This window comes from Catellatospora sp. TT07R-123 (assembly GCF_018327705.1).
Classification (GTDB): domain Bacteria; phylum Actinomycetota; class Actinomycetes; order Mycobacteriales; family Micromonosporaceae; genus Catellatospora.
In genome coordinates this window covers 1-230,686 of record NZ_BNEM01000001.1, presented here as the reverse complement: position 1 = coordinate 230,686, position 230,686 = coordinate 1, and the positions used below count along the sequence as shown (strand labels likewise).

At 73.9% G+C, this 230,686-nt stretch carries 191 protein-coding genes (1 of these 191 cut by a window edge); 83 read left to right on the top strand and 108 right to left on the bottom strand.

Translation table 11 applies throughout. The features are described from left to right. Position 1, top strand: a 1-nt sliver of a protein-coding gene (locus Cs7R123_RS00950; protein ID WP_212822677.1) for a DUF4832 domain-containing protein. Its footprint begins 2,516 nt before the window's first position; only 1 of the gene's 2,517 nt is visible here; the start codon falls outside the window, past its left edge; the stop codon is cut by the window's left edge — 1 of its three bases falls inside, at position 1. Positions 2-103: 102 nt separating this feature from the next. After that, complete coding sequence (locus Cs7R123_RS00945; RefSeq protein ID WP_212822675.1) at positions 104-1,351, top strand: MFS transporter; 1,248 nt, start codon at positions 104-106, stop codon at positions 1,349-1,351. Between the two features lie 63 nt (positions 1,352-1,414). Here Cs7R123_RS00945 and Cs7R123_RS00940 read toward each other — a convergent pair whose 3' ends face one another. Then, on the bottom strand, positions 1,415-2,572 hold the full coding sequence (locus tag Cs7R123_RS00940) for a cellulose binding domain-containing protein (protein WP_212822673.1): 1,158 nt from the start codon (positions 2,570-2,572) through the stop codon (positions 1,415-1,417). Between the two features lie 259 nt (positions 2,573-2,831). Here Cs7R123_RS00940 and Cs7R123_RS00935 point away from each other — a divergent pair, with 259 nt between their 5' ends. The 4 genes from Cs7R123_RS00935 (at position 2,832) to Cs7R123_RS00920 (ending at position 8,093) form a co-directional block, all read left to right on the top strand. Next, positions 2,832-4,079, top strand: coding sequence for a serine/threonine-protein kinase (locus Cs7R123_RS00935; RefSeq protein ID WP_212822672.1), 1,248 nt, complete (start codon positions 2,832-2,834; stop codon positions 4,077-4,079). Positions 4,080-4,106: 27 nt separating this feature from the next. Then, complete coding sequence (locus Cs7R123_RS00930; RefSeq protein ID WP_212822670.1) at positions 4,107-5,870, top strand: substrate-binding domain-containing protein; 1,764 nt, start codon at positions 4,107-4,109, stop codon at positions 5,868-5,870. A gap of 44 nt (positions 5,871-5,914) precedes the next feature. Continuing rightward, entirely contained in the window at positions 5,915-6,898 is a 984-nt protein-coding gene (locus Cs7R123_RS00925; protein ID WP_212822669.1) for a hypothetical protein, read from the top strand. 127 nt (positions 6,899-7,025) lie between these two features. Beyond that, positions 7,026-8,093 (top strand): NAD-dependent epimerase/dehydratase family protein, encoded by a 1,068-nt coding sequence (locus tag Cs7R123_RS00920; RefSeq protein ID WP_244871532.1) that lies wholly within the window; start codon positions 7,026-7,028, stop codon positions 8,091-8,093. Between the two features lie 649 nt (positions 8,094-8,742). On the opposite strand, the gene Cs7R123_RS00915 is transcribed toward Cs7R123_RS00920, so the two are convergent. From Cs7R123_RS00915 to Cs7R123_RS00880, 8 genes are all read right to left on the bottom strand, one after another. Next, the gene (locus Cs7R123_RS00915; RefSeq protein WP_212822667.1) at positions 8,743-10,548 is read right to left on the bottom strand and encodes a protein kinase; all 1,806 of its coding nucleotides are present in this window, start codon (positions 10,546-10,548) and stop codon (positions 8,743-8,745) included. A 10-nt stretch (positions 10,549-10,558) separates the two neighbouring features. Continuing rightward, a complete protein-coding gene (locus Cs7R123_RS00910; RefSeq protein ID WP_212822661.1) occupies positions 10,559-12,487 on the bottom strand; it encodes a vWA domain-containing protein in 1,929 nt (642 codons plus the stop codon). Continuing rightward, positions 12,484-13,833 carry a hypothetical protein gene (locus Cs7R123_RS00905; protein ID WP_212822659.1) on the bottom strand — a complete coding sequence of 450 codons (1,350 nt, stop codon included), beginning with the start codon at positions 13,831-13,833 and terminating at the stop codon, positions 12,484-12,486. Before Cs7R123_RS00905 ends, Cs7R123_RS00910 begins: the two co-directional genes overlap by 4 nt. Continuing rightward, a complete protein-coding gene (locus Cs7R123_RS00900) occupies positions 13,830-15,077 on the bottom strand; it encodes a hypothetical protein (protein WP_212822658.1) in 1,248 nt (415 codons plus the stop codon). The genes Cs7R123_RS00905 and Cs7R123_RS00900 overlap by 4 nt, the downstream gene beginning before the upstream one ends. Then, complete coding sequence (locus Cs7R123_RS00895; RefSeq protein WP_212822656.1) at positions 15,077-16,192, bottom strand: FHA domain-containing protein; 1,116 nt, start codon at positions 16,190-16,192, stop codon at positions 15,077-15,079. Before Cs7R123_RS00895 ends, Cs7R123_RS00900 begins: the two co-directional genes overlap by 1 nt. Before the next feature lie 130 nt (positions 16,193-16,322). After that, the gene (locus Cs7R123_RS00890; RefSeq protein ID WP_244871531.1) at positions 16,323-17,516 is read right to left on the bottom strand and encodes a sugar MFS transporter; all 1,194 of its coding nucleotides are present in this window, start codon (positions 17,514-17,516) and stop codon (positions 16,323-16,325) included. 86 nt (positions 17,517-17,602) lie between these two features. Further along, the gene (locus tag Cs7R123_RS00885; RefSeq protein ID WP_212822654.1) at positions 17,603-18,727 is read right to left on the bottom strand and encodes a helix-turn-helix transcriptional regulator; all 1,125 of its coding nucleotides are present in this window, start codon (positions 18,725-18,727) and stop codon (positions 17,603-17,605) included. A gap of 110 nt (positions 18,728-18,837) precedes the next feature. Then, the gene (locus Cs7R123_RS00880) at positions 18,838-20,034 is read right to left on the bottom strand and encodes a hypothetical protein (RefSeq protein WP_212822652.1); all 1,197 of its coding nucleotides are present in this window, start codon (positions 20,032-20,034) and stop codon (positions 18,838-18,840) included. Between the two features lie 321 nt (positions 20,035-20,355). On the opposite strand from Cs7R123_RS00880, the gene Cs7R123_RS00875 reads away from it, so the two are divergent. Together Cs7R123_RS00875 and Cs7R123_RS00870 are read left to right on the top strand one after the other, a co-directional pair. Then, positions 20,356-22,047 carry a PQQ-dependent sugar dehydrogenase gene (locus Cs7R123_RS00875; RefSeq protein WP_212822650.1) on the top strand — a complete coding sequence of 564 codons (1,692 nt, stop codon included), beginning with the start codon at positions 20,356-20,358 and terminating at the stop codon, positions 22,045-22,047. Between the two features lie 99 nt (positions 22,048-22,146). Then, entirely contained in the window at positions 22,147-23,016 is an 870-nt protein-coding gene (locus Cs7R123_RS00870; RefSeq protein WP_212822648.1) for an exodeoxyribonuclease III, read from the top strand. A 6-nt stretch (positions 23,017-23,022) separates the two neighbouring features. Here Cs7R123_RS00870 and Cs7R123_RS00865 read toward each other — a convergent pair whose 3' ends face one another. Continuing rightward, positions 23,023-23,931: a hypothetical protein gene (locus Cs7R123_RS00865; protein ID WP_212822646.1), complete on the bottom strand. Its 909-nt coding sequence runs from the start codon at positions 23,929-23,931 to the stop codon at positions 23,023-23,025. Between the two features lie 221 nt (positions 23,932-24,152). On the opposite strand from Cs7R123_RS00865, the gene Cs7R123_RS00860 reads away from it, so the two are divergent. Continuing rightward, complete coding sequence (locus Cs7R123_RS00860) at positions 24,153-25,529, top strand: FAD-dependent monooxygenase (RefSeq protein ID WP_212822644.1); 1,377 nt, start codon at positions 24,153-24,155, stop codon at positions 25,527-25,529. Here the strand turns inward: Cs7R123_RS00860 and Cs7R123_RS00855 are convergent. Beyond that, positions 25,472-28,417: a LuxR family transcriptional regulator gene (locus Cs7R123_RS00855; protein WP_212822642.1), complete on the bottom strand. Its 2,946-nt coding sequence runs from the start codon at positions 28,415-28,417 to the stop codon at positions 25,472-25,474. The two genes, Cs7R123_RS00860 and Cs7R123_RS00855, sit on opposite strands and share 58 nt — an antisense overlap. A 190-nt stretch (positions 28,418-28,607) precedes the next feature. Here Cs7R123_RS00855 and Cs7R123_RS00850 point away from each other — a divergent pair, with 190 nt between their 5' ends. From Cs7R123_RS00850 to Cs7R123_RS00815, 8 genes are read left to right on the top strand one after another with little or no spacing between them, the layout of a single operon-like run. Continuing rightward, positions 28,608-29,444, top strand: a complete 837-nt coding sequence (locus Cs7R123_RS00850; RefSeq protein WP_212822640.1) for an AfsA-related hotdog domain-containing protein — start codon at positions 28,608-28,610, stop codon at positions 29,442-29,444. Beyond that, a complete protein-coding gene (locus tag Cs7R123_RS00845) occupies positions 29,441-30,511 on the top strand; it encodes a ketoacyl-ACP synthase III family protein (protein ID WP_212822638.1) in 1,071 nt (356 codons plus the stop codon). Before Cs7R123_RS00850 ends, Cs7R123_RS00845 begins: the two co-directional genes overlap by 4 nt. Beyond that, the gene (locus Cs7R123_RS00840) at positions 30,505-30,903 is read left to right on the top strand and encodes a nuclear transport factor 2 family protein (protein WP_212822636.1); all 399 of its coding nucleotides are present in this window, start codon (positions 30,505-30,507) and stop codon (positions 30,901-30,903) included. Before Cs7R123_RS00845 ends, Cs7R123_RS00840 begins: the two co-directional genes overlap by 7 nt. Then, on the top strand, positions 30,900-31,529 hold the full coding sequence (locus Cs7R123_RS00835; protein WP_212822630.1) for an isoprenylcysteine carboxylmethyltransferase family protein: 630 nt from the start codon (positions 30,900-30,902) through the stop codon (positions 31,527-31,529). Before Cs7R123_RS00840 ends, Cs7R123_RS00835 begins: the two co-directional genes overlap by 4 nt. After that, a complete protein-coding gene (locus Cs7R123_RS00830; RefSeq protein WP_212822628.1) occupies positions 31,530-32,132 on the top strand; it encodes a nitroreductase family protein in 603 nt (200 codons plus the stop codon). It begins immediately after the preceding gene. Then, positions 32,129-34,726 carry a PEP/pyruvate-binding domain-containing protein gene (locus tag Cs7R123_RS00825; RefSeq protein WP_212822626.1) on the top strand — a complete coding sequence of 866 codons (2,598 nt, stop codon included), beginning with the start codon at positions 32,129-32,131 and terminating at the stop codon, positions 34,724-34,726. Before Cs7R123_RS00830 ends, Cs7R123_RS00825 begins: the two co-directional genes overlap by 4 nt. Further along, positions 34,723-35,913 (top strand): cytochrome P450, encoded by a 1,191-nt coding sequence (locus tag Cs7R123_RS00820; protein ID WP_212822625.1) that lies wholly within the window; start codon positions 34,723-34,725, stop codon positions 35,911-35,913. The genes Cs7R123_RS00825 and Cs7R123_RS00820 overlap by 4 nt, the downstream gene beginning before the upstream one ends. Then, a complete protein-coding gene (locus tag Cs7R123_RS00815; RefSeq protein ID WP_212822624.1) occupies positions 35,910-36,800 on the top strand; it encodes a hypothetical protein in 891 nt (296 codons plus the stop codon). Before Cs7R123_RS00820 ends, Cs7R123_RS00815 begins: the two co-directional genes overlap by 4 nt. 54 nt (positions 36,801-36,854) lie before the next feature. Here Cs7R123_RS00815 and Cs7R123_RS00810 read toward each other — a convergent pair whose 3' ends face one another. The 3 genes from Cs7R123_RS00810 to Cs7R123_RS00800 are packed head-to-tail and all read right to left on the bottom strand — an operon-like array spanning position 36,855 to position 40,706. Next, entirely contained in the window at positions 36,855-37,061 is a 207-nt protein-coding gene (locus Cs7R123_RS00810; protein ID WP_212822623.1) for a hypothetical protein, read from the bottom strand. Then, positions 37,054-39,936: a type 2 lanthipeptide synthetase LanM family protein gene (locus Cs7R123_RS00805; RefSeq protein ID WP_212822622.1), complete on the bottom strand. Its 2,883-nt coding sequence runs from the start codon at positions 39,934-39,936 to the stop codon at positions 37,054-37,056. Before Cs7R123_RS00805 ends, Cs7R123_RS00810 begins: the two co-directional genes overlap by 8 nt. After that, entirely contained in the window at positions 39,933-40,706 is a 774-nt protein-coding gene (locus Cs7R123_RS00800; protein WP_212822621.1) for an AfsR/SARP family transcriptional regulator, read from the bottom strand. Before Cs7R123_RS00800 ends, Cs7R123_RS00805 begins: the two co-directional genes overlap by 4 nt. Positions 40,707-40,867: 161 nt before the next feature. Between Cs7R123_RS00800 and Cs7R123_RS00795 the strand changes: the two genes are divergently transcribed. Further along, positions 40,868-42,742, top strand: coding sequence for a BTAD domain-containing putative transcriptional regulator (locus Cs7R123_RS00795; RefSeq protein WP_212822620.1), 1,875 nt, complete (start codon positions 40,868-40,870; stop codon positions 42,740-42,742). A gap of 1 nt (position 42,743) precedes the next feature. Here Cs7R123_RS00795 and Cs7R123_RS00790 read toward each other — a convergent pair whose 3' ends face one another. Genes Cs7R123_RS00790 through Cs7R123_RS00750 form a run of 9 tightly spaced genes read right to left on the bottom strand, consistent with a single transcriptional unit; the run spans position 42,744 to position 51,207 of the window. Further along, entirely contained in the window at positions 42,744-45,584 is a 2,841-nt protein-coding gene (locus tag Cs7R123_RS00790; protein ID WP_212822618.1) for an adenylate/guanylate cyclase domain-containing protein, read from the bottom strand. Then, positions 45,578-45,763 carry an aroma-sacti cluster domain-containing protein gene (locus Cs7R123_RS00785; RefSeq protein WP_212822616.1) on the bottom strand — a complete coding sequence of 62 codons (186 nt, stop codon included), beginning with the start codon at positions 45,761-45,763 and terminating at the stop codon, positions 45,578-45,580. Before Cs7R123_RS00785 ends, Cs7R123_RS00790 begins: the two co-directional genes overlap by 7 nt. Further along, positions 45,708-46,430, bottom strand: coding sequence for an iron-containing redox enzyme family protein (locus tag Cs7R123_RS00780; RefSeq protein ID WP_212822614.1), 723 nt, complete (start codon positions 46,428-46,430; stop codon positions 45,708-45,710). Before Cs7R123_RS00780 ends, Cs7R123_RS00785 begins: the two co-directional genes overlap by 56 nt. Continuing rightward, positions 46,427-47,359, bottom strand: a complete 933-nt coding sequence (locus Cs7R123_RS00775; RefSeq protein ID WP_212822612.1) for a radical SAM protein — start codon at positions 47,357-47,359, stop codon at positions 46,427-46,429. Before Cs7R123_RS00775 ends, Cs7R123_RS00780 begins: the two co-directional genes overlap by 4 nt. Next, positions 47,352-48,362, bottom strand: coding sequence for a radical SAM protein (locus Cs7R123_RS40625; RefSeq protein WP_212822611.1), 1,011 nt, complete (start codon positions 48,360-48,362; stop codon positions 47,352-47,354). Before Cs7R123_RS40625 ends, Cs7R123_RS00775 begins: the two co-directional genes overlap by 8 nt. Positions 48,363-48,364: 2 nt before the next feature. Then, positions 48,365-48,946 carry a GAF domain-containing protein gene (locus Cs7R123_RS00765; RefSeq protein ID WP_212822609.1) on the bottom strand — a complete coding sequence of 194 codons (582 nt, stop codon included), beginning with the start codon at positions 48,944-48,946 and terminating at the stop codon, positions 48,365-48,367. Next, a complete protein-coding gene (locus Cs7R123_RS00760; RefSeq protein ID WP_212822608.1) occupies positions 48,943-49,755 on the bottom strand; it encodes a S8 family serine peptidase in 813 nt (270 codons plus the stop codon). The genes Cs7R123_RS00765 and Cs7R123_RS00760 overlap by 4 nt, the downstream gene beginning before the upstream one ends. A gap of 31 nt (positions 49,756-49,786) precedes the next feature. Then, positions 49,787-50,362, bottom strand: a complete 576-nt coding sequence (locus Cs7R123_RS00755; RefSeq protein WP_212822606.1) for a GAF domain-containing protein — start codon at positions 50,360-50,362, stop codon at positions 49,787-49,789. Further along, positions 50,359-51,207 carry a S8 family serine peptidase gene (locus Cs7R123_RS00750; RefSeq protein ID WP_212822604.1) on the bottom strand — a complete coding sequence of 283 codons (849 nt, stop codon included), beginning with the start codon at positions 51,205-51,207 and terminating at the stop codon, positions 50,359-50,361. The genes Cs7R123_RS00755 and Cs7R123_RS00750 overlap by 4 nt, the downstream gene beginning before the upstream one ends. A gap of 262 nt (positions 51,208-51,469) precedes the next feature. On the opposite strand from Cs7R123_RS00750, the gene Cs7R123_RS00745 reads away from it, so the two are divergent. From Cs7R123_RS00745 to Cs7R123_RS00735, 3 genes are all read left to right on the top strand, one after another. Continuing rightward, complete coding sequence (locus tag Cs7R123_RS00745; RefSeq protein WP_212822602.1) at positions 51,470-51,610, top strand: hypothetical protein; 141 nt, start codon at positions 51,470-51,472, stop codon at positions 51,608-51,610. Positions 51,611-51,711: 101 nt separating this feature from the next. Continuing rightward, positions 51,712-54,333, top strand: coding sequence for a class III lanthionine synthetase LanKC (lanKC, locus tag Cs7R123_RS00740; RefSeq protein ID WP_212822600.1), 2,622 nt, complete (start codon positions 51,712-51,714; stop codon positions 54,331-54,333). Further along, positions 54,330-55,649 carry an MFS transporter gene (locus tag Cs7R123_RS00735; protein ID WP_212822598.1) on the top strand — a complete coding sequence of 440 codons (1,320 nt, stop codon included), beginning with the start codon at positions 54,330-54,332 and terminating at the stop codon, positions 55,647-55,649. Before lanKC ends, Cs7R123_RS00735 begins: the two co-directional genes overlap by 4 nt. Positions 55,650-55,706: 57 nt before the next feature. Here the strand turns inward: Cs7R123_RS00735 and Cs7R123_RS00730 are convergent, their stop codons facing one another. Genes Cs7R123_RS00730 through Cs7R123_RS00710 form a run of 5 tightly spaced genes read right to left on the bottom strand, consistent with a single transcriptional unit; the run spans position 55,707 to position 61,063 of the window. Continuing rightward, positions 55,707-57,218: a sulfatase-like hydrolase/transferase gene (locus Cs7R123_RS00730; RefSeq protein WP_280517265.1), complete on the bottom strand. Its 1,512-nt coding sequence runs from the start codon at positions 57,216-57,218 to the stop codon at positions 55,707-55,709. Beyond that, a complete protein-coding gene (locus Cs7R123_RS00725) occupies positions 57,215-58,210 on the bottom strand; it encodes an aliphatic sulfonate ABC transporter substrate-binding protein (RefSeq protein WP_212822596.1) in 996 nt (331 codons plus the stop codon). Before Cs7R123_RS00725 ends, Cs7R123_RS00730 begins: the two co-directional genes overlap by 4 nt. Positions 58,211-58,270: 60 nt before the next feature. Next, positions 58,271-59,041, bottom strand: coding sequence for an ABC transporter ATP-binding protein (locus Cs7R123_RS00720; protein WP_212822593.1), 771 nt, complete (start codon positions 59,039-59,041; stop codon positions 58,271-58,273). After that, positions 59,038-59,844, bottom strand: a complete 807-nt coding sequence (locus Cs7R123_RS00715; protein ID WP_212822592.1) for an ABC transporter permease — start codon at positions 59,842-59,844, stop codon at positions 59,038-59,040. The genes Cs7R123_RS00720 and Cs7R123_RS00715 overlap by 4 nt, the downstream gene beginning before the upstream one ends. A 31-nt stretch (positions 59,845-59,875) precedes the next feature. Further along, positions 59,876-61,063: an ROK family transcriptional regulator gene (locus Cs7R123_RS00710; protein ID WP_212822591.1), complete on the bottom strand. Its 1,188-nt coding sequence runs from the start codon at positions 61,061-61,063 to the stop codon at positions 59,876-59,878. A gap of 287 nt (positions 61,064-61,350) precedes the next feature. Here Cs7R123_RS00710 and Cs7R123_RS00705 point away from each other — a divergent pair, with 287 nt between their 5' ends. Next, positions 61,351-63,702: a family 43 glycosylhydrolase gene (locus Cs7R123_RS00705; protein ID WP_212822590.1), complete on the top strand. Its 2,352-nt coding sequence runs from the start codon at positions 61,351-61,353 to the stop codon at positions 63,700-63,702. Between the two features lie 62 nt (positions 63,703-63,764). Here the strand turns inward: Cs7R123_RS00705 and Cs7R123_RS00700 are convergent, their stop codons facing one another. From Cs7R123_RS00700 to Cs7R123_RS00685, 5 genes are all read right to left on the bottom strand, one after another. Further along, positions 63,765-65,759 (bottom strand): sulfatase, encoded by a 1,995-nt coding sequence (locus Cs7R123_RS00700; RefSeq protein WP_212822589.1) that lies wholly within the window; start codon positions 65,757-65,759, stop codon positions 63,765-63,767. 195 nt (positions 65,760-65,954) lie between these two features. Then, the gene (locus tag Cs7R123_RS00695) at positions 65,955-66,812 is read right to left on the bottom strand and encodes a septum formation family protein (RefSeq protein ID WP_212822588.1); all 858 of its coding nucleotides are present in this window, start codon (positions 66,810-66,812) and stop codon (positions 65,955-65,957) included. A 262-nt stretch (positions 66,813-67,074) separates the two neighbouring features. Next, entirely contained in the window at positions 67,075-69,936 is a 2,862-nt protein-coding gene (locus tag Cs7R123_RS00690) for a BTAD domain-containing putative transcriptional regulator (RefSeq protein WP_212822587.1), read from the bottom strand. 128 nt (positions 69,937-70,064) lie between these two features. Then, complete coding sequence (locus Cs7R123_RS40620) at positions 70,065-70,193, bottom strand: hypothetical protein (protein WP_280517264.1); 129 nt, start codon at positions 70,191-70,193, stop codon at positions 70,065-70,067. A 19-nt stretch (positions 70,194-70,212) separates the two neighbouring features. Beyond that, on the bottom strand, positions 70,213-70,890 hold the full coding sequence (locus tag Cs7R123_RS00685; RefSeq protein WP_212822585.1) for a DUF4230 domain-containing protein: 678 nt from the start codon (positions 70,888-70,890) through the stop codon (positions 70,213-70,215). 216 nt (positions 70,891-71,106) lie between these two features. On the opposite strand from Cs7R123_RS00685, the gene Cs7R123_RS00680 reads away from it, so the two are divergent. Beyond that, a complete protein-coding gene (locus tag Cs7R123_RS00680) occupies positions 71,107-73,362 on the top strand; it encodes a helix-turn-helix domain-containing protein (RefSeq protein ID WP_212822583.1) in 2,256 nt (751 codons plus the stop codon). Here Cs7R123_RS00680 and Cs7R123_RS00675 read toward each other — a convergent pair. Next, positions 73,329-75,494 carry a hypothetical protein gene (locus Cs7R123_RS00675; protein WP_212822581.1) on the bottom strand — a complete coding sequence of 722 codons (2,166 nt, stop codon included), beginning with the start codon at positions 75,492-75,494 and terminating at the stop codon, positions 73,329-73,331. The genes Cs7R123_RS00680 and Cs7R123_RS00675 overlap by 34 nt on opposite strands. Before the next feature lie 10 nt (positions 75,495-75,504). After that, positions 75,505-76,722 carry a CHAT domain-containing protein gene (locus Cs7R123_RS00670; RefSeq protein WP_212822579.1) on the bottom strand — a complete coding sequence of 406 codons (1,218 nt, stop codon included), beginning with the start codon at positions 76,720-76,722 and terminating at the stop codon, positions 75,505-75,507. An 89-nt stretch (positions 76,723-76,811) separates the two neighbouring features. On the opposite strand from Cs7R123_RS00670, the gene Cs7R123_RS00665 reads away from it, so the two are divergent. Beyond that, complete coding sequence (locus Cs7R123_RS00665) at positions 76,812-78,020, top strand: toll/interleukin-1 receptor domain-containing protein (protein ID WP_212822577.1); 1,209 nt, start codon at positions 76,812-76,814, stop codon at positions 78,018-78,020. Between the two features lie 108 nt (positions 78,021-78,128). After that, entirely contained in the window at positions 78,129-79,619 is a 1,491-nt protein-coding gene (locus Cs7R123_RS00660; RefSeq protein WP_212822575.1) for a hypothetical protein, read from the top strand. Between the two features lie 268 nt (positions 79,620-79,887). On the opposite strand, the gene Cs7R123_RS00655 is transcribed toward Cs7R123_RS00660, so the two are convergent. Further along, a complete protein-coding gene (locus tag Cs7R123_RS00655; protein WP_212822574.1) occupies positions 79,888-80,931 on the bottom strand; it encodes a hypothetical protein in 1,044 nt (347 codons plus the stop codon). A gap of 120 nt (positions 80,932-81,051) precedes the next feature. After that, positions 81,052-86,502, bottom strand: a complete 5,451-nt coding sequence (locus Cs7R123_RS00650; protein WP_212822572.1) for a carboxyl transferase domain-containing protein — start codon at positions 86,500-86,502, stop codon at positions 81,052-81,054. Positions 86,503-87,130: 628 nt separating this feature from the next. On the opposite strand from Cs7R123_RS00650, the gene Cs7R123_RS00645 reads away from it, so the two are divergent. Further along, positions 87,131-87,736: an HD domain-containing protein gene (locus Cs7R123_RS00645; protein ID WP_212822570.1), complete on the top strand. Its 606-nt coding sequence runs from the start codon at positions 87,131-87,133 to the stop codon at positions 87,734-87,736. Positions 87,737-87,878: 142 nt separating this feature from the next. Beyond that, positions 87,879-89,537, top strand: coding sequence for a PHP domain-containing protein (locus tag Cs7R123_RS00640; RefSeq protein WP_212822568.1), 1,659 nt, complete (start codon positions 87,879-87,881; stop codon positions 89,535-89,537). A 13-nt stretch (positions 89,538-89,550) separates the two neighbouring features. Here the strand turns inward: Cs7R123_RS00640 and Cs7R123_RS00635 are convergent, their stop codons facing one another. Then, entirely contained in the window at positions 89,551-89,940 is a 390-nt protein-coding gene (locus tag Cs7R123_RS00635; RefSeq protein WP_212822562.1) for a hypothetical protein, read from the bottom strand. 143 nt (positions 89,941-90,083) lie between these two features. On the opposite strand from Cs7R123_RS00635, the gene Cs7R123_RS00630 reads away from it, so the two are divergent. The 3 genes from Cs7R123_RS00630 to Cs7R123_RS00620 all read left to right on the top strand — a co-directional run bounded on the left by Cs7R123_RS00630 (position 90,084) and on the right by Cs7R123_RS00620 (position 100,711). Further along, complete coding sequence (locus Cs7R123_RS00630; RefSeq protein WP_212822557.1) at positions 90,084-90,338, top strand: hypothetical protein; 255 nt, start codon at positions 90,084-90,086, stop codon at positions 90,336-90,338. Positions 90,339-90,548: 210 nt separating this feature from the next. Further along, entirely contained in the window at positions 90,549-95,360 is a 4,812-nt protein-coding gene (locus tag Cs7R123_RS00625; protein WP_212822555.1) for a non-ribosomal peptide synthetase, read from the top strand. After that, entirely contained in the window at positions 95,357-100,711 is a 5,355-nt protein-coding gene (locus Cs7R123_RS00620; RefSeq protein WP_212822553.1) for a non-ribosomal peptide synthetase/MFS transporter, read from the top strand. Before Cs7R123_RS00625 ends, Cs7R123_RS00620 begins: the two co-directional genes overlap by 4 nt. Before the next feature lie 12 nt (positions 100,712-100,723). On the opposite strand, the gene Cs7R123_RS00615 is transcribed toward Cs7R123_RS00620, so the two are convergent. Then, positions 100,724-101,350, bottom strand: a complete 627-nt coding sequence (locus Cs7R123_RS00615) for a hypothetical protein (protein WP_212822551.1) — start codon at positions 101,348-101,350, stop codon at positions 100,724-100,726. Positions 101,351-101,485: 135 nt separating this feature from the next. Between Cs7R123_RS00615 and Cs7R123_RS00610 the strand changes: the two genes are divergently transcribed. From Cs7R123_RS00610 to Cs7R123_RS00600, 3 genes are all read left to right on the top strand, one after another. After that, complete coding sequence (locus Cs7R123_RS00610) at positions 101,486-102,553, top strand: hypothetical protein (RefSeq protein ID WP_212822549.1); 1,068 nt, start codon at positions 101,486-101,488, stop codon at positions 102,551-102,553. A gap of 195 nt (positions 102,554-102,748) precedes the next feature. Further along, positions 102,749-102,994: a hypothetical protein gene (locus tag Cs7R123_RS00605; protein ID WP_212822547.1), complete on the top strand. Its 246-nt coding sequence runs from the start codon at positions 102,749-102,751 to the stop codon at positions 102,992-102,994. Continuing rightward, entirely contained in the window at positions 102,991-103,383 is a 393-nt protein-coding gene (locus tag Cs7R123_RS00600; protein WP_212822546.1) for a hypothetical protein, read from the top strand. The genes Cs7R123_RS00605 and Cs7R123_RS00600 overlap by 4 nt, the downstream gene beginning before the upstream one ends. 109 nt (positions 103,384-103,492) lie before the next feature. Here Cs7R123_RS00600 and Cs7R123_RS00595 read toward each other — a convergent pair whose 3' ends face one another. The 4 genes from Cs7R123_RS00595 to Cs7R123_RS00580 all read right to left on the bottom strand — a co-directional run bounded on the left by Cs7R123_RS00595 (position 103,493) and on the right by Cs7R123_RS00580 (position 110,287). Continuing rightward, positions 103,493-105,241 carry a M28 family peptidase gene (locus Cs7R123_RS00595; protein ID WP_212822544.1) on the bottom strand — a complete coding sequence of 583 codons (1,749 nt, stop codon included), beginning with the start codon at positions 105,239-105,241 and terminating at the stop codon, positions 103,493-103,495. Between the two features lie 165 nt (positions 105,242-105,406). Further along, positions 105,407-109,000 carry a WD40 repeat domain-containing serine/threonine-protein kinase gene (locus Cs7R123_RS00590; protein WP_212822542.1) on the bottom strand — a complete coding sequence of 1,198 codons (3,594 nt, stop codon included), beginning with the start codon at positions 108,998-109,000 and terminating at the stop codon, positions 105,407-105,409. Between the two features lie 4 nt (positions 109,001-109,004). Then, positions 109,005-109,706 carry an SAVMC3_10250 family protein gene (locus tag Cs7R123_RS00585; protein WP_212822539.1) on the bottom strand — a complete coding sequence of 234 codons (702 nt, stop codon included), beginning with the start codon at positions 109,704-109,706 and terminating at the stop codon, positions 109,005-109,007. 83 nt (positions 109,707-109,789) lie between these two features. Further along, positions 109,790-110,287, bottom strand: a complete 498-nt coding sequence (locus Cs7R123_RS00580) for a hypothetical protein (protein WP_212822538.1) — start codon at positions 110,285-110,287, stop codon at positions 109,790-109,792. Positions 110,288-110,412: 125 nt separating this feature from the next. Between Cs7R123_RS00580 and Cs7R123_RS00575 the strand changes: the two genes are divergently transcribed. The 3 genes from Cs7R123_RS00575 to Cs7R123_RS00565 all read left to right on the top strand — a co-directional run bounded on the left by Cs7R123_RS00575 (position 110,413) and on the right by Cs7R123_RS00565 (position 113,510). Continuing rightward, positions 110,413-111,975 (top strand): putative Ig domain-containing protein, encoded by a 1,563-nt coding sequence (locus Cs7R123_RS00575; RefSeq protein WP_212822537.1) that lies wholly within the window; start codon positions 110,413-110,415, stop codon positions 111,973-111,975. Positions 111,976-112,059: 84 nt separating this feature from the next. Next, complete coding sequence (locus tag Cs7R123_RS00570) at positions 112,060-112,611, top strand: histidine phosphatase family protein (RefSeq protein ID WP_212822534.1); 552 nt, start codon at positions 112,060-112,062, stop codon at positions 112,609-112,611. An 83-nt stretch (positions 112,612-112,694) separates the two neighbouring features. Continuing rightward, positions 112,695-113,510 carry a peptidoglycan-binding protein gene (locus tag Cs7R123_RS00565; protein ID WP_212822532.1) on the top strand — a complete coding sequence of 272 codons (816 nt, stop codon included), beginning with the start codon at positions 112,695-112,697 and terminating at the stop codon, positions 113,508-113,510. 123 nt (positions 113,511-113,633) lie between these two features. Here Cs7R123_RS00565 and Cs7R123_RS00560 read toward each other — a convergent pair whose 3' ends face one another. From Cs7R123_RS00560 to Cs7R123_RS00495, 14 genes are all read right to left on the bottom strand, one after another. Beyond that, the gene (locus tag Cs7R123_RS00560) at positions 113,634-114,410 is read right to left on the bottom strand and encodes a hypothetical protein (protein WP_212822531.1); all 777 of its coding nucleotides are present in this window, start codon (positions 114,408-114,410) and stop codon (positions 113,634-113,636) included. Continuing rightward, positions 114,403-114,855 (bottom strand): hypothetical protein, encoded by a 453-nt coding sequence (locus Cs7R123_RS00555; RefSeq protein ID WP_212822530.1) that lies wholly within the window; start codon positions 114,853-114,855, stop codon positions 114,403-114,405. The genes Cs7R123_RS00560 and Cs7R123_RS00555 overlap by 8 nt, the downstream gene beginning before the upstream one ends. 1 nt (position 114,856) lies before the next feature. After that, entirely contained in the window at positions 114,857-115,975 is a 1,119-nt protein-coding gene (locus Cs7R123_RS00550; RefSeq protein WP_212822529.1) for a Stk1 family PASTA domain-containing Ser/Thr kinase, read from the bottom strand. After that, a complete protein-coding gene (locus tag Cs7R123_RS00545) occupies positions 115,972-116,433 on the bottom strand; it encodes a phage tail protein (RefSeq protein WP_212822528.1) in 462 nt (153 codons plus the stop codon). The genes Cs7R123_RS00550 and Cs7R123_RS00545 overlap by 4 nt, the downstream gene beginning before the upstream one ends. Beyond that, positions 116,423-118,960, bottom strand: coding sequence for a putative baseplate assembly protein (locus tag Cs7R123_RS00540; protein WP_212822526.1), 2,538 nt, complete (start codon positions 118,958-118,960; stop codon positions 116,423-116,425). The genes Cs7R123_RS00545 and Cs7R123_RS00540 overlap by 11 nt, the downstream gene beginning before the upstream one ends. Continuing rightward, the gene (locus Cs7R123_RS00535) at positions 118,957-119,352 is read right to left on the bottom strand and encodes a GPW/gp25 family protein (RefSeq protein WP_244871530.1); all 396 of its coding nucleotides are present in this window, start codon (positions 119,350-119,352) and stop codon (positions 118,957-118,959) included. Before Cs7R123_RS00535 ends, Cs7R123_RS00540 begins: the two co-directional genes overlap by 4 nt. Next, positions 119,349-119,687: a hypothetical protein gene (locus Cs7R123_RS00530; protein ID WP_212822523.1), complete on the bottom strand. Its 339-nt coding sequence runs from the start codon at positions 119,685-119,687 to the stop codon at positions 119,349-119,351. The genes Cs7R123_RS00535 and Cs7R123_RS00530 overlap by 4 nt, the downstream gene beginning before the upstream one ends. After that, positions 119,684-121,171: a phage baseplate assembly protein V gene (locus Cs7R123_RS00525; RefSeq protein WP_212822522.1), complete on the bottom strand. Its 1,488-nt coding sequence runs from the start codon at positions 121,169-121,171 to the stop codon at positions 119,684-119,686. Before Cs7R123_RS00525 ends, Cs7R123_RS00530 begins: the two co-directional genes overlap by 4 nt. Further along, positions 121,168-121,806: a hypothetical protein gene (locus Cs7R123_RS00520; protein WP_212822520.1), complete on the bottom strand. Its 639-nt coding sequence runs from the start codon at positions 121,804-121,806 to the stop codon at positions 121,168-121,170. The genes Cs7R123_RS00525 and Cs7R123_RS00520 overlap by 4 nt, the downstream gene beginning before the upstream one ends. Beyond that, complete coding sequence (locus Cs7R123_RS00515) at positions 121,794-123,257, bottom strand: hypothetical protein (protein ID WP_212822518.1); 1,464 nt, start codon at positions 123,255-123,257, stop codon at positions 121,794-121,796. The genes Cs7R123_RS00520 and Cs7R123_RS00515 overlap by 13 nt, the downstream gene beginning before the upstream one ends. Continuing rightward, on the bottom strand, positions 123,238-123,732 hold the full coding sequence (locus tag Cs7R123_RS00510; protein ID WP_212822517.1) for a phage tail protein: 495 nt from the start codon (positions 123,730-123,732) through the stop codon (positions 123,238-123,240). The genes Cs7R123_RS00515 and Cs7R123_RS00510 overlap by 20 nt, the downstream gene beginning before the upstream one ends. A gap of 1 nt (position 123,733) precedes the next feature. After that, positions 123,734-124,957, bottom strand: a complete 1,224-nt coding sequence (locus Cs7R123_RS00505; protein ID WP_212822516.1) for a phage tail sheath C-terminal domain-containing protein — start codon at positions 124,955-124,957, stop codon at positions 123,734-123,736. Between the two features lie 2 nt (positions 124,958-124,959). Then, positions 124,960-125,655: a carboxypeptidase-like regulatory domain-containing protein gene (locus Cs7R123_RS00500; RefSeq protein WP_212822515.1), complete on the bottom strand. Its 696-nt coding sequence runs from the start codon at positions 125,653-125,655 to the stop codon at positions 124,960-124,962. A gap of 144 nt (positions 125,656-125,799) precedes the next feature. After that, complete coding sequence (locus tag Cs7R123_RS00495) at positions 125,800-128,340, bottom strand: CHAT domain-containing protein (protein WP_374706974.1); 2,541 nt, start codon at positions 128,338-128,340, stop codon at positions 125,800-125,802. A 174-nt stretch (positions 128,341-128,514) separates the two neighbouring features. On the opposite strand from Cs7R123_RS00495, the gene Cs7R123_RS00490 reads away from it, so the two are divergent. From Cs7R123_RS00490 to Cs7R123_RS00480, 3 genes are read left to right on the top strand one after another with little or no spacing between them, the layout of a single operon-like run. Next, a complete protein-coding gene (locus Cs7R123_RS00490) occupies positions 128,515-129,696 on the top strand; it encodes a S8/S53 family peptidase (protein WP_212822513.1) in 1,182 nt (393 codons plus the stop codon). Between the two features lie 20 nt (positions 129,697-129,716). Further along, positions 129,717-130,271, top strand: a complete 555-nt coding sequence (locus Cs7R123_RS00485) for an RNA polymerase sigma factor (protein ID WP_374706973.1) — start codon at positions 129,717-129,719, stop codon at positions 130,269-130,271. Further along, positions 130,261-130,701, top strand: a complete 441-nt coding sequence (locus Cs7R123_RS00480; RefSeq protein WP_212822512.1) for a hypothetical protein — start codon at positions 130,261-130,263, stop codon at positions 130,699-130,701. The genes Cs7R123_RS00485 and Cs7R123_RS00480 overlap by 11 nt, the downstream gene beginning before the upstream one ends. 491 nt (positions 130,702-131,192) lie before the next feature. Here the strand turns inward: Cs7R123_RS00480 and Cs7R123_RS00475 are convergent, their stop codons facing one another. Next, positions 131,193-132,323: a hypothetical protein gene (locus Cs7R123_RS00475; RefSeq protein WP_212822510.1), complete on the bottom strand. Its 1,131-nt coding sequence runs from the start codon at positions 132,321-132,323 to the stop codon at positions 131,193-131,195. Positions 132,324-132,487: 164 nt separating this feature from the next. Here Cs7R123_RS00475 and Cs7R123_RS00470 point away from each other — a divergent pair, with 164 nt between their 5' ends. The 9 genes from Cs7R123_RS00470 (at position 132,488) to Cs7R123_RS00430 (ending at position 141,380) form a co-directional block, all read left to right on the top strand. Beyond that, entirely contained in the window at positions 132,488-133,186 is a 699-nt protein-coding gene (locus Cs7R123_RS00470) for a M15 family metallopeptidase (protein ID WP_244871528.1), read from the top strand. A 62-nt stretch (positions 133,187-133,248) separates the two neighbouring features. Continuing rightward, entirely contained in the window at positions 133,249-133,914 is a 666-nt protein-coding gene (locus Cs7R123_RS00465) for an alpha/beta fold hydrolase (RefSeq protein WP_212822508.1), read from the top strand. Between the two features lie 122 nt (positions 133,915-134,036). Continuing rightward, positions 134,037-134,654 (top strand): hypothetical protein, encoded by a 618-nt coding sequence (locus Cs7R123_RS40615; RefSeq protein ID WP_212822506.1) that lies wholly within the window; start codon positions 134,037-134,039, stop codon positions 134,652-134,654. Next, positions 134,651-135,643 carry a tyrosinase family protein gene (locus Cs7R123_RS00455; protein WP_212822504.1) on the top strand — a complete coding sequence of 331 codons (993 nt, stop codon included), beginning with the start codon at positions 134,651-134,653 and terminating at the stop codon, positions 135,641-135,643. The genes Cs7R123_RS40615 and Cs7R123_RS00455 overlap by 4 nt, the downstream gene beginning before the upstream one ends. Positions 135,644-135,860: 217 nt before the next feature. Next, positions 135,861-138,290: a cation-translocating P-type ATPase gene (locus Cs7R123_RS00450; RefSeq protein WP_212822502.1), complete on the top strand. Its 2,430-nt coding sequence runs from the start codon at positions 135,861-135,863 to the stop codon at positions 138,288-138,290. A gap of 9 nt (positions 138,291-138,299) precedes the next feature. Next, a complete protein-coding gene (locus Cs7R123_RS00445; protein ID WP_212822500.1) occupies positions 138,300-138,770 on the top strand; it encodes a GNAT family N-acetyltransferase in 471 nt (156 codons plus the stop codon). Between the two features lie 93 nt (positions 138,771-138,863). After that, positions 138,864-140,063, top strand: coding sequence for a hypothetical protein (locus Cs7R123_RS00440; protein WP_212822498.1), 1,200 nt, complete (start codon positions 138,864-138,866; stop codon positions 140,061-140,063). A 178-nt stretch (positions 140,064-140,241) separates the two neighbouring features. After that, complete coding sequence (locus Cs7R123_RS00435; protein ID WP_212822496.1) at positions 140,242-140,409, top strand: hypothetical protein; 168 nt, start codon at positions 140,242-140,244, stop codon at positions 140,407-140,409. Continuing rightward, positions 140,409-141,380: an N-acetylmuramoyl-L-alanine amidase gene (locus tag Cs7R123_RS00430; RefSeq protein ID WP_212822488.1), complete on the top strand. Its 972-nt coding sequence runs from the start codon at positions 140,409-140,411 to the stop codon at positions 141,378-141,380. Before Cs7R123_RS00435 ends, Cs7R123_RS00430 begins: the two co-directional genes overlap by 1 nt. Positions 141,381-141,429: 49 nt before the next feature. On the opposite strand, the gene Cs7R123_RS00425 is transcribed toward Cs7R123_RS00430, so the two are convergent. The 3 genes from Cs7R123_RS00425 to Cs7R123_RS00415 all read right to left on the bottom strand — a co-directional run bounded on the left by Cs7R123_RS00425 (position 141,430) and on the right by Cs7R123_RS00415 (position 143,979). After that, complete coding sequence (locus tag Cs7R123_RS00425) at positions 141,430-141,885, bottom strand: DUF6326 family protein (protein ID WP_244871527.1); 456 nt, start codon at positions 141,883-141,885, stop codon at positions 141,430-141,432. Between the two features lie 124 nt (positions 141,886-142,009). After that, complete coding sequence (locus tag Cs7R123_RS00420; protein ID WP_212822479.1) at positions 142,010-142,651, bottom strand: response regulator transcription factor; 642 nt, start codon at positions 142,649-142,651, stop codon at positions 142,010-142,012. Then, positions 142,648-143,979 carry a histidine kinase gene (locus Cs7R123_RS00415; protein WP_212822477.1) on the bottom strand — a complete coding sequence of 444 codons (1,332 nt, stop codon included), beginning with the start codon at positions 143,977-143,979 and terminating at the stop codon, positions 142,648-142,650. The genes Cs7R123_RS00420 and Cs7R123_RS00415 overlap by 4 nt, the downstream gene beginning before the upstream one ends. Positions 143,980-144,152: 173 nt before the next feature. On the opposite strand from Cs7R123_RS00415, the gene Cs7R123_RS00410 reads away from it, so the two are divergent. Next, a complete protein-coding gene (locus Cs7R123_RS00410; RefSeq protein ID WP_212822475.1) occupies positions 144,153-144,647 on the top strand; it encodes a hypothetical protein in 495 nt (164 codons plus the stop codon). Here Cs7R123_RS00410 and Cs7R123_RS00405 read toward each other — a convergent pair. Then, complete coding sequence (locus Cs7R123_RS00405) at positions 144,614-145,204, bottom strand: histidine phosphatase family protein (protein ID WP_212822474.1); 591 nt, start codon at positions 145,202-145,204, stop codon at positions 144,614-144,616. The two genes, Cs7R123_RS00410 and Cs7R123_RS00405, sit on opposite strands and share 34 nt — an antisense overlap. A 113-nt stretch (positions 145,205-145,317) precedes the next feature. Here Cs7R123_RS00405 and Cs7R123_RS00400 point away from each other — a divergent pair, with 113 nt between their 5' ends. Then, on the top strand, positions 145,318-146,619 hold the full coding sequence (locus Cs7R123_RS00400; protein ID WP_212822471.1) for a DUF1800 family protein: 1,302 nt from the start codon (positions 145,318-145,320) through the stop codon (positions 146,617-146,619). 10 nt (positions 146,620-146,629) lie between these two features. Then, on the top strand, positions 146,630-147,883 hold the full coding sequence (locus Cs7R123_RS00395) for a DUF1501 domain-containing protein (RefSeq protein ID WP_212822470.1): 1,254 nt from the start codon (positions 146,630-146,632) through the stop codon (positions 147,881-147,883). 51 nt (positions 147,884-147,934) lie between these two features. On the opposite strand, the gene Cs7R123_RS00390 is transcribed toward Cs7R123_RS00395, so the two are convergent. Next, on the bottom strand, positions 147,935-148,564 hold the full coding sequence (locus Cs7R123_RS00390) for a serine hydrolase (protein WP_212822469.1): 630 nt from the start codon (positions 148,562-148,564) through the stop codon (positions 147,935-147,937). Between Cs7R123_RS00390 and Cs7R123_RS00385 the strand changes: the two genes are divergently transcribed. Beyond that, the gene (locus tag Cs7R123_RS00385) at positions 148,563-148,997 is read left to right on the top strand and encodes a hypothetical protein (protein ID WP_212822468.1); all 435 of its coding nucleotides are present in this window, start codon (positions 148,563-148,565) and stop codon (positions 148,995-148,997) included. The genes Cs7R123_RS00390 and Cs7R123_RS00385 overlap by 2 nt on opposite strands. Positions 148,998-149,040: 43 nt before the next feature. Here the strand turns inward: Cs7R123_RS00385 and Cs7R123_RS00380 are convergent, their stop codons facing one another. After that, positions 149,041-149,727, bottom strand: a complete 687-nt coding sequence (locus tag Cs7R123_RS00380) for a DUF4386 domain-containing protein (RefSeq protein WP_212822467.1) — start codon at positions 149,725-149,727, stop codon at positions 149,041-149,043. A gap of 308 nt (positions 149,728-150,035) precedes the next feature. Here Cs7R123_RS00380 and Cs7R123_RS00375 point away from each other — a divergent pair, with 308 nt between their 5' ends. Beyond that, positions 150,036-151,085: a hypothetical protein gene (locus tag Cs7R123_RS00375; RefSeq protein ID WP_212822465.1), complete on the top strand. Its 1,050-nt coding sequence runs from the start codon at positions 150,036-150,038 to the stop codon at positions 151,083-151,085. Here the strand turns inward: Cs7R123_RS00375 and argJ are convergent. Continuing rightward, positions 151,073-152,230, bottom strand: a complete 1,158-nt coding sequence (argJ, locus tag Cs7R123_RS00370) for a bifunctional glutamate N-acetyltransferase/amino-acid acetyltransferase ArgJ (protein ID WP_212822463.1) — start codon at positions 152,228-152,230, stop codon at positions 151,073-151,075. The two genes, Cs7R123_RS00375 and argJ, sit on opposite strands and share 13 nt — an antisense overlap. A gap of 161 nt (positions 152,231-152,391) precedes the next feature. Here argJ and Cs7R123_RS00365 point away from each other — a divergent pair, with 161 nt between their 5' ends. Both Cs7R123_RS00365 and Cs7R123_RS00360 read left to right on the top strand, forming a co-directional pair. Then, complete coding sequence (locus Cs7R123_RS00365; RefSeq protein ID WP_244871526.1) at positions 152,392-153,558, top strand: anhydro-N-acetylmuramic acid kinase; 1,167 nt, start codon at positions 152,392-152,394, stop codon at positions 153,556-153,558. A 32-nt stretch (positions 153,559-153,590) separates the two neighbouring features. Next, entirely contained in the window at positions 153,591-154,217 is a 627-nt protein-coding gene (locus tag Cs7R123_RS00360; protein WP_212822459.1) for a hypothetical protein, read from the top strand. 61 nt (positions 154,218-154,278) lie between these two features. Here Cs7R123_RS00360 and Cs7R123_RS00355 read toward each other — a convergent pair whose 3' ends face one another. From Cs7R123_RS00355 to Cs7R123_RS00340, 4 genes are all read right to left on the bottom strand, one after another. Then, positions 154,279-155,316, bottom strand: coding sequence for an ABC transporter permease (locus tag Cs7R123_RS00355; protein ID WP_212822457.1), 1,038 nt, complete (start codon positions 155,314-155,316; stop codon positions 154,279-154,281). Further along, the gene (locus Cs7R123_RS00350; protein WP_212822454.1) at positions 155,313-156,212 is read right to left on the bottom strand and encodes an ABC transporter ATP-binding protein; all 900 of its coding nucleotides are present in this window, start codon (positions 156,210-156,212) and stop codon (positions 155,313-155,315) included. The genes Cs7R123_RS00355 and Cs7R123_RS00350 overlap by 4 nt, the downstream gene beginning before the upstream one ends. Then, positions 156,209-156,598, bottom strand: coding sequence for a GntR family transcriptional regulator (locus Cs7R123_RS00345; RefSeq protein ID WP_212822453.1), 390 nt, complete (start codon positions 156,596-156,598; stop codon positions 156,209-156,211). The genes Cs7R123_RS00350 and Cs7R123_RS00345 overlap by 4 nt, the downstream gene beginning before the upstream one ends. A gap of 123 nt (positions 156,599-156,721) precedes the next feature. Then, the gene (locus Cs7R123_RS00340) at positions 156,722-158,140 is read right to left on the bottom strand and encodes an MFS transporter (RefSeq protein ID WP_212822451.1); all 1,419 of its coding nucleotides are present in this window, start codon (positions 158,138-158,140) and stop codon (positions 156,722-156,724) included. A 59-nt stretch (positions 158,141-158,199) separates the two neighbouring features. Between Cs7R123_RS00340 and Cs7R123_RS00335 the strand changes: the two genes are divergently transcribed. Further along, on the top strand, positions 158,200-159,084 hold the full coding sequence (locus Cs7R123_RS00335) for a helix-turn-helix transcriptional regulator (RefSeq protein ID WP_212822449.1): 885 nt from the start codon (positions 158,200-158,202) through the stop codon (positions 159,082-159,084). Positions 159,085-159,259: 175 nt separating this feature from the next. Further along, positions 159,260-162,508, top strand: a complete 3,249-nt coding sequence (locus Cs7R123_RS00330) for a GH92 family glycosyl hydrolase (protein WP_212822447.1) — start codon at positions 159,260-159,262, stop codon at positions 162,506-162,508. A 72-nt stretch (positions 162,509-162,580) separates the two neighbouring features. Here Cs7R123_RS00330 and Cs7R123_RS00325 read toward each other — a convergent pair whose 3' ends face one another. The 8 genes from Cs7R123_RS00325 to Cs7R123_RS00290 all read right to left on the bottom strand — a co-directional run bounded on the left by Cs7R123_RS00325 (position 162,581) and on the right by Cs7R123_RS00290 (position 170,086). Continuing rightward, entirely contained in the window at positions 162,581-163,426 is an 846-nt protein-coding gene (locus tag Cs7R123_RS00325; RefSeq protein WP_212822439.1) for a hypothetical protein, read from the bottom strand. 156 nt (positions 163,427-163,582) lie between these two features. Beyond that, complete coding sequence (locus Cs7R123_RS39845; RefSeq protein WP_244871525.1) at positions 163,583-164,353, bottom strand: AbfB domain-containing protein; 771 nt, start codon at positions 164,351-164,353, stop codon at positions 163,583-163,585. A 157-nt stretch (positions 164,354-164,510) separates the two neighbouring features. Further along, on the bottom strand, positions 164,511-165,260 hold the full coding sequence (locus tag Cs7R123_RS00315; protein ID WP_212822438.1) for a LamG domain-containing protein: 750 nt from the start codon (positions 165,258-165,260) through the stop codon (positions 164,511-164,513). Beyond that, positions 165,260-166,657: a serine/threonine-protein kinase gene (locus tag Cs7R123_RS00310; RefSeq protein ID WP_212822437.1), complete on the bottom strand. Its 1,398-nt coding sequence runs from the start codon at positions 166,655-166,657 to the stop codon at positions 165,260-165,262. The genes Cs7R123_RS00315 and Cs7R123_RS00310 overlap by 1 nt, the downstream gene beginning before the upstream one ends. 61 nt (positions 166,658-166,718) lie before the next feature. Next, positions 166,719-166,994, bottom strand: coding sequence for a pyrophosphorylase (locus tag Cs7R123_RS00305; protein ID WP_212822436.1), 276 nt, complete (start codon positions 166,992-166,994; stop codon positions 166,719-166,721). A gap of 37 nt (positions 166,995-167,031) precedes the next feature. Beyond that, the gene (locus Cs7R123_RS00300; protein ID WP_212822435.1) at positions 167,032-168,684 is read right to left on the bottom strand and encodes a hypothetical protein; all 1,653 of its coding nucleotides are present in this window, start codon (positions 168,682-168,684) and stop codon (positions 167,032-167,034) included. Between the two features lie 9 nt (positions 168,685-168,693). Beyond that, complete coding sequence (locus Cs7R123_RS00295) at positions 168,694-168,996, bottom strand: hypothetical protein (RefSeq protein WP_212822434.1); 303 nt, start codon at positions 168,994-168,996, stop codon at positions 168,694-168,696. A 112-nt stretch (positions 168,997-169,108) separates the two neighbouring features. Continuing rightward, positions 169,109-170,086, bottom strand: a complete 978-nt coding sequence (locus Cs7R123_RS00290; RefSeq protein WP_212822433.1) for a LysR substrate-binding domain-containing protein — start codon at positions 170,084-170,086, stop codon at positions 169,109-169,111. Positions 170,087-170,156: 70 nt separating this feature from the next. On the opposite strand from Cs7R123_RS00290, the gene Cs7R123_RS00285 reads away from it, so the two are divergent. Continuing rightward, complete coding sequence (locus Cs7R123_RS00285; RefSeq protein ID WP_212822432.1) at positions 170,157-171,014, top strand: dihydrodipicolinate synthase family protein; 858 nt, start codon at positions 170,157-170,159, stop codon at positions 171,012-171,014. A gap of 24 nt (positions 171,015-171,038) precedes the next feature. Here Cs7R123_RS00285 and Cs7R123_RS00280 read toward each other — a convergent pair whose 3' ends face one another. Beyond that, complete coding sequence (locus Cs7R123_RS00280; protein WP_212822430.1) at positions 171,039-175,238, bottom strand: FtsK/SpoIIIE domain-containing protein; 4,200 nt, start codon at positions 175,236-175,238, stop codon at positions 171,039-171,041. 134 nt (positions 175,239-175,372) lie between these two features. Next, positions 175,373-176,203: an aldo/keto reductase gene (locus Cs7R123_RS00275; RefSeq protein WP_212822427.1), complete on the bottom strand. Its 831-nt coding sequence runs from the start codon at positions 176,201-176,203 to the stop codon at positions 175,373-175,375. Between the two features lie 109 nt (positions 176,204-176,312). Here Cs7R123_RS00275 and Cs7R123_RS00270 point away from each other — a divergent pair, with 109 nt between their 5' ends. Together Cs7R123_RS00270 and Cs7R123_RS00265 are read left to right on the top strand one after the other, a co-directional pair. Then, complete coding sequence (locus tag Cs7R123_RS00270) at positions 176,313-177,320, top strand: LLM class flavin-dependent oxidoreductase (protein ID WP_244871524.1); 1,008 nt, start codon at positions 176,313-176,315, stop codon at positions 177,318-177,320. Between the two features lie 116 nt (positions 177,321-177,436). Further along, positions 177,437-179,227 (top strand): bifunctional UDP-sugar hydrolase/5'-nucleotidase, encoded by a 1,791-nt coding sequence (locus Cs7R123_RS00265; protein ID WP_212822425.1) that lies wholly within the window; start codon positions 177,437-177,439, stop codon positions 179,225-179,227. Between the two features lie 67 nt (positions 179,228-179,294). On the opposite strand, the gene Cs7R123_RS00260 is transcribed toward Cs7R123_RS00265, so the two are convergent. Together Cs7R123_RS00260 and Cs7R123_RS00255 are read right to left on the bottom strand one after the other, a co-directional pair. Continuing rightward, positions 179,295-179,747: a DUF3291 domain-containing protein gene (locus Cs7R123_RS00260; RefSeq protein ID WP_212822422.1), complete on the bottom strand. Its 453-nt coding sequence runs from the start codon at positions 179,745-179,747 to the stop codon at positions 179,295-179,297. A 32-nt stretch (positions 179,748-179,779) separates the two neighbouring features. Further along, positions 179,780-180,406, bottom strand: a complete 627-nt coding sequence (locus Cs7R123_RS00255) for a metalloregulator ArsR/SmtB family transcription factor (protein WP_212822420.1) — start codon at positions 180,404-180,406, stop codon at positions 179,780-179,782. A 191-nt stretch (positions 180,407-180,597) separates the two neighbouring features. Between Cs7R123_RS00255 and Cs7R123_RS00250 the strand changes: the two genes are divergently transcribed. Continuing rightward, on the top strand, positions 180,598-180,840 hold the full coding sequence (locus tag Cs7R123_RS00250; RefSeq protein WP_212822419.1) for a hypothetical protein: 243 nt from the start codon (positions 180,598-180,600) through the stop codon (positions 180,838-180,840). A gap of 35 nt (positions 180,841-180,875) precedes the next feature. On the opposite strand, the gene Cs7R123_RS00245 is transcribed toward Cs7R123_RS00250, so the two are convergent. Next, complete coding sequence (locus Cs7R123_RS00245; protein WP_212822411.1) at positions 180,876-183,047, bottom strand: sigma-70 family RNA polymerase sigma factor; 2,172 nt, start codon at positions 183,045-183,047, stop codon at positions 180,876-180,878. A gap of 342 nt (positions 183,048-183,389) precedes the next feature. On the opposite strand from Cs7R123_RS00245, the gene Cs7R123_RS00240 reads away from it, so the two are divergent. The 4 genes from Cs7R123_RS00240 to Cs7R123_RS00225 all read left to right on the top strand — a co-directional run bounded on the left by Cs7R123_RS00240 (position 183,390) and on the right by Cs7R123_RS00225 (position 189,183). Next, complete coding sequence (locus Cs7R123_RS00240; RefSeq protein WP_212822409.1) at positions 183,390-184,874, top strand: RICIN domain-containing protein; 1,485 nt, start codon at positions 183,390-183,392, stop codon at positions 184,872-184,874. Between the two features lies 1 nt (position 184,875). After that, a complete protein-coding gene (locus tag Cs7R123_RS00235; protein ID WP_212822407.1) occupies positions 184,876-186,315 on the top strand; it encodes a pectinesterase family protein in 1,440 nt (479 codons plus the stop codon). 83 nt (positions 186,316-186,398) lie between these two features. After that, a complete protein-coding gene (locus Cs7R123_RS00230) occupies positions 186,399-188,720 on the top strand; it encodes a M28 family peptidase (protein WP_212822405.1) in 2,322 nt (773 codons plus the stop codon). An 85-nt stretch (positions 188,721-188,805) separates the two neighbouring features. Continuing rightward, positions 188,806-189,183: a hypothetical protein gene (locus Cs7R123_RS00225; protein ID WP_212822403.1), complete on the top strand. Its 378-nt coding sequence runs from the start codon at positions 188,806-188,808 to the stop codon at positions 189,181-189,183. Between the two features lie 113 nt (positions 189,184-189,296). Here the strand turns inward: Cs7R123_RS00225 and Cs7R123_RS00220 are convergent, their stop codons facing one another. The 3 genes from Cs7R123_RS00220 to Cs7R123_RS00210 form a co-directional block, all read right to left on the bottom strand. Beyond that, positions 189,297-190,421, bottom strand: a complete 1,125-nt coding sequence (locus tag Cs7R123_RS00220) for a site-2 protease family protein (RefSeq protein ID WP_212822401.1) — start codon at positions 190,419-190,421, stop codon at positions 189,297-189,299. Between the two features lie 48 nt (positions 190,422-190,469). Then, on the bottom strand, positions 190,470-191,408 hold the full coding sequence (locus tag Cs7R123_RS00215; RefSeq protein WP_212822399.1) for a VOC family protein: 939 nt from the start codon (positions 191,406-191,408) through the stop codon (positions 190,470-190,472). A gap of 262 nt (positions 191,409-191,670) precedes the next feature. Beyond that, positions 191,671-192,183 (bottom strand): hypothetical protein, encoded by a 513-nt coding sequence (locus Cs7R123_RS00210; RefSeq protein ID WP_212822397.1) that lies wholly within the window; start codon positions 192,181-192,183, stop codon positions 191,671-191,673. Between the two features lie 158 nt (positions 192,184-192,341). On the opposite strand from Cs7R123_RS00210, the gene Cs7R123_RS00205 reads away from it, so the two are divergent. Both Cs7R123_RS00205 and Cs7R123_RS00200 read left to right on the top strand, forming a co-directional pair. Continuing rightward, positions 192,342-193,298 (top strand): hypothetical protein, encoded by a 957-nt coding sequence (locus tag Cs7R123_RS00205; protein ID WP_212822396.1) that lies wholly within the window; start codon positions 192,342-192,344, stop codon positions 193,296-193,298. Beyond that, positions 193,295-194,977, top strand: coding sequence for an insulinase family protein (locus Cs7R123_RS00200; protein ID WP_212822394.1), 1,683 nt, complete (start codon positions 193,295-193,297; stop codon positions 194,975-194,977). Before Cs7R123_RS00205 ends, Cs7R123_RS00200 begins: the two co-directional genes overlap by 4 nt. A 24-nt stretch (positions 194,978-195,001) precedes the next feature. Here the strand turns inward: Cs7R123_RS00200 and Cs7R123_RS00195 are convergent, their stop codons facing one another. Together Cs7R123_RS00195 and Cs7R123_RS00190 are read right to left on the bottom strand one after the other, a co-directional pair. Beyond that, positions 195,002-195,892, bottom strand: a complete 891-nt coding sequence (locus Cs7R123_RS00195; RefSeq protein ID WP_212822392.1) for a hypothetical protein — start codon at positions 195,890-195,892, stop codon at positions 195,002-195,004. A gap of 88 nt (positions 195,893-195,980) precedes the next feature. Beyond that, positions 195,981-198,446, bottom strand: coding sequence for a hypothetical protein (locus tag Cs7R123_RS00190; protein ID WP_212822390.1), 2,466 nt, complete (start codon positions 198,444-198,446; stop codon positions 195,981-195,983). A 202-nt stretch (positions 198,447-198,648) separates the two neighbouring features. On the opposite strand from Cs7R123_RS00190, the gene Cs7R123_RS00185 reads away from it, so the two are divergent. Then, on the top strand, positions 198,649-198,870 hold the full coding sequence (locus Cs7R123_RS00185) for a hypothetical protein (RefSeq protein WP_212822387.1): 222 nt from the start codon (positions 198,649-198,651) through the stop codon (positions 198,868-198,870). Between the two features lie 94 nt (positions 198,871-198,964). Next, positions 198,965-199,837 carry a glutaminase A gene (gene glsA, locus Cs7R123_RS00180; RefSeq protein ID WP_212822386.1) on the top strand — a complete coding sequence of 291 codons (873 nt, stop codon included), beginning with the start codon at positions 198,965-198,967 and terminating at the stop codon, positions 199,835-199,837. 77 nt (positions 199,838-199,914) lie between these two features. On the opposite strand, the gene Cs7R123_RS00175 is transcribed toward glsA, so the two are convergent. Then, positions 199,915-200,403, bottom strand: a complete 489-nt coding sequence (locus Cs7R123_RS00175) for a macro domain-containing protein (RefSeq protein WP_212822385.1) — start codon at positions 200,401-200,403, stop codon at positions 199,915-199,917. A 100-nt stretch (positions 200,404-200,503) separates the two neighbouring features. Between Cs7R123_RS00175 and Cs7R123_RS00170 the strand changes: the two genes are divergently transcribed. After that, the gene (locus Cs7R123_RS00170) at positions 200,504-201,448 is read left to right on the top strand and encodes a calcium-binding protein (protein ID WP_212822384.1); all 945 of its coding nucleotides are present in this window, start codon (positions 200,504-200,506) and stop codon (positions 201,446-201,448) included. Positions 201,449-201,474: 26 nt separating this feature from the next. Then, entirely contained in the window at positions 201,475-202,242 is a 768-nt protein-coding gene (locus tag Cs7R123_RS00165) for an aminotransferase class IV (RefSeq protein WP_212822383.1), read from the top strand. 106 nt (positions 202,243-202,348) lie between these two features. Here the strand turns inward: Cs7R123_RS00165 and Cs7R123_RS00160 are convergent, their stop codons facing one another. Together Cs7R123_RS00160 and Cs7R123_RS00155 are read right to left on the bottom strand one after the other, a co-directional pair. Further along, positions 202,349-202,999, bottom strand: coding sequence for an HAD family phosphatase (locus tag Cs7R123_RS00160; RefSeq protein ID WP_212822382.1), 651 nt, complete (start codon positions 202,997-202,999; stop codon positions 202,349-202,351). 69 nt (positions 203,000-203,068) lie between these two features. Beyond that, positions 203,069-203,824 (bottom strand): hypothetical protein, encoded by a 756-nt coding sequence (locus Cs7R123_RS00155; RefSeq protein ID WP_212822381.1) that lies wholly within the window; start codon positions 203,822-203,824, stop codon positions 203,069-203,071. Positions 203,825-203,992: 168 nt separating this feature from the next. On the opposite strand from Cs7R123_RS00155, the gene Cs7R123_RS00150 reads away from it, so the two are divergent. The 3 genes from Cs7R123_RS00150 (at position 203,993) to Cs7R123_RS00140 (ending at position 206,816) form a co-directional block, all read left to right on the top strand. After that, positions 203,993-205,051 carry an alanine racemase gene (locus tag Cs7R123_RS00150; protein ID WP_244871523.1) on the top strand — a complete coding sequence of 353 codons (1,059 nt, stop codon included), beginning with the start codon at positions 203,993-203,995 and terminating at the stop codon, positions 205,049-205,051. A gap of 79 nt (positions 205,052-205,130) precedes the next feature. Further along, a complete protein-coding gene (locus tag Cs7R123_RS00145; RefSeq protein WP_212822380.1) occupies positions 205,131-205,361 on the top strand; it encodes a DUF6158 family protein in 231 nt (76 codons plus the stop codon). 81 nt (positions 205,362-205,442) lie between these two features. Further along, positions 205,443-206,816 (top strand): exonuclease domain-containing protein, encoded by a 1,374-nt coding sequence (locus Cs7R123_RS00140; protein ID WP_212822379.1) that lies wholly within the window; start codon positions 205,443-205,445, stop codon positions 206,814-206,816. Between the two features lies 1 nt (position 206,817). Here Cs7R123_RS00140 and Cs7R123_RS00135 read toward each other — a convergent pair whose 3' ends face one another. Continuing rightward, entirely contained in the window at positions 206,818-208,227 is a 1,410-nt protein-coding gene (locus Cs7R123_RS00135) for a M1 family metallopeptidase (RefSeq protein WP_244871522.1), read from the bottom strand. 198 nt (positions 208,228-208,425) lie between these two features. On the opposite strand from Cs7R123_RS00135, the gene Cs7R123_RS00130 reads away from it, so the two are divergent. From Cs7R123_RS00130 to Cs7R123_RS00115, 4 genes are all read left to right on the top strand, one after another. After that, positions 208,426-209,364: a ribose-phosphate pyrophosphokinase gene (locus Cs7R123_RS00130; RefSeq protein WP_212822378.1), complete on the top strand. Its 939-nt coding sequence runs from the start codon at positions 208,426-208,428 to the stop codon at positions 209,362-209,364. Between the two features lie 7 nt (positions 209,365-209,371). After that, on the top strand, positions 209,372-209,869 hold the full coding sequence (locus Cs7R123_RS00125) for a hypothetical protein (RefSeq protein ID WP_212822377.1): 498 nt from the start codon (positions 209,372-209,374) through the stop codon (positions 209,867-209,869). 106 nt (positions 209,870-209,975) lie between these two features. Further along, a complete protein-coding gene (locus Cs7R123_RS00120; RefSeq protein WP_212822375.1) occupies positions 209,976-210,869 on the top strand; it encodes an LLM class F420-dependent oxidoreductase in 894 nt (297 codons plus the stop codon). A gap of 135 nt (positions 210,870-211,004) precedes the next feature. Continuing rightward, positions 211,005-211,601 (top strand): GNAT family N-acetyltransferase, encoded by a 597-nt coding sequence (locus tag Cs7R123_RS00115; RefSeq protein ID WP_212822373.1) that lies wholly within the window; start codon positions 211,005-211,007, stop codon positions 211,599-211,601. Between the two features lie 3 nt (positions 211,602-211,604). On the opposite strand, the gene Cs7R123_RS00110 is transcribed toward Cs7R123_RS00115, so the two are convergent. The 3 genes from Cs7R123_RS00110 to Cs7R123_RS00100 all read right to left on the bottom strand — a co-directional run bounded on the left by Cs7R123_RS00110 (position 211,605) and on the right by Cs7R123_RS00100 (position 213,618). Then, the gene (locus Cs7R123_RS00110) at positions 211,605-212,117 is read right to left on the bottom strand and encodes a GNAT family N-acetyltransferase (RefSeq protein WP_212822371.1); all 513 of its coding nucleotides are present in this window, start codon (positions 212,115-212,117) and stop codon (positions 211,605-211,607) included. A 66-nt stretch (positions 212,118-212,183) separates the two neighbouring features. Next, positions 212,184-212,534: a hypothetical protein gene (locus Cs7R123_RS00105; protein WP_212822369.1), complete on the bottom strand. Its 351-nt coding sequence runs from the start codon at positions 212,532-212,534 to the stop codon at positions 212,184-212,186. Between the two features lie 109 nt (positions 212,535-212,643). Continuing rightward, positions 212,644-213,618, bottom strand: coding sequence for a helix-turn-helix transcriptional regulator (locus tag Cs7R123_RS00100; protein ID WP_212822365.1), 975 nt, complete (start codon positions 213,616-213,618; stop codon positions 212,644-212,646). Positions 213,619-213,777: 159 nt separating this feature from the next. Between Cs7R123_RS00100 and Cs7R123_RS00095 the strand changes: the two genes are divergently transcribed. Next, complete coding sequence (locus Cs7R123_RS00095) at positions 213,778-213,981, top strand: hypothetical protein (protein ID WP_212822364.1); 204 nt, start codon at positions 213,778-213,780, stop codon at positions 213,979-213,981. Between the two features lie 45 nt (positions 213,982-214,026). On the opposite strand, the gene Cs7R123_RS00090 is transcribed toward Cs7R123_RS00095, so the two are convergent. The 5 genes from Cs7R123_RS00090 to Cs7R123_RS00070 form a co-directional block, all read right to left on the bottom strand. Beyond that, positions 214,027-214,611, bottom strand: a complete 585-nt coding sequence (locus Cs7R123_RS00090) for an ATP/GTP-binding protein (protein ID WP_212822363.1) — start codon at positions 214,609-214,611, stop codon at positions 214,027-214,029. Next, positions 214,592-214,975 (bottom strand): DUF742 domain-containing protein, encoded by a 384-nt coding sequence (locus Cs7R123_RS00085; RefSeq protein WP_212822361.1) that lies wholly within the window; start codon positions 214,973-214,975, stop codon positions 214,592-214,594. Before Cs7R123_RS00085 ends, Cs7R123_RS00090 begins: the two co-directional genes overlap by 20 nt. Before the next feature lie 7 nt (positions 214,976-214,982). Then, on the bottom strand, positions 214,983-215,402 hold the full coding sequence (locus tag Cs7R123_RS00080) for a roadblock/LC7 domain-containing protein (RefSeq protein WP_212822359.1): 420 nt from the start codon (positions 215,400-215,402) through the stop codon (positions 214,983-214,985). Between the two features lie 27 nt (positions 215,403-215,429). Further along, positions 215,430-217,700: a nitrate- and nitrite sensing domain-containing protein gene (locus Cs7R123_RS00075; RefSeq protein ID WP_212822356.1), complete on the bottom strand. Its 2,271-nt coding sequence runs from the start codon at positions 217,698-217,700 to the stop codon at positions 215,430-215,432. A 276-nt stretch (positions 217,701-217,976) separates the two neighbouring features. Further along, a complete protein-coding gene (locus Cs7R123_RS00070) occupies positions 217,977-218,423 on the bottom strand; it encodes a VOC family protein (RefSeq protein WP_212822355.1) in 447 nt (148 codons plus the stop codon). A gap of 109 nt (positions 218,424-218,532) precedes the next feature. On the opposite strand from Cs7R123_RS00070, the gene Cs7R123_RS00065 reads away from it, so the two are divergent. Together Cs7R123_RS00065 and Cs7R123_RS00060 are read left to right on the top strand one after the other, a co-directional pair. Further along, positions 218,533-219,039, top strand: coding sequence for a GyrI-like domain-containing protein (locus Cs7R123_RS00065; RefSeq protein ID WP_244871521.1), 507 nt, complete (start codon positions 218,533-218,535; stop codon positions 219,037-219,039). 8 nt (positions 219,040-219,047) lie between these two features. Beyond that, positions 219,048-219,527: a GNAT family N-acetyltransferase gene (locus Cs7R123_RS00060; RefSeq protein WP_212822350.1), complete on the top strand. Its 480-nt coding sequence runs from the start codon at positions 219,048-219,050 to the stop codon at positions 219,525-219,527. Between the two features lie 59 nt (positions 219,528-219,586). Here the strand turns inward: Cs7R123_RS00060 and Cs7R123_RS00055 are convergent, their stop codons facing one another. From Cs7R123_RS00055 to Cs7R123_RS00015, 9 genes are all read right to left on the bottom strand, one after another. Next, entirely contained in the window at positions 219,587-220,696 is a 1,110-nt protein-coding gene (locus tag Cs7R123_RS00055) for a serine/threonine protein kinase (RefSeq protein WP_212822349.1), read from the bottom strand. Positions 220,697-220,757: 61 nt separating this feature from the next. After that, a complete protein-coding gene (locus Cs7R123_RS00050; protein WP_212822348.1) occupies positions 220,758-222,866 on the bottom strand; it encodes an amylo-alpha-1,6-glucosidase in 2,109 nt (702 codons plus the stop codon). Continuing rightward, positions 222,863-223,243, bottom strand: a complete 381-nt coding sequence (locus tag Cs7R123_RS00045) for an SCP2 sterol-binding domain-containing protein (protein ID WP_212822343.1) — start codon at positions 223,241-223,243, stop codon at positions 222,863-222,865. The genes Cs7R123_RS00050 and Cs7R123_RS00045 overlap by 4 nt, the downstream gene beginning before the upstream one ends. Positions 223,244-223,559: 316 nt before the next feature. Beyond that, complete coding sequence (gene surE, locus Cs7R123_RS00040) at positions 223,560-224,339, bottom strand: 5'/3'-nucleotidase SurE (protein WP_212822341.1); 780 nt, start codon at positions 224,337-224,339, stop codon at positions 223,560-223,562. Then, positions 224,336-225,331: a 1-phosphofructokinase family hexose kinase gene (locus Cs7R123_RS00035; protein ID WP_244871520.1), complete on the bottom strand. Its 996-nt coding sequence runs from the start codon at positions 225,329-225,331 to the stop codon at positions 224,336-224,338. The genes surE and Cs7R123_RS00035 overlap by 4 nt, the downstream gene beginning before the upstream one ends. A 29-nt stretch (positions 225,332-225,360) precedes the next feature. Next, positions 225,361-226,173, bottom strand: coding sequence for an SDR family NAD(P)-dependent oxidoreductase (locus tag Cs7R123_RS00030; protein ID WP_212822336.1), 813 nt, complete (start codon positions 226,171-226,173; stop codon positions 225,361-225,363). 21 nt (positions 226,174-226,194) lie between these two features. Next, entirely contained in the window at positions 226,195-227,001 is an 807-nt protein-coding gene (gene otsB, locus Cs7R123_RS00025) for a trehalose-phosphatase (RefSeq protein ID WP_244871519.1), read from the bottom strand. A 32-nt stretch (positions 227,002-227,033) separates the two neighbouring features. Next, positions 227,034-228,104 carry an AAA family ATPase gene (locus Cs7R123_RS00020; RefSeq protein WP_212822333.1) on the bottom strand — a complete coding sequence of 357 codons (1,071 nt, stop codon included), beginning with the start codon at positions 228,102-228,104 and terminating at the stop codon, positions 227,034-227,036. Beyond that, the gene (locus tag Cs7R123_RS00015; protein ID WP_244871518.1) at positions 228,091-228,873 is read right to left on the bottom strand and encodes an RNA ligase family protein; all 783 of its coding nucleotides are present in this window, start codon (positions 228,871-228,873) and stop codon (positions 228,091-228,093) included. Before Cs7R123_RS00015 ends, Cs7R123_RS00020 begins: the two co-directional genes overlap by 14 nt. Before the next feature lie 115 nt (positions 228,874-228,988). Between Cs7R123_RS00015 and Cs7R123_RS00010 the strand changes: the two genes are divergently transcribed. Continuing rightward, a complete protein-coding gene (locus Cs7R123_RS00010) occupies positions 228,989-229,336 on the top strand; it encodes a GlsB/YeaQ/YmgE family stress response membrane protein (RefSeq protein WP_212822329.1) in 348 nt (115 codons plus the stop codon). Positions 229,337-229,473: 137 nt separating this feature from the next. Next, a complete protein-coding gene (locus Cs7R123_RS00005; RefSeq protein ID WP_212822322.1) occupies positions 229,474-230,571 on the top strand; it encodes a sulfite oxidase in 1,098 nt (365 codons plus the stop codon). Positions 230,572-230,686: the final 115 nt, after the last annotated feature.

Sequence of the window (230,686 nt, the reverse complement as noted above, 5' to 3'; positions counted from 1 at the left end):
GCCGCGAGGAGGCGGCGGCGGGCGGGGTGTCCTGGACGGCTCAGGACACCCCGCCCTTAACGCTGTTGCGGCCGCGGAGGTGGCCACGTAGGGTCCACACCTCGTGAACACCCTCGTCGATCGGCTGGTCCCGGCCCGCCTCGGGCGCAGCTTCCGCTGGCTGCTGGCGTCCTCCTGGACCACGAACCTCGGCGACGGCATCGCGCTGGCCGCCGGCCCGCTGCTGGTCGCCTCGCTGACGAGGGACCCCTTCCTGATCTCGCTGGCCGCCGTGTTCGGCTGGGCACCGCCCCTGGTGTTCGGCCTGTACGCCGGGGTGCTGTCCGACCGCCGCGACCGGCGCCGGATCGTGCTCGCCGCCAACGCCGCCCGGGTCGCCCTGCTCACCGGGCTGATAGCGGCGATCGCGACCGGGACGCTGTCGGCCACGGTGGCGCTGCTGGCGCTGGGCCTGCTGGCCACCACCGAGGTGTTCGCCGACAACACCAGCGCCACGCTGCCGCCGATGCTGGTGCACCGCGACGATCTCGTCGTGGCGAACGCGCGGCTGCAGACCGGCTTCATCACCCTGAACCAGCTGGCGGGGCCGCCGATCGGCGCGGCGCTGTTCGCCGCAGGAACCGTGTGGCCGTTCGCGACCGAGGTGATCCTCGACCTGGCGGGGCTGCTGATGGTGACGCGGCTCGTCCTGCCCGCGCACGGGCGGGCCGCCGATGCCGCCGTGCGCAACATGCGGCAGGACGTCGTCGAGGGTTTCCGCTGGACCGTACGGCACCCGGCGGTGCGCACCCTCCTGCTGACCATCCTGATCTTCAACGTCTCGTTCGGTGCGGCCTGGTCCGTGCTCGTGCTCTACGCCCAGCAGCAGCTCGGCCTCGGCCCGGTCGGGTTCGGCCTGCTCTCGACCGTCTCCGCGCTGGGCGGCCTGCTCGGCACCGGCCTGTACGGCCGCCTGACCAGCCGGATCCGGCTCGGTGACCTGATGCGCATCGGCCTGATCATCGAGACCCTGACGCATCTCATCCTGGCCCTCACCCGGTCGGCCTGGGTCGCCTCGGTGGTCTTCTTCCTGTTCGGCGCGCACGCGTTCGTCTGGGGCACCACCTCGGTCACCGTGCGGCAACGCGCGGTGCCGCAGCATCTGCAAGGCCGCGTCGGCAGCCTCAACACCCTCTGCGTGTACGGCGGGCTCGTCGTCGGCGCGCCGCTGGGCGGCGCCCTGGCCGGGGCGTACGGCGTCGCCGCGCCGTTCTGGTTCGCCTTCGCCGCGTCCGCGGTCTTCGTCGTGCTGCTGTGGCGGGAGCTGACCCGCATCGCCACCGAGGACGCCGCGCAGCCTGCGGTGGCGTGAGCCGGGCCGGCCCGCGCCGGGTCCGGTGGATGCCGCCGGGTACGGCACCCACCGGAGGCCGGGTCAGCTCCAGTTGATGGCGAAGCTGTTGTCGGTGAACGCGGCCGAGCCGCTGGTGCCGCTGATCTCGAAGCCGAACTGGGCCTCGCCGACGGTCACGTCAGCCCACCAGTTCTGCGTGCGCAGCCAGTTCATGATCGCGCGGAGGTCGACGGTGCCGGAGTTGGTGTTGCCGGTGCGCAGGAACGAGAAGACCGCGTTGGCGCCGTTGGAGCCCCGGTAGATGTTCCAGGTGTGGCCGCCCAGGCTGACGTTGCGGAACGCCGGGACGGCGCCGTTGGCGTCGTACTGGTCGGCGATCGGGCCGACCGCGCCGTTGTAGTTCATCCACAGCATGACCTCGTAGGCCCAGTTGTTGGCCCAGATGTCGTAGGTGGTGGAGTAGTTGCCGCTGCTCGGGACGCTGACGTTGAACGAGCTGGTGAACGTGCCCAGCGAGCTGACGGTGCGGTTGACCGCGCCCTTGACGGTGTGCGGGTAGGACTTCACGCCCGAGGTCATCGGGTGGTTGGCGATGACGCCCCAGTTCGTGGGCGTACGCGCCCAGATCGTCTGGCTGCCCGCGCCGGAGCCCCAGATGTTGTTGTAGACGGTGTAACCGCTGTTGTTCCAGGTGTCCCACTGGCCCGAGGCGACCCAGGCCGCGTCCGAGGGCACGCCGGGCGTGCCGCTGCTGGGCGACGGCGTGACCGACCGCGACGGGGAGGGCGACGGGCCGCTGGTGCGGGTCGGGCTGGGCGAGCCGGACACGCCGCCGGTGCAGGCGACACCGTTGAGGCGGAAGCTCGCCGGGGCGGGGTTGCTGCCGGCCCACGAGGCGTTGAAGCCGAAGTTGACCGTGGCGTTGGTCGCCACCGACGCGTTGTAGCCGACGTTGGCGGCCGTCACCGTCGACCCGCTCTGGGTCAGGGCGGTGCTCCAGAACTGGCCCACCTGCTGGCCGGCCGAGTACGACCAGACCAGGTTCCAGCCGTTGAGGGGGTCGCCGAGGTTCTTGACGGTGACGTCGGCGCCGAAGCCGCCGGGCCACTGGTTGGTGACGGTGTAGGTGACGGTGCATCCGGTCGCCGCGTACGAGGGCAGTTCGGTGACGACCGCGGTCCCCAGGGCGGCCATCGTGGCGGCCGCGATGGCCGCGATGGCTGAGGTCCGTCTGCGCATGTTTCCTCCAGTCGGTCGCCGGGGACCCGCTGCGGCCGTGGAGGAGCCGCCCAGGACCCCGGGAGACGGATTTAAGTTTATCGTATTGACAAAGTTAAGGCCTGTCATCGAAGGGGTCAACGCCACCGCGCCACGTCGGCACATCGCCGCCACCGGCGACCACATCGCGGGCGGCGCCGACCGCGCGCAGGCACAGTGGACGGGCGCCGCTATCCTTGCGCCGCATGGCGATCATCGAGCTTCAGGGAGGCAGCAGGCCGTGCCGAACCCTGCGCAGACGCCCCAGCTGACCTCGCTGACCGTCCACGATCCACGCACGGCCGGGCCGTACCGGCTGCACGGGAGGCTGGGCCAGGGCGGGCAGGGCGTGGTCTACCTCGGCACCGACCCCGCCGACCGCCAGGTGGCGGTGAAGATGCTGACCATCGACCTGGAACACGACCCGAAAGCCAAGGCCCGGTTCGGCAAGGAGATCGCCGCCGCGCGGCGGGTCGCCCCGTTCTGCACCGCCCAGATCCTGCACGCCGACCTCGACGGCGAGCACCCGTACGTGGTCAGCGAGTTCATCGAGGGACCCACCCTGCACCGGCAGGTCCGCGACCACGGCCCGGTCTCCGGCAACGCCCTCTACCGGCTCGCGGTCGGCACCGCCACCGCGATCGCGGCGATCCACCACGCGGGCATCGTGCACTGCGACCTCAAGCCGGACAACGTGATCCTCGGCGCGGACGGCCCACGCGTGATCGACTTCGGCATCGCCCGCGCGATGGGCACGCACACGCTGACCGGCAACGTCATGGGCACCGTGCCGTACATGGCGCCCGAGCGGTTCCACAACGTCGACATCGGCCCGCGCTGCGACATCTTCGGCTGGGCGGCCACCATCGCCTTCGCCGCCTCGGGTCGGGGCCCGTTCGGCCACGACTCGCTGGCGACCGTGATGGCCCGGGTGCTGCACGAGCCGCCGGACCTGGCGAACCTGTCCGGCACGCTGCTCGACCTGGTGGGGGAGGGGCTGGCCAAGGACCAGTACGCCCGGCCCACCGCCGAGCAGATCCTGCTGCGGCTGCTGGGCCACACCGCGCAGCCCGCGGCGGAGATCCCGCTGGGTGCCGCGCTGCGGGAGGGCAGCGACGCGGCCGCGACCTCGGTGCTGCCCGCGACGGCGGCGACCGGCACCGTGTACGCGACCGGCACCTCGACCACGGCAGCGCCGCCGCCCGCGTACGCCCAGACCACCGCCGTGGTCCCGGTGCCCGCACCGACCCTGCTCACCGTGCCCCCGGCCGGCTGGCCGCGGCGGCTCGGCCGCCAGGCCGGCGACCCGGTCGGGATCTCGGCCGCGATCCTGCTCGGCGCCGGCGGCTTCGCGGCGGGCCTCGTCGCCGCCGCCGACACCGCCACGGCCGCGACGATGGGCGCCGTCGCGTTCGGCACCGTCTACCTGGTCCGCCTGGTCCTGGCCGCCGCGCTGGACCGCGGTGAACCCGACCCGTCCGAGCGCTGACGCTCACCCCCAGCACAGGAGGAACGCATGGCACCGGGCCGCTCGACCGCTCGCAGGTGGCTCCCCGTCGCCGTCGCCGTGGTGGTCGGCGTCGCCGTGATCGCGGGCTCCTACGCCTACGTCCGGCTCGACACCGACCGCAGCGACTGCGTGGCGCTGGACGTGCTGTCCTCGACCGAGAAGAACGTGCTGGTCGCCGAGCTCGCCGACCGGTACGACAGCAGCCGCAGGCGGTTCGGCGGCCGGTGCGCCGACGTGACCGTCTCCGGGCTCACCTCCGGCGCCGCCATGGAGGCGCTGGCCGGGGACTGGTCGGCGCAGACCGGCGGCAGAATTCCCCGGCCGCAGGTGTGGCTGCCGACGTCGAGCCTGTGGACCGGCCAGCTGCGGCTGCGCGACCAGGCCGCCAAGCGGGCCGAGCAGACCCCGGGCAGCTACCCGTCCATCGCCAACAGCCCGCTGGTCATCGCGATGCCCGCGACCAAGGCCAAGGTCCTGCAGCAGCGCGGCCTCGGCTGGGGCGACATCCTCGGCATGTCCGGGGAGGAGGGCTGGGGCGCGTTCGGCAAGCCGGAATGGAAGCGGTTCACCTTCGGCAAGGACAACCCGCGCCTGTCCACCTCCGGCCTGGCCGCGACCATCGCGACCTACTACGCCGCCACCGGCACCTCCAGCGACCTGACCGGCATCGCCGTGCGCCAGCCGGAGGTGACCCAGTTCGTACGCCGCATCGAGGCCAACGTCTCCCACTACAGCGACGACTCGGTGGACCTGCTGCGGTCGCTGGCCGCCGCCGACCTGTCCCGGGTCGACGGCGCGGGCGCCGACCTCAGCGCCATCGTGATGCAGGAGGAGCTCGTCTACCTCTACAACGAGGGCAGACTGAGCCCGCACCCCGGCGACAGACCGCACGAGCCGCTCGTCGCGATCTATCCGAAAGAGGGCACCTTCAACCTCGACCACCCGTACGTGGTGCTGCCCGACGCCTCCGACGCGCAGCGGGCCGCCGCCGCCGACTTCCTGGCGTTCCTGCAGGAGGAGCCGCAGCAGCGGGCGTTCGCCGGGCTCGGCTTCCGCGACCACGAGCGGGTCGCCACGCCCGAGCTCACCGCGGCGGTGGGCGGCCACGAGGCCGTCGGCATGCCCTACTTCCTGCCGCCCGCGCCCGCGGTGGTGCAGGAGATCCTGGACAGCTGGGCGACGCTGCGCAAGAAGGCGAACATCCTGATGACCGTCGACGTGTCCGGGTCGATGGTGGCCAACACCGTCGGCGCGCACACCCGGCTGGAGGTGGCCACCGCCGCCGCCGCGAAGGGGCTGCGACTGCTCAACTCGGAGGACCGGGTCGGGCTGTGGTCGTTCTCCTCCGAGAAGCAGGGGTCGGGCGACCTGCCGTACCGGGAGCAGATCCCGCTGTCGCGGTTGGACCTCGGCGCGTTCACGGACCGGCTGGACGGGCTCCAGGCCGGAGGCGCGACCGCGCTGTACGCCACGGTCCGCGCCGCCCACCGGTACCTGCTGGACCACTACGACCGCAACCGGATCAACGCCGTCGTGGTGCTGACCGACGGCGAGAACGAGTACGCCAAGGACGACAATCTGGCCAGCCTGCTCAAGGCGATCGAACTGGACCCCGACCGCCCGGTCAAGGTCTTCTGCATCGCCTTCGACAAGGGCTCGGACCTCAAGACGCTGGACGCGATCGCCAAGGCCACCGCGGGCAAGGCGTTCGACGCGCAGGATCCGCAGCTCATCGACGAGGCGTTCGTGAAGCTGCTCAGCAGCTTCTGAGCCGGGGCGGGCCGGGTCGCACCGGATCCCTATGATCCTGGGCCATGACCCGGACCACCCCGCCGCGACCGGTCGACATCGCGTTGCTCTTCCCGCAGCTGCGCGAGCACACGGCCACCGCGACCCGGCTGCACCCGCGCCCCGGCACGCCGACGGCCGCCGACAGCTCGGTCGGCGGCCCGCTGCTGTGGCCCGCCGACGAGCCCTGGCCGGTGTGCACCGACGGCGACGGCCACTACGTCGACCAGCTCATGACCCCGGCCTCGGTGCGCCGCCAGCGCGAGATCTACGCGGCGGCGACGGCGCGGGCAGCCGCGACCGGCACCCGCTACGCGCTGACCGACGCGGAGCTGGCCGAGCTGCCCGACTACGACTTCTCCGAACCGGAACACCTGGTGGAGCAGCCGATCCCGCTGATCCCGGTCGCTCAGCTGTACCGGGCCGACATCCCCGACTTCGCCGGGCCAGACGACGCCGACCTGCTCCAGGTGCTGTGGTGCCCGCTGGACCACCCGGAGGAGCGCTACAACCCCCGGGTCCAGCTGTTCTGGCGCCGCGCGGCCGATGTGACCCGGCCCCTCGACACCGCCCCCGAGCCGTCGGTGGTCAATGACTCCTACCTGCCGACCCCGTGCGTCGTGCACCCCGAGCAGATCCGCGAGTTCCAGTACGGCGACCTGCTCCCGAAGGAGCTGGACGCCCAGGTCACGGCTTGGGAGAAACAGACCGGGCACCAGTATCAGTACGACCTGTCCCTGGCGCCGGGCTGGAAGGTGGGCGGGTTTGCGAACTGGTCGCTGACCGACCCGCACGCGGTGGACTGCGCCGAGTGCGGCACCGCGATGACGCTGCTGTTCACGGCAGACTCCGGCGAGTGGGACGGCGGCAGCCGCAGCTGGCGCCCGCTGGAGGAACCCGAGGGGGCCAAGAGCGACCCTGTCGACGTGACGATCGGCCGGGGGTACTCGCTGTACGTCTTCCGCTGCCCGGTCTCGTTCGACCACCCGCCCGCCACGGCGATGCAGTGACCGGCCCGACGCCGGTTTCATCCCGTTCACGTTTTCTGTGAAGAAGGTCACGATATGCGACCTTGGCCGCTGGTCGCGATTGCGATCGCGGGCGGCGGGGTAAACCGCAGGTATGCGGGTGGTCGTGGTGGGGGCAACGGGGAACATCGGGACTGCGGTCCTGCGGAGGCTGCTGAACACCGGTGAGGTCGACGAGATCACCGGGGTGGCGCGGCGGCTGCCCCTGGAGACGGGCGGGCCGTACCAGGGCGTGCGCTGGCACACTCTGGACGTGGGCGCGCCGGACGCGGCGGGCGAGCTGACGAACCTGTTCGCCGGTGCCGGTGCCGTGATCCATCTGGCGTGGCAGATCCAGCCCAGCCACGACCGCGCCCAGCTCCGCCGGACCAACATCACCGGCACCGCCAACACGATCGCCGCAGCGGTGGCCGCGTCCGTGCCGACGCTGGCGGTGGCCTCGTCGGCGGGGGCCTACGCGCGAGCGCCCAAGGACACGCGCGTCGACGAGGTGTGGCCCGCCACGGGGGTGCCCGGGTCGACGTACAGCGAGGACAAGGCGGATGTGGAGGCGCTGCTCGACCGGGTCGAGATGGAGCACCGGCAGATGCGGATCATCCGGGTCCGCAACGGTCTGGCGTTCCAGCGGTCGGCCGCGGCCGAGATCGCCCGCCTGTTCATCGGCCCGTTCGCGCCGCTGGGCCTGCTGCGGCTGGGCAGGCTGCCGCTGCTGCCGTGGGACAGCTCGCTGCGGGTGCAGGCGGTGCACAGCGACGACGTCGCCGAGGCGTACGTGCGGGCGATCCTGGCCGAGGCCCGGGGGCCGTTCAACATCGCCGCCGAGCCGGTCCTGGACGCCCAGACCGTCGGCGCCCGCTTCCACGGCTGGGCGGTGCCGACACCGCCGCTGCTGCTGCGCGGGGCGGCCGCGCTGACCTGGACCGCGCGATTGCAGCCGACCGAGCCGGGCTGGATCAAGCTGGCGGCGGCCTGCCCGCTGATGTCGTGCCGCCGGGCCGAGCGGGAACTGGGCTGGCGGCCGCGTACCGACGCGCTGGACGCGCTGGCGGAGCTGCTGGACGGCATGGCACGCGGCGAGGGCGACGGGTCGGTGCCGCTGCGCGAGCGGCCGGCCGCCCCGGCCCGCCTGCTGGCGGTGGCGCGCGGCGGCCTGCCGGGCCACCCCGGCGACGACTGACCCGGACCGGGCATCTGCTGGCGCCAACCTCCCGCAACCAGCGATCAAGGCCGCTGATCCTCGCCATGATCGCTAGTTCCGGCCCAAATACACCCCAAAACAGCACTTTCTGACCAGCAACGGTGATCATCGCCCCGAAGCCGGCCGGGCCTGGCCGGTCCAGCCCGCGCGGCGCCGCGCGGGCCGGGCCAAGATCGGCCAAGTTGCCGGGCAATCGGCCTAATGGCGGCCCAAGATACGCCCGATTGCCCGGCAACTTGGCTGATCAAGGGGGCGTTCACCTGGTCGATCGGGGATGCTCAGCGGGATGGCGGGGTGACGAGTGGAGCCGGTGGTCGCCCACCCCCGTTGGCGACCACCGGCTTTCCGTCCGGGTGAACGCTGTCCCCCAACAGCGTCGTCCACCCATTCCCCCTGGGGTGCTCCGCTCGGTGCCGCATGACGGACCGTGCCGCCCGGGCTTCCGTCGAGCGTCGCACCACCGCTGACCACGTTAGGTCGCCCGATCGGCGCCGTCCAGGTCTCCGGCAAGATTTTTTCACTGTACGTAGCTTTGTCATTACTGAAAGCTGTCTTGGTCGATAGGGGGTACCGCCCCGTCAGGGAAGCGGAGGAGAAGCCCTCCGGTGCGGCCGCCACCGTGACGCCGTCACCGCACCGGGGACGCCGGGCTCCACTCGCCCGCCATCGCCTCCTCGGCGAACACCACCTGCTGGCCGGAGAGCCCGGCGAGCTGGAGCCGCCAGCCGGGCCCGGAAACCAGGACCACCCGGTCGGCGGCGGAGGTCCACACGTTGCGCCAGGCGGCCGCGCCGCCGTCGTGGACCCAGATGCCCGCCGCCGACGCGAGCGCCACGGTCAGGCCGGTACGGTGCGCCACGCAGGACACGTCGTCGGCCTCGGCGGGGGCGCTGAGCCAGTCGGGCTGGTCCCACTGCCCCCGGATGGTCTCCAGCCGCGCGATGCGGTCCCCCTGCACCGCCGCGACGCAGAACAGCTCACCCCCCTGGCCGAGCGCCAGGTCCGCCGCGACGGCCCCGCGCAGGCCGATGGGCTCCAGCGCCGTCGGCTCGCCGCACAGCAGCCGCCCGCTGCGGTCCTCGGCCAGCACGACCGGCCGCCCGGCCGGGCCTTCGACGACGCTGTGCACGCGGTGCACCGGCTGCGGGTGGCGGCGTACCGTGACCGCCGCGCCGATGTCGACCGTGATCGAGGCCAGGTCGCCGTCGCGCTCGCGGAAGAACGCCGACACCCGGCCGTCCCCGGCCGCCGCGGCCCGGATGGAGCCGTCGGCCGCCGTCCCGGGCACCTCCCGCCACGTGCCGTCCGCCCGCACCCACACCGCGCCCTGCCCGGCCACCGCGAACAGCGTCACATCCCCGGTGCCGCGGCGGGCCCCGGCCAGCGACCGGCACTCCGCCGGGCCGCTGTGGTCACCGGACAGCACCGGGTGCAGGCTGGGGGAGATCCGGCTGCTCGCCACGGCGGTGCCGGCGATCGCCAGTTCCGTGAGGCCGTCGGCGGTGGCCACCAGCGCGGTGTCGACCAGGTGCTGCGGGGCCTGCGACCGGCGGCCGAGGCCGCGCAGGGCCGTGGCCCACGGCGTGAGCCGGTCGGGCCGCCGCTGCGGGTCGGTGTACAGCACCTGCACGAGCTGATCGGCGAACGCCCGGGAGTAGCCGCGGCCGACCAGCGTCCGGCGGACCGTGTCGATGACGTCCCACTGCGGCGGCGGCATGTCGGTGAGCAGCTGGAACGCGACGGCACCGACGGAGTAGCGGTCGTTGGCCGGGTCGATGTCGTGCTCCGGCGCGCTGAAGCCGCGCTTGACGACGATGTGGGTGACCGGCGAGCCCGCCTCCCGCATGAAGGCGAAGTCGATGAGCACGATGCCGCCGTCGCGGCCGATCATCACGTTGCGCGGCGAGATGTCGCGGTGCACCTGGGCACGGTCGGCGAGCTGGTCCACGATCTGGCTGAGCCGGATGAGGACGTCGAACACCTCGTCGGGCTCGCGCCGGGTCGCGTGCTGCCAGTCGTGCAGGTCCTGGCCGTACACCCAGGGCGTGACCAGGCAGAGGGTGCGGTGGTTGAGCGCGTCGGCGGCCGGCCTGCCGTCCGGGGTGGGCGCCGGTCCCTGGAAGACGCGCGTGGCCGGGACGATGCCGGGGAGGTCGTACAGCAGGCCGGTCCGGTCGATCGTCTTGTCCCAGATCGCCTCCCAGCGGTTCAGCGTCTTGCGCAGGTCCTCGTCGTAGTTGCTGCTGAGCTGCCTACCGAGGCAGATCTTCACCGCCCACTGGCCGCCGGCGCCCGGTTGGGCGCTCTCGCACCGCCACACCACGCCTTCGCCGCCGCGGTGGATGCGTTCGACCAGCCGGTACAGCCGCGGCTCGCGGTCGGTGCCGACGTACCAGCCGGGTTGCCCGAGTTCCGGGCGCTCATCGTCGTACATCCGCCGGTTCCTAGTCGCGGTAGACGAAGCCGCCCGCGGCGGGCTTCGACTGCTGGGGCAGGGTGGTGCCGGTGTCGGGCCGGGTCAGCGGCAGGTCGTCGACCTCGGTGGCCGCGGCCCGGCGCGAGTCGCCGTCCGGCACCGTCGTCGCCGCGGAGCCGGTCGGAGCCGCCTGGCCGGCCGGGGCCGCAGGCTCGGCCCGATCCGGCAGCCGGTCGATCTCGTCGGCGATGGCCGCGAGCGCGAGCGTGAGCCGGCGCAGCACCGCCCCGGCCAGATCGATCGGCGCCTCACTGGTGGCCTGGCACATGATCCCCAGCCCGCGCAGGTCGGGGCTGTCCCCGGACACCATGCCGGCGAGGCTGCCGACCAGGCTCGCCCAGCTGCGCACCGTCGGCGGCTGCGCGGCCTCCGGCAGCGCCGGGGCCAGCCGCCGCAGCGAGCGCCGCAGCACGCCGGGCAGTTCGGCCGGGTCGAGCTGTTCTCGCAGCGGCGCCAGCGCCATCACGAACTCGCGCCGCGCGACGACCGGTCCGGCGAACACCCGCAACGCGATGGTCTCGACCCGGTCGTGCGCCGTGGCGATCTCCTCCAGCTCGTGGTTGATGTGCGCGGCTCCGTGCCGCGTCGAGGCGGCGCGCAGCAGGTCCCGGGCCGCGGTGTCGAGCTGCTGCTGGGCCGGTGCCGACAGCGGGCCCCGGACCCGGTGGGTCACCCCGGCGCCCACCCCGGAGAAGTATTCGACCAGCACGTCGAGGCCGCCGATCGCGGTCGGGTCGCCGCCGCCGACGTTCACCAGCTCCTGGAGCAGGTCGTGGTTCGGGGTGAAACCGACCTGGTCCCGATACTTGCGCAGGTACAGCTCGCGGGTGCTGATGCCGAGCGCGTGCAGGCGGATGTGCATGTCGCGGTGCAGGTGGGTCATCAGGCTGACCGGTTCGGTGGTCGCCTCCAGGATCTCGCCGGTGGCCTTCTCGCCGCGGGGGACCCAGTCGGCCCCGTCGCTGACCAGGATCACCAGGCGGTCGTTGCCCGGTCGGCCGTGCTGGTAGATCAGGTCCGCGGCGGCGTGCAGGGCGTTGCCGATACTGGTGCCGCCGTCGGCCCGCAGCAGCGTGATCGCGTCCCGGAACTGCGCGATCACCTCGGGCGGCGAGTCGCCGTCCAGCTGCGCCATGCCGCCCTGGCGGGGGAAGCGCGGCGTGGCCGCGGTGTTGAAGCCCAGCATCGCGATCCGCGACACCCGGCCCGACACCCGCAGCCGCACCTCCAGCAGATCCCGCAGCGCCTGCTGGAGCGCCTCCATCCGCCGGATCTCGCCGGTACGGCGCAACGCCAGCGCCGACTCGCGGGGGATGGGGATGTCCTCGGTGTCCATGGAACCGCTGCAATCGGCGAGGATCACGATGTCCACACCGGCCTTGACGCCCGGCGCGAACAGCTCGATCCTGGTCCGCGGCCCGATCCGGGCGATCACGTCGCGCTGGCCGCCGGTGCCGACCTCGGTCACCCGGTACGGCACGTCCGCCACGTCCAGCAGTAGGTCACCGCCGCTCGACGCGACCCACAGCAGCGAGCCGGCCAGTCCCGCCCCGGCGATCTGGGTCTTGGTCTGCTCGATCTCCTCGGGCTTGAGCTCGGTCGGCAGCTCCAGGACCAGCTGCGACGCCTCGACCACCGGGCGCGTCGAGATGCTCCAGGGGACGTCGTCGCCGAGGTTCAGCTGGTGGAACAGGTCCTCACCGACGGCCAGGGTCCGGGCCGGGACGTCGGGATGGGAGACCAGGTCGACGGCCGTGTGGCGGGAACCGCCCGCCGCCGCCACGGTCAGCAGCGCCGGACCGCTCGTCCCCGCGTTCGGTGCGACACCGATCCGCTGCCCCGAGATGAGTCCCCGGGCGGGCAGGCCGACCGCGCGGTGATCCTTCGAACTGATCATCGGTGTCCCCCGCCGCGCTTGTCGTCGTCGATCCGCACTGTCACGCCACCCGGCTCCTGAAGGGACAGCTGCTGGGCGAAGAAGTCGATGTTCGCCCTGTCCCGGCCCTTGAACGCGCCCCGGTACTGCTCGGGCACCTTGACGAACAGCAGGCCCGGCTGGGCGGCCCCCTGCACCTGCCGGGGCGCGCGGTAGCTGGCCAGCGAGATCGACCGGGCGACCGCGTCGGCGTCGTGGCGGACCACCTGCCGCACCAGCGCCCGCAACTGCTCCACCAGCTGGGCGCCGCGCATGTTGGCGCCGCCGATCTCCTGCTTCTCCTGCTGCCAGGGCTTGCGTACGCGGCCCCGCTGGTCACCGGCCCGGCGCTCCTGTAGCAGCTGCCGCAGCCGCGCGCGGTCCGGGCCTGCGGCGAACCCGTTCTCCAGCTTGGACAGGGTGGAGAAGATCCAGTCGAAGTCGAGCGCGAGCGCGGCGTGGCGGGGCCGGATGCTGTGGGCGAACCCGCGCAGGCTCGGCAGCGGCTCCGCGCCGCCGCGGCGCAGCGACCGGTTGTAGGTCGCGACCACGATCTGGCGCACCAGCTCCTCCGCCGTGACCTGCGGCAGGCTGCGCGAGTGCCGGGCACATAGAGCCAGCCCCAGCGCCTCGCCCCCGAACACCTGCCACCGGCGCAGATGCATGGCGCACACCCGGGCGCCGCACGGGTCCACGCCCGCGTCGACGATCTCGCACGGGCTCGCCCCGATGTTGCGGCACGACCCGATCTCGCAGCGCGGGAACTTCTCGGCGAAGCAGGACGGGCAGTACGCGTGGTCGGGGTCGTGCGGGTGCACCACCCGGTGCCGGTCGCAGTGGGCCTTCTGCGAGCGGCAGCTGCGCCCGGTGCAGCGGAAGGAGGCCGTCCCGCCGCACTCGGCGCACGTCGGGCGGTGCTTCTCGCAGGTCGGGAGCAGCGAGCCGTCCAGGATCAGGACGTGGTCGTCGCACAGGCGCGCCGAGCGGTCCTCGCCGCAGTCCCGGCACAGGAACGGCCCGTACTTCGGGCAGCGCTGGCACCGGTAGCGGATCTGCGGCGGGTCCAGCACCGTCGTGATCTGGAACGTGGTGCCCGGACTGACGACGGGGCTGCTGGCCGGATTGATCCGCACGACCCGTACGTGGATGTCGCCGTTCGGGTGGCCGAGGGTGTGCACCGGCCGGGCGCTGAGGTCGCGGTCGACCAGCGCGCCCTCGATCTGGTCCCACAGCGCCTGCAACTCGGCCGGATCGAGCAGGGCCCGGCCCGCCTTCTCCTGCCGGTACTCGCGGATGTCGAGCACGACCTCGATGTCGGCGGCTGTCACCGGTTGTCTCCTCGTCCTGGTCGCCGCTGGTCGTTGCGCCGGTGCGGCTGGTCGCCCCGGCCGCTGCCCGCCGCGGGCTGGCCGGGCCGCTTGGCCGGGCCCGACGTCCCGACCCCGCCCCTGCGTGCGGCGATGATCGCGGTCCACTCGTCGAGCAGCAGGCTGGTCCGGCCCGGGGCGAGCTGGCCGGCCGCCGTCAGGCAGGGACCGCCGGGGCCCTGGTTCAGCAGCACGTGCGCGGCGATGCCCGCGAACTTCGCGCCCTGGTCGGCGGCCCACCCGCGCAGCAGCTCGTCCTCGGTCGCCGCCCGCGCCAGGCCGAGCTGGGGCAGGTCGATGGCGGCGATGAGCGGGAACAGCTCCTGCGAGGTCGCCCTCAGGTTGTCCAGCTCCTTGGCCAGCGTGTCGGTCAGCAGCGACCGGGCCAGCTGCCGCGCCGGAACCGGGGCGCTGCCCGGCCCGTCCTTGGACATGCGCGAGCTCAGCCCCCGGGCGACGGCGCGGGCGCGGTTCTCCTCCAGCCGCCGCTGCGGCAGGTGGCCGAGCCGGCGCCCGTCCTGCACGAGGCGCCGGGCGTGCATGGCCAGCGCGGCCAGCAGCAGCACGTGCGCCCGGGCGGCCGCCACGCTCGCGCCCTCGACGCAGCGCACGGTGACGGTCAGCGTGCCGTCGTCCTCCTTCGACGGGAACACGTCCATCCGCTCCAGCTGCGCCACCCCGTCCACCCGCCGCAGCTCGGTGATGACCCGCTCCAGGTGCATGGGCGCGGTGGAGGCCAGGTAGCGCGCCGCCACGTGCTCGCGGGAGGTGGCCAGCCAGTACGACCCGCTGGTGGCTACGGTGCCGGTCCGGCAGGTCAGCGCGACCAGCAGCGGGACGTGCTCCCGCAGCAGGTTGCACAGCACCTCCTGCTCGGCGGGCGAGGCCACCTCCAGGGTGTGCACGTCGCCGCCGGCGGGGGTGATCCCGCCCGGGCCGGGCACGGTCGTCGGCAGGACCGCCGCGCCGCCGGTGCCGACCGTGCCGATCGCCCGGGACAGCTGGGCGGCCCAGGCGTCGCGGCTGTCGGGGCTGCCCAGCCACGTCAGCGGGGTCACGGCATACCAGAGCCCGTCGCGTCTGGCGGGTTCGAGCCGGATCCCGCCCACCGTCGCCGCCTGTGGGGCCTGGCGGCCGCCGGTGACGGTGAAGCACTTGTCCACCCGCTGGCGCAGCGGCCCCACGCGGGTCAAACCGACGAGCATCAGTGGCGCCCTTCGTACGTGGTCGAGATCTCCGTGGCCGGGGCCTCGTGGTCGTGCTCGGGCGGGCGCCTGGGGTCGGCGAGGAACCGCTGCCCCGACAGCTCCAGGACGACCACGCCGCCGAGCCGGACCTGGCCGCGGTCGGCGACGTTGACCCAGTCGCCCGGGTTCAGGCGCCGGAAGTCGGCCGCCCCCGGGTTGCGCACCTCGGTGCCGTTGGCCGACTCCATGTCCACCACAGACAGCGCTCCCTGTTCGTCGAGCCGGACCGCCACGTGCTGGCGGCTGAGCCGGTTGATCCTGGCGGGGGAGCGGGGCAGCCCGTCGAGGCTGACCCCGCACTCCAGCCGGCCGCGGCCGAGGACCACCGGGGTGCCCGCCTCCAACGGGAAGCGGATGATCTCGGTGTCCGGATCGTCGGCGGCCGACACGATGAGCTGACGGACAGCTGCGCGGGGGCCGAGCGCGGTCAGCGGCGCCCGGCAGCTCGGGCAGGTCGCGCGGTCGTCGCGGTCGACCTCCGGCCACAGCAGCAGCGCGTCCTGCCACAGCCTCGCCTGTAGGCACCGCGGGTTCGCGCAGCGCCAGCGCGTCAGCAGGATCTCCCGGTGCCGCCTGGTGTCCAGGCCGACCCGCTTGAGCTCCTTGGCCTCCTCGTGCTGCGAGACCAGCTGGTGCGGGGCGCTGGTGATGCCGAGCGGCTCGAACGACACGGCCCGGCCGTCGGCCCGCCAGCGCAGGAAGCGTTCCGGGTGCTGCTCGATCCAGCGATGGTGGCGCCGGTGGTCGAGGTAGTGGTCGCGGGTGACGACCCACAGGCCGCTCTCGGCCGCCTGCCGCAGGATGAGCTCGTCCGCGACCGGGGCGGTCTGGATGTCCAGCTCCCGGGCGACCGAGGGCCACCGGGAGCGGTCCCGCGGCGGCAGGCAGTGGCGCAGGGACCGGTCCGCCACGAGCGTCATCGGCGCGTCGGCGCCGTGCAGGCCGCGCCACGCCGTGATCAGGGTGTCCAGCCGGCCGAGCACCGGCCCCGGCGCGCCGTGGGCGCGCGGGGCCAGGTCACCGGACCAGCAGACGTTGGACACGTCCACCACGACCGCCCCAGGATGTGCCATCCCGACACTCTAACCACGAGCAACCAGGCGGATGCCGTGAAACGCGGAGGCCGGGACAATCGGCGGACCACAGTGGACAGACGGCCGGGTCGCGGCTCGGCCGGAACGCGGCCGCCGTGTCACCGCCGCATCACGCCCGGCGGCGGGCGCCTCCGGTCGCGGCGAGGTACGCGGCGACCAGCGCCGCGGCGAGCACCACGAGCGACGGGCCCAGGGCCTCGACCCCGGCGGCGCCCATCACGACGCCGATGGCCGCCGGGATGACCGAGCCGCCGAGCCCGGCGCCCGCCATCTGCAGCCCGATGGTCCGGTCGGCGTGCGCCGCCCCGACCCGCTCCGCGGTCAGCAGGGTGAACATGGGGAACACCGCGGCCGCGGCGAAGCCGATGACCATGAAACCGAACGCGGCCAGCCAGCCCGGACCCGGGATCGCGACCAGCACCGCTCCGGCCGCCATCCCGCCGATCGACCAGATCACCACCCGGCCCGGCAGGAACCGGTGCGCGGCGAAGCCCTGGAGCACCCGCCCGGCGAACAGGCTGCCCCAGTACAGCGACACGCATACGCCGGCGACCGCGTCGCCCATGCCGCGCCCCTCGGTGAGCAGCTGGTACGCGAACAGGCCCGCCGCGACCTCCAGCGCGACGTACACGGCGATGGTCAGCACGCTGAACCACACGGCGGGCAGCGCGAGGGTGTCGCGGGCGCGCACCGGCCCGGCGTGCGCCTCGTGCGGCTGCTGCGCGTACGCGGGCCGCTGCGCCCACTGCCGGGCGGTGAGCGCGAACGCCAGCGCGAGCGCGGCCTGCCCGCTGGCGACGAGCAGGTAGCCGGGGCGCCACGCGTCGGCGTACTGGATCGAGGCGGTCATGATCAGCGGGCCCATCGCGACGCCGAGGCCGAAGAAGGCGTGCAGCCAGTTCATGTGCCGGGGGCCGAACGCCGAGGCGGCGTACGCGTTGAGGCCCGCGTCGATCGCGCCGCCCGCCAGCCCCGCCGCCAGCGCGGCGGTCATCGTCACCGCGATCGCGGGGGACAGGCCGTACCCGAACAGGGCCGCGCTGGCCAGCGCGGTGCTGCCCGCGAGCAGCCGCCCGACCCCGAGCCGGGCCAGCACGAACCCGGCGGTCACGGTCGACACCAGGTAGCCGCAGGTCGCCGGGATGAGCAGCAGGCCGATCGTCTCCCGGGACACGTGCAGGTCCGCGCTCATCGACGGCCACGCCACGCCGAGCAGCCCGTCGGGCAGCCCGAGGCTGATGAAGGCGAAGTACGCCAGGAGGAGCAGGGACATGCGGACCGGGGCGGTGGTGCGAGTGCTCACCCGGTGATCATGCCGGACGCGGCGTCCCCCGGCCACACCGCGCGGCGGCCGGGAGCCCCGGCAGACCGGTCAGGCCGGTGACGCGGTCAACGGCCGGGCGTGTGCAGCAGCCGCCGGCCGGTGGACGGGTCCGGGTGGTCCAGCCGCGGGGCGCAGTGCCGGAAGAACACGTCGGCGACCAGGTCGCGGCGGCTGCGTACCCCCGTCTTGTCGAAAACCGACTTCAGGTGGTCCTGGACGGTCAGCGCCGACATCCGCAGCGCGCCCGCGATCTGCGCGGTGGACCGGCCGAGCAGCACCTGCCGGGTGACGTCGTGTTCGCGGGCGGTCAGCCCGTAGGCGTCGAGGATCAGCGCGACCAGCTCGCCGGGTTGCGGCGGGGCCAGCGCGACCGTGGTCAGCCCCCCGCTGCGCCAGGCGTACAGGGACACCCACTGCCGGGACCGGGTCGCGGCTCGGGCACGTACCACGGTGTCAGGTGGCACCGCCCGGGTGCGGGTCGCGATCGCCGCCACCGCGTACGGCAGCCGGCCCGGCGGCGCGGCCGGGATCTCCTGGATCTCGCCGAGCCAGTGCTGCGCGGTCGGGCTGGCCGAGGCCACGTCGTGGCCGTCATCGAGGACGATCATGCCGGGGGCGTCGGGCGCGGCGCTGTCAGCGTGCCCGACGGCCAGCAGCGAGCGCCGCAGCGCCCCCGCCGCCGGTGCGCTGATCGCGGCGGCCACCTGGAGGTCGTCGTCGCCGAATCCGGCCGACCCGGCCCGCGCCAGCACCAGCAGCCCCCACGTCCGGCCGCCCTCGCGCAGCAGCACCCGCAGCTCGTCGGCGAGCCCCAGCGGACGCAGGATCTCGGTGAAGTATCTGCTGGAGGCCAGGTCGCCGCCGGTGGAGCGGCTGAGGGCGCTGGCCGCGGCGGGGCGGGTGGCGAGATTGCGCAGGCTGTCGACGTCGTCGGCCTCGACATGCTCGATCTCGAACAGGCGCGGCATGACGTCGTGGGGCAGGCCGTGCGTGTACAGGCCGCCGGTGTGGAGCAGCGTGGACGGGTCCAGCACGACCGCGGACCAGACGTCGGCGGGCACTTCGCGCAGCAGCGACGCGGCGGCCTGGGCCAGCACCTGCAACGGGCCGGCATCGGGCGGCAGCCGCGAGTCCAGGTTGCGGACCAGTGCATCCCGCCGTCGGCTCACCTTGCGGACGGTTCGGTTCATGGCGCGGCGCTCCGTGGGTCGGGGTGGGCCGGGGCGCGGCCCGGCGGGACGGGCGGGTGCGGCAGGACCGGGCCCGGACCGCACCGTCCGGCGGGTCCGGGCCCGGCCGCTCACGCCCTGGCCTGGTACGGGGCGAGGATCCGGTCCACCAGCGCGGTCCACTGCTCGGTGCTGTAACCCGGGTCCGGCATGGTGATGATCTGGAACGCGATCTGGTGCGGGTAGTGCGGGAACAGGTCGCCGTAGGCGTTGTCGAGCTTCTCGTCGCCCTCGATGGCCGAGGTCCGCTGGAGGGTCAGCTGCATGCCGTTCTCGGCATGGCGCAGCGTGGCCAGCACCGGCTTGTCGCGCAGCACCGTCGCCCCCTCCGGCGGGGTGTCCGAACTGGTCCCCAGCACCGTCAGCACCTTCACCAGCTGCTTGGTGTCGGCGTCGTGCTGGCCGTGGTAGCACGACGGCAGCAGCTCGACGCGGTGGTCGTAGAAGCGGTAGGTGTCGGCGCCCTTGTTGGCGTCGGTGACGGTACTGCTCGGCACGATCAGGCACGGGATGTCGTCGCGGCGGCGCCCGAACAGCTCGGCAGACGACGAGCCGTCCAGCAGCCCGAGCAGCAGGTCCAGGTGGGCTCGGTGCAGGTCGGACGAGCCGTGCCGCTCGAACCCGGGCGTGTCGTCGACGATGTGGCTGGTCCGCAGGTGGACCACGACCCTGCCGTCGCCGCGCACCGCGGCCAGGTTGTGCGTCACGATCCCGGCCGCGCTGCCCGGCTTGGTGTAGTAGGCGTCGAACACCTTCGCCCAGTCGGACTTCGCCGGCGCCGGGCTGTAGAGCAGCCGGGCCGCCGCCGTGGGCATGCCGGAGGCGTCCGGCAGCACCGTGCCGCAGGCCTTGACCGCGTCGGTGACCGTACGGCCGAAGGCCTCGGCCGCGGCGGTGTCGGGCAGCACCGTGACGCTGCCGATGAGCGTGACGCTCTCCAGCGCCTCCTTGTTGGTGTACTGCGCGGCGAACGTGGTGACCGAGGCGCCGGACGGCTGGGCGACCCCGTTCTCGTCCGAGCCCGCGCAGACCGGGATCCTGTCGTCGGCGTCGAGCCGGTCGGTGCTGGCCCAGTCCACCGGCTGCTCGCCCAGCGCCGAAGACCACGCGTGGGCGACGGGCAGCCGCTGCCACACCTCGTCAGCGCTGAGGGTGAACGCCGCGGCGCCCGGGCCGGCCTTGCCGCCGGGCCCGCACGCCGACGCCAGCAGTCCGGCGACGGCGAGCGCGATGATCGCCCGCGACGCGCGCAGTCCTGTCTGCCTCATATCGCAACCTCTTCTCCGGTCGGGTCAGGTGTGCAGGTGCCATGCGGACAGTCGACGGGCCTGGCGCACTTCGGCAGGCGGAGAGTGGTGCCCTGCCGGGGGGAGCGGTCCGGTCCACGACTTCTCCGTGACGGCGAAAGGACATCACGCCACGTCATTCCAGCGCTTTGCCGCATTGCGGCCGACCCTCTTCCGGCAGCATTCCGAATTGCTTCCGAGGCCACTTGTCAATTTCGATGTGCCCACCCGGCCCAAATGGCGCCGGAATTCGGCTCGCGGTGAGGTCTGGTGCCCGGGCCGCACGCTCGATACAGTCCCGCAATGACACCCGTCGCCCCGTCGCCCATCGCGCCGGCATCCGGGGGTTCCCGGTTGCTTAGCGGGCTGTTGCTGGTCGCTGTCATCGGTCTCATCGTCCTGATCGTCCGCTGGCCCGATCCGCCGCCGGACGTCCAACCGCCGACCCCGCCCGGCGGCCTGACCCTCGGCGCGACGACCTGCAGGTCGATCTCGCTGAGCTGGGGGCCGTCGACGGACGACACCGACGTCGTGGGCTACGACGTCCACCAGGGCGGCCAGGTCGTCGCGAGCGTCGGCGGCGACAGCCGCTCCGCCGACGTCGCGGGCGTGCCCGGCCAGGCATGGGAGCTCCACGTCACCGCCCGCGACGCGGCCGGCAACGCCTCCGCGGCCGGCGGTTCGGTCGCGGTCACCCCGCCGCAGTGCGGGTCCGACACCACGGCGCCCGGCGCCCCCGCCGGCGTCAAGGCCACCGCCGACGGCACCAGCGTCACCATGAGCTGGGCCGCCGCCACCGACGACGTCGCCGTGGCGGCGTACGACGTCTTCCGGGACGGGCAGAAGGTGGGCACCGTCGGCGGCGCCGGGTCGCTCGGCTTCGTCGACTTCGGCGTGGCCGCCGCCACCAGCCACCGATACCAGGTCAGCGCCCGCGACGGCCAGGGCAACACCTCCTCGCCCAGCGCCGCGGTCGACGTGACCACCGGCAAGGACTGCACGCTGCTGTGCGCGATCACGCCGGTGGCCAGGGACACCGCCGTCGTGTTCGGTCTGGCGCAGCTGCCCGACGGCACGGTGCTCTACGGCCGCCGCGACCAGCGTGAGGTCGTCCGGCTGGACCCGAAGACCGGGCAGACCACCTCGCTCGGGCAGGTGCCCGGCGCGGTCAGCACCGGCGGCGACGGCGGGCTGCTCGGCATCGCCGTCGCGCCCACGTACGCCAAGGACCGCTGGGTCTACCTCTTCTTCACCACCGCGACCGACAACCGGATCGTGCGGCTGCACCTGCGCGGCAACGGGCTGGACACCGGCTCGATGCAGTCGATGCTGGTCGGCATCCCCCGGGGCAGGATCCACAACGGCGGGCGGCTGCGCTTCGGGCCCGACGGCAAGCTGTACGCGGCCACCGGCGACGCGGGCCGGCCGCGTCTGGCGCAGGACCAGTCCAGCCTCGCCGGAAAGGTGCTGCGGCTCAACCTCGACGGCACCGTCCCCGCGGGCAACCCGTTCGGCGGCTACATCTGGAGCTTCGGCTACCGCAACCCGCTGGGCATGGCCTTCGACTCCCACCGGGGCCTGTGGGTGCAGGAGCCCGGCGAGACCACCGACGACGAGAGCAACCACGTCGTCAAGGGCGGCAACTACGGCTGGCCCGCCTGCGACGGCGCGCAGAACGCCGCCGGCGGCGACTGCGACGCACCCGGCGCGCGCCAGCCGCAGTTCGCGTTCTCCGTCGGGGAGGGCGGCTGCGGCGGTGTCGCCATCATCCGCGACGTCGCGTACCTCGCCTGCGCGACCGGTTCCCGGCTGTGGCGGCTCGTCCTGGACGGCGACACGGTCACCGACGCGCAGGCGCTGCTCACCGGCGCCTACGGGCAGCTGATCACCGTCGAGCCGAGCGCGGACGGCACCCTGTGGCTCGCCGCGAGCACCCGCACCGCCACCGGCACCGAGACGCAGCTGCTGCGGCTCACCCTTCCGCCGAGGGCCTGACAGCGACGGCGGGGCGCCCCGATCCGGGCGCCCCGCCCCACCGCGCGTCCTTCGCCGCGCCCGCCCGCCGCCGCGCCCGGACCGCGTAGCGTGGGTACGGTGCGCGTGACGACGTGGAACGTGAACTCCGCGAAGCAGCGGCTGCCCCGGCTGCTGCCCTGGCTCGACCAGCGGCAGCCCGACGTCGTCTGCCTACAGGAGACGAAACTGGCCGACGACGCGTTCGGCGAGCTGCTCGGCCCGGAACTGGCCGCCAGGGGGTACGAGTTCGTCTCCCACGGCGAGGGCCGCTGGAACGGCGTGGCGATCCTGTCCCGGGCCGGTCTGGACGACGTGGCCACCGACCTGCCCGGCGCGCCCGGGTTCCCGCACCCGGAGGCCCGCGCGGTCGCCGCGACCTGCGGCGGGGTGCGGGTGCACTCGGTGTACGTCCCGAACGGGCGCACCCCCGACTCCGACCACTACCGGTACAAGCTGGCCTGGCTGGCCGCCCTGCGCCAGGCCGTCGCCGCCGGGCCGCAGGCGGCCGTGGTCTGCGGCGACGTCAACATCGCCCCGACCGACGCCGACGTGTTCGACCCGGCCGCGTTCGTCGGCAGCACCCACGTCACGCCCGCCGAGCGGGCGGCGCTGGCCGACCTGCAATCGCTGGGCCTGCGTGACGTGGTCCGCGACCGGTGGCCCACCCAGCGGGTCTTCACGTACTGGGACTACCGCGCCGGGATGTTCCACCAGGACCTCGGCATGCGCATCGACCTGATCCTGGCCTCGGCGCCGGTCGCCGACCGGGTCCGGGCCGCATGGGTGGACCGGCACGCGCGCAAGGGCACCGGCCCCAGCGACCACGCCCCGGTGGTCGTGGACCTGGACGAGGCGCCCGACGGCGACATCGGCCCGGTCGTGCCGCCCCCGTCGGCCCCGGCGACCCGGCGCGGCGCCCGGTCGGCCGGCCCGAGCAGCCCCAGCTGACGGCGGCTACGGCGCGGGGTCGGGCCGGAACTCCAATCCCGGCTCGCCCGGCCCGCGCCGGTAGAGCTGCCGGCGCAGCGCCCGCCACAGCCGCCGCTCCTGCTCCAGTGTCGTCGGCACGGCGAGCCCCAGCTGCCGCAGCGCCGTTCGCCGGTGCAGGTCGAAACAGGACCGCACCAGGTCGCCGAAGGCCGCCCCGGCCCGGACCGAACCCCGGTACGCCACCACCGCCGTGACGACCGCGGCCGCCGACAGGGCCGCCCACAGCGTCCACGCCGTGCCCAGCAGCAGTACCGGCACCAGCCCGAGCAGCGGGAACGCGGTCCCGAGGCTGGCCATCATCACGAACATGCCCAGCCGCGACCGGGCCTGGTCCACCGCCGTCCGGATGTCGGCGGGCAGGACCAGGTACAGCCGGGGCCAGAAGAACGCGGCGTCGGCGCCGTAGCGCGCCTCGTCGCCGGAGTACGCCTCCGCCGCCTGGAGCACATTGCCCAGCCGGGTCGGCAGGACCTCGTCCGAGCGCGGCGGGAACCCGTAGTAGCGGCGCTGGTAGCCGTCGTGCGTCGCGGGGTCGAGCCGGTCGCGGCGGCGCCGCTCCCGCCGGATGCCGCGTCCGGCCATCGCCCGCCCGAGCGGGCTGGGCCAGTACCCCTGCCACAGGCGGGTCAGGCCGACGATCTGGCTGCCCGCCGCCGCTCCGAAGATCATCACCAGGGCGAGCACCCCGCCCGCCGCGTACGCCTGTTCCAGCCCGCTCAGTCCGCGCCACAGCGCGCCCCACCGGGACCAGCCGGTGCCCTGCGCGACCAGCACGGCGAGCGCGCTCCAGAACACCAGGCTCGGCCCGAGCACGTTGAGCACGAACCGCCGGTCCAGCAGGCCCGTCGCCTTGTCCAGAATCGCCCCCGCCATCACCACCACCTAAGCAGACCGGCGTCCGGTGCGGCGGAGTTCGGCCCAGCCCGCCGCGTCCGATCCCGGCCACGCCAAGATCGACCGAGTTGCCGGGCAGTCGGGCACTTCCGTCCCCTCCCAACGCCCGATCGCCCGGCAACTCGGTCGATCAATGTGGAGGGGTAGGGGTGCGCACGCTGGAAGGGGCGGGCCGGGTCCGGTTCGGCCTACCGTTTGGCATGCGCTCCGACCGTACGGCCGTCGTGATCGGCGCCAGCATGGGCGGCCTGCTCGCGGCCCGCGCCCTCACCGACACCCACGCCCGGGTCCTCGTCGTGGACCGCGACGACCTGCCCGTCGCGGCGGCCGACCGCCGCGGCGTGCCGCAGGGACGGCAGCTGCACGTCCTGCTCGCGCGCGGCCGCCACGCGCTGGAGGAGCTGTTCCCCGGCCTGACCCAGGAGCTGGCCGACCTCACCGTGCCGCTGGTCGACCTGCACGGGCGGGTCCACTGGTACAACGACGGCTACCTGATGGCCAAGCGGCCGTCGGCGCTCATCGCCGCGGGCATGAGCCGTCCGCTGCTCGAACACGCCGTCCGCGCCCGCGTGGCCGCGCTGCCCGGCGTCGAGTTCGCCACCACCACCGAGGCGCTCGGGCTGCTGACCGGCCCCGACCGGCGGCAGGTCACCGGGGTGCGGCTGCGCCACCGCGACGGCACCGAGCGCGCGGTCGCGGCCGACCTGGTCGTCGACGCGTGCGGCCGCGCCTCGCGCAGCCCGCTGTGGCTGGAGGAGCTGGGCTACCCGGTGCCGGCCGAGGAGCGGGTGCGCGTCGACGTCACCTACGTGACCCGGGTGTACCAGCACGAGCCGCACCACCTGGACGGCATGCTCGGGCTGCTGACCAACGCGGTGCCCGGCAACCCGCGCGCCGGGATCGTCGCGGTGCAGCAGGACGGCCGGATCGCGGTCGCGTTCAGCGGCGTCCTCGGCGAGCAGCCGCCCACCGAGGACGAGGAGATGCTCGCCTTCGCGCAGAGCCTGGCCGCGCCCCAGGTCGCCGAGATCGTCAAGTCCGCGCAGCCGCTGACCGACGCGGTCAGCATGCGCTACCCGGCCAGCGTGCGCCGCCGCTACGAGCGGCTGCGCCGGTTCCCCGACGGCTACCTGGTCGTCGCCGACGCCCTGTGCAGCTTCAACCCGATCTACGGGCAGGGCATGACGGTCGCGGCGCTGGAGGCGCTGCTGCTGCGCCGCCTGCTCGCCACGGGAGCCCCGGACCTGAGCCGCCGGTTCTTCCGCGGCAGCGCCCGGCTGATCGACGGCCCGTGGGCGATCGCGGTCGGCACCGACCTGCGGTTCCCGGGGGTCGACGGGCCCCGGTCGGCCAAGGTGCGGTTCGTCAACGCGTACGTGCACCGGCTGCACGCCGCGGCCACCGCCGACCCGGCACTGGGCGCGGCGTTCCTGCGCGTGCTCAACCTGGTGGACCCGCCGACGGCACTGCTGCGGCCGGGCACGGTGCTGCGGGTGCTGCGCGGCTGGCGGCGCGGCGGTCAGCGCGCCCGGTCGGCCGGTCGGGGCCGCTCCGGGTCGGCCAGCGCCACGGCGTAGTCGCAGACGTCGGCCCGGTCCCGGCAGCCGATCTTGGCGATCAGGCTGGCCACGTGCTTCTCGACCGTACGCGGCGAGATGTACAGCCGCCGCGCGATCTCCAGGTTGCCGGGCCGGTCGGTGAGCTGGATGAACACCTCGTACTCGCGTACGGTCACGCCGCGTTCGCGCAGGATCGCCGGGATGTTCTCGTGGCCGTCGCGGCGCTGGGCCACCCGCGCGCCGGTGCGCCGCAGCAGCGACCGGCACGCGCCGACCACCGCGGGCACCTGCGCGGCATGGAAGAACTCCTCGGCGGTACGCAGCCAGCCCGCCGGATCACCCCACCCGTCGTCGATCGCGGCCGGGGCCGTCAGCCGCAGGCCCAGCGCCCGTGCCATCGGGAACGGCTCGGCGGCAGCCTGCGCCAGCTCGAACGTCCGCACCGCCTCGTCGGCCCGGCCCTCCCGCCCCAGCAGCACCGCCCGCGCCAGCAGCAGGAACTGCCGGTTCCAGCGCAGCTCCGCGGCCGGGGCCGCGTCGGCCGCGGCGTACTCGGCCTCGCCCGCGCGATCGGCCAGGACCTCCAGCAGCGTGTGCAGCCCGTAGCGGCCGGACAGGTAGTACACCTGCGGATTGCTGGTCTCCCACGCCACCATCGCGGCCAGTTCGGCCGCGGCCAGTTCGCGGTCCTCCTCCAGCAGCGCGCACACGGCCCGGCACAGGCCCAGCGACAGCGGATACAGCAGCGAGGCGGCACCCCCGTCGTGGGCGAACGCCGCGAGCTGCCGCTCCATGTCGCGGCGGCGCCCGTGGTGGGCCGCCAGCGCCGCCGCGACCAGCAGCAGGTACCGGTGGTCGTGGGCGATGCGCAGCCGCGCGGTGGCGTCCAGGCCCCGGTCGATCATGTCCTGGGCGGTCGCCGGATCGGCGCCCAGCACGGCGCTGAGCGCGAGCACGCTCTCGGCGTTGTGCCCCAGCACGATCGAGCCGAGGTCGAACGCGGACTGGCGGGCCCGCCGCAGCCGGGCGGTGTCGCCGGTACGCATGAAGTCGTTGATGCCCAGCCGCAGCAGCGCCTCGATCCGCCATACCGGCAGGTCGTGCTCCTCGGCCAGCGCGAGGATCCGTTCGAGGTACCGCTCGGCGGTGCCGAACCCGCGCTCGCGGCCCAGCAGCGCCAGCAGCTGGAGAGCCTGGCAGGCGACCTCGGGCAGCGCCCCCTGCTCGGCCTGCTCGGCGGCCAGCTGCGCGAGCTGCTCCGCCCCCGCCCGCGGGTCGTGATCGGAGGCTGGTGCCGACCGGAACACCAGGTGGGCCTCCACCACGGTCAGTGCGGCGGTGTGCTGCGGCCCGGCCGACGGCGGCAGCAGCGCTCGCGCGGCCCTGACCTGGGCCGCCGCGTCGTCGATCCGGTCGCAGGTGACCGCGGTCCAGGCCAGCCGGGTATGCAGTGTCAGCCGCCGTGCCGGGTCCAGCGGGGCGGCACCGGCCGCCGTGGTGGCGTCGATCAGGGCCAGCGCCTGGTCGAGGCGCCCGTGCCCGGCGCTGGCGTGGATCAGTTGCTCGGCGATGGCGGGGCGGTCGTGTGGATCGGCCAGGTGGTATGCCCGGTCGAGCAGCGCCTCGGCGGTCCCGGCCGCCCCGCTGGCCAGGGCGCGGCGCCCGACCTGTGCGTAGTGCCGGGCCGCCGCCGCCGGGCGGCCCGCCTTGAGGTGCAGGTCGGCCAGCAGCAGGCAGCGTTCGTCCGACGGCGCCGGATCGGCGTCCTCGATGGTCGCGGCCGCGTCGCGGGCGATGGAGGCGCTCTCGCCCGGCATCAGCGCGGCCAGGATCGCGTCGGTGGTCAGGGCGTGGCGGAACGTGTACCAGTCGGGCGCCGCACCGTCCGGGGTGATGAAGTACGCGTCGGCGGCGGCGCGCAGGTGGTGGAACAGGTGCCGCTCGTCGTGCCCGGTGACCAGGCGCAGGGTCGGCAGCGCGAACCGCTGCCCGAGCACCGCCGCCGTGATCAGCAGCTCGCGGGTCTGCGGGCCGAGGCGGTCCAGGCGGCGCCGGTAGTTCTGCACGATCGTCGGCGGCACGGCGGCCCCGAGGTCGCCGTCGAGCTGCCAGCGCCCGTCCACGGCGTGCAGCGTGCCCGAGTCGACCATGTCGCTGAGCAGCTCCTCGATGAGGTACGGGTTTCCCGCGCCGTCGCGGACCAGCCGCCGCACGACCGCACCGGGGACCTGTTCGGCCGCCACGTCCAGGCAGGCCGCCGCGATCTGGCCGGTCTCGTCGGCGCTGAGCGCCGCCAGCTGGCACACGGCGGCCGCCCGCCGCTGCCCGGCGGCCGTGGTCACGTCCGTGGCCGGACCCGGTTCCGGGCGCAGCGTCGCCACGATCGCGACCGGCAGGTCGCCGACGTTGTCGAGCAGGTATTCGACGACGGTGACGGTGTCGGGGTCGGCGTCGTGCAGGTCCTCCAGCGCCAGCAGCGCACCGCCGTCGCGGCCGAGCACGACCAGCAGCCGCAGCAGCGCCTCGGACAGTTCGAGCATGCTGTCGGCGCGCTGGGCGGACCCGGCCGTGCGCCACTCGGGGATCAGCCGGGCCAGCGCGGGCCGGTAGGGGTCCAGGTCGGCGGCGGCCGGGGGACCGCCCGTGCGCATGAGCGCCGACAGCGCCTCGGTCAGCGGCCGGAACGCGACGTCGGTGCCGGTGGGGCTGCCGCGCCCGCGCAGCGTACGCATCCCCGCCGCGCTGGCCCGGTAGAGGCACTCGTTGAGCAGCCGCGACTTGCCGATGCCGGCCTCGCCGAGCAGGAACGCCGCGCCGCCCCGCCCGTGGCGCGCACCATCGGTGACGGTGTCCAGCAGGCCGAGTTCCCGCCGCCTGCCGACCAGGATCGGGGAACGGGCAGGCATCGCCCCAGAATAATCACCGTCATCGAGTTCCGTAACTTCCCGATCCCGTAACGCCCTGTTGATCGAGGAACTTGACATCGATTCGTGACTCGATCCAAAATGCACAGTCGATCAGCGGTGGCCCTCCTCCCGCGATGATCCGGGCGAAGGAGTCGTTGTGGCCGTTGGTCAAGTTCATGCTGGTCGCGGCGTGTCCGCAGTCGCCGCCCGGGACGTCGTCGAGCCCGCCGCGGCGCATCTGCCGTGGACCGCGCGCCTGCACGTGGACCAGGAGCATCCCTTCTACTTCGACCACCCGCTGGACCACGTCCCCGGCATGCTCCTGGTCGCGGGGCTGCTCGACCTGGCCCGCGCCGTCGCGGGAGACCCGGCCGCGGCCTGGGCCGAGCACCGGCTGCTGCTGTCGCTGAGCTTCCCCCGCTTCTGCGAGCTCACCGAGCCCACCGCGCTGCAATGCGCACCGTCGGGTCGCGACGCCTGGGCGCTGCGCGCCGAGCAGGCGGGACTGCCCGTATGCGAGGGCACGCTCGCCGTCGCACCCGGCCGGCCCGGCCCCGGCGACACGGCGCCCCCGGCCGTCGGGCCCGCTCCGGCTCACCTGGTGCACCGGGTCCACGACCGCAACGTGATGGTCGGCGAGCTGAGCCGTCCGCACGCCGACGTCGCCGAGGCCGCGGTGCTCACCTCGGACGCCTTCGCGCACTGCGGCGACCGCCGCGCCCCGGAGGAGATCATCGAAGCGACCAGGCAGCTGTGCATCATGCTCGGCCACGTCGCGCACGGACGGCCCGCCGACACCCAGGTGGTCTGGCTCGACGTCACCGCCGACCTGCCGGGCGCGGCACCCCGGGACGAGGCTCTCACGCTGCGCTGGCGGCCGTCGCCGCCCGAGCGCGGCGGCCGGGCCTCGTTCCCCTTCGCGCTGGTCACCGGGTCCGGTCGCGAGGTCGGTACGATCACGTGCCGGTCCCACACGATGTCGCGCCGGGCGTACGAGAAGATCCGCTTCCCGGCGGGCCGCCCGTGAGACCCGACGCGCTGTTCCTCGCCGGGCTCGCCGCGTACCTGCCTCCGGTGCTCAGCGCCGAAACGGCGGCGGCGCGCGGCTGGTACGACCCCGACAACCTGCACCACGACGGCTGGACCGGCGCGGCCGTCGCCGGGGACACCCCGCCGGCCGAGATGGCCGTGCACGCCGCCCGGACCGCGCTGGCCCGCTCCGGCGTCCCCGCCACCGACCTCGACCTGCTGCTGTACGCCGACACGTTCCCGCAGGGTCCGCACTGCTGGTGCCCTCAGCACCACGTCGAGCGCCTGGTCGTCGGCCGCGGCATCCCGGCGATCGAGCTGCGCCAGGGCTGCGCCGGCATGCTCGACGCCCTCGACCTGGCCGCGGCCTACCTGGCCGTGCCCGGCCGCCGCGCGGCCCTGCTGACCGGCGCCGACAACTTCGGGGTGGACCCCGCCACCGGTCCCGACCCGGCGCTGCGCTGGCGCTACGCCGACAACGGCAACACCCATCGCGGCTCGGTGCTGGGCGACGCGGCCACCGCGGCGGTGCTGTCCAACCGCGGCGGCTTCGCCCGCGTGCTGAGCATCGCCACCCGTTCCCTGTCGGAACTGGAGGAGCTGTACCGCGGCGGCGAGCCGATGTTCCCGCCCGCCCACGGCCCCGACCGGCCGTTCCGGCTCGGCCGCCGCTTCGCCGACTACGACCGGCAGCACCCCGGCGCCCTGTCGCAGGCCCTGACCCGGCTGGGCGACGCCCGCACCGACCTGGCCCGCCAGGTGCTGGCCGAGGCGGAGCTGCCCGCCGACCGGGTCACCCGGGTCCTGCACGTCTTCGCGGGCACCGAGCGCTACCTCAAGCACCTGCTCGACCCGCTGGGCATCGACCCCGCGCGCGGCCTGCTGGAGTTCGGCCGGGGCCTGGGCCACCTGGGGGTCGGCGACCAGCTCGCGGGGCTGGAGCACCTGCTGCTGACCGGGCAGGTCGGGCCCGGCGACCACGTACTGATGATGGCCAACGGCACCGGCGCGTCGCTGGGCTGCGCGGTGCTGGCGATCGACGAGCGTCCGGAGTGGGCATGGTGAACGCGCAGAGCTGGGTCGCGGCGCTGGAGGCGGCGTGGCGCCGCCGCGACCCCGAGGGTGTCGCCGCCCTGTTCACCGCGGACGCCGCCTACCACCGCGGCCCGTTCGAGCCGCCGTACCGGGGCACCGCCGCGATCAGCGCCCACTGGGCCGCGACGCTGGCCCGGCAGGCCGGTGCCCGGATCTGGTTCGGACCGGTCACCGAGACCGGACCGGCGGCGGTGGTGGAGTTCTGGTGCGTGCTGCACGACCCGGCCACCGGCACGCCGCGCACCGCGGCCGGCTGCGTCCGGATGCGGTTCGCGCCCGACGGCCGCTGCGCGGAGTTCCGGGAGTACTGGCAGGCGGTGTTCGACCAGGCGGTCGAGCCGCCGGAAGGGTGGCTGCGATGACGCCGACATGGGAGCGGCTGCTGCTGCGCGCGCCGCGGATACTGTTCGCCGTCGCGGTCGTCCTGCTGGTCGCGGGCCTGGTCGTGCGGTGGGGCGACCTGCCCGCCATCGCGCTGATCGGGGCTTACCTGGGCTGGCTGCTGTTCGAGGCGCCGGTGACGTTCCGGGGCGCGGTGCCGCTCAAGGACGTCCGCACGCTGGTGCCGTACGCGCTGGCCCGCATCGCCACCTTCGGCAGCGCCATCCTGCTGCCCGCCGCCTGGCCGCCCGCAACCGTGCGCGCGGTCGGCGCGGCGCTGGTGTTCCTGGGCGGCATCACGCTGCGCGAGGTCGCGATCCGCACCCTCGGCCGGTTCTACTCCCACCACGTGGCGATGCGCACCGACCAGGTCGCGGTGACCAGCGGCCCGTACCGGCTGGTGCGCCACCCGGCCTACGCCGGGATGCTGCTGGCCCACGTCGGCTTCGTCGCGTACTTCGCGAACCCCGTCGCGCTGGCGGGCCTGGCCGCACTGGTGACGGCCGTGCTCTGGCGCATCCGGGTCGAGGAGCGGGTGCTGTGGGACATGCCCGGCTACCCCGCCTACGCCACCGGCCACCCCCGGCTCGTCCCCGGGGTGTGGTGAGTGGACGCCGACGAGGTCCTCACCACCACCCGGTCGGTGCGCCGCCGCCTCGACCTCAGCCGTCCCGTCGACCTGGGCCTGGTGCGCGACTGCCTGCGGGTGGCCGTGCAGGCGCCCACCGGCGGCAACCGGCAGCACTGGCGCTTCATCGTGGTCACCGACCCGGCGCTGCGCCAGGGCGTCGGGGCCGTCTACCGCGCCGCGTTCGAGGCCCGCTATCCGGCGGACGCCCAGGGTCCGCACCGGGAACTCGCCAGCGCCCGGCACCTGGCCGAGCAGCTGCACCGGGTGCCGGTCCTGGTCATCCCGTGCCTGGAACTGCCCGACGGGCAGCTGCCGGCCGGCAACCAGGCCGGGCTGTGGGGCTCGCTGCTGCCCGCCGCGTGGAGCTACATGCTGGCCGCCCGCGCCCGGGGCCTGGGCACCGCCTGGACGACCGTGCACCTCGACCGCGAAGCCGAGGTCGCGCGCCTGCTCAACCTGCCCGACCGGGTGCGGCAGGGCGCGCTCATCCCGACCGCGCACACCACCGGCACCTTCCGGGCCGCCGCCCGGCTCCCGCTGCACGCCGTCGTCCACCTCGACGGGTGGAACACCCCGTGATCAGTCACGCCGTCGGCGACCCGGCGCAGCTCGGCCACAAGTTCGCCCGGCTCCAGCGGATGCGGGCCGACGGGCTGCCGGTGCCGGAGCTGTTCTGCCTGCCCGCCGCCGCGTTCGACGACGCGCTGGCGGCGGTGGCGCCGCCGCCGCGCCCCGGCGACCCCGCCGGATGGTGCGCCGACGCGGCCGCCGCGCTGCGCCGGGCCGCCGTCCCGCCGCAGGTGCTGACCGCGTTCGACACCGTGTTCGGCCCCGATGCCCTGGTCGCGGTACGGGCCTGCGCCGTGCCCGCCCCCGGCGGCCACGGCGGCGAGGACGGCGCCGACCCGTTCGCGGGCATGAGCGACAGCTACCTGTACGTGCCCCGCCACGACCTGCTGCGCCGCGTCGCCGACTGCTGGGCGTCGGCGTTCACCGACCGGGCCGTGGCCTACCGGCTGTGGCGCGGCCTGGACCCCACGGCGACCCGCATCGCCGTCGGCGTACAGCGGATGGTGCCCGGCACCAGGTCGTTCGTCGCCTTCACCCGCGATCCCCGCGACAGTGCCCGCCGGACCGTCATCGCGGCCGCCCACGGCATCGGCGAGGGCATCGTGCAAGAGAAGGCCGACGTCGACCACTTCTTCGTCACCGGCCGCCGGGTGACCGCCGAACCGGTCCGCAAGCAGCGGATGGTGGGCCCGCCGCGCGACGGCGGCGACGAGCCCGAGGTGTGCGAGGTCCCGGCCGCGCTCGCCGACGCGCCGGTGCTGGCCGACGCCGAGGCCCGGCACATCGCGGCCCTGGCCGCCCGGGTCGAGCAGGCCTTCGGCGGCCCGCAGGACATCGAAGGCGTGATCACGCAGGACGGCGCCGTCCACCTCGTACAGGCCCGGCCGCTGGTCACCGCCGCGCCCGAGTACTGGTGCAACCACAACATCACCGAGAGCTATCCCGGGGTGTCGTCGGTGCTCACGTACTCCCAGGCGTCCGAGTTCTACCGGCGGGCCTTCGGTGACCTGTACCGGCGCATGGGCGTGCCCCGCCGCAGGTTCGACGCGCACCGCCACCACCTGGAGCAGCTGGTCGCGTTCCTCGACGGCCGGATCTACTACCGCCTGGCCGCCTGGCACGCCCTGCACGGCCAGATCCCCGCGTTCGAACTGGTCCGCCCGCTGTGGGAGGACGCCATGGGGGTACGCGGACCCGCCCGGCAGTCCCCGCGCTGGTCCCAGACCCGGGCCTGGCTCAGCCTGCCGCCGCTGCTCCTGCGCGCGCTGCGCCACCCCGCCCAGGTCCGGGCCTTCCTGCGCTGGTGGGACGGCCTGACCGCCGCCGCGGGCGACCTGTCCGACCTGACCCCGCCGCAACTGGTCGAGCACTACCGCCGCATGTGGACCGAGGTGTCCGGCCGGTGGGGCGTCACCCTCACCAACTCCGTGTACAGCATGCTCGCGATCCGTGCCACCACCGCGCTGCTGACCCGGTGGACCGGCGCCGACCGGCGCCTGCTCACCGGCCTGCTCGTCGGCGGCCGCCCCAACCGGTCGCTGCGCGCCGTGCACGCCGCCGTCGACCTGGCCGAACGGATCAGCGCCGTCCCCGCCCTGAAGGACGCCCTGCTGGCGGGAGACGCCGCCGAGCCGCTGTGGCGCGACCTGACCGCGGGCCGCCACGGGCAGCCGGTGGCCGATGCCGCCGCCGACTACGTGCGCCGCTACGGCGACCGGGCCATGCACGACCTCAAACTGGAGGAACCCACCCCGCGCCAGCGCCCGTGGACCGTCCTCGACCTGGTCCGACCGTACGTCCAGCAGGGTCTGACCACGGCCCGGCTGCGCGAGGAGCAGGCCCGCGCCACCGCGCAGGCGCGCGCGGACCTGGCCCGCGACTGCCGCGGCCCGCTGCGCCGCACCGTGCTGCGGCTGCTGGCCGCCACCGTCCGGGCCACCATCCGGGCACGCGAGGACACCCGCTTCTGCCGCACCCAGCTCTACGGGCTGTCCCGGCAGGTCATGTGGCGCCTGGGCACCGAGCTGGCCCGCGCCGGGCGCCTGGCCGACCCCGCCGACGTACGCCACCTCACCGTCACCGAGGTGCTGGGCTCCTTCGACGGCACCCTGCCCGGCACCGACCTGCGCGGCCTGGTCGCCGTCCGCCGGGCCGAGCACGACGCCTGGACCGCCGCCCCCGCCCGCGAGGTCCTGCTCGCCACCGAACCGGGCATCCCGCTCGCCGACGCGCTGGCCCGGTCCACCCCGGTGCTCGAACCCGTCGCCGACCCCGCCGAGCTGCGCGGTCTCGGCTCCGCCCCGGGCGTGGTCCGGGCCCCCGCCCGGCTGGTCCTCGGCCCCGACACCGCCGCGGGCTCCTGCCAGGGCACCATCCTGGTGGCCCGCGAGACCGACCCCGGCTGGCTGTTCCTGATGATGTCCGCCAAGGGCCTGGTGGTCGAGCGGGGCACGCTGCTGTCGCACACCGCGATCACCGGCCGGTTGCTGGGCATCCCCACCGTCGTCGCCGTCCCCGGGGCGACCAGCCGCATCCCGGACGGGGCCGTCATCGAGATCGACGGTGCCGCCGGAACCGTCCGCATCGTCGAAGGAACGCCGTGACCGACGCCCCGCAGTTCCCGTTCCCCGACCTGCCCGGCGTGGGCCTCGACTCCGGCTACGCCTGCCGGTACCGCGAACAGCCGCTCATCCCGGTGCGCATCCGCGGCGACCATCCCGCGCTGCTGGTCACCGGCCACGCCGACGTACGCACCGTGCTGTCCGACGACCGGTTCAGCCGCGAGGCCTGGGGCGGCGGCACCATGTTCGCCCGCGACTCCGCCTCACTGGCCCTGGTCACCAGCGACCCGCCCACCCATACGGCGCGCCGCCGCGCCGTGCAGGCCGCGTTCACGCACCGGCAGGCCGAGCTGGCCCGGCCCCGCATCCAGCAGCTCGCCGACGAACTGCTCGACGCCGTGGCCGCCGCCGACCAGCCCGTCGATTTGGTCGAGGCATACCTGCGGCCGCTGCCGTACCGGGTGATCTGCGAGCTGGTCGGCGTGCCCGCCGCCGACATCGACCTGTTGCAGCCCTGGGTCGACGTGATGATGTCGGCCGGTGCGTACGACCCGGCCGAGGTCGCCGCCGCCCGGGAGCGCATGTTCGGCTACTTCGCCGACCAGGTCCGCGACCGCCGCCGCCGCGCCGACGCGGGCACCCCGGCCGCCGACCTGCTCGGCACGCTGGTGGCCGCACCCGAGCCGCTGTCGGAGACCGAGCTGGTCGTGATGGCCTTCGGGCTGGTGATGGCGGGCGGTGAGACCGCCGCCAACCACCTGGCCATGTGCACCCACCACGTGCTGGCCGACCCCGCCCTGCAGGCGCGGCTGCGCGCCCACCCCGAGCAGATCCCGGCCGCGGTCGAGGAACTGCTGCGCTGGGTGTGGTTCGCCGGCACCGGCGGCCAGCCGCACGTGGCGCTGGCCGACGTGGCACTGGCCGGCACCGTGATCGCCGCAGGCCAGGTCGTCGTCCCGCTCACCGACGCCGCCAACCGCTGTCCGGCCGCCTTCGACGAGCCGGACGAGTTCCGGCCCGACCGCAGCCCCAACCCGCACCTGGGCTTCGGCTACGGCCGCCACCTGTGCCTCGGCGCCCCGCACGCCCGGGTCGAGCTCCAGGTCGCGCTCGCGACGCTGCTGCGCCGCTTCCCCCACCTGCATCTGGACACCACGGAGGTCACATGGCGGGACCGCATGTTCCTGCGCAGCATGGATCGGCTGCCGGTCACCTGGCCCCGGGAGTGATCCGGCGGCTGGGCACCTACGTGCTCGGCAGCTACCCGCCGCTGCTGTCGGTCACGTTCGCGACCTGCTGGGCGGTCGGGGTGACCGGGCTCTTCGCGGTCGTCGACCCGAACCCCGGCAGCTGGCATCCGGACGCCGGCACCGCGGTCGCCGTGGTCACCCTGATGGTGAACCTGCTGCTGATGCGGGTGATCGACGACATCCGCGACCTGGACTACGACCGGGTGCACAGCCCGGACCGGCCGCTGCCGCGCGGCGTGGTCACCCCCGCCGAACTGCTCGGCCTGTACGCCGTCGGCTGCGCCGCCATCGTCGCGCTCAACCTCGGCCGCGGCCCCGCCCTGGCCCTGGTCGCCGGGCAGCTCGCCTACGCCCTGCTCGTGCTGGCCGCGCACCACCGGCTGGGCTGGCCCGACGGCGACGACGTGCCGCTGACCCTGCTGATCAGCTGCCCGGCGCAGATCCTGCTGCACCTGTACCTCTACGCCGGGTACCTCGACTCGGCCGGCCACCCGGCCGACGGTTCGGTGTGGACCGCCGTGGCCGTCTGCGTGCTGGCCGCGCTGCACCTGGAGCTGGCCAAGAAGACGGTGCGGGCGCCCAGGCCGGGGGAGCGGACCTACGTCACCCTCATCGGCCTGCCCGCGACCCTGACCCTGACCGTGCTGACCCCGCTCGCCGCGGCCGCGCTGGTGCTGGCCGCCGCCCGGCCGTGGACCTGGTGGACGCTGCTGGTGCTGGCGCCGCTCGCCCTGCCGCTGACCGCGCTGCGGCGCTTCCGCGATCCCGCGGCCAACCGGTGGCAGGCCCGCTACTCCGCGTACTACCTGCTGCTGGCCTACAGCGGGTTCGCGGTCGTCGCCGCGCTGACCGGGCTGACCGGATAGGGCAGCGCCCGCGCGCCGCCGGGGAGGACGGCGCGCGGGCGCTGCGTCGCGTCGTCAGAGGGAGAAGTCCATGGTGAACGGGCTCGGCGACAGCGTCCACGAGTCACCCGAGGTCTGGGCGCCGTTGATCGGCTGACCGGCCAGCAGCAGCGCGCGGCCCCCGATCGGGCGGACGGCACGCGGGAGCACCTCGCCTGCCGGATGCCCCGCGTCGGCGGCACCGGGGGTCTTCCATCGCGCGACGAGCTCATCGTTAGTCATGGCCTGCACCTTTCGGTTCTGTGGAGCGCTGGGCGTGCAGCAGCAGCCCAGACGGGATGGTGGTGGGGAAGCCGAGCCGCAGCAACCCGTGGCCGATGCCCGCGAGACCTGTGAGCAGGCCGGGAGACGCGACCGCGTCAGGGGTCCCGCAGCGCGGTCCGAACCGGTCGATCGCGGCCAGCAGTGCGCTGGCCCGTTCGATCGGCACCGGCCGGACCGCGCCGAGCAGCTCCTGGACTCCCAGCTCCCCATGGCAGAGGCAATGACTGGGCAGGACCGGCTGCCCCACCGCGTGGGCGACCGCGCGGGTCACCGCGGCGGCGAGGCCGGGTTCTGCCATCGCGGCGGGGCTGTCCGCGATGGCAAGCGCGATGCCGGTGACGCCCCGGCACCAGGACAGGTCGCCGGCCGCCGCAGCGGCTCGGCGCAGCGCGGCCAGGCCCGCCGCTTCGTACGACGGGCCGCCTCCGGCGGCGGCGTAGCGGGCCAGGGCCCAGCCGATCCCGGCCGCGCCGTCGGCGAACCCGGCACCGGCGGGCAGCGGCTCCTGGACCAGGCGCCGGGCGAGCCGGGTCGCGGCGTGCCAGGCGGGGTCGTGCCCGGTGGCCTGCCATACCGCGGTCAGCGCGGCCAGGCCGCCCGCCGACCCCGTGACCACGCCGGGGTCGAAGTCGGTGTCGTCGTCGGCGGCGGTGGCCGCCAGCTCGACGGCGTCGCGGGCCCAGCGGGCGACGGCGGGGTCGGCCAGCAGCACGGCCAGCCGGGTCAGCGCGTACGCGATGCCGCCCAGGCCCGCGAACGCCCCGGTCCCGACGATGCCGAGCTGGTCGGGGCGGGCGCCCAGCGAACTCAGCAGCTCGGGCACGGGGCGCAGCGCCTGCCGGGCCACGTCGGCGTACCGGTCGATGCCGCTGACCTGGGCGAGCTGCGCCAGGAACAGGGCCGTGCCGCAGTAGCCGGTGCCCAGGCTGGCCCCCAGCGGCGCCAGCTGCCAGTGCCGGTCGTCGAGCAGCTCCAGGCCCAGCCAGTGCGCGCTGCCGGCGTCGCGGTAGGCGCGCGCGACGATCTGGTCGCCGATCCCGCGCGCCGCGGCGAGGACCAGCTCGATGTCGGGCGCCATCGCCGCGGCCGGGGCCGGGACGGGCGTGCCGACCGCGTGCGGGTTCGCGGTGACCCGGGTGGCCATCGCCGCCTGGATGATCCACTTCTGGTCGGCGAGGTCGACCTCGTTCGTTGCGGCGATGTTGCGGACGACCGAGGCCAGCCCCGGCTCCGGCAGCGCCCCGGCGAACCGGCGCCCGGTGGCGCTGACCAGGTCCACCGAGTCCGGCCGGGTGCTGAAGTAGGGGACGTCGCCGTCGCGCAGCTGGCTGAGCTCGTCGTCGGCGACCCGGGCGAGCAGCTCGTCGCCGGGGCTGTACCCCCGCAGCGTCTCCAGCGCGGTGTCGCGGTGTCCCGCCTCGCGCAGCAGGTTCGGGTGCGTCGACTCGTCGAGCAGTTCGGCATAGAGCCTGGTGGCCCGCAGCACGACCCGCACCTCGTGCCCGGCCGCCCCGGCCAGCAGGCCGATGAGCTCGTCCCGGCCGCGCGCGATCTGGGCGTGCCCGGCGGCGAACCCGGCCAGCAGCTGCGGCGTGAACTCGCCCGGGTCGGCGTCGGCGCCGTCGAGGGTCGGCCGGTTGGCGGCCCCGGCGAAGGTCCACGGGCGGCGTACCAGCCGCATGCCGTCGGTGCCCTGGTCGTCCCACTGCACCGCCTCGAACGGGGTGGTGCCGCCCCGGTCGCCGCCGAGCCCGGAGATGTCCAGCGTCGCGTCGGCGCCGATCACGACCCGGGGCAGCAGCGCGGACCGGTGCACCGACGCCACCAGCGCCCGCGCCGCCGGGTCGTGCCCGGCCGTGGTCAGCGCCGGGTGGAACAGCGTCTCCACGTCGATCAGCACCGGCTGGTCGGCACGGGCGATCACGTTCTCGTAGTGCAGGTCGGAGCCGTCCAGGACGCGTACCAGGGCCAGCAGCGCACCCTGGCGGAAGTAGAACCGGCGCAGCCCCTCGACGTCGGCGCACGGCGCCGCCTCGACGAAGGCGACCCAGCCGTATCCCGGCCGCGCCACGATCGGCGGGACCACAAGCTCGTCGCCGATCCCGGCGCCGAACCACGCCAGCACCGAGGCGAACAGGCCGTCCACGGCCAGGGACCGGGGCTTGTAGACCAGCCGCGCCCCGGCGGCGAACCGCAGCACCGCCACGGACCGCCCGCCCCGGTGGCCGTCCCCGACCCCGGTCTGCACCGAGGTCAGCACGCCCGGGTCGGCGCCGAGCAGCCGGTCGACGATCTCGGCCCGGTCGGCGGTCAGCCGGTCCAGCAGCTCCGCCGTCGCCTCGACGGCCCGCAGGCAGCAGCCGCCCAGGACGCGGGCCAGCACGGCGTACTCGTCGAATAGCGCCGTGAGGCCGTCGCGGGTGCCGACCCGGGCGGTGAAGTCGGCGAACCGGGCCGCCGGGTCCGATCCGGACAACCGGCCGGTCACCCGCATCACATGCAGCTCCAGCACCAGCGTACGGGCCGCCAGCCTGGTCAGCCGCGCCGCGAGCACCCGCTCGAACCCGTCGCGCACCGCCGCGACGTCCACGTCCGGCCACGGACCGTGCCGCACCAGCCGGGCCCCGGCCCGCGACACCAGCGGCGCCAGCACCGCGGCCAGGCCGTCCCCGGCCGCCGCGCCGCGATGGTGCGCCAGCGCCTCCTCGACGAACCCGGCCCAGTCCGGCACGCCGGACCCGGCCCCGTCGTCGGGCGACGCACCCCGGGTCCACCACGGCGCCGTCGGGTCGGACGCGAGCGGCTCGGGCAGCTCGGGCAGGACTGTGCTCATCGGACCGAACCGGCCAGCTGCCAGTCCAGCGCGGGATCGCCCGCGAGGATCTGCCGGTGCAGCCGCTGGAGCGCGTGCCCGGGGTCCACCCCGAGCTCGTCGGTGAGCATGTCGCGCACCGACCGGAACGCCGCCAGGGCCTCGGCCCGCCGACCGCACCGGTACAGGGCCAGCATCAACTGGCCGTGGAACCGCTCGCGCAGCGCGTGCTCGGCGGTCAGCAGCGGCAGCTCGGCGGTCAGCTGCTCGTGGCGGCCCAGCCGCAGGTCGGCCTCGACGCGCCATTCCAGCAGCTGCACCCGCACCTCGGCGGGGTGGTCGCGGTGCCGGCGCAGCAGCCGGGGGGAGTCGATGTCGGCCAGCGGGTCGCCGCGCCACAGGCCCAGCGCCTGCTGGAAGGCGTCGGCCGCGGCCGCCCAGTCGCCGAGGTCGGCGGCGGCACGGCCCTGGTCGTACAGCATCGCGAACCGGCGCAGGTCCAGCTCGTCGTCGGCGATGTCGATGAGGTAGCCGGTCGGCCTGGTCTGGATCCGGGCGCGGATCGCCGGACCGAGCCGGTGCCGCAGCCGGTTGACGGCCGAGTGCAGCGATGCCCGGTCGCGCTCCGGCGCCTCCGCGCCGTGGATCGAGGCGCTCAGCTCCTGCGCCGGGACGACCTGGCGCAGCCGCAGCAGCAGCGCCGCCAGCAGCGTCCGCTGCTGCGCCGCCGGGACCATGACCTCCACGGTGCCGTCGTGCACCAGCAGCGGCCCGAGCAGTCCGAACTCCATGACGACCTCCCTTCGGCCCGGCGTGACGGCGGTGTCGTCGCGGTGCTGCGGCAAATCTGCCACCGCCGATGCCTGTCGCGCATGGGGGCCGCGCCCCCACATTCCCGCGCGCGTGCGCGTACGAGGGTGTCAGCGGCCGGTGAGCGTGCGGTGAGCGGCCGGTGAGCGGCCGCACCTACCTTCGGGTGGCCGAGGCCGACCGGCCCGACGGCAGCCAGTCTCCCTACGGCAGGTGCAATGTGACCCCCTCCGCACCCGCACTCCCCGTCCCCGCGCTGCAATTCTCGGTGCTCGGCCCCATGCAGGTCCGCCACGGCGGCCGCGACCTGCCGCTGGGCCCGCGCAAGCAGCAGATCGTGCTGGCCACCCTGCTGTGCAGCCCCAACCGGCACGTGCCCACCGAGGTGCTGGCCGAAGCCGTCTGGGGCGAGCGCCCGCCCCGGACCGCCCGCAAGAACCTGCACGTCTACGTGAGCACGATCCGGCGCCAGCTCGGCCACGCCGGTGCGACCGACCGGATCTCCCACCGGCACCAGGGCTACGTCATCTTCGTCGAACCGGCCGAACTCGACTCGCTGGGCTTCGAGGAGGCGACCCGCGCCGCCGCCGACCTCGGCGGCACCGACCGGGCGCGGGCCGGGCACGCGGGCCTGCGCCGCGCCCTCGACCTGTGGCGCGGCCCGGCGTTCGAGGGCCTGCACACGGTTCCGGTGATCGACACCGAGGCGCAGCGGCTGTCCCGGCGCTACGTCACCGTGTTCGAGACCTGGGCCGAGACGGCCCTGCAGGCCCACCCCGGCGCCGTCGTCGACCAGATCGAACCGATCATCCAGCACGACCCGTACCGGGAACGGCTGCGGATCATCCAGATGACCGCCCTGCATCGGGCCGGCCGCCGGTCGGAGGCCCTGGCGGTCTTCGACGACTACCGCCAGGCGATCGCCCGCGAGTTCGGCCTGCCGCCCAGCGCGGTCATGACCCGCCTACAGGAGCGCCTGCTGCTGGAGACCGACGCCCCGGCCGGTGGCCGTGCGGAGCCCGGCGCCGTCTGCTCGCTGCCGCGCGACGTCACCGGGTTCAGCGGCCGCGACGACGAGCTCGGGACGGTCGAGCAGCTCCTGCGGCACCGGACCGAGCGGCTGGCGGTCATCACCGGCTCGGTCGGGACCGGCAAGACCGCGCTGGCGGTGCACGCCGCGCACCGCGTCCGCGACGCGTTCGGCGACGGCCAGCTGTACGTCGACACCCGCGGCGCCCACGGCGAGCCGCGGCCGCCCGCCGACCTGCTGCGCGACCTGCTCCGCGACGCCGGGGTCTTCGTCGCCGCCGACGAACCGGCGGCCCGGGTCCAGCGCACCTGGCAGACCTGGCTGGCCCGGCGGCGGGTCCTGATCGTGGCCGACGACGTCGCGGCGGAGGAGACCGCCCGCCCGCTCGTCCCGCAGTCCGGCGAATCGGTGCTGCTGATCACCTCCCGGGCCAGGCTGTCGGGCCTGGCACCGGCCCACCGCCTCGTCCTCGGGCCGCTGAGCCCGCCCGCGGCGCACGACATGCTCGCCCGGTACCTCGGACCCGACCGGCTCGACGCCGACCGCGACGCGGTGGTGCGGATCCTGCGGGCCACCGGGCAGCTCCCGCTCGCGATCGCCGCGGCCGGGAGCAAGCTCGCCGGGCTGCGGCACCTGCCGCTGCGCGAGTTCGCCGACCGGCTGGCCGAGGCCGACCGGACGCTGGACGAACTCCAGGCCGGCTCGCTCACGGTGCGGCCCCGGCTGGAGGCCGCGCTGCTCGACCTGTCCGCCGCGCAGCGGCAGCGGTTCGTCGAGCTGGGACGGCTGGGCCGCCCCTGGTTCACCCTCGGCGAGGCGGCCCAGGTGCTGGGCGGCGGCAGCCGCGCCGCCGGGCTCGCGCTCGAACAGCTCATCGAGGCGGGGGTCGTCGACGCGCCCGACTCCGAGGTCTGCGCCCACGAGGTGGTGTACGCGCTGACCGACCTGCTCCACCGGTACGCCGTGGAGCTCGCCGGCAGCGCGTAGCTCACCGTCCGCGCGGCACCGCCGACGCCCGGCCGAGCGCCTCCTCGACGGCCGCGACCCGGACCGGGTCGCCGAGCCGGGCGGCGATGCGCAGGCAGCCGGACAGCGGCACCAGCGTCGCGCCCCGGCCCCGGATCGCGGCGATCACCGCGAGCGCCCGGTCCAGCCGCGACAGCGCCCCGGCCCGGTCGGCGGCGACGCCGGGCTCCGGCAGCACCGCACTCAGGGCGGCGACCTGGTGCAGGAGCACCCGCGTGTCCCAGCTGCCGCCGGTGGGCAGCGCGGACAGGTCCGGGACGGCCCGGTCCGGGTCCAGGACGTAGGCGCGGGCCCCGCAGCGCGCCGCCGCCGTGGTCGCCCCCGCCCCGGCGTAGACCTCCCGCGCCCGCAGCACCGCCGCGGTCGCGGCCGCCAGGTCACCGCGCAGCTCGGCCGCCACGCTGCTGAACTCGTACGCCCCGGCCTGGCCCAGGACGTGACCCATCTCGGCGAAGACCGTCTGCGCCCGGTCCAGCATGGTCACCGCCGCGTCCGGGTCGCCGCTGCGCTGGAGCAGCACCGCCGTGGCGCAGCTGACGACGGCGTGCATGATCGGCGCGTCGGCGACCTCCTCCCGCAGCGCCAGGCACGCGGCGGCGGCGCGGTCGGGCGGGGTGTCGGCGGACATCAGGAACAGCGAGAGGTTGCCGTACACCTCGGCGACCCCCAGCCCGGTGCCGAACGCCCGCATGCCCCGGTGGGCCGCGCGCAGCAGCTCCTCGGCCCGGGGGTAGTCCCCGCCCCGGGCCGCGAGCAGACCCTCCACCGTGTCCAGCCGCGCCGCCGCACCCGCGTCGTCGGTCTGGCGGGCCAGCGACCGTGCCTGGTCGAGGTCGCCGCTGCCGAAGGTGATCTGGTTGATGGCCAGGTGCAGCCGCGCCGACGGGTTGCCGGGCAGCCCGCGCACCTGCGCGACCCGGTCGAGGGCCTCGCGGACCTGCCCCCCGGCACCCAGGGCGTAGCTCTCCAGCGCCGCGATCTCCAGCACCAGGTCGTCGTCGGGCACGCCGAGTTCCCGTGCCTGCGCCGCGAGCGCGGCCGCGGGGCGCACCTCCGAACGGCCCACGGCCTGGCGGGCCGCGGCCACCAGGCACTCGGCCGCCAGCCGAGCCGCGTCGGCGGCCGCCGACGAGCCGGGATCCAGGTCGCGGCGGTGCCGGTGGGCCCGGGTCGCGTGCGACGCCGCGAGGTCGAGCAGCGCCGGTTCGGTACGGGCGTACTCGCGCAGCCGCCGCGCCACGGCCCCGTGCAGCCGGGCCCGCTCCCCGAGCCCGAGATGGGCGTAGGCGACCTCGGCGGCGGTGCGGTTCGCGGCCAGCCCGAGGCCCTCCAGCTCGCCCAGGGCCGCCAGCAGTCCCGCCTCGTCGGTCTCGCAGACGGCGTCGAGGTCGCCGGGGCGCAGCTCGGTGCCCCACGCCCCGAGGCAGGCCAGCACCTGCCGGGTCGGCTCGGCGAGCCGCTCGATCCGGGACCCGAGCGCGGCCTCCGCCGACGGTGCGACGTCGTCGATACCCTCGGCGGCCAGGGCCGACAGCTGCTCCAGCAGCAGCGGGTTGCCCCGGCTGCGCTCGATCAGCGGGTCCGGCAGCCCGCTGGCGTGCAGCGCGAGCTCGGGGTCGAGGCCGGCCAGCAGCTCCCGCGAGTGCGCCGCCGACAGCGGCGGCACCGTGATCACCGGGACCGGGCCGGTCGGCGGCTCCCGGTCGGCCAGCACGAACACGATCGGGCCGGCCGGGTCGGGCGCCGGTGCGAACAGCGGCCGCAGCGCGTCGGGGCAGCGGTGGAAGTCGTCGACGACCACGACCAGCGGGCCCTGCCGCGACAGCTCGGCGAACCGAGACCGGATCCGCCACTGCAACTCCGCGGTCGACGGGGTGCCGCCCTGCTGCCGCCGCCCGCCTAGCTCGCGTTCGAGCTGCTGGAGCCGCCACAGCCCCTCGTCGCTGCCCTGGCAGGCCACGAACACGGTCCGCACGTCGCGGGCCGCGGTGTGCGCGGCCAGCCGCCGCAGGATCCTGGTCTTCCCGCTGCCCAGCTCGCCGACCAGGGCGACGGTGCTGGTCCCGGGCTTCGCGGCCGCCTCGTCGACGGCCGCGGTCAGCCGGGACAGCACGTCGGTCTGGTTGACGAAGACCGGTTCGGCCGCGGCCGGTGCCGGGCCCGCCGTCACCGACCAGGCCTGCAACGGCTGGTCGAACCCCTTGGCCGGCACCGGCGGCACCGGTAGGCAGGCCAGCCGGTCGCGGACGAGCAGCCAGGTGCGTACGTCGACGACCGTGCCGTCGGCCGGGGCGGCGGCCTGCAACCGGGCCGCCCGGTTCATCACCGAGCCGATCGCGAACGACGAGTCGCGGTCGGCCAGCACCACCCGGCCCGAGGCGATGCCGAACCGGATCGACAGCCGGACCCCGTGCCTGCCGAGGGTGTCGTCGTTGCGCGCCGCCAGCTGCGCCAGGGCGTCGATCGCGCCCTGGACCGCGTGCACCGCGTCGTCCTCCCCGGCCGCGTCGGCGCCGAACACGCCGACCACCGCGTCGCCGATGAACTTCTCCAGCCGCCCGCCCGCGGCGACCAGCGCCCCGCCGACACTGCTGAAGTACGTCTCCAGGATGCCGTGCCAGACCTGCGGGTCGAACCGCAGCGCGAGCTGGGTCGAGCCGGAGATGTCACAGAACGCGACCGTGACGAAGCGCAGCCCCGGCGCCTTGGCGGCGGCCTGGGCCAGACCGCCGCCGCAGCCCATGCAGAACCGTGCCGCGGCCGGGTTGGCCGTCAGGCACTGGCCGCAGGTGCTGGTTACCACACCACGCCGCCGGCCTCGACGCTGTGGCCTTCGACGTCGCCGGAGGCGTCGTCGAGCTTGCCCTTGATCCGCACCAGCAGCTCGATCTCGGCGTCGCTGAGCGACTCCAGCGCCGCGAGCTGCTCATCGGTGGCGAACTGGGTGTCGAAGCCCAGCCGGTCCAGGCGGGATTGACTCATCGCGTCCTCCTTGTGCGGGCGGCCGCGGCGCGGGAAGGCTCGCGGCCAGGTCGGTCATCAGTTCCACCAGCCCGTGGGCCGTGGTCAGGGCGCTGGTCGTGACCAGCCGCAGGTGCCGGTGCGCCAGCGGATGGGCGGCCAGCAGCTCGTCGAGCAGGCGGCCGTGCGCGGCGTCGAGCTCGGCGTGCCGGGCCAGCGTCGTGAACGCCTCGGCGGGCAGGCCGGTGCGGCGTACGAGGTCGGCGGCCAGGTCGGCGCGCGGCGGCAGCCACTCCAGCACGGCGATGTGGCCCAGCAGCGCGACCGGGTGCGCGTGGCGGATCCAGTAGTACTGCGCCCCGGCCAGCCGCGCGGCCGCCGGGGCGGGCACCCGCCCGGTGAGCAGTTCCGGCTCTGCGCCGGCCGCGATGAGGTCGTCGGCGACCCAGCGGTCGTGGCCGAACTCCTCGGCCAGCTGCTCGGTGAAGTACCGCACCAGCAGGTCGTCGCCGAGGCGGACGGATTCGGCCAGCGCCTCGGACAGCAGCGGGGCCGTGGCCCGGACCAGGTCGTGGCAGATGTACAGCCATTCGCGGTACGACTCCGGGGTGCGGATCGCGTCCCACATCCGGCCCGACGCGCGCCGCAGCAGCGGCGTGACCAGGTCGAGCGTCTGGCGCAGCGTCATCGCGCACCGCACAGCACAGTGGTGGCTGCCAGCGCCTTCGGGTCGGTGGCGACCCGCTCCGCCCCGGCCCAGCACGCCTCGCAGACCGTCCGGACCGGACCATCGACGATGACGTCCAGCGCGGGCGGGCCGTACCGGCCGATCAGGGTGAGCACCGGGTCGGCCCGCAGCTGCGCCAGCGCGGCGGGCACCTGCTCGGCCGTGCTGACCTGGCGGCGCAGCCGCGGCGGCCCGGCGCCCATGATGACCGCCTCGTTGCAGCACGCGCTGATCCGGCCGTCGTAGCGGACGGTCGGGGAGCTGAGCAGCGGGCAGCGGCCGAAGTCGGCCAGCGGCCGGGGCGGGGCCTGCGTGAACAGCCCGGCCCCGCGCCCCACCGGCAACGGCGGGATCACGCTGACGTCGGCCGTCGGGCACAGCCGCCGGGCCGCGTCGGCGGCACCCGGCTCGTCGAGGACCTGGAGCACCAGGTGGCACCCGGCGCCCGTCACCGCGTCCACCGCATGGCGCAGCCGGTCCGGCCCGAGCCCGGCCGCGTGGAACGAGTCGGTGCTGAGGTAGACCGTCGAGACGGACGCCAGCACCTGCCGGATCCAGTCCGGCACCGCCGCGCGGGCCCAGTAGCCGCTGGTGAACAGCACCACCGCCTTGCCCGCCGCGCTGAGCCGCTCGACGGCGTGGACGAGGCCGCGCCGCTCGGCGAACGGCTCGCCGCCGGTGACCGCCACCGCCCGCAGCTCCGGCAGCGCGGCGACACCCGCGATCACCTGCTCGAACAGGTCCCAGTCGCGGATGGTCGGCCCGGTGGCCGTCGCGGCGACCGAGCAGTGCCCGCAGCCGACCGGGCACCGGTCGGTGAGGAACAGTGCCAGCGTCGCCCCCGGCGTCCGCCGCAGCTGCTCGGCCTGCGCCATCGTCAGCCTAAGCATGGGACCAGCCCAGTTCCACCAGTTCGGCGTGCTCGCCCGCGCCCCAGCGGCGGGCCAGCTGCGCCGGGCGCAGGCCGCCGAGCAGCTGCCGCGCCACCAGCTCCACCCCGTCCGGCAGGGGTGCGGCCGCGGGCAGGCCCACGCAGGTCAGGCAGGCACCGCCGCACGACGGGGCGCCCGCGCGCCGGGCGGTCTCCACCGCTCCCAGCACCCGGACCGAGCGCAGCACCGGCTGCGCCTGGGCCCGCGCGCTCAGCTCCGCCCAGGAGTCGCGGGACGCGTGCCCGAGCACGAGGTGGCCGGGCCGGTGGCGGCGGGCCAGGCTCTGCCGGCTGCACGCGAACACCGTGCCGTCGTAGTCGACCAGCGGCCAGTTGGCGAACTCGCACGGGCCCGGGTCGTCCACGTCGGCCCGTTCGGCGGTGAACGACCGGGCCCGGCCGGTCGCCTGCACCCGCGCCACCAGCACCGGGACCCGCTCGCCGAAGGTACGGCGCACCTGCGCCAGCACCTCGTCGAGATAGGCGGGCTCGGCGCTGGTGACGTGCAGGCTCACGGCGGGCACCAGGTCGAGGATCTGCCGCAGCGCCGCGAACACGTCGGCCCGGTCGACCTCCCGCTCGTGGAAGACGTCGATGCTGGCCGAGAAGTGGTCCAGTGCGCAGATCGCCCGCCGGATCGCCGGGGGCATCGCCCGGCGGGCGAAGAACATGCCCGACAGGAGCGCGGAGCGGGTACCCGCCGCCCGCGCCGACGCGGCCAGCTCGGCCACCAGTGCCGGGCGCAGCAGCGGTTCCCCGCCGGACATGAGAACAAGTTCCGGCCGGTCGGCCGGGGTGAACGTCGACACCAGCCGCCGCAGCGGCGCGGCGCTGTGCTGCGGCGCGGTCGGCGACGACTCCGTGGAGCAGTGGGCGCACGACAGCGGGCACCGCTGCGTCAGCGCCAGCAGCAGTCCGGCCTGCGGCACCGTACGCAGCCTGATCACCTCGGCCAGGTGCATGGCTACCGCACCAGCTTCGTCAGCGCCGCGATCAGCTCGCCGACCGCCGCCTCACGCCGCGGATCGGCGCCCTCCAGCAGGGCGCCCAGTGCCGCGAGCGGGCCGGTCGCCTCGGCCTGCCGCGCCCGGCGGCGGTCGGCCAGCAGCAGGCACAGCGCCGCGCAGCTCTGGTTGGCCAGCTCGGTGAGCAGGTCGATGGCGACCAGGTCGCCGATCGCCTCCAGGCTCGGGTCGAGCACCTCCAGCACCCCGAGCACCTCGCCGTTGTGCTCGATCGGGGCGGCCATGATGGTGTCGGGCACCAGTCCGGTCTCGGCGGCGAACGCGCGGTCGAACCGCTCGTCGTCGCGTACGCCGCGGATCACCAGCGGTTCACCGGTGTTGGCGACCCAGCCGGCGATGCCCCGGTCGGACGGGATCGCCAGACCGATCAGCATGTCCTCGCCCTCTCCCGAGGACGCCTCGAACACCAGCGCGTCGCGTTCGGTGTCGTACAGGAACACCGACGCGGCGGCGGCGCTGAACGAGAGGCGGGCCAGCCGCACGGTCGACCGGAGGATCTCATCGTGGGTGATGGCGGTCATTTCGAGCTCCTGACCAGGTTGTCGGCGACCGCGGCCAGCACGTGCCGCAGCTGGGGCGTACGGAACTCGGGATGGCGCTGCAGGATGCGGGCGCACAGCCCGGTCACGTGCGGGGTGGCGAAGCTGTTGCCGGAGACCACCTTGGTCGAACCGCCCGGCCAGGCCACGCCCACGTTGATGCCGCAGGCGAAGAAGTCCACGGGCGGATCGGGGTTGAGCTCCAGGTATTCGGGGTCGGTGCGGTCGTGGGAGCCGACCGAGATCACCGACGGGAACCGCCACGGGTAGCTGACCACCGGGCTGTTGTGCGCGGAGGAGATCAGCGACACCCCGGCGAAGAACGCGGCGTCGGCCAGGTCGTGCAGGCGCTCCTTGAGCGCCTCCTTTCGGGAGGACAGGCTCACGTTGATCAGCGGGAAGCGCTGCGCCACCGCCCACTCCAGCGCGGTGATCAGCGCGTCGCCGTTGCCCCGCAGGTTGCCGGCCAGCACCCGTACGCTCACCAGTTCGCACCGCGGTGCCAGCGACCGGATGACCCCCGCGCAGGCCGTCCCGTGCCCGGCCACGTCACCGCCGTCGTCGGGCCGCACCCCCCACCCGCCGTCGGCCTCCTCCGCGACGTACGACGTCACGTTCCCGCCGATCTGCGGGTGGTCGGCGTCGACCCCGCTGTCGATGACGCACACCCGCACGCCGTGCCCGGTGGCGTCGCCCCAGGCCCAGTCGCGCTCGATCTCCCGGGGGGACGCGATCGCGGCCGCCGACGCGGAGGCGCCCAGCGACGTGTGGGCGAATCGGAACGTACGCATGGGTCGTCCTAGGGTCGCGGCCGGAGCACGGTCAGGCGGAGGTGTCCAGCAGCCGCTGGAGGCTGTCCATGAGCTGGCGCGCGCTGGCCAGGTCGTCCGGGTCCAGGCCGCCGGACACCCGGCCGCCGTCGAGGTCGTGGCGCTCGATGACGATCCGCAGCGCCGCCGCGGCCTGCCGGGCGAACAGCGCCAGCAGGTCGAGGGCGTCCAGGTTGGACCGCGACTGCGGCAGCGGGTCGAGCACCTCCAGCACGCCGAGCACGCGGTCGCCGTGGGTCAGCGGCGCGGCCATCAGCGACTGCGGCACGTACCCGGTCGACTCGGCCAGGCTCCGGTCGAACGCCGCGCTCTGCGACAGGTCGTCGACGACCATCGGCTCGCCGGTGGCCACCACCCAGCCCGCGACGCCCTTGCCGGCCGGGAACCGCTGGCCCAGCAGCGTCCGCTGGCCCTGCCCCGACACGGCGTGGAAGACGAGCTCGTTCGACGCCGTGTCCAGCACGAACACCGAGCTGGCCTGGGCGCCGAAGATGGCCCGTGCCACGTCGACCACCGACTGCAGAAGTTCGCGCGACAGCGAGTCGACCGCGAGCCCGGTTCCCATCATGAGGAGCCTCCATCACCGACGCGGACGTTGGCCGCGGAGAGAAACAGCGTGTTCTTGAGCTGGAAGGGCGTCATCTTCGGGTGCTTGGACAGGATCCGGGCGCACAGTCCGGCGATGAACGGGGTGGCGAAGCTGTTGCCGGACGTCCGGATCGTGCCGCCGCCCAGCCACGGCACCAGCACGTTCTGGCCGGGGGCGAAGAACTCGACCGGCGGGTCCGGGTTGTAGAGGAACAGCTCCGGATCGCCCTCCTCGTGGTGGCTGCCCACCGACAGCACCGAGGAGTACCGCCACGGGTAGCTCTCGATCGGGGTGTTGTGGGCCGAGGCCACGATGACGGTCTGGCGGAAGTAGGCCTCGTCGGCCAGCGCCCGCAGCTCGTCGGCGAACCGGGTCCGGGTGGTGGACAGGCTCAGGTTGATCACGTCGAAGTTCTGCTCGATCGCCCACCGCAGGCCGGTCAGCATCATGGCGCCGGTGCCCGACGCCCGCTCGCCGAGCACCCGCATGCTGTAGATCTCGCAGTCGGGCGCGGTCCGCCGGACGATGCCGGCGCAGGCCGTGCCGTGCCCGCAGGCGTCACCGGCGTCGCTCTCGGCGACCACCAGGCCGCCGTCCTCGCCGGGCACCACGGCGTACGCGCCGTCGACCCGGCCGACCAGCGGATGGCCGGACTCCACCCCGGAGTCCACCACGCACACCCGCACCTTGTGGCCGGTGGCACCGCCCCAGGCCCACTCCGGGGTCACCGGCTCGCCGTCGGCCGCCATCGCCACCGACTCGGGGCTGCGGCCGTACAGGCGCCAGGTGAGCCGGGGCGGCTCTGCTGCTCGCACGTTGTCCATCGGTCAGTCCATTCCGGGGTGGGTCCACCCACGCCCTGCGGCGAGACTGGCCGGGTGCGGTTCGGTTCTGCGCAAAGACCGCTTCGATCCGGGTATGGCCCCAGCCCGCGCGCCTGCCGGCGCACCGGGCGGAACCGGCGCCGAGGCATCGACCAGCGCACATACCGCGGGCATACCCGCGTCCAACCGTCTCCGGATCGGCCCCGCCTAGGTTCGCCTCACCCCGGCAGATCTGCTGCCGAACGCAGAACAGGAGATCTCGATGACCAACATCGAACTGACCCCCGGCGAGCAGCCCGAGGAAGTCGCGGCGCTGCAGGAGACCCCCGGTGTCGAGGGCGACGACGAGGTCCAGGGCCACATCAGCACGGTCAGCCTCGCCGTCTGCATGGCCGCCGACTAGACCGCAGCATCCCGAAGCGCAGCTGGGCCCGGCCGCATCGCGACCGGGCCTAGCGCCTCTACACCGTCGGCACACCGCGGGCACGGGTTGGGAGAGACACCATGACCATCGATTTCACGGTCGCCAGCCGCGAGTTCTTCGCCCCCCTGGAGACCGCGGCGGTCGAGACGGGCGAGCTGGCGCCGCACGGGGTTCCCGCGGCCTGGTGCGGCGTACGCGAGGGCGTGTGGCGGATGTGGCACCGGCCCGGCCAGCTCGACGGCGTCGACGAGGGCTGGAAGGTCCACGTGTCGGCCCGCGCCGAGCGGCTCGACGAGGTCCTCGACGTCGTGGCCGCCGCGTGCTTCGACCAGGACGTCGCGTTCAAGCACCTGTCCGCCCGGCTGTTCTACTGGTGGACGCACCAGAAGTTCGCGCCCCGCCCGCAGGCGGGCAAGTTCATCGCCGCGTACCCCGCCACCGTCGCGGCGGCCGAGCGGCTGATGAACCGGCTGCGCGCCGACCTCGCCGACGAGGCCGGGCCGTACATCCTCACCGACCGGCGGTTCGGCGACTCGCGCACCGTGCACTACCGCTACGGCTCCTACAAGCCGCTCTTCCGGCTCCAGCCCGACGGCACCCGCCAGGCGCTGGTCCGCGACGGCAGGGGAGAGCCGGTCCCGGACCGCCGGGGCGTCTCGTTCCACCTGCCCGACGGCGTGACCGATCCGTTCCGCCCCGCCCCTGCCGCGACCGCCGCCCCCGCGACCGCCGCCCCCGCTCCGGGGCGCGCGACCCGGTCGGTCGGTCCGTACACGATCGAGTCCGCGGTGCGTTTCAGCAGTGCCGGGGGCACCTATCTCGGGCGCGACAGCAGCACCGGCCGGCCGGTGTTCATCAAGGAGGGCCGGTCCCACATCGGCCTGCGCGAGGACGACGCGACCGGGACCGAGCAGCTGCGTGAGGAGTGGGAGACCCTCACCAGGCTGCACGAGACCGCGCCCGGCCTGGCTCCCGAGCCGATCGAATACCTGCGCAAGTGGGAGCACGAGTTCCTGGTCGTCGAGCGGATCGACGGCGACCCGCTGTGGCGCTGGCTGGCTCTCAACCACCCGGTGCTGGTCGTCGGCGCCACCCCGGACCGGTTCGCCGCCTACTACCGGCGGTGCGAGGAGCTGCTGAGCCGCATCGAGCAGGCGGTCGCGCGGCTGCACGCCGCCGGTTACCTGTTCGTCGACGTCAGCCCCGGCAACGTCCTGGTCGGACCCGACGACACGGTCCGGCTGGTCGACTTCGGCGCCGCGCACCGGCTCGGCACCCCGTTCCGCAAGGCGGGGACGCCCGGATACATGCCGCCGGACCGGCTGGTCGGCGACGACCCGGCCGTCCACGACCACTACGGCCTCGCGGGCCTGGCCCAGCTGCTGGTCGGCCCGCTGCACCCGGTGGTCCAGCTCAACCCGGACGCGCTCACCCACCTGCACCACGAGCTGAGCGAGCTGGCCCCGGTCCCGGCTGCGCTGTGGTCGCGGGTCCTGCGTTACCACGAGCCCAGCCCGGCCCCGGCGCTGCCCGGCCCGGCCGAGGTGGCCGCCGACCCGCTGCGGCACCTGCGCGACCTGCGCGACCGCACCGCCGCCGCCCTGCTCGCGATGGCCGACCTCGACCATCCGAAACGGATCTTCCCCACCATCGTGGAGGGCTTCCAGAGCAACACGGTCTGCGTCGCCTACGGCACTGCCGGGGTCGTGCACGCGCTGCGCCAGAGCGGGGTCGCGCTGCCGGACGGCCTGCTCGACCGGCTGCGCGCCGACGCGCTGGCCGCCGCCCCGGACCTCGCCCCCGGCCTGCACGCCGGCTCCGCCGGAGTCGCCCGCGTGCTGGCCGACTGCGGCCTGCTGGACGAGGCCCGCACCCTGCTGGACGCCGCCGACCGGCACCGGCTGACCACCGAGTGCGCCACCCTGGCCGGCGGCACCGCGGGCGTGGCGCTGGCCCATCTCGCGCTGCACCGGCACTCCGGCGACGACCGGCACCTGCGCCGCGCCGCCGAACTCGCCGCGGCGCTGCCGCCCGACGATGAGCTCACCGCCCGGCTCGGCGCCGACGACGCGACCGGGCTGCTGCACGGCCGCTGCGGCGTCGCCCTCATGCTCCAGCAGGTCGGGACGGCCACAGACGACCCGGTCCTGGTACGCCGGGCGGTACGCCTGCTGCACGCCGAACTCGACCGAGCCAGCGACCCGGACGCGGCCGGGCTGCTGTTCCCGATCTCGCGGGCCAACCGCCGCGCCATGACCTACCTGTACAGCGGCTCGGCCGGGATGCTGTACACCACGACCCGCTGCCTCGCCGCCGCCGACGACGAGCGGCTGGCCGAGGCGCTGCCCCGGCTGCTGGCCGCCGTACGAGTCACCTTCACCGTGCTGCCCGGCCTGTACCAGGGCATGGCCGGACTCGCCTTCGCGCTGGCCGACCACGCCCGCCGCACCGGCGGCGAGCCCGCCCGCCGCGACGCCGTCCGGGCCGCTCGCGCCCTGTTCAAGCACGCGATCCCGCACGAGACCGGGGTGCGCTTCCTGGGCGACCCGCAGCTGCGGTTCAGCGCCGAGCTGTGGAGCGGCTCGGCCGGGGTCCTGTTCGGGCTGAGCCAGGTCCTCGACCCGAGACCCGACGGCCTGTTCGCCGTGGAACCCCTGGCCGTGCCCCGCACCGCCGAACCGCTTCTGGAGGTGGCGCGATGAGCGCGCAGACCATGGCGCCCGCCGCGACCGGCGGCGCCCGGGACATCACCCGCTACTGGTGGGCCCAGACCACGTCGGCGTTCGGCTCGGTCTTCACCTCCATCGCCATGCCGGTGATCGCGGTCGTCCACCTGGGCGCCACCCCGGGCCAGGTCGGCCTGATCAGCGCGGCGGCGATCCTGCCGACCCTGCTGCTCGGCCTGCCCGCGGGCGCGCTGGCCGACCGGGTCGCGGCCCCCCGCCGGGTCCTGGTCGTCCTCGACACGGTGAGCGCCGCCGCGGTGGCCGCCGTCGCGCTCAGCGTCGCCAACGACCTCGCCTCCGTCGGCACGCTGATCGCGCTGAGCCTGGTCCAGGGCACCGTGACGATCGTGTCGGGCGTGGTCTACTTCATCCACCTGCGCCAGCTCGTCGACACCGACGCGATCGGCCCGGTCCGGGCCCGGATCCAGGCCGGACAGTACGGCGCGGGCTTCATCGGGCGGCTGCTGGCCGGACCGGCCATCGTCGCCTTCGGTGCCGCCGCCGCGCTGAGCATCGACGCCGTGAGCTACCTGCTCAGCCTGGTCGCGCTGCTGACCATGGCACCGGTGCGCCCGATCCCGCGCCAGTCCGCCGACCGGCGCGAGAGCCTGTGGCGCAGCATGGCCGCCGGCACCCGGTTCTTCCTCGACGACCCGTTCCACCGGGCGCTGCTGGTCTTCATCATCGCCCCGGTCGTGGCGTCGGCGGCGGTGGCCGCCCTCACCGCCCCGTTCCTGCTGCGCACCGCGCACATCCCCACCGAGGCGTACGGCGTGATCTTCGCCGTGTCCGGGCTGCTCGGGCTGGCCGGCTCGGCGCTGTCCGGCCGGATCCTGCGCCCCGGCCGCGATCCGCGCGCGATCACGCTGCTGGGATTCGCGGCCAGTCTCGGCTCGGCCCTGCTGCTGCCGCTCACCGGCGGGCCGCTGGCGGCGGCCGTCGGCTGCGCGGCGCTGGGCGTCGGCCTGCCGATCTTCTTCGCCGCCATCGCCAACGTCGCGCTCAGCCCGGTCATCGTCGGCGACGTGCCGGAGCACCGGCTCGGCAGCACCATGGCCACGCTCCAGGTCTTCGCCGCGGCGGCGGGCCTGGGCGGGGCGCTGGGCGGCGGCGTCCTGGGCGACTGGATCGGGGTGCGGCCCGCGATCTGGCTGGTCGACCTCGTCGCGCTGGGGGCGGTCGCGCTGTCGCTGCCCCCGGCGCTGCGGGCGGCCCGGCGCCTGTTCCTCTCCACCGCCGCCCCGCGCCCCGAGCAGCCCGGGCAGCCCGAGCCGGTCCTGGAGACGGCCTGACGGTGACCGCCCGCCCGGTGCCGGCCCGTCTGCGGGCACCGGGCGGGTGCCCGCGTCCTACGGCAGCGGCGTCCCCGGGGAGCCGACCGTGCGGTAGCTGGCGTCGTCGAGCCCGCTCAGGGTCGGGTCGTGGGTCACGTCGCCGACGTCGTACATCGAGGTCATCCAGTGGTAGAAGTTGTCGCCCCGGTCGACCAGCAGGCGGTACAGCCGCCGGGTCAGCGCCGCGCGGACCTCGGCCAGCTCCGGCAGCGGGTACAGGTTCAGTAGCTCGTCCGGGTCGGTGTGCAGGTCGTACAGTTCATTGACCGAGTCCGGATTGATCACCAGCTTGTACCGGTCGGTGCGCAGCATGCGCTGCGGATACGGGAAATGGTGGCCGTGGAACTCGCACACGACGTCCTCCTGCCACGCCACCGGCCCGCCCCCGGTCAGCGGCAGCAGGCTGCGCGAGTCGACGGCGGCCGCCGGGTCGATCCCGGCGAGGTCCAGGATCGTCGCGGTGCAGTCGAGCAGGCTGACGAACTCCGAGCGCACCACCCCCGCCGGTGCGCCGGGCACCCGCAGCAGGCCGGGGGTGCGGTAGATGTCCTCGTACATCGCTGGGCCCTTGTCGTGCAGCCGGTGCGCTCCGGTGAATTCGCCGTGGTCGCAGGTGAAGAACACGGCGGTGTCCTCGCGCAGCCCGAGCCGGTCGACCGCCGCGGTGATCCGCCCGATCTCGGCGTCGATCATCGCGACGTACCCGTGGTAGACGGCGATCAGCTTGCGCGTGGTCTCGATCGGCATCGTGTCGAACGTCCAGTGCGCGCTGTAGTTCCGCTGCACCGGCGGCTTGCCCGCGAACGTCTCCGCGATCGAGCGCGGCAGCTCCACCTCGGCCGGATCGACCAGGTCGAAGTACTCGTCGGGCAGGATGTACGGCAGGTGCGGGCCGAAGAAGTTCACCTGGAGGAAGAACGGGCTCTCCCCGGCGGCGTAGCGTTCCAGCTGCTCGATGGCGCGGGTGGCCAGGTAGTGCTCGAACGTCGCCTCGACCGGCTGGTGCAGCCGCGCGGCCAGCAGGTTGCCCGGCCCGCCGTTGGGCAGCGTGCCGCGCACGTGGTCGCTGATGGCGTACGGCGGCAGTCCGCGCTCGGCCAGGAACGCCAGGTAGTCCGGATGGTCCACCGGATTGTGCCAGCCCGGCAGGTCCGGTCCGTCGAAGCCGTAGTCGGCGGCCCGCCGGTGGTGGCCCACGTGCCACTTGCCGACCAGCCCCACCTGGTAGCCGTGCTCGCGCAGGGCCTGGGAGAAGGTGAACTGGTCGGCGGGCAGATCCTCCTGGTAGCCCACGTTGCGCTCGTGGTTGGCCAGCAGCTTGTGCCGGAACGGCGCCTGCCCGGTGAGCAGGCTCGCGCGCGCCGGGGCGCAGATCGCCGTCGGGGTGTACCAGCGGTCGAACCGGGTGCCCGTACGGGCCAGCTCGTCGAGCACCGGGGTGCCCGCGAGCCGGCTGCCGTACGCGCCCAGCGTGTCGACGCGGTGCTGGTCGGTCATCAGGAACAGGATGTTGCGGCGTTGCGTCACTTTCCGGCCGCCGTGAACAGGTCACCGGTGTAGTACGTGGCCGGGTCCACCGCCCCGGTCAGCTTGCCCGCGCCCACGAAGTACTCGTTCATGCCGGTCAGCCACTTGGCGATGGTCCCGTCGGCGGTGTAGCGGTCCAGGTCGGCCAGCGGGATCGCCTGCGAGTTCGCCGCGTCCGCCTTGACCTGGTCCACGCTGACCTTGAGCAGCTTCGCGGTGTACTCGGCGGCCTGATCGGGGTGCTCGATCCGGAACGTGATCGCCTCCCGCAGCACCGCCAGCACCTTGCTGGTCTTGTCCTGCTGCTTGGCCACGACGTCGTTGCCCGCCACGAACGCGGTCGGGAACGACACCTGGTCGGTGAAGTCGCTGTTCTTCGCGAGTTCCACCAGGTCGGGCACCTGCTTCTTGATGGCCGCCGTGGCCGGGTACCAGAACCCGGCCGCGTCGATCTTCTTCGAGGAGAACGCCGACACGATGGTGGCCGCGTCCATCGGCACGATCTTGACGTCGGCCTTGGTCAGCCCGGCCTTCTTCAGGGCCAGGGTGAGGATCATGTCGCCGGAGGTGCCCTCGGGCACACCGACGGTCTTGCCGCGCAGGCCCTCCAGCGAGGTGATGCCGGGCTGGGCGATGACCCGGTCGGCGTTGCCGAGCGTGTTGATCGCGACCACCTTGGCCTTGCCGGAGGCGGGCAGCCACATCGCACCCGGCCCGATGTACCCGAACTCCAGGTCGCCGGTGCCGATCGCCTGGATCTGCAACGGCCCGTTGGTGAAGACCTTCGCGTCCGCCTCCAGCCCGTGGGCTTTCCACAGCCCCTTCTCGTTGGCGATGGCCAGCAGGCTCGCGCCGTTGTAGTCCCCGATGTAACCCAGCTTGACCTTCGCCAGCGGGGCGCCGTAGGCGCCGGTCTCGTCGCCGCCGCAGGCCGCCGTGGCGAGCGCGACCGAGGCGGCGAGCGCCGCGATACCGAAGGAACGCCTGTTCATGGGCATGGTGAATCGTCCTCTTGTCAGTTTCGATGAGTGGTGCCGGCCGCGACGCTGCGGCTACTGGTGGTGTACGGCCTGCCAGACGCGGTTGCGCAGGACGGCGAACTCGGGACTGAGCCTGATCTGCTCGGTCCGGGGGTAGGGCAGGTCGACCTCGACGGTCTGCACGATCCGGCCCGGCCGGGCCGCCATCACCACGACCCGGTTGGCCAGGAACACCGCCTCGTCGACGTCGTGGGTGACGAACACGACCGTGCGCCGGTCGCTGGTCCACGTGTCCAGCAGCTGCTCCTGCAACCGGACCCGGGTCAGCGAGTCCAGCGCCCCGAACGGCTCGTCCATCAGCAGGATCGACGGGTCCGCCGCGTACGCCCGCGCGATGGCGCAGCGCTGCTTCATGCCGCCGGACAGCGTCTTTGGCAGCGCGTCGGCGAACTGCTCCAGCCCGACCAGGCGGATGAAGTGCTCGGCCCGCTCACGCCGCTCGCGGCTGCCGACCCCGGCGGTGCGCAGGCCGAACTCGACGTTGCGGCGCACGGTCAGCCACGGGAACAGGGCGTACTGCTGGAAGATGACGCCGCGTTCCGGGCCGGGGCCGCGGACCGGCGCGCCGTCGACCAGGGCGGTGCCCCCGGTCGGGTGGTCGAGTCCGGCGAGGATGTTGAGCAGGGTGCTCTTGCCGCAGCCGGACGGGCCGACCACGGTGACGAACTCGCCGTCGGCGATGTCGAGGTCCACCGCGGCCAGGGCGGCGAAGTCCTCGCGCCCGACGCGGTAGGCGCGGCTGACCTCGCGTACCGAGATCTTCGGGGCGGTCGCGGCGGTCATCGGGTCTCCTGCCAGCGGGTGACGTGGGCGCCGGCGAGCTGGAGCAGCCGGTCCATGGCCAGGCCCAGCACGCCGATCGTGACGATGCCGACGAAGATGGTCGGCAGGTCGTAGTAGAGCTGCGCGCTCTGCATCCGGTGGCCCAGGCCCTCCTGCGCGGCCAGCAGCTCGGCCGCGACCAGGGTGCCCCAGGCCGAACCCAGCCCGACCCGCATCCCGACCAGGATGTAGGGCGCCGACGCGGGCACCACCACCCGGGCGAAGATCGTGGCGTCCCCGGCGCCGAGCACCCGTGCCGCCGCCAGCAGCGTCCGGTCCACCCCGACCACGCCCTGGTAGGTGGAGATGACGCAGGACAGGAACGCGGCCAGGAAGATGACGAACACCTTCGGGGTCTCGTCGATGCCCAGCAGCACCAGCACCAGCGGCAGCAGCGCCAGCGGCGGGATGGTGCGGAAGAACTGGATCCACGGCTCGAACAGACCGCGCGCCACGGTGTACCAGCCCATCAGGAACCCGACGACGACCGCGGCCGCCGACCCGAGCAGGAACCCGGCCAGCACCCGGCCCAGGCTCGCGGCGGCGTCGTCGACCAGGGTGCCGTCGCGCAGCATCGTCCACGCCTGCGCGAGCACGGCACCGGGGGTGGGCAGTTGCAGGCCCGCCTCGGCCAGGGCCCACCAGCCCGCCACCCCGGCGGTCACGGATGCCGCGTTGAGCAGCAGCAGCACGGGTCTGCGGCGCGGCCGCCCGTCGCGGCGCGGCGGCGCGGCGGGCAGGCGGGTGGTGGTCACGACGGCCATCGGCCGCCGTCCGTCGAGGTCGGGTGCACGGTCAGCTCCGAGGGGCGGGGAGGGGTCGGACAGGGGCGGCCGGCGGGTAGCTGGCCAGCAGGGGGGAGTCGTGGAACAGGGCGGTGATCGCGCCGAGGGCGCCGCCGGAGTCGGCCAGCGTCGAGGCGCGCACCACGGGAGCCGCGTCGGGCAGCCAGGACAGCTCGTACGTGATGGTCGAGGCGACCTGCTGGAGCAGCGCCGGGGCGATGGTCACCATCTCGCCGCCGAGCACGATCTCGCTGGGGTTGAGCGTCATCGCCGCCGCCCCGAGCACCCGCCCGACGGCCGTGCCGGCCTCGCGCAGCACCCGCTCGACGGTCGGCTGGGCGATCGCGACGGCGGCGCGCAGGTCGTCCAGGTTCTCCAGCGGCACGCCCAGTTCCCGGCAGCGGGCCAGGACGGCCGGCACCGAGGCGATGGTCTCGACGCAGCCGCGCTTGCCGCACCGGCACAGCGCCCCCGCCTCGCCTGCGACGGTGACGTGGCCGAACTCGCCCGCGTGGCCGTCCGCGCCGCGCACCAGCCGTCCGCCGACCACCAGCCCGCCGCCGACGCCGTCGGACAACCGCAGGTAGATGAGGTTCTGCGCGGTGTCGGTGCTGGACCGCGCCGCCTCGGCCAGCCCGGCGTAGCGGACGTGGTTGTCGACGGTCACCGGGGCGCCGAACCGGGCGCGGAAGGTGGCGGCGACGCTGTCGGCGCTGAGCCGGTTGCCCCAGCCCGGCAGCCCGACCGCGATCGCCTGGAGCGCGCCGTAGTGCACCCCGGTCTCGGCGGTGAGCCGCTCCACCAGCCGCAGCGCGGCGTCGCAGCGCTCCGCCCACGGCGCCTCCTGCGGGTAGTGGGCGGTGCCCGCCGCGATCACCTCGTGCGCGGCGTCGGCCACGGCGATGTGCACGCGGCGGTGTCCGAAGTCGACGCCCATGAACTGGCCGGAGCCGGGGTCCAGGGCGAGCAGCTCCGCCGGGCGGCCGCTGCCGGTCCGGTCCGCCGCGTCGGTGTCGACCACCGTGATCGCGCCGCGTTCCAGCAGGTCGCTGGTGATGTCGGAGACGGTGGTGCGCGACAGCCCGACCCGCTCGGCTATCTCGCCGCGGCTCAGTGCGCCGGTCTGCTGGAGCACCCGCAGCACCCGCTCCTCATGGGAGCGGCGTACGAGCGTGTGCGCGGCGCTGGCGGGTGGCATGGCCCGAAGTTATGAGCGCCGGATTTTTCCGTCAACGCTCCGGCAGAATTCGGCGATCATTTCATCGGACCCTTCCAACAATGTTCACAACCCGGCAAGATCCTCTGTTGTCGCCCCCGCACGTTCGCAGCAAGTGGACGGCCACCAGGGAATCCGCCCCGGTGGCGGCGGCCCGCGCGAGCGCCGGGCAACTTCATTCCGACACACCCTCGCGGGCAGAATGCCGGAAACCTACTGTCGGCGCCACGAGCGCCGCGCTCGCGGCGTGCTGACAGAGGAGGCATGCGGTGCGCACCATCCCGTCCCGACGGACCAGCGCGGTGGGCGCGGTCCTCGGTGCGCTGGTCCTGCTCGCGACCGCGACCAGTGTCCCCGCCCCGGCGCGGGCCGAGGCCGCCGCCCTGGCGGCGGCCACCTACACCAACCCGGTCAGCGCCGGGGTCGTCGACAGCCTGCCCGACCCCGCGATGATCCGCGGCAAGGACGGCACCTGGTACGCCTACGGCACCACCAACCCGGTCCGCCTGCTCGCGGGCGACTCGGTCGAGCACATCCTGCCGGTGCTGACCTCGCCGGACATGGTGACCTGGAGCTACGCCGGGGACGTGTTCACCTTCGCCGGGCGGCCGGGCTGGTGGCCCGGCGGCACCAGGCCGTGGGCGCCCGACATCCGCTACGTCGACGGCAGCTACCACCTGACCTACTCGCTGTCCGGCGGCGGCATCGCCCTGGCCACCGCCCCGACCCCGACCGGCCCGTGGACCGACCGCGGCCTGATCGTGACCGGCGGCGCCGGCGGCTGCCCGAGCGGCACCATCGACCAGGCGATGTACACCGACATCAACGGCGACCGCTACCTGTACTGGGGCAGCTACGACACCATCTGCGTGTCCCGGCTCAACACCGCGGGCACCGCGCTGACCGGCGCGGTCACCCAGGTGGCGCGGGGCCGTCGGATGGAGGGCGGGTTCGTGGTCCGCCGCGACGGCATGTACTACCTGTTCTACTCCGATGCGGGCTGCTGCGAGGGCGCGTTCAGCGGCTACACGGTGAAGGTCGGCCGGGCGAGCAGCCCGCTCGGGCCGTTCACCACCCCCAGCGGCCTCAACCTGATGGACCTGACCAGCAAGGACGGCATCGTCGTGGCCGCGAGCGGCAACGGGTTCGTCGGCCCCGGCCACAACTCCATCGCCACCGACCTGTCCGGCCAGGACTGGCTGGTCTACCACGCGATCCCGGCGGCGAACCCGGACTTCCCGCCGGTCACCAACCCGTGGGGCGGCACCATGAACAACCTCAGCCGCCGCCCGCTCATGATCGACCGGCTCGACTGGATCAACGGCTGGCCCGTGGTCCGCGCCGGTGCCGGTCCGTCCACCGGGGCGCAGCCCGCCCCGGTCACCACCTGGACCGTGGGCAGCGGCTTCAACGCCGGGTCCCTGTCGGGCTGGAGCGGCGGGTGGAGCCTGGCCAGCGAGACCGACGCGCACGGCTACCTGTCGTACGCGGGCACCGGCACGGCGTACCAGCTCAGCGATGCGTCGGTCAGTGGTGACCTGCGCATCGAGGCCGATCTGCGGCTCGGCACGGCCAACACCTCCGGCGCGGTCGGCCTGGTCGTCAGCTACGCCGACGCGAACAACAACGTCGTCGCCTGGATCAACCGCGCCCAGCAGAAGCTGATCGTCGAGGCCCGGGTGGCCGGTGCGGTCACCTCCCTGTCCAGCGCGCTGCCCGCCACGTTCGACCACGACTCGTGGCACAACCTGGCCGTGGAGCGGCGCGGCAGCACGCTGGTGGCCTGGGTGACGCCCGACCGGCTGCGTACGGCCGTGTCCACGGTGACGATCACGCTGCCCGCCGGGTCGCCGGGCACCGGGCGCATCGGCGCGGTGTCCTCCGGTGGGGTCAGCGCCGCCGACAACCTCGGTGCCGCGCCGCTGTACCAGCCGGTCACCGCGACCGTGCCGCAACCGGTGCTGGGCGGGCTGCTCAGCGCGTACAGCGACGAGTTCAGCGGGTCGGGGGCGCCGCAGGCCGCCGATCCGGCCTGGAGCTGGGTGCGCGGACCGGCGGCGGGCGCCACCGAGTCCGGCGGGGCGCTGACCTGGCCGACGCAGGCGGCGGAGCTGTTCGAGGGCACCAACACCGCCTCGGTGCTGCTGCGCGACGCGCCCTCGGGCGACTTCGTGGTCGAGACGAAGCTCCAGTTCAACGGCTCTGCGGGCAATCAGCAGGCCGGGTTGGTGCTGTACGAGGGCGACGACCGCTACTTCAAGCTCGCCCACTCGGTGCTGCCGCTCAGCCAGGGCGGCGGGGCACTGCTGCACGTGACCGAGTTCGCCAAGGAGGGGCCGCGCCCCACGACCACCCCGCCGCAGGCGGTGGTCAACCGGCCGATGTTCGGCGGCCCGGCCACGGGCACGCTGTGGCTTCGGCTGCTCTACCACTACGACGCGGCCGCGGGGGAGCACGACGTGCGGATGGCGTCGAGTACCAACGGGACCAGCTGGACCTGGGGCGGCACCTGGTCGCTGCCCCGGACCGGCCCGGTGCGCATCGGGCTCGTCTCGATGAACAAGGCAGGCGCCACGGCGGTGTTCGACTACCTGCGGACGTACGCCGTGACCGGTCTGTGAGCATCGCGGCCGCCGTCCCGCCCCCGCGCGGGGCGGCGGCCGCGCCTTCGCCGGACGCCGGGTCAGCGGCGGCGCACGGCGAAGCGCTCCACGGCGATCGTGCCGCCGTCGAGGCGGACGCCGAAGCCGTATTTGTACTGGCCGCGCACCGCCGGGTCGTCCAGCCGCGCGTAGCGGCCCACGTCGGCGGTGAACAGGTACTGCCAGGCGCCGCCGTTGGCGATGGCGTACGCGGTGAGCTGGTCGTCGTGCAGCTGGCAGGCGAGGCGGGCGTTCGGGCCCGGATAGTTGATCTGCGAGTCCAGCTGGGTGACGCGGTTGCCGGTCAGCGTTCCGCCGACGCGTACGTCCCAGCCGGTCCGCTTGAGCCGGTGGTTGTACCAGACCAGGAAGTAGTCGTTCGCATCCTTGATCAGCCCGGTGAACAGGGTGTCCTGCTCGGTGGTGGCCGCGTTGGCGTACGTGCGCTGGCTGACGATCGCCGCGACGTCGGTGTGCGTCGCCGCCACGGTGGAGCGCAGCAGCGCGAACGCGGGTGCCCCGTCGGCCGCGACGGTCAGCAGCCCGCCCGCCGCCTGGACCGTGCCCGCCCGCTGCTCCGGCCCCGGGGCCAGCACGGTGAACCCGCCCAGCCCGCTGTCGAACTCCTGTTCCAGCACGAGCGTCGGCAGGTTGGCCGGGGACGGCTCCGGCGGGAAGAAGTCGACGTCGCGCAGGTGCGCGTCCAGGGCTGCCTGAAGTTCCTGCACCTTGGCGGGCAGGCTCGCGGCCAGGTTCGTCGCCTCGCCGGGATCGGCCACCAGGTCGTACAGCTCCGTACGGTTGTCGTGCAGGTACCGCAGCAGCTTGTACTGCCCGCGGCGGACCGAGGCCGTCGGGGCGCCCGGGTTGTGCCAGTGCGGGTACACCCAGAACAGGTCGCCGCGCGCCGGTGCCGCGCCGCCGGTGAGCAGGCCCGCGAAGCTGACCCCGTCCAGCCGGACACCCGCCGGCCGGGCGGTGCCGGTCGTGTCCAGCAGCGTCGGCATGAAGTCGACCGTGCTGAACGGGGTGTCAACGACGCGCCCGGTCGGCCCGGCCGGGTGGTAGGCGAGCATCGGCACGCGCACGCCGCCCTCGTACAGCGTGGCCTTGGCGCCGCGCAGCGGCGTGCTCGGCGCCACCGCGCCGTCGCCGCCGTTGTCCGACAGCAGCAGGATCACGGTGTTGTCGGCGATGCCGAGCTGCGCCAGCTTCGCCCGGATCGCGCCGACGCCGTCGTCGATCACCTCCAGCATCGCGGCGAGCACCGCGTTGCGGCCCGGCTGACCGGCGCCCGGCTTGGCCGCGTACTTGTCGACCAGCGCCTGCGGGGCGGCCAAAGCCGCGTGCGTCGCGTAGTGCGCGAGATACAGGAAGAACGGCACGCCCTGCTGGTGGGCGGCGGTGATGAAGTCGACCGCCTCCAGGTTGAGCCGGTCGGTCAGGTACTCGTCGGTCTTGCGCTGCGGCAGGTCCGGCAGCATGAAGTACGGGTAGAAGTAGTCGCCGTCGGCGATGTACTTCTGCTCCGAGGCGATGACGTCGGTGAACCCGTGCGACCACGGGTTGCCCGGCCTGCTGCGGACATCGCCGGTGTACGTCTCCGACAGGTGCCACTTGCCGATCAGGCAGGTGCGGTAGCCGGCCCCGCGCAGCGTCTCGGGCAGGGTCTGGAAGCTGGTCGGCAGGAAGTCGTCGCCGGAGGGCCCGAGGAACTCGGTGATGCCCACCCGGGCCGGGTACTGGCCGGTCATGATGCTGGCCCGGGTCGGCGAGCAGACCGGTGCGGCGGCGTACCCGTTGGTGAAGCGGGTGCCGTCGGCGGCCAGCCGGTCCATGTGCGGCGTCTCGTTGAAGGTGTTGCCGTAGCAGCCCAGCTCGCGCCGGGCCAGGTCGTCGATGAGGACGACGACGACGTTGGGCGGTGCCGCCGCCGCGGCGGGGCCGGTCCCGGCGGCCCAGCCCGCGGCGGCACCCAGCCCGGCGGCGCCGAGCCCGCGCAGGACGGCGCGCCGGTCGATCCTCGGTTCGGTCATGGCGGTCGGCCCCTCTCCGCGGCGACCCGGCGCCACCGCACGGGCGACCGTACAACCAGGGGATTCCTCCGGCAACGACTGATTTATTTATGAATTTTGATGGAAATGTGAACGCCGCAGGGCCGCGCCGACGGCGCGGCCCTGCGGGCGATCCGATGTCGAGGTGGTGGTTCGGGACCGGGCGAGAGGCCGGTCCTACCAGGGCATGCCCTTGCCGTGCCTGCCCTTGGCCGAACCGGTCGTGGTCTTGGGGTACGTGTAGACGTAGCAGCGCACGTCGCGCAGCCCCGACCAGGCGTCCTTGTTGCGCATCGGGGAGCTGTAGAACCACACCTTCGACTCGGCCGTCCCGACGTACTTGGCGACCAGGGTCCGGCACCCGTTGTGGATGACCCGCCAGCTGGCGTCGGACTCCGGGAAGCGGGTGCCGACCGGGAAGACGATCGCTCCGGCGTACTCGGCGTGGTGCGGCTTGGCGCAGTCGACCTCGGTGGTGTCCGTGATCTCCGAGGTGGTCGCCTTCACCGTCTGGCAGCCCAGCCGCAGGTCCTTCGGGATGCCGCCGGCGAGGTCCAGCGTGGTGGGGGTCGCCGAGCCGTAGTCACCGCCGGTCTGCGGGACCAGGACGCACTCCCACCAGCGGGCGCCGTCGGCCTCCTTGGCCGTCTTCGCGTGCACGACCCGGATCTCCAGGCGGCCGTTGCGCCAGTCCTCGTGCAGGAACGCCCTGGCCATCTTGTCGCACTCGCGGTAGTCCTTGGTCAGCTCCTCGTTGGTCGCCCCGTCCGGCCCGAGGGTGCCGGCGCCCGCGACCTGCACGTCGTGGCGCTCGGTGCAGCTGACCGCCTCGTCCTGGAGGCGGTCCTTGGCGGCGGCGTCGAGGTCGCCGCTGACGTCGAGGCAGGTGCCGACCTTCGGCTCGTACGGCTTCGGCGCGGCGACCGCCGGCCAGTTGTTGCCCAGGTCGCCGTCGGCGCCCTTCGGCAGCGGCGCCGAGCAACCGGCGGCCAGCAGAACGGTGGCACAGCTGATGAGCAGGCGTCGACGCGCCATGAATGACCTCCCCGTAGTGGACGCGGCGACTTTACGGGAAAACGGCCTGATGAAGATCATCCGACCGGACATTCCTGAACGCCCTGCCGACGATCTGCCGCCCGGATCTGCCGGTCCGGCGGCCGTGCGCAGCTCACCGGCCGTTCGGCGCCGCCGCGCGCGGTTAGCGAACCGCCTGCCGGGCGGCGGTAGCGTCCTATGTGCCGACCCGGTCAGAGGGGAGCCGCGGCGGCAGCAGCAGTTATCGGGGGTGGGAGCGGTGTCAGCCCTGTGCCGGCGCCGCTTCCAGCATCACCCGGACCTCGTCGGCGCCCGGATGGCCCAGGTCCTCCAGGATCGCCAGTGCCGCCGCGTACGCCGACCGGTCACCGGACACCGAACCCAGGTGGGTCAGCACGATCGCCTCGTAGTAGCGGTCGCCCAGCTCCCGGAAGAGCGCCAGCGCCCGCTCGAAGCACTGCCCGGCCAGGCGCGGCTCGTCCAGCTGCTGGTAGGCGAACCCGACGCTGTCCCAGGCGTGCGCCTCACCGTCGCGGTTGCCGAGCTCCTGCAGCAGATGCAGCGCCTGCTCGCAATGGGTGAACGCCTCCCGCCGCCGCCCGAGCTGCCCCAGGTACCAGCCGATCGAGTTGTGCGCGTTGGCCCGCGAAGGCTTGTCCGGGGCGATCCCCAGTGCCCGGGTGGCGTAGTCGAGCGCCTCGGGGTACCGGGACTGGTTCTCCATCAGCGCGGCCAGGTCCAGATAGGAGTTGGCCAGCCCGAATCCGTCGTCCAGCGCCGCGAACAGGTCCAGCGCCGCGGTCAGGTGCGCCTGCGCGTCGTCGTTGCGCGACATCCGGGTGTACGCCCGAGCCAGCCGCCGGTGTGCGTGCGCCTGCCCGACCCGGTCACCGGCCCCGCGCGCGGCCTCGACCGCGGCGTGCTGGGTGCGCGCCCAGTCCGACCAGTGCCCCCGCCGGTCGAAGAACGTCGTCAACGCCCCCGCCAGCGCGGCCGTGTACTCCGGGAAACCCGTGGCGGCGGTGGCGTCCACGGTCGCGACCAGCGCCGCGTGCTCCTCCTGGAACCATGTCATCGCGGCCTCGGCGCCACCGAGCTCGACCGCGACCGCGCCGGGCACCGGTGCCGGCGGCACCACCGGGGCGCGGTACGGGTTCAGCAGCATCGCGCCCGCGTCGCACGTGCGCACGTAGTGGTCGTACAGCCGCCGCCGGGCCTCGGGCTCGTCCCCGGCGAGCTCGACGGCGTAGGCGCGCAGCAGGTCGTGCAGCCCGTAGCGGCCCGGCCGCGGCTCGGTGACCAGATGCGCCCCGGCCAGGTCCGCCAGCAGCCGCCGCGCCCGCGCGACCGGCACTGCGGCCAGGCTGGCCGCCGCCACCACCCCGATGTCCGGCCCGGCGTGCAGGCCGAGCAGCCGGAACATCTCGGCCGCCGCCGGGGCGAGCAGCCGGTACGACGACGTGAAGACGGCCCGGATGTCGGTGCCGGTGAACCCGTCGAGACCGCCCGCCTCCCGCAGCTCGGTCCCCAGCGCCGCCAGGCTCAGCCCCGGCCGCAGCACCGCCTGCGCGGCGACCAGCGTCAGCGTCAGCGGCAGCCGGGCGGTCAGTCCGATCAGGTCGGCCACCGCGGCCGACTCCCGGGCGACCCGCTGCGGGCCCAGCCGCGCGGCCAGCAGCCGCCAGGCCTCGTCGTCGCTGAGCGGGTCCAGCGGCACCGGATCGGCGCCGACCCCGGCGACCAGCTCGGTGAGCTGGCGTCGGCTGGTCACCACGACCAGGCAGCCGGGCGCCCCGGGCAGCAGCGGGCGCACCTGGCCGGCGTCGAGGGCGTCGTCGAGCACGATCAGCAGCCGCCGCCCGGACACCAGCGAGCGCAGCAGCGCCGAGCGGCCGTCCACATCGTGCGGGAGCCCGTCGGCGGCGCCCAGCGACTCCAGCATGCCGCGCAGCGCGTCGGCGGGCTCCACGGGCGCGGCGCCGGGAGTGAAGCCGCGCAGGTTCACGTACAGCTGCCCGTCGGGGAACCGGTCGGCCACCCGGTACGCCCAGTGCACGGCCAGCGCCGTCTTGCCGACCCCGGCCGTGCCGGACAGCGCCACGACCCGGCTGTCCGGCAGCAGCCCGTCGAGCAGCTCCAGCAGCTCCTCGCGCCCGGCGAACCGGGGCACGTCGGCGGGCAGCTGCGCGGGGCGCACCGCGCCCGCGGCGGGCGCGGGCCCCGCGTCCAGCAGCGACAGGTGGATGCGCTGGAGCTGCTCCGACGGTTCGATCCCGAGATCCTCGGCCAGCCGCTTGGCCAGCTCGGCATAGCCGGACAGGGCGCCCGCGCGGTCACCGGCGGCGGCCTGGGCCAGCATGAGCCGCGCGTGCAGCGCCTCGTGCAGGGGCTCGTCGGCGGCCAGCGACCGCAGCCGGGCCAGCGCGTCCCGGGGGGCCTGCTCGGCGTAGCGCAGCGTCGTGTCGATGCGCTGCTGGGCCAGCCGGACCGCCGCCGGATGCCCGCGCAGCCGGTATGCCGCGCCCGCCAGCACGGGACCGCGCCACAGGTCCAGCGCCTGCTCCAGCAGGCCGTCGGCGGCCAGCCGCGCGAACCGGTGCGCGTCCACCCCGCACGTCAGCAGGTAGCCGCCGAGCACCGAACCGATCACGGTGCCGGGTGCGGTGCCCCGGCGCGGCTCGAACAGGTCCCGCAACCGGCCGACCGCCACCTGTAGCTGCGTCACGCAGGTGCGCGGCGGTTCCTCGCCCCACAGGACGTCGACGATCTGATCGCGGCCCACCGGCTCACCGGCGTGCAGCGCCAGCAGTCCCAGCAGCGTCCGCTGCACCGGCGAGCCGATCGCGACCGGCCGGCCGTCGCGCCGGACCTCCAGCGGGCCCAGGACGGCGATGTGGACTCCGGGCTGCTCGACCCGCCCGGCCGGGTGCGGTTCGGCCAGCTCGGACCCGGCGACGCCGAGCGCGGTGGCCAGCTGTCCGATCGTGGCCGCGCGGGGCCGGTCGACCCGGCCGGACTCGATGTCGCGCACGGCGCGGATGCTGAGCCCGGCCCGCTCGGCGAGCTCGGGCTGGGTGAGTCCGGCCTGCTGGCGCAGCAGGCGAACCCTCTGCCCGAGATCCACGCTGCGAGCGTACCCGAGATCGTCACCGGTCACTCGGCGCGCCTGACCGGCACTCCTTTTCGGACCTCAGGCGGGGTGCCCGGCCGCCCGGCAGAGGTTGGGCGGCCGGGCACCCCGGTCCTGGCGCGTCACGGGGTGCCGGGCGCGACGATCGCGACGCTGTGGTACTGGCCGGCCGCGATCGCGGTCACCGTCTCCCCGGTGAGCGAGCCCGGCACGTCGTGCACGCCGTTGGGGTTGTATCCCCAGCCGGCCACGGTCCCGGCGGAGGTGGGGTCAGTCGCCCGACGACTCAAAATTGATCTTGACGTTCGTGAAGCCGAGGGCGGTCATCATGTCGGTGAGCATGCGGCGGGTGTTGTCCTCCGCCACCTTCTTCAGCCCGGCCTGCTCGGCGGCCTCGGCGATCTTCCGGCTGCCCTCCTTGTAGGCCCGGTCGACCGTCTCGTTGTCCCGGCTGAAGATGTCGCGGAGGTAGGGGAGCAGATCCCGGTCCTCCTCGGCGACGTGGCTCTTCTCGTGGTCGAGCGCCGGCTCCTCCAGCTGCGGCTCGGGCAGCGTGATCGTCACGCTCCGGCGGTCGGACGACACGTCGATCGCACCCGCCGAGATCGCCTGGAAGTCGACGTAGGCGTCGACGGAGCCGACCGCCACGAACAGGACCCGCCTGCCCTTGAGCCAGCCCCAGAACCCGCCCGTCGACGTCTCCAGGTCGACCACGACCTCGAAGTTGCCCTTCGCCGCCTCGTACCGGCTGAGGTCCGTGATGGACCTGAGCACCACCGGGGCGCTGCGGTCGGTGTCCGGCTCACCGGGCTGGAAGTACAGGAAGGCGACCAGCCCTGCCGCGACCAGCACCGCCAGGCTCACGATGCCGGACAGCAGCCGGAACCGGAACCTCCGCCGAGGCGCGGGGATGCCGGTCAGAGTGTGGTTGGACGAGTGCTCGCTCACGATTCCCCTGACTTTGTCCGTTCGACCGGCGCACAGTGGCCGTCCCGCGCCGCCGTGCATCTGGAATGCTCTGTCGACATTGCCGGGCGATCCGATAGACAGGGAAGTGGTTGCATGTTTCCCACCGGCGTGAAACGGCGGCCGTCGCCTCGACCCCGGCACCGGCCCCTTGCGGGCCATCGGGTCTGAGGATCGCTCGGCCACAGGAACAGGGGTATGGACGGTCCTCCTCAGCACGGCGTCCCGGCCGAGAAGTCCGGCGGCTCCTTCGGCGCCGAACTGCGCCGGCTGCGCGCCGCCCGCGGCATGTCGCTGGCCGCGCTCGCCGCGCGGGTCCACTACAGCAAGGGACATCTCAGCAAGATCGAGACCGGGCAGGTCCGGCCCAACGAGCACCTGGCGCGCGCCTGCGACGAGGTCTTCGACGCCGCCGGCACGCTGGCGGCGCTGGTCCGCCGCCCGCGACGGCCCGGCACCGGCTGGCAGCCGGCCGTCCGGCCGGTGGACCTGCCCACCACCGCGCAGCTGTTCGTCGGCCGTGAGCAGGACACCGCGGCCCTGCGCGCATTGCTGGCGGGCACCGCGGCCGGCGCCCGCGTCGTGGTCGTCTGGGGCATGCCGGGCGTCGGGAAGACCGAACTGGTGACGCAGACCGCCAACAGCCTGCTCGACCGGTATCCCGACGGGTGCCTGTTCGTGGACCTGTACGACGGCGTCCGCACCGCCGAACCCGCCGACCCCGCCCACCGGGTCCTACGGCGCCTCGGGGTGCCCGCCGACGTCATCCCGCCCGACGACCACGAGCGCGCGGCGCTGTACCGGCAGGTCATGCGGGACCGCCGGATGCTGCTGGTGCTCGACCGGCCCGGTGACGCCGCGCAGGTCGCGAACCTGCTCCCGCCGGGGGGCGCCTGCGACGTGCTGGTCACCAGCCGGCGCCGCCTCGACGCCCTCGACGAGGCGCACCACGTCGCCCTCGGCGAGCTCAGCCCGGCGGCCGCCCGGACCCTGTTCACCCGGATCGCGCACGGCGGCGACGAGACCGCCCCGGCGCCGGACGAGATCGTCGACCGGATCACCGACCTGTGTGGACGGCTGCCGCTGAGCATCCGGATCGCCGCCGCGCGGCTGCGCGGCTCGGCGTATCTGTCCGTGCACGAACTGGCCCGCCAGCTGGAGCACGACACCGACCGACTGGCCGTCCTCGACGACGGCGAACGCAGCATCACCCGCACGTTCACCGCCGCCTGCACCGCGCTGCCGCCCGCGCAGGCGCGGCTGTTCGCGCTGCTGTCCGTCCACCCCGGCAGCGGCTTCGACCACGAGACCGCCGCGCTCGTCGGCGACGTCGACCCGGCCACGGCCGCGACGCTGCTCGACGGCCTGGTCGGCACCAGCCTGCTGCGGCAGGTGTCGGCGGGCCGCTACGCCTTCCACGACCTGGTCCGCCCGATCGCGGACATGATGCGCCGCACCGGGCTGCCCGACCACGACTCCGCCGCCGCGCTGCGGCGCCTGGTGCTCGGCTGCCTGCACCGGGCCCAGCTCGCCGACCTCGCCGTGACCCCGGCCCGCCACCGCGAGCCGCAGGTGCGGCCCGACCCGGCGCCCGGACCGCCCCGGTTCGCCGACGCGGCCGCCGCCGCAGCGTGGTTCGAGGCGGAACTGGCGACGCTGGTGCGCCTGTGCGAACTGGCCGCCGCCGGCGGGCTGGACGACGCGGCCTGGCGGCTCGCGTACGCGCTGCGCGACCACCTCTTCCGCACCTGCTCCTGGCAGGCGTGGATCCGGATCCACGAACCGGCGCTGGCGTCGGCACGCGGCTGCGGCGACCGGTGGGCCGTCGCGGTCACGCTGAACAACCTCGGGCTCGGCTATGCGATGAACGGTCAGCTGGACCGGGCCGACCAGGCGTACACCGAGGCGCTGTCGTGCTTCGACGAACTCGGCGACGGCTTCGGCACCGCCGGCACGATCGGGCACCTCGCCTGGACGGCCTACCGCCGGGGCCGGTTCCAGCAGGCGGTCGACCTGGCCCGGACCGCGATGGCGTTCTACGCCGAGCGGGGCGTGCGCCGCAACGGGGCGATCACCCTGCGGACGATGGCGCTGGCCGAGCTGGGCCTGGGGCACACCGGTGCGGCAGCCGAGCACCTGGAGCAGTGCCTGGAGCTGCTGGACGGCCTGGGACTGCACTTCGACGAGGCGATGGCGCTGAACTGCCTGGGCGAGGTCGCGCGGACCACCCGCGACACGCGGGCGGCGGCCGACGCCCACCGCCGGGCCCTGTTCCGGGCCAGGGCGGCGAGCAGCAGCTCCGAGCAGGCACGGGCGCTGCGGGGGCTGGCGTACGCGGCCGCGGCCGGGGGGCGGGCCAGGGCCGCCGTCGCGCTGCACGCCCAGGCCGACAGCCTGGACGGCGGTCCGCGCGACAGCCGTCAGCCGGGCGGCGGGTCGAAGAAGATGTCGTAGGGCAGCTGGTCGAGCGACATCCGGTCCAGCTCCCGGCGGCACGCGGCCATCCGGGCGGCCAGGTCCGGGTGGGTCTCCTCCAGGCCGGCGAGCGGGTCGCGCAGCTGCAACCGCTGCGCCCACAGCACGCCGCGGCCCAGTTCGAGCAGGCGTACGGCCAGCTCCGGGTCGCCGGCCGCGACCGCGCTGGCCGCCGCCGACCGGGCCACCGTGGGCGCGTGCCGTTCCAGCAGCACCCGCCGGTCGGCTTCGGGCAGGCCGTGCCAGGCCACCTGCCGGACCAGCCCCACCGCGGCCTCGTAGTGCGCCACCGCCCGCGCGGGGCCGTCGAGTTCGGCCACGGCGTCCGCCAGCGCCTTCGTGGCCTGGAACCGCATGTTCGCGGCTGCCGCGGGCATCCGCGCCGCCTGAGACCACGCCTGCATGGCGGCCCGCAGGTCGTCGGGATCACCGGCGTGCCGGAACAGCTGCTCCAGGTTGAAACCGTAGTTGGTGAGCAGCAGGGCCCGCTCCGGATGGTCGTGCGGGCTGGCGGCCGCCGCCGCCTGCCGCAGCTCGATCGCGGCTCGCAGGTCGGCCGGATCCCGGGCCAGGCCGAAGCGCCGGGTCAGCGCCTCGGCGTGCATGTCCAGCCGTCCCGGGCGGTCCGGGTGCCCGGCCGGTGTCAGTGCGTCGATCTGCTCGTAGACCTGGAGCGCGGCGTCGAGTTCGGCCGCGTCGCTGCTGTCGTCATAGGAGGTCAGCAGCGCCCTGCCCAGGCTGAACAGGTACGCGGCCTCGTGCGGCGAGCCCGGCGCGGAGGTGGTGACGGCCTCGCGGGCCGTGTCGACGGCCGCGGTCGCGTCGGCGCTGTGCCGCAGTGCGTCGAACCGGGCCGACAGCGCCTGGCTGATGATGTGGAGGCAGCGGGGGCGGTCCGGATGCGCGACGGGCAGGCGGTCGATGGCATTGGCGCACAGGATGACGGCGTCGTTGAGCTCGCCCAGGTGACCGAGGTGCTCGTAGCGGTGCAACAGCACGGCGCTCAGGTTCGCCAGGATCGTGGGCAGGTCCGGGCTGTCCTCCGCGGCGGCCTCCAGCGACCGGAACCCGGCGTCGACCGCGCCGTCCAGGTCGGTGCTGGCGCCCTCGCGGTTGAACCGCAGGAACAGGGCGCTGCTGAGGCTCTGCAACGCGCCCGCCCGCTGCGCGCCGTCGGCGAGGTCGACAGCGGCGGCCTGTTCGGCGGCGCTCACCGCGTCGTCCAGATCGGCCGCCAGGGCCGTCTGCTCGTACCGTGACACGAGCAGGAACGCGAGGTTGGTCAGCGCCATCACCCGGTTCTCGTCCTGCCCGGCGCCCGCGGCCACCACGCCGCGTGCCGCGGTGACGGCCCGGTCCAGGTGCGTCATGTCCCCGGTCAGCCCCCACCGCAGGAGCAGCAGCGTCACCAGGCTTCCGGTGAGCAGCGCGTGGGTCAGGCCGTCGGGCGCCGCGGCCGCCACCGCCGGCCCGAGGCAGGCCAGCGCCTCGTCGACGTCGGCCGGATCGGCCCGGACGAGGAACCGGGCGCGCAGGGCCAGGCCGAGGGAATTGCGCGCCGTCGGCAGGACGTCGTCGTCGGACAGCAGCCGGACGGCCTCACGGCCCGCCTCGACCGCCGCGTCGAGGTCGGCGCCGTCCTGGGTCCAGGCGAACCGCTCGCACAGGGCCATGCACAGGGTGCCCAGCACCGCCCCCCGGACGGCGTCCTCCGGCAGGGCGGGCAGTGCCGTCAGCGACGTGGCCACGAGTCCTTCCACGTCGCGGCGGTCGCCGCTGTGCCCGAACCGCGTCAGCAGTGCGTGGCCCAGCCGTTCGAGGCGCAGACCGAGCACGGGGTCGCCGTCGGGCGTGGCGGAGACCGCCCGCTGCCAGGCGTCGGTGGCCGCGTCCAGATCGGCCGGGTCGGACGTGTGCCGGAACCGCAGCCAGAGCAGCTCACCGAGGGTGTACAGCCGCTCGTCCTGGCCGGGTCCTCCCGCCCGCAGCGCCGCCCGCAGTGCGGCCAGCTCCTGGTCGACCGCGTCGATGTCCACGTCGGCCGGCCCGTCCACGTCGTAGATCGGGAAGGTCGGGGTCCGCGGCTCGTGAGCGCTGTCTGCGGAGGTCAACGGTGCCGTCCTACGGTCCGAGGTGTACGAACGGGAGCCAGTCGTGCAGCGACCGGCGCGGGTCGGCGCGCAGCCCGCGCAGCGCCTCGTGCAGCGCGGCCGCCGCCCCGTCGGCGTCGAAGCCGTCCGGGCGGGCCAGGCGGGCGTACACGGACTCGGTGACGTCGGCGGCGACGCTCTGGTCGACCTCCCACAGCGTCGCCAGCACGTGCCGGAACCCGGCGTAGCGCAGTGCCGCCGCCACGGTGACGACCTCGTCGGCCAGGTCCACCCCGCCGGTCGCGGACCGGCAGGCCGACAGGAAGGCCAGCTCGCCGCCGTAGCGGTCCTGGCTGATCCGGGCCACCGACAGGGTGCCGTCGTGCAGCACCAGGCCGCCGCGCGCGGGGTTGTCGAGGTCCTGGAAGCCGTGGCAGCTGAAGTGCGCCACCGCGTGCCCGGCCAGCCCCTGCCGGACCGCGTCGACGGTGGCGTCGGTGCCGTCGAGGTCGGTGAACCGGCCGGGGAAGGCCGCGCGTACGCACTCCCGCTCCCGGGCGACCTCGTCCAGCGGCACCCCGCCGACCCCGTCGGCGACCCCGACGAACAGCGCGCCGTGCGGCGCCGCGGGCGCCTGGCGGGGCTGGTCGGCCAGTGCCCGCAGCGTCGGGGTGTACGAGCTGACCACCCGGTCCAGGACGCTGTCACCCGCCTGCGTGTGGTAGCCCGCGCCGTGCAGCGGCAGCAGCGCGAGCCGGCTGGTGGGGCACCACCACACGCGCGGCCATGCCTCGCCGGGGCGGGGAGCGCCGGTGTGACCGAGCGCGGTCAGCACGGGCTCGGCGACGGTGTCCCACAGCCACCGCATCAGGTCGCTCAGGTGCCGCTGCCGCTCCTGCCGCGCCGCCTGGTATGCCTCGATCGCGGCCGCGTAGGACATCCCCGTCATCGGCGGCCGTTCGCTGATGACGCGCAGGAAGGCATCGGCGCGCTGGTAGACGGCCGCGTGCGTCAGGTCGGGCAGGGGCACGGCCTGGGTGCCGTCGGGCGTCACGATGAGGGCGTCGCGGCGCCAGCGGCCGACGTTGACCACGACGACCGGGGACCGGTCGGCGGCGACCAGCGGCGACGTCGGGGCGCTCGCGCGCCCGTCGAGGCGTTCGGCCTGCGCGACGAGGTCGTCCCACTCGCGGGCCAGGGCCATGCGCCGGTCGATCCACCGGGCGTGGCGCCGGTCCTCATCGGTCATCGGTGGCCTGCCCTCGCCGCAGCTGCCTGATCGAGCTCCGTCACAGTATGCTGGCTCGACGGTGACCGCCATCGGCTCGAAGGATCAGGGTGCGACGATACTCGGCTCATGGTCGCCAGACGCCGGTCGCCGACATGCCGCTGCTGCTGGCGGAGGCGAACAAGTCCCTGGACTTCGCTCCGATGGGCGTCGCCGTCGGCCGGGTGCTGCTGCGCGGCTGCCTGGTCCAGCCCGTCAGGTCGATGCCGGAGGGATTCGAGGGCCTGTCCGGATACCTGGTCAAGGTCCACTATGAGTTCGACTTCGCCGCGGGCGCGCCGACACCGCTGTGGGCGGAGCTGGGGCTGGACCTCGGCGCGGCGGGCGTGACGGTCAGCGACGCGATTCCGCGCACGGTCAGCCGCGCCGAGGACGCCCGCTGGTACGAGGTGACCACCCAGCTCGACTTCGTGCCCGTCCGCGACGACCCGGCCGCCGAGTCGTGGGGCAGCGGCGAGGTCGTCGCCCGGGTCACCCTGCCCGCGGTGGCGCCCCGGGTCGACTGCGGTGGCATCGGTTCGGCGGGCGTACGCTGGCGGCACACCGCGGTGCCCGGCGAGCCGCTGTGGGCGGGGTCGCGCACCGGCTGGTTCGCCCTGCTGGCGCCCTCGCCGCTGCGCCGCCTGCCGATGGTGGCGGCGGCCGGTTACGACCTCGGGCCCGGCACACCGCAGGGCCTGCGCCCGCTGGCGCTGCGCGATGCGTTCAACGTGGAGCTGCCGACCCTCGCCGGTTTCGTGCGTCAGCCCGCCCCCGCTGCCCGCCCGGTGCCCGATGCGGACGGGCCACGGGTGTTCGTCTCGTACGCGCAGGAGAGCCCCGAGCACAAGGCCGACGTGGTGCGGCTGTGCGCGCTGCTGGCCGGGGCCGGGGTCGACGTCCGGTTCGACCAGGAGGACCTGCACGTACGCCGGAACTGGAACGACTGGACCAATGTGCAGATCCAGCGGGCGGACTTCGTGCTCGTGGTGGCCTCGCCGATGTACCGGCAGGCGAGCGAGGGGGAGCTGCCGCCGGACCGGCACCGCGGCGTGCAGTCGGAGTACGTCCGCCTGGCCGAGGAGCTCTACCGCGACCGGGTGCGGTGGACCCCGAAGATCCTGCCGGTGGTGCTGCCGGGCCGCTCGGTCGACGAGATCCCGCGCACGTTCCTGCCGTACACGGCCGACCACTACCTGGTCGAGAGCCTGACTCCGGCGGGAGCGCAGGACCTGCTGACCGTGCTGCTCGCCGCACGGCGTCCGGAAAACGGGCACTGACCCCGAGTCGCGCCAAAACGCGCGATCTGCCAGACAACACGCGTTTTCCCAGCTACGGTACGGGCAGAAATGTCCATTTTGTGGTTACTGAACCCTGTGAGGCGCTCCATGCCCCTGCCCAGGCTTCGTCCGGCGCTGCTCGCCTGCGTCCTGCTCACCGGCGGATGCAGCGCGTTCGCCCTCGACTCCAGCTCCCGTCCCGACTCGCGAACGACCATGCCCGCCGAGCTGACCACGGTCGCCGCGGGCACGAGCGGCGTGGAGCTCGCGCTCCAGGCCAGCCGGTCGCTCTTCCGCCAGGCTCCGGCCGTCGTGCTCGTGGGGGAGCAGGACCAGGGGAGCATGGAGCAGGCCGGCGCGACCGCGATCGACCTCGGCGTACCCCTGCTGGTCACCGCGACCGGCGACGGCGCCGCACCCGACGTGCGCGCCGAACTCGACCGGCTCGCCCCCCGCACCCTGATCCCGGTGGGCGACGCCGCGACCGGCTGGGCCAGAGAGCACAAGGCGGGCAAGGAGGAGGTGAAGCCGCTCGCCGAGGGCAAGCCGTCCCGCCCGGCCGCGGCGGCCGCGCTGGACAAGCTGTTCGTCCTGACGGTCAACCGGGCCCAGTCGGCGGCCGCCACCGCGACCGCCAAGGCCAGCGGCGCCCACGTGCTGGAGCTGCCCGAAGCCGACCCGCGCGCCGACGACGCCGCGATCAAGGCCCTGTCCGGCCAGGCGGGCGCGCCCGTGCTCGCCCTGGGCAGCGACTTCGGCACCGCCGACCAGCTGCGCAACCGGATCGAGACCGCCGCCACCGGCACGCTGCTGCCCGGCGGCCGCCAGGTGCTGTTCCCTCACCGCCGCCTGATCGCCCTCTACGGCCACCCCGGCGACGCCGGTCTCGGCTCGCTCGGCGAGCAGCCGGTCGACCGCGCGATCGCCCGCGCCCAGAAGGTCGCCGCCCAGTACGCCTCCGTCGTCGGCGACACGGTCGTGCCCGCCTTCGAGATCATCGCCACGGTGGCCTCGGCCGACCCGGGCCCCGACGGCGACTACTCCAACGAGTCCACCGCCGCCGAGCTGCGCCCCTGGATCGACGCCGCCCGCACGGCGGGCGTCTACGTCGTGCTCGACCTGCAACCCGGCCGCACCGACTTCCTCACCCAGGCCAAGCTGTACGAGGAGCTGCTCCTGCAGCCCCACGTCGGGCTCGCCCTCGACCCGGAGTGGCGCCTCACCCCGCACCAGGTCCACATGGTGCAGATCGGCTCCGTCGCCTCCAACGAGATCAACAAGACGGCGGCCTGGCTGGCCGAGCTCACCCGCAGCCACCACCTGCCGCAGAAGATCCTGATGCTGCACCAGTTCCGCACCGACATGATCAGCGACCGGTCGGACCTGGACACCAGCTTCGACGAGCTCAGCGTCGTCATCCACGCCGACGGCTTCGGCTCGGCGGGGGAGAAGATGGCGACCTGGGAGAACGTCCACCTGGACGCGCCGTCGCGGATCTGGTGGGGCTGGAAGAACTTCTACGACGAGGACCACCCGACGTTCTCGCCGCGCCAGACCATGGAGATCGAACCGAAGCCGGTGTTCGTGTCGTACCAGTAGGACGCGTACGCAACAGCCAGGGCCCTGCCGACCGGCACCGCGACGGTGCCACGGCGGGGCCCTGCGCTGTGGCCGGATGAGCGGACGAGGGTGTCCTGCCGAACCCCGCCGTCGGTGGGTCCGGTCTATGCTGCGCCCCATGACGGACCCTGTCGCCCCGGCCGTGGGCATGCTCATCAGTATCCGGACCCGCCGCGACGTCGTGGTGACCGATCCGGACCGGTTCCTGGCCGCCGGCCGCTGACGACGCCGCGTCGAGCTAGCAGCCTCACCAGAGCGGCAGCCCGGCCCACCGCTCGTTCACCCGGTCGTAGATCGCGCGCAGCCACGGTTCCCGCACCCCGGGCAGCCGCACGAGGGTGTCGAGGAATACCGAGCGGCTGGGCCGGAACGTCCAGAACGGCATACGCGGCGGCGGGTCGTCACGGAAGGCTTGGGCGGGTATCGGCACCGGCTTGCGCTCGCGATGGAAAGCCAGATACGCCCAGACTTCCCAGGACAGCGGAGCCGCCACCGGCGCCCGGACCGGTGCCCACAGCTCGCCGGTCTGCGGATGCTGCGGCACGACGGCGATGTCGGCGGCCACCTCGGGCAGCCCCGGCCCGGCCAGGGCGAGGATCCTGGCCGTGGGGCCTGTCGGCAGCAGCGCGTCGAGCGCGCGGCGCAGCACGTCGGCGGTCGGGCCGACCGCGACCGCGACCGGGTGGCCGCCCGAGGCGGTCACCACGTGGGCGAGCGTCACCGCCAAAGACGCCTGCCACAGCGGGCTCCAATGGCCGGGCTGTTCCACCGGTGGCAGGCCCGGCTGCTGGTCGAGCAGTTCCTCCCAGGGGGTCGAGGTGCCGTCGGCGGCGTCGTGCTCGATGTCGACGGTGCCGGGGGCGAGCCATACCGCCTGCCAGAGGCCGCAGTCGTCGACTCGGGTCGCCACCGGCAGGCCGCAGCGCGCGCAGGCCAGGTTGGGGCCGCCCCGTCCGGCGGACAGGCCGCAGCAGGTGCCGTCGAGCCGGTCTGGGATGAACTCGGTGCCGCGCACGTCACCCGGCGCGACCGCGACCGCCCCGGCCGGGCCGAACGACAGCACGGCGGTCGGCGCATAGACGCCGTGGCTGGCCGCTTCGGCGGCATCGACCTCGGCCCACAGCCGCCACGGCGGCCCGGACGGCAGGGGGTCGATCGCGTAGGTCCCCGGCTCCATCAGCACGTCGAGCGGCCCGTTGCCGTACCTGGCCCGGGCATGGGCGGGCAGGACCACCCGGCGCACCGGCACGGTCAGCGCGGCACCGCAGCCCGCGCACGTGAACACCGCCATCACGACCTCCCCCGAGGCCCATCACTATGGCGCAGCACGGCAAGCCGCCGCATCGGGGTTTCGCGGGAGAACGGCGGCGGGGCGGAGGCTGTCGCCCCCGCCCCGCCGATCTCAATCGTGCTACGCCTTGTCGAGGCCGAGCTCGATCGCCGCGATGATCTGCGGACGCAGCTCCTCGGGCCGGACGATGGCGTCCACCGAGCCGACCTGGACCGCGCGCTGGATGCTGTGCACGCCGTCGAACTCGGCGGCGACCTCGCTCAGCTTCTCCGCCCGGACCGAGGCCCGCATGTCGAGCAGCTGTGCCAGCAGCGCCGCCCGCTCGCCGCCGGAGGCGGCCGCGATGCGCGTCTGCAGGTCGGTCACCCGCGGGTCCTTGGCGGTACGCGCGTCGACGTCACCGGAGAACACGACCGCCGCGGCGGGCGCGCCGCCGATGACCGACGCGAACGAGCCGTCGACCGCCAGCACCGTCATGTTCGGGTTGAGCGCCTTGGAGAACACCACGAACGCGCCGCCGTGGTATCGCGAGATCACGCAGAACACGATCGGGCCCTGGAAGTTGACGATCGCCCGGCCGATCTCCGCGCCGTACTCCAGCTGGAGCTTGCGCATCGACTCGGGGGAGCCGTCGAACCCGGACAGGTTCGCCAGCACCACCAGCGGCCGGTTGCCGCTGGCCGCGTTGATCGCCCGCGCTGCCTTGCGCGACGACTGCGGGAACAGCGTGCCCGCGGTGTACGTGTCGGGGCCGTCGGTGGGCGGGAAGCCGCGCCGCGGCACCGACCGGGACTCGATGCCCAGCAGGCACACCGGGATGCCGCCCAGGTGCACGTCCTGCACGACGGCGGTCTCGGCGTCGGCCATGCCCGCCCAGCGCTCCAGGATCAGGTGGTCCTGGTCGGCCAGCGCGCGCATCACCGTACGGATGTCGAACGCCTTCTTACGGTCGGGGTTGCGCTCCTTGGAGAAGATCTCCCCGACGGTGGTGAAGTCGCTGTCGGGCCAGGTGTGCGGGAATCCGCTGATGTCGCGGTCGGCCGGGTCGGAGGTGGCCGCCCGGCGCGGCCGGGACTCGCCCGCCGCGATGTACGTGTGGTCGTAGTGCGCCATCAGCACGTCGCGGGCCGCCAGCAGGTCCGGCGCCCAGTACTGGGCCTGGCCGTTGGGGCCCATGACCCGGTCGTAGCCGCCGATGCCGAAGTTGTCCTCGGCCGACACGCCGCCGGAGAAGTCCAGCGACTGCTTGCCGGTCAGCACCATCGCCGAGTCCGGGGTCATCACCAGGATGCCCTTGGTGTGCATCAGCATCGTGGCCTCGGCGTTCCAGTACGGCTGGGCGCCGACGGTGATACCCGCGACCACGATGTTGATCTCGCCACCGGCCTGGGTGAACTCGACGATGCGCTTCAGCGCCGCGGCCACCCAGTCCATGTTCTCGGTGCCGGAGTCCATGGAGATCCGGGCACCCGCCGACAGGGCGAACCAGTCGACCGGCACCTGCATCCGCTCCGCCAGGTCCAGCGCGGCGATGACCCGGGCGCACTCGGCCTCGGCCAGCGCGCCCAGCGCCTTGGTCGGGTCGCCGAGCAGCACCACCCGGGTGACGCCCTCGGGGTGGCGCTCGGTCGGCGTGCTGACCACCCCGGCGACGATGCCCGCCTTGTTGCGCCCGCGCGGCCGGTCCACCGGGGCGAGCTCGCCCTCGTCGTCCAGGTCGTGCTCGGTGAACGTGCCGTTCGTGCCGGCCAGCATGCCGGTCAGCTCGTACGGGTACGTCGTGCCGCGCCGCCGGGCCGACAGCACCTTCTGCCGGTAGTCGTCGATCGGCTCGATCGGCTCGGTCGTCGGCTGGGTCACCGACAGCCGCATGCCCGCGTCGAACGACACCTCGACCGCGATGTCGGTCAGCTCGCCGGTCGCCGCGTCGCGCTGGCGGCCCAGGAACAGCACCTGCTCCAGCCCCGCCCCGGCCGTCAGCGGCAGCATCCGGCCGATGACGGTGCGCATGTCGTCCACGGACAGCTCGCTCTGCGGCCAGACGTACAGCGTGATGCGGTTGGTGTCGAGGCGCTTCTTGGCCGGCCGCTGCGCCTGGACCTTGCGGATCGCGTCCAGCGACGCGTCCAGCGCGCCCTCCAGCGCGGGCAGGGACAGGATCCGCCCCTCGCTGTCGCGCAGCGGGGTCAGGTCGCGGACCTGCGCCATCGCGACCAGCCGCTCGTCGGCCGGGTTGCCCGGCGCGACGCACCGCAGGACGTAGACCTCCTCGTCGGCCGACGGCAGGCGGGTCAGGTCGAACCGGCTCAGGCGCGGCAGTTGCAGCCGGTCGGCGATCAGCGGGTGCAGGCCGCGGATGACCCGGTCCTCGCCCTGGCCGGGGCGGAAGGTGAAGTGGTGGTGCATCGCGGTGCCGGTGCGTCCTGCCACCGTGACCGTCAGCCGGCGCAGCCCCTCGGGCAGCCCGGCCTGGTCGAGGACCTCCTGCAGGGTGGCGGCCATGGCGTCGGGGTCGGGCTGGTCGGCCCAGGTGAGGTACACGTCGGCGACGGTGTCCGGGCCGGTCAGCCCGGCGACCTTGGCCAGCGCCGAGGGCAGCTCGGTGACGTCCGCGGCCGTGGCGACCAGCTGGAACCGGTCGTCGCCGGTGTCGTACCCGGCGGTGAAGAAGGCGTGGCCGGACACGTCGACGCAGCGCGCGTCGCTGGCGCCGCGGTTGCCGTAGTAGCGGCGGCTGAGCACCTCCAGCATCGGCCCCTGGTCGGCGCCCGGCTTGCCGATGCGCTGGCCCAGCAGTCGCACCAGCGGCTCGGGCGAGGCGACCATCCGGGCGATCCGGTCGGCCCGGTCGGCGGCGTCGGGGTTGGCGTCCAGGTGGCGCAGGTGCGCGCGGACCTCGGTGTACACCTCGGCGCGCTTGCGCCGCAGCATCGGCTGGGCCGCCCAGCGGAACACGAGGCTGCGGGCGAGGTCGCCCACCACCGGGAAGCGGACCTGGGTGGCCGCGACCAGGTGCTCCAGCGCCTGGCCGACCTGCTCGCGCAGTTCGTCGGCGGGCAGCGGCTCGGTCAGCCACTGCTGGAGCAGCGCCACGATCACCGCGACGTCGGCCGAGGACCGCTGCTGGGCCAGGAAGATGCGGAACACGGCCTCTTCCAGCGCGGGCGTACGGTCGAAGCCGTCGACGCCGTAGTGCGCCAGCACCCGTGCCAGGCGCTGCCGGAACGTGTCGGGCAGCCCCGCCCGGTCCACGTCCAGGCTCTGCAGGTACGTGTGGAAGTACTCGCGCGGGCTGTGCACCCGGGTGTCGGCCTTGGACTCCTCGCCGGCCGGCCGGTTGCGGGTCAGCTCGGACAGGTCGGCGAAGACCTGCAGCAGCCCGACCTCGGCCTCGATCGGGCGGCGGCCCGACTCCGCCCGCGCGGCCTGGTACGCCGACAGCGTCCGGCGCTCGTCGCGCGGGTCGACGTCGTAGCCCAGCAGCAGGCTGCGCAGGTCGGCGATGCCGTGCGCGACCCGGGCCTGCACCGACAGGCCGGACGGCTCCGACGGCAGCTCCAGGTCGACGGCCTCGGTCTCGACGGCCTCGGTCTCGTCCTGGTCGCCGACCGGCTCCAGCCGCAGCAGCGGCGCGCCGGTCTCGACCTGGCTGCCGACCATGACCAGGCACTCGCGGATGCGGGACTTGACCGGTGCGCGCAGCACCGTCTCCATCTTCATGCTCTCCAGGACGAGCACGGGCGCGCCCGCCTCGACCTCGTCGCCCACCTCGACCGGGGTCGCGACGACCAGCGCCGGGGCGGGGGAGCGCACCACGCCGCCCTCGTCGCGGCTGACGCGGTGGGTGACCCCGTCGACCTCGACCAGGTGGATGGGGCCGTGCGTGTCGGTGACCAGCCGGAACCGGCGGCCGTTGACCATGATCCGGCCGGTGTGCTCGTCGTAGCGGTCCAGCTCGACGTCGACCGTGGCGGCCTCGCCGATGCCGACGCGGAACCGGCGCGGCCCGATCTGCGCGACGGAGACGCGGTAGCCCACGCCGCGCAGCTTCAGGTCGATCGGGCGGCCGCTCTTGTGCTGCACCTGCGGGCGGCCGCCGTGCGCGGTGGACAGCAGCCGCTGCCGCTCGACCTGCGCCTCGTCCTCGTACGCCTCGATCGCGGCGGCGGCCAGCGCGACGCCGGAGTTCTTCGTGGAGACCAGGCGCCCCTCGCCCCGGACCCGGTCGATCCAGCCGGTGTCGGCGCTGCCGTCGATGACCTCGGGCTGGTCGAGCAGGTCGAGCAGGAAGCTCTTGTTGGTGGCGCCGCCCTCGATGATCACGGTGGTCTCGCCGACGGCCCGGCGCAGGCGGCCCAGCGCCTCCTCGCGGGTGCGGCCGAACGCGATGATCTTGGCGATCATGGAGTCGAAGTCGGCCGGGATCAGGTCGCCCTCGCTGACGCCGGTGTCCACCCGGACACCGGGGCCGCTGGGCAGCTCCAGCCGCACGATCCGGCCCGGCGAGGGCGCGAAGTCGCGGTCGGGGTCCTCGGCGTTGAGCCGCGCCTCGACGGCGTGGCCCACCTCGACCGGGATCAGGTCGCCCAGCCGGCCGCCGGAGGCGACGTGGATCTGGGCCTTGACCAGGTCGAAGTCGGTGGTCGCCTCGGTGATCGGGTGCTCGACCTGGAGACGGGTGTTGACCTCCAGGAACGCGAACAGCTTGTCGCCCGGGTGGTACAGGAACTCCACCGTGCCCGCGCCGCGGTAGTCCACGGCCAGCGCGAGCCGCTCGGCCGCGGCCTTCAGCTCGGCGGCCTGCTCGGGGGCGAGCACCGGCGAGGCGGACTCCTCGATCACCTTCTGGTTGCGCCGCTGCACCGAGCAGTCGCGCACGCCCAGCGCCCAGGCGGTGCCCTGGCCGTCGGCGATGACCTGCACCTCGACGTGGCGGGCGCCGGTGACCAGGCGCTCCAGGAACACGATGCCGCTGCCGAAGGCCCGCTCGGCCTCCAGGCTGGTGCGCTCGTAGGCGTCGGTCAGGTCCTCGTCGTTGCGTACGACGCGGATGCCGCGGCCGCCGCCGCCCGCGGTCGCCTTGAGCATCAACGGGTAGCCGACCTCGGCGGCGGAGCGCTTGGCCGCCTCCAGGGTCTCGACCGCGCCGCGGCTCCACGGCGCCACCGGGACGCCGACCTCCTCGGCGATCAGCTTCGAGCCGATCTTGTCGCCCAGGCGGCGCATCGCCTCTGGGCTGGGGCCGATGAAGGTCACGCCGCTCTTCTCGCAGAGCTCGGCGAAGGCCGGGTCCTCGGCGACGAAGCCCCAGCCGACCCAGGCGGCGTCGGCGCGCGTGGCGATCAGGGCGCGCTCCAGGACACCGTGGTCCAGGTACGGCCGCGCCGACGCGGGACCGAGGCAGTAGCTGTCGTCCGCCTCGCGGACGAAGGTCGCGGTGCGTTCCGCTTCGGTGTAGAGCGCGATGGTCTCGATCGGCGAGGCCCCGGTCTCAGCGTTGATCTCGCGGACAGCATGGATCAGCCGCATCGCGGCCTCTCCGCGGTTGACGATGGCGATACGACTGAACACCGGGCTAGCCTCCCAAAGAACCGAACGGGGACCCCCATCGTGGGCGAGGTCCCCGTCTACCACCTTTGCATCTGACGCTCCGTGAGAAACCGTGGCCTTCGCCAGTAGTCCACAGGAAATTTTGTGGGAACCCACCAATGCTGGTTGGCGGGTGGTGCGACATACATCCCCAATATGGGACAAACTTAGAGATCACTTTCGCGAAAATGCTCTGTTCGCCGCGCCTCCCACGCGAAGTGGTGCTTCTGAAAGAAGGCGCCCCACCCGGCCCACCCCCCACCTAACCCCGCCCAGACCCCGTTGATCATGAACTTATGGAGGGGTTCGACGGCGTGTCGCCACCTTGGCGCCGTGATCGACTCGGGTGTGATCGCTGTTGCCGGTCAAAGCGCGGGCCTGAGGCGCGGAGTCTGACCGAAGGCGGCGATCACGGCCGGTCGATCACGGCCGATGGTCGGGAGTGGCTGCTGCGGCTTCGGCGTGAGCGGGTCGCGGGCGGCCGTAGATAGATGCTGGCCTATTGCGGCGAGTCCGCCAAGATCACATTCTTTGTGATAGGCCGGCGTCTATCAAAATTGGGGCGGTCGGGCGCATCCGATCCCCCCGGGAGTCTAGGTAAGGTCGGCCGGTGATTCCCGATGACCGGCAGATCCGGGCACTGCACGAGCAGTACGCTCCCACCCCGGCGGCGTTCGAACTCGTCTACACCCACTGTCGGATCGTCTCCGCAGTGGCCGAGCAACTGCTGGACAGGGTCCGCCGCGCTGCCGCCGTCGACATTGACGCCGACCTGATCCGGGCCGGCTGCCTGCTGCACGACATCGGGGTCTACCGGCTGTACGACGACGCGGGCAACCTCGACCACCGCGGTTACATCCGCCACGGCGTGCTCGGGCACGACCTGCTGCGCGAGGCGGGGCTGCCCGAGGCGCTGGCGAGGTTCTGCTCCCGGCACACCGGGGTCGGGCTCAGCCGCGACGACGTCCAGCGGCAGGGCCTGCCGCTGCCGCCCGGCGACTACCAGGCCGAGACCGCTGAGGAGCAGCTGGTGATGTACGCCGACAAGTTCCACAGCAAGACCAGCCCGCCGGTGTTCCTCACCGCCGCCGCCTATGCCGACAGCGTCCGCCGGTTCGGCCAGGACAAGGCCGACCGGTTCGCCGCGATGGTCCGGCACTACGGCGAGCCGGACCTGTCCGAACTGTCCCGCCGGTTCGGCCACGCGCTGGTGTGAGCGCCGCCCGGTCCGGGCCGCAGCGCTCACGGCGGGCGGTGTGAGCAGGTAGACGGCGGGTGCGCGGCGTGGCGGTTCGGCGCGGGCCGTATTTCGTACTACTGGTTCTTGTGGGGCGAAATACGGCAGAACGGGCTGATCGATGCGAGACCACGAGCACGAGCACGAGCACGGCCACGATCACGATCACGGGCATGGCCACGGGCACGCGCCAGCAGGTGATCCGCCGAGCGGCGCCGAGGACGGCGAGCAGCACCAGCTGAGCCGCCGCAGGCTGCTCCGGGCCGCCGGTCTGCTCGGCACGACCGCGGCTGCCGCCGGTGCCGCGCAGGTGCTGCCCGTGTCGGGGGCCAGGGCCGCCCCGGCGACCGGGCGGCGGCTGCGCTGGCTGGCCGGGGACCACCACGTGCACACGAAGTACAGCTTCGACGGCCGGTACCGGGTCGACCAGCAGGTCGACGCGGCGCTCGCGCACGGACTGGACTGGCTGGTCATCACCGACCACGGCGGGCGGCAGCACCAGCGCACCGGCCTGAAACGAGGCCTGGCCGACCTGCGCCGCTGCCGCGACGACCACCCTGACCTGCTGCTGTTCCAGGGTGTGGAGTGGAACGTCCCGGCCGGGCAGCACGCCACCGTGTTCGTGGCCCCCGGCGACGGCGAGTTCGAGGTCCTGTCGCAGTTCGAGTCCATGTACGACGCGCGGGTCAACGACCTGCGGGCCGTCGACACCGCCAACCGCGAGCAGGCGCTGCGGGCGGTGCAGTGGCTGGGCCGGCAGGCCGCCGACGGGCGCACCCCGATGGCGCTGTCGATCGTGAACCACCCCGGCGAGGCGGGGGCCTACCCGCCGTCCACGCTGCGCAAGCTGCGCGACGCCGACCCGGGCGTGCTGATCGGCATGGAGGGCGCCCCGGGCCACCAGGCCGCCGGGATCCCCGAGTCTCGCGGCGGCGCCGGGCGCGGGCGCGGAGCCTACGACGGCGAGCCGTGGGGCGGCTCGTTCCGCGACTACCCGAAGCAGGCGTACCGCACGTTCGGCGGGTTCGACTGGATGACCGCGACCGTCGGCGGGGTGTGGGACGCGATGCTCGCCGAGGGGCTGCCGTTCTGGATCGTGGCCGGTTCCGACTCCCACGCCGTCTTCGGGCAGAGCTGGCGCAGGGGCGAGCCGACCGCCGACGAGCCGTTCCCCGACCCGGTGATGGGCAAGCGGGCCGGGGACGGGCAGGGCGACTTCTGGCCGGGCCAGTTCGCCCGCACCCACGTCGGCGCGGCCTCGGCCGACTACGTCGAGCTGATGCGGGGGCTGCGCGCGGGCCGGATCTGGGTCGACCACGGGCAGCTCGTCGACACCGTGGACGTCAGCGTGGGCGGCGACCGCGGCGCCCACCGCGGCGGCCTCGGCGAGGTCGTCACCGTCCGGCGCGGCGAGACGGTCGAGGCGACGGTCACCATCGACCTGCGGCGCGAGCGCAACCACCACGGCGACCAGCCGCGGCTGCGCCGCGTCGACATCATCGCGGGGCCGGTCACCGGGCAGCCCGGCGACCGCGATGCGATGGCGGCGCCGGACACGGCGGTCGCCGGGTCGTACGAGATCAGCCAGCGCACCGGCACGGTCACCGTGACCCACGACTTCCGCGCCGTGGACAGCTCCTTCTACCTGCGCGTACGCGGCACCAACGGCGAGCACCACGCCTCCGGCTCGATCGAGCCGCGGCAGGACCCGAAGGGCGACGCCGACCCGTGGGACGACCTGTGGTTCTACACCAACCCGGTGTTCGTGCAGGTCGACTGACGGACGCCCGGCCTCACCAGTCCCGTCCGGCGGTCAGCGCCTCCCGGTCGTCGGTGCGCTCGTACAGCCCCTGCACGTCGACCCCGGCGGCGATCGCCGCCGCCTCGATGTATTCGCACAGCTCCTCGCGTTCGTCGGTCTCGATGCGGCCGTGCTCGTCGTCGATGCCGTTGAGCCGCCGCACCAGCGTCGCCGCCGTGGCCAGCACCTCGTCATCGGACGGATCGGCCAGCCGGGCGAGGTCCGCGTCGTATACCGCCAGCGCGGCGTCGACGGCGTCGCTGAAGCTCAGCGGCCACAGTCGCTCGGCGTAGGCGTCGTCGGGGGCCAGGGTGCCCGCGGCCAGCGCCTGCTGCTGTTCCAGCACCTCCTGGCGCCACCGCTGCGAAGGACGTTCGATCATGCCCGGGAGAGTATGGGCGGCCTCTGACATTCCGTGGGCGGAACCCTGTCGCGAAGGCGACCTGACGTATTACGAGGCAGGGCGGGCGCATCTGTGTGTCGTCCGGTTCGCAGGGAGCCGGACGGCAGATGGAGGTAGCAGCCATGTCCCTCACTTTCGCGGCCAACGTCACGGGCAACACCCGGGGTTTCATCCAGCAGTTCCTGGAGGAGAGCACCGACCGGGACACGGACGTCTACAGCGCGGCGGTGTCCACGACGGACGGCACGTACGCCCACGTCACCGCGGGGTGGCACGGCACGGGCAACGACCGCCACTTCACCGCGCAGGTGTTCGTCAACCGCGCCCAGGTGCACACCGCCCACGTCTACGAGACCGGCCAGGTCACGGCGATGTGAGCCGCGCCGGGCGGGTGCGCCGCCCGGCGGGACGGCCGGGCCGGCGCACCCGCCCGGCCGTACTCCTGTTGCTGGGCAATTGCCCGGATCCCGGCCACGAAGTTATTACAAAGCTTTCGCTTCTCACTTCCGCGCGGTAACAAGGTGAGCAAGAATGCGGATGCGTCGATGGCTGTCATCGGCTATGTCCGGCGGGGGAGGCGGAGGCTGATGGACGCTGTCGCGGCCGGGGTGGACCTGATCCACCAGGCATTCGAGGCGCAGGTGCGCCGGACGCCCGACCGCCCCGCGGTCGTGACCGGCACCGGTGAGCTGACCTATGCCGAGCTCGACCACCGTGCCAACCGGCTCGCCCGGCTGCTGCGCCGGCACGGCGCCGGACCCGGCACCGCGGTCGGGGTGTGCCTGACCCGCGACGAGTGGCTCGTCCCGTCGCTGCTGGCGGTCCTGAAGTCCGGCGCCGCCTACGTCCCGCTCGACCCGGCGTACCCGGCGGAGCGGCTCGCGTTCATCGCCGGCGACGCCGGTCTGCGCCTGGCGCTGGTCGGGCCGGGGCTGTCCGCGCCGTGGCTGACCGGCACGGTCCTGACCCCGGGCACGGACGGACTCGCCGAGGACGGCACCGTTCCGCCCGCGGTCAACGCCCCGCACGACGCCGCCTACGTCATCTACACCTCCGGCTCCACCGGCCGCCCCAAGGGCGTGGTCGTCGAGCACCGCAACACCGTGAACCTGATGCGCTGGGTCGCCGGCGCCTACGACGCCGACGAGCTCGGCGGGGCCATGGCCGCCGCGTCGATCTGCTTCGACTTCTCCGTGGCGGAGATCTTCCCGCCGCTGGCCGCCGGCGGGACCGTCATCCTGCTCGACAACACCCTCGGGCTGCTCGACTCCCCGGTCCGCCACCGCGTCCGGCTCGCCACCGGTGTGTGCTCGGCGCTGACCGCCGTCCTGGACCAGCCCCTGCCGCCGTCGGTCCGGACGGTCGTCACGGGTGGGGAACGGGTGACGCGGGCGCTGGTCGACCGGATCTTCACCAACCCGGGCGTGACCCGCGTCAGCGCCGCGTACGGCCCCACCGAGTGCACCACCTACAGCACCGCCTACGACGTGTACCGCGGCGACGGCACCGACCCGGTCCCGCTGGGCGGCCCGGTGTGCGGCGCGGTCCTGTCGGTGCGCGACGGGCAGGGCCGCCCCGTGCCCGACGGCGACGTGGGCGAGCTGTGGATCGGCGGCCCCCTCGTGGCCCGCGGCTACCTGGACCGGCCGGACCTGACCCGGGCGGCCTTCCGCGAAGAGGGCGGGCTGCGGCTGTACCGCAGCGGCGACCTCGTCAGCCGGTCCGGGGACCGGCTGCTGTTCCACGGCCGCGCCGACGACCAGGTCAAGGTGCGCGGGTTCCGGGTCGAGCTCGGCGAGGTCGAGGCCGCCCTGCTGGCCCATCCCGGCGTACGCCATGCCGTCGTCCTGCCCGTCGCCGACGGCACCGGCGTCGGCGCGCTGGCCGCCTACGCCGAGTGCATGCCGCCCGCCGACGGCGCCGGCCTGCGTGAGCACCTGCGCCGGACGCTGCCCGCGCACATGGTGCCCGACCGCGTCACCGTGCTCGACCGCATCCCGGTCACCGCCACCGGCAAGGCCGACCGGCAGGCGCTGGCCGCACTCGACCCGGCCGGGACCGCCGAGGCGGTGGCCCCGCGCGACGACACCGAGCAGCGCGTCTGGGAGACGGCCGCCGCCGTGCTCGGCCACACCGGCTTCGGCGTGCTCGAACCGCTGACCGAACGCGGCGCGCACTCGCTGAGCGCCACCCGCATCTGCGCCCGGCTGGCCGCCGAGTACGGCACCGGCCCCGTCCCCGCCGACGTGCTGGCCGGAGCGAGCGTCGCCGACCTGGCGAAACTGCTGGCAGGCGGCCACGGCACCGGGCGGCGCCCGGCCCCCGTGCGTCACCGCGACCGGACCGCGTACCCGCTCAGCGCCGCCCAGCGCGACTTCCTGCTGATCCGGGAGCTGAACGGGCCCGCCGCCACCACCATCGGCCTGCACCTGCGCTGCCACGGCAGCACCGATCCCCAGCTGCTGCAAGCCGCACTCGACGCCCTCGCGGCCCGGCACGACGTGCTGCGCACCCGCTACCCCGGCCCCGGCGACCCCGCCCAGGTGCGGCCGCCCGCGCCGGTGCCGCTGCGCCTGGTGGACCGTGCCACCTTCGGCGAGCAGGCGCGGCAGGCGGTGGCCGAGCCGTTCGACCTCGCCGGCGACGGACCCCACCTGCGCGTGCTCGCGGCACCGGCAGACGGCGGCTGGGAACTGGCCCTGCTGACCGACCACACGGTCTTCGACGGCTGGTCCACCGGCGTGCTCATGCGCGAGCTCGCCGCCGACCTGGCCGCGCTGGGCCAGGGCCTGCCGCCCGCCGCCGCCGACGAACGGCTCCAGCTCGGCGACCTCATCCTGCACGAGCAGTCGGCGCCGCAGCCCGGCACGCACGCCGACCACTGGCGCGAGGCGCTGGCCGGGTCGGCGGCGCCGCACGACCTGCCCGGCCGGTCCGAAGCCGACGGCGGCGCGGGCCGGCATGAGGTGCCCGTCCCCGCCGACCTGGCCCGCCAGGCAGCCCGCATCGCCACGGCCGCGCGGGCCACCCCGGCCTCGGTGTACCTCGCCGCGCTCGCCGTCGTCGTGAACGGTCTCACCGGCCGGGTCGACACGCTGCTCAGCAGCGCGTACGCCAGCCGGGGCGGCGCCGACCGCGACGAGGTGATCGGCCCGCTGGTCGGCATGCTGCCGGTCCGGCTCGACGTGGCCCCGCAGACGCCGTTCGGTGAGCTGGCCGCCCGCGCCGCGGCCGCCACCGCGATCGGCCTGGGACACACCGAGCTGCCGTTCGAGGAGATGGTCGCGGCGGTGTCCCGCCCGCCGGGCACCCCGGCGCTGCCGGTGATGCTGAGCGTGCAGCCGCCTGACGTCCCCGTACGCACCCGGACCGGTGCCGTGACCGTCGAACTGGCCGGGGAACTGCGCGGCGGCGGCAGCCCGGACGTGCTGACGGTCCTGGTCGGACAGACCGCCGACGGCACCCGCCTGGCGGTGGAGTACCCGCGGGCCAGGTTCTGCGCCGCCGACGCGGCCGCGCTGGCCGACCGGCTGCTGCGCGTGCTGGCCGCGGCCGCCGCCGACCCCGGCCGCCCGGTCGGCGAGATCAGCCTGCTCGGCGCCGACGAGCTGGCCAGCCTGCGGTACTGGGGTGAGCAGCCCGCCGCCGCGCCGCCGCGCACGCTCGTCGACGCCGTGCTCGAACAGGTCGGGCGGCGACCCGACCGGGTCGCGGTGACCGCCCCCGACGGCGACCTCACCTACGCCGAGCTGGGCACCGTGTCGGCCCGGGTCGCCGCGACCCTGCTCGCGGCCGGGCTGCGGCCCGGCGAGATCGTCGGCGCCTGCCTGCCCCGGGCCCGGCTGATGCCCGCGGTGCTGCTCGGCGTGTCCCGGGCGGGCGCGGCGTTCCTGCCGCTCGATCCCGACCACCCGGTCGAGCGCCTGTCCTACCAGGTCGCCGACGGCGACGTACGCTTCCTGCTCGCCCACGGCCCCGGCGCCGCCACCGCCCGCCAGATCGCCGCCCACCACCCGGGCCTGCACGTCATCGACACCGCCGACCTGACCGGCGGCCCCACCCCGCCCGACGCCCCGGACCTCGACGACGGCTGCTACGTCCTCTACACCTCCGGGTCCACCGGCCGCCCCAAGGGCGTGGAGGTCAGCCACCGCAACCTCGGCGTCAACCTGGCCGCCATGCGCGACCTCATGCGGGTCACCGACACCGACACCGTGCTGTCGGTGTCGCCGATCTGCTTCGACGTCGGCCACCTGGGCATCTGGCTGCCGCTGTCGACCGGTGCGACGTGCGCGCTGGTCGACGCCGCCACCGCCGCCGACGGCCACCTGCTCGCCCGGCGCCTGGACCAGACCGGCGCCACCGTCTGGTTCGGGCCGCCCACCGGCCTGCGGCTGCTCACCGCCGCCGGGTGGGCGGGCCGACCCGGCCTGCGCGCCATGTCGGCCGGGGAGGCCCTCGACCCGGGCCTGGCCCGGCAGCTGCACGGCCTGGTGGGCCAGCTGTGGAACGGGTACGGCCCCACCGAGGCGGCGATCATCACCACCGCGCAGCAGGTGCGCGGCGACGAGCAGCAGTCCGTCCCGATCGGACGGCCGCTGCCCGGCTACCGCGTCTACGTCGCCGACGGCGCCGGACGCCTCGCCCCGCCCGGGGTGCTGGGCGAGCTGTGGATCGCCGGACCGGCCGTCTCCCGCCGCTACCGCAACCGGCCCGAGGCCACCGCGGCCGCGTTCGGCACCGACCCGTTCGATCCCGGGCAGCCCCTCTACCGCACCGGCGACCTCGTCCGCTGGCTGCCCGACGGCCGGATCGACTTCGTCGGGCGCTGCGACCACCAGGTCAAGGTCCGCGGCCACCGCATCGAACTCGGCGAGATCGAGGCCGCGCTGCGCGAGCACCCCCTGGTAGCCGACGCCTGCGTCACCACCGCGCCGCTGGCGGGCGAGACCAGCCTCGTCGGTCATCTCGTGTGGCGCGACCGCGCCGATCTCGCGTCGGTGCAGGCCGCGCTCGCGGCGCGGGTGCCGTCGTACATGGTGCCGCCGCGGTGGGTGGAGCTGCCCGCCCTGCCGCTCAACGCCAGCGGCAAGGTCGACCGCGCGGCGCTGCCCGCCCCGGCCGACGGCGACCGGCCGCGGCTCGCCCCGGCCACCGCGATGGCGGAGTTCGCCGCCGCGATCTGGGCCGAGGTGCTGCAACTGCCCGAGGTGTACGCCGGGGACGACTTCTTCGCCCTGGGCGGCCACTCGTTCTCCGCCACCCGGGTCACCGCCCGCATCCGCGACGTCCTCGGCTGCGAGGTGCCGGTGCGGCTGCTGTTCGACCATCCCGTCCTGTCCGCGTTCGCCGCCTGCCTGGAAGTGCTGGCCCTGGAATCGATCGAGGAGCCGGTGTGACCGACGTCGCCAGCGACCGCGAAGCCCGCCTGCGGGCCCTGCTGGCCAGCCGCCAGGCCGCGGCCACCGCCCGCGTCCCGCAGCGCCGCGACCCCGCCGAACCGGTCCGGCTCTCGGCAGCCCAGCACGCCATGTGGCTGCTGTGGCAGCTCGACCCGGACAGCCCCGCCTACCACGTGCCCGTGGCGCTGCGAATGACCGGGCACCTGGACGAACCCGCGCTGCGCGCGGCCCTGGCCGACGTCGCCGCCCGCCACGACGTCCTGCGCACGGTCGTCGGCCCGGACGGCACCGTGACCCTGCGGTCCGCCGACGCGGTGCCCCTGACGACCGGCACCGTCGCCCGCTCCGAGCTGGACCGGCTCGCCGCCGACGGCGACTGGGCCCCGTTCGCCCTGGACACCGCGCCGCCGATGCGGGCGGCGCTGTGGTCGGCCGACGACGGCGGCGAGCACCTGCTGCTGTGCACGTTCCACCACCTCGCCATGGACGCGTGGTCGATCCGGCTGCTCCTCGACGAGCTGGCCACCGCGTACACCGCCCGCCGCCGCGGCATCCCGGGCCCGGCCGCGCCCGCCCTCCAGTACGCCGACCTGCCCCCGGCTCCCGCCGACCGGGTCGCCGCCGACGTCGAATGGTGGCGCGGGCAGCTGGCCGGGCTGTCCGCGGCGCTGGACCTGCCGACCGACACGCCCCGCACGCCGGGCACCGGGTATGCCGCCTGCCACGTCCCGGTGCACATCGGACCCGAGCGGGCCGACCGGCTCCGCGCCTTCGCCCGCCGCCACGGCTGCACCCCGTTCATGCTGCTGCTGGCCTCGCTCCAGGTGCTGCTCGCCCGGCTGTCGGGCAGCGCCGACATCACGGTGGGGGTGCCCGAGGCCGGGCGCCGCCAGGCCGGCAGCGAGCACGTGCTCGGCTCGTTCATCAACACGCTGGCCGTGCGCGCCGACGTCGCGCCCGACCTGTCCGCCGCCGGACTCGTCGCGGCGGCCCGCACCGCGGCCCTGGCCGCCTACGCCCACGCCGACGCCCCGTTCGCGCAGGTCGTGGAGGCGGCCGGCGCGCCGCGCAGCCCCGGGCTGACCCCGCTGTTCCAGGTGCTGCTCAACGTGTACGACGCGGCCCCGCCCCCGCGCGGCTTCGACGGCCTGGCGGTGCGGGTCAGCGAACCCCTGCCGCCGACGGCCAAGTTCGACCTCAGCTGGAACATCGCCGACCACGGCCCCGACGGCCTGCACGGCCTGCTGGTGACCCGCCGCGACCTGTACGGCCCCGACACCGCCGCCCGCCTGGCCACGTGGCACCTGGCGATCCTCGACGCGATCCTGGCCGACCCGGACACCGCCGTGCACGCGCTGCCGCTGGCGCCCGTCACCGGGCCGCTGCTGGCCGGGCCGGTCACCGAGCGCGACCAGCGCCCCATGCACGTGCTGTTCGAGCAGGCCGCCGACCGCGACCCCGGTGCGGTGGCCGTCGTCGGCCCCGACGGCAGCCGCACCTACGCCGAACTGGACCGCCACGCCAACCGGCTGGCACACCGGCTGCTGCGGGCCGGGGTCGGCACCGGCGACACCGTCGGGGTCCTGTGCGAACGCGGCACCGGGCTGGCCGCCGCGCTGCTGGGCGTGCTCAAGGCCGGTGGGGCGTACGTGCCGCTGGACCCGGCGTATCCCGCCGACCGGATCACCGCGATGCTCGGCGCGGCCGGCGCCCGGGTGGTGCTGGCCGACGGCGACCTGACCGCCCTGGCCGACCGGGCGGGCGCGGCCCAGGTGCTGGCCGTCGACGGCCCGGCCGACGCCCCCGACCACCGGCCGGACGTCCCCGTCGGCGCGGGCGACCTGGTGTACGTCATCTTCACGTCCGGTTCGACCGGTCAGCCCAAGGGCGTCGCCGTCGAGCACGGGCAGCTGGTCGGCTACCTGTTCGGGGCGCTGGCCCGGATGGGGCCGGGGCTGGGGTCGTACGCGCTGGTGTCGACCATCGCCGCGGACCTCGGCCTGACCAACGTGTTCGGGGCGCTGGCCACCGGCGCCACGCTGCACCTGATCGACCGCGAGGTCGCCACCGACCCGGCGGCGCTGGGCGGCTACCTGGCCGAGCATCCCGTCGACGTGCTCAAGTGTGTGCCGAGCCATCTGGAGATGCTGGCCGCGCACGGCGACCTGGCCGCGCTGCTGCCCCGGCGGCTGCTGCTGGTCGCGGGCGAGCCCTGCCCCTGGGACCTGGTCCACCGCGTCCGTGCCCTCCGCCCCGACCTGGCCGTGCAGAACTCGTACGGCCCCACCGAGACCACGGTCGCGGTGTTCATGTGCGACGTCGACGAGGTCCCGGAGCAGCGCCGACGCGGCGTGGTCCCGCTGGGCCGCCCGCTGCCCGGCGTCGTCTGCCACGTCACCGGACCGCACGGCGGCCCCGTGCCCGCCGGGGTGCCCGGCGAGCTGTGGATCGGCGGCCCCAGCGTGGCCCGCGGCTACGCCGGGCGCGACGACCTGACCGCCGAACGGTTCGTGCCCGACCCGTTCGACCCCGCCGGGCGCTGCTACCGCACCGGCGACCGGGTGCAGCTCATGCCCGACGGCGAGGTCCGGTTCCTCGGCCGGCTCGACGACCAGGTCAAGGTGCGCGGCTTCCGGGTCGAGCTGGGCGAGGTCGCCGCCGCGCTGCGGGCCGCGCCCGGGGTGGCCGAGGCCGCGGTGCTGCCCGTCGGCGAGGCCCACCAGCGGCGCCTGGTCGCCTGGATCGCCCCCGAGACCGCCGACCCCGCCGCCGTACGCGCGGCGCTGCGGGCCCGGCTGCCCGAGTACATGCTGCCCTCGGCCCTGGTGACCCTGCCCGCGCTGCCGCTGACGGCCAACGGCAAGGTCGACCGGGCCGCGCTGCCGGTGCCCGACGCCCGCACCGGGGCCGGGGACGGCGGCCCGCCGCAGACCCCGTACGAGCAGCGCGTCGCGCAGGTGTGGCAGACGATCCTCGGGGTGGCGCAGGTCGGGCGCGACGACGACTTCTTCGCCCTGGGCGGCGACTCGTTCCAGGCGGTGCGGGCCGTGCGCGACATCGACCCCGGGCTGCGGGTCATCGACCTGTTCACCGCCTCGACCGTGCGCGACCTGGGTGCGCTGTTGCGATCGCGGGCCGAGGGCGGCGGCGCCCCGGCCGGGCTGCTGCACCGCCTCGGCGGTCCGGCGCCGGGCACCGCCGCGCTGACCGTCGTGTGCGTGCCCTACGGCGGCGGCTCGGCCGCGGCGTACCGGCCGCTGGCCGAGGCGCTCGGCCCGGCGGTGACGACACTGGCCGTCGAACTGCCCGGCCACGACCCGGCCCGCCCCGACGAGCCGCTGCTCGACCTCGGCCCGCTCGTCGACCGACTGGCCGACGAGGTCGCCGCCACCGTGTCCGGGCCGCTGCTGGTGTACGGCCACTGCGTCGGCACCGCGACCGCCACCGCCCTGGCCCAGCGGCTGGAGCAGCGCGGGATCACCCTGGTCGGGCTCGTCGTCGGCGGGGCGTTCCCGGCCGCGCGCCTGCCCGGCCGCCTGTCGGCGCTGGTCAACCGGATCCTGCCAACCGACCGGATGGTCTCGGACCGCTCCTACCGCGACTGGCTGCGGCTCATCGGCGGCATGGAGGACCTGGACGAGGCCGAGACCGACCAGATGATGCGCAGCCTGCGCCACGACGCCCGCCAGGCCGAGGCGTGGTTCACCGCCGAACTCGGGCGGCCGGGCCTGCCCGAGCTGGCCGCACCGGTGCTGTGCGTCGTCGGCGAGCGCGACCGCAGCACCGAGCTCTACCAGGAGCGGCACCTGGAGTGGGCCGCGTTCGGCCCGCGCGTGGAACTGGCGACCATCCCGCGCGCCGGGCACTACTTCGTCAAGCACCAGGCGCAGCGGCTCGCCGAGATCATCGGGGAGCGGGTGGCGGCGTGGCAGGCGGGGCGGGCGCCGCGGCCGCGTACCGCCGACGGCGCCGTGCACGGGGCCCGGCTGCGCCACGACCTGCGCGCCTTCTACATCGTCGCGTTCGGGCAGACCGTGTCGCTGGTCGGTTCGGCCATCGGGTCGTTCGCCCTGGGGGTATGGGCCTACCAGCGCAGTGGCCGCACCTTCGACTACGCCCTGGTGACCATGCTGGCGCTGCTGCCGACGATCGCGCTGCTGCCGGTCGGCGGGGCGCTGGCCGACCGGCTGGACCGCCGCCGGATCATGCTGGCCTGCGACGGGCTGTCGGCCTGCGTGATGCTGCTGCTGGCGGTGCTGCTGTGGCGCGACCAGCTGAGCCTGGCCGTGGTGGCGCTGGCGGCGGGCCTTGGCTCCACGATCACGGCGTTCCACCGGCCGGCCTGGCTGGCCGCGGTGGCCCAACTGGTGCCCAAGCCGTATCTCACCCAGGCCAACGCGCTGGCGCAGCTCGGCACCGGGGTCGGCATGCTGCTGGCGCCGCTGGCGGGCGGCGCGCTGATCGTCGCCGTCGGGCTGCCCGCGGTCATCGGCATCGACGTGGTGTCGTTCGCGGTGGGCCTGCTGACGCTGCTGGCGGTGCGGTTCCCGGACCGGCTGTTCCGGCGCCGCGACGAGACGTTCCCGCAGGCGCTGCTGGGCGGCTGGCGTTTCCTGGTCCGGCGCCGCCCCCTCATGATCATGATCGGGTACTTCGTACTCGTGAACTACCTGTTCACCGTCGCGCTGGTGGTCTCCACCCCGATGGTGCTGGCCTGGGGCGACGCGGGCACGCTGGGCCTGGTCACCGCCTTCAGCGGCGGCGGCGCGGCACTGGGCAGCCTGGTCATGCTGGCCTGGGGCGGCACCCGGCGGCGGGCGACCGGCATGGTCGGCTTCGTCATCGGTATGGGCCTCGGCGTCGCCCTGACGGGCCTGCGCCCGTCGGTCGTGCTGATCTGCGCCGGGGCGGTGCTGTGGTGGGGCTGCCTGAGCATCCTCAACGCCCACTGGATGGCGATGATCCAGCTCAAGGTTGGCCTGGAGTTGCAGGGCCGGGTGCTGGCCGCCAACCAGATGATGGCGGTGGCGATGACCCCCCTGGCGTTCGTGACCGCGCCCCTGATCGCCGACCGCGTCTTCGCGCCCCTGCTGGCGCCGGGCGGCGCGCTGGCCGGCAGCGTGGGGACCGTGCTCGGCGTCGGGCCGGGCCGGGGGATGGGCCTGCTGCTGGTCGCCGCCGGTCTGGCGCTGATGGTGCTGGGTGCGGCCGGGCTGCGCTACCGGCCCCTGGCGCGGATGGAGGACGCGCTGCCCAACGCGGTCACCGGCGCTGAGATCCCCGACGACCTCGACGGCGTCCAGCAGGAGGCCGACCGGGCGCTGGCGGGACAGCGGGGAGTCGCGTAAGGCGTGGTCCGATCAGGCCAGATGTTCGTGGCAGCGGTCGTCGGCGCTGTCGGGCAGCAGTACGCAGCCGCAGGCCTCGCAGGTGCTCCAGCGGCCGTACCAGTAGCCGCTGCGGCGGAACCGGGCGGTCGCGGCCTGCCACGCGACCAGGTCCGACTCCGCCGCGTCGCCGTCGCCGTCGACCGGGTGGCCGGGCTGGTTGCCCGCCAGGAACCCGGCCACGAAGTATCGTGCCTGCTCCGACATGGATGCCATCTCGTCCAGCGACACGTTGTAGAACACGGCCTTGTCCGGGCACCAGGCCGCCATCCGACCCGGGAACGTGTTCCCGCTGCCCACGAGGAAGTCCCGGCCGCCGCACGGCGCCTGGAACCACAGCCGCTCGTCCGCTTCGGGCGTGTCGAGGGGCACCTGCTCCCAGCGCACCGGCAGGCTCACCTTCGCCACGATGCAGGTAGGGAGCTGGTCGTCGGCCTCCGGCCACGAGGCCACCAGGTTGGCGCCCCGGGCGTGGGCGTACGCGATCGCCTCGTCGCGGGGCATCGGCGCCAGACCGTCACCGCGGTCGAGGTAAACCTCGGCCGCGCCGATCTGCTCGTCGAAGCGGAACTGCGCCAGTGACCACATCCTGTCGGGCATGAGCGGCAGCCTAGATCCCAGCGCCCGCCCGAGCGGCCGATTTACCGCCGCCATGGCCGGCGTCCGTGATCTGACATCCATGAGGCTAGATGGGTTGGCTGATACTGGAGGCCCCTCCCACAGGTAGGAGACCCTATGAAGGTCAAGATTTGGGCCGTTCGGGCGGCGGCGATGCTGCTCGCCGCCGCTGCGGGCGCCACTGCTGCGGGCGCGTCGGCCGACGCCGCCGTGCCCGACCGGTTCGGCTTCGCGCTGTGGTCCGGCGGTGTGGTCTCGCAGGCCGTACCGGCGGGCACCTCCGTCACCCCGGGCGTCCCGGGGCGGTGGACGGTCAAGTTCCCCGGTCAGGGCATCGTCGGCGGCGTCGTGCACGTCACCGCCGTCCATGACGCCCTGACCAGCCCCAACGGCCGGTTCTGCCAGGCCGAGAGCTGGGGGCCGGACACCTCCCTGCCGCCGAACGAGATCGTCAGGGTCGCCTGCTACCGCACCACCGGCGTCCTCGACCCGGCCCCGGGCTTCTCGGTGCAGTTCGCCCGAAGCTCCGGCGGCATCGGCGGCGGCCTGTACGGCTACATGCACAACAACGCCGGCTGCGGCATCATCGACAACTACACCACCCTCGGGTTCGGCACCACCTGCGCGCATGTCGGCGTCGGGCAGTACTCGATCGCCTTCACCGGCCTGGGCACCCCCGGCCCGCAGGACGGCGGCATCCAGGTGACCGCGGTCAACCCCGGCGCGGCAGCCCGCTGCAAGGTGGCCAGCATGCAGTCCTCGGCCAACGGCCAGTTCTTCCGCATCCTGTGCTTCAACCACCTCGGCGCGCTGGCCGACAACGCCTTCACCTCGACCTACCAGTACAAGCGGTCGCTGTACGGCCCGGCCTTCCCGCCCAACCGGTTCGGGTACATCTGGAACGTCCCCGGTGCCGGTCCGGCCACGACCAACTACAACTCGGTCGCCGGCGGCAACGGGCTCGGCGCCGGACCGCCGGTGTGGACCATCAAGTACTACTCGCTGGCGGCCAGCCTGCCCGGCAACTCGCAGGCCACCGCGTACGGCACCTCGTCGTCCTTCTGCGGCCTGCACCGCCCGTGGTCGGCGGCCGGGACGGACATCCTGGTGACGGTCAACTGCTTCGACAACGCGGGCAACCCGATCAACTCCGGGTTCTTCAGCAGCTACTCGTCGCAGGCCTGACCGCAGCCGGGCCGCCCGGGGCGGCGTCGAAAGGGCGCCGGGCTGCCGCGTGCCGCCACAGGTTCTGCCGACGTGGTCGACATGTCCAGCGCGGCGCCGCGCTCGCCCCGGCGCGTCCGGCACCAGGTCGGCGGCAGCTGCCTCGTCCGAGTGTCGTCAGTTGTGATCTTAGGCGATAGGCGTACCCTGAAAAGTATGACCTCACCGAGGAAGATCAGTATCTACCTCCCGGACGACGTCCGCGAAGTGCTGGACAGCGTGGACAACGCGTCGGCCTACGTCGCCGAGTCGATCCGGATGCGCCGACGTCATGAAGCGACCCGCGCGGTGCTGAGGGAGGCTGGCTACCTGGTCACCGACGCGGGCGTCGAACGCATGCGCCAGCGCATCTACGCCCTGGACGTGCTCAAGGCGCAAGCCGTTCAAGCGGGTGACGAGTGAGCAACGTCCGTGTGGTGCTGGACAGCACTGCCCTGGTCGCGTACGCCGCGCTTCGCGGCATGGCTACGGCCGAGCTCGTCGCGATGGTGGAGGAGGAAGGCACCGGCGCGTTCGTCGGCATTCCGGCGGCCTGCTTCCTGGCCGCCTACGAGCAGCTCAACCCGGAGGAGCGGGAGCGGCTGACCCGCTTGGCCACGAAGATCGACGGAGTGACCGTCATCCTGCCCTTGACGGGCACGGAGACCGTCGAGGTGGCGCGACTGGGCCCCGTCATGGGCCACGCCATCGTCGAGGCCCGTACCCGGGACGCCTACCTCGCGACCTACGACGGGGCGCAGGCGCGGCGGGAACTGCCTGAATACAGGGTGCTCGATCTCGAAGACCAGTGACGCACCGGTAGACGACCGGGTGGTCCCGGAGGCGGTTTCTCGCCTCCGGGACCACCCGTGTTCGGATCGCTGTTCGGTGTCGTGTGTACGAGTGCGGGACGGACCTACCTCAGGAGACCGTGAGGGCGGTGTCGTCGACGACGAACGACGTCGCCAGGCCCGAGTCCTCGACGCCGGTGAACTTGACGGTCACCGTCTGGCCCGCGAAGGCCGACAGGTTGTACGAGCGCAGCGTGTACCCGCTGGCGTTGAGGTTGGAGAAGACCTGGAGCGTGGTGGTGCCCGCCGTGACGGTCAGCTTGTCGTACGCCGTCGTGGTGGTCGTCTCCGCGGTGACGATCTTCAGGTAGAACGACAGCGTGTAGCTGCTGCAACCCGAGGGCAGCGTCACCGACTGCGACAGCGTGTCGGTGTGCGCCGAGCCGTAGCCGTTCAGCCACGCCGACCAGGTGCCGGTGCGCGGCGCCCCGTTGCCGGTGTTCTGGCCGATCACGCCCGAGGACTGCGTCCACGAGACCGCGCCGGACTCGAAGCCCGGGTTGGCGAACTTCTGCCCGGTCCCGGTGCAGCCGCCGGTGCCGTTGACGGTCAGGGTGTAGCTGGCCGAGTGGGCCACCGACCCGGTCCCGGTCACCGTGATGGTGTACGTGCCGGGGGCGGCGCTCGCCGTCGTCGACACGGTCACCGTCGAGGAGCCGCCGGAGGTGACCGACGCCGGGCTGAAGCTGACCGACACGCCGGAGGGCGCGCCGGAGGCGCTGAGGTTCACCGTCTGCGCGCTGCCCGAGGTGGTGGCGGTGTTCACGGTCGCGGTGACCGCCGAGCCGGGGTTCACCGAGCCGGAGGCGGGGCTCAGCGACACCGAGAAGTCGTTGGCGGGCGCGGTGCCGGTGGTCAGGTTCCACGCCGCGTACTCGATCGCGTTGGCGAACCGGCCCAGCGAGGTGCTGTTGATGTTGGACGGGTAGCTGTCGCAGGCCTTGTGGTAGCAGGAGTCGTACGCCGCACCGGCGGTGCCGCCCCACTTGGTCACCTGCGCGCTCGTCTTGGTGAAGCTGGCACCGGTCGAGTTGATCGACGACGGGACGCCGGCGTTGCGGAACGAGCCGTCGTCGCTACAGCACTCCGTCGACGTCTCCGTCGGCACGCTGATCGAGGTGAAGTATTCGCGCAGCTTCACCGCGATGGCGTCGGTGCCGGTCACGAAGTAGCCGCCGTTGGTCGAGGCGATCATGTCGAACGTGCCGTACGCCTTGATCGCGGTCTTCTGCGCCGAGGTCAGCGAGTTGACGTAGAACTTCGAGCCGATCAGGCCCTGCTCCTCGCCGGCCCACCAGCCGAACCGCAGGTGGTTGGTCATCGTCGGGTTGGCCGCCGCGAGCTGGAGCGCGGCCTCCAGCAGCGCCGACGAGCCGGAGCCGTCGTCGTTGATGCCGGGGCCGGCCGACACGCCGTCGAGGTGGCCGCCGAACATGTAGGTGTTGTTGGTGTCGCCGCCCGGCCAGTCGGCGATGATGTTCTTCGCCGAGCCGTTGCAGGTGGTGCAGGTCTGCAGGGTGACGGTGAAGCCCGCCGCCTGGAGCTTCTGCTGCACGTACGTCACCGACGCGGTGTGGCCGGCGGTGCCGGTGGCACGGTTGCCGCCGTTGTTGGTCGCGATGGTCTGCAGCTGCTGCAGGTGCGCCTTGACGTTGTTCACGTCGACGCTCGGCGCGGCCAGCGCGCCGACGAGCGACGGCGCGGTCGCGCCCGTGCTCGCCGAGGGTCGCGCGGCGGCCGCGGGCTGCACACCCAGCGTCATCGCAGCGGCGACGAAGACAGCTAGGGCAGGTCCTGCCGTAACCGCTTTCAGTCTCATGTGGGCTCCTTGTGTCCATGCCGATGTGGACGGCTCGCCGTAGCCAAGCAGAACCGCTCCCATGGCACAAGACATCGGAACCCTTGAATTTTGGGCGAACCCTTGCCGCTCGGCCGCCCATCCCCTGCACCGGGCCCCAGCAGCGGTTCCGTCCGGCTCCGCGGCTCAGCCGCCAGAGCGCGCCCGGCCGAACCACCGGCCCAGACCCGCCCGCCGACCTGCGGCCGGACGGGCCGCCAGCTCCCAGTCCAGCTCCCAGACCGACAGGCTCTCGCGCGTGATCGCGACCACGACCCGCCCGTCGTCGCTGACACCGACCCCGGACACGGGGCCGTCGTGGCCGTCGAGCACCCGGACGCACGCGCCGTCGGCCAGCCGCCACACCCGTACGCAGTGGTCGCGTGCGGCGGAGACCCCGAACGCTCCGTCACCGGTGAACGCGACCGCGTCGACCGGCTGGGTGTGCCCGGTCAGCACGCGCAGGCAGCGGCCGCGCTCCAGGTCCCAGTACCGGACGGTCCGGTCCCAGGCGCCCGACAGCGCGAAGCGCCCGTCCGGGCTGATCGCGACGCACTCGGCACGTTGGCCGTGGCCGCGCATCCGGCGCAGCAGCCGCCCGCTGACCGCGTCCCAGTGCAGGACGTCGCCGTTCTCCGCTGCGGACAGCGCCGACTGCCCGCCGTCGCCGAGGCAGGTCCCGTACATCGCCTCCGGCTCCATCCGGGAGTCGCCCTCGGAGGTGTGGATCATCCGCTCGCGTCCCTGGAACCTCGCCAGCTCGCGGCCGGTCGCCAGCTCCAGGCGGCGCAGCACCGTGTAGGTGCTCGTCGCGGTCAGCGCGTACGTGCCGGTCCGGTCCAGGCACACCCGGGTGCCGGTGGACGGCAGCTGGTCCAGCAGCCGCGGCTCGTCGTCGCCGGGCAGGTCCCACACCAGCACGCGGCGGTAGCCGTCCACGGCCACCGCCAGCCGCGCGTCCGCGCTCAGCGCGAGCGACTCGACCGAGATCCGGGGCTCCGGCGTCGCGAACCGCCGCCGGGCCTGCCCGGTGGCCAGGTCCCACAGCACCATGGCGTCGTCGGGGGCGCTAGTCAGCGCGGTGGCGCCGTCGGCGCTCAGGCCCATCAGCGCCCGCCAGAACCGCTGCGAGCCGGGCTCCACCAGGGTGATCCGCCGCGCCAGCCTTGCCCCGCGCAGCCCTGTCCGGACTGACGAGCCGGCCAGCCGCTGCCAGACCGCGACCGCCTCCGGAGCGTTCTCATGGCCCGGCACCGCGCGTGCCTGCCGCATCAGCTCCAGCGCGGCGGGCACCCGCCCCTCACCCAGGGCCCGGTCGGCACTGCCCAGCAGATGCTGGAACCGCGCGTCGAACTCGTGCAGCAGCGGCACCGGCCGCGGCCGGCACACCTGAAGCGCGGCGGTGTAGCCCGTCGGCAGCCCCCACGACCGCACCACCGCGTCATTGCCCAGCGAGTGCGCGAACCTTCCGTCGGTGCTCACGCACGCCGTCACGTGTACGGTCCAGCCGCCGGTCAGTTCCCGGAACACGGCGTCGCGATGAGCCTCGACGGTGCGCAGACAGCGCCCGGTGCCCGCGTCCCACAGGCGCAGGATCCCGTCCCGGCCGCCGGTCAGGAACCGCCCGGCGCCGCCGGTCGCCGCGGCCAGCACCTCGTCCCGGTGCCCTTGCAGCTCGTGGCGGCATACAGCGCCCCCATCCGAGTCCAGCTCCCAGATCCGCACCACGCCGCGGAGATCGCCGGTGACGGCCCAGCGCCCGTCCGGACTCAGGTCCACCACCGACACCTTGTCGCCATGTTCGAGCACGGCCGTGCACCGGCCGGTACGCCACTCCCACAGCCGCAGCGTCCGGTCGCTGCTGACTGAGGCCAGGCGGGTGCCGTCGGCTGAGAATGCCAGCCCGTGCACCTCCCGGCCGTGGCCGGTCAGCGTCGCCAGGAGCGTGCCGGTGGTGGGCTCCCACAACCGGACCAGGCCGTCACTCGCCCCGGACGCCAGCGTCCGGCCGTCGGCGCTGAACCGCAGTGCGCGCGCGAAAATGCCGTGACCCGGCAGCCGGTGCAGTTCGGCGCCGCTGTCCAGGTCGAACACCACGACGTCGTCGCCGCCGCCCCCGACCGCGGCCATGTGATCGTCAGGGCGGACCGCGAACGCGCTGGCGAACCTGCCCGGCCGCAACCGCAGCGGGGGCCGGGCGCCGTCGATGGAGTGCACGCCGACGATGCTCGCCGTCGCCCGCCGGTTGTCGCCGCCGAACAGCAGCACCCACAGGCGCCGCAGCCCGCGCGGCGGCGGGGGTACGTCGGTCAGCGCGGTCAGGACCACGCGGGCATCCTGGCCGAGCTGCGCCCCGGTCATCCCGCTGCGATCGTCGCGGGCGCCACCCGGGACGGTCCGCTCGCCGTCGCCCGATGCCAGCCCGCCCGCGCGAGCCCGCCGCAGCAGTTCCACGACCTGCGGGTCGTCGGGCGCCTGCTGGGCGGCCTCGGTCAGCAGCGGCAGCGCCGCGTCCAGGTCCCCGCGCTCCAGGTGGACCTGCGCCAGCAGGTACGCGCCGAGCCAGTGTCCGGGCCGGGTGGCGGCGGCCGCCGCGACGGCGGCCACCGCCTCGTCGTCGGTGAGCTCGCCGCGCCGCCAGCTCAGCATGGAGGCGTTGAAGACCGCTTCGAGGTGGTGCGGGTCGGCCTCCAGCGCCGAGCGCAGCGCGGCGTCGGCCGCGTCGGGGTCGTCGAGGTCGAGCAGCGACAGGCCCCGGTTGTTGAGCTCGTCGCCGCGCAGGTCCGCCTCGGCCGGGACCGTCCGGGGGTACGGCCGGCCCAGCTCGGCCTCGTATACGGCCGCGATCGTGTCCGCGACCTCGGCCAGGTCGCCGGGGCGTGCGGCCGGGTCGTCGCGCAGGCACGAGCGCAGCAGGTCGGCCAGTGCCGGGGGCATCCGGGGCGCGGCCGGATCGTCCGGGCCGTACTGGAGGTATTCGGCCAGCGCGACGTCGGCCGACGGGCCGCTGGACCAGACCACGCCTCCGGTGAACAGCTCGAACACCGACACCGCGTAGCTCCACACGTCGGTGCGGCGGTTCAGTGGCACCCCGGCGGCCTGCTCGGGTGAGGCGTAGTCGGGGGTCAGGCCGCCAGCGCTGACCCGGGTGCTCACGCCGGGGTCGGCCCACACCCCCGGTCGGGCCGGGCCGGAACTCTGGGCGGGCACGCCGACCCGGGACAGCCCGAAGTCGGTCACCTTCGCCGTGCCCGCCTCGTCGAGCAGCACGTTGGCCGGTTTGACGTCCTGGTGCACCAGGCCCCGGCGGTGCGCGTGGGCCAGCCCCCAGGCGAGCTGCACGGCCAGGTCGAGCAGCCGCGCGAGCATCTCGTCCGGGCCGCCCCCGTACAGCCGCCCGTCGTCGATGGCCTCGCGCAGGCTGCCGCCGGGGACGTACTCGGCGAACACGCGCGGGACGCCGTCGATCGCGCGGACGTAGTGGGCGGCGCACACGTGCGGGTGCAGGCCCAGCGAGATCCACGCCTGGGCTTCGTCGACGAACAGCTGCTGGTCCTCGGCGGTGCGCAGCTGCTGCGGGCGCGGGTTCTTCAGCGCCAGGTCGACGTCCCAGCCCAGGTGGCGCACCCGGTAGACCAGGCCCATGCCGCCCTGCTCGTGCACCCTCGTCACCCGGTACAGGTCGGCGATCACGTCACCGACCTGCCAGGTCCCCGCCGCCTGGTGCGTGCCGGTGCTCATCGGACTAGTAGTCCACCATCTCGACGTACAGCGGGCTGCCCAGCAGGTAGGCCGGGCGCGGCGAGCCGTCGGGCAGCGGGCCCCGGCTGATGCACCGGGCGAGGAACTGCACCGGTTGCGGGGTCTGGAACACGGCCTTGGCGGTGGCCGCGATCCCGTCGGCCAGCGACCGCACCGTGTCGGTCTCGGCCTGCTCGTCCAGGCCGTCGGCCTGCGGCGTGACCGGGTGCAGGGCCCGGCGGATCGCGTACGGCTGCGACCCCGGCGTCGCCGTCGGCTCCACCGGCGTCCCCAGCAGGTGCGCCGTCGACCCGCCCAGCACCACCAGCAGCTCCTCGGTGTACCCGCAGAAGAACGTGATCTTCTCGGCGTCGGGGCGGCCGTGCTGGATGTCGGACAGCGGCGCCCAGTCCATGTTGAGCCGCGCCTTGACGTACCCCTGCGACGCGGTCAGGTCGCCGACCTGCTGGTGGCGGGTGAGGTAGTCCTCGACCAGCGCCACCTTCTCGATGCGGCTCTGCTGGCGCAGCGGGTTGTCGGCGCTGAGCGTCAGGCCGATCAGCTTCAGGTCGAGCTTCAGCTCCGTGGCGATGCTGCGCCGCAGCGGCTCGTGGATCTGGCTGATCAGCATGTCGATCTTCGCATCGGACACGTACGCCATATACCGCAGCGCGCGCGCCTCTTCGGTCTTGCGCCGGAAGAACATCGTCACTCCATGTGGCCCCGTCGAACTGGCCGACAGGATACCTCGCATGTGGACACGGCCCGCACGCACATCGGTGCCTGCGGTCAGCTCTCGTCGGGGATGCCGAAGCGCACGGCCAGCGCCGCCTCGTGGATGACGGTGATCTCCCAGTCGACGAGCTCGCGCCGGGGCCGGTCCTCCTCGCTCATCTGCTCGTAGCGGCGCAGCCGTGCGTCCAGCTGGTACTCGACCAGCTCCGTGGCGATCTGCTCGCGGACCCGGTAGTAGCCCAGCTGCTGCTGCTTCAGCTCGTCTCCGTCGCGGAACCAGCGTGCCAGCCAGTTCGGAGCGCAATCGCGGTGCGCCCGGATGACCGTGCCCCGGTGGCGCTCGCGGCCGACGGGCACCAGCTCGTCGGGCGACCACGACGCGGCGCCCGCACCGCGGGTTCCGCAGTGCACGCAGGCGTCGCCTTCGGACTGGTCCAGGCTGTGCAGCGTCTCCACCACGGTGAGAACGGGCATGACCCGGACCTCGACCTCGTACGGGTCGACCGGCCGGTGGGCCGGCGGGCGGTGGGGGTGCGGGGGGAGCGGCGGCATCGGAGCAGTTTAGGCGGTCAGGTCGGCCTTGGCGTTCTGCCGCCACCGTAGATTCACCGGCTTCACTGCGGCGGGCGTCGGCCATAGACTGGCGGCGATTTATACCCCCCAATTCGGGAGCTTTCATGTTCCGACGAATCGCCACCACCGTGGGCGCACTCGTTCTCGGCGCGGCCGCGATCGCCGTCCCCGCCGCCCCCGCGTCCGCCGTCACCCTCCAGGCGGCCAGTCTCAACGCGACGATCGCCCTGAGCAACTGCTCGGCCTCGCTCGTCCGTTTCCCGAGCTCGGTCGACACCGACCGCGCCATGATGCTGACCAACGGCCACTGCTACGAGGGCGGCATGCCCGGCGCCGGAGTCGTCCTGGTCAACAAGTCCAGCACCAGGTCGGGCACCCTGCTCAACGCCTCCGGCACCAACCTCGGCACCCTGCGCGCCGACATGCTGCTGTACGCGACGATGACCGACACCGACGTGTCGCTGTACCGGCTCAACACGACCTTCGCCTCGATCCAGAGCACGTACGGCGTGACCGCGCTGACCGTCTCCGACACCCGCCCGGCCAGCGGCAGCAGCATGTACATCCCGTCCAGCTACTGGAAGCAGATCTGGAACTGCACGATCAACGCGTTCGTGCCCACGATCCGCGAGGACGTGTGGACCTGGCACGACTCGATCAAGTACAACACCGGGTGCAACACCACCCACGGCACCTCCGGCTCGCCCATCGTCGACCTGGCCAGCAACAAGGTCGTCGGGATCAACAACACCGGCAACGACGACGGCCAGTCCTGCACGCTCAACAACCCGTGCGAGGTCGACGCCAACGGCACCGTCCACGTCTACCAGGGCCAGAGCTACGGCCAGCAGACGTACTGGTTCACCACCTGCCTCAACGCGTCGCGGGCGATCGACCTGTCCGTGGCCGGCTGCCTGCTGCCCAAGCCGCCCGGCACCGGCAACACGGTGACCGTCACCAACCCGGGCAACCAGTCCTCGATCGTCGGGACCGCGGTCAACCTCCAGATCAGCGCCAGCTCCTCCGGCAGCGGCCAGACCCTGACCTACAGCGCCACCGGTCTGCCCGCGGGCCTGTCCATCAACGCGAGCACCGGCAAGATCACGGGCACGCCCACCACGGCGCAGACCACCACGGTCACGGTGACGGCGAAGGACACCACCAACGCCACCGGCACGGCCACGTTCAGCTGGACCGTCAGCCCGACCGGCGGCGGCTGCTCCGGCCAGCTGCTCGGCAACGCGGGCTTCGAGACCGGCACCTCGCCGTGGACCCAGTCCTCGGGCGTCATCGACAGCAGCACCGGCGAGGCCGCCCACACCGGCTCCTACAAGGCCTGGCTCAACGGGTACGGCTCCGCCCACACCGACACCCTGTCGCAGTCCGTGACGATCCCGGCCGGATGCCGCGCCACCCTGACCTACTGGCTGCACATCGACACCGCCGAGACCACGACCACCACCGCGTACGACAAGCTGACGGTCACGGCCGGGACGACCACGCTGGCCACGTACTCCAACCTCAACAAGAACACCGGCTACGCCCAGCGCACCGTCGACGTCTCGTCGTTCGCCGGGCAGACGGTGACGATCAAGTTCAGTGGCGTCGAGGACGCGTCCCTGCAGACGTCGTTCGTCATCGACGACACCGCCCTCACCCTGTCCTGAGGTAAGGAAGGGCACCTTCTCATCGCATGGCGCGGTAGAAGGTGCCCTTCTCGGCGGTGCCCGACGAGCGGCTAGCGTGCCCACATGCCCTTCGATCTTCACCTCACCCTGGAGCTCGTGCCGCACTGCTCCTCGGTCGAGCGCGCCGGCTGGACCGCCGGCCACGACAGCAGGCCGCTGTCCGAACAGGGCTTCGCGCAGGCCGAGCGGCTCATGGCAGCCCTCGGGGCCGGTATCGACGCCGTCTACGCCAGCCCGGCGCTGCGCTGCCACCAGACCGTGGCGCCGCTGGCGCGGGCGGCGGGCCTGCCGGTCACGACGCTGGCCGCACTCGTCGAGGCCGACGACTTCCGGGAGCCCGCCGCCTGGGTGGACGGCGTGTTCGCCCCGATGGGCCAGGCCGTCGGAGCAGCCTGGTCGGCGGGCGTCATGCTCGGCGCGCTGCTGACCATGGCCGGGGCGCACCCGGGTGGCCGCGTCGTCGCGTCCTCGCACGGCGACGTCATCCCGGTGCTGCTCGCCCTGATCAGCGGCTGGTACGCGGTGCCGTTGCCCGAACCGGTCGGCCGGGGCGGCTGGTACACCATCCGCCTGCACGGCGGCCGCGCGTCGATCGCGGCAGCCATGCCCTCGTAACCGGCGGGCAAGTCCGCTCCAAGCCGCGGCCAAGTGCCCCGGCGCACGCTGCCCTCACGTCCCCATCCCGGAGGTGAGAGGCAGTGTCGTACGCACCCCAGTCCTACCTGACCGCACGTGAGTATCTGCTGTCCGCGTTCGGCCTGCACGGCGCCGACGTCGGCATCGTCGGCGACGAGGCGCACCGGCGCGTCGGCACCAGCTACCACCTCGGCCGCGACGGGCTGAAGATGTCGAAGGACCCGTACAGCGCCCGCCTGGCCCGCGACCTGCGCGGCCTCACCGACGGCGCGGCGGCCCTGGACATCGGCGGCTTCACCAGGCGCTACCCGAACGGGCACCAGGCGACCCTGCGCCACCTCTCGGTCTGGCTCGTGGCGCAGTGCCGCGCCGGGGCCGCCGACACGCGGTGGATCCGCGAGGTCATCTACACCGACGACGGGGTACGGGTGCTGCGCTGGGACCGCCAGCGCGGCCAGTCGTCGGCACCGCGCAGCGGCGAGGCGGACAGCTCGCACCTGTGGCACACGCACCTCAGCGGCTACCGCGACTGCGAGGCCGTGGACAAGGCCGCCCTGTTCCGGCGCTACGTGGCGGAGGTCGCCGGTGCCGCGCCGCCGGTGCCGCCGCCCGCGCCGCCGCCGGGCGGTCGCGACTGGTTCAAGGAGATGATCGGCATGCTTCCGGTTCTCAAGGCGGGCGCCAAGGGCCCGTTCGTCAAGCGGGCCCAGGCGATCCTGACCGCCAACGGCCATCCCACGGAGATCGACGGCGTCTTCGGCACCGACACCGCCGCCAGGACCCGCGCCATGCAGGCCGCACTCGGCCTGGAGCTGCTGGACGCCATCTGGGGCCCCGAGACGTGGACGGCCGCGCTGACCGGCCAGGACCTCGTCTGACCGCCGCCACTTGCCGCCGACTTGCGTCCCGCTTGAACGTCGGCGCGTGAGCGGACGCGGCGGGGACGACGCGGGCCCGCCACCCGAGGGTGACGGGCCCCGCATCGCGGCACCGGGCCGGACTCAGGTCTGCACCGCGTCGGGTGCGGCCGCGCGCAGCTGCTTGACGTTGTCGACGGTGGCCTGGACCGCCCGGACGATCGCCGGGATCGACCCGATGATCAGGATGATCGCCCAGACGATGCCGACGATCGCGAACACGATCCCGGCGATCGCGTCGGTGATGCTGACCAGCACCCCGGGCACCAGCCCGTGCAGGAACACCGCCACGACGTTGCCCAGCAGCGACGTGATCATCATGGCCACCAGGCCCTTGTTCTGCAGGAACCGCTGCTGGGCGATGACCAGGCAGACCCCGCCGACCACCTTCAGGAACATGATCAGCGACAGCACCACCGCCGCCTCGCCGCGCGGGAACGATCCGAACAGGATCAGGTACACGATCGTCCCGAACGGGAAGGCCAGCAGCAGCCCCACCATCAGGACCAGCTTGGCGATGGCCACGAACAGCAGCACCAGCGCCGTGATGATCAGGATGATCGCCCCGATCAGCGTCACCACCCCCTGGGCCCGGGCGTGCAGCCGCTTGGAGGCCAGGATCGCCACGCCCATCAGCACCGCGGTGCCCAGCAGCACGACGTCGATCAGGGCGAGGTACGAGATCGCCAGCCCGCCCGGCCGCTGCGCCACCCCCGGGGGCACGTCGGCGCCGAGCTGCGTGGCCGTGTCCAGCGCCGGGGTGGTGAGGCCGAGCAGGAACGAGCTGCCCGTCTCCACCGCCACGACCAGTCCGAACGCGACGAGCGAGACGAAGAAGAACGGTGTGCGCAGCCTATCCATCGCTGCCTCCCAGGGTCACGGAGCACTTGTCGCAGGTCAGCGTGATGTCCACGCCGTCGCCGTCGACCGCGACCTTGATCGTCTCCCCGGCGGGCACGTCGCGGTCGAGGGCGGTGTCGTCGTGCGGGGCACGGGTGTGCAGGTGCAGCGCGGTGTCGGCGCGCAGCGCCACCTCGCGCAGGTCGGCGTCGGCCGGGGCCACGGTCAGCACGCAGCTGCCCTCGACCGCCAGCGTGTCACCGGTGCGGCAGGGTGCGGCCAGGTCCGCCGGGTCGACCGGGTCGGGGCTGCCGAACCAGTCGCCGAGCGTGCGGACCAGGCCGTTGTCGGCGGGGTCGGCCATGGACTGCTGGTCGTCCTGGGTGGCGACCCCGGTGACGTACAGCGCCACGATCAGCAGCGCGACCGCGGCGAGGATCTTCTGTCCTCGGGTGAGTGCGGGCATGTCAGTGCTCCAGGTAGACCCGGACGGTGCCGGCGGTCGTGGCGGTGCCGTAGTCGTCGAGGACCTGGACGCTGATGATCACCCAGCCGTTGTCGCGGACGTTGTTGACCACGTCGTAGTTCAGCTTCGGCATCACCGGGGTGAACTGCCGCTCCCGCGAGACCTGGGTCGACACCACCGGGGCGGGCGCGCACACGTCGCCGAGCACCGAACGGGTGCAGCGTTCGGGCTGCACCGACACCAGCCACCGCACCGGCCAAGAGTCCGGCTGGGTCCAGGTCAGCGTCGGCATGCGGCCCGGCGGAACACTGGAGTTGTTGACCGGCACCGAGATCACCGGCGGCGCGACGGCCGCCGAGACGCCCAGGTCCACGGTGCTGCCCTGAGCGGCCGACGCGCCGCCGGGCAGCGACTGGCGGGTGACCGCGCCGGGGCCGCGGGTGTTGTCCCAGCCGTACTGGATGGTGCCCGGCACGAACCCGGCCTTGGTCAGCGCCGCCTTGGCATCGGCCAGGCTCAGGCCGACCAGCTTCGGCACGGCGGCCATCGGCACCGGTGCCGCGCTGGCGCTCGGCTCGACCGACGGGGTGGCCGACGGCTGCGGTGCCACCGCCTCGGGCTCGCCGCTGGGCCACACCACCCAGGTGATCACGCCGATCACCAGTACGGCCAGGGCCGCGGCGACCACGATCCACCACGGGAACGGCTTCTTCTCCGGCGTCGGCGGCGCGGGCACCACGACGGCGACGCGGCGGCTGAGCACCGAGTTCTCCTCGGGCGCGTCCCCGGCCACGGCGTCGCCGAACGAACCCGGGGCCGGGGGAGGGGTCAGCCGGGCCTGGAACTCGTAACGCCCGGCCGGCGCGGTCTGCGGCACATTGATCTTCACGACCAGCGGCGCGGTCGCGCCCGGCCGCGGCCGCGGGTAGTCCTCCACGGTGAACCAGGCGGCGTCGGCGTCGGACCCGGTGTGGAAGTCGATGCCGGGGCGGCCGGTGCGCTTGGACTGGTTGGTGATGGTGAACGTCACCTCGGCGGCGCGGTCCTGGCCCAGGGCCACCTCCGGCGTCGACGTGGTGATGATCCACTTTTCGTTCTTGTCGGTCGTCTTCTCGTTCACGGCAGCACTCCCATCTCGAAGGTGGTGGCGGCCGGCTTGTCCAGCTCGACGATGCGCCGGACCTGCTCGGCCAGTACGCATCCGGCGGGGATGCGTACGATCAGGTGGAACGGGCGGTCTTCCGCCTCCTCGATCTCGATCTCGGTCAGGCCGGTGGCGATGACCACCGCGGCCTTCAGGCCCTCGCGGGTGCCGCGCCACTGCGCCAGCGCGGCCCCGGCCGCGACCAGGTCGCGGCCGGTGCCCAGGTGGTCGACCGACACCCAGCGGGCCAGGAACGGCACCAGCCGGTCCGGGCTGCGGTACGGGTGGAACAGGTCCTCGACCGACCCGAGCCGGGCCTCGCTGCTCTCGTGCAGGCCCTCCATCACGCCCAGCAGCGCCCACAGCACCCCGGACGGGTGCATCGACCGCTGGTAGGCCGCCGGGAGCATCCCGGCGATCGCGTCACTGCGCATCCTCGATCACCACCTCGATGTCGTGGTCGCCCGAGACGAGCAGCCAGGTGGGCGGGATCGTGACGACCTGGCGCAGCTCCGTGCTGGCCGCCGAGCTCCACAGCCCGGCCCCGGCGCGCACGTGGGTGCCCCGGTTGCCGCCGACGAACACCTGGCCGCCGGCGGCGACGGTGCGCACCGGCTCGAACCGGGTCCGGTCGCGCAGCGGCAGCCCGCAGTTGACCGACGGCGACTCCCACTGCGGGGCCGCCGCCGTGGTGTCCAGCTGGAGCACGCCGCCGCTCTGGCTCGCCGCGTACGCGACCCCGTCGGCGAAGTCCAGCCCCCAGCAGGTGCCGCCGGTCCACCCGTTCGACATCTCCTGCCAGCGCACATCGGCCTCGAACAGCCGCGCCCGGTAGCAGCCCTTGCCGGGCTTGCGCGGGTCGGCCATGCCGGTGCCCACCCACAGCACCGTGTCCGGGCCGTCGAGCTGCACCGCCAGCGCCCGGGTGTCGGTGCCGGCCAGCCCGATGTGCTGGAACGTGCCCGGCCGCCCGCCCGCCGTCGACAGGTACACCCCGTAGCTGGTCTCGGCGGCCAGGGCCACGCCCCACACGCCGCGCTCTGACACGAACGCGCGCACCGAGTTGAACCCGCGGTCCTGGTCCTTCTGGTCGACCACGATCTGCAGCGGCACCGCACCGTCCACCAGCGACAGCTCGAACAGGCCCGCGTCCGAGGCGAACAGCAGCGACACCGCCTCGTCCCGGTCGATCCAGGCCGCCTCCAGCACCACCGCGTCGATCTCGGTGAGCTTGCGCCAGGTCTCGCCCAGGTCGGCCGACAGGTACACCGAGGAGCCGCCCTCGTCGGAGTTGGCGACCACCGCCACCGTGCCCGGCCGCGCCGTCACGCCCGGCCGGTCGGCCGCGGGTGCGGGCAGCACCTGCCGCACCGTCTCGCCCGGCAGCTCGAAGACCTGCTCCCAGCCCTGGCCGTCGTTGGTGGACCGGAACACCTGGGTGCCGCCGCCCGCGTACCAAGTGGCGGCCTGGTAGTTGTCGGCGGCGATCGACCCGACCGAGGCGCTGGGCGCGTGATCGAGCACGAACCGCACCTCGTCGACGTAGCGGACGCCCGGCTCGGCCTGCTCCAGGATCCGGTACACGTTCGACGCCCGCAGCGGCTCGCCGAACGTCCAGCCCTCCACCGTCGCCGGGGCGGGCAGCGGGCTGATCGACTGGTAGAGCCGGTCGTGGATGCGCCGGCGGACCGCCTCGACGTCCTCCTGCCGCCCCACCACGACCCGGCCGCGCACCGACACCGTCTTGTACCGCGCCCACGTCGTGGTCACCGACGTGCCCAGCGCCCGGCGCCGGTCCAGATCGGCCTGGGTGCGCAGCCGCACCTCGTCGAGCTGCCGCTCCAGCAGCGCCGACACCGGCAGCCGCCAGCCCGGCCGCGCCGCCTCCGGCACGAACGGCACCAGCGTCACCTCGACCTCGCCCGGCCGGGCGAACGACCACATCGCCGCCCGGGTGAACGCGCGGGCCCGCGCCACGGCGGGGGAGTCGGTGGTCGCCAGCAGCTCGAAGTCCCGCGCGGTGACCGCCCGGTGCAGGCTGAACAGCTCGTACGGCCCGCGCCGGGCGACCGCGTCGACCGGTTCGATGTCGCGGCCGCCCCGGGCCGGTTCGGCGTTGACGACCCGCACCCCGGCGACCGGGTCGCGCAGGGTCGTCAGCGTGCCCGCCCCGACGTTGCCCGCCGCGCCGCCGCCGGTGCGGTACCAGATCCGGATCTCGCGGTGCGCCCCCGGCACCGCACCGGGCACCACGCCACCGTCCAGCTCCGGCGCGAACGTGACCACACCCGAGGCCGGGTCCAGCAGGTACGCCCGGTCGGTCGCGCCCAGCCCGGCGAAGCTCTCCACCCGCCGCCAGATCTCGAACACCCGGCCCTGGAACTCCCGCGCCGCGCCGTCGACCGGCCCGGCCGTCTGCACCCCGACCATCACCTCCAGCGGCTCCCCGGTGGTGGCCAGCGGGGCGCGGTCGCAGCGCAGCACCTGGCCCGGCAGCCCCGAGCCCAGGCCCAGCAGCTCCCCGTCGACCAGCTCGCAGTGGTACGCCCGCACCCGGACCTCGGCCGTGCCCTCGGCGATCGCCGCCGGCACGGTCGTGGTGAACACGACCGGCTGCGGATCGGCGCCGCGCGCGGCCACCACCCTGGTCCCGGCCGGGATCACGATCCGCTCGGCGGTGTCGGCACCGGTGCGGCTGAACGTCAGCTCCGTCCACGCCGCCGCGGGCGGCCGCCGGGTCACCCCCAGCAGGTTCAGGAACTCCAGGTATGCCTTCTCCGGCAGCCGGTTCAGCCGGAACAGCATCACCTCGGTCAGGTATGCGAACGCCTCCAGCAGCGCCGCGCCCGGATCGTGCACCGACAGGTCGGTCCAGTCCGGGCACGACCGCTGCACCCGCTCGCGGGCCTCGGAGACGAGGTCGGCGAAGGTGCGGTCGTCCAGGTTCGGCACGGGGATCATGGCTGCTCTCCCAGGTCGAGGGGGTAGTCGAGGACACCGGTGGCCAGCGTCTGGCGGACCCGGTAGCGCAGGTGGACGTTCAGCCGGGTCGGGATGTCGGGATCGGGGTCGGCGTCGACCTCCTCGATCTCCACCCGCGGCTCCCAGCGTTCGATCGCGTGGCGTACGTAGTGGATGGCCAGACCGGCCGTGGTCTGGTCGTTCGGCGCGAACAGCAGCCGGTGCAGGTGCGAGCCGTAGTCGGGGCGCATCAGCCGCTCGCCGGGGGTCGTCCCGAGCAGCAGCATGATCGCCTGGCGGATCGCGTCGTCGCCGTGGACGAGCGAGACCCGCCCCGCGGCCGAGGTGACGAGCCCGTCGGGCTCGGAGAAGCGCAACGATGCCGTGTTCACGCGGAGACCTCCACGAAGGACTGGCCGGGGATCCGGACCTGGTAGTGGACCGTGCCGGGCACGGTGCCGTCGGTGAGCCCGTCGAGGTTGTCCAGCACGACCGCGTGGCCGTCCACGCGGATCCAGTCGCTGTAGCCGGTGAACACCCGCAGCGTCTTCGTGCAGGGCTTCATCGTGGCGCCGATGTTCGGGCAGCGGACGATGGCGCGGCCCTCCGGGTCGTCGTCGACGAGCACCGGGTCCCCGGCGATCTGCACCCAGTGCTGCGACGGGTTGTTCTGCACCTTGCCGTCGTGGTCGCAGCGCACGTCGGCGGTCGACACGATCGCCTTCACAGCGGATTCACCCCCGTGGGCAGGCCCGGGATCAGCGCCCGCTCGAAGTCGACGCTGGCGGCGCGGATCGACAGCTTGTGGCCGGGCGCCTCGATGACCAGGTCGGTGCGGGCCAGTAGCCGTACCGTGCTCGGCGACAGCTCCAGCCGGCTGCCGTCGGCGTTGGTCAGGGTGATCGACTTGTCCGAGTCGTCGACGACGACCTCCTGCCCGCCCGCGCTGTGCAGCGTCCACCGCTTGACCGAGCCGCCCTTCACGCCGGTGTCCGGTGGCGTCTGCGGCCCGAAGACCGCGCCCAGCACGATCGCGTCGGCGGGGTCCTCGCGCGGCAGCGCCAGCACCACCAGGTCACCCGGGTCCGGCAGGACCACGAGGCCCTTGTTCGGCCCGGCTCCCGGGCACAGCACCGACAGCCAGCCCAGATCCAGGTCGCCGTGTCCGGGCAGGACCACCCGCACCCGGCCCCGGCCGTCGGGGTCGTCGACCTCGGTGACCCGGCCCAGCGCGATCGCGGCGGCGGTGCTCTGCGGCAGCCCCTCGGGCGGCTCGGTGCCGAACGCGACGCGGTAGCCGTCGGCGTCGACCGTGTGCACGGCCGTGCACACCGGATAGACCCCGTCCACGGCGTCGTCGACACCGCTGACCCCGACCGCGCGGCCGGGCCGCACCGCCGGGTCGCCCTGGCAGGTGCCGCTGACCGCCAGCACCCGGGCGGCACCCCGGTCCACGGCCGCCTGCGCGGCCTCGGCCTGGTGGCCCACCGGCTGGTCGATCAGGGTGCGGTCGGCGCCGCCGGTCAGCCCCGGCGGGGGAGTGGCCGAACCGGGGCGGTAGCCGGCACCCGACGCCCGCTCGGTGGTGAACTCGCCCCGGCCGGGATGCCAGCCGTACGCCGTCACCGCCGACAGCGCCCGGTCGGCGTGCCCGGCCACGCGGCACTGCCACAGCGTGTCGCCGAACTTCAGCTCCACCGCCGACCCGCGCGGGCGCAGCGTGTCCACGACCAGCGTCCGCCCGTCCAGGTACAGGTAGCGGCCCAGCCGGGCGGCGGTGCGCGACAGCAGGTCCCAGTCGGTGGCCCGGTGCTGCACCACCCGCTCCAGCGCCGGACCCGGGTCGGGGCAGCGCACGTCCAGGCCCAGTCCCGAGGTCAGCTCGCGGGCCAGGTCGGCCAGCGTGACGTCGGTGAACACCCGCGGCCGCTGCCGTGAGCGCAGCCGGTGCAGCGCGTCGTGGGCGACCACGGTCCAGCCGGTCTCCGAGCCGGGACCGCGGACCAGTTCCACCGACCCGATCTCGCCGGCGAACAGCTCCCGGCCGTCGAGTTCGAGCTCCAGCCGCGCCCCGAACGGCCAGCCGCCCGTGGCCTGCACGGTCAGCTCGGCCTGGGCCGGCAGCGAGATCCGGTACGACACCCGCGCCGACAGCACCCGGCCGGGCACGGGCACGCCGTCGAGGCGTACCGACAGCGAAGGGATGATCATGACGGCACTCCCAGCACGGATCCCGCAGGCACGGCCAGCGGGTTGGCGACGTCGTTGTGCTCGGCCAGCTCCCGCCACCGGGTCGGGTCGCCCAGGGCGGTGGCGGCCAGCAGGTCGAACCGGACGCCGGCGCCGTCGGCGCCGTTGCCGGTGACCTGGACCGCCGCCGCCGAGGTGCGCTGCGGCGGCGCCGGGGGCTCGCCCTCGGTGCGCACCAGCTTCAGCCGCAGCCAGGAGCGGCGCGGCGTGCCGGTGGCGTCGATGGCGTCCAGGCGCTCGGCCACGTTCACCACCACGCCGGGCAGGTTCCAGCTCTTGCCCCAGACGAGGCGGACCAGCGGCAGGCGGCCGTCGCCGTTCTCGGCCAGGTGCCACAGCCGCCCGGTCAGGTCGCGTACGTCGTCGGGCCGGTGCGCGGGCTCCACCAGGTCCACGTCGAACAGCAGGTCGAGCACCAGTTCGGTACGCCCGCCGCCGGTGTACAGCAGCGCGTCGTCCACCCCGGTGCCGACGACGGCACCGGGCAGCGCGGCCGGGCGCACCCCGGCGAGCCGCCGTACCACCAGCGTCTCCGGGTTGACCAGGCAGTCGATGCGCTCGCCGGTCGCGTCGACGAGGAAGGCTACGCGTTCCACGGCTGCCCCTCCTGTTCACGTCGCAGTCGGTTGATGCGGTCGGGGTCGGCGCGCGACGGCTCGGGGACCGTCCACAGCGCCGCGTCGTCGAGCAGCGGCGGCCAGGGGTCGCCGTGCGCGTCGGTGCCGTCGAGCACCGGCCACGGCGCGGCGGTCCCGGCTGCGTCGTCGGCCTCGGGCCGCGCCGCGAACCGGTCCGCCTCGTACGGCAGCCCCGTCCACGCGGCGCGCGGCGCCGCCGCGTAACCCGGGTACGGCGGCTGCGCCGCCCGGCCGGGGCCGGGCCGGGCCGGTGCGGGCACGGCCGCCGGTCGGGCGCCCGCACCTTCCTGGCGCTGGTCGTGGAACGGCCGCTGCCCGCCCGCCCATGGGTCGGGCCAGGCCTCGGCCGTCCAGTCCGGCGCCGACGGGCCGGGCCGGTCGATCGTGCTGTCGCGCCGAGCGGTCCGGCGGCCTGCCACCGGCCCGAATTCGGCCGGCCGCCGCGAGCGGTCCGGCCCGGCAGCCGTCGCGGCCCGGCCGGTGTGGCGACCGCGCCCGAGGTCACGGTCGTCGTGCTGCTCGGCAGCGTTGTCGGAGCGGTCGGGTTCGACCTGGTCGAGCGCGGGCGGCGCGGCCGGTGCCGTGTCGTCCTCGCCTGCCGGGCGTCCCGCCGGTCCGTCCGTTCTGGACGGGCTGTCGGCCGCCCGAGCCGCGGCAGCCGTAGGACCGGCCGGTGCCGACCGGGTGTTCCCGATCTGGGCAGCCTGAGCCCATCCGTCGACGATGCCGGCGTCCGTCGCCGGGTTCGGTCGGCGGTCGCCACCAGGCGTGGTGAGACGGCCGCGGTCGGTCGATCCCGAGTGGACAGCCGAACCGGCGCCGCGGTGCCCGGTGGCGGCCCACGGCTGCTCGGCCGACGGGCCCTGTCCGCGACCGGGCTCGCCGTCGATCCAGCCGGGCAGCGACGGCAGCACCCGGCTCGGCCGGTCCAACCGGATGGCCGGACCGGCATCGTTTTCCGGATCTTGTGCGGCTGGTGTCGCTGTAACGACATCAGACGCACAAGATCCGGGCTCAGTGTCCGCCGTCCCGGTATGCCGGGGCGCGGCCTGCGGCCACGCGGTGCCCAGGGCGCCTGGGGCGGCGTCCGGGCCGGGGACGGTCCGTGTCGTCCGGCCGTACGCGGGGAAGTCCGGCCGGTGCGCCACCGAGTCCCGCCCGGCGGCGACCGCCGGGCGGACCGCGGGACCGGTCCGGTCCGCGTCCGGGTCGGCGGCGCGCCCGCCCAGGCGCGCACCGCCGTCCGGCGACGGCCGGGCCGCCGGGTCGTCGACCGCGTCGGCGGGCTCGGGGACGTACACCAGGGCGGTGCCGTCAGCGGTCACCGCCAGCGCCCGCCGGGCGGCGGCGCCCCTTCCGGTGAAGAGGCGCCGCAACCAGCCGACGAGCTCACGCAGCCGCGCCGACACCGCTGGTCTCCCGCTGGATGCCGTCGTGCGCCAGCACCAGCGTCTCCACGGCCAGCTCGCGGCTCATCGCGTCCAGCGGCGAGCCGTACCACTCCTGCGGCCAGGCGTTGACCAGGTTCCAGCGCAGCGCCTCGGCCGAACCCGAGCTGTCGAGCATGACGATGGACACGTTGCGGCGGCTGACCCGGCCCTCGACCGCGGTCATCAGCCACTCCCACAGCTCCGCCGAGGAGGTGAGGCCGAAGCGCAGCGTGACCGGGGCGTACGTGACGCGGCCCGGGATGGCCCGCACCACCGAGTTGTTGCCCGCCTCGCGGTAGGCGATGGTCTCGACCTTGATGCCGAGCCCGCCGACCTCCGTGAAGTGGCCCTCGGTGACGTTGTTGATGAGCAGCTTGAAGTTGTACGCGCGATACGGGTCCACCAGGTTGCCCGGCTGGGCGGCGGGACGCGCGGTTGCGGTGACCTCGGGCATGTCAGGCTCCCTGCTCGCCGCCGGTGCCGGCGGACTGGCTGATCTTGAAGATGACGAACTCGGCCGGCTTGACCGGCGCGATGCCGATCAGGGTCACGACCTGGCCCGCGTCGCGGACCTCGGCGGGGTTGGTCTCCTCGTCGCACTTGACGAAGAACGCCTCCTGCGGCGTACGGCCCTGCAGCGCGCCGTCGCGCCACACCCGGGTCAGGAACGCGCTGACGTCGCGGCGGATCGACTTCCACAGCAGGTTGTCGTTGGGCTCGAACACGATCCAGCGCGTGCCGTCCCCGATCGACTCCTTGAGCATGTTGAACAGCCGCCGGACGTTCAGGTAGCGCCACTCGCTGGCCGAGGCGGCCAGGGTGCGGGCGCCCCAGATGCGGATGCCCTCGGCCGGGAAGTGCCGGATGCAGTTGACCCCGGCCGGGTTCAGCACGTCCTGCTCGGCCTTGGTCACCCGGTACGACAGGTCGACCGCGCCGCGCACCGGCTCGTTGGCCGGGGCCTTGTGCACGCCCCGGGTGGTGTCGGTGCGCGCCCACACCCCGGCGACGTGGCCGCTGGGCGGGGTGCTGGTCATCTCGCCGGTCAGCGGGTCGCGCACGACCAGCCACGGCACGTAGAAGGTGCCGTAGTCGGACTGGCGCGGCCGCAGCCCGCTGTTGTCGTCGACCGGTGCGGCCTGGGTCTCGCCCTCGGCCGCGGTCCCGGTCTTGCGGGGCGGCTTGGGCAGGGTGACCCCGCCGACGCGGGTCAGCCGCTCGACGTCGCCGGTGTGCTCCGGCCCGTCGAGGATGGCCATCCGGTCGCCCATCAGCTCGCAGTGGGCCAGCACGTCCTCGTAGGACGCCGCGTCGGTGTAGCCGGGCGCCGCCACGATGGCGATCTCGTCGATCGCCTCCAGCAGCCGCAGGCCGGACCGGTGCCGGCCCTTGCCGCCCAGCGGGTCCCCGGACGGGATGTTCACGACGTAGCAGCGACCGCCGCCGTTGTCGAAGAAGCCGTACACGGCCCGCGACAGCGGGGTGCTCACGGTGCTCTCGCCGACGAAGACGCGCACGAACTCCGACCAGCTGTTGACCGCGACGGCTTCGTCGCGGCGGGCGGTCGGGTCGGGGGCGGTGCCGACGAACCCGGCGGTGCTGGTGCCGACCGATTCGATCGGCCTGCTGCCGCCGGACACCTCCTCGACATAGATGCCGGGAGAGGAGTACACGGGCATTGCTAGACCTCCAGGATCTCGCAGGTGATGACGACCGGGTCGGCCGACACGGCCGCGACCTCGGCGGACAGCTGCAACCCACGGCCGGTGACCAGCAGGCGCAGCGGGCGGTCGGCGGCGACCGCGGGCAGGGTGAAGTGACCGCTGTTGTCGGTGTAGGCGGAAGCAGTCTGATCGGCGACCGCCACCCGCATCCGCGCCAGCGGTACTCCGTCGACGGTGACCACGCGGCCGGACAGCTGCCGCAGCGTGGTCGTCTCCAGCCGGGGCGGCTGGGTCACGCGCGGCACGTACGGCGCCGCCGTGGCGTGCTGCACCGCGACCTCGCACAGCAGCGCCATGCGCAGCCGCGCCCCGAGTGCCGGCCACAACGTGTCCGGCACCGGTTCGGCCAGCAGGTACGGCACCCCGGCCATGAGCACCCGGTCGAGCACCTCGACCGGGGTCGTGCCGGGGCCGTCGGCGTGCAGCAGGAACCGCACCCGCAACCGCAGCGGGTCACCGGCACGCGCCGGCAGCGACTCCGGCAGCACCGCGTACGGCCATACCGCCAGCCACGGGCCGCCGTACACCCCGGCCTGCACTCCTTGCACAGCGCCGGGGTGCTCGACCTGCACGGCCACGTCGACCTCGGCCAGGCTCGCCAGCAGCAGCGCCGACGCCCGGGCCACCGGCCCCGGCTCCTGCGTGTACCGCATCTGTCCACCTCCGCCTCGCCTCGTGCCGGGCGGCACGATCGCGAAACAGAGCGCACGGAAACGGGTGCTGATACGTACGCCGATGTCAGCTGCGCGACGCCCGCGCCGCCGATATCCGACGCGCCGTCAGGGCAGCCGTGCCGGTCAGGCCGTCCCGGCCCCGAAGCAGGAGAAGCTGTAGGCCGTGGTCCAGTGCTCGGCCGGGGCCGCCGCCTGCGCCGCCGCCAGCGCCGCCGCCGGGTCCGCCCCGAGGCGAAGCCGCTCGTGCAGCCCGAGCATCAGCGTCCGGGTCGCGTCGTCGTGGACCGGACCGATGCTCGCGACCAGCGTGCGGGTGCCGGCCCGCAGCAGCGCGGCGGTCAGGCCCATCAGCTCGTCGCCGGGGTGCACCGCCGACAGGCCGGTGTCGCACGCCGACAGGACCACCAGCTCCGGCGCCCGGCGCAGGCTGGTCAGGTCGTGCACCGTCAGCGGCCCGTCCGCCAGGTCGATGTGCGAGAACAGCGGATTGTCGGCCCGGAACTCGCCGTGCGCGGCCAGGTGCACCAGGCGCGCACCGTCGATCGCGGCCAGCGTCGCCCGCACCGTCGCGTCCGGACCGACCAGCACCCGCGCCGTGGGCGCCAGCTCCGCCAGCGCCTTGACCTCGCCCGGCGCGTGCTCCGGCTGCGCCGCGGCGACCAGCACCGTCGCGCCGTCCGGGGTGCCCGCGGCGGCGGCGCCGCGCGCCCACGCCGTCGCCGACGGCGCGACCGTCACCGACCGGCCCCGCAACCCCGGCAGCCCCGCCCACGGCAGGGCCTGGAGCACTCCGGTCGGCACCACCACCAGGTCCCGGTCGCCGATGAGCCCGGCCAGCGGGTGCAGCAGCCACTCGTCCAGCTGCCGCAGGCCGTGCCGCGCCGCGGCGTCGGCGGCCGCCAGCGACGCCGGGGAGCCGTACCGCAGCACCAGGCGCCGCAGCGCGAACCGCAGCGCCGCCATCTCCGGCACCACCGCGGCCGCCGCGACCAGCGGCCGCAGCCGCATCCGGCCGTCGGCCACCACCACGCCCAGCAGCTGCCCGTCCTGCTCGACCAGTTCCACCAGCGCCCGGTCGCCCAGCCCGGCGACGATCTCGTCCACCGAACCCGGCGAGCGCACTGCGCCGTCGGCGGTCGCGGTGCGCCAGGTCCGGCGCCGGATCGACTCCTCCAGCGCCCGCTGCCGCTGGAGCGGCCGGGCCCGCCGGATCGCGTCGGAGGAGTAACCGGCCAGCTCCGCGCTGACCCGCCGCAGCTCGGCCAGCTCCCGTGCCAGCGCGGGATCGTCGTGCGGGCGGCCCGGCGGCAGCCGCAGCGTCGCCGCCCGCCACCGCTCCGCCCACGCCAGCACCTGCCGGGCCGACCGCTCCACCAGCGCCAGCCGCATCCCCATCCCGGCCAGCTCCCCGCCCTCGGCCGAGCTGAGCACCCGCAGCTCGGTGGCGCCCAGCGCCGCGCGGTACTGGTCCAGCAGCCGCAGCCCCGCCCGCAGCGCCCGCCACGCCCCGGCCGTGTCGCCGCGGTGCAGTCGGTGCAGTGCCAGCGCGTGCCAGGCCCGGATGCGCAGCCGGACCGGGCCGCGTACCCGCACCGCGCCCAGCTCGGCCAGCGCCTGCGTGTCGCCGGTCGCCGCGGCGCGCAGCCGCGCGTCCAGGGCCTGCTCCGGCCAGCCCGCCGTGTCCAGGGCCGCCGCCAGCGCCCGCAGCCGGTCCGGGCGCTGGCGCGCCGTCGCCAGCGACTCCAGGTAGCGCGCGTGCACGGCCCAGCGCCCGCGCTGCTGGCGTTCGAAAGCCCGCCGGGCCAGCCGCGCCGACTGCCGGGCCTCGGCCGGCTCACCGGCCGCCAGCGCGGCGTGCGCCAGCAGCAGCCGTGCCTGCGGCAGCAGCGAACCGAGCCGGGTCGCCCCGGCCAGCTCCACCGCGTCGCGGGCCGCCTGCCGGGCCTCGGGCAGCAGCCGGGCCGCCAGTAGCAGCTCCGCCCGGTCGATCAGCGCCTCGGCCGGGCGGCGGCCGCTGTGGCGGAACTGCTCGTCGGCGCGGTCGTACCAGGTCAGCGCGGTGACGATGTCGCCGCCCTGCGCCGCGACGAACCCCAGGTTGTGCTGCACCTGTGCGACGGCCGAGGTCAGCGACAGCTCCGCGTACAGCTGCTCGGCCCGTTCCAGGTCCGCCCGCGCCTGCGCCAGCGACCCCCGGTACGCCTGGAGCACGCCGCGGTTGGTCAGCGCCCGTGCCTGCCACAGCCGGTCGTCGTGGCGCCGGAAGGCGGCCAGCGCGGCGCCGTACGCCTCCAGCGCCTCGCCGTCGCGGCCCAGGCGCCGCAGCAGGATGCCGTGCTGCATCCGGGCTCTGGCCAGCGGCAGCCCGTCCAGCGCCAGCAGGGCCCGGTCGATCTCGCGCAGCGCCGCGCGGGGACGGCCGAGGTCGTTGAGGACCAGCGCCAGGCTCATCCGGGACTCGGCCGCCAGCTGCGGCAGGTCCCGGGCGACCACGATGGAGCGCCGCAGCCGCGCTGCGGCGAGTGCGGGTTCCTGGAGTTCCCGGGCGGCCAGACCGAGGATGCGCAGGCTCGTGGCCATCGCGGCCCGGTCGCGTCCGCGTTCGGCCCGGGCCAGCAGCCGCGCGCCGAGAGCGGCGGCCCGTTCCGGATTGGCCATGACCATGGCTAGCGCGCGCTCATGCCGCACCACTCTTGCACCAGTCCAATCACTACAGAAGGCAAAGTCGTCGTTGTGACACAGCTCAGGTAAGTGTCGCCGTTGCGACACATTCCGATGTATCAGGCGCCCCGCGGCCGCACTCTGTTGCTCGACGCAACACTGACCTGGAGGACCACGATGGCAATGTCGCAGGACCGCCTGCACCGCTGGCAGGACCGGCGGGCCCGGAGGATGGCCGAGCTGCCCTGGCTCGGCCAGGAGACCCGCGCCGGCCGCAGACCTGTCTGGTTCGCCCGCAACGAGCTGCTGGTGCTCACCGACCATCGGCAGTCCGCCGAGCGCGTCCTGGGCGGCCTCGGCCACACCGACCGGGTGAGCGAGACCGTCGTGGCGCCCGGGCTGCTGCGGCTGACCGCCGACGGCCTGGACGTGCCCGCCGCGGCGCGCCGGGTCCGCGAGGCGGCCGCCCGCGACGGCGACGACCGCACCGTCGCCGCGCCCAACCACGTGTTCGTGTCCACGCCGTTCGAGCACGGCGGCCCGTTCGGGCCCCCGCAGCCCGCGGCGCAGCCGACGCTGCTCCCGGCCGTGGCCAAGCCGCGCCGCGACGTCCCGGTCATGGTGATCGACACCGGGGTGTGGCGCGCGAGCCCGCTGCCCGCGCACGCCTACACCGCGACCCCGGCCGACCTGGAGACCGACACCGACGTCGATGACGACGGGGTGCTCGACGGCGACGTCGGCCACGCCAACTTCATCATCGGCGTCATCGCGGCGCAGACCGGCAAGGCCGACGTCCGCGCGGTACGCGTGCTCGACACGTTCGGGCTGTGCACCGAGGCCGACCTGATCACCTCGTTCGCCCGCGTCACCGACGAGAAGCTGATCAACCTGTCGCTGGGCGGCTACACCCTCGACGACCAGCCGCCGCTGGCGCTGGCGGTGGCGCTGGGCGGGCTGCTGGCCGGGCGCGACCGGCTGGTGGTCGCCGCGGCGGGCAACGACGGCCTGCGCGACCGCGCGTTCTGGCCCGCCGCGTTCGCCGGGACCGCGCAGCCGTGGGCCGGGCAGGTCGTGGCCGTGGCCGCGCACGACGGCAAGAACCTGTGCGACTGGAGCAACGCCGGCCCCTGGGTCACCGTCATCGCGCCGGGTGAGGACATCACCAGCACCTTCGTCAAGCACGACCAGTTCCCGACCGGCTGGGCGATGTGGAGCGGCACCTCGTTCGCCACCCCGCACGTGGTGGGGCTGCTGGCCGAGCAGGTGGCCCGCACCGGCTCGACCGAGGTGGCGCTCAAGACCGTACTGGCCACCGCGGCGCAGCGCCGCATCGGCGGATACCCGGGGCTGTCGTGAACGGCTCGCAGGAGACGATGCTGCCGGAGCCGGACACCGCCGCCCTGCTGGAGCGGGCGGCCGCCGGTGACCAGCAGGCGTGGAACGCGCTGGTGGACTGCTACTCCGGCCTGGTGTGGTCGGTGGCGCGCAGCCACCGCCTCGGCTCCGCCGACGCCGCCGACGTGTTCCAGGCGACCTGGCTGCGCCTGGTGGAGCACCTGGGCGCGATCCGCGAACCGGACCGCCTCGGTGCCTGGCTGGCCACCACGGCGCGCCGCGAGTCCCTGGCCGTGCTGCGCCGGGCCGGCCGGGACTTCCCGGTCGGCGACCTGATCACCCTGGAGCCGCGCGACAACGGCGGCGACGAGCTCGACAAGGACCTGCTGCGCCGCGAACGCGACCGCGCGCTGTGGCAGGCCGTACGCGAGCTGCCCGCGCAGTGCCAGGCGGTGCTCCGCCTGCTGCTGCTGGACCCACCGCCCAGTTACGCCGAGGTCAGCGCGGCCTTGGACATACCCGTCGGCAGCATCGGCCCCACGAGAGCACGCTGCCTCGACCATCTCCGCAGGAGGCTGAGCAGCGATGCCGCATGACCACGACCCCACCCCCACCGAGCTGCGCGGGCTGGCCACGCGCATGGACCCCGTGCCCGCGCACCTGGTGACCCTGGCCAAGGAGGCGCTGTCCTGGCGCGACCCCGCCGCCGCGCTCGCCCAGCTGGTCAGGCAGGTGGAGCTGGCGGGCGTACGCGGCGACGCCCCGCCGGACCTGTTCACGTTCACCGCCGGTGACCTGACCATCGAGGTCGAGGCAGCCGTCACCGGCACCACCGTGGCGCTGACCGGTCAGCTCGTGCCGCCCCAGCCCGCCCGCATCCGCGTCGATCACACCAACGGCCCCAGCTGGGTCGACGCCGACGGGCTGGGCCGGTTCAGCGCGACCGGCATCGCGCGCGGCAACGTCCGGCTGTCCTGCTACCCGCAGGACGACGGACCCGTGCAGACCTCCTGGACCCTCATCTGATCCTGCCGCGCCCGCGGCTGACCCGGCCCCCCGGCACCTGGCACCGGCCCGCATCCCGGCCGGTCCGACCGCCGGGGCCTACGCGCGCGCCCGCCTGCCTCCGGGCGCGGGCGCACACGTGCGGGGTGGTGCGCACCTCCCCGCACGTGTGCGCCCGCGACCACGGTGTCCCGCCGCCGTCCGAGCCGCCGCGACTGCGGGTCGGACGGTCCTGCCGAGGTCTGGCCCCGTCGGCCGGCGCCGTCCGCGCGCGACGGCAGCCGACCCGGCCGGCCCGGGTGCCTGCGCCTCGCGGTGGACATCGGCGCTCCTCCATCCTGAAAGGACGCTTGCATCTGATTAGAGCAGGCATCGAGCGGCGGTGATACGCCTCTCTCCGTCGCAAGGACGACTCAGCGGCGACGGTAGTCCGAAAGAAGGAAGGCCTCCCGAAACCGGGAGGCCTTCCTTATCATCCGCCGTCATCGACGGCCGTCGCGTCGCCCGACCCCTCAGCGGATCCGGGACAGGACGATGGCGGGCTTGACGGGCATGGCCCCCAGCCGCAGCGCGTCGACCGAGTTGCGCAGCGCCAGGCCCGGCTGGAGCCACGGCGCCACCGGCTTGACCTTCGACAGGTCGCCCAGGTCCCACCGGTCGGACACGGCCCGGCTGGCCTCGGTCAGCGCCACCTGGCTCATCACCAGGTCGAACTGGAACTGCGCCCCGACGACCCCGGCCGGGGCCATCGCCGGCATCAGCCCCATCAGCTCCACGAACAGGTACGGCCGGAACCGCCGCTCGCCCTCCCACGCCGCCTTCAGCGCCTTGACCCGGTTGTCGGCCATCACGTTGGCGAACGCCCCGCCGATGCTCTTGACGTACGTCGTCAGCTGGGACACGTTCCACTCGCGGACCAGTTCGTAGCCGTAGACCCGCTTGCTGGTCAGCAGGGCGAGGTAGAACTGCTCGCCGGCGGCGGGCGCCCCCGGGTTGTGGATGGTGGTGCCGAACTGCAGGATCGCGGCCTGCTCGGCCGGGATCGGCTGCGGCGCCGCGCCCGCCGGGGCCACGGCCACCGCGGGCAGCGGCATGATGGCGGCGATCGGCTGCACCACGAACGCCGCCGCCCCGGCCACGTTGTAGCCGGCGTAGATCGGCGCGTAGTTGGCGATCCAGCCGTTGATCGTCGCCAGGGCCTGGGTGGGCAGGGCGTGCGCGCCGCCGACGAGGCCGGGGAAGTTGTTCGGGTTGCCGCCCGCGAAGATCGTCGCCAGGTCGCGCACGTACAGCTTGAGCGTGTCGTACTCGGCGGCGATCTTCTCGTCGCCCAGGTCGCCGACGGGGGTGGCCTTGGACAGCGCGGCCGCCGCGGCGATCTTCGGGTTGAGCGCGTTGTTCACCTCGAACAGGATGTTGTCGAGGATGTCCTCGGGCGTGGCGCCGTTGTGCTGGATCGCGATGGTGTTGGTGGCGCTGTCGTAGTGCGGGCGCACGCCGCCGGCGGCGATGGTGCCGTCGACCCCGATGTTGACCTGCGGCGCGGCGCCCGGCCACACCACGGCCAGCAGGTGCGCCTGCAGCGCCGCCGTGGTCGCGGACGCGCCCGCGGTGTACTGGTTGACGGCTGCCTGGAAGTTCATGCGGCTCTCCCTTGCTCTGGTGCCTTGTGCCAGACAGAGCGCCCCGGCTCCCGGGCTGATACGTCCGGGACACGACGTATCAGGCGCCGCGCACCGCCGGTGTGAGCCCGGTGTGAGCGTTCGCGCTCATGCCCGGCTAACGCCCGCTGCGGTGAGCTGTGGCCATGAGCGAACTGCTGACCAGCCCGCCCGTCCCGCGCCCGGCCGCCGAACCGGCGATGATCCTGCTGTCGGACCCGCGGATCGCGGCCGTCCCGCTGGGCGACGGCGGCGAGCCCATGGTGGACCTGCGCGAGGAGCCGCGGCTGCTGGTCGACGACCGGCTGGCCGACCCGGCCGGGGCCTACGCCCGGCTGCGCGAGGGTGTCGTCGACCGGCTGCTGGCGGCGCAGCGGTCGCTGCCCGGCGGGCTGCGGCTGCTGGTGATCGAGGCGTACCGGCCGCTGCGGTTGCAGACGGTCTACTTCGAGCGCTACCGCGAGCAGCTGCGCGAGGTCCACCCCGACTGGGACGGCGCCCGCCTGCACGTGGAGGCCAGCAAGTACGTCTCACCGCCGGAGGTGGCCCCGCACAGCACCGGCGGCACCGTCGACCTGACCCTGTGCGCCGAGGACGGCACCGAACTCGACCTCGGCACCGAGGTCAACGCGAGCCCGCTGGCCAGCCAGGACGCCTGCTTCACCGCGTCGGCGCGGGTCCAGGGGCAGGCCCGGGGCAACCGCGGGATCCTGTCCGCCGCGCTGCGCGGCGCGGGGCTGGTCAACTATCCCACCGAGTGGTGGCACTGGTCCTACGGCGACCGCTACTGGGCGCTGTCCACCGGGGCCGCCCGCACCTGCTACGGCCCGGTCGACCTGCCCTGACCCGCCGGAGTTTTCCGGTCGTACCGTGGTGTCCGGGCGGCGCCATCGGGTACGACCGGAGGATGACGACCTTCGTACTGATCCACGGGGCCGGTGACGTCGGCTGGTACTGGCACCTGGTCGAGGCCGGGCTGCGTGCCCGGGGCCACGGCACCGTCGCGCCCGACCTGCCCTGCGACGACGACACGGCGGGACTGCCGGAGTACGCCGCCGCGGTGGTCGACGCGGTCGGCGATCGCGAGGACCTGGTCGTGGTGGGTCAGTCGCTGGGCGGGTTCACCGCTCCGCTGGTCTGCGCGCGGTTGCCGGTGCGGCAGCTCGTCCTGGTGGCGCCGATGGTCCCGGCCCCGGCCGAGGCGCCCGCCGCCTACTGGGCCGCCACCGCGTACGCCCGGGAGCCGGGCGAGCGGCTCGGCGGCCAGATCGACCTGTTCTACCACGATGTGCCGCCCGAGCTGGCCGCCGAGGCGCTGCGGCGTGGCCGTGCCCAGTCCGAGGCGCGCCTGGGCGAGCCGACGCCGATGGCGGTCTGGCCCGACGTGCCCACCCGGGTGCTGATCGGCCGTGAGGACCGCCTCTTCCCGCCCGCCTACCTGCGCCGCGTCGTCCACGACCGGCTGGGCGTCACCCCGGACGAGATCGACAGCGCGCACACCCCGGCGCTGAGCCGCCCGGCCGAGCTCGCCGCGTACCTCGACGCCTGCGCCCGGCCGGACCCGTCGGGCTGACCGCCTTGCGCGGCGCGGCTGTCCGAATGCCGTCGTCCCGTTGCCCCCGCGTGCACGTGGTGGCACATTGCGGTGGCCCCGCGTGTCAGGCGGTGGCATCGCGGTAGGACGGTGGAGGAACAGTGAGTTTTGTCAGGGATGACGGCGGCGGCGGGGCGGCGGACTTCACGGCCGCGCTGCGTGCCGGGGGCTACGGGCTGCCCGATCCTTCGACGGCCGGGCACGGCCACATGCACGGCGTGAACGGGGTGTCGACGTCGGTGCGCACGGCCGTGCACAACGGCCACGAGATCCGCATCGAGACGACGTACGCGATCACGATCGACGGCAAGCCGCTGGAGGGCGGCCTGGAGGTGCTGGACAACGGGGCGGTGCACTACCACGGCCTGCCGCAGTACGCGCTGCCGTCCGCGATCGACCTGTGCAAGCGGGTGCTGGACTACTTCGGGACGCAGCCGCCCGCCGTCGACGAGCTCGGCTGCCTGGTCGGCGAGCACAGCGAGTGCTGCGCCTGCCCGCCGGGCGAGACCCACGACCACGCCGACGGCCACGACCACGCCGACGGCCACGACCACGACCACGACCACGACCACGCCGAGGGCCACGAGCACGCCGACGGCCACGACCACGCCGACGGCCACGACCACGGCGCACCGCAGCCGCAGGCCGAAGCCGAGCAGCACGAGCACGGCCACGACGGGCACGAGCACAGCCACGAGCACGGGGAGGACCACCGGTGACCGCCGTCCGCGCCAACATCCAGAACTCCGCGTCCGCGCGCCAGAAGTTCCTGGCCGGGGTCGCCGCGCTCAACGCCGAGCAGTCCGGCTACACCACCTCCCAGCTCAACCAGCTGCTGGCCCCGTCGATCCCGGGCTTCCGCCTGTACGGCGTGGACCAGCCGCTGACCACCTGGGACCTGTTCGTGCTGTGGCACTTCGTGTCGATGCAGATGCCGAGCACCCCGCCGCGCCCGATGCGCAACCTCGCCCACGGCGGCCCGATCTTCCTGCCCTGGCACCGGATGTTCCTGCTGCGCCTGGAGCAGCAGATCCAGCGGGTCACCGGCGACGTCGAGGCCGGCCTGCCGTACTGGGACTGGACCACCGACGGCTCCCTGCCCGCCGACCAGCAGCACACCAGCTCGCTGTGGGGTGCGGCGGGACTCGGCGAGTCCCGGGGCGACGTGGTCAGCGGCGCGCTGAGCGCCTTCCGGGTGCGGCTGGTGGGCCACGGCACGCAGCTGTGGTCGATCGCGCCGCGCCCGCTCCAGCGGGCCGCGGGCACCGACTCCGGGGTGCCGGGCCTGCCCACGCCCGACGACGCCAAGTGGGCGCTGGAGGAGGGCCTGGCCTACGACAGCGTGCCGTGGGACGTCAGCTCCGACGGGTTCCGCAACCGGGTGGAGGGCTGGATCGACCCGCGCCGCCCGCAGCAGGCGGGCAGCCCGCAGATGCACAACCGGGTGCACGTGTGGGTCGGCGGCGACATGGGTCCGGGCAGCTCGCCCAACGACCCGCTGTTCTACCTGAACCACTGCAACATCGACCGGCTGTGGGAGGCGTGGCTGGCGCGCGGCGGCCGGGTGTACCTGCCCGGGGCCGGGGCCGACCAGGCGCCGTCGGGGCAGGGGCTCGCCGACATGATGGTGACGCTGCTGGGTGAGCCGCTGCGCCCGTCCGACGTGCTCGACGCCTCGGCCTGGTACAGCTACGACACCACCGCCTGACACACCGAACGCCGCAAGGGCGGGCACCGGGTCGTTCCCGGCGCCCGCCCTTGCGGCGTTCACCACCGGGGCGCCGCCGGGTGGGCAGACCCCCGGGGACATGCTACGGTCGATCACAAATACCCCCTGGGGGTATCGTGGGAAGCGCGCGGCGCCTCCGGCGAGCCTGCGGGGGAGTACCGTCACGATCGATGATCATGGTCAGTGGGGTGCGGACATGACACACCAGCACGAGGATCACGCGGCGCACGCCGCCGCCGACGGCCCGGAGGTCGCCGAGATCGCGCTCGACTTCTGCTTCTGCGGCACCGAGCTGGCCGCACTGGAGGCGCGCCTGGCCGGACAGCCGGGCGTCGTCGCGGCCACCGCCGACCGCACCCGCGCCGTCCTGCACGTCGCCTACGATCCCGCCGCCACCAGCGCGCCCGCGCTCCGCGAGCGGCTCGCCCGGGACGGCTACGCGTGCGACTGCGCCCGGTGCCCGGCCTCCTGCTGCCAGCCGGGGCATCCGGCCGCGGGCGGCCCGGACTCCACCGCCGCCCACGCCCACCACCCGAGCCACACCGCGGCCGCCGGGGCGCCGGCCACCCCGCACGCCCACGACGCCGAGCCCGGCGAGCACGCCGGACATGGCGAGCACGGCGCCCACGACGAGCATGCGGGCCATGGCGCGGACATGGCCGCGGTGATGCTGCGCCGGTTCGTCGCCAGTGCGGTGCTGACCCTGCCGATCGTGGCGTTCTCGCCGATCGGCGCGGCGCTCGGCCTGCCCGCGCAGCCGCCGTTCGGCCTGTCCATGGGCTGGTTCGGCCTGATCCTCGCCACGCCGGTGGTCTGGTGGGGCGGCTGGCCGTTCCTGTCGTCGGCGGCCCGGTCGCTGCGCCGCGGCGAGGTCACCATGATGACCCTGATCGCCGTCGGCATCCTGGTGGCGTACCTGTACTCGCTGGTGTCCACGCTGGCCGGCGGCCACGAGGTGTTCTTCGAGGCCGCGGCGATGCTGACCACGCTGAGCCTGCTCGGGCACTGGCTGGAGATGCGCTCCCGGTTCGCCACCGGCCGCGCCGTCGAGGCGCTGCTGTCGCTGGCCCCGCCCACCGCGCTGGTGCGCCGTGGCGGCGGCGAGGCGGAGGTCCCGCTGGACCAGGTCGTCGCGGGGGACCTGGTCGTCGTCCGGCCGGGCGCCAAGGTCCCGGTCGACGGGACGGTGACCGAGGGGGAGTCCTACGTCGACGAGTCGATGATCACCGGTGAGCCGGTGCCGGTGGCCAAGCGGCCCGGTGACCAGGTCGTCGGCGGCACCATCAACACCACCGGCGCGTTCGCCTTCGCCGCGACCGCGGTCGGGGCCGACACCGCGCTGGCCCGCATCGTCGCCATGGTCCGCAACGCTCAGGCGTCCAAGGCCCCGGCGCAGCGCCTGGCCGACACCGCCGGAAAGTACCTGGTCTACCTCGCGCTGACGGCCGGGGCGGTCACGTTCGCCGCCTGGATGCTGTGGGGCGGACAGGGGGCGGCGTTCGCGGTCACCGCGGCGGTGTCCGCGGTCGTCATCGCCTGCCCGGACGCGCTCGCGCTGGCCACCCCGACCGCGATCACCGTCGGGGTCGGCCAGGGCGCCCGGGGCGGGGTGCTGTTCAAGAACGCGACCGCGCTGGAGGCCACGGCCGAGGTGGACACCGTCGTGTTCGACAAGACGGGCACGCTGACGGAGGGCAGGCCCGCGCTGACGGACCTCGTACCCGCCGACGGGGTCGCCGAGACCGACCTGCTGTCGGCCGCCGCCCGCGCCGACCAGCCCTCGCAGCACCCGCTGGCGGCCGCCGTCGTCGCGGGCGCGCGGGAGCGCGGCCTGGACGTCGCCCGGCCGCAGCGGTTCGACTCCGTCCCCGGCCACGGCGTGACCGCCGTCGTCGACGGCCGTACCGTCGCCGTCGGCAACCTGCGCCTCATGCGCCGCGAGGGCGTCGACGTCGGCGCGCTCACCGGGGCGGCGTCCGCCCTGGCCGCAGCGGGCAAGACCGCGATGTACGTCGCCGCCGACGGCACCGCGCTCGGCGTCCTGGCCGTGGCCGACCCGGTCCGTGCCTCGGCCGCCGCCGCGGTCGCGGCCCTGCACGCCGCCGGGGTGCGCACCGTGATGCTCACCGGCGACCAGCGCGCCACCGCCGAGGCCGTCGCCCGGCAGCTGGACATCGGCACCGTCCTCGCCGAGGTCCTGCCCGCCGACAAGGCCGGGCACATCACCGCGCTCCAGCAGGCGGGTGCGAAGGTCGCGATGGTCGGCGACGGCGTCAACGACGCGCCCGCGCTGGCCCAGGCGGACCTCGGCATCGCCATCGGCGCGGGCACCGACGTCGCCGTGGAGACCGCCGACGTGGTGCTCATCCGCGACGACCCCGCCGACGTCGGCTACGCCCTGTCCATCGCCCGCGCCGTACGCGCGAAGGTCAAGCAGAACCTGTTCTGGGCCGCGGGCTACAACCTGCTCGCCGTCCCGGTCGCGGCCGGGGTCCTCTACCCGAGCCTGGGCCTGCTGCTGCAACCGCAGTGGGCCGCGCTGCTGATGAGCGCCTCCACCGTCATCGTCACCGTCAACGCGCTGCTGCTGCGCCGCCACAGCCCGCCGACCCGGCGTCTCGGGTAGGGTCGGCCGATGCGACTGGAGCAGCTCGCGGCCGGTCACCTGGCCGCGGTCCTGGAGTTCGAGACGGTCAACCGGGTGTACTTCGCCGCCTCGATTCCGGACCGGGGCGCAGAGTTCTTCGCCGACTACCCGGCCCGCCACGAGGCGCTGCTGCGGATGCAGGAGGCGGGCACCGACCGGTTCCACGTGCTGCTGACCGAGACCGGGGCGGTCGCGGGCCGGGTCAACCTCGTCGAGCTCGACGGCGGCGAGGCGGAGCTCGGCTACCGGATCGGCCGCGACTTCGCCGGGCGCGGGCTGGCCACCGAGGCGGTGGGCCGAGTCTGCGAGCTGGCCCGCACCGCGTACGGCCTCACCCGGCTGCGGGCGCGGACCTCGGCCGCCAACCTCGGCTCCCGCAAGGTCCTGCTGCGCAACGGGTTCGCCCAGGTCGAGGCGCCTGCCCCGGGCCCGGACCTGCTGTTCCGGCTGGACCTGTGAGCCGCCCGGGAGACCGCCGCGCGGTGACCCGTTGAACATCGAGATCGATCAGCGTATGGTGCCTCACTGTCTCAAAAGGGAGGTTTGACACCAGTGTCCCTACGCAACGGGGTGTTCGCCGGATTGACGGCGGCAGCGACGCTGGCGGCCACGTTGGTGACCGCGCCGAGCGCCCAGGCCGCGGCCGCACCGACCACACTGCCCAACAGCCAGTTCACCCTCACCGCCAACTACCACCAGTACGACGCGCTCAACACCGCGCTCGTGGGCATCCTCGGCACCGCGGCCGTGCACACGGTCATGGAGAACGCCAACCACGACCGCACCGGCATCACCGACTCGCTGGGCATCGCCGGATACAACGGCGGGTTCCTGTTCGACTCCGGCGACAACGGCGACTGCGCCAACTATCCGCAGGGCATCACCACCAGCCGCGACGCGGTCGGCACCGCGAACAGCGGCAACTACGACGGCCACCAGCTCGTGGTGGTCAGCTGGTACACCAAGGACAGCTGCGGCGGGGCGCAGGAGCGCAGCCGGATCACGATGGTCGACTGGGACGCCACGTACCCGAACAAGTACCGCAAGGTGCTGCTGGTCGAGCCGACCGGCACCGCCGCGGCGCCGAGCTTCCGCGACATCCCGATCCACGCCGGCGGCGTCTCCTGGTACGGCGACTACCTGTACGTCGCCGACACCGGCCGCGGCATGCGCGTGTTCGACATGCGCAAGATCCTCAAGACGAACACCGGCGGCACGTCCGACCAGATCGGGCGGCAGAACGCCACCACCTACTACGCACACAACTACGCCTACGCGCTGCCGCAGATCGGCACCGTCACGGCGAGCACCGCGTCGGGTGTGACCGCGCTGGCCTGGTCGTCGATCTCGCTGGACCGACCGAGCAAGTCGATCGTCATGACCGAGTACACCTGCTCCTCCGGCTGCGCCGACTACCCGAACCGGGCGCCGCGCGCGATCCGGTTCCCGTTCGCCTCCGGCGCGACGACGTTCGCGGCCACCACGACGGCGTCGCAGGCACTGCAGCTGCCCTGGTACAAGCTGAACGGTGTCGCGTCGCACAACAACCGCTGGTGGTTCAACTCCTCGGGGTCCAAGCAGCTCTACTACTGGACGCCGGCCGACGGCTCGCGCACGTACGCCTGGGTGGGCGGCGGCGAGAGCCTCAGCTACTGGGAGGACGACACCGATCCGGACCTGCTGTGGTCGTTGCAGGAGACGGTCGGCCACCGCAACGTCTTCAACGTGCTCCAGGCCAGCTACGGCGCCTGAGCCCACCTCGCCGGAAGGCGGGCATGCCGGTCCGGCGTGCCCGCCTTCCGCTGTCCGGAAAGGACGGAGGGAAAGAAAGCTTCACTCGATTAAAGTCCGATGACAACTATCGACATCGACGGGAGTCGCGCCGTATCGTGCTGGCACCGGTTCCACCCGCTTCCGCCCAAGGAGTGCCATGAACCCCAGCCCAGCACGGAGGCTGCCGCGCCGCGCAGTCCTCGGCATGCCGGTGCTCGCCGCCGCCGCCGTGACGATGGCCCCGCAGGCCGCCGCGGCCGCGAGCGCGGCCGCCGCCAAGCCGCGGGTCATCGAGTGCGCCGCCGACCTGATGACGGAGTCCTGATGGCCGGCATCCCGTGGCTCGCCGACGTCCTCCGGGCGGCGGGTGTGCCGGTCGTCGAGGAGGGCGACTGGCTCAACCGCAAGGTCACCGGCTCGTTCGACCCGATCGGCGTGCTGTGGCACCACACGGCGTCGTTCTCCAGCGCGAGCAACCCGCACCCGGCGCTGAACATCGTCATCAACGGCCGGACGGACCTGACGGGCCCCCTGGCCCAGGCGCTGGTCGACTACAACGGGGTGTTCCACATCGTCTCGGCCAACCGGTGCAACCACGCCGGCGCCTCGCGGGGCAGCGGCCCGATCCCGGCCGGCGACGGCAACACGCTGATGATCGGCTGGGAGATCGACTACGGTGGCGACCAGGCGACCGACCAGGCCATGACGCCCGCCCAGTACACCAACTCGCTCAAGGCCACCGCTGCCGTGCTGCGCAAGCTGGGCAAGGACGCCAGCTACGCCCGGGGCCACCGCGAGACCAGCACCACCGGCAAGATCGACCCCTCGTTCATCGACCTGGACGTCATGCGGGCCGACGTGGCGGCGCTGCTCAACGCCACCCCCGGCTGGTCGTCCATCGTCGACAACGCCACCGCGGGCCGGTTCACCGCCTCGGCGAACTGGGCCACCTCGACCTACTCCACCGCGCGGTACGGCGCCGACTACCGCTACGCCAACCCGGTCAGCGCCAGCGACACCGCCAAGTACAAGTTCGCCATCCCGGCGGCGGGCAGCTACCGGGTCGAGACGTGGTATCCGGCCAACTCCGGCTACAACAGCGCGGCGCCGTACATCATGGCCACCAGCGGCGGCAACCAGACCGTCTACGTCGACCAGCGCTCGGGCGGCGGAGCGTGGCGGGACCTCGGCACCTTCACCTTCAGCGCCGGGGACTTCGACGCGGTCATGGTCAGCCGCTGGACCAGCGGCACCGGCTACGTCATCGCCGACGCGGTCAGACTCACCCAGGTGTGACCGGCACACGGTGCGGGGCGGGCCGCGAACCGGCCGCCCCGCACCGCCCTCACCGCGCGGCGCCCACCGGCACCGGCGCGGCCGACCGGACGGGGCGCCAGGTCCAGGCGTACCCCATGATGAACACGGTGCAGGCGAGTTCGATGACGCTGTAGAGCACGTAGTAGCCCGTCGGCGTGCCGACCAGCAGCGACCCGGCCTGCGCCGCCGTCATCACCGCCGCCGCCGCGATGTTCGCCCACCGGTTCACCCGCTGCGGCAGCACCCGCGCCAGCAGCACCATCGCGATCGGGACCTCCATCAGGACCCCCGCGCCGAGCAGGAAACCCTGCGTGATGCGCATCCCGCCCGCCTCGCCGCGCAGCAGCTCGGCCAGCACGGCACCATCCATGTGCCCCAACACGTCGCAGTACAGGTAGTTCAGGACCGCGAAGATCCACAAAGTGGAGAGCAGGCCCGCTCTGCCACGGTTGGCCGCCTGGTCGGCGACCGGCACTCGCGCCACGGTGATGTTCCGCCTTTCCGATGCCGCCGCGCTGGTCGCGGGGCGTCACCGACGGTAGGCGCCGCGGCGGTGCCCCCCCACCCTCCCGAGAGGGAAAGCCGCCCGCCGCGAGAGTGATCCGCGCTCAGCCCGCCCCGGGCGCGACGAAGCCCGTCTCGTACGCGGCGATCACCGCCTGCGTCCGGTCGCGCACCCCCAGCTTGGCCAGCAGCGCCGCCACGTGCGACTTCACCGTCTGGACCGACAGGAACAGCCGCGCCGAGATCTCCGCGTTGGACAGCCCACGCGCCAGCAGGCGCAGCACGTCCTGCTCGCGTTCGGACAGCGCGGGCAGCCGCGCTCCCGACGGCGCGGTGAACCGCTCGATCACGCCCCGGGTCGAGGCCGGGAACAGCAGCGACTCCCCGGACCCGACCACCCGCGCCGCCTCGACCAGCTGCACGGGCGGTGTCCGCTTCAGCACGAACCCCGCCGCCCCGGCCCGCAACGCCTGGTACACGTACTCGTCGACCTCGAACGTGGTGAGCACCAGCACCCGCACCGCCGACCCCGCCGCCGTGATCCGGCGGGTCGCCTCGATCCCGTCCATGCCCGGCATCCGCACGTCCATCAGCACCAGGTCCGGCGCCGGCTCGGCGGTCGCCAGCGCCACCGCGCCCGCACCGTCCCCGGCCTCGCCGACCACCTCCCAGCCCGGCTCGGCGGCGAGCACGGCCCGCAGCCCGATCCGCACCAGCGGGTCGTCGTCGACGATCGCGATCCTCACCCCAGTACCGTACGGCGCACCGCACACCCCAGGCAGTCACACCCCTCGGCCAGGCGGCACACCGCCGACACCCCGTCCGGCAGGGCCGCGCCCAGCGGCACCACCGCCCGCACCGCGAACCCGCCGTCGCCGGTCGGCCCCGTGCTCGCCCGCCCGCCGAGCAGCGCCACCCGGTCGCGGATGGACGCCAGCCCGCTCCCGCCGCCGACCGTGCCGCCGGGCCGAGGGCGCGGCAGCGGGTTGACCACCGACAGCGCCACCACCCGCTCGTCGGCGGCGACCTCGACGTCCACGTCGCAGCCGCGCGCGTGCTTGGCCGCGTTGGTGAGCGACTCCTGCACCACCCGGTACACGCCCCGGCCGACCGCCGGGGGCACCGGCGGCACCCGGACCCGCGAGCGCACCCGCATCCCGGCACCGGCCGCCCCGTCCAGCAGCGTGGGCAGGTCACCGATGCCCGGCAGGGGCCGGAACCGGTCGGAGCCGTCGTCGCGGATCCCGGCGATGATCCGGTCCAGCTCGCCGAGAGCGGCCCGGCCGCGCTCGCCGATCGTGTCCAGCGCCTGGCGGGCGAAGTCCGGGTCCCGGTCGAACAGGTGCGCGCCCGCCCCGGCCTGCACCACGATCATCGACAGCAGGTGGCCGATGCTGTCGTGCAGCTCCTGGTCGATGCGGACCTGCTCCTCGGCCCGTACCGCACGCGCCAGCACCGCCGCCTCGACCTCCCGGCGGCCCGGCCCGAGCGCCCACCCGGCCAGCCGCCGGTGCCACCCGGCCAGGCCGCGCACCGCGCCGCGCAGCAGCGGCGCGATCAGCACGAACGCGACCGGGCCGAGCAGCAGCCAGCCGGTCCACGGGGTGCTGAGCGCGAAGCCGCCGCTCAGCCAGTCCGCCAGCGGCAGCAGCGGTGCGGCGAGCAGCAGCGGCGACATCGTGTAGGCCAGCGCGACGGTGGCGCCGACCGGTCCTGCGACGAGCCGGAGCAGGATCCAGGCCAGCACCCGCCAGCTGTGGGCGTCCCGGACCACCGCCAGGATCCACCGCCACCGGTCGACCGGCCACCGCCAGCGGGTCCGCTCGGACCGCCGGAAGCCGACCGGGGCGGGGGCGGGCACGTCATGGCCCAGCAATGTGCGCGCCAGCAGGCGCTCGAACCGGCCGATCGGCCGCAGCAGCAGGTGTGCGAGCAGGAAGAACGCGACGCCCAGCGGCGCGAACCGGGACGCGATGCCCGACACCTGGATCGCGCCGACCACCGCCACCCACAGCGCCCCGAGCAGCGGGCCGAGCAGCAGATACGCGGCGTCACGCAGATCCCGGCCGGTCACGCCCACCCACCGTGCGAGAGACCGCCGATCCGGCGCGGGCGGGACCGTGTCGTGGTCCTTCGCCAACAGGTGATCGCCGGGCACCGGCACATGCTCGCACGAACCGGCGGGTCAGCGCCGGACAGCGGCATCGGCTAACCTTCGCGCAAGCTTCGCGAGCCCAGGAGATCTCCGTGTACGAGCAGCAGCAGCCCTACCCGGTCTGGCCGGCACCCGCCCCGCCGCCGCGCAAGCGGATGCGCACCCGGACCGCGCTGCTGATCGTCGCCGGGGTGCTGTCCCTGGCGGTGCTGTGCTGCGCCGGGGCTGGTTTCGTGGTGTGGCGCAGCGGCGCCGTCGACGCCTTCCAGGACGGCTACCGCAAAGCGGAGCAGCATGCGAGCCTGCGCGAGGGTGTCTGCCTGGTCGACCGGCCGAAGAACGAGACCGGTGGCACCGACGGCGTCTACGCCGACATCCCGGAGGTCGTGGACTGCGACTCCCCGCGCGCGGCGTACCGGATCGCGCGGGCCGTGTCCGGAGTGGGCCTGGGCGCCATGTCCAACCTGGTCACCTACGAGGACTACTACTGCAAGGACGTGCCCCGGATGGAGGTGGCGTTCCTGGTGCCCGACGACGACACGACCGGCACCGTCTACTGCCTGGCGTCCAAACCGATCGGATCCTGACCCGGCCGCTCGCCGCCCGGGTCGCCGAGCCGGTACTCCCAGCCCTCCCGCCAGGCGAAGTCCGCGCCGACCAGGTCCTCCAGCGTGTTGCCGTGCACCAGGTGGTCCAGGGCCCACCGGGTGGCGACGTGCCCGATCAGCAGGACCCGCTGCCCGTCCCAGCGGGTCGGCAGGTCGCGCAGGAATCCGCCGACCCGGGTGACCGCCTGCCGCCAGCTCTCGCCGCCGGGGTAGGGCTGGTCCAGGTGCCGCTCGCGGTGCCGGTGCAGCTCTGCCGACGGCATCCCGTTGCGGTCGCCGTAGTCGCACTCACGCAGCCGCCAGTCGTACAGCACCGGCACGCCGCTGCCGTCGAAGGCGATCTCGGCGGTCTGCGCCGCGCGGCGCAGATCGGAGCTGAACACCGCGGCGATGCCGTCGTCCCGCCGTCGCCTGCCCAGCTCGGCCGCCAGCTCCCGGCCCCGTTCCGACAGCCACCCCGGTAACCAGCCGGTGGCCACGCCCCGGTCGTTGTCCTCGCTCCACGAGTGCGTCTCGAACACGACGACGATCGCCATACGCCCAAATTAGAGCCTGGATCCGATCGCCGCTCGCCGGGCGGCGGCGCAATTTACGATTCCCGAACACTGCCCGGAGGTGGGCGGCGGCGCGGCTGGGTACCTTGAGCGCCATGGCAGATCGGAAGCTGGCCGCGCACCTGCTGCGCCGGGCGACCTTCGGGCCGACCGCGGCCGAGATCGACGCGGCGGCCGCCCGCGACCACGGCGACGTGGTGGCCGGCCTCGTGTTCCCGAAGGGCGCCGACCCGGTCGCGCCGCTGCCCGTCTTCGCCGCCGACCCCTACTTCGGCCGCACCGGGATGCTCAGCCGCGAGCAGCGGGCGCAGGCCCGGCGGGCGGCCCGGGACCAGCTGACGCACCTGGCCGAGGGGTGGCTGGCCCGGATGGTGCGCGCCGACCACCAGCTCGCCGAGAAGCTGGTCTTCTTCTGGCACGGGCACTGGGCCACCAGCGCGCAGAAGGTCAACTCGGCGACCCTGATGGCCGGGCAGCTGGCGACCTTCCGCGCCCACGGGCGGGGTGACTTCGCGCTGCTCGCCAAGGCGATGCTGCGCGACCCGGCGCTGATCTTCTGGCTGGACGGTCAGCGCAACACGGCCAGGGGCCCGAACGAGAACCTGGCCCGCGAGCTGATGGAGCTGTTCACCCTCGGCGTCGGGGCGTACACCGAGAAGGACGTCAAAGCCGCCGCGCGGGCGCTGACCGGCTGGACCCTCGACCGCGACCAGGGCACGGCCGTGTTCCAGCCGAAGCGGCACGCCGCGGGCGAACACGCGGTCCTGGACGGCACCGCCCGCGACGCGGACTCGCTGGCCGACCTGCTGCTGCGCCAGCACGCCCATCCGGTGTTCCTCGCCTCCCGGCTGTGGTTCCGGTTCGGCTCGGGAGCGCCGCTGCCCGACGCGACCCGCGACCGGATGGTCGCCGCGTACGGCAGCGGCCGCGACGTGTCCGCGATGCTGGGCACGCTGCTCACCGACGACCAGTTCGAAGCAAGCGGTGGACAGCTGGTCAAACAGCCGGTCGAGTGGGCGGTCGGCGCGCTGCGGCAGCTCGGTGTCGCTCCGACCGGTAAGGTCGCGGCCACCGTGCTCAACGCGATCCGCCGGATGGGCCAGGTGCCGCTGCGGCCGCCCAGCGTCGGCGGCTGGCCCGCCGGGACCGCCTGGCTGACCACGTCGTCATTGCAGGTGCGTATGCGCGCGGCCGCCGCCCTGGGCGCCGCGCTGCCCGACGCGACGGCCGACCTGCTCGCCCGAGGCGACGCCGCCGCGAGGGTCGACGCGATCGGGCGGCTGCTGGCCGTCGACGCGTGGACCGGCCGCACCCGTGCCGCGCTCACCGGCGCGGCCGCGCGGCCCCAGCGCCTGGTCACCCTGGCGCTGATCAGCCCCGAGTACGCGGTGCACTGAGGAGGAGACCATGGACACCGTCACCCGCCGCAAGTTCCTCATCGCCTCCGGCGTCGTCGGGGGAGCCGCCCTGGTCGCCGGGGCCGGGGCGTACACGCTGCACGACGTCCTCGCCACCGCCGACCACCCGTCGGCCGGGCCCGGCGACCGCACCCTGGTCTTGGTCACCCTGTACGGCGGCAACGACGGCCTGGCCACGGTCATCCCGTACGCCGACCGCGCCTACCACGACGCCCGCGCCGACCTGGCCTACGACGCCGCCGAGGTGCTCCGGCTCGACGACCGCACCGGCCTCAACCCCGGCCTGAAGGGCCTGAAGGCGCTGTACGACCGCAAGCAGCTCGCGATCGTGCGCGGCGTCGGCTACCCCAGGCCCGACCGCAGCCACTTCCGCTCGATGGACATCTGGCAGACCGCGAACCCGGTGCGGCCGGCCGGCACCGGCTGGCTGGGCCGCTGGCTCGACCACGCCGGCCGCGACCCGCGCTCGGCGATCTCGCTGGAACCGGTGCTGCCGCCGGTGCTGGCCGGGGCGACGTGCGCCGGGGCGGCCGTCCCGCTGGGCGGGGTGAGCGTGCCGAAGGCGGTCACCGCGGCCGACCTGCGCGCGCTGGGCGCGGCCGCCGACGGCGAGCCCGAGTTGCAGGCCCGCGCGGCCGCCTGCTTCGCCGACCTGCTCAGCGTCGACCAGCTGGTCACCGAGGCGCTGGACGCCGACGATGACGACGACCCCGACCACGGTGACGACCCGGCCACCGGGACCGGCGGCGCCCAGGCGACGCTGAAGGCGCAGTTCGACCTCGTCGCGGCCTGCGTCGAGGCGGGCGTGATGACCCGGGTGTTCTCGGTGTCGCAGGGCGGGTTCGACTTCCACGCGGGGGAGAAGACCGGCCAGGAGATCCAGCTGAAGACCGTCGACGCCGCGGTCAGCGGGTTCCTGGACCGGATGGGCCGCACGGAGCGGGGCCGCAAGGTCGTCGTGGTGGTCTACTCGGAGTTCGGGCGGCGGGTGCGCGCCAACTCCTCCGACGGCACCGACCACGGCACCGCGTCCGATGTGCTGATCGCCGGGGCGCCGGTGGCCGGCGGCCGCCTGATCGGCGACCAGCCCAGCCTGACCGACCTGGACGACGGCGACCTGAAGTTCCACACCGACTTCCGCGACGTGTACGCCGCGGTGCTCACCGACGTGCTCGGCGCGGACCCCGGCCCGGTGCTCGACGGCTGGCGGGGCCGCCTGGACGGGCTGCTGCTGAGCACCTGAGACGCGGCGCGGGCCGGTCGCGTTCGGCGACCGGCCCGCACGCGGCAGGCGTCAGGCCCAGCCGTATGCGGCCTTGACCGCGTTGCTGACCTCGGTGACCAGGCCCATGCTGTCGCCGTTGGCCATGACCGCGAACCCGGTGCCCAGGTTCGGGTAGCCGACGAAGTTCGCCTTGAACCCCTTGTTGTCGCCGTTGTGGTTGTAGAGGAAGTTGCTGGTGCCGCTGTTGGCGGTGAAGAACCCGCGGCCCATGCCCGGCGTGGCGCCCTGCGACAGCATCGTGGTCACCCACGTCTTGGTGAGCGGACCGGTGATGTTGCCCGGCGCCGTCCACGCCCGGTTGATCCACTGGATCAGGCGGCACAGGTCGATGACGTTGGTGTAGAGGCCCGCGGTCGCCGACTCCGGGTAGCGGTTGCGCTTGCCCGCGACCACGGCACCGGTCGTGATGTCGCTGCCGTTGACGTTCTTCTCGATCTGGCGGATCTTGTCGGCGGGCAGCGCCGGCACCGCCCCTCGGCTGATCAGCGACCAGCCGTTGCTCACCGGGGAGAACGCGATTGACCGTGACCCGACTTGGTGACCTCTGCCACCGCCGTCCGGACCGGACCGCGCCGCCGGACGTGGCACCGCCCCGATAGGGTGCGCATCGACGCTCGGCTCTCCCGGTGAGGCGGACATGACGACGGAATCCTTCCGTTCCAGAGGCAGCGGCTTCCTCTGGTTCCTCTTCCTGGTGGTGCTGCTCATGTGCGTGGGCGCGCCGCTCTACGCCGTCTACCGGCACTACTCCGACCGGGCGGACAAGGTGCAGATGACGGCGGCGGCGACGGCTTACCTCGACGCGCTGCGCGACGGCCGCTACGACACCGCCTACGCGTGGGTCTGCGGCAGCGAGCGCAAGAAGTACTCCCTGGACCGGTGGCGGCCGCGCCACGACCATCCCGCCGTCACCGGCTACCGGATCACCGGCACGCGGATCGAGGACATCTCCGACGGGCCGATCCTCTACTACGTCGACACCGAGATCAGGTACGCCGACGGGCGGACCGCGCCGAAGGCGCTCTACCTGTCCGACGAGCGGGCGGGCTGGCGGGTCTGCTACACCGACTGACGGCGGGGGTGCGGCTCGCCGTACCCCCGCCGCCTGCGGTCCGTCAGGCCGCAGCGGGTCGGCGGACGCCCCGCAAGAGCAGGTAGCCGACCATCCAGAACTCGGCGATGCCTGCCGGGGCGGTGAGCGCGGTGCTGACCGCCTCGCCCGCCCCGGGCGCGAGGAAGTGGACGGCGGTGTCGGCCAGGTAGCCCAGGCAGCCCACGACGAGCACGACGCCGAGCGCGCGCGGGAACATGCCGGAGCGGTACGCCAGGTAGCCCAGCGGTGCCAGCCACAGTCCGAAGAAGATCTGCGCGATGAGGAACCCGTCGAGGTTCAGGTCGAGCAGCAGCAGGGCCAGTGACCGGTGGGCGGTGCCCAGGTCGGGGTAGTCGGCCGGTGCGGTGGCCAGCCGCAGCGCGCCGTACTGGAACACCGCGTTGAGGCACATGATCGCCACCGCGACCGCCACGAAGGCGGCCATCGCACGGGCGGCGTGCTGGTGCACGGGCGCGAGCAGCCGGTGGAAGCCGAGCACGACGAGCAGGAACAGGGTGGCCTGGACGAGGTCGGCCACGAAGCCGATGCGGACCAGGCCGGCGTGCGCGACGAGGTTGGCGGCGGTCGCGGCGGCGTCGCCGGGCACGCGGACCAGGTCTTTCACGTACAGGAAGGCGAAGGCGCCGAAGATCGCGACGCCGAGGTAGAGCAGGCCGGTGATCCGGGCGATCCGTTGCGGAGGGGTCATGGGTGATCGGTCCTTGGGTCGGCAGGGAGGCAGGGGAGGCCGCACGCCGCGCGCAGGCGCCGGTCACTTCGTGATGTCAAAGATTCCTGACATCACGAAGGTAAGGAATTCTCGACATCATGTCAATAATTCCTTACATCACTGCGCCACCTTCCGGCATCGCGATATGACCGGGAGTACCTGCGCGACCGTCGCCGCGGTCGATGTGGCGGTTTCCGCCATGGGTTAACCTTCCGCGGGATGTCGGCACATCGGGCCGTCAAGGCGCCGCCGTCATCCGGCGCGCCAGGAGAGGTGAGGGCGCGGACGTGTCGGACAGCACCCACCGCCAGCTGGCACTGGCGGCGTTCGAGGTGGCCGCGCGGGTGCTCCACCCGGCCGCCGCCCGGACCGACCGGCACGGCATCCCGCCGTCGCACGTGGATGCCCTGGCCGAGGCCGGGCTGCTCGATCTGACCGCCGGCACGCCCGCCGCCGCCGTCCGTGCCGTCGAGGAGGCGCTGGCCGGGGCGTGCCCCGTCACCTGGTTCGTGCACGCCCAGCACCAGACGGTGCTGGACCTGCTGTCCACGCCCGACGATCCGGTCCCGGCGCGGCTGCGCGGTGCGGCCCGCACCCGCCTGGCCGGGATCGCCTCGGCGCAGCTGGCCCGGCCCGGCAACCCGCTGCGGGCCCGCGCGACCGGCAAGGGCTGGATCGTCGACGGCACCGCCCCCTGGTACACCGGCTGGGGCGTCACCGACGTCGCGCTGCTGCTGGCCCTCGACGACCACGAGCGGGTCGTCGCCGCGCTCCTGCCCGCCCGGCCCCTGCCCGGCCTGCGGCCCGGCCCGCCGATCCGGCTGGCCGCACTCGACGGCACCGGCACCGTCAGCCTCACCTGCGACGGCTTCACCGTGCCCGATCAGGACGTCGCGGCCGTGTTCACCCTCGCGCAGTGGCGCGAGTGGAGCCGCCAGCGGGTGATCGACGCCCCGCCCGCCGTGTTCGGGCTCGCCACCGCCGCGCTCACGCTGCTGGAGTCCGCCGCCGACCGGCTCGACGACGCAGGCGAACTCGCCGCCCGGCTGCGGGCGCGCCGCGACGAACTGCGCGGCGAGGCGTACGCCCTGGCCGACGCGGGCGGCGACCCGGCCCGGCGCCTGGCCCTGCGCGGGCAGGCCACCGCGCTGCTGCACACCGCCGCGGGCGCGGCCGCCATCGCCGCGGGCAGCGCCGGGGCGCAGGACACGCACGAGGCCGCCCGACTGACCCGAGCGGCCTCGTTCTTCCTGGCCCAGGCGCAGACCGGCGCCGTACGCGGCGCGATGTTGCGCGCCTGGGCGGCCGCGCTGCCGGTGTCGGCTCAGGTCGTGTAGTCGGCGTTGATCCGGATGTAGCCCTCGGACAGGTCGCAGCCGTACACGGTGAACGCGCCGGTGCCGATGCCCAGGTCGACCGTGATCACGATCTCGTCGCCGCGCAGGTACGCCCGCAGCCGCTCCAGCTCCTCCTCCCCGGCCTCGGCCGGGTACAGCTCCTGGTCGCCGAAGCCGATGGCGCAGTCGTCCGGCACGATGTCCAGCTCGTCCTCGCACTTGCCGATCGCCATCGCGACCCGGCCCCAGTTCGGGTCGGCGCCGTGCACGGCCGTCTTCACCAGCGGCGAGTTCACCACCGACTTGCCGACCCGCTTGGCCTGGGCGTCGTCGCGGGCGCCGGTGACCCGTACCTCGATCAGCTTGCTGGCGCCCTCGCCGTCCTTGACGATCTGGCGCACCAGCCCGAGCGCGACCTCGGACAGGGCCTGCTCGAACGCGTCCACGTCGACCGGCCCGGCCAGCCCGTTGGCCAGCACCACGGCCGTGTCGCTGGTGGAGGTGTCGGTGTCGATGCTGACCGCGTTGAACGTGCGTCCCATCACCCGGCGGAACACCTGGTCCAGCACCGGCTGGTCGAGCCGCGCGTCGGTGCAGAAGAACGTCAGCAGGGTGGCCATGTTCGGCTCGATCATGCCGACGCCCTTGGCGATGCCGACCACGGTCGCGTCACCGCAGCGCGCCGACAGCAGCTTCGGGTGGGTGTCGGTGGTCATGATCGCCCGCGCCGCCGGGGCGAAGTCGCCGCCGGGGAACGGCCAGGTCAGCGCGGCCATCCCGGACCGGACCTCCGGCATCGGGTACTGCCGCCCGATGACGCCCGTCGAGGCGATCACCACGTCGGTGTCCGGCACCCCGAGCAGGCCCGCGACCGCGCCGCGCACCTCGCGGGCGTTGTCCATGCCCTGCTTGCCGGTGGCCACGTTCGCGTTGCGCGACAGCACCACGATCGCCCGCGCCCCGCCGTCGGCCACGCTCTCCCGGCTGAGCACCACGCTCGGCCCGGCGAACCTCGACTGCGTGAAGACGCCCGCACACACCGCGGGCACCTCCGACGCGATCACCGTGAAGTCGTCGGCATCTTCCTTGAGGCCGACGTTGGCGGTGTGGACACGGAAACCGCGAAGCTCCGTCGTGTTCACCATGGACTTCCCCTTTGCTGAGATCACTGCGCGTCGACCTTACCGGCACCCCCGGCCGCCCCCGCGACGCCGACCGGCGCCCCGCGCCACCCGCGCCCGGGTACTAGGTTCGTCCGTGTCCGAGGAGATCGATGCGGCTCCGTCCACGGCCGGGGAGGCGTCGCATGAAGGTCATGGGCATGATGTCGGGCACCTCCCACGACGGCATCGACGTCGCCGTGGTCGACTTCACGCCGCACGGGGATCGGCTGCACGGCCGCCTCGTCCACACCGACTGCACGCCGTATCCGCAGGAGCTGCGCGAACGGCTCGCCGCGGCGCTGCCGCCGGCCGAGCTGCCCTTCGCCGAGATGTGCGCCCTCGACACCGGCATCGGCCAGGCGTTCGCCGACGCCGCCGCGAGCGCGGTCGCCCGGGCCGGGCAGGTCGACCTGGTGTGCTCGCACGGGCAGACCGTCTACCACTGGGTCGACGGCGGCCGGGTGCTCGGCACGCTGCAACTCGGCCAGCCCGCCTGGATCGCCGAACGGCTCGGCACCCCCGTCGTGGCCGACCTGCGCATCCGCGACGTCACCGCAGGCGGCCAGGGCGCACCGCTGGTGTCGCTCATGGACACGCTGCTGCTGGCGGACCTGCCGGGCCGCCCCGCCGCGCTCAACCTCGGCGGCATCGCCAACCTGACCGTGCTGCGCCCGCCCGGCGGCACCGGCCCGCTCGCCTTCGACACCGGCCCCGCCAACGCCCTCATCGACGCCGCCGCGCTCCGCGTCACCGGCGGCCGCCTGGCGTACGACGCCGACGGGCTGCTCGCCGCGGCGGGCACCGTCCACCCCGGACTGCTCGACCTGCTGTGCGCCGAGCCCTACTACGCCCTGCCCGCGCCCAAGACCACCGGCAAGGAGCTGTTCCACGCCGCCTACCTCGAACGGGTGCTCGCGGCGTGCCCGGGGGTCGCCGACGCCGACGTGATGGCCACGGTCACCGCGCTCACCGCCGTCACCGTCGCCGACCAGGTGCGCGGCCACGGGGTCGACACCCTCGTCGCGTCCGGTGGCGGCTGCGCCAACCCGACGCTGACGGCGATGCTCGCCGACCGGCTGCCGGGAGTGCGGATCACCTCCAGCGACGCGTACGGCGCCCCGAGCGGTGCGAAGGAGGCGATCGCGTTCGCGCTGCTCGGCTGGTACACGATGCACGGGCTGCCCGGCACGGTGCCGTCGGCGACCGGGGCGGCCGCCGGGCGCGTCCTCGGCGCGATCGTGCCCGGCCGCGGCCCGCTGCGCCTGCCCGACCCGCTGCCAGCGGCCCCCACCGTGCTGCGACTGTCCTGAACGTCCTGAGACCGCGCGGCTACCATGGCGCGGTGGGAATCGATCTCATGTACAAAGAGATACCTGCGACCTTGCTCGCGCAGCTGCTCGAACGGCCGGACGACGCGAGACGGGTCGACGGCCTGCTGTTCGCACCCGGCGCGGCATCGGGCTGGAGCGCGGCGGCGAGCCGGACGACCCTGACCGACGAGCAACTCGACGCCCGCTTCACCTGGCCCGGCCTGGCGGTCTCCGCCGACCAGCGGCATCTCCTCGGCGGCCTCGACCTCGGCAAGTACCCGGACCCCGACTGGTTCGCCTGCTTCCTCGCCGCAGCCGAGGACCCCGCCGGGATCGACCTGACCGGCCTGCTCAGCCCCGACCCGGCCGAGCAGGCCGCCGCCTGGCGCACGGCCACCGAGGAAGCGGACCTCGGCCCGCACCACTCCGCCCACCAGGACGGGGACAGCGAGTACGGGTTCAGCACCGACACCCCCTGCTACGGCATCCCCTCCTACCGCAGATCGGAGGACCTGGCCGCCGTCTGGGCCAGGATCGAACGCGTCCTCGCGGCTCACCCCCGACTCGCCGGCCGGATCGTCGAGCAGTTCGGGCCCGAGATCAGGTACTACCACGGCTGCGCCGCCCGGGGCAGCGCCGACCTGTACGTGTGCTGGTAGCACCGCACCGGATGCGGGGCCGCCCCGGGTGGGGATCCGCGCTGTACGCGACCGTCCTCGTTCAGTTCTGTCTGCGCCGGATCCACCAGAAGCAGGAACCGACCAGTGCCCCGCAGAACACGAGGAAGAGCCCGGTTTCCATCCACTGCAGCGGCCAGTAATGGTTCGCGGGGTGGTAGACGACCGTCTGATGGAGGTCGTTCTTGGCCAGGCAGGCGCCGAGCTGACGCAGGTCTGGGGCGTCGCCGCCGTCGGGGAAGCAGCCGGAGTAGTCCGCGATGCGGACCACCTGGCCGGACGGGTCCGTCACGGGCGGCTGGGATGTCAGCCACGCGTCCCGCGGTGTGGGCAGGTCGAAGTGGAAGTCCGTCTGCGTGCCCCAGAAGTCGCGGAACTGGCTCGCGCTGGCCTGGTTGATCGGGAAGGTGGTCGTGGTCGGCGGCAGCAGGTGGGGCCGGACGAAGGCGGGCACGAGAAGCTGCATGGCGATGAACACCGCCAGGGTGATGGCCATGGCCGGCAGGGTGCGGCGTACCAGCAGCCCCACCGTGGCACCCAGGGCGAAGGCGAAGGCGGCGTAGCCGAGCGGGACGACATCGCGTGAGGCGAAGGTCATCGCCGCCCACCGGTCACCGTTGAGCTCGTCCAGCGGCCCAGCCCACCAGGTCAGCAGCCAGCTGAGGAGCGCGGCGACGGCGATCGAGGCCACGCCGACGACGCCGAGTTTGACCGCCAGCCACCGGGTGCGTGTCACGGTCTGGTTCCAGGCGAGTTGGTGGGTGCCGCTTTCGAGCTCACGGCTGATCAGCGGCGCGCCCCAGAAGATGCCGATCACCGCCGGTGCGGCGAGCACCAGGAGTTGCAGGAGCATGAACATGGGCTCATAGCTTCGCTGCAACAGGCTGAGCTGGGCGCCCAATGTCCGCGCCGCGGCGGTCGCGCCGTCGCAGGCGCCCAGCGGGGCGCACCCGGCCAGTGCCGTGGTGTAGCTGTGGTGCATCCGCGACCCGGTGACCAGGAACAGGATCGCCGCGGCGGCGAGCAGAGCCAGGCCGGTGACGGCCTGAGGGCGGAACTGCCGCCATGCCACCCAGATCATCGCGCTTCTCCCGTCGATCGCATCGCGGCAGCGGCGTCGCGGCCGACGCCTGACTCCAGGTAGGTCAGGACGAGGTCCTCCAGCCCGAGATGTTCGGTGGACCAGTCCCCGGCGGGCAGTTCGCCCGCGCTTCGCACGACGAACGTGGACTGCCGGTCGGTGTGCTCCGCCGAGATGACCGTCAGCCCTGCGGGCAGGTCGGATTCCTGGCGCCGCGTGCACACGATCCGGTGGTGCTGCGCGAGCAGGTCATCGACTTCGCCGTTGAGCTGCACGCGGGAGGAGACCAGCACGACCAGGTAGTCGCAGACGCGTTCGAGGTCGGAGACCAGGTGGGAGGAGAGGATGACGCTGGTGCCGTGCTCGGCGACCGACTCCATCAGGTGCCGCAGGAAGTCGCGGCGTGCCAGCGGGTCGAGGCTGGCGACCGGTTCGTCGAGGACGAGCAGTTCGGGTCGCTTGGCCACCGCGAGGGTCAGCGCGAGCTGGGCGCGCTGTCCTCCGGAGAGCCTGCCCGCCTTCTGTTTCGGGTCGAGGCCGAGCTGCTCGATGCGGGCCTGTGCGAGCTTCGCGTCCCAGGCCGGGTTCATGCTGGCGCCGAATTTCAGATGGTCGGCGACAGACAGGCCCGCGTAGGTGGGTGTGTCCTGGGCGACGTACCCGACCCGCGCCAGTTGCGCGGATCCGCCGTCGGGCCGTTCGCCCAGGACCTCGATCCGTCCCGTGGTCGGCGCGAGCATGCCGCAGGCGATCTTCAGCAGGGTGGTCTTGCCCGCGCCGTTGGGCCCCACCAGGCCCACGACGTGTCCCGGCGGGAGCTCCAAGGTGCAGTCGGCCAGAGCCTGGCGCTGGCCGTAGCTCTTGCCCAGCGCGTGGGCTTGCAGGATCGCTGTCATTTCTCCTCTTCGTCGCTCTCGCGCAGGGTGTTCTGGAACATCGCCTCGATGCCCGGCCCGGTCAGGCCCGCGGCGCGGGCCTTGTCCATCCAGGCGCGCAGCTCCTGCTGTAGCGGCCCGTGCTCGGTGAGCGATGCGTGGCCGAGCGACCGGGTGATGAAGGTCCCCACCCCGGGCTTCGCGGCGGCCAGGCCGAGGTGTTCGAGTTCGCGGTACGCCTTGCTCACGGTGTTCGGGTTGATCGCCAGCTTGGCGACCACCTCCTTGACGGTGGGCAGCTTGTCGCCCTCGGTGAGCAGTCCCAACAGCAGCGCTTGCCGTACCTGCCGGACGATCTGCAGGTACGGGGCGACCCCCGTGCGCACGTCGAGGTGGAAGTCGATCACCCGTAATCCCGTTCCACTAGGATACTAGTGGAATGAGGATGCCTGCGGACCGGAGCGCATGTCAAGCGGTGAGCACCTGCCCATCCCCACCCGCGCCGGTGCTCCGCACGGGCGTCCGGGGCGTCACCGCCTGCTCAGACGGCTGCTGGCCAGCGCCGTCATCAGCGCCAGCACCACGCCGAACCCGACCGCCCCGAGCACGCCCGCCCGCCAGGACGCCGCTGTCGGCTCCGGCCCGGCGACGCCGAACAGCAGCGAGCCGACCAGTGACGCCCCGACCGCCAGCCCGACCTGCAACGCGGTGGTCAGCACGCCACCTGCTAAACCCGCCCGGTCGGTCGGCAGTCCGGCCAGGCTGAACCCGACCGCGGGGGTCAGCACCATCGACCAGCCGATCCCGACCACGATCAGCGGCAGCGACATCAGCAGCGCGCTGTCGGTGCCGGTCACCACGGCCCCGAACACGGCCAGGCCGGCGGCGAACAGCAGTGCCCCGGCCACCAGGATCCGTGCCCCGTGCACGGCCACCCACCGGTTGACCCGCAGCGACACGGCCAGGAACACCAGCGCGCACGGCACCATGACCAGCCCGGCCCGCAGCGGCCCGAACCCGTGCGCGACCTGCAACGTGATCGCCAGCGTGAAGTTGAATCCGCCCACCAGCGTGGCGAACGCCAGCATGTTCACCAGCGCGCGCCGGGCCCGGGGCAGCGCCAGCAGGCTCGGCGGCACCAGCGGGCTGCCGCCCTGCCGCTCCTGCCTGGCCTGCGCCGCGGTGAACAGGGCACCGGCGGGCACCACGGCCGCCAGGCACAGCCACGACCACAGCGGCCAGCCCTGCGACCGCCCGATCGTCAGCGGGAGCAGCAGCAGCGCGATCGTCGCGGCCAGCCCGAACGCGCCGCGTACGTCGAGGCGGGCGGGCACCGGCGAGCGCGACTCGTGCACCAGCCGGGGCGCCAGCAGCACCGCGGCCAGGCCCACCGGCACGTTGATCAGGAACAGCGGCCGCCAGCTGAGCCCGGCCACGTCGGCGGCCAGCAGCACCCCGCCCAGCAGTTGGCCGACGGCGGCGGCGCCACCGGCGACGGCCCCGAACGCCCCGAGCGCCCGCTGCCGGTCGACGCCCGCGAAACCGGCCTGGATCGAGGCGAGGACCTGCGGGAACAGCAGCGCCGCGGCACCGCCCTGGAGCAGCCGGAACACGATCAGCAGCGCCACGGTCGGGGCGAGCCCGCACGCCGCCGACGCGACCGTGAACGCCGACATGCCGATGACCAGCATGCGGCGGCGGCCGTACCGGTCGCCGAGGCGGCCGCCGACGACCAGGGCGCAGGCGTAGACGACGCCGTACCCGGAGATGGTCAGTTCCAGGGCGGCGGGGGAGGCGTGCAGGTCGCGGGCGATGGTGGCCAGGGCGATGTTCACGATGAACGCGTCCAGGATGGGCAGGAACGCTCCGATGAGGAGGATCGGCATCGCCCGCCAGGGCGCCGCCGGCGGTGCGGCCGGACCGGTCGCGGGCAGTGTCGCGGTTGTCATGCGTCCAGCCTCGCGTCGCCGCGGACCCGGTACCTAGAGCCCGCTGATACTGTTATCAGGTGAACCAGTCTGCCGACGAGCAGCGGCGCCGGGCGCTCGGCGAGTTCATCCGGTCGCGACGCGAGCGCACCACCCCCGAGATGGTCGGCATGCCGCCCAGCCTGCGCCGCCGCACCCCCGGCCTGCGCCGGGAGGAGATCGCGATGCTGTCGGGCATCGGCGTCACCTGGTACACGTGGTTGGAGCAGGGCCGGTCCATCAACGTGTCGGCCCAGGTCCTCGGCGCGGTCGCCCGGGTGCTGCGGCTGGACGACGCCGAGCGGGCGCACCTGTTCGCCCTGGCCGAACTGGCCGAGCAGCATCCGTCGCCGCCCGCCTCGACGGTCAGCCGGGCCGTGCGGCTGATGCTCGACCGGATGGAGCCGTATCCGGCCGTGGTCATCGGCCCGCACTGGGAGATGCTGGCGGCCAACCGCGCCTACCTGGCGCTCATCGGCGACTACACCGAGCTGCCGCCGGAACACCACAACTCGATGCTGCTGTACTTCACCGACGCCCGGTGGCGCCGGGTGATGGGCGGCTGGCTCGACAACGCCGCGAGCCTGGTGGCGCGCATGCGCGCCGCCATGGCGGCCGACGTGGCCGCACCCGCCTGGCGGCAGCTGCTGTCCATGCTGGAGCGGCACTCGCCGGAGTTCGCGCAGATCTGGGAGCGGCAGGAGGTCGCCCCGATGGAGAGCATGGTCAAGACGATGCACCACGAGGTGGGCACGATCCGCGCCGAGGTGGTGCACACCTGGCTGGCCGACCGGCGCGGGGTGCGCCTGACCGTCTACACGCCCTGCGACGACGCCACCGCCGAGCTGTACGAGCAGCTGCGGACCTTCACACCGCCGCGGGTCGCCCGGCCGCTGCCGACCGACGGGCTGCTCGCGCGCGCCTGAGGCGCTGAGCTGCGCCGGGCGGACCGCGGGGACGATCGCGGCGCCCAGAGTCTTCCCGTCGCGCGCCCTGACCGATAACCTTCGATCGATCGGCGGTTTCCGCACATTCACGCATCGATGACGGATGCCTTTGTGCGGCCGCGATTGACAACGTTGTCTTTACCTGGAGGAAACGATGCACCTGCGCAGAGCGCTACCCGCGCCACTGGCACTGCTGCTCGGCCTGGCAGTGCTGACCGCCGCGCCGACCCCCGCCGCCGCGGCCGTCACCAACCCCGCCGGTCTGGTCAACACCCTCGTCGGCACCAGCAACAGCGGCGAGACCCTGCCCGGCGCCACCACCCCGTTCGGCATGGTCCAGTGGAGCCCCGAGAACACCGGCGGCAACCAGACCCGCACGGTCGAACCCGGCGGCTACTCGTACAACGTGACCCGCACCCGCGGGTTCAGCCTCACCCACCTGTCCGGCACCGGCTGCGCGGGCGCCTCCGGCGACATCCCGTTCATGCCGTACGTCGGCACCGTCGGCTCCTCACCCAGCGCCGACAGCACCGACGCCACCTACGCCAGCAACTTCTCGCACAGCAACGAGACCGCGACCGCGGGCTACTACCGGGTGCTGCTCGGCTCCGGGGTGGACACCGAGCTGACCGCGACCACCCGCACCGGCTCCGGGAAGTTCACCTACCCGGCGGGCACCGCGAGCATGCTCGTGCGGACCTCCAGCTCCGAGGTCGGCTCCAGCGCGGCCACGGTCAGCATCGACTCCGCCAACCGCACCATCAGCGGCTCGGTGACCAGCGGCAACTTCTGCGGCTACATCAACGCGATCGGGCGGCGCAGCTACTACACGCTGTACTTCACCGCCGTGTTCGACAAGCCGTTCGCCACCACCGGCACCTGGCAGGACGGCACGCTGCGGGCCGGGACCACCACCGCCAGCGGCGGCACCACGTACGGCACCGACGGCTGGCCGGTGGCCGGGCGCGGCTCCGGCGGGTACGTCAGCTTCGATCTGTCCTCCGGCCGCACCGTCGGGGTGCGCGTGGGCATCTCGTACGTCAGCGCCGCCAACGCCTCGGCCAACCTCAACGCCGAGAACCCGGCCGGGACCACCTTCGACAGCGTGCGCACCGGTGCCACCGCCGCCTGGAACACCGAGCTCGGCCGCGCCGAGATCACCGGCGGCACCACCGCCCAGCAGTCCACCTTCTACACCGCGCTCTACCACGCGCTGCTGCACCCCAACGTGTTCAGCGACGCCAACGGCCAGTACACCGGCATGGACCAGCAGGTGCACTCGCTGTCGGCCGGGCAGTCCGCGCAGTACGCCAACTTCTCCGGCTGGGACGTCTACCGCGGCCAGCTGCAACTGGTCACCCTGCTGCGGCCCGACATCGGCGGCGACATGGCCCAGTCGCTGCTCAACCAGGCCAACCAGAACGGCGGCGTCTGGGACCGCTGGACCCACAACCAGGGCGGCACCCACGTCATGACGGGCGACCCCGCCCACGCCGCGCTGCCCAGCATCTACGCCTTCGGTGGCACCAACTTCGGCGCGTCCGCCGCGCTGACCTCCATGGTCAACGCCGCGACCAACGTCACCGCCGCCGACCTGAGCAGCGACGGCTGGAACGTCATGGTGGTGGGGGAGCGGCCCTCGCTGGACAAGTGGCTCAACATCCACTACATCCCGGAGAGCAGCAACGCCTGGGGCGGCGCCGGGGAGACCCTGGAGGACGTCGCCGCCGACTTCGGCATCTCGCAGCTGGCCGCCCGCCTCGGCCAGACCGGCACGGCGAGCACGTTCCTGGCCCGCGCCCAGTACTGGAAGAACGTCTACAACCCGGCGACCGGCTACATCCAGAACCGGCGCGAGGACGGCACCTGGCCAGCGCTCAACGCGGCCGACTCGGCGGGCTTCGCCGAGGGCAGCGCCGCGCAGTACACGTGGATGGTCCCGCACAACGTGAAGGGTCTGTTCGACAAGATGGGCGGCAACGCCTCCGCCAACAGCCGCCTGGACTCGTACTTCCACAACTCCGACGGCAGCTGGGCGCTGTCGGGCGCGGGCGGGCTCAAGTCCGAGCTGGACAACGAGCCGTCCATCGGCGCCCCGTGGCTGTACAACTTCTCCGGTCAGCCGTACAAGGCGCAGCAGACGCTCCGGCAGATCCTCAACACGATGTGGTCCAACACCCCCGGCGGCATCCCCGGGCAGGACGACCTGGGCGCCATGTCGGCCTGGTACGCCTGGTCGGCGATGGGCCTGCAGCCGCTGGCGCCCGGCCGCGCCGAGCTGCTGCTGACCAGCCCGCTGTTCCCGCAGGTCGTCATCCACCGCGGCAACGGCGTCAACCTGACGATCAACGCCCCGAACGCGTCCGCCTCGACGTTCTACGTCCAGTCGCTGTCGGTCAACGGCACCGCCTCGACCAAGCCGTGGCTGGCCGAATCGTTCGTGGCCGGTGGCGGCACGCTCGACTTCACGCTGGGCACCACCGCCAACACGGGCTGGGGCAGCGCGGTGGCCGACGCGCCGCCGTCGTTCGACACCACGAGCACCGGGCCGACCAACATCGCGCTCAACCGGCCGGTGACCAGCTCGGCGGCGTGCAACACCAACGAGAGCGCGGCCAAGGCCGTCAACGGCTCCTGGACCGGCGGCACCTCCGACAAGTTCTGCTCGGCGGCGACGTCGGCGTTCCTCCAGGTGGACCTCGGCCAGTCGTACGCGATCACGTCGTTCACCGTGCGCCACGCCTCGGCCGGCGGCGAGTCGGCGAGCTGGAACACCAAGGACTTCGACATCCAGACCTCGCCCGACGGCACCACCTGGACCACCGTGGTCCAGGCACGCGGCAACACCGCCGCCACCACCACGCACAACGTCACCGCCACCGGCCGGTACGCCCGCATCAACGTCATCACCGGCACCCAGTCGGCGGCGACCCCGACCCGCCTCTACGAGTTCGAGGCGTACGGCACCCCCGGCTCGTCGGGCTCGACCAACGTCGCGCTGAACAAGACCGCGACCGGGTCGGCGGCGTGCAACACCGACGAGAGCCCGGCCAAGGCCGTCAACGGCTCGGTCAGCGGCGGCGGCTCCGACAAGTTCTGCTCCACCGCGACCACCAAGTTCCTGCAGGTGGACCTCGGGCAGTCGTACGCGATCAAGTCGTTCACGGTCCGGCACGCGGGCGCGGGCGGGGAGTCGGCGACCTGGAACACCAAGGACTTCGACATCCAGACCTCGGCCGACGGGGTCACCTGGACGACCGTGGTGCAGGCGCGCGGCAACACCGCCGACAGCAGCACCCACACCGTGGCCGCCACGGGCCGCTACGTGAAGCTCAGCATCATCACCGCCGAACAGGGTGGCAACGCCGCCGCCCGCATCTACGAGCTGGAGGTCTACAACTGACCTCGTGACAGGTGCCGCGCCGCCGCCCCGGGTGGATGGCGCGGCACCTGTCGGCCGCTGTCGGGAGGCGCGTCACCGCCTCCCGACTCGCGTCTGTCTGTTCAGCGCCATCTCAGCGGTCCAGCGCTCATCCAGGGCCCGCGCCAAGGCGACGATCTCGTGTCGGGGCATGCCGGTGCCGTAGACGGATGCGCATACCTTATCGATGAAGTCAAGGTAGTCGTCATCCCAGGGGCGCTCGCGGTTCCAGTCTGTCGGCTCCTCGCCGTCGGCGGTCCAGCGCCTGCACAGCCGCAAGCCGGCCGTGTCGCCCTGGAACCAGGCGTCCCACCAGTCGCCTTCCTGAGGTTCGAACAACCTGGGGATCTCCGACACCCGCCGCGCACCGATCGCGTCCACGAGAGCCTGCACGCGGTCGTGGCCGTTGAGCCCAGCAGACGCGAGAACATCGGTCACCGCTGCTCGGTCGGCAGGCAGCGCCGCCGCGCGGGCCCAGGTGAGGATGTCCGCTGCCGGTGTGGGTGTGTCGTGTTCGTCGACGCGCTCGCCTGGAGCCAGACGTAGAGTCGCGAAACGCCGGTGGTCGAAACCGCAAGGGTCCTGTGCCAGGCCCCGGTAGGCGCTGACATGCCGTGACCAGCTGTGGCCCGCGGGCGTCGCCGCGACGACGCGTGCGCAGGAGGACTCGGACACCCACGCAGCGAGGACGGGAGCGTCGGTCGCCGCCACGAGGTCGTGCAGGCCGCCGCCGACCCGTGGCCACTCATGGCTGTTGGGGATGATGCGTGCGAGCTGCCAGCCGTCGCCGCGGTCCTCCAGTCTCCAGAAGAGCGACCCGAAGGCTGCCTTGACCTCTGGTATCTCGACGAGGAGGCGGTCGGGACTCCTCGCCAGCACCCATGTTCCGTAGTAGCCCACGAAGGCCGAGCGTAGATCATGGATCACGCGCCGGAGACCGGGCCAGGACACCGCGAGCGGCCGGACCGGCCGGTGCGATGCGGAGCCGCGACGACGTGTTGGGAAGGGCACCTTCTTCTGCAGAAAGCGATAAGAAGGTGCCCTTCCTTCCGGCGGTCAGGTGAGGGCGGGCTCGACCGACCAGGTGGTGTCGGCGGCGAACCCGGCGGCGGCGTCGAAGGGCTGAGGCCCGCCCGACACCGCGATGTACACCTGGGACGCGTAGTGCCGCACCAGGCGGTCCGGGAAGTTGTACGACCGCAGTGTCACCTGCCCCAGCTCGCCGGTGGCGGCGCAGAACGTCGCGTCGGCGCGCAGCAGCGCCGATCCGTTGTCGGCCGCCAGCCGCAGCCGGTAGTCCGCGTGTCGCAGGTAGTTGCCGGTCGGCGCGACCGCCTCGAACGAGAAGCAGGAGGCGTCGGCCAGCCCGGCGCGGACGGTGAAGGTGGCGTCGCTGCGGTCCAGCTGCGGGCTGCCGGTGCTGATCGGGCTGGTCGCGGCGACGCCGTTCTGGTGCCGCAGCGCCGGTCGGGGGTAGCCGGTGCTGACGACGCGCAGGGAGACGCGGTCACCGGCCCGGAACGGCAGTGCCGCGCCGGTCGGGGTGACCCGCTGCGCGGCGGACCCGTTGCAGTCCCAGATCTGGAGTCGGGTGCCGTTGCCGGTGGCGCCGCCGGGGGAGTCCAGGCAGCGGCCCGTACGCGGGTTGACCAGGGTGCCATCGGGGCGGCGCAACCACTGCTGGTTGGGGGCGCCGTTGCAGTCCCAGATCTGGAGCGGGGTGCCGTTGCCGGTGGCGGCGCCGGGCACGTCCAGGCAGCGCCCGTTGACCGACAGCGAGCCGTCGGGACGCCAGATCGATACATCGTCGAGGCGTTTCGCAACCACCGACCATCCCTGCCGGACTGTCCGAAGTGTCCGCCCTGGGGGTTCGTGCAGTTTCGGGGAAACTGCACGAAAGGCGCTCCGGATTCCTGCACTTTCCCCGAAACTGCACGAACCCCGGCCCGCGCCGCGCAGCGGCGGCGCGGGCCGGTGCGGCGGGTCAGGAGGCGCGGGTGGCGGCGTCGCGCAGTTTCAGGACCTCGTCGGGCGGCAGTGCCCGGCCCCAGACGCGTACGTCGGTGACCTGCCCCTGCGCGACGTCGGAGGGGCCGCCGTTCCAGCGGCCCCGGCCGATCGTCAGCGGTCCGCCCGCCGCCCACGGCCTGCCGATCACGGCCGGGTGGCCGGGCACCCCGTTGACGTAGACCAGCAGGCGCCGGGTGGCCGCGTCGTAGGTGCCGACCAGGTGGGTCCACTGCGTCGTCACCGGCTCGTCGGAGACCGAGGCCGCGTTGCGGGCCGGGTTCATCATGTCGGCCTGCATCCAGTTGCACACCCATCTGCGGTGGAACCAGCTGTACTGGAGGTAGAAGCCGCTGGCGTAGGCGCCGTCCTGGGCCACGAACGTCATCGCGTGCCCGTCGGGCGCCTCGGCCAGCCGCACCCACGCCGCGACCGACCAGCTGCCCGCGGTCCGGATCATCGGGCCGGTGGTCTGGCAGAACTGCCCGGCGAGCACCATCACCTCGCCGTGCACCGGGTCGTCGGCCCAGCCGACGCCGCGCGGGCAGTCGGCGGCGGCGATGCCGGCGTCGTCGACCAGGAACCTCACCGAGGCGACCGGCTCCGGCGGCGCGGCCGCGGCCGGGGCGGGGGACTGCGGGCGCGGCCAGACCAGCACCGTCACCGCGGCGGCCGCCAGCAGCGCGGCCGCCGTCACGGCGGCTGCGGTCGGGATACGGCGGACCATCAGTGCACCTCCGGGGTCGGGGCGGCCTCGGCGTACGGGCCGCGCATCTCCGCATCGCGTACGCACGCCGGGCGCGACCACACCACGGGCGCCGGGGCCCGGTCACCCAGGACCGATCCGACGCGCAGGCAGTAGCCGGTGTTCGGGTCCAGGTCGCCGACCAGCAGTTGCGTGGTGCCGGCCGGCACCGGCTCGGTGCGGGTGCGCATCCCGGTCCCGGCGGGCAGGACCTGCACCACCAGCGGACCGCCGGGCAGCGGTGGCGGGCTCCACCGCACCAGCACCGACCCCCGGTCGTCCTGCACGGTCACCATGCCGGGGCGGGCCTGCTCCGGCGGCGTGTCGGTGGGCAGCACCGCCAGCGGTGCGCGGGCGGGCTCGTCGGGCCCGGTCCCGGTGCCCAGCCGCACCGCGACGGCGGCCGCCAGCAGCACCGCAGCCCCGGCGACCGCGCCGACGAGCAGCTTTCCGCGCCGTCCCGCGGCCGCCGCGGGCGCCGGGTCGGCCAGCACCCGGTCGGGCCGGAACCGCGTCGCGTCGGCCGACGGCGCCGCCGGTGCGGGTGCCGGATCGGACGGTGCGGCCACCAGCAGCGCCGCGAGTGCGGCCGCGAACGCGGTGCCGTCGGGATACCGCGCGGCCGGGTCCTTGGCCATCGCGGTGGCCAGCGCGTCGCCGAGTCCGGGCAGCCGCGGCGTGTCGGCGCGGGGCACCGGGTCGTGGACGGTGCGCCACAGGACCGCCGCCACCGACTCGTCCCCGTCGCCGCTGTACGGCGCCCGCCCCGTCACCAGCTGGTACAGCGTCGAGCCGAGGGCGTACACGTCGGCGGCCGGACCTAGCTGCCCGCCGTCGACGGTCTCCGGGGCGACGTGGTGCGGGGAGAACGCGTCCAGCACGGTGCCGGAGGTGTGGCCGTCGCGCAGCCAGGCGACCCCGAAGTCGGCCAGCACCGGCTCGCCGTACCGGGAGACGAGGATGTTGCCGGGTTTGACGTCGCGGTGCACCACTCCCGCCTCGTGCGCGGCGGCCAGTGCCCCGGCGATCTTCACGCCGATCCGGGCGGCCTCGGCGGCAGGCAGCGGCCCGTCGGCGCGCACGCGGTCGTGCAGCGAGCCGTGCTCGTACAGCTCGGTCGCCAGATACGGCCGCCCGGATCGGGTGGTCCCGGCGTCCAGGATGGTCACGATGTGGGGATGGCCGCTGAGCTGGGCGGTCAGCCGGGCCTCGCGCAGGAAGCGGCGGTGCAGCGCCTCGTCGGAGCCGACCATCAGCACCTTCACCGCCACGTCGCGGTCGAACGCGTCCTGGCGGGCGCGGTAGACCACGCTGAAGCCGCCGTGCCCGATGCGTACCAGGTCACGGTAGCCGTCGATGAGTTCGGGACCGTCGTTCATCGCCGTCTCTTCCGCACCGGCCGGGCGGTGCCGGGGTGCGGCACCGCCCGAGGCCGTCGGCTCACGCGCCGCCGGCCTGCGAGATGTTGGTCAGGATCTTCTGGACGGACTGCTGGAGTTCGGTCAGCGCTTCCTTCCACCGGTTCAGGTCGCCCTCGGCCTTGTCCCACACGCCCCGGTACTGCTGGGCCAGCGGGCCCTCCCAGTTGTCGGGGTTCTTCAGGCCGCGGCCGACGCGCTGTAGATCGTTGATCAGTCCGGGCATCTGGTTGTTGATGATGGTGAGCATGCTGCGCGCGTCCGTATGCGCCTGCTCGGTCACCTTCACGGTCGGCATGTGCTGTCCTCCTTAATTCGGTGCCCCGGCCGGTCGGCTAGGGCAGCAGGTTCTCATCGAGGGTGATGACCGCGGTGTAGAGCGTCCCGGTGTCGAGGTCGTACTTCTGGGCCCACTGGAGCAGGCCGCGCCGCTTCTTGAACGCCTCGTCGACCTTGTCCTTGTCCTCCGGGGGACGGTTGTCGGCGAAGGCCTCGATCATCTTCTTGAAGTCCTCGTCGTTCTGGAGCTGCTCCCAGGTGACAGGCTTGCCGCCGAGCTTGATCCGCTTCTGCGCCACCAGCGAGTAGACGATCGTGGTCAGGGCCGCGATCCGGCTGTACTTGTGCGGGTCGTAGTCGTCGCCGGGCTTGGGCTCGAAGTTCTTGTCCAGCCACTCCTGGAGCTTGTCGGTCGGGATCAGGCCGGTGAGCTCATCGGCGAGCATCTCGGCGGCCTTGGTGCCGCCGAGCTTCTCGGTGAGCGTCTCGGTGATCTTGCCGCCCCCGAGTTCCAGCAGGATGCCGAAGATCAGGTCGGGGACCAGCTTCTTGCGGTCTCCGGCATCCTTGTAGTGCTGCTCGGCCCAGTCGCTGAACTTCTTCACCCGGTCCAGTTCGATCGCGAACCGGTTGATCCAGTCCTGCATGTCGCGGGTCGAGTGCTCGCCGAACGGCGGCACCGGGCCCAGCAGCTTCGGGATGTTGGTGGTCAGCAGCTGCTTGAGCAGCGGCTCGAACTGCTTGAACTCGGCCTCGTCGACGTTGCCGGGCAGGCTGTCGGCGAGCTGGTCCAGCAGCCGCGCCACCTCCTTCGGGTCGGAGGTGTCGTCCAGGACGACCTTGAAGACCCGCAGCGGGTAGTCGTGCGAGCCGGGCACGGGCTGTCCGGCGTACAGGTTGAACAGCTTCTTCCAGCCGTCGGGGCCGATGGCGGCCAGGAAGTTCCTGGCGGCGGCCGGGTCGGCGGCGAGGTACTGCAGCAGCGCGTTGCGGGCGTCGGCGGGGAGGTACTGGTACTCCGGGCTGATCTCGTAGCCGCCGGAGACGTGGCTGATCGCCTCGATGATCTTCTTGGCGGCCTCGGGCGTGATCAGGTTCTTGGCGAACGCGTACGCCAGCAGGCTGCCGTTGGCCGGGTCGCGCAGCAGCCGCGCCAGATCGTTGGGGTCGAGGTTGTTGAACACCGCGGCGAGGTAGTACGGGTCGCCGCCGTGCAGCCCGAGCTGCTCCGACACCCATTTGATCGTCTTCGGATCGTTGGCGCCCTCCTTGGCCTTGGCCGCCAGCTCCTTGCCGGCGTCCATGGACGGCAGGTGGGCGGCCAGGTCGGCGAGCACGTCGGGGTCGGCGGTGCGGACCACCGGCCGGGTCTGCCCCGGCGCGACCGGGCCCGATACCGGGCCCTGGCTGCCCGCGATCTCGAACGCCCGCCCGATCTGCTTGACCCAGGCATCCAGCCGCGCCGCGTCGTTCGCCTGCGCGAGCAGCCGCGCGTCGACCGACACGACGGTGCAGACGCCGCCCAGGCGGGCCTTCAGCGCCGACAGGTCGACGTTCTGCCCGTCGTCCTTCGGGGTGTTCTGGCTGAAGAAGTTGAGGATCGCCGGGCGCAGCTGACCGGTGACCAGGTCGCGCAGGCCCTCATCGGCGGGCGTGCACCGGTCGGCGTACGCGGTGAGGTGCTCGGTGATCGCGGAGTCGGTTCCCATCGCCGCGCCTCAGTGGTGGCGCAGGCTGGCGTCGTGAGCCTGCTCGGTGGTGCGGTTGAGCACCCGCAGCACGTCGCGCAGGTCCTGCTCCAGCGCCATCAGCGCCTTCTGCTGGCGGGTGAAGTCGCGCTCGAAGTCGCGGCGGTGGCGGCCGTTCCAGCTCAGGCCGGGAGCCTCGCCGAGCTGGCGGCTGCGCTCGGCCTGCCGCTGGGCGATCACCGAGTGGGTCCGGTCGGCGGCGGCGGTCAGGGCCGAGGCGAGCCGGTCGGCGGCGCCGAAGTCGTAGTTCACGCGCTCGTACGGCTCGGCCATCGCGTTCCTCCCCAGGCGCCTCGACTGTCCGATGCCGAGACTCGCAGCCGGTCGCGGTCCAGGTCGACCGGCGCCAGGTGGAATTGCGCCTCCGCCGAGGGTGGTAGACCGCCTACAACTGCGGCGGTAGTCGGTCCGCCGACTCTGCTCCGCTCACCGGCCCTTGCTCCGCACCCGTGTGCGCGACGGAATCGGATGCCGGGGTGCGGCGCGGGAACGCGCGGGCCGCCTCCCGCAGCGCGGCGACGACGGCCGCCACGGCCGGATGGGCGGCGGCACCTCGGCGGTAGCCGATCCGGGTGCGGCGCCGGGTCGGCGCGGCGATGAGCCGTACCCCCGGCTCGGGTGCGGCCACCGCGAGTTCGGGCACCAGCGCGACCCCCTGCCCGCCCGCGACCAGGGCGAGCACGGCGGCGAAGTCGTCGATGTGGTGCCGGGCGCGCGGGGTGAACCCGGCGCCCCGGCAGACCCGCAGCGCGACCTCGTGGCACAGCGTCCCGGGGCTGGCCAGGATCCAGTCGGTGCCGCCGGTGTCGGCCAGCGCGGTGACCGGTGCGCCGGCCGCGACCGCCAGGTACACCGTCTCGTCCAGCAGCGGCACCGACTCCAGCGCCGGATCGGCCGGGGCGGGGACCACGTCGTAGTCGTGCAGCAGGCCCACGTCCAGGCGGCTGTCGCGCAGCGCGCCCGGCACCGCGACCGGGTCCAGCTCGCTGACCGACAGGTCCAGGGCCGGGTGGTCGCGGCCCAGCGCGACCATGGCCGCGGGCAGCACGCTGCGTACGGCGCTGGGCTGGGCGCCGATGCGGACCAGGCCCGCTGGCCCGGACCGGACGGCGGCCAGCGCGGCGGTGGTCTGCTCCAGCGCGGCCAGCACGGTCGCGGCGTGGCCGACCAGCACCCGCCCGGCGGCGGTGAACTCCACCCGGCGGCCGCTGCGCCGCAGCAGCGCCGTCCCGGCCTCGCGTTCCAGGGCGGCGAGCTGCTGCGACACCGCCGACGGGGTGTACGCGCGCAGCGCGGCCACCGCCGCGATCGTGCCGAGCCGGTCCAGGTCGCTGAGCAGCCGCAGCCGCCGTACGTCGAGCATAAGTTCAGCTTACGAATCACCGCAGTTATCGGAACTGGACCTTTCGGATGGGGCGGGCGAGGGTGGCTGCATGACCCTGTCCGGCGTGCACGTCCCCCTGATCACCCCCTTCGACTCCACCGGCGCCGTGGCGTACGGCGTCCTGCGCGACCTCGCCCACGACATGCTGGCGGCCGGGGCGTCCGGCCTGGTCGCGCTGGGCACCACCGCCGAGCCCGCGGCGCTGGACGACGCCGAGCGGGCCGGGGTCCTCGACACCCTGACCGCGGTGTGCCACCGCCGGGGCGTGCCGCTGCTGGTCGGCGCCAACACCGCCGCCGAGCTGCGGGCGCTGGCCGGACATCCCGCCGTCACCGGGGCGCTGTGCCTGGTGCCGCCGTTCGTGCGCCCCGGCGAGGACGGCGTGGTCGCGCACTTCGCCGCGCTCGCCGCCGCCAGCCCGGTGCCGCTGGTCGTCTACCACGTGCCGCACCGCACCGGGCAGGACCTGTCGGCCGGGGCGCTGCGCCGCGTGGCCGCGCTCGCCGGGGTCGCCGGGGTCAAGTACGCCCCCGTCGCCGTCGACGCCGACGCGGTCGACCTGCTCGCCGACCCGCCACCGGGGTTCGCGGTGCTGGCCGCCACCGACACGCTGCTGTCGCCGATGCTGGCCCTGGGCGCCCCGGGCGCCATCCTGGCCTCGGCGCACATCGCCACGGCCCAGTTCGTCACGCTGGCCGACGACTGGCGCGCCGGGCGGTCCGAGCGGACCAGACCGCTCGGGCACCGCCTGGCCCGCCTGTCGGCCGCGCTGTTCGCCGAGCCCAACCCCGCCGTGATCAAGGGAGTGCTGCACGCGCAGGGCCGCATCCCCACCGCGGCGGTACGGCTGCCGCTGCTGCCCGCCGCCCCGGCCAGCATCGACGCGGCCCTGCGCTGCCTACCCTGACCTGCCTACCGTGACCTGCCGGTACTACACCCCCGGCAGGGCGAGCTGGATGCCGTCGACGGTGCCGTCGGCGACCAGGTAGCCGCGACCGGGCACCGGCGCCATCCGGTCGTGGCGCGGCAGCGCCGCCCCCAGCAGGTCGCCGTCGAGATCGTGGTCGGGCACCAGCAGCACGCCGGTCCGGCAGTCGCGCACCCGCTGGATCCAGCCGCCGTACGCCCGGCGCATGCCGTCGGCCCGGCCCGCCGCCACCAGGTGCCGCCCTGGGCCGCCGCTGGCCAGCCACTTGTCCAGCACGTCCCCCACCTGGTCGGACACGGCCTCGGCGTCGTCGACCAGCAGCAGCGTCGGCCGGTCCGTGTCGGCCAGCACCGCGCGCAGCGACTCGTAGTCGCCGCACGCGCGCACCCGGGGGTCCAGCTCCCGCAACGGCGAGCGGCGCGGGGTGTAGGCGACCACAGCCGGGGCCGGGTCCGCGCCCAGCGCCGCGACCGCGACGGCGCACAGCGCGGTGCTGCGCCCCGACCGGGACGGGCCGGCGATCACGGCGTGCTCCTGCTCGTACAGGGTGAGGCCGGTCGGGGTCAGGGACTGGGCGCCCAGCCCGATCGGCAGCCACCAGGGCTCGGCGCCCAGCTCGGGTCTGCCGTCCAGGTCGGCCAGCAGCAGCCGCGGGGGCAGCGCCCCGACCACGGGCGCCGTCCGCGCCGCCCCCGGATACGCCGCGGCCGTGTCCGCGACCGCGGCGGCCAGGTCGGGGCCCGGATGGGCGAGCTGGATCACCTGCCGGGTCGCGGCGACCACCGCCCGGCCCGGGGTGAACGCCGGGACGGCGACGCGGGGCACGTCGAAGGCGCCGTACTCGCCCGGGTCGGCCAGGCGCAGCAGCAGTTTCTGCTGCGTGGCCGCGCCCCACGCGTTCGGCACCGACCCGGACCGGTCGGCGGTCGCCGCGACGTGCACGCCGACCGCCGGGCCGTCGGCGTACACCCGCGACAGCTCGTCGGCCAGCGCCATCCCGGCCACGTCGCGCTGGTAGTCGGCCAGCAGCGCGCCGACGTTGTCGATCAGCACCAGCCAGGGCGTCTGCGGCGCCCCCGCCTTGCGGGCGTCCAGCTCCCGGCGCAGCAGCCGGATCAGCCGGGACTGCCGCTCCCGTTCGGCGGCCCCGATGTAGGCGCCGGTGTGCGGCAGCGCGGCCAGCGGCGCCAGGTCCCCGGCACCCAGGTCCACCACGTACAGGTGCTGGCGATCCGGGGGCGCGGCGCCCGCGGCGGCCAGGGCCAGGGTCGCCAGCGCCGTCGTGGTGCCCGCGCCGACCGCGCCGTACACCAACAGGTTCCCGGCGTCGGGGTCCCAGCCGACCGGGTACTGCGCCTGCCGGTCCGGGTCGTCGGCCAGCGCGATCGCCGGCCGCCCGGCCAGCTCCGACAGCAGGCCGCGGTGCACCGGGCCCAGCCCGCCCAGCCCGATCAGCGGCGGCAGCGGGTCCGGCCACGGCCGGCGCGGCGCGGTGATCGCCGCGGTCTGGCACGCGGTCCGCGCCGCCCCCACGATCCGCAGCAGATCGTGCTCGCCGCCCTCGTCCCCGGCCTCGGTCCGCACCGCCGCCACCAGCGCGAACGGCGCCACCGTGACCGCCGCCGCGGCCGAGTCGGCGGGCGTCACACCGGTCGACAGCGCCGTCTGCACCGGCAGCATCTCCCGGGCGCTGAGCCGGTAGTAGGCCCGGCCCCACTGGCGGCTGCCGATGCCCGCCGCGACGGGGCTGTCGATCACGTCCAGCGAGTCGCCGGTGCTCTCCAGCCGCAGCGCGATCCGCAGCTTCACGTTGTTCTTGATCGCGTCGCTGACCGAACCCGCCGGACGCTGCGTCGCCATGATCAGGTGCATGCCGAGGCTGCGGCCCCGCTGCGCGATGCTTACCAGCGAGTCCACGAAGTCCGGCAGCGACTTGACCAGCGTCGCGAACTCGTCGATCACCACCACCAGCCGCGGCATCGGCTCCAGCTCCGGCCGCGACGTACGCCGCAGCCGCTGGTAGTCGCGCACGTGGCTGACCCCCGCGTCGCGCAGCGCGTGCTCGCGGTGCCTCAGCTCCGCCTCCATGCAGCGCAGCGCCCGCTCGCCCAGCTGCTCGTCCAGGTCGGTCACCAGCCCCACCACGTGCGGCAGCCGCGCGCACTCGTCCAGCGCCCCGCCGCCCTTGTAGTCCACCAGCACGAACGTCAGATGCTGCGGGTCGGTCTCCACCGCCATCGCCGCGATCATCGTGCGCAGCAGCTCGCTCTTGCCCGAACCGGTCGTGCCGGCGATCAGGCCGTGCGGACCGTCGTCGTCCAGGTCGATCTGGAACAGCTCCCGCTCGCTGACCCCGAGCACCGCGCGCACCCGCAGCGCGTCGGCGCCGGCCCGCCAGCGCGCCGCCAGCGCGCTGCCGGTGACCTCGGGCAGGCCCAGCAGCGGCAGCAGGTTGACCTGGTCCGGCAGGCCCGCGCCGTCGACCGGCAGCTCCGGGTCGTCGAACCGGGCCAGGGCGCGGGCGGTGCGGCGGGCGTACCGCTCCGGCATGCCCTGCAGCAGGATGCCGGTCAGCTCCGTACCGGTGGCGACGTCCGCCAGGCGGCCGGTGCGGTCCGCGCCGACGGTCAGCACCGACGTGCACAGCGCGGGCAGCCGGTCGGTGACCACGATCGCCCCGCACGGCACCGCGCCCGAGGCCAGCAGCTCCCGCAGCGGGCACGGCCGCCCCTCCAGCAGCGCCGCCCCGTCGACGACGACCAGCAGCACCTGCCGGCGCTGCCGCTCGTCCGGCGCCCCGGCCGCGAGCAGCGCGCGGGCCAGCGCCGAGGACTGCTCGTCCCCGACCGCGACCAGCCGGGCGGTGCCCGTGCGGGGCGCGGTGCCGTGCGGGATCCACTTCGTCCAGTCCCAGTCGGCGGCGCGGCCGGTGTCGGTGAAGACCGCCACCGTGACGTCGGCGGGCCCGCTGGTCACCACCGCCTGGCACAGCAGCGACCGGGCCACCGCCAGCGCCGCCGCCCGGTCGCCCTGCAATCCGACCACCGCCCCGGCGGCTGCCGACACCAGCACCGGCACCTGCGGCAGGGTCTGCGGGACGTCGAGTTCCCGCACCGCGCCCGGCGCGGGCTCCTGGCCGCTGTCGGCCATCAGCGGCGGCCGCCACGGCTGGTCGGCGACCCCGACACTCAGGCGCAGGAAGTCGGGGGAGTCGGGGCGGCGCTCCCAGAGCCGCACCCCCGGCCCCTGCGCCAGGGCCAGCAGCCGCGCCGGGTCGGGCCCGGCCGCGTGCCGGGCGCGGATGTCGGCCGCCCGCATGGCCGCCAGGCTGTCGCGGGCCTGCTCGATCGCGCGGGCCTGGTCGCGGCGCCCCCGGCGCAGGCTGATCCGGCCCCGGGTGCGCTGCTCGATGAACTCGCCGATGAACATCATCGGGCTCAGCAGCGCGAACAGGGCATACCGCCAGTCGCCGACCACTCCCACCATGATCGCCGCCATCAGCAGCGGCCCGAAGAACAGCGCCAGGTTGAACGGCGTACGGTACGGCGCCGACGGCGTCGCGGGCACCCGCACCGGGTCCGGGGTGGCGGCCCCGGCGGGGCGGGGCGGCCGGTTGAACGGCATCGTGCCGCCCGGCCGGGCCTCGCGGACCGGGTTGACGTGCTGGGTCCGGTCCAGCCGGGCCGGGGGCAGCACCCGTACCAGCACCTGTCCGGCCAGGCAGACCACGTCGTCGGCGCCCACGGCCACCGGGCCGGTGATCCGGGCGCCGCCGACGTCGGTGCCGTTGAGCGAGCCCAGGTCGGTCACCGTGACCCGCCCGTCCGGTGCCACGTCGACGGCGCAGTGCTCCCGCGACACGTCCGGGGCCGACAGCCGTACCCCGGCCTCCGGCGCGCGGCCCAGGATCGTCCGCCCGGCGCCCAGCGGCACCGACCGGCCCGCCTCCAGACCGCCCACCACCCGCAGCACCGCCAGCGGCGGCGGCGCCACCGTCGGCGGCGCCCCGGCCACGCTCACCCGCGCCCCGGCGACCAGCCCCGATTCGGCCAGCGCCGTCTCGGCCCGGCTGACCCGGCCGTCCACCAGCAGGTCACCGCCCAGGTCCAGCGCCGCCGCCAGGTCGCCGACCGTCGCGTCCGGACGGCCCAGCCGCAGCTCCAGCTCGTGTTCCGTGTCGGCCAGGGCAAAGACGAACCGCATCGCCGCACCACCTCCCCGGCCACATCGTGGCAGCGGCCGGGCCGCGGGCGCGTGCAACCGCAGCGGGCCGTCCCGGTCAACCCGGCGCGGTACGCCGTCAACCGTCCGATGTAGCCGCCGACGCCGGCGCCCGGTCAGTGCCCGAACGCGTCCGAGTCGGCGGCCGCCTGCTCGCCCTGGTCGAGCCCGGAGATGTGCGCCATCTCGGCGTCGGTCAGCGCGAAGTCGAACACGGCGAGGTTCTCCCGCATCCGCTCCGGATGGGCCGACTTCGGCACCGTGCTCAGCCCCAGCTGGAGGTGCCAGCGCAGCACCACCTGGGCCGGGGTGCGCCCGTGCGCCTTCGCCGCGTCGACGATCACCGGCTCCTCCAGCAGCTCCGTGCCCCGCCCGAGCGGGCTCCAGGTCTGCGTGACGATGGCGTGCTCGGTGTGGAACGCCCGCGCGTCCGTACGCGTGGTGTACGGGCTGAGCTGGATCTGGTTGACGTCCGGCAGCTCACCGGTCTCGTCCAGCAGCCGCTGCAGGTGCGCGGGCTTGAAGTTGGACACCCCGACCGCCCGCAGGCGGCCCTCGGCCAGCAGGTCCAGCATGCCCCGCCACGCGTCGACGAAGCGGTCCTGCCCCGGGTTGGGCCAGTGGATCAGCAGCAGGTCGACGTAGTCGAGGCCCAGCCGCTGCGCCGAGGCGTCGAACGCCTGGCGGACCAGGTCGCGGCCGTGCCACTGCGCGTTGAACTTCGTCGTGACGAACAGCTCCTCCCGCGGCACCCCCGCGTCGCGGACACCCTGGCCCACACCCTGCTCGTTGCCGTAGTTCTCGGCCGTGTCGAACAGCCGGTACCCGGCCTCGACCGCCGCCGCCACACTGCGTGCGGCCTGGGCGTCGTCCATCGGCCACGTGCCCAGCCCGAGGCGGGGCATCACCGCTCCGCGTGCCAGCCGCACCGTCGTCGCGTCACTCATGCCCCCATCCTCGCGCATGATCTGCCCGAACCGGCTCTACCCCGCCATGCCGGATGTGATCTCCGTCGGACGGGGAAGGGTTTCGGCCCGGCCGGGGTTGCTGGGCTTCGTGACCTCTGTACCGCTGTCCGTGCTCGATCTCGCACCCGTCGCCGACGGCGCCTCCCACGCCGAGGCCCTGTCGCACACCACCCGGCTCGCCCAGCGCACCGAGCAGCTGGGCTTCCACCGGTTCTGGGTCGCCGAGCACCACAACATGCCCGGTATCGCCAGCTCCGCTCCGGCCGTGCTGCTGGCCCACCTGGCCGCGAACACCAGCACGATCAGGCTGGGCTCCGGCGGGGTGATGCTGCCCAACCACGCCCCGCTGGTGGTGGCCGAGCAGTTCGGCACCCTGGTGGCGCTGCACCCCGACCGCATCGACCTGGGCCTGGGCCGGGCCCCGGGCACCGACCAGGTCACCGCGCTGGCGCTGCGCCGCAGCATGGAGGCGCTGTCGGCCGACGACTTCCCGCAGGAGCTGGGCCGGCTGATCGACTACTTCGGCACCGGCACGGGCACGCCCCGGGTCACGGCCGTGCCCGGCCGCGGCGACGCCCCGGCGATCTGGCTGCTGGGCTCCAGCGACTTCAGCGCCCGGCTGGCGGGTCGGCTGGGTCTGCCGTTCTCGTTCGCGCACCACTTCAGCGCCGCCAACACCGACGTTGCGCTGTCGGTCTACCGCGACGCGTTCCAGCCGTCGCGCTGGCTGGAGCAGCCGTACGCGATGGTGGCGGTCAGCGCCGTGTGCGCGCCGACCGACGCCGAGGCGGAGTGGCTGGCCGGTCCGGCCGGGCTGTCGTTCCTGCGGCTGCGGCAGGGGCGGCCGGGGCGGATGCCGAGCCCGCGGGAGGCGGCGGAGTACCCGTACACCCCGATGGAGCGGGAGTTCGTGCTCTCCCGGCGCACCGGGCAGGCGCTCGGCTCGCCGCAGACGGTGACCGCGCAGCTGTCGGGGCTGCTGGCCCGGACCGGCGCCGACGAGCTGATGCTCACCACCCTCGTGTACGACGTCGACGCCCGCATCCGCTCGTTCGAGCTGATCGCCGAGCAGGTCGCCCCGCATCTGTCCCGCTGACGGTTGTCCATGCGGCTATGCGTCGGCGCCGATCGGATGGCGACGCGGTCAGCCGTTTGACTAGGGTGCGTGGGTGGCGCCCCACCGGGCGCGATCCCCTCGGAAAGGCACGAGAGATGACCCCACCCTCCGGTATGCCGTCCCGGCGGCAGCTGCTCACCGGCGCGGCCGCGGCCGCGGTCGCGGGACCGCTGGCCGTCGCCGCCCCGGCGCAGGCAGGCGGGCAGCCCAAGACCTACGACCTGACCGTCCTGGGCACGTCCGACACCCACGGCAACGTCTTCAACTGGGACTACTACCGCGACAAGGAGTACGACGACAGCGCGCACAACGACGTCGGCGTGGCCAAGGTCGCCACCCTGGTCAACCAGATCCGCGCCGAGCGCCGGGGCAGGGCCACCCTGGTCCTGGACGCGGGCGACACCATCCAGGGCACCCCGCTGGCGACGTTCTACGCCAAGCAGGAGCCGATCACGTCCACCGGCGAGCGGCACCCGATGGCGCGGGCGATGAACGTCATCGACTACGACGCCGTCACGCTGGGCAACCACGAGTTCAACTACGGCCTGCCGCTGCTGGACCTGTGGATCAGGCAGCTGGGCTTCCCGGCGCTGGCCGCCAACGCGGTCAAGGCCCGCAACGGCAAGCCCGCGTTCACGCCGTACGTCATCAAGAAGGTGTCGCTGGGCCACGGCGCGCCGTCGCTGCGCGTGGGCATCCTCGGCCTGACCAACCCGGGCGTGGCGATCTGGGACCGGGCCAACGTCGAGGGCGTGCTGCGGTTCGAGGACATGATCGCCACTGCGGCGAAGTACGTCCCGATCATGCGGGAGCGCGGCGCCGACATCGTGCTGATCTCGGCGCACGGCGGCGACAGCGGCGTGTCCAGCTACGGCACCGAGCTGCCGAACGAGAACCCGACCGCGCTGATCGCCCAGCAGGTGCCGGGCATCGACGCGATCCTGTTCGGCCACGCGCACAGCGAGATCGTCGAGAAGTTCGTGGTCAACGAGCAGACCGGCGTACAGGTGCTGACCTCGGAGCCGTCCAAGTGGGGCCAGCGGGTGACCCGGATGGACTTCACCCTGACCCGCGAGCGCGGCCGCTGGCAGGTCGTGAGCAAGCACGCGACCATGCTCAACACGAACACCGTGGTCGAGGACCCGGCCGTCGTGGCGGCGGTGCGCGCCCAGCACGACAAGACGGTGACCTACATCAACCAGGTGGTCGCCACGTCGGCCGTCGAGCTGTCGGCGGCGGAGTCCCGCTACCGCGACACCCCGATCCTGGACTTCATCAACAAGGTGCAGACCGACACGGTCGCCGCCGCGCTCGCCTCGACCCAGTACGCGGCCCTGCCGGTGCTGTCGATCGCGGCGCCGTTCAGCCGCACCGCGCTGTTCCCGGCCGGGGACGTGAAGATCAAGGACGTCGCGGGCCTGTACATCTACGACAACACCCTCGAAGCCGTCGTGCTGTCCGGCGCCGAGGTGCGCGCCTACCTGGAGTACTCGGCGAAGTACTTCAAGACCTTCGCGGTCGGTGACGCGGTCGACCCGGCCGTGATCAGCGACCCGGCGGTGCCGGACTACAACTACGACACCCTGTCCGGCGTCGACTACGACATCGACGTCAGCAGGCCGGTGGGGCAGCGGATCACCGCGCTGTACCACGGCGGCACGACCACGCCGGTGGCCGACGCCGACCAGTTCGTGATCGCGGTGAACAACTACCGCCGCAGCGGCGGCGGCGGCTTCCCCGGCATCGTCAAGCCCCAGGTGTACAACGCCCAGCAGGAGATCCGCCAGCTGCTGATCGACTGGGCGCAGGCCAGGGGCGTCATCGACCCGGCCGACTTCTTCCAGCCGAACTGGCGTCTGGTCCGCGCGGGCGTGCCGGTCTTCTGAGCACTGGTCCGCTGAGCGCCACCGCCGTCCCGCCCGCCGTCCGGGCGGGGCGGCGTCTTCGCGCCGGTCAGGCCTGCGCGGCCGCCGGTTCGTGGAAGTCCTTGAAGGTGAACGCCTCCGGCCCCGGGCCCTGCTCGCGCAGCCGGGCGAGCCGGGCCATGCCCTCGGCCGCCTCCGGCAGGTGGTCCTCGGGGATCCACCACATCACGCTGCTGACCTCCAGCGACCGGTGAAACCACTCGCGGCGCCGCTGGAGCACCGCCAGGTGCCGGGTGCGGTAGACGTAGTTCCACAGGTCGTCGCGGGTGCGCCAGACCGACATGTTGAGCAGCAGGTCGTCGCCGAACCGGTGCTGGAAGGTCGCCGTCGGGTCGGTCTCGGACTCCCTGAGCCGCCACACGAATCCGGGTGCCTCGTCGGCCAGGGTGTTGATCGGTTCGAGCAGGGCGACGAACTCGGCGAGTTCCGGACCGTCGACGGGCGCGACGAGGTGCCCGATGTTCAGCTGCGCGAGATGCATGGCCACAGCAGACCACCCGCCGCCATTCTATGTCAACGATTTTTGTTTTTAGAGAAGGAGACGCAGCACTCGTCGGGGCGGGGGTCCAATGCGGCCGCGGCGTCCTCGCCCGCCACGCCCTGGCACAGCGCCAGGTTCATCGCGCACACCAGCAGCGGCTGCTCCCGGGCCACCCGGTCGAAGGGGCAGTTGCGCAGCCGGATCCGGTCGCCGTCGTCGTACGGCTCGTAGCCGCGTTCGCGCAGCGTGTCGAGCCAGGCGCCCGGCCGGTGCAGACGCCGTCCGGCCGCAGCCGCCGCGGTCGTGGCGCGGCCGTCGGCGTCCAGGTCGTGCACCACCTCGGCCAGCAGGCCCGCCAGCTGCTCGTAGTCGCGCTCGGGCAGGGTGACCTTGCGGGCGGTGCGGGCACGGCGGTAGACCTTCGCCGGGCGGCCGCCGCCGGGTCCGGGCCGGGCGTCGGTCAGCCGCCTGAAGTCGATCTCCAGCAGCCCGGCCTCGGCCAGCTTGTCCAGGTGGAAGGCGGCCAGCGTACGGGAGACCCCCGCCGCCTGCCCCGCCTCGTCGCGGCCGACCGGCCTGCCCTGTGCCGCGACGTAGTCGTACAGCGCCCGGCGGACCGGGTCGTTCAGCGCGGCCACCGCGTCGAGATCGTCGCTCACCCTGGAAGTGTGCCCCCCGCGCCCGGCGCCGCACCGTCGGGTCGGCGCCTGGCAGCGCCTTCATCCTGGGCGGGCCGCCAATATATTGACAGAGACCCATGTATCACATAAGTTCTGCGCGGCAATGACACTACTCAGTGCGGCTAAGCCGATACGGAACGGCATGGCTGCCGGCCTCAGGGAGATATCCGATGAACCTCAGGAAGATCGCCGTCGCCAGCGCGCTGGCCGCAGGGCTCACCCTGTCCGGGCTCGGCGTCATCGCCACCTCCGCCGCCGCCGCGCCGCCCGGGGAGATCTACGATTTCTATCCCGAACAGCAGGACTGCCTCAACGACGTGCAGTGGCTCCTTCAGGAGCACATCGCTGAGCGCGCCGCCTGCTCGTGGATGTGGGGCCACGGCGAGTGGGCCCTCTACGCCGTCCTCTACTGAACGCGGCTGCGGCCGGTCGTGGCCTGCCATACCGGCTAGGGTGCCATCCGCGCCCCGACGCCGGGGCGGGTCGTGGTCAGGAACGCGGTGCCCGGCAGGGTGCCGTCCGCGCGCCGCGGTCCCTCGGCGGCGGCCGGATCGGCGCTGCGCAGCAGGGCCGTGCTCCAGCCGCTTTGGTTCCACGAGTTGCCGCTCTCGCGGGCGGTGTCGCCCCGGTTGTCGTCGCGCCCGTTGCCCAGCGCCAGGTTGGCCTCCAGCAAGGAGGGGGAGAACCAGAACGCGAACCCGTCGCCGCCGTTGCGGAACGCCGTGTTCCCGGTGACCCTGATCGCGCCGGGGTTGCCCTGCTCGGTGAAGCCGTAGCTGGCGTTGTCCCAGGCGGCGTTGTCCCGTACGACGTGCGTGGCGGCCGGGATCGGGTCGCCGCCGCCCAGTTTGAACCCGGTGCCCGCCCCGGCGAAGTCGGCCAGGGCCCACCGGTTGACGCCGTTGCCGTACGCCCAGTTGTGCTCCACCGTCACCGGGTCGGCGAACCCGCTGAGGTCGATGCCGTCGTCGGCGTTGCGGAACGCGCGGCAGCCCCGGATGATGTTGCCCGCTCCGTCGCCGTCCTTGAACGCGACCCCGTCAGCGTTGGCGCCGTGCGCGGCGTCGTCGTGGTTGTCGTGGAAGTCGCTGTCGAGCACCTGGTTGCCGACCGTGCCGGGTCCGCGCAGCACCAGCCCGGTGGCACCGTTGTCGTGCATCGCCAGCCGCTGGAAGACCGAGCCGCGGCAGCTCACGCAGACATACGGGAACGTCTTGGCATGCTGTACGGCCAGCCCCTGCACGGTCCAGTACGACGCGCGCTGGGTCACGTACCACTGGTTGCCGCGGATCGCGGTCGCGTCGAGGACCGGCTGCTCGCCGCGGTAGTTGCTCAGGGTGATCCGCTGCGACCCGGTGCCGCTGGTCGTGATGGTGACCGGGGCGGCCGCCCGGTAGGTCCCGCCGCGCAGCGCGATGGTCTGACCGGCCCGGACCAGCTCGACCGCCCGGTTCAGGCTGGCCAGCGGGGCGGCGAGCGTGCCCGGGTTCCCGTCGCTGCCGTCGGGTGCCACATACAGGTCGGCAGTGGCCACCCCGGTCAGCGGCGGTGCCGCCGTCGGCGGCCGCCGGGATGGGCTCGCGGCCGGGCTTGCGCTCGGCGCGGCACTCGCCGCCGCCGACGGCGTGGGCCGTGCCGGGTCCGCCTGAGCTGGTGGCGTCGAAGCAGGCAGGTAGTGGACCGCGAGCACCGCCGCGGCGGTCACCGCGGCCAGCGACGATCCGCCGACGGCCGCCGTCTTGGTGCTCAGCCCGGCCGCGGCGCGGCGCAGCCAGCCGCCGACGGCCAGGCCGAGCGAACCGGCACCGGCCGCGAGCGTGCCCGTGCTCAGCAGTCCGGCGACCTTCGCCGCCAGCGCGACCGGCACCGGCAGCAGCGTGGCGCCGGTCAGCAGGCGCTCGGCGGGCACCAGCGGCGCCAGGCGTCCGGCGCACGCTGCGCAGTCCTGGACGTGCTGCCCGGCCCGGCGCAGCGACAGCGGACCCCGATCGCGCCGGGGGGCGCGGGCAGCCGTGTCCAGGCCGGGGCAGCGCGGGTCGGCCCGCCACGCCTGTACCACCTGCCGGGCCAGGTCGAGCTGCGCCTTCATCCGCTGCACGCGTACCGCCGAGTGGGCGACGGTGATGCCCAGGGCGGCCGCCAGGTCGGTGCGGCTCAGCACGCCCGCCACCTCCTGCCACCACAGCGCGAGCAGGCTCTGCTCGGCCGGGCTGAGCCAGCGGGCGGCCGCCGCGACCTCGCGCCGCTGCGCGGACAGGCTGACGTTGGCCAGGGTCTCGCCCTCCGGATCGGCCGCAGGATCGGGCAGCTCGGTCCAGCCGTCCCACTGCCGCAGGCGGGCCTGGGACGTGCCGCGCGCCCGTCCGCGTTCCTGGGTCTGCCGGACCGCGATGGCGATCAGCCAGGAACGGAACCGGTCCGGGTCGCGCAGCCGCGGCAGGGCGGCCACGGCGCGCAGCATGGTCTCCTGCACCACGTCGTCGGTGTCCGGGTGCCCGTCCAGCGCGCGGCCGACGACGTTGTACACCAGCGACAGGTGCGCGGCGAACAGGTCCTGGCACGCCCGGGGGTCACCGGCCTGCGCCGCTCGGACCAGTCCGGTGTCGGGGGCGGGATTCATCGGCGGGCCGTTTCCGGGATGGGGGTCGGACGTCCGGTGCGGGGCGCGGGCGCCATCGTGGCACAGCGTCGAGTTTGTTGTAAAGACTGCGTGAATTCTCCTTGCGGCGCAGGTCGTCGCGATACCAGGAAAAAATCTTGTGCGGGATGCGTTATCCGGGGGTGACGCGGTCCGTCTACTGCCGACGGTCGCTCCGGTCCGCCGGACCGGGGCGACCGTCGGCAGGCCTGTCGCCCGGCAGGACTGCCGCGACCCGCCGGACCCCGCGCCTGCCCTCCCTACGGACAGAGGCGGCGGTCCCACCACGTGCGCGCCCCGCCGGGCGCGCAGGAAGGCCGTCCGATGCTCGAACCGTCCCGTCCCCGTTCCCGGACCGCGACCCGGCTGATCACCGCGGCCGCTGTCCTGATCACCGTGCCCGCCGCGGTCGTCGGCGTGTCCATGCTGCCCTCGCAGGCCGCGACCGCGCCGCTGCCCGGCGGCGTCTACACCGTCGTCGCCGGTGCCAGCGGCAAGTGCCTGGAGGTGCCCGGCGGCTCCACCGCCTCCGCCACCAAGCTCGCCCAGGCCGCCTGCTCGGCGGGCGCGACCTACCAGCAGTGGCGGGTCACCGCCGCCGGCAGCGCGTACAACCTCGTCAACGTCAACAGCGGCATGTGCGCCGACGTCCCCGGCGCCTCCACCGCGTCCGGCACCCAGCTCCAGCAGTGGGGCTGCGGTTCGGCGCAGGCCAACCAGTCGTGGACCTTCACCGCGTCGGCCGCCGCCTCCGGCAAGTACCGGATCACCGGCGTCTCCAGCGGCCTGTGCGTCAGCGACAAGGACGGCTCCACCGCCGGCGGCAACCCGATCGTGCAGGAGACCTGCGCCGACATCGCCCGGATGCAGTGGTCGTTCAACCTCGTCGGCGCCGCGCCCAGCCCGACGGGCTCCGGCCGCACCTGGTCCAACACCGCCGACGGGTTCGCCGCCGGGACGACAGGCGGTGCGGGCGGTGCCACCGTCACCGTCACCACCTACGCCGACCTGCTGAAGTACGCGACGTCGTCGTCGGCGTACACGATCCGGATCAACGCGGCGATCACCGTGCCGACCTTCGGCTACGAGATCCCGGTTACCTCGAACAAGACCCTGATCGGGGTCGGCCGCAACGGAAAGATCCTGCACGGCGGCATCTTCCTCGGCACCGGGGTGCACAACGTGATCATCCGGAACCTGACCATCGGCGAGACCGAGGTCGCCTCCGACGACCCCGACGACAAGGAGTTCGACTACGACGGCATCCAGATGGACACCGCCGACCACATCTGGATCGACCACAACCTGATCACCCACACCAACGACGGCCTGATCGACAGCCGCAAGGACACCACGTACCTGACCGTGTCGTGGAACGTGCTGTCCGACCACAACAAGACGTTCGGCATCGGCTGGACCGACAACGTCACCGCGCGGATGACGATCCACCACAACTGGATCCACGACACCAACCAGCGCAACCCCAGCACCGACAACGTCGCCTACGCGCACCTGTACAACAACTACCTGCAGAACGTCACGTCGTACGGCAACCTGTCGCGCGGCGCCACGAAGATGGTGCTGGAGAACAGCTACTTCCAGAACGTGGCCAACCCGTACTACCCGGACACCACGGCCGCGCAGCTCGTGCAGCGGGGCAGCATCCTCGTCAACTGCACCGGCAAGGCACAGACCAACGGGTCGGCGTTCGACCCGTCGTCGTTCTACTCCTACACCCTCGACCCGGCCGCCAACGTGCCGTCGCTGGTCACCACGTACGCCGGTCCCCAGTCGAACATCGGAGCCTGAGATGACCCGTACCCGTGTCATCAGGCCGCTGCTGGCCGCGCTGGCCCTGGTCGTGGCGGTCCCCGTCGCGGCCGTGCTGCTGCCCGCCGCCTCGCAGGCGGCCGTCGCCCCGGTCGCGGGCGGCGTCTACACCCTCGTGCCCGGCGCCAGCGGCAAGTGCGTCGAGGTGCCCGGCGACTCCACCGCCTCCGGCACGAAGCTGACCCAGGCCGCCTGCGCGGCCGGGGCCGCCCGCCAGCAGTGGCGGGTCGTGGCGAGCTCAGGGAAGTTCCAGCTCGTCAACGTCAACAGCGGCATGTGCGCCGACGTGCCGGGCGCCTCCACCACCTCCGGCACCCAGCTCCAGCAGTGGGGCTGCGGCACGGCGCAGGCCAACCAGCTGTGGACCTTCAGCGCCTCGTCGGCGGCGTCCGGCAAGTACCTGGTGACCGGCGCCGCGACCGCGCAGTGCGTCAGCGACAAGGACGGCTCCACGGCGGGCAACAACCCGATCGTGCAGGAGACCTGCTCCGACATCGCCCGCATGCAGATCGCGTTCAACCTGGTCGGCACCGCGCCCAGCACGCCGCCCGGCACCCCGACGGTCGCGGCCGACGGCACCGGGCAGTACACCAGCGTCCAGGCGGCGATCAACGCGGTGCCCTCCGGCAACGGCAGCCGCCGGGTCATCACCATCAAGGCGGGCACCTACCGCGAGACCGTGGTGGTCCCGGCCGACAAGCCGTACGTCACCCTCCAGGGCCTCGGCTCGTCGGCCGGTGCCACGGTGATCGTCAACAACCACACCGCCGCCGACGGCAGCGCCAACAACGGCGCCACCGTGGCCGTGTTCGGACACGACTTCGCGGCGACCAACCTCACCGTGTCCAACGACTACGGCATCGGCGTGCAGACGCTGGCGCTCAACCTCAACGTCGACCGGGGCCGGTTCGACAACGTACGGTTGCTGAGCAACCAGGACACCCTGCTGGTGAACAACTCGGCCCGGGTGTACTTCGTCAACTCGTACGTCGAGGGCACGGTCGACTTCATCTACGGCGGCGGCATCGCCGTCTTCAACGCCTGCCAGATCTACGAGAAGCGCACCACCGGCGGCCCGATCACGGCCGCCAGCACCCCCGCCGACCGGAGGTACGGCTTCCTGATCTACAAGTCGACCGTCTCCGGCGCCACCGCGAACACCACCCAGCTCGGGCGGCCGTGGCGGCAGGACGCGCAGGTGCTCTACCGCGAGTCCACCCTGACCGGCACCATCAAGACCGCCCAGCCGTGGACCGACATGTCCACCAGCACCTGGCAGAACGCCCGGTTCCTGGAATACCGCAACACCGGTGCCGGGGCAGGCGTCAACAGCAACCGGCCGCAGCTCAGCGACGCGCAGGCGGCCAACTACACCCCGCAGAAGTACCTGGCCGGATCCGACGGCTGGAACCCCATCTGACGAACTGAGGTCCGCGCCGGGCACCGGCCCGGCGCGGACCGCCGAGGTATTCGCAGATTCCCATGAGCACATACACTCCGCAGGTGCAGCCGACCCCCCTCCTCCGCCGCCCGGTGGCCACCGGCGCCGCGGCCCTGCTCGTCCTGCTCGCCACCGCCACGGTCGTGCTGCTGGCGATGCGCCCGCCGGCCCCCGCGGCAGCGGACGCCCCGACCGGCCGGTTCTCCGCCACCCGGGCCATGGACCACGTCCGGGCCGTCGCCGGCCAGCCCCACCCGGTCGGCACCGCCGCCCACACCCGCGTCCTGGACTACGCGGCGCAGCAGCTCGGCAGCCTCGGCTGGACCGTCGAGCCCGTCACCGGCACCGTCGCGAACCCCCGCCTGGGCGCCCCGGTGCCGATCGGGCGGGTCACCAACCTGACCGCCCGCCGCCCCGGCACCGCCAGCACCGGCACCGTCTACCTCACCGCCCACCTGGACTCGGTCCGCACCGGGCCCGGCGCCAACGACGACGCCGCCGGGGTCGCCGCCCTGCTGGAGACCGCGCGTGCGCTCACCGAGGGTCCTGCCGCCCGCAACGACACCGTGCTCGTGCTCACCGACAGCGAGGAGCCGGGTCTGCTCGGCGCCCGCCTGTTCCTCGACACCCGCCGCCCCGACCCGGCCGCCGCCGTCGTGGTCAACCTGGAGGCCCGCGGCGACCACGGCCCCGCGCTCATGTTCGAGACCTCGCCCGCCAACAGCACGCTGATCGGCCACTACGCCGCCACCCCCACCCCGCTGGGGTTCTCCCTGTCGGCCGAGGTCTACCGGCGGCTGCCCAACGACACCGACTTCACCGAGTGGCGCGAGGCCGGCGTCGCCGGGCTGAACGTCGCCTACCTGGACGGCTCCGCCCGCTACCACACCCCGGGCGACTCGGCCGACCACGTCGGCGGCGCCAGCCTCCAGCACGAGGGCGAGCTCGTGCTGGGCCTGGCCCGCTCGCTCGGCGGTGCCGACCTGGCCCACCTCGACGACGGGGCCGACACCTACTTCTGGACCCCGCTCGGCCTCGTCCGCTACCCGAACACCCTGGTGCTGCCGCTGGCCGCCGCCGAGCTGCTGGCCCTGGCCGCCCTGGTCGCGCTGGCCCGCCGCGCCGAGCAGCTCACCCTCGGCCGCTACGCCGTCGCCGTCGGCACCGGCCTCGCCCCGGTCGTCGCCGCCGTGGCCGCAGCGGTGGCCCTCTGGCAGCTCGCCGTCGCGATCCGCCCCGAGTACGCCGCGTTCGTCCTCGGCGACCCCTACGAACCGGGCTGGTACCGCGCCGCGCTGACCGCGGTCGCGCTGCTCGCCGCAGCGGGCTGGTGGCTGCTGATGCGGCGGCGGCTCGGCGCGGCGGCCCTGCTGACCGGCGGCCTCACCTGGCTCGGCGTGCTCGGGGCGGCGCTGGCACCGGTCGCGCCGGGGGCCTCGTACCTGTTCAGCCTGCCGGTGCTGGTCAGCGCCGTCGCGGGCGGCCTCGCCCTGGCCCGGCCGGGGCTGGTGCCGTGGTGGCCGATCGCGGTGCAGGCCGGTGCCCTGGTGACGCTGCTGGTGGCGGCACCGGTGATCGGGCTGCTGTACCCGGCGCTGGGCCTGGCCGCGGGCGCCGCCCCGGCCGCCCTGATCGCGCTGCTGGCCGTGCCCGCGCTGCCGCTGCTGGACCTGCTGGTGCGCCGCCGCGCCGGGGTGGTCGCCGCGGCCGGGGCGGCGGCGGTCGCGGTGCTGTTCGCCACCGGGCTGGTCACCGACCCGCTCGACGCCGACCACCCGCGCCCGTCCCACCTGCTGTACGCCTACGACGCCGACACCGGCACCGCCCGCTGGCTGTCGCCCGACGCCGCCGCCGACGACTGGACCTCCGGCTACCTCACCGGCCCGGTCGAGTCCCCGGAACCGACGTTCCCGACGCTGGTCGGCCCGCTGCTGTCGGACTACCGCACCGGTCCTGCCCCCAGGATCGAGCTGACGCCACCGGAGCTGACCCCGCTGCCGGAGCTGCTGGCCGCCGCCGGTGACCGGTCGACGGTGTTCGCGCTGCGCTCGACCCGGGCGGCCCCGGTGGTGTCGTTCCACGTGGCCGCCGACGGTCCGCAGCCGGTCGCCGCGATCGTCGACGGCGTCGAGGTGCCGGTCGACGTCGCCGCGCCCGTCCGCGCCGGACGGTGGGGCTGGGGCTTCGTGTTCCACGGCCTGCCGCCGGACGGCGTCGAGGTGCGGCTGCGCTTCGCCGGGTCGGGGCCGGTGACGGTCCGTGTCACGGACCAGAGCGACGGCTTCGGCGACGTCAGCGGCCTGCGGCCGCGCCCGGCGGGGCTGGCGCCGGGCCCGCTGCCCACCGACGTGACCCTCACCGGCAAGACCTTCACCCTGCTCTGACCGCCCCGGGGCGGCTCCGCAATGGAGTCGCCCCGGTGGCGTGGGCGTGAGACGATCCCGGGCATGACGATCACCAGAAAGGCCCATGGGTCGTAACGCACCCGGCCAGGTACGGGCCGACCTGCACCGCCGCCGTCGGCCAGGCGAGCGGATCGCCGCCGTCGAGGGCGTCTCCGCCCGAGGCCAGGCTGTCATCGCCCGCTGGGAACGCACCCGCGGCCATCCCGGGGCCGTCCACGCCGCCCTGAGGCTGTGGCAGGACTTCGCCCGCGCCGACCGCACCGGCCGCGAACACCTGCGCACCTGCGGCGAGTACGGCTGCTGCGCCGACCCGCCGCGCGAGCGGAGGCTGCTCGACAGCGTGCTGGCGGTCCTGCCCCCGGCGGATGCCCGTACGCTGCGCCGTCGGCTCGAACCGCTGGACGCCCTGATCAGCCAGCAGGATCTGGCGCCGGAGTGGTAGCCAGGGCGGGGGACAGGGGCTCGGCCGACAGGCGGTGCAGGGCGCGCAGCCAGTCCGCGAGCAGGGCGGCCGGGCAGCCGGGCGCCGGGCCAGGGCGGGGCCGCTGACCGCGCTCAGCCCCGGCGCAGCGAGTTCATGTCGGCGGCACGGGCCAGGTCCGCGGTGCTCAGCAGCCCGACCGGCACCCCGCCGGACACCACCAGCGCGGGCAGCCGGGCGGCCATGACCGGCCGGGCGACGTCGGCCAGCGGCGTGTCCGGGGCCAGCACCACCACCCGGTCGGGTGGCACCCGCAGGTCGCGCAGCGTCTGCTCGGCCCGCTGCGCCGCGGTCGCCCGCGCCAGGGCCGCCAGCGTCACCAGCCCGGCGGCGTCGCCGTCCGGGGTCAGCACCGGGTAGACGTCGGCGGGGCGGTGCAGGCGGGCCACGGCCACGAAGTCCGCGACCCGCTGGCTGACGTACCCGCACACCGGCGGCGGCACCATCGCGTCGGCCACGGTCAGCCCCGCCATCGCCGTACGCACCTGGAAGTCGGTCTGCTCGGCCTGCGCCGCGAACAGCAGGAACCAGCCCAGCAGCACCAGCCACAACCCGCTCAGACTGTGCAGGTACACCACCTGCAGCGTTCCGCCCAGCACCAGCAGCATGCTGACGGCCATCCCCGCATACGCGGCGACCCGCTGCGCCACCGCCCGGTCGCCGCGCCACCACCACACCGCCGCCCGCAGCACCCGGCCGCCGTCCAGGGGTGCCCCCGGCAGCAGGTTGAACACCGCCAGCACCGCGTTGACCAGCGCCAGCCACGCCAGCGCCACCCAGGCCAGCGCCCACAACCCGGCCAGGTACACCCCGGCCGCCAGCACCCCGAACACCGCCGCCGCCCCGAGGCTGGCCGCCGGACCGGCCAGCGCCACCAGCAGGTCCGCCCGCGCGTGCGGCGGCTCGGACTCCAGCTCGGCCACCCCACCCAGCAGCCACAGCGTGATCCGGCGTACGCCGACGCCGTAGTGGCGGGCCACCACCGCGTGGCAGAGCTCGTGCGCCAGCAGCGACCCCAGGAACAGCACGGTCACCGCGACCGCGACCACCCAGTACACCGCGGCCGTCCCACCAGGCGCCCCCAGCGGCAGCACGCCCGTGGCCAGCCCGTGCCCGAGCAGCAGCATGATCGCGAGCGCGGACCAGTGCACGCCGACCGGGATGCCGGCGATGGTGCCCAACCGCAGCGTAGGTCGCATCGGCTGCCTCCTGCTGCCATCATCCCTCGCCGCAGGCGGTGCGGTCCGCTACAGCGGCGGAGCGACGAACACCCCGCGGTCGGGGTCGTTGAACGTCTGCCGGGCGACGAGCTCGCTCATCGGGTTCGCGGTGCCCCACTGGTCGGAGATCGCCGGGTCGGAGGAGTCGTACACGTGCGGGTGCCAGCGGTCCTCGTCGAGCTCCTCCAGCTCGGTCGTGTACTCCACGACGTTGCCGTGCGGGTCCCGGAAGTAGCTGAACGTGTTGTCGCCCGCAGTGTGGCGTCCCGGACCCCACACCTTCTCCACCCCGGCCCGCATCATCCGGCCGCAGCCGCGCATGAACTCGTCCAGCCCGCGCAGCTCGAACGAGGCGTGGTGCAGCGCCACGTGCGGGCCCCGCGACACGGCCAGGCTGTGGTGCCAGGTGTTGCAGCGCAGGAACCACATCAGGTCGCCGCGGTGCGGGTGGCTGAGCCGGTCCGACAGGGCGAACCCCAGATGCCGGGTGTAGAACGCCGCCGTGGCCTGCGGGTCGGGGGAGTTCACCACCACGTGCGACAACCGCACCGGCACCGACTCGCGCGGCTCGATCCGGCGGTGCGCGCGCGGACTGACGTCCGCGGAGATCTCCACGGTACGGCCGTCGACGTCGAAGAACCGGAACCCGTAGCCCCCGCCCGGGGTCGCCAGCGGGGCCGGTTCGCCGATCAGCCGTACCCCGTCGCGGCCGAGCCGCTCGGCCAGCGTGTCCACGTCGGCGGGGCGGGCGGCGCCGAACGCGATCAGGTCCAGGCGCTTGTCGTCGGCCCGGCGCACGCGCACCGCGTACTGCTCCGGGGAGCCCGGCGCGGCCAGGAACGCCACCCCGGAGTCGGCGGCGACCTCGCTCAACCCCCACATCCCAGCGAAGAACTCCACCTGACGGGAGAAATCGGGCACCGCCAGGTCGACGTGGCGCAGGTGGGTGATCAACCGCTGGGTCATCTCAGGCTCCTCGTGCCACGAGCGGCACACCGCCGGGCCGCCGACCAGATCATCCCGCCCGCGACCAGCCGCCCCGCCCCCGACGCGCCGGATCCACCCACCTCACCCCACCCGCTTCCCGCCGCCCGCCGCCGACGCGCGCGGCAGGTTCGTGCAGTTTCGGGGAAAGTGCTGGAATGGCGGCCATGATTCGTGCAGTTTCCCCGAAACTGCACGCTGCGACGGGCGGGCGGACGGGCGGCGCGGTGGGGTGCGGATGCGGTCAGGACGGGTCGCGGGGGAGGCCGTTCGAGATCGCGGCGGCGACGTCTTTCAGCGGCCGGTCCAGCGACACGTCCGGGAGCACGATCGGGGTGCCGTATCGGGCCAGGTGGGCCCGCCCTTCGCTGCGCAGCCACGGCCGCATCCGCAGCAGCACCCACGCCGGCGAGGTCGGCACGATGAGCAGCACCGGCATCGAGCGCGTCGCGGAGGACTTCACGTCCCACCGGACCTCGGCGATCTCGTCCCACGCCAGGCGTACACCCATCAGCGGCAGCCGGACACCGTCGGCCGTCACGGCCAGGACAGGCACCCGCAGCACCGTGCTCACCACCACCGGATAGCCGAGCAGGACCAGCAGCACCAGCCCGCCGCCGAACAGGAACGGTCTGAGCTCGCCGCCGATGCGTCCCGCGAACACGACCAGCGCGGCTCCCAGGGCCAGCAACGCCAGGTAAGGCAGGTTGGGGCGGATCCGGACCAGCAGCGGCATGACGGCCTCCTCGACGAGCACTGGCGAAATGCTAGGCCGCAGCGGGCAAACGCGTTGCCCCTGCCGTCCCGGTGCTCCAACCAGGCGCGTCCCAGCTGCCGGGTCAGTGCTCATTCTTGGCCCAACCGTTACCGGAGCCGGTACACACAGCCCATGACCTGTGACTACGCTCAGGCGCCGTGCCGAGACCACCCCTGTCCAGCCTGTTCAGGTCCACGACCACCGACCTGATCGACCACTATCCCGATCTGCTGCCGCTGCGCGACGCCGTTCGCGCGCAGAACTGGCCCGCGGTCGAGGGGTTCTTCGCGAGCCTGCCGCCGCAGCACGATCCGACGGTCGCGGTCGCGATGGTCGCGAAGATGAAGCGCGTCGAGATCTTCCTCAGCCGCAGCGGCGGCGACCCGGTGACGTCGCCGCTGGCCGCGACGTTGCTCGGGGCCCGACTGGTCTGGCTGGGCTGGGAGATCCGCACCGCCGCCCAGGCCCAGTACGTGAGCGACCAGCAGTTCAAGACGTTCCACGAGTACCTGTCCCGCGCCGACCGGCTGCTCAACGAGGTGACCTCCGAGCAGCCGGACGACATCGCGGCCTGGACGACCCGGGTGCGCATCGCCCGCGGGCTCGGACTCGGCCAGGCTGAGGCGCGCCGCCGCTACGAGCGCGCCGCCAAGGCCCGGCCGCACCCGCTCACCGCGCAGCTGGACATGGTGCAGCAGCTGTGCCCGAAGTGGGGCGGCTCGGCGCAGGCGGTGCAGGCGTTCGCCCGCGAGTGCGTGGCGCAGGCGCCGCCGGGGTCGCTGAACGGCGCGGTGATGGCCGACGCGTACCTGGAGCTGGTGTCCTTCGGCGGCGGACCCGAGATCAGCGCGTCGGACGCCAGGCAGGACCTGCTTTCGGCCGCGGCCGCCTCGGCGCTGGACCCGGCGTTCCGGCAGGTGCACGGGTGGGTCGCGGCGCTGAACCTGCTCACGTTCGCGCTGATGCGGGCCGGTCGGCCGGGTGAGGCCGGGGCGCTGTTCACGATGCTGGACAACCGGCTCACGGAGTACCCGTGGAACGCCGCCGGGGGTTCGGCAGGCTTCAACTTCTGGTCGTTCAAGGTGTGGTCGATGGTGCGGGGAGGCCGGGGATGAGCGGGTACACATCGGTCGACGGGGTGCCGCTGCTGACGGCGCCGTACTCGGGGAAACTGCGGGCCGGGCTGGTGTTCCGGGTCGGCAGCGCCGACGAGACGCTGGCCGTGCACGGGATCACCGAGCTGGTGACCAGGCTGGCGCTGCACCACCTGGACCAGCCCGACTTCGACTACGGGGTGGGGGTCGGCGCCGACATCACCCAGTTCCAGGTGCAGGGGCCGCCGGAGGCGGTGGCCGGATTCCTCGGCGGCGTGTGCCGGGCCCTGGGCGACCTGCCGCTGCACCGGCTGGAGGCCGAGCGCGAGCTGCTGTACGGCGAGTCGCTGCACCGCTCCCGCGGCGTCAACGGCGACATGGCCCTGTGGCGCCACGGCGCCCGCGACTACGGCCTGGGCAGCTACGCCCCCTGGGGTGTGCGCCGGGTCGGCGCCGACGAGGTGCGCCGGTGGGCCGCGGAGTGGTTCACCAGCGCAAACGCCTCGGTATGGGTCGCCGGCGACGTTCCCGCCGGGCTGTCGCTGCCGCTGGCGCCCGGCGTCCGCAAGCCGCTGCCGCCGCAGTCGAGCGCGCTGCCGAAGACCCCGGCCTGGTTCCACGGCCCGTCGGGCGGGGTCGTCCTGGACGGCGTGGTCTCCCGCAGCACGGCCGCGCGCCTGTTCACCGACGTGTTCGAGCGCGCGCTGTACCGGGAACTGCGCCAGGAGGGCGGCATCTCGTACGCGGTCAGCACCGACTACTCGCCCTACGGCGCCGGGTCGGCGATGGTCACCGCGTTCGCCGACGCGCTGCGGGAGAACGAGGGCGCGCTGGCCGGTGCGTTCGTCGAGGTGCTGCGGCAGCTGAGCAAGGGCCGGATCGACCCGGCCGACCTGGACGCGGCGCGGACGAAGACGCTGCGGGCGCTGGAGCACCCGGACGTCGAGGCAGGGACGCTGCCCAGCGCCGCCGCCAGCGTGCTGACCGGATACGCCTTCGGCTCGGTCGCGCAGGTGCGGGCGGAGCTGGCCGAGGTGACCGTGCCGGACCTGGCCGCGGTGGCCGGGCAGGTGCTGGAGACCGCGCTGCTCCAGGTGCCGTTCACCGGTGCCCGGGTCGAGGTCGGGTTCGACGCCGCCCCGGTCGCCTCGACGGCCCGGGTGACCGGCCGCTCCGTGAAGTCGGCGTCCGGCGACGGCAGCGTTCTGGCCATCGGCGCCGACGGCGTGTCGGTGCTGCGCGGCGACAGCGCGGCCACGGTCTACTTCAAGGAGTGCGCGGCCCGGCTGGACTTCCCCGACGGCGCCCGCCACTTCGTCGGCGCCGACGGCATCATCGTGCGGGTCGAGCCGACCATCTTCCCGGTGACGCCGCAGGACCAGGCCGACCTTGCCGCGGCGGTCGCACCGGAGCTGGCGGTGCCGATGCCCGCCCGCCCCGCCGACCAGATCCCCCGACCGGGCTCGGGCCAGCCGCTGCCGCAGCGGGACCGGGGCCGCAGGCGCAAGATCGAGCTAGCGGTGACGGTGGCGGTGATGATCGTGCTGACCTGGCTGTTCATCGATTCCGCGAACGCGTGGACGCCGGCCGACGGCGAGTTCACGGAGAAGGTCATCCTCGCGGAGATGATCGCCGCCCTGGTGGCGTTCCTGCGCGCGGCGGTGATCCTCTGGCCGCGGATGCAGACCGGCCGCTGGTAGCGCCGCCCGCGCCTGCGGCCGGGGTCAGATCCGGCCGTAGGCGCGCAGCGTGCGCAGGGCGCGCAGGGTCTCGACCCCGCGGTATTCCAGCGTGGAGGCCTGGCCGGGCGGCTGCCAGGTGATGGCCCAGCCGCCGTCGGCCTGCTGGTCGCGCGCGAGCCGGTCCAGGTGGCCCTCGATGACGGCGTCGCCGAACAGGCCGCGCCACGGGCTGTCCGGGGCCGGTGCCAGGTGCAGGGGCGTCACCCCGTAGGCGGGGTCGGCCGGGTCGGCGCGGAAGTAGGCGGCCTTGGCCAGCCAGTCGCCGAGGTGCACGCCGGTGGCGGCGGCCCGGTCGCGGTCGGGCGCGTATGCCAGGAACTGCGCGACCTCCAGCAGGGTGTGCGCGTCCTCGTCGACCCCGGACTCCAGCTTCGCCCAGGTCCATGCGGTGGCCCGGTCCAGCCACGCGTGGCTGACCCCGATCCGGTGCAGCCGTCCGGCCAGGCCCGCGGTCGGGTTCAGCCCCGGCACGTAGGTCCAGTCCGTCCAGTGGTCGGCCCGCGGGTAGGTCTCCATCACCGGGAACGCCAGCGGCACCGCGCCGTCGGGAGCCGCCACCGAGCCCAGCCAGGCGCACGCGTCGGCGACCAGCTCGGCGCGGTCGGGCCGGCCGAACCAGCCCGGCCGTCCGCTCGCGGCGGCCAGCAGCACGTCCAGGGCGCACTCCACGTCGATGGGCAGGCTCGCCGGGCAGCGCTTGTCCGGCTCCAGCCCGTGGCCGAACCCGCCGTCGCCGTTGCGGTAGGCGCGGACCGCGTCCACCACCCCGGCCGGGTCGTCGCCGTCGAACAGCACCGCCGCGAGGCGGCGTTCGACCAGGCGGCCCTCCCGGTCGAGGAAGGCCCTGCCCGCTGCCAGAACGTCTTCGGTCATGGCCGGGATTGTGGCACGGCGCACCGACATTCCGGCGTGGAACGAGGCGAGGCGGCGGGCCGGTCCGGGCCCGCCGCCTCGCGCCGCGCTACGGCAGTTGCCTGCTGCCGTACACCGGGGACCGGTTGGGCGCGGCCAGGATGCAGATCAGGGAGCACGCCGTGGCCGACGACGGCTCGGTGACCGACGGCGGGGTGTTCGGCGGGGCGCCGGGTGCCGAGTACGACGCGGTCGCCGTGTTCGTCAGCGGCAGGAGCAGCAGGAACGACGAGCAGTAGATCTGCTTGCTCGCCCCGGCCGCCAGCGTGAAGGTGCCCGCCGCAGTGCCGCACGAGGGTGTCGCCGGGTCGCTGACGCTCACCCCGACGGCGTCGACCGGCCCGGCGTTGGTGACGGTGATCCGCCAGTACGCCGTGCCCAGGATGCCCAGCAGCCCGGCCGGACTGGTCTTGCCCCACGGCCCGACCCCGCCGGGACCGCACCGGGAGGCCCGGCCGTCACGGCAGATCTCCTTGTCGATGCTGACGTGCGGCATGCAGGCCGCGCCGGGCGCGACCGAGACCTTCACCGTGTTGGAGGCCAGCGTCCCGCTGTTGTCGCTGCCGCCCGCGGTGTTGTCCACCCCGGTGACGGTGCACGCGGCGTCGACCTTCGTCTGGAAGCAGACCTGCGGCGGGTCGCCGATGAACCCGGCGACCAGGTGCGGCTGGTTGCCGCCGGAGAAGTCGTCGACGTTGCGCAGCCGCAGGGCCGCGTCCACGACGATCTTCGGGTACGTCGCGGCGGAGATGCCGGACAGGTCGACGGTGCCGTCGGCGGCGAACGCGGCGGTGGCGATCACGGTGCCGTCCGGGGTGCTGACCGTCGCCGAGCTGTTGGCCAGGTCGACGTTGGCCAGCGTGATGTCGGCCAGCCGGGCGTTCTGGTAGCCCTTGACGTGGCCGGTGCCGCCGTCGCAGTAGAAGTCCGGCGTGCCCAGCGTGATCGACGCGCCCGCGTGGAAGCACGGCGAAGCCCCGGTGACCGGGTCCTCGGAGAACAGCATCCCGGCGTCACCGAGGCCGATCAGGCACTGGGTGACCTCGTCGTAGTCGTACCCGTAGTCGCGGGTGACGCCGTTGTTGACGGTGGGGTGGTTGACGGGGAACGGCATCCCGGCGCAGACCGCCGCGGTGGTCCAGTCGTAGCAGCCGGTGGAGCCGTTCAGCCCGCCGCCCCACAGCGGCAGGTAGCTGCGCAGGTGGCCGTCGGGCGCGGTGATCGTCTCCGGCCGGAAGGTCAGCGCACCGGCGGGCAGCGCGCCCAGATTCGGCGCCGCCAGCGCGGACCCGTCCGTCGCGAGGCAGAACACCTGGTACGGGCTGGACACCATCGGGATGCAGGCGCCGTTGGGCTGGCCCGACGTGGTGTACGACGTGAAGACGCTGTACGTGGACATCGCGGTGGTGCCCAGGGTCCGGTAGGTGGCCCAGCCGTCGCAGGCGCCGGCGGTCGCCGGGTCGAAGCAGCCCAGCGTGGGGGCCGGGCCGCTCTGCGACGAGGACGCGAAGACCTTGTCGCCGACCATGGTCACCGAGCCGAGGAAGTTGCCGTTGGGCCGGTCGGGCAGGATCGCCGCGTACGGCTGCCCGGCGCACGGGCTCTGGCTCGCCATGGTCAGGCACAGCACCCGCCCGGTGCTCGCCACGCCGTAGAGGTTGCCGCCGTGCTCGACGAACCCGCCCACGCTGTACGCCCCCGGCGCGGCACCGTAGTCGATCAGGGGGAAGAACCCGCAGTTGGCGCGGGCGTCCAGGTCGAGGCAGCCGACGCCGATCGAGGCGGCGGTGACGGCCGGGTAGTAGAGGATGCCGGGCCGCTGCGGGTCGAACACGAACTGCGGCGCCATACCGCTGGCGATGTCACCGGTGTTCCCGCTGCCCAGCGGGCCGACCGTGGTGTTGAGCGGCCGGGGCCAGGGCCCGCCCGCGCACGGCTGGGCGGTCAGCAGGTTGGTGCACACGACCTTGGGTGCGGCCGCGCCGAGGTGGTGGTAGGTGTTCCAGGCCTCGACGGCGCCGCTGTCCGACCGGTACAGCACGGGGGTGAAGCCGTCGCCGCCGGTCGGCGAGGTGACGACCCGTACCGGCGGCAGCAGGATCCGGGTGAGGCTGGTGCCGCCCGGCTGCAGGACCGGAATGGTCGCGCGCACCGCGGCCGTGCCGGAGGCGGGCTCGGTGCCCGTGAACGTCGAACCGTCGGTGGACCACTGCGGGGTCCAGTCCGGCGGCACGCGCAGCGACCCGTTGACGTAGCCGTGCCCGGCGCCGATCGGGTCGGTGACCGTGACCGGCCCCCCGGTGCCGCCGTCGGCGTAGGACACCGTCCAGTTGATCACGTCGCCGTGCGAGGCCGGGTCGGAACCCGGGTGGGTCACGTTCTGCGCGGTCTTGGTCAGGGAACCGGCGGCGGCCGGGGCCGCCGACAGCGCGGTCGGCACCCCCGCGGCCTGGCCCGCAGGGGTCAGCACCAGTGCCAGCGCCGCGAGCGCGGCCGCGAATGGCCAACGCCGCAACCGTGGTGATCGTCGCACGATGTGTCGCCTCTTTCCGTGGTGATCCGGCGGTGGCCGCGATCTGAATCGGGTATGAGTAACCGCCCCGGTCCTGTGCGGAAGCGGGGCGGCGACCGTAACCCATCGAACAATCGCTTTACTTGAATGAGGCGCTGAGTCGTGCGCTCTTTCCCCGGAACGTGTGAATTCTGGACACCGATTCGTGACCGAATGGGGGACGGTGATGAGTGAAAAAGGCATTCACCGGTATGGCTCAGTCGCCTATGCCCTGGTGGTTGAGGTAAGCCACTACCTGTGCGCCGCCGTCGCGATGGTGCACCAGATAGGACGCCACGAGATCCTGCACGCCGCGAAGTCGGCGGGCAACCGCGCTGACCTGCCCGAACGGCTGATCGGCGCCGGGGCAAGGGCCGCGCAAGGGTAAGGCAAGGGCTTTCCCCGTTTCGGCGGGCCGATCCCGCCGGACATGCTGACGGCGAGCGCGGCAGCGTGGCCGCACCAGCCCCCGGGAGCGCAGCATGGACCTCGACGTCGTCGTCGACACCGTGTACGCGGCCGCCCGCCTGAGCGCCGCCCCCGACAACGGCTTCGGCCTGGCCGTCGCCACCGTCGACGGCCACCTGCATGGCGCCGGCGACTGGCGCGAACCGTTCGCGATCCAGAGCATCGCCAAGGTCTTCGCCCTCACCCTGGTCCTGTCCATGGACGGCGACCGGCTGTGGACCCGGGTTGGCCGCCGCCCCTCCAGCCGCCTCTACAACGCCGTGTCCGAACTCGACATCGAGCACGGCATCCCGCGCAACCCGCTGCTCAACGCCGGCGCCCTGGTCGTCACCGACCGGCTGCTCGAACTGTCCGAGGGTCAGGGCTGCCACCGGGTGCTGGAACTGCTCCGGGTCGAGTCGGCCAACCACGCCGTCGAGATGGACCCGGTCACCGTCAAGGACGAGCGCGACCGGGCCGAACGCAACATCGCCATCGCCCACCTCATGGCGGCCTACGGCAACCTCGCCCTGCCGGTCGAGACCGTGCTGGCCCACTACCAGTGGCAGTGCGCCATCGCCGCCAGCTGCCGCGACCTCGCCCTGGCCGGGCTCTACCTGGCCCGCGCCGGTGTACGCGCCGACGGGCGGCGGCTGCTCAGCCCCGCCGACACCAAACGCGTCAACGCCACCATGCTCACCTGCGGCGCGTACGACGCCAGCGCCGAACTCGCGCACCGCATCGGGCTGCCGCTCAAGACCGGTGTCGGCGGCGGCATCCTCGCCGTGGCGCCCCGGATCGGCACCGTCTGCGTCTGGGGACCGGGGCTGGACGCCTCCGGCAACTCCGTCACCGGCCTGCTCGCCCTGGAGCACTTCGCCACACTGACCGGCTGGTCGGTGTTCTGAGACGGCGCCGGCGACCCGGCGCACGACGCGGGCGGGTGCCGCCGTCTCCGGCCTGGGGGCGGCACCCGCCCGGCCACTCAGTCGTGGTCGTACACGGTCGTCGCGATGCCGCGGGCGCACAGCGTACGCACGATGATCGGCTCGATCTGCGACCACTTCCCGCCGGCCAGCCCGCAGCCGATGCGCGGCAGGTGCACCGACGCGCCCAGCCGCTCGGCGTGCCCGGCCAGCGCCGCCAGGCAGCGCTCGACGGCGTCGTACCGGATCGGCGGGCCGCCGCTGCCGGTCCGGATCCCGCGCTGGCCGACCATGTTGGCCACCCACAGGTCCGGCGCGACCGGCACCAGCCGCACCGCGCCGAGCCCGAAGTCGTTGCCGGACCGCTGCCGGTGCCAGGCCCGGAAGTCGCGCTCGGGCTCCGGCCAGCGCTTCGACACGGCCAGCACGAACCCCTTGCCCCAGCCGCCCAGGTCGTTGCACACGTGCGCGATCACCTTCGGCCCCTTGGCCTGCGGGCTCGTCGCGTCCCCCTTGATGATCGTCAACGTGGTCACGGCGCGCAGCATGCCAGCTCCGTACGACACCGGCCAGCCGGTTTCGCCCGCCCGCGACGGATTCCGGACGCGCCGCCGCCGCCGTGCCCCATCCGCGCCCATCATGTACGGCATGACCGCGCGTTCCGTTCTCGGCGGCGCCGCCGCCGTCACCGCAGTTGTGCTCGCCACCGCCGCCCCGGCGTACGCCGCCGTCGACGGCCGCGCCCGCCTGTCCGGCACCACGCTGATCTTCCAGGCCGGATCGGGTGTCGCCAACACCGTCACCGTCACCCCGGTCCCCGGCGGCCTGCGCGTCGACGACGCCTGGCCGATCATCCCCGGCCCCGGCTGCGCGGCGATCACCGCGACGGCGGTCCTGTGTGCGGGCAAACCCACCGACCTGAGCATGAAGACCTACGACGGAAACGACACGGTCACCGACGGCACCGCGCTGCCCGCGTTCATCGGCGCGGGCGACGGCGACGACCTGGTGTACGCCCTGTCCGGCGGCCCGAAGCTGATCTACGGCGAGTACGGCGACGACGCCCTGCTCGCCGGACCGGGCAGCGACAAGCTCTACGGCCAGGACGGCGCCGACCAGCTGTACGCCGGCGACGGCGCCGACTACCTCTCCGGTGGCGACGGCATCGACTACCTCGAAGGCGACGGCGGCACCGACATCATGGAGGGCGGGGCCGGTTACGACACCGCCTCGTACCGCATCCACGCCGCGGCCGTCACGGCCAGCCTCGACGGTGTCGGCAACGACGGCGCGCCCGGCGAGAACGACATCATCGCCGCCGACGTCGAGGGCCTGCAGGGCGGCTACGGCGACGACACCCTGACCGGCAATGCGGCCGACAACAGCCTCGACGGCGGCGACGGCGCCGACCTGCTGGACGGACTGGGCGGCGCCGACAACATGTTCGGCGGCGACGGTCCGGACACGCTGCTCGGCGGCGACGGCGCCGACTGGCTGGACGGCGGCGCCGGGTTCGACACCATCGACGGCGGTCCGGGCCCCGACACCTGCGTTCCCGGCGCGGACGGGGCGGTGCTCACGGGCTGCCCGTGAGCGCACGCGCGGGCATACTGTCGGGCGTGGACGAACAGCAGGAATACCGGGTCGAGATCGACGGGCGGCCCGCCGACGCCGAGGCCCGCGCCATGCTGGAGCACGCCGCGTGGGGGCACTTCACGGCCATGCAGGTGCGCGGCGGCCGTACCCGCGGATTCGACCTGCACCTGGCCCGCCTGACCGCCGCGCACCGCGACGTCTACGCCAGCGACCTCGACCCCGACCTGGTCCATGCCCGGGTCCGGCACGCCCTGGCCGGGATCGCCGACGCCTCGGTGCGCGTCTACGGCTACTGGGACGGCGTCATCGTCGCCGTCCGCTCCCCGGCGGGCATGCCCGCCCGGCCGCACAGCATGCAGCCGCGCCGCTTCCAGCGCCCGCACGCCCGGTTCAAGCATTCCAACGGCACCGCGCCGGCCTACCACCGGCAGCAGGCCCTGGCCGCCGGGTTCGACGAGGGGCTGTTCACGACCGCCGACGGCACCATCGCCGAGGGCACGATCACCAACGTCGGCTTCTGGCGCGACGGCACCGTGACCTGGCCCGACGCGCCCGCCCTGCCCGGCATCACCATGCTGGTGTTGCGGCGGCAACTGGAGGCCGCCGCCGTCCCGCAGCGGCGGGCCCCGGTCAAGCTGCCCGAGCTGGACTCCTACCAGGGCATGTTCCTGTGCAACTCGCGCGGCTGGGCCCCAGTGCACCGCGTCGGACAGACCAGCCTGCCTGTCCCGCCCGCCATGCTCGACACCATCACGACGGCCTACGACACCGCCCCCCTCGACCTGATCTGATCCCGAGCACCCCCTCCGGCCGCCGAGTTGCCGGGCAATCGGGCGTAACGAGCCTGCTCATTCGCCCGATTGCCCGGCAACTTGCCAGCGGGGCGGCTGTCGACGGTCAGGCGAGGTCGAGCAGGGGCGGCACCTGCGCCATCGCCGTCACGACGTGGTCGGCGCCCGCGGCCGACAGGACCTCGGGGGAGGCCAGGGCGGCGAAGCCGACGACGGTCATGCCCGCGGCGTTGCCGCCGCGTACGCCGAACGGGCTGTCCTCGATGAGCGCGCACGCGCCCGGGTCCACGCCGATCCCGGCGGCGGCGAGCAGGAACAGGTCGGGTTCGGGCTTGCCCCGGGCGACCATGGACGCGCTGTAGCAGTGCTGCCCGAAGTAGCCGTCCAGCCCGGTGCGGCCCAGCCGGAACGCGATCTCGCGCGGGGTGCCGCTGGAGGCCACGCATACGGGGATTCCGGCGTCGCGCAGCAGGTCGAGCAGGTCGCGTACGCCGTCGACCGCGGTCAGGCCGTCCGCCTGGCGGGCCAGCACCTCGTGCTCGTACTCGGTGGCCAGGTCGAAGTCGAGCGGGCGGCCCAGGTCGGCCTCCAGGTCGGCGACGCACTCGGCCGTGGCCCGGCCCATGTGCCGGGCCACGCTCTGCGCGAACGTCGTCGGGACCCCGGCCCGGGTCGCCAGCTGGGCGAACACCTCGTTGTTGATGCGCTCGGAGTCGACCAGGACCCCGTCGCAGTCGAAGACCACCGCTTTGATCATCAGTACAGGCTGCCACAGCGCCCGGCCCGGACGCGGTGCGGCGTCCGGGCCGGGCGGCGGGAGCGGAGGTCAGCCGGCGTTGCCGAACGCGGTGATCGCGTGCGCCTTGCCTAGGGTGCCGTGGACGGTGACCACCCAGTACTCGCCGGTGGCGGTGAACTGCGCGTTGTAGACCCAGTGCGGGTCGGGTGACAGCGTCAGGTCGTAGCCGGCGGGCGGGGCGTCCACCACGATCGAGTCGACGATCGGCTGGGAGGCGAGCGCGACCATGCGCGGCTTGTTGTGGTTGACGAACGCGTCGAGGAACTCGCGGGCGTACTTCTCGGCGTCCTTGTGGAAGACGGTCAGGTCGAGCTTGAACTCGGTGACCGGGTGGTCGGTCGCGCTGTTGCTCAGCCGGATGACGATGTCCGAGCCGAGCTTGTTGCGGTATGTGCAGTAGCTGGAGCCCATGGCGCCGTCGCAGTACACGAACGTCCAGTGGGTGTCGATGTTCGGCGTCCCGATCGCGTGCAGCTGCTGGTAGGCGTCGTTCTGCATCAGCGTGTGCAGGGCGGTGGTGTCGCACTTCAGCCAGGCCTTCATCACCTGTAGCGAGGCGCCCTCGCCGCCGCTGACCGTGCCGGTCATGGCGCAGCCCGACCCGGACCCGGTGCCGGTGCCGCCCGTCGTCGGGCTGGCCGCGACCGGGGTTGCGGGGGCGGGCGACAGTTCCGTGCTGGCCGTCGCGGCCGCGCCGGGGGTGGCGGCGGGCTTGCTGCCGCATCCGGTGGCCAGAACGGCCAGCCCGACGATGATCGCCGTGAGGGTGGCGGGCCTGCGCATGGCGGTTCCTCCAAAGACTGCTCGTACCGCGTTGACGCCTTCACCGTAGGTCGCGGACGGGGGCCGGCACCTCAGCGCTGGTACGGATCTTTGCGGCGCGGGCGCCTGCGTACCGGTACCGAATTCACGCACGGGTCTCACGGCGCCTTCGCGTGGCAGGATGGGCTGGTGCCCGAGCTGCCCACTCCGTACGTCAGCGTCGACGTCGACGTGCTCGACCGCAACATCGCCCGCATGGCTGCCCATGCCGCCGCGCACGGGCTGGCCCTGCGCCCTCACGCCAAGACCCACAAGTGCCTCCAGATCGCCAAGCGCCAGGTCGGCGCCGGTGCCGCGGGGCTGACCGTGGCCACCGTCGGCGAGGCGGAGATCTTCGCCGGGGCGGGGTTCACCGACCTGTTCGTGGCGTACCCGCTGTGGGTGGACGCCGCGCGCGGCGCCCGGCTGGCGGCCCTGGCCGAGCGCGGCCGCCTCGCCGTCGGCGCCGACTCCGCCGAGGGCGTCCAGGCGCTGGCCCGGCACGCAGGGACGGGCTTCGAGGTGATGGTCGAGATCGACAGCGGCCACCACCGCAGCGGAGTGGCGCCGGAGCAGGCCGGTGCGGTCGCGGCGGCGGCGCTGCGGGCCGGGCTGCGGGTGCGCGGCGTCTTCACCTTCCCCGGCCACGGGTACGGTCCCGGCCAGCCGACGACGGCCGCGGCCGACGAGTCGGCGGCCCTGGCGGCGGCCGCCACGGCCCTGCGCGCCACCGGAGCCGAGCCGCAGACGGTCAGCGGCGGATCCACGCCCACGGCGGTGCTCACGGGCGGCGGCGTGACCGAGATCCGCCCCGGCGTCTACGCCTTCAACGACGCCCAGCAGGTCGAACTCGGGGTCTGCGAACCCGGGGAGGTGGCGCTGACGGTCACCGCGACCGTGGTCAGCCGCCGTCCCGGGCACGTCATCCTCGACTCCGGCAACAAGGTCCTCGGGGCCGACCGGCCCGGGTGGGCGACGGGGTTCGGCCGGTTGGTCGGGCTGCCCGACGCCCGGGTCGTCACCACGTCGGAGCACCACGCCACCGTGGTCCTGCCCGATCCGGCGGACCTGCCCGAGGTGGGCACCCGGGTCCAGGTCATGCCCAACCACGTGTGTGCGGCCGTCAACCTCGCCGACGAGCTGGTGGTGACCTCCGGCGGGCAGGTCGTGGACCGGTGGCGGGTGGCCGCGCGGGGCGCCAACGTCTGACCCGGTCGAACGGGCACGGACGGGGACGAACCGATCCCCGCGCCGCATGGCGGGCGCCGGAACGGGGTAAACCACCTCCATGGAGCTCATCGAAGGCATCCCGGCCGACGAACTGGCCGACGAGGATCTGCTGCGCGAGCTGGAGAGCCTGGGCCGCACCCGGGTGCAGACGCTGCGCCACGGCTCCGACGACGCGCTGCACATGCACACCGAGCGCTCCCGGGAGCTGGAGCGGGAGTACCTGCGCCGGTTCCCGCAGCGCGAGATCGACCCGCAGCGCACCCGGGAGGGCGCCCGCGCCGAGGGCTGACCCCGACGTCACGTCCTTGATCGCAACACCGGCCGACCGTCCGATGTCGACGTGTCGTACCGTCGTCGCAGACTTTGATCCATGTACGGTCAGGCACCTGCGCTGTTCGGTTACGGCACCACCGATCCCGACGGCCACCGGCTCCCACGCACCTTCGTCGTGATCGACCTGGAGACCACCGGCCTGGCCGACGACGACCGCATCGTCGAGATCGCCATGGCCCGGGTCGAGGACGGCGCCGTCGTCGACGAGTGGGCCACCCTCATCGATCCCGGCCGCGACCCGGGCCCGACGTACCTGCACCACATCTCGGCCGACATGCTGCTCGGCGCGCCGACGTTCGCACAGATGGCGCCGGAGATCCTGGCCCGGCTCGACGGCGCGGTCGTGGTGGCCCACCACGCCCCGTTCGAGGAGCGGTTCCTGGCGTACGAGTTCGCCCGCGCCCGGGTGGCGACCCCGGTCATCCCGGCGCTGTGCACGCTGCGGCTGGCCCGCGCGGTGCTGGCCAGCCCCAACTACAAGCTGTCGACCTGCTGCGAGATCTCCGGCATCACCCTGTACGACGCGCATACGGCGCTGGGCGACGTGCGGGCCACCGCCATGCTGCTGCCGCGGCTGCTCGCCCAGTCACCGGAGATCACCTACCCGGTGCCCGCGGCGGTGCTGCCCCGGCAGCGCACCGGGGCCACGCCCCGCACCCGGGTCACGAACCTGCGCAAGGGCGCCGACGGGTGGATGCGCTCGCTGCTGACGAAGCTGCCGTACTCGATGGCCGACCACGACCCGGTCGGGGCGCAGCCGTACCTGGACGCGCTCGCCGACGCCCTGGTCGACGGGAGGCTCACCGGCCGCAAGACCCGCCACCTGGGCCGCCTGGCCGGCCGGGCCGGGATGGGGGCGGCCCAGGTCGCGGCCCTGCACCACCGCTTCCTGGACGGGCTGCGCGACGCTGCCGCGGCGCAGCCGGAGCTCAGCGCCGAGCAGCAGCGGCAGCTGGTGACGGTGGCCCGGTTGCTGGACCTGCCCGACTACTTCGCCGACCTGGTCACCGCGGTCGCCGAGCCGGGCCGGGCGGTCGGGCCGCGGGTGTGGTGCAGCCCGGCGGTGCCCGCGCAGGTGCGCCGCCGGCTCGGCGAGGCGGGCTACCGGCTGGCCGTCAACCTGACCCGGAGCCTGGCCACGGTGGTGGTCGCCGAGTCGGACACCGACGACGCCCGGGTGCGCCGCGCCCGGGAGCTCGGCCTGTCCGAGACGCCGGTGGACGAGCTGGACCGGTTGCTGCCCGCCCCGCAGCAGCGGCCGCAGGCGGAGCTGCTGCCCGCGCCGGTCGCACCCGCGGGCTGGTACACCGACCCGACGGGCCGCCACTACTACCGGTACTGGGACGGCCGGTCCTGGACGGGGCAGGTCAGCCCCGGTGACGGGAGCCGCTCCAGCGACCCGCTGGGCTGATTCACCGCTGCGGGCGGCCGGTCTGGTAGAGCCACGCGTCGAAGAACCCGGACAGCGGCTCGCCCGCGACCTTCTCGGCCAGCGCGGTGAAGTCGCCGGTGGTGGCGTTGCCGTCGCGGTGCTGCTTGGCCCAGGTACGCAGGATGGTGAAGAACGCGTCGTCGCCGACGTGGTCGCGCAGTGCCTGAAGCGTCATCGCGCCGCGCTGGTAGACGCTGCGGGAGAACATGTCCTCGCGGCCCGGGGCGCCGGGCGGCACCGTCCAGATGCGGTTGTCGGGGTCGCGGTAGAGCCGGTCGAAGCGCTCGCGCACGGTGGGGCCGCCCTCGTGCTCGCCCCACATCCACTCCGCGTACGTGGCGAAGCCCTCGTTGAGCCAGATGTCGCTCCACTGGGTCAGCGACACGCTGTCGCCGAACCACTGGTGGGCCAGTTCGTGGGCGATGGTGACGGTGTCGGGGCCGCGCCGGAACGTGTCGGCGGGGTAGATGGGCCGGGTCTGGTTCTCCAGGGCCTCGTCGACGCGCTGGTCGTCGACGACGACGCCGCCGTAGGAGTCGAACGGGTACGGCCCGAACCACTGCGCCAGGAACGTGGCGATCTCCGGGGTGCGGGCCAGGGCGGTGTCGGCGTCGCCGCCGCGCACGCTGTCGGCCACGGCGGTGAACACGGGCTTGCCCTCGTACTCGCCGCTCACCACGCGGAACTTCCCGATGGCCAGCATCGCCAGGTACGGGGCCATGGGGGCGGTGACCTCCCACCGCCAGCTGGTCCAGGTGCCCTCGGTGGCCTGCCCGGACGGCACCCCGTTGCTGACGGCGGTCAGGCCGGTCGGCACGGTCACGTCGATGGTGTAGCGGGCCTTGTCGCGGGGGTGGTCGTTGACGGGGAACCAGGTGCTGGCCGAGGCGGGTTCGCCGACGGCCACGGCGCCGTCGGCGGTGCGGAAGAAGCCGCCGGTGCCCAGGTCGCGGTCCTCCAGCGGGGTGGGCACGCCACCGTACGCGACCGTGGTGACGAACAGCTGGTCGGCGGCGAGCGGAGTGGCCGGGGTGACGATGAGCTCGTCGCCGTCGCGGCTGGTGACGGCGGGGGCGCCGTCGACGTCGACCGCCGTCACGGTCAGGCCGTGCAGGTCGAGGTGGAACTCGGTGAGGGCGCGGGCGGTGGTGGCCGTGATCGCCGCGGTGCCGTCGAGGCGGCCGGTGGCCGGGGCGTAGCGCAGCTTCAGGTCGTAGTTGGCGACGTCGTAGCCGCCGTTGCCCGCGGTGGGCAGATACGGGTCGCCGACCCCGGCCGGGTCGAACGTGGTGGTCTCGGGCGGCGCCAGGCGCGGATCGGTGCTGAACAGCGGCCTGCGTGCCGCCGGGGCGCAGCCCCCGGCACCGAGCAGGGCAACCGCCGCCGCCATCGCCGCCCACCTACGCATCGCCACCGCGCCCCTCCCGTGTCCTGACACCACGGTAACCGGACAAAGTGGGGCACATAGCCCAGTCCGCCACGACCCGCCGGATCTTGCGAGCGGCTCGCGCCGTCCCGGCGCCCCGGCCGGGGTACGCGGCCAAGCCTACCGGCCGGTCCCGACTGTCGATCATTTACCATGCCACTTGTGCGGGACATCGCGGTCTTCAGTGGCAGTGCTCACCCCGAACTCGCGGCGGAGATCTGCGCCCATCTCGGGGTGCCGCTGCATCCCGTACGCGTCTCGCGGTTCGCCAACGACTGCCTTGAGGTGCAGCTGGGCGCCAACTGCCGCGAACGTGACGTCTACCTGGTGCAGCCGCTGGTCCCGCCGGTGCAGGAGCACCTGGTCGAGCTGCTGCTGATGCTCGACGCGGCCCGGGGCGCCTCGGCGGGGCGGATCACGGTGGTGATGCCGCACTACGCGTACGCCCGTTCGGACAAGAAGGACGCCCCGCGCATCTCCATCGGCGGCCGCCTGGTCGCCGACCTGCTCAAGCAGGCCGGCGCCGACCGGGTGCTGGCGCTGACCCTGCACTCGCCGCAGGTGCACGGGTTCTTCAGCATGCCGGTCGACCACCTGCACGCCCTGCGGGAGCTGGCCACCCACTTCGGCCAGTACGACCTGACCGACACCGTCGTGGTCTCGCCCGACCTGGGCAACGCCAAGGAGGCGGCCGCGTTCGCCCGGCTGCTGGGCACACCGGTGGCGGCGGGGGCCAAGCAGCGCTACAGCGACGACCGGGTGCAGATCAGCGCGATCATCGGCGACGTCGCGGGCAAGCACGTGATCGTGCTGGACGACGAGATCGCCAAGGGCAGCACCGTGATCGAGCTGATGGAGCACCTGCGCGCGCTGGACGTGCGGTCGATCCGGCTCGCGTGCACGCACGGGCTGTTCTCCAGCGACGCGCTGGAGCGGCTCAGCGGGCAGCCCGGGGTGCTGGAGATCGTGTGCACGAACTCGGTGCCGATCGCCGCCGACAAGCGCGTGCCGAAGCTGAAGGTGCTGTCGATCGCCCCGGCGCTGGCCGAGGCGATGCGGCGCATCCACAACGGCGAGTCGGTCAGCGCCCTGTTCGCCTGAGGCCGCCGTGGCAGTCGAGCTCGTTGCGGGCCATGGCGTCAGGATCGACGGCTTCCCCGACCTCACCTACGGACTGACCGGCGCCGAGGTGTGCGACCTGGTCGAGCGGCGCACGCGGCTGCACCGCACCTGGGGATGCGGGCTGACCTGGTCCTTCGGCTGGCACCTGGACGGCGTCAGCGTGCAGGCGGGCGGCGGCCCCGACCGGCTGGCCGACACGTTCGCCGTCAGCCGACGCACGGTCTTCTACCGCGCCGGACGCGAAGGGCTTGCCGCCCACGAACCGGTCGTGTTCGCGGGCGTCGACGTGTTCGAGTGGACGGCCGAGGAGGTCGTCGCATGCCTGCGGTCCGACGGCCATGAGGTGTCCGAGCGCACGCAGATCGTCCGGGTCGGTGCGGAGCTGTGCCTCTACCGCTGGGACGGGCCGGGCAGGCCATTCACCGACGCCTGGCTCAGCCGGCCGTACCCGGACGACCCCGACGCCCCGCAGTACCGCATCTGACGGCCGCGGCGGCGCGGGCCGCATCTGGCCTCGTCGCAGTATCGCTGCGGGTACGGTGTCGTCGGCGGTTCCACACGCGACACGGCGGCACACAGGGGGACTTCGGATGCGAATCGGCGTACACATTGTCAACTTCGCCTTCCCGGGCGGCACCGCGGCGATCGGGCCGACCCTGGCCCAGGCCGGGCAGGCCGCCGAGGCGGCCGGGCTGGACAACGTGTCGGTCATGGACCACTACCTGCAGATGGAGGGCATGGGCCTGGGCGAGCCCGACGCCCCGATGCTGGAGGGCTACACCACGCTCGGGTTCCTCGCCGGGCAGACCAGCACCGTGGAGCTGCAACTGCTGGTCACCGGGGTCACGTACCGGCATCCGGGCCTGCTCGCCAAGATCGTGACGACGCTGGACGTGCTGTCGGGCGGCCGGGCCGTGCTCGGCATCGGCGCCGCCTGGTACGACCGCGAGCACGCCGCCTACGGGGTGCCGTTCCCGGCGCTGTCGGAGCGGTTCGAGCGGCTGGAGGAGACGCTGCGCGTCGTGCGCCAGATGTGGAGCGACGAGACCGGCCCGTTCGAGGGCCGCCACTACCGGCTCGCCGAGACGATCAACTCGCCGCAGCCGGTGTCGCGCCCGCACCCGCCCATCATGATCGGCGGGATGGGGGAGAAGAAGACCCTGCGCCTGGTCGCGAAGTACGCCGACGCCTGCAACCTGTTCGCCGGTCCGCAGGCCGGACCCGACCTGATCAAGGGCAAGCTCGACGTGCTGGCCGCCCACTGCGACCGCGAGGGCGCCGACTACGGCCGCATCCGCAAGACCATCACCTGGACCGCCCGGCTGGCCCCGGACGCGGCCGACAGCGCGGACTTCCTGCGCCGCATGGCCGACTTCGCCGCGATCGGCATCGACGAGGTCCACGTGATGCCGTACGGCACCGACCCCGTCGGCTACATCGAGTCCCTGGGCCGCCACATCGTCCCCACCCTCCACACCCTCTGACCCGCGCCTCGGAGCGCGCCAGCAGCGAAGTCGCCGGGCGATCGGGGGAATGAACGGCCCTCATCCCCCCGATCGCCCGGCAACTTCGCGGCATTGATCTTGACAGGGGCGGGTGGAGCCGGGAGAGGATGAACCGTGAGGGCTACCCTGTCGACGCCGCCGACCATTCCCGCGGGCACGCTGAGCGCTGTCGCGCAACCGCTGCTGCCGGGCCCGGGTGAGCTGCTGCTGCGCCCGTGGGAGGCCGCCGACGTGCCGGTCTTCCTCGCCGCGTACCAGGATCCCGCGATCCGGACCTGGCACACCCGCCAGCCCCGGTCCGAGGACGACGTGCGCGCCTGGTTCGCCCAGTACGAGCAGGCGTGGGCGCAGGAGACCGGCGCGAGCTGGGCCGTCACCCGCGCCGGGGGCGAGGTGCTGGGGCGCATCGCGCTGGGCTCGCTGAACCTCGACGACGGCGACGCCGGCTGCGGGTACTGGGTGCTGCCCGCCGCGCGCGGCGCCGGGGTGGCCACCCGCGCGCTGGCGGCGCTGAGCGCCTGGGCGCTGGGCGAGGCCGGCTTCCACCGTCTGCACCTGGACCATTCGACCCGCAACCACGCCTCCTGCCGGGTCGCGGTCAAGGCCGGGTTCCCGCTGGAGGGCACCATGCGCAGCGCCGCCGTCCACGCCGACGGCCGCCACGACATGCACCTGCACGCCCGGGTGCGGGGCGACGAGCTGCCCGGCTGAGCCTCAGCGCGGTTGCGGCGAGGCGGCCAGCCGGGCGTACTTGACCATCAGGGGGCGCAGGCCGCGGCGCTCGTACACGCGCTGCGCGGCCAGGTTCGTGGCCAGCGCGCCGATGTACAGGTCACCGATGCCCAGCTCGTCCAGCCGCACGTCGACCCCGTCCAGCAGCCGGGTGCCCAGCCCCTGCCCCCGGTGTGCGGGCGCCACCGACAGGGTCTCCAGCTCGGCGATGCGGTCGCCGGACACCCAGCTGTCGTCGGGGCCGTCGAACACGTGCACGAACGCGTACCCGACCGGCTCACCACCGAGCTCGGCCAGCAGCACGAACGAGCCCGGCTCGGTGATCCACTGCCGGTACAGCTCGCGGCGCAGCCGCCACGACCGGTCGTCGTCGTACATGGCCAGGTGGGGCGCGACGCTGCGGTGGTGCTGGTGCAGCGCGATCCACAGCGGCCCGAGCGCGTCGACGACCTCCGCGCCGGCCAGCCGGATCACCGGTCCGCTTCCCGTGTTCACGGTCCCACGGTACCCAGCGGCGCCGCGCGGACGCCGCCGAATCCCGCGCCCCACCCGGCCCGGAGGTCACTCCCAGGCGTAGCGGCAGTTCAGGGTCATGCCGGTGTTGACCACGGTGCCGTTGGACCGGGTGTAGGTCACCCCGATCGAGAACCGCAGGCTGGCCGCGCAGGCCCCGTACACGCCGTTGAGCCCGTCGAACGCGAGCACGTGCGAGCCGTTGTACTTCCACACCTGGTTGCTCAGCGGCAGCGCGTCCTCGATGTGGCAGGTGTAGTGGTAGTTGCCGCCGGACTCGCAGTCCAGCAGCCCGGCCGGGTTGAGCCGGGCACTGGCCGGCGCGGCCGCGGCCAGCGCGGCGGTGGTGGCGAGCAGGGTCGCGGCGACCCCGGCGCCGAGGCGGGTCAGGTTCCGCATGTGTCTCTCCTGTCAGGATGAAGATCGGTGCGAGAACCGAAGCTAGCCCCGGCCGCGGGGCGCCGGTAAGGCCTGCGCCGCAGCACAAACCGGCGATGGCACCAACACGTCACTCGGCTGCGGGCACCCAGCCGCGGCGTACGGCGTGCACCCCGGCCTGGAACCGGCTGTCTGCCCCCAGCCCCTCCACGGCCGAGGAGATGAGCCGCCGCACCGTACGCACCGACAGCCCGAGCCGCCGCGCGATCGCCTCGTCCTTCTGCCCCTCGCCGAGCAGCGCCACGATCCGGTGCAGCCGCTCGGTGTCGGACTCCCAGTCGCGGCCCGGTTCCAACGGCTGCGCCGAGCGCCACAGCTGCTGGTACAGCATGATCAGCGGCTGGACCAGGGCGGCGCTCTTGAGCACCAGCGCGCACCGGCCCGGCCGGTCCAGGTCGGCCGGCAGCACGGCCAGCTCCCCGTCCACGATGAACAGCAGCAGCGGCGGGTCCGGGTGCAGCCGCACCTCGTCCCCGGCGGCGACCGTCTCGGCCAGGTACGCCCGCATCGGCGCGTCGGTGGCCGCCTCGGTCGCGAACACCGACCGGCTGCGTACGCCACGGGCCCGGCTGACCTGGTCCATCGCCCGGCTGGCCGCGATCGCCCGCGCCGACGGCGCCGGTCCCGGATTGACCGTCCACACCTCCCGCCGGGCGCCGGTCGCGATCTGGTACAGCCGCGATCGCACCGCGTCGTCGCCCGTGACCTGCTCCAGCAGGTCGCCGAAGGCCTCGCTGCGCCCGCCGACGAACTCGGCGACCATGTCGCCGACCCCCTCGCGCAGCCCTGCCAGCGCGGCCCGCCGCGCCTCGATCGCGGCCTCCTCGCGGGCGATGAGCAGGTCCATCGCCCGTTCGGGCGGCTCGACGCGCAGCGACCCGTCGGCCGTGGCCGTGACGAGCCCGCGCTCGGCCAGTTCGGCCAGCGCGGGCGCGGCGGCGGCGTCCAGCGCGCGGTCCAGGTCCGCGCGGGTCAGGCCGGGAGCGGTCAGCAGCATCCGGTACGCGGATTCGGCGAGCCGGGACACCCCGAACGTCTCGAACATGCGTCTCAGCTCCGTTGCCCAGTCCGCCGATGATCGATGGAACGATACCCAAGGATGGCCACAAGTGGACATGGCCACTTCGAGCACCGCCGCACGCCTGCGGCGCGGGCCGCGCGGGCACATACTCGCGACGACGGTTTCGGGGTTCGAGGAGGGGCGATGCCGGGACGACGGCGTAAGGCGATCGCGGCGGTGCTCGCCGGGCTGGTGCTCGCGGTGGCGACCGCGCTGGCGGCGGGGGCGATGCCGTCGTACGCCGACACCGAGGACCAGCCCTGCCCGCCGCCGCAGCCCGGCGCGAAGCAGACCCCGCCGCCCTGCATCCAGCCCTGGATCTGGCCGGACGGCCGTCCGTATCCCTGACCGGACCGCGGCGGGCGCCCCGCCGGGCGCCCGCCGCCTGGCGTCTCACGCTCCGGACAGCACGTGCTCCACGAGGCGGACCAGCACCTGCTTGGAGGAGTCGCGGCGGCGGGCGTCGCACAGCAGCACCGGCACCTGCGGCTCCAGGTTGAGCGCCAGCTGCACGTCGGCCGGGGTGTACTGCTCCCCGTCGTCGAAGCAGTTGACCGCGACCACGAACGGCGTCTGCCGCTGCTCGAAGTAGCCGATGCTGGCCCAGCTGTCCTTCAGCCGCCGGGTGTCGGCCAGCACGACCGCGCCCAGCGCACCCAGTGACAGCTCGTCCCACACGAACGAGAACCGCTCCTGGCCGGGCGTGCCGAACAGGTACAGCACCAGGTCGTCGCTGATGGTGATCCGTCCGAAGTCCATCGCGACGGTGGTGGTGTTCTTGGCCTCGACCCCGGACAGGTCGTCGATGCCGACCCCGGCGTCGGTGAGCAGCTCCTCCGTGCGCAGCGGCAGGATCTCGCTGACCGACCCGACCATGGTGGTCTTGCCGACCCCGAAGTGCCCCGCGATGAGGATCTTCACGGCGGTGGGCAGGGTGTACGTCATGTCGGCCGGGATGTCAGAGAGCGCGGAGTCCATGGATGACCGCCTGGAGGATGGGCCGGTTCGGCGTACCGAGGTCCGGCGCGGGGGATCTGGTGGCGATGAGCTGCTGGGCGAGCAGATCGCCCAGCAGCACCTTGACGGTGCCCGCCGGCAGGTCGAGGCGGGCGGCGAGCTCGGCCACCGATACCGGCAGCTGGCAGCACCGCAGGATCTGCTCGGCCTCCGGCACGGTGCCGTCGTGCGCGGCGGGGGACCGCAGCGCCATCACGATGGAGATCAGGTCGAACGCGCCCCGCGCCGGGCGGGTGCGGCCGGAGGTCATCGCGTACGGCCGGACCGTCGGTCCGGCGTCCTCCTGGGCCCACCCGCCGCCGGCGGGGGCGCTGCTGCCGTCCATGCGCCGGTCAGCGGGCCTGCACCGAGGGGGCGCGCATCGGCGTGGTGATGTACTGCCCGACCCGCACGACGAGCATCTCCATCTCGTACGCGGCGACGCCGACGTCGATGCCGGTGCCGGTCACCACCGCCAGGCAGGCGCCGTTGCCCGCCGAGGTGACGAACAGGTACCCGGTCCCGAACTCGATCATCGTGCGGCGTACGACGCTGTCGCCGAAGTGGCGGCCCGCGCCCCGGGCCAGGCTGCTCATCCCGGCCGCGGCTGCGGCCAGGTGCTCGGCGTCGCCGCGCTCCAGGCCCCGCGAGGCCGCGACCAGCAGCCCGTCGGTGGACAGGATCACGGCGTAGCGGGCTTCCACGACGCGGTGGACGAGGTCGTCGACCAGCCAGGCTAGGTCGGCGTTGGCGGTGGCTGTCTTGTCGGACATGGCTCGACTTCCTGTGGGGAGGGACGGTCAGCCGGCGGCGGGTCCGGACCGCTCGGCGCGCTCGCGGCCCTGCTGGACCGCGTTGACGTAGGCGGCCAGGAACCGGCCGACCTCTTCCGGCGTGCGACCGTTCGGGTACGCGGCCGCCGCCTTTTCCAGTTCGTGCAGGTCCCGCGGTCGCGGGATCAGGCCCGGCGGTGGTGGCGCCGGGTGCTTGGGGCGTTTGTCCCGCCAGGGCAGCCCGGCGGGGGTGTACGCGGTGTCGGGTGCGGGCGCGCCGGGCAGCGCCGGGGTGCCGCCGGGCGGCGTGTCGGCGCGTACGGCGTCGGCGGCGGGCACGTCCCGCAACGGCGGGGCGACGGCGGTGGCCGCCGCGACGGTGGCCAGCAGCCGCTCGTGCGGCCGGTCGGTGCCGGTGCCGTCGCCGCCCAGGAACGCCTCGTCCACCAGCACTGCGGCGATGACGCCGTCGCCGGCCGAGCGGCGCAGCCGCACCTCGATGCGGTGGCGCTGGGCCAGGCGGCCCACCACGTAGAAGCCGAGGCGGGCGGCGGCGGCGAGCTGGAACTCCGGCGGGTCGGCCAGCTGCCGGTTGGCCTCGGCCAGGTCGAGATCGGTCATGCCCAGGCCCCGGTCCTCGATCTCGATGAGGTACCCGGTGGGCACGGCGCGGCCGGTGACCACGACGACCGTGGTCGGCGGGGAGAACGACAGCGCGTTCTCCATCAGCTCGGCCAGCAGGTGGATCAGGTCCCCGACGGCCCGCCCGGCCACGGCCGCGGTGTCGGCCGAGCGCAGCCGCACCCGGGGGTAGTCCTCGACCTCGGCCAGCGCGGCCCGGATGACGTCGATCAGCGGCACCGGGCCGCCCCAGGTGCGGCTGGCGGGCACCCCGGCGAGCACGATCAGGTTCTCGGCGTTGCGGCGCATCCGGGTGGCCAGGTGGTCGATGCGGAACAGGTCGGCCAGCTCGGAGTCGGTGACGGCCTGGCGTTCCATGTGGTCGATGAGTTTGAGCTGGCGGTGCACCAGCGCCTGGATGCGGTGGGCGAGGCTCAGGAACACGTCGCGTACGTTGCGCCGCAGCGCCGCCTGGTCGACGGTGGCCTGGATCGCGGTCTGCTGCACCTCGTTGAAGGCGTGCCCGACCTGCCCGATGTCGTCGGCCCCGTACGCCAGCGGCGGCGCGGCCTCGGCGACGTCGACCTCCTCGCCCAGCCGCAGCCGCTCCACCACCCGGGGCAGCCGCTGCTGCGCCAGGTCCAGCGCCGCCACGCGCAGCTCGGCGAGCTGGTCCTGCAGGTTGCGCAGCGATCGGATGGTGAACCGGATCGACGCGACCACCGCGACCAGCCCCAGGCCCGCGGCCAGCACCAGCCGGACGATGATCCAGATCGCGGCGCCCCGGAACCGGACCACGGTCAGGTCGGCCAGTTTCAGCACCAGCGTGCGCAGCGCCTCGATCGCACCGGTGGTCGCGGCCCGCCACGTGCCCGCGTCGGCCGACGGCGCCGCTCCCGGCCGGGCCGACATCAGCTGCTCCTCCAGCAGGCGCAGCCCGGCCAGTTCGGGCCCGCCCAGCAGCTTCTGGTACTCGCCCCGGTCGGGCATCGGCAGCCGGTCGGCGACCTGCCGGGACAGGTACCGCTGGGCGCCGACGAGCTGGGTGAGCGCGGCCCGGTCGGTCTCGCCGAAGCGGTTCGCGCCGATGACCCCGGCGACCACCGCGTCCTCCCGCGAGATCATCTCCTGGCTGTGGGTGAGCAGGACCAGCGTCGAGGTGTGGTAGATGACCTCGGAGTCGTCCCAGGCGGTGTAGGTGTCGTACACGTCGAAGCCGAGCTGGGTCAGGCCGGTGAAGTAGTCCGTGGTCGCGATCCGGTCCACCCGGCCGGCGTCCAGCGCGGCCCGGTGCGTCCGCAGCGTGTCCAGGCCCGTGAGCAGGTCGGCCAGGCGGGCGTCGCTGGCGGCGCTGGTCGACCAGCGCGCCGCGGTGCCCTCCAGCGCGTGCCGCAGCTTCGCCACCGCCTGATCGGTCGTGGCGCGCGCGGCCTCCAGCGCGGTACGCGACCCGGCCGTGCCCGCCGCGGCGTAGGCGGCCGACTCGCGCCGCTCCTCCTGCACCGCCGCGATCAGCGCCTCGGTCGGCTTGGCGACCTGCTGCTCCAGCGTGGCCAGCCATACCAGGCTGACGCCCTCGCCCACGGTGACGTAGGCGGCGAACGCCCACAGCGCCACCAGCGACGCCAGTACGGCGACGATCTTGTTCCGGAGACCGGGGTTGCGCGGTCTTCTCATGGCACCCGCTCATGCTCGGAGGCACGCATACGCCTGTCCCGGCGGGGCAGGCGCCTTCACTACTCGCCCTCCGCGCGGCGACTGCCTGCGAAGCGCGACCGGTCCGACACCTGACGTGAATGAACGTCGCACGAGTAATAGCAACGGGCCTCCCCCCGGCATCGCACCGCCAGTGCGACGCCGCCAAACCTCAGCCCCGGGGACCGCCGCCCACGACACAGGGCGTACGCCCGACTCCACCGTTCGGCCGTACGCCCTGTCGAAGGCGCTGTCGTCTCAGGACACGCAGAACTCGTTGCCCTCCGGGTCGGCCATCGCGATCCACGAGTGCGGACCCTGCTGCCCGTCCCACAGCCGCTTCGCGCCCAGCTGCTCCATCCGCGCCGCCGTGACCTCCTTGTCGACCCCCTCGAAGTTCACGTCCAGGTGGAACCGGTTCTTGGCCGTCTTGCCCTCCGGCACCACCTGGAAGATCATCCGGGACCGGACCGGGGAGCCGCGCCCGTTCACCGGCGCCTGCGGATCGCGGATCGCCGCGGCCGTGCTCCACACCAGCTCGCCGTCGAGTGTGATCACGTCGGCTGGGGTGGCGTGCCCGGCGTCCAGCATCTGCTTGATGAAGTCGCCGTGCCGCTCCACCTCCCACTCCAGCGCCTGCGCCCAGAACCGGGCCAGGGCGTGCGGGTCGGCGCAGTCGACCGAGATCTGAAAGTTCGCTGCCATGCCCGCGACGCTACCGCCGGGGGCTGACACACCAGCGGTTCGACCGCAGATCGCGCGCCACGCCTTCCGCCGCCCTGCGCGGTGCGGGCCCGGACCGCACAATGGAGCCGTGACCTCGACGCCGCCGGTGCACCCGGCCATCACCGACCGGGCCGCTCAGCCGTACGCGGGAATCAAACGGACCGTCACCATGCACTCCATCCCGGAGATCGCCGACCGCATCCCCGAGATCATCGGCTGGCTGGCCGCCCGCGGCATCGCCCCGGCCGGGGCGCCGTTCCTCAAGTACAACCTGATCGACATGGACCGCGAGCTGGTGATGGAGGCGGGGGTCCCGGTCGCGGCCGAGATCACCGGCGAGGGCGACGTCTTCGGCGCGGTCCTGCCCGCCGGACGGTACGTCACGGTGATCCACCACGGTCACCCCATGGAACTGGTCGGCGTCACCGGAGCCCTGCTCGACTGGGCCCAGCAGCAGGACCTGCGCTGGGACATGACGCCCACCGCCGACGGCGAGCGCTGGACCAGCCGCCTGGAGAGCTACCACACCAACCCGATGGAGCAGCCGGACATGAACGAGTGGGACACCGAACTGGCCTTCCGCCTGGCCGACTGAGCAGCCACATGGTCATCCGCCCCATCGCCGCGTCGGATTTCGTCGCAGCCCGGAAGCTGTTGGACGACACCTTCATGAGCGAGGGGTACACCCCGGCCCATCATCGCAGTCTGCTCCTGGACGTGGCCGGACGCAGCGCTGCTCCGCACACGTGGACGCTGGTGGCCGCCGACGGGCACGGACTGCTCGGACATGTGGTCGTGTGTCGGCCGCCGAGTCCGCTGGTCCACCTCGCCCACCGCGGCGATGCCGAGATCCGGCTGCTGGCGACCGCACCGGACGCGCGCCGCCGCGGCATCGCCACGGCACTGGTCACCGCCTGCCTCGACCGCGCTCGCCACGCCGGATGTCACCGCGCTGTCCTCGCCACCCAGGCACCGATGCTCACCGCGCAGCGCCTGTACACGCGTCTGGGCTTCCAGCGCGTCCCCGGATGCGATCAGACCTGGGAGGGCCGCCGGCTTCTGGCATACGAGCTCGCCCTGTAGGCCGACGGACCCGGCCGCGCCGTGTCGGGGTCCGGACGCGTGCGCCGCCCGGCCCGCCGTTAGGCGGTGGTGGGCTCGGCCGGGGACACCGGCTGCGCGGGCACGGTCAGCTTCGCCGTCAGCTGGGTCAGCGTGCTGGCCAGCTGCCCGACCTGGCCGGTCAGCTCGTCGACCCGGGCCCGCAGCGCCGCCGCCTCAGCCTGGGCGCCGTCGCGCTGGGCGGTGAGCACCGTGACCTCGGTCAGCCGCTGCTGGGCCTGCTGCTGCGCTTTCTGATCGGCCAGCGCCGCCGCGGACTGCTGCGCGGCCAGTGCGGTGCGGAGCTGGGCCAGCTCGGTCCGCAATTCCTCGACCTGGCGCGCGGACTCCTGCCGTATCGCTACGGTCTGGGCCTCGGCCGCCGTGGTCTGCTGCTGCGCCCGGGTCAGCTCGACCTTCAGACCCTCGGCCTCCCGCCCGGCCTCCTCGGCCGCGGCCCGGGCCAGGTCGAACGCGGCCTGCACCTGGTCGGCGGCGGCGCGGGTGGCGTCGCGGTCGCGGTATGCCTCCTGCCGCAGCGCCTCGGCGGCGGCGTGGTCGCGGCGGGCCTCGTCCCGCTCGGACCTGGCCGCCTGCGCGGTCTCGGTCGCGGCGGCCGCGGCGGTGGCCGCCCGTTCGGCGCGTTCGCGCTGCTCCTCGGCGTTGGCGCGGGCGGCGGCGACCTCGGCCTCGGCCGCGGCACGGGCCTGCTGGACCTGCTGCTCGGCCTGCTGGCGGGTCTTCTCGGCGGTGTCGTTCGCCTCGCGGACCTGCTTGGCGGCCCGGTCGGCGTCTCCGCGCGCCTCGTCGCGCTCGGTGTGCGCGACGGCGACCTGGTTGGCCGCCTCGGCGCGCACCTCGGCGAGCTGCCGTTCCACCCCGGCGGGCGACAGCTCGACCTCCAGGGCCTCCATGAGCGTCTCGGCGACCTGTTCGAGCCGTTCGACCACCTCGTACGCCTTGGCGACCTGCCCGGCCAGGCCGGGGGAGTTGCGGTGGCGCAGCCGCGAGTTGCGCGCGGCCGACTGGCAGATCCCGTCGTTGTCGCGGCAGTAGCGGAAGGGACGCCCGGCGGCCGCGCGCTGCGGCACGGGTTTGCCGCAGTGGGCGCAGGGCCGGGTGAGCTCGGGGTCGGCGTTCGCAGTGGACATCGCAGCGCAGCGTAGCCTGCCGCGCCCGCACCTGCCGAGCAGGCGGCGGCAGCGGCGCGTCCTACTGCTCGCGCCGGGCGACGACGTCCTCCAGGCCGGACAGCTGTGGGCGCAGTTTGCGGCGGTCGGTGGCGCGGACCTGGACGCGGCCGCGGCCGTACGCGTCGCGCCGCCCCCAGCGGCCGGGCACGTCGAGCAGCGCCAGGTGCCCGATGCCGACGGGCAGGGCGGGGTCGACGACGAGATGGTTGCCGACGGCCTGCAGCCCGAGCATGGTGCCCAGCAGCAGCAGGGGTGTGCCGGTGGACCACGCCTGCGGGCTGCACGCGGTCGGGTACGGGACCGGGTACTTGGTGATGTCGCGGTCGTAGCCGCAGAACGCCTCGGGCAGGCGCCCGTCGAAGTACTCGGCGGCGTCGAGCATGCCGGCGGCCAGGCGGGCGGCTTCGTTCTTGTAGCCGTAGCGGCGCAGGCCCCAGGCGATGAAGGAGTTGTCGAACGGCCAGACGGTGCCGACGTGGTAGCCGACGGGGTTGTAGCGCTCCTCGCCTTCGGCCAGGGTGCGGATGCCCCAGCCGGAGTACAGGCGGGGGCCCATGAGGTGCCCGACGACGGCCTTGGCGCGGCCGCGGTCGACGATGCCGCTCCACAGCAGGTGGCCGATGTTGGACGACAGGGTGTCGACCTTGGTGCCGTCGGCGTCGAGCGCGAGCGCGTAGTACTGGCCGTCCTCGATCCAGAAGTCGCGGTTGAAGCGCTCCTTGAGGTCGGCGGCCTGCTGTTCGAGGCGGTCGGCGAGCTCGGGGTCCTTCCACACGGTGCGGGCCAGGCGGGCGGTGCGCACCTTGGCGTCGTAGGCGTAGCCCTGCAGTTCGCAGGTGGCGCGCGGGAAGCCGGGCAGCCGGCCGTCGCGGTAGGAGATGGAGTCCCAGGAGTCTTTCCAGCACTGGTTCTCCAGGCCGGTCTCCTTGTTGCGGCGCTCGTACCAGATGTAGCCGTCGCCGCGCAGGTCGGCGTATTCGTCGATCCAGTTGAGCGCGGCGCGGGCCTCGTATTCGAGTTGCCTGACCAGGACGGTGTCACCGGTCCAGCGCTCGTATTCGTCGAGCAGGATGAGGAACAGCGGAGTGGAGTCGGCGGAGCCGTAGTAGGGGGAGTGGGGCCGTTCCTCGAAGGCGGTGAGCTCGCCGTAGCGCATCTCGTGCAGGATCTTGCCGGGATCCTCGTCGCGGAAGTCGTCGATGCGGCTGCCCTGGCGGGCGCCGAGTTCGAGCAGGGTGGTGGCGGCCAGGGACGGTACATAGGGCAGGGCCTGGAGGCTGGTGAGGATGCTGTCGCGGCCGAACATGGTCATGAACCAGGGCAGGCCGGCGGCGGGCAGGCAGCGGACGCCGGAGGTCATGGGGGCGAAGCGCAGGGCGGCGAGGTCGATGAGGCTGCGCCGATAGGTGTGCTTGAGGGGTTCCCAGTCGCATTCGAGTTTGGGTGCGTCCTCCATCCAGGCGGCGAGGTCGGCTTCCATGTCGCGGCGGGAGTGGGGCTGCTGCTTGCTGGAGACCAGGCGCTGGTGTTCGGCCCAGCCCCACATGCTGTGGGAGACCCGGATGTCGGTGGTCCACGAGCCGTGGGCGGGGACGTGGACGGTGTAGGTGATGCCCTGGTCGTCGAGGGCGGCGCCGTCGGTGATGATCAGGGTCTCGCGGCGGAAGGTCTCGCGTTCGTAGCCGAGCAGGAGCTGGTTGTCGGTGATGCGGGTGTAGTACTTGCCCTTCTTCTTGAGGTGGTCCTTGACCTCGAACAGGTCGGCGAAGTCGGAGGCGGCGTCGATGCGTACGGTGAGGTCGGCGGCCTGTCCGGCGTGGTTGATGATGGTGAGGGTCTCGCGCAGTCCGTCGACGACGGCGCGGCGGCGGATGACGGACATGGTGGCGTCGACGTAGACGGTGCCGGTGGCCGGGACGAGGAAGAACCGGCTCTCGAAGTAGTGCAGGTCGTCGGTGGACAGCGGGGTGAGGCGCTGTCCGTTGACGGTGAGGATCCACTTGGACAGGAAGCGGGTGTCCCAGGAGAACAGCCCGTTGGGTTCGTCGGGGTGGGCGTCGATGTCACCGCGGGTGTCGCTGACGACGAAGGTGTTGCCGTCGAGGGTGCGTACGCTGCCGATGCTCATCGGGTTCGCCTCCGGCTGCCGGTGGGTGCGGGTTGCTGGTCCGGTTGGGGCGGGCGGCCGGGGAAGAGCCGTTGCAGCATGACGACGAGCTGGAGTTCGCCTTCGACCTCGACCTGGCCGCGCAGGGAGGCGGCCATGGTGTTGACGTGGCCGGTGACGATGCCGTCGAAGATGGCGCGCTCGACCCGTACGACGCAGTCGGCGTGGTGGGTGCCCCGGGTGACGTCGACGCGGCCGCGGTCGATGCTGGTGTACCAGTGCTCGGTGCGGCCGGTGCCGGTGAGGTCGAACCGGATGGTGCCGGTGGTGGTCTCCAGCAGCGGATGGCTGCCGCGGGCGGCCAGTTCGGTGAAGAACTGCTCGGTGGGGTCGGTCATGGTGTTACCCCCTCGCGGCACCCGGGGCTGGTCGCCCTCATCCTCCCAATGTCGGCGTGTCGGGGGGCGGATTCCGGCATTTGCTGCGGTCGGCCGGGCCGGGGCGCGACGATGGATGTGTGCTGTGGGTGCCGTTGGTCGCCGTGGCGGCGTTGGCGGCCGGACCGCTGACCGGTCCGACTCCGGCGCCGTCTCCCCTCCATTCGCCGTTCCGTCCGGCGGTGGCGCAACCTTCTCATCAGCCGCTCCGCCCGGCGGTCGCGCGGCCGTGGCCGCCGCCCCGTCCGGGCGATGTGCTGCCCGCCCTGGCCGGGGGTCAGTGGTGGGTGGCGGCGAGCAGGTGTGCCAGCCCGGGCAGTTGGACGGGCGCTTCGCCCAGCGGCTGGATGGGCGTGACGGTGGCGTAGCCGTCGGCCAGTAGCGCGGTGTCGGTGCCGGGTTCGAGGCGGTTGCTGGTGTCTTCGAGAGCGGTGCGGACGTAGCCGGTGCCGCGCTCGGCGATGCGCATCTGGACCTGACCGAAGCGGCCGAAACGTGCGCGGCAGATGCCGTTGATGTCGGTCGTGGGGCGGTTGGGGACGTTGAGGTTGAGGATGGTGCTGTCGGGCAGTTCATCGAGTATGTCGATGAGCGCGAGCGCGAGGCGGGCGGCGCTGTCCCAGTAGTGGGGGTCGGCGTCCTCCTCGGTGTCGAGAGAGACGGCCACCCCGCGACAACCGGCGGCGGCGGCGGTGAGTGCGGCGCCGACGGTGCCGGAGTGGAGTACGGCGTGGCCGGTGTTGGCGCCGCGGTTGATGCCCGACAGGACGTGCTGCGGCGGATCGCCGAAGGCGCCGTGTCCGGCGAGCAGGGCGGCCATGGCGGGGGTGCCGGTGACGGCGTACGCGGGGACGCCGGGCAGGCCGGGCAGGGTGCGTTCCTCGATGAGGACGCGGCCGTCCTTGGCGACGGCGCTCATGGCGGCGCTGGCGCCGCTGGAGTCGCGGGCGGGGGCGGCGACGACGACGTCGAGGCCGTGCTGGGCGGCGGCGGTGGCCAGGTGGTGCAGGCCGGGGGCGTCGATGCCGTCGTCGTTGGTGATGAGTGTGCGGGTCATGGGTGTCTGACCTTTCCGGCGAGTTCCTGCGGGGTGGTGTGGCCGCTTTCGGGGTGCTGGGCGCCGGGCTGGTCGGGTGGGGCGGTGAGCTGGACGGAGTCGAGCAGGCGGGTGATGGTGTCGGCGCGGCCGGTGCCGAGGCCGTGGCGGGTGACGTTGAGGGCGCCGGCGGCGGCGCCGGTGCGTACGGCGGTGGGCAGGTCGCCGCCCTGGGCGAGGACGGCGGCGATGCCCGCGGTCATGGAGTCGCCTGCGCCGCGGTGGTCGGCGGGTTCTAGCTGGGGAAGCTGGATCTGGAGGATTTGCTGGTCGAGGAGGGTGAGGGCGGGCTTTTCGGCGCGGCTGACGATGATGTTGGCGGCGCCGTCGGTCTGTAGGCGGCGCATGGCGGTGACGAGTGAGGTGGTGTCGTCGTCGGGGCTGCGGCCGTCGTTGAGGAGTTCCTCGTGGGAGACCTTGAGGACGTCGAGGGTGCCGGCGAGGGCGGCGTCGAGGTAGTCGCCGGACAGGTCGGCGATGACGGTGGTGCCGTTGCGGCGCAGGTCGGCGGCCAGCCGCCGGTAGGTGTCGGGGGGCAGGACGCGGGGGTCGGCGACGCCGGTGAGGACGGCGACGCGGGCTTGGAGGCCTTCGGCGAGGGCGAGTCCGTAGAGCTCGTCCTGTTCATGGCGGGTGAGGGTGTGGCCGGGGGCTTGGGCGAGCTCGGTGCGCGGGCCGTCGCGGCGGTCGTGGACGTAGGCGCCGTTGCCGCCGGTGGTGTCGGTGGCGGCGAGGGGGAGTCCCTCGGCGCCGATGAGGGTGCGTACGACGTTGCCGGTCTCGTTCCCGAAGGCGCTGACAAGCCGTACGGGCACCCCGAGGGAGTTGATCATGCGGGCGACCCAGACACCTTGGCCGCCCGCGTGCAGGTGGATCTCGTCGTCGTCGCCGTTGCGCTCGATGGTGACGGTGAGCTGCGGTGATGGTGCGAACACCATGACGCTGTCGGGCATACGGGTGTCGTACCCCGGCCGAGGTTGGATCAACCCCGGACGGGCTGGGACTCCGCGGGGGTGAGCGGCGGCGGGAACCTGACGTCGGGTGCCGGGCTGCCGTCGGGCATCAGCGAGGGCGGCAGGGGCGGGTACTCGTAGCGCAGCGGGGGCTGGCCGGGGATGAGTGCCCAGGCGTCGCCGGTGCCGCCGGCGTCGATGACGTGGCCCATGGCGGCGGCGACGTCGTCGGGGGTGATGAGCGGGTAGCCCTGGTCGGCGAGCAGCGGCCGCAGGACGTCGAGCATGGGGGTGTCGACGAAGCCGGGGCACAGTGCGTTGGCGGTGATGCCGCGAGTTTTGAGGGGGTTGGCCAGGGCGCGGATGAAGCCGAGCACCGCGGCCTTGGTGAGGGTGTAGAGGGGGTTGGCGTGGCTGGGGTCGAGCGTGGCGAGGGTGGAGGTGACGACGATGTGGCCGCCGCGGACGCTGAGCGCGGGCAGGGCGGCGTCGACGCCGAAGACGACGCCGTCGACGTTCACGGCCATGGCGCGCCGGTAGCGTTCGAGGTTGAGGGGCTCGGCGGCGCGTTGACCGGCCGGGATGCCGGCGTGCAGGCAGATGAGGTCGAGGCGGCCGTGGTCGGCGAGGATGGTGTCGACGGCGGCCAGGTTGGCGTCGCGGTCGCTGACGTCGAGGGTGATGGCGCTGCCGCCGACGGTCTCGGCGACGCTGGTGGCGGCGGCGAGGTCGAGGTCGGCCAGGACGGGGTGGTAGCCGCGTTTGGCGAGGTGCCGTGCGAACGCGGCGCCGATGGCGCCGCCGCCTCCGGTGACGAGCGCCACGGGCGTGTCGTGGGTCATCGACGCATCATATGGTGTCGATCATCGGGTGCGCACGGTGGAGATCGACCTGGCGGCGAGCTGGAGCAGGGGTACGAGGTCGGCGGGGTTGTCCAGGACCAGGTCGACCCAGTCGGCGACCTGGTCGCCGGTTTCGGGGTTGTGGACGCCGACACAGAAGGCCGTGAAGTCGGGGTCGGCGTGCATGCGTTTGTCGAGGACCTGCAGGGCGGGCAGGTCGCCGAGGTCGTCGCCGAAGTACCAGGCGCAGGTGAGGTCGGTGGTCGTGCGCGTGATGACGTCGCCCTTGTCGCGGCGCACGGGGGGCTTGAGCTCGACGACCATCCGGCCGGGCAGGGCGGTGAGGCCGTGCTCGGCGGCTTTGAGGTGACACCAGTGTTCGATGTGGTCGCGCAGGTGGGGCGCGGTGCGGTAGTGCAGGGCGACGGAGAGTCGCTTGTGCTCGACCAGGATGTCGGGGTCGAGGTCGGCCATGGCCTGGCGGGCGACGGTGTCGATGGCCGGGATCCAGGGGATGACCTCGGGGTCGGTCCAGATGGTGCCGTGCTCGTCGGTCGACTCCATGCCGTAGAGGCCGTAGAGGCGGACGGGCAGGTGGCCGAAGTGGCGCTGGAGGAAGCTGACGGGGCGGCCGGAGACGATGGCGGTGGTGTGGACCAGGGGGGCGAGGTCGGCGATGGCCTCGACGGCGCCGGGGACCGGGGTGACGGCGGCGGGGTCGGTCTGGATGCTGGACAGCGTACCGTCGAAATCGAAGAAGAATCCGCAGGTTTGGGCCCTTTCGGCTGCTATGCGTAGTGCTCCGGTAACCCTCTGCGACTCGATCACCCGCCCACTGTAGGCCACCGCCACCCTGAGGATCACGTGAAGTGATCCATCATTCCTGTATCGATCCGGTGCACGGCATGCGCTTCGGTGATGTCCGGGGCCTGCCACCGGGCGGCCATCCGGTCCCACGCCGCCTGCGGCACCACGGCGGCGCGGCCGCTGTTGCGGACCCGCACCACCTGCGGCGGCGCCTCCAGCGCCACGACCTCGACCCGGGCCCGGTATGCCGCAGCCAGCCCGATGCACCCGTCGCGCTGCCGCCGGGTCACGTTGGTGGCGTTCCACACGAACGGCTGCCCGGCGCGCAGCAGCCGCCGCGCCTGCTCGTACGCCGCCGCGACCACCGTCCCCTGGTCGCCGGTCGGCGCGACCCCGAGCCGCAGCCGCAGCTCGTCGAGGCTCACCACCGGCTGGCCGGGCCGGTTCCGGGCGGTCCAGAAGTCCTTGCCCACCCCCGGCAGCCCCGACAGGACCGTCACCACCGCGCCGGTGTCGTCGTGGGCGGCGTAACGCGGGTCGCGGCCCGGGGTGCGGAAGTACTGGAACCGGGCGTGGTCGGACGCGAACGGCCACGCCGCGTCCAGCACCCCGAGCTCGGCGCAGTACTCCTCGAACAGCGCCACCTGCTCGTCCCCGGCGCCGCGGGCGCGGGCGAGCAGCGCCAGGTCGGCGTTGGACGCCAGCAGCGACACCCGCAGCACGGTCCGTTCCAGGTCCGGATCGTGCATGGCCCGCAGCGGCACCTCGTGGTGGCGCACCAGCGCCGCGACGTGCTCACGCCAGGCCGGTGCGGCGCCCAGCTCCCACAGGGTCCGCCGCGCCACCAGGTCGGCGCGGCGGCCGTGCCCGTCCTCGGCCCGGTCCGCTGCGGCGACCTCCAGCAGCAGCACCGCCGCCAGCAGCGGCACCTGCCGCAGCCGCGGCAGCTCCCACCACCGCGGCGAGCCGGTCAGGGCCTGGACGGCCGCGCGGGCACGCACGGCGTCGCCCGCACCCGGACCGAGCCCGGCCGCGGTCCGCAGCCGCGCGAGCAGGTCGGCCACGGCACCGGAGTCCGCCTGCCCACCGGGGCCGGGCGGGCACAGCCCGTCAAAGGCCTGCATAGAGCGCCTCCGGGTCGGCGAGCCGGTTGGCGACGATGGGCCGGTCAGCCCAGTGCGACCCGGACTCGGCCACGGCCTGGGCGAAACCGGCCCGCACCCACTTGTACCGGCCGAGGACCTGCCCGCCGGACTCGGCTCTGAGGTAGACGCCCTCCATCAGGTCCGAGCCGTCGGACTCGGCGGCCGCCACGGCCGGGTCGACCCCGGCGTCGGCGGCGGCGTGTGCCAGCGCGGCCCGCCAGCCGGGGGTACGGCACGTCGACGGCCCCACCAGCGCCGCGACCTGCCGCGCCGACGTGAACACCTGCTCGGCCAGCACCGGGGCGCTGGCGACGGGCACCCCGGCGAGCAGGTCCCGGCGGGCCGCGGTGTCCAGGAACCGGCCGGTGGCCGTGTCCAGGACGTCGAATTCGCAGAAGTAGTGCGGCAGCGCATCGTAGAAGACGGTGTGCTTGGCGTACAGCCATTCGCCGTAGCAGACGTAGCGGTCGCGCAGCCGGGGCCACAGCAGCGGCGCGACCGTGGCCGCCCATGACTTGAACAGCGTGAACTGCTGTTCACGCTGGCCGCCGGACAGGTAGTGGCCCCGCGACTGCAACCGCGGCCGGCCGTCGGTGCCGAACGAGACGCCGACGTTGGCGCCGTCGAGTTTCTCGCACACCACGACCCGCTGCCCGGCCAGGGCCGACAGCGGCACCTGCGCCAGGTCCTCGTCGCCGGGCTGCAGCCGCGACCCGGCCAGGTGCGGGGTACGGGGGAACTTGAACACGGCGACATTCCTACCGCCCGCACCCCGCCGCCCGCACCCCGGTTTCGGCGGCACCGGCGCGAAACCGGTGCCGCCGGACGGGATTAACGCCGCGGCGTACGGGTAGAAGCGGCCCATGACGGCAACCGGTATCCTCTCCGCACTCCTGATAGGAGTCCTCATCGGCACCCTCGGCCGGCTGGTCCTGCCCGGCCGGCAGAACATCGGCGCCGTCGCGACCGTCGCGGTCGGCATCGTGGCCGCCCTGGTCGGCGGCTGGGCGTCACGGCGGCTCGGCTGGGACGACAACGCCGGCGCCCGCTGGGACTGGGACTGGATCGGCCTGCACCTGACCTGGAGCTGGGCCACCCTCGGCGTGCAGCTCGCGTTCGCGGTGCTGGGCATCCTCGCCTCGATGGCGCTGACCCGCACCTGGGCCGCCGACGACGACCGGCCCGTGCGCCGTCGCCGCCGCAGCGCCTGACCCCGCCTCGCCTGACCCCAAGCCGCCCGACCCCGCGCCCCCGGCCCTCCTCCCCGAGCCGGGGGCGCGCCCGTGCCCGCAGCACCGGATGCGAAGCTGGAACCGCAGACAGCCCGCACCCGACAGGGGAGCATCCGATGGACCTCGACCAGATCAGCCGCCCCGGCCGCGTCGCCGACACCGACGAGGCCATCTCCGCCGAGGAACTGGCCCTCGCCGCCCGCAACCACGGCATCCCGCTGGAGGCGCTGCGCTACGACCTCACCCCGCCCGGCCTGCACTACCTGCTCATCCACTACGACATCCCGCTGGCCGACGCCGAGACGTGGCAGCTGGCCATCGGCGGGCGCGTCGCCCGGCCGACCACCGTCACCCTGGCCGACCTGCGGGCCCGGCCCGCGACCACGGTCCGGGTCACGATGGAGTGCGCCGGCAACGGCCGCGCCCGGCTCCAGCCGCGGCCGGTCAGCCAGCCGTGGCTGGTCGAGGCAGTCGGCACCGCCGAATGGACCGGGGTGCCGCTGCGGGACCTGCTCACCGATGCCGGGGTCGACCCCGGCGCCGTCGACGTCGTGTTCACCGGCGCCGACCACGGGATCGAACGCGGAGTCGAGCAGGACTACCAGCGGGGACTGTCGCTGGCCGACGCGATGGCGCCGGAGGTGCTGGTCGCGTACGCGATGAACGGGCAGCCGCTGCCGCCACAGCACGGCCACCCGGTGCGGCTGGTCGCCCCCGGCTGGTACGGCATGGCGCACGTCAAGTGGCTGCGCGACATCACCGTCACCGACACCCCGTTCACCGGCTACCAGAACGCCGTCGCGTACCGGCTGCGCCACCAGCCCGGCGACGACGGCGACCCGGTCACCCGGATCCGGCCCCGGGCCCTGCTGGTGCCGCCCGGCTTCCCCGACTTCATGTCCCGTACCCGGGTCGTCGACGCCGGAGTCCACCTGCTGGAGGGCCGAGCCTGGTCCGGGCAGGCACCCGTCACCGCGGTCGAGGTGTCGGCCGACGGCGGCCGCACCTGGGCCGCCGCCGACCTCGAACCCGACACCGGGCACCGGTGGGCGTGGCGGCGCTTCACCCACCGCTGGAGCGCCGCACCCGGCCGCCACCAGCTCACCGCCCGTGCCCACGACGCCACCGGCGCCGCCCAGCCCGTCGGCCAGGACTGGAACCGCGGCGGGTTCGCCAACAACGCCGTCCAGCTCGTCGACGTCGTCTGCCGGTGACCGGACAGCCGCTGGCAGGCGGCAACGTCACCGGCGCCGTCCGGATCGGGTCCCGGGTCCACCGCGACAGCGCCGACGGCTACGTTCACGACCTGCTCACCCTGCTGCATCCGCG

Excerpts from the sequence above, each read along its gene's own strand:
- Cs7R123_RS00940 (WP_212822673.1), bottom strand. The coding sequence starts at position 2,572 with ATGCGCAGACGGACCTCAGCCATCGCGGCCATCGCGGCCGCCACGATG.
- Cs7R123_RS00930 (WP_212822670.1), top strand. The coding sequence starts at position 4,107 with ATGGCACCGGGCCGCTCGACCGCTCGCAGGTGGCTCCCCGTCGCCGTC.
- Cs7R123_RS00925 (WP_212822669.1), top strand. The coding sequence starts at position 5,915 with ATGACCCGGACCACCCCGCCGCGACCGGTCGACATCGCGTTGCTCTTC.
- Cs7R123_RS00915 (WP_212822667.1), bottom strand. The coding sequence starts at position 10,548 with ATGTACGACGATGAGCGCCCGGAACTCGGGCAACCCGGCTGGTACGTC.
- Cs7R123_RS00910 (WP_212822661.1), bottom strand. The coding sequence starts at position 12,487 with ATGATCAGTTCGAAGGATCACCGCGCGGTCGGCCTGCCCGCCCGGGGA.
- Cs7R123_RS00900 (WP_212822658.1), bottom strand. The coding sequence starts at position 15,077 with ATGCTCGTCGGTTTGACCCGCGTGGGGCCGCTGCGCCAGCGGGTGGAC.
- Cs7R123_RS00895 (WP_212822656.1), bottom strand. The coding sequence starts at position 16,192 with ATGGCACATCCTGGGGCGGTCGTGGTGGACGTGTCCAACGTCTGCTGG.
- Cs7R123_RS00885 (WP_212822654.1), bottom strand. The coding sequence starts at position 18,727 with ATGAACCGAACCGTCCGCAAGGTGAGCCGACGGCGGGATGCACTGGTC.
- Cs7R123_RS00880 (WP_212822652.1), bottom strand. The coding sequence starts at position 20,034 with ATGAGGCAGACAGGACTGCGCGCGTCGCGGGCGATCATCGCGCTCGCC.
- Cs7R123_RS00875 (WP_212822650.1), top strand. The coding sequence starts at position 20,356 with ATGACACCCGTCGCCCCGTCGCCCATCGCGCCGGCATCCGGGGGTTCC.
- Cs7R123_RS00865 (WP_212822646.1), bottom strand. The coding sequence starts at position 23,931 with ATGGCGGGGGCGATTCTGGACAAGGCGACGGGCCTGCTGGACCGGCGG.
- Cs7R123_RS00860 (WP_212822644.1), top strand. The coding sequence starts at position 24,153 with ATGCGCTCCGACCGTACGGCCGTCGTGATCGGCGCCAGCATGGGCGGC.
- Cs7R123_RS00855 (WP_212822642.1), bottom strand. The coding sequence starts at position 28,417 with ATGCCTGCCCGTTCCCCGATCCTGGTCGGCAGGCGGCGGGAACTCGGC.
- Cs7R123_RS00840 (WP_212822636.1), top strand. The coding sequence starts at position 30,505 with ATGGTGAACGCGCAGAGCTGGGTCGCGGCGCTGGAGGCGGCGTGGCGC.
- Cs7R123_RS00835 (WP_212822630.1), top strand. The coding sequence starts at position 30,900 with ATGACGCCGACATGGGAGCGGCTGCTGCTGCGCGCGCCGCGGATACTG.
- Cs7R123_RS00810 (WP_212822623.1), bottom strand. The coding sequence starts at position 37,061 with ATGACTAACGATGAGCTCGTCGCGCGATGGAAGACCCCCGGTGCCGCC.
- Cs7R123_RS00805 (WP_212822622.1), bottom strand. The coding sequence starts at position 39,936 with ATGAGCACAGTCCTGCCCGAGCTGCCCGAGCCGCTCGCGTCCGACCCG.
- Cs7R123_RS00800 (WP_212822621.1), bottom strand. The coding sequence starts at position 40,706 with ATGGAGTTCGGACTGCTCGGGCCGCTGCTGGTGCACGACGGCACCGTG.
- Cs7R123_RS00785 (WP_212822616.1), bottom strand. The coding sequence starts at position 45,763 with ATGAGTCAATCCCGCCTGGACCGGCTGGGCTTCGACACCCAGTTCGCC.
- Cs7R123_RS00780 (WP_212822614.1), bottom strand. The coding sequence starts at position 46,430 with ATGACGCTGCGCCAGACGCTCGACCTGGTCACGCCGCTGCTGCGGCGC.
- Cs7R123_RS00775 (WP_212822612.1), bottom strand. The coding sequence starts at position 47,359 with ATGCTTAGGCTGACGATGGCGCAGGCCGAGCAGCTGCGGCGGACGCCG.
- Cs7R123_RS40625 (WP_212822611.1), bottom strand. The coding sequence starts at position 48,362 with ATGCACCTGGCCGAGGTGATCAGGCTGCGTACGGTGCCGCAGGCCGGA.
- Cs7R123_RS00765 (WP_212822609.1), bottom strand. The coding sequence starts at position 48,946 with ATGACCGCCATCACCCACGATGAGATCCTCCGGTCGACCGTGCGGCTG.
- Cs7R123_RS00760 (WP_212822608.1), bottom strand. The coding sequence starts at position 49,755 with ATGCGTACGTTCCGATTCGCCCACACGTCGCTGGGCGCCTCCGCGTCG.
- Cs7R123_RS00755 (WP_212822606.1), bottom strand. The coding sequence starts at position 50,362 with ATGATGGGAACCGGGCTCGCGGTCGACTCGCTGTCGCGCGAACTTCTG.
- Cs7R123_RS00750 (WP_212822604.1), bottom strand. The coding sequence starts at position 51,207 with ATGGACAACGTGCGAGCAGCAGAGCCGCCCCGGCTCACCTGGCGCCTG.
- Cs7R123_RS00745 (WP_212822602.1), top strand. The coding sequence starts at position 51,470 with ATGACCAACATCGAACTGACCCCCGGCGAGCAGCCCGAGGAAGTCGCG.
- lanKC (WP_212822600.1), top strand. The coding sequence starts at position 51,712 with ATGACCATCGATTTCACGGTCGCCAGCCGCGAGTTCTTCGCCCCCCTG.
- Cs7R123_RS00735 (WP_212822598.1), top strand. The coding sequence starts at position 54,330 with ATGAGCGCGCAGACCATGGCGCCCGCCGCGACCGGCGGCGCCCGGGAC.
- Cs7R123_RS00725 (WP_212822596.1), bottom strand. The coding sequence starts at position 58,210 with ATGAACAGGCGTTCCTTCGGTATCGCGGCGCTCGCCGCCTCGGTCGCG.
- Cs7R123_RS00720 (WP_212822593.1), bottom strand. The coding sequence starts at position 59,041 with ATGACCGCCGCGACCGCCCCGAAGATCTCGGTACGCGAGGTCAGCCGC.
- Cs7R123_RS00715 (WP_212822592.1), bottom strand. The coding sequence starts at position 59,844 with ATGGCCGTCGTGACCACCACCCGCCTGCCCGCCGCGCCGCCGCGCCGC.
- Cs7R123_RS00710 (WP_212822591.1), bottom strand. The coding sequence starts at position 61,063 with ATGCCACCCGCCAGCGCCGCGCACACGCTCGTACGCCGCTCCCATGAG.
- Cs7R123_RS00700 (WP_212822589.1), bottom strand. The coding sequence starts at position 65,759 with ATGACCGAACCGAGGATCGACCGGCGCGCCGTCCTGCGCGGGCTCGGC.
- Cs7R123_RS00695 (WP_212822588.1), bottom strand. The coding sequence starts at position 66,812 with ATGGCGCGTCGACGCCTGCTCATCAGCTGTGCCACCGTTCTGCTGGCC.
- Cs7R123_RS00680 (WP_212822583.1), top strand. The coding sequence starts at position 71,107 with ATGGACGGTCCTCCTCAGCACGGCGTCCCGGCCGAGAAGTCCGGCGGC.
- Cs7R123_RS00670 (WP_212822579.1), bottom strand. The coding sequence starts at position 76,722 with ATGACCGATGAGGACCGGCGCCACGCCCGGTGGATCGACCGGCGCATG.
- Cs7R123_RS00660 (WP_212822575.1), top strand. The coding sequence starts at position 78,129 with ATGCCCCTGCCCAGGCTTCGTCCGGCGCTGCTCGCCTGCGTCCTGCTC.
- Cs7R123_RS00655 (WP_212822574.1), bottom strand. The coding sequence starts at position 80,931 with ATGGCGGTGTTCACGTGCGCGGGCTGCGGTGCCGCGCTGACCGTGCCG.
- Cs7R123_RS00640 (WP_212822568.1), top strand. The coding sequence starts at position 87,879 with ATGCGAGACCACGAGCACGAGCACGAGCACGGCCACGATCACGATCAC.
- Cs7R123_RS00635 (WP_212822562.1), bottom strand. The coding sequence starts at position 89,940 with ATGATCGAACGTCCTTCGCAGCGGTGGCGCCAGGAGGTGCTGGAACAG.
- Cs7R123_RS00630 (WP_212822557.1), top strand. The coding sequence starts at position 90,084 with ATGTCCCTCACTTTCGCGGCCAACGTCACGGGCAACACCCGGGGTTTC.
- Cs7R123_RS00625 (WP_212822555.1), top strand. The coding sequence starts at position 90,549 with ATGGACGCTGTCGCGGCCGGGGTGGACCTGATCCACCAGGCATTCGAG.
- Cs7R123_RS00615 (WP_212822551.1), bottom strand. The coding sequence starts at position 101,350 with ATGCCCGACAGGATGTGGTCACTGGCGCAGTTCCGCTTCGACGAGCAG.
- Cs7R123_RS00610 (WP_212822549.1), top strand. The coding sequence starts at position 101,486 with ATGAAGGTCAAGATTTGGGCCGTTCGGGCGGCGGCGATGCTGCTCGCC.
- Cs7R123_RS00605 (WP_212822547.1), top strand. The coding sequence starts at position 102,749 with ATGACCTCACCGAGGAAGATCAGTATCTACCTCCCGGACGACGTCCGC.
- Cs7R123_RS00595 (WP_212822544.1), bottom strand. The coding sequence starts at position 105,241 with ATGAGACTGAAAGCGGTTACGGCAGGACCTGCCCTAGCTGTCTTCGTC.
- Cs7R123_RS00590 (WP_212822542.1), bottom strand. The coding sequence starts at position 109,000 with ATGAGCACCGGCACGCACCAGGCGGCGGGGACCTGGCAGGTCGGTGAC.
- Cs7R123_RS00585 (WP_212822539.1), bottom strand. The coding sequence starts at position 109,706 with ATGTTCTTCCGGCGCAAGACCGAAGAGGCGCGCGCGCTGCGGTATATG.
- Cs7R123_RS00580 (WP_212822538.1), bottom strand. The coding sequence starts at position 110,287 with ATGCCGCCGCTCCCCCCGCACCCCCACCGCCCGCCGGCCCACCGGCCG.
- Cs7R123_RS00575 (WP_212822537.1), top strand. The coding sequence starts at position 110,413 with ATGTTCCGACGAATCGCCACCACCGTGGGCGCACTCGTTCTCGGCGCG.
- Cs7R123_RS00570 (WP_212822534.1), top strand. The coding sequence starts at position 112,060 with ATGCCCTTCGATCTTCACCTCACCCTGGAGCTCGTGCCGCACTGCTCC.
- Cs7R123_RS00560 (WP_212822531.1), bottom strand. The coding sequence starts at position 114,410 with ATGGATAGGCTGCGCACACCGTTCTTCTTCGTCTCGCTCGTCGCGTTC.
- Cs7R123_RS00555 (WP_212822530.1), bottom strand. The coding sequence starts at position 114,855 with ATGCCCGCACTCACCCGAGGACAGAAGATCCTCGCCGCGGTCGCGCTG.
- Cs7R123_RS00545 (WP_212822528.1), bottom strand. The coding sequence starts at position 116,433 with ATGCGCAGTGACGCGATCGCCGGGATGCTCCCGGCGGCCTACCAGCGG.
- Cs7R123_RS00540 (WP_212822526.1), bottom strand. The coding sequence starts at position 118,960 with ATGATCCCCGTGCCGAACCTGGACGACCGCACCTTCGCCGACCTCGTC.
- Cs7R123_RS00525 (WP_212822522.1), bottom strand. The coding sequence starts at position 121,171 with ATGATCATCCCTTCGCTGTCGGTACGCCTCGACGGCGTGCCCGTGCCC.
- Cs7R123_RS00510 (WP_212822517.1), bottom strand. The coding sequence starts at position 123,732 with ATGCCCGAGGTCACCGCAACCGCGCGTCCCGCCGCCCAGCCGGGCAAC.
- Cs7R123_RS00505 (WP_212822516.1), bottom strand. The coding sequence starts at position 124,957 with ATGCCCGTGTACTCCTCTCCCGGCATCTATGTCGAGGAGGTGTCCGGC.
- Cs7R123_RS00500 (WP_212822515.1), bottom strand. The coding sequence starts at position 125,655 with ATGCGGTACACGCAGGAGCCGGGGCCGGTGGCCCGGGCGTCGGCGCTG.
- Cs7R123_RS00495 (WP_374706974.1), bottom strand. The coding sequence starts at position 128,340 with ATGGTCATGGCCAATCCGGAACGGGCCGCCGCTCTCGGCGCGCGGCTG.
- Cs7R123_RS00490 (WP_212822513.1), top strand. The coding sequence starts at position 128,515 with ATGGCAATGTCGCAGGACCGCCTGCACCGCTGGCAGGACCGGCGGGCC.
- Cs7R123_RS00480 (WP_212822512.1), top strand. The coding sequence starts at position 130,261 with ATGCCGCATGACCACGACCCCACCCCCACCGAGCTGCGCGGGCTGGCC.
- Cs7R123_RS00475 (WP_212822510.1), bottom strand. The coding sequence starts at position 132,323 with ATGAACTTCCAGGCAGCCGTCAACCAGTACACCGCGGGCGCGTCCGCG.
- Cs7R123_RS00470 (WP_244871528.1), top strand. The coding sequence starts at position 132,488 with ATGAGCGAACTGCTGACCAGCCCGCCCGTCCCGCGCCCGGCCGCCGAA.
- Cs7R123_RS00465 (WP_212822508.1), top strand. The coding sequence starts at position 133,249 with ATGACGACCTTCGTACTGATCCACGGGGCCGGTGACGTCGGCTGGTAC.
- Cs7R123_RS00450 (WP_212822502.1), top strand. The coding sequence starts at position 135,861 with ATGACACACCAGCACGAGGATCACGCGGCGCACGCCGCCGCCGACGGC.
- Cs7R123_RS00445 (WP_212822500.1), top strand. The coding sequence starts at position 138,300 with ATGCGACTGGAGCAGCTCGCGGCCGGTCACCTGGCCGCGGTCCTGGAG.
- Cs7R123_RS00435 (WP_212822496.1), top strand. The coding sequence starts at position 140,242 with ATGAACCCCAGCCCAGCACGGAGGCTGCCGCGCCGCGCAGTCCTCGGC.
- Cs7R123_RS00430 (WP_212822488.1), top strand. The coding sequence starts at position 140,409 with ATGGCCGGCATCCCGTGGCTCGCCGACGTCCTCCGGGCGGCGGGTGTG.
- Cs7R123_RS00405 (WP_212822474.1), bottom strand. The coding sequence starts at position 145,204 with ATGGCGATCGTCGTCGTGTTCGAGACGCACTCGTGGAGCGAGGACAAC.
- Cs7R123_RS00400 (WP_212822471.1), top strand. The coding sequence starts at position 145,318 with ATGGCAGATCGGAAGCTGGCCGCGCACCTGCTGCGCCGGGCGACCTTC.
- Cs7R123_RS00395 (WP_212822470.1), top strand. The coding sequence starts at position 146,630 with ATGGACACCGTCACCCGCCGCAAGTTCCTCATCGCCTCCGGCGTCGTC.
- Cs7R123_RS00385 (WP_212822468.1), top strand. The coding sequence starts at position 148,563 with ATGACGACGGAATCCTTCCGTTCCAGAGGCAGCGGCTTCCTCTGGTTC.
- Cs7R123_RS00390 (WP_212822469.1), bottom strand. The coding sequence starts at position 148,564 with ATGTCCGCCTCACCGGGAGAGCCGAGCGTCGATGCGCACCCTATCGGG.
- Cs7R123_RS00380 (WP_212822467.1), bottom strand. The coding sequence starts at position 149,727 with ATGACCCCTCCGCAACGGATCGCCCGGATCACCGGCCTGCTCTACCTC.
- argJ (WP_212822463.1), bottom strand. The coding sequence starts at position 152,230 with ATGGTGAACACGACGGAGCTTCGCGGTTTCCGTGTCCACACCGCCAAC.
- Cs7R123_RS00365 (WP_244871526.1), top strand. The coding sequence starts at position 152,392 with ATGAAGGTCATGGGCATGATGTCGGGCACCTCCCACGACGGCATCGAC.
- Cs7R123_RS00355 (WP_212822457.1), bottom strand. The coding sequence starts at position 155,316 with ATGATCTGGGTGGCATGGCGGCAGTTCCGCCCTCAGGCCGTCACCGGC.
- Cs7R123_RS00350 (WP_212822454.1), bottom strand. The coding sequence starts at position 156,212 with ATGACAGCGATCCTGCAAGCCCACGCGCTGGGCAAGAGCTACGGCCAG.
- Cs7R123_RS00340 (WP_212822451.1), bottom strand. The coding sequence starts at position 158,140 with ATGACAACCGCGACACTGCCCGCGACCGGTCCGGCCGCACCGCCGGCG.
- Cs7R123_RS00330 (WP_212822447.1), top strand. The coding sequence starts at position 159,260 with ATGCACCTGCGCAGAGCGCTACCCGCGCCACTGGCACTGCTGCTCGGC.
- Cs7R123_RS00315 (WP_212822438.1), bottom strand. The coding sequence starts at position 165,260 with ATGGTCCGCCGTATCCCGACCGCAGCCGCCGTGACGGCGGCCGCGCTG.
- Cs7R123_RS00310 (WP_212822437.1), bottom strand. The coding sequence starts at position 166,657 with ATGAACGACGGTCCCGAACTCATCGACGGCTACCGTGACCTGGTACGC.
- Cs7R123_RS00305 (WP_212822436.1), bottom strand. The coding sequence starts at position 166,994 with ATGCCGACCGTGAAGGTGACCGAGCAGGCGCATACGGACGCGCGCAGC.
- Cs7R123_RS00300 (WP_212822435.1), bottom strand. The coding sequence starts at position 168,684 with ATGGGAACCGACTCCGCGATCACCGAGCACCTCACCGCGTACGCCGAC.
- Cs7R123_RS00295 (WP_212822434.1), bottom strand. The coding sequence starts at position 168,996 with ATGGCCGAGCCGTACGAGCGCGTGAACTACGACTTCGGCGCCGCCGAC.
- Cs7R123_RS00290 (WP_212822433.1), bottom strand. The coding sequence starts at position 170,086 with ATGCTCGACGTACGGCGGCTGCGGCTGCTCAGCGACCTGGACCGGCTC.
- Cs7R123_RS00285 (WP_212822432.1), top strand. The coding sequence starts at position 170,157 with ATGACCCTGTCCGGCGTGCACGTCCCCCTGATCACCCCCTTCGACTCC.
- Cs7R123_RS00280 (WP_212822430.1), bottom strand. The coding sequence starts at position 175,238 with ATGCGGTTCGTCTTTGCCCTGGCCGACACGGAACACGAGCTGGAGCTG.
- Cs7R123_RS00275 (WP_212822427.1), bottom strand. The coding sequence starts at position 176,203 with ATGAGTGACGCGACGACGGTGCGGCTGGCACGCGGAGCGGTGATGCCC.
- Cs7R123_RS00265 (WP_212822425.1), top strand. The coding sequence starts at position 177,437 with ATGACCCCACCCTCCGGTATGCCGTCCCGGCGGCAGCTGCTCACCGGC.
- Cs7R123_RS00260 (WP_212822422.1), bottom strand. The coding sequence starts at position 179,747 with ATGCATCTCGCGCAGCTGAACATCGGGCACCTCGTCGCGCCCGTCGAC.
- Cs7R123_RS00250 (WP_212822419.1), top strand. The coding sequence starts at position 180,598 with ATGAACCTCAGGAAGATCGCCGTCGCCAGCGCGCTGGCCGCAGGGCTC.
- Cs7R123_RS00245 (WP_212822411.1), bottom strand. The coding sequence starts at position 183,047 with ATGAATCCCGCCCCCGACACCGGACTGGTCCGAGCGGCGCAGGCCGGT.
- Cs7R123_RS00240 (WP_212822409.1), top strand. The coding sequence starts at position 183,390 with ATGCTCGAACCGTCCCGTCCCCGTTCCCGGACCGCGACCCGGCTGATC.
- Cs7R123_RS00235 (WP_212822407.1), top strand. The coding sequence starts at position 184,876 with ATGACCCGTACCCGTGTCATCAGGCCGCTGCTGGCCGCGCTGGCCCTG.
- Cs7R123_RS00225 (WP_212822403.1), top strand. The coding sequence starts at position 188,806 with ATGGGTCGTAACGCACCCGGCCAGGTACGGGCCGACCTGCACCGCCGC.
- Cs7R123_RS00220 (WP_212822401.1), bottom strand. The coding sequence starts at position 190,421 with ATGCGACCTACGCTGCGGTTGGGCACCATCGCCGGCATCCCGGTCGGC.
- Cs7R123_RS00215 (WP_212822399.1), bottom strand. The coding sequence starts at position 191,408 with ATGACCCAGCGGTTGATCACCCACCTGCGCCACGTCGACCTGGCGGTG.
- Cs7R123_RS00200 (WP_212822394.1), top strand. The coding sequence starts at position 193,295 with ATGAGCGGGTACACATCGGTCGACGGGGTGCCGCTGCTGACGGCGCCG.
- Cs7R123_RS00195 (WP_212822392.1), bottom strand. The coding sequence starts at position 195,892 with ATGACCGAAGACGTTCTGGCAGCGGGCAGGGCCTTCCTCGACCGGGAG.
- glsA (WP_212822386.1), top strand. The coding sequence starts at position 198,965 with ATGGACCTCGACGTCGTCGTCGACACCGTGTACGCGGCCGCCCGCCTG.
- Cs7R123_RS00175 (WP_212822385.1), bottom strand. The coding sequence starts at position 200,403 with ATGCTGCGCGCCGTGACCACGTTGACGATCATCAAGGGGGACGCGACG.
- Cs7R123_RS00170 (WP_212822384.1), top strand. The coding sequence starts at position 200,504 with ATGACCGCGCGTTCCGTTCTCGGCGGCGCCGCCGCCGTCACCGCAGTT.
- Cs7R123_RS00160 (WP_212822382.1), bottom strand. The coding sequence starts at position 202,999 with ATGATCAAAGCGGTGGTCTTCGACTGCGACGGGGTCCTGGTCGACTCC.
- Cs7R123_RS00155 (WP_212822381.1), bottom strand. The coding sequence starts at position 203,824 with ATGCGCAGGCCCGCCACCCTCACGGCGATCATCGTCGGGCTGGCCGTT.
- Cs7R123_RS00145 (WP_212822380.1), top strand. The coding sequence starts at position 205,131 with ATGGAGCTCATCGAAGGCATCCCGGCCGACGAACTGGCCGACGAGGAT.
- Cs7R123_RS00140 (WP_212822379.1), top strand. The coding sequence starts at position 205,443 with ATGTACGGTCAGGCACCTGCGCTGTTCGGTTACGGCACCACCGATCCC.
- Cs7R123_RS00135 (WP_244871522.1), bottom strand. The coding sequence starts at position 208,227 with ATGGCGGCGGCGGTTGCCCTGCTCGGTGCCGGGGGCTGCGCCCCGGCG.
- Cs7R123_RS00120 (WP_212822375.1), top strand. The coding sequence starts at position 209,976 with ATGCGAATCGGCGTACACATTGTCAACTTCGCCTTCCCGGGCGGCACC.
- Cs7R123_RS00105 (WP_212822369.1), bottom strand. The coding sequence starts at position 212,534 with ATGCGGAACCTGACCCGCCTCGGCGCCGGGGTCGCCGCGACCCTGCTC.
- Cs7R123_RS00100 (WP_212822365.1), bottom strand. The coding sequence starts at position 213,618 with ATGTTCGAGACGTTCGGGGTGTCCCGGCTCGCCGAATCCGCGTACCGG.
- Cs7R123_RS00095 (WP_212822364.1), top strand. The coding sequence starts at position 213,778 with ATGCCGGGACGACGGCGTAAGGCGATCGCGGCGGTGCTCGCCGGGCTG.
- Cs7R123_RS00090 (WP_212822363.1), bottom strand. The coding sequence starts at position 214,611 with ATGGACTCCGCGCTCTCTGACATCCCGGCCGACATGACGTACACCCTG.
- Cs7R123_RS00085 (WP_212822361.1), bottom strand. The coding sequence starts at position 214,975 with ATGGACGGCAGCAGCGCCCCCGCCGGCGGCGGGTGGGCCCAGGAGGAC.
- Cs7R123_RS00080 (WP_212822359.1), bottom strand. The coding sequence starts at position 215,402 with ATGTCCGACAAGACAGCCACCGCCAACGCCGACCTAGCCTGGCTGGTC.
- Cs7R123_RS00075 (WP_212822356.1), bottom strand. The coding sequence starts at position 217,700 with ATGAGAAGACCGCGCAACCCCGGTCTCCGGAACAAGATCGTCGCCGTA.
- Cs7R123_RS00070 (WP_212822355.1), bottom strand. The coding sequence starts at position 218,423 with ATGGCAGCGAACTTTCAGATCTCGGTCGACTGCGCCGACCCGCACGCC.
- Cs7R123_RS00060 (WP_212822350.1), top strand. The coding sequence starts at position 219,048 with ATGGTCATCCGCCCCATCGCCGCGTCGGATTTCGTCGCAGCCCGGAAG.
- Cs7R123_RS00055 (WP_212822349.1), bottom strand. The coding sequence starts at position 220,696 with ATGTCCACTGCGAACGCCGACCCCGAGCTCACCCGGCCCTGCGCCCAC.
- Cs7R123_RS00050 (WP_212822348.1), bottom strand. The coding sequence starts at position 222,866 with ATGAGCATCGGCAGCGTACGCACCCTCGACGGCAACACCTTCGTCGTC.
- Cs7R123_RS00045 (WP_212822343.1), bottom strand. The coding sequence starts at position 223,243 with ATGACCGACCCCACCGAGCAGTTCTTCACCGAACTGGCCGCCCGCGGC.
- surE (WP_212822341.1), bottom strand. The coding sequence starts at position 224,339 with ATGACCCGCACACTCATCACCAACGACGACGGCATCGACGCCCCCGGC.
- Cs7R123_RS00035 (WP_244871520.1), bottom strand. The coding sequence starts at position 225,331 with ATGCCCGACAGCGTCATGGTGTTCGCACCATCACCGCAGCTCACCGTC.
- Cs7R123_RS00030 (WP_212822336.1), bottom strand. The coding sequence starts at position 226,173 with ATGACCCACGACACGCCCGTGGCGCTCGTCACCGGAGGCGGCGGCGCC.
- Cs7R123_RS00020 (WP_212822333.1), bottom strand. The coding sequence starts at position 228,104 with ATGCAGGCCTTTGACGGGCTGTGCCCGCCCGGCCCCGGTGGGCAGGCG.
- Cs7R123_RS00010 (WP_212822329.1), top strand. The coding sequence starts at position 228,989 with ATGACGGCAACCGGTATCCTCTCCGCACTCCTGATAGGAGTCCTCATC.
- Cs7R123_RS00005 (WP_212822322.1), top strand. The coding sequence starts at position 229,474 with ATGGACCTCGACCAGATCAGCCGCCCCGGCCGCGTCGCCGACACCGAC.